Here is a 230,686-nt window from a genome sequence, read left to right as displayed (position 1 = left end):
CAATTTCACATGAAAATGCTTTCAGTTTATCTAGATTTATATGATATTTTATATCTAAAAATTTTTTTCGTTTAGAAAAAAGAATGACTCCAACATTAAAGAATTCTTCTCGTTCTACTTTTGGAACAATTCTAATTATTGCATATTCAAATGTCTGTCTATCTTGCATTTTCGGCTTCTTTAACTAATAAATCAATCTTAGAAAATCGGGTGTTTATAAACTGAATATATGCTTCTTTCATTTCGTTAGTAGTCATAGTGTCAGATTCGCTTTGTAACCAGTCTTCTGGTATGTTAGAAACAATTTCTATGATTTTATCTTGATTAATTAAGTCTTGGATTTCATTTGAAGCTTTGTTTAAATTAGTAGCTTTTTGTAAAAGCACATGGTCTTTAATAAGAGGGAAAGTTCTGGTAAGATGATTTTCCCAATTTTTCCAGTCATGATGAAAATAAAAACTTGCGCCATTATCTATAACCCAAAGTTCATTATTCCAGTGTAATAAATTTGTGTTTTTAGCAGTTCTATCAATATTACTAATAATACTATCTAATAGTACTACTTTTGAAGCAGTCATAGCATCTACATTGCTTACCAAAGGATCAAAAGTGATTGCTCCAGATAAAAAATGCAAACCTAGATTTAAACCAACACTAAATTTTAGTAAGTCTTGAATTTCTTCATCTGGCTCTATCTTACTAAATGAATCATCCAGATTCATAAAAACGAGTTCTGGAACTTTTAAATTAATTGCTCTTGCAATTTCACCACCAATAAACTCTGCTATTAATGCTTTTTTACCTTGGCCAGCTCCTCTAAATTTTAGTACATATAAAAATCCATCATCAGCCTTAACTATAGCTGGGAGTGAGCCGCCTTCCCGCAAAGGATGTACATATTGAATAACATTTACTGTTCTAATATCAATTTTGTTCATAAACGCTAAAAATATAATTTGTGGAACTAAAGTTACTTCTACTTATTTATGTAATTGAAATTTTACAAGAAATAAAGCCACAAAAAAGATGACTATTTCTTTTTTGCAGTTAACTCTGCAATCTTACAAATCACTTCAGTAGCTTTAATCATACTCTCTACAGGCACATATTCGTAACGTCCATGAAAATTATGCCCGCCAGCAAAAATATTAGGACAAGGTAATCCCATATAGCTTAATTGAGAACCATCTGTTCCACCACGAATGGCCTTAATAAGTGGTTCGATATTTAGTTGTTTCATAGCTTCTTCGGCAATGTCTACAATATGCATTACTGGTTCTACTTTTTCCTTCATGTTATAGTATTGGTCTTTTATTTCTGTAACTATAACTTCTTTTCCATATTGCGAATTAAGTTCATTGGTAAGTTTTACCATAACTTCTTTTCTAGCCTCAAAATGCTTTTTGTCATGATCTCTAATAATGTATTGAAGGGTGGTTTCTTCAACATTACCATGTATATCGTGTAAATGGAAAAAGCCTTGATAGCCATCAGTATGTTCGGGAGTTTCCATTCTAGGTAAAGAATTTATAAACTCTTGAGCAATGTACATAGAGTTTATCATTTTTCCTTTAGCATAACCTGGATGAACAATTTTTCCTTTTACTTTTACTACAGCACCAGCAGCATTAAAATTCTCGTATTCTAATTCACCTATTTGACTACCATCCATTGTGTACGCCCAATCTGCGCCAAATTTTTTAACATCAAATTTATGGGCACCTCTACCAATTTCCTCGTCGGGTGTAAAGCCAACACGAATTTTACCATGTTCAATTTCTGGATTATTAATTAAATATTCCATAGCCGAAACAATTTCGCAAATACCGGCTTTATCATCTGCACCTAAAAGTGTAGTGCCATCAGTTGTAATTAGAGTTTGACCTTTGTATTGAAGTAAATCATCAAAATAATCTGGAGATAAAATAATGTTTTCAGCTTTGTTTAAAACAATATCTTTTCCATTATACTTTTCAATTATTTGCGGTTTTACATTGGATCCTGTAAAATCTGGAGACGTATCAAAATGAGAAATAAAGCCAATAACAGGAACTTTATGTTTCACATTACTTGGTAAAGTCGCCATAATATATGCGTTCTCATCAATAGTAACATCTTGCATACCAATGGATTTTAATTCATCAGCTAATTTATTAGCTAAATCCCATTGTTTTTTTGTGCTAGGTGTTGTGTTTGAAGTTGGGTCAGATTCCGTATCAATAGTTACATAACTTACAAAGCGTTTTATAATGTGTTCTTTTGAGATCATATTTTGATAAATATATTTAAAGTATAAGTGAGATGTTCAAGTGCTTTTTAAAGGCTAAAGTTACGATTATTGAAATTTTTATCATTTGAATTGTACAATTTTTTATTTAGACTTATTTTTGCATAAATAATACTGATGTACAAATTATTACTTCGCCCTTTATTTTTTTCATTCGACCCCGAAAAGATTCATCATTTTACATTTTCATTAATAAAAACAACGTCTAAAATTCCTGGATTTTCAGCTTTATTTAGAAGTTTGTATGTTGTTGAAGATGAAAGATTAGAACGAAAACTATTTGGGTTAACATTTAAAAATCCTGTAGGTTTAGCCGCTGGTTTCGATAAAAACGCCGTGTTGTATAATGAGTTAGCAAATTTTGGTTTTGGTTTTATTGAAATAGGAACCGTAACGCCAAAAGGACAAGCAGGAAATCCTAAGAAACGGTTATTTAGATTAAAAGAAGATCAAGGTATTATTAACCGAATGGGTTTTAATAACGAAGGTTTAGAAGCAGCAATCACGCAGCTTAAAAAAAATAAAGGAAAACTTATTATTGGTGGAAATATTGGAAAAAATACAAACACTAAACCAGAAGATTATACCAAAGATTATTTAGAGTGTTTTAATGCACTACATCCATATGTTGATTATTTTGTGCTCAATGTAAGTTGCCCAAATGTAGGAAGTCATGCCAAACTAAATGATAAAGATTATTTAGAAGAATTAATTGGTGCGGTACAAAAAGCCAATATTAAATTTGAAAAGCAAAAACCAATTCTTTTAAAAATAGCTCCAGATTTAAACAACAACCAATTAGATGAGATTGTTGAACTTGTTAAGGATACAAACCTTGATGGTGTTATAGCAAGTAATACATCTACAGATAGAAGCGGTTTGAAAGCCACAGATGATTTACTAGAAAGTATTGGTAATGGTGGTTTAAGTGGGCAGCCAATAAAAGAAAAAAGTACTCAAGTTATAAAATACTTATCTGATAAAAGTAATAAGTCATTTCCAATAATTGGAGTTGGCGGAATTCACTCAGCTAAAGATGCTTTAGAAAAAATTGAAGCTGGGGCAGATTTAGTTCAGATTTATACGGGTTTTATTTATGAAGGTCCTAGTCTTATTAAAAAAATCAATAAAGCTTTACTTAAAAAGTAGTTATTTTATAAACTTTTTGATGACTTTAGAATCATCATTTTCTAACATTAACAAGTAGCTTCCAGAGGCTAAATGGTTAACATCTATTTCTCCGTTTGAAATGATGCCTTTAGAAAGCATTTGACCTTGAAAGTTTGTTACTTGAAAATGTATTGCACTTTCAATTAAAGCTGTTTTTATGAAAATTTTGCCGTTTGAAACAGGATTAGGATAGATTTTTGCATCTGATAATTTATCAATTTGAACGTCTATATCTGAATAATCATTTGCAAATCTATCTGCTATAAATTTGTAATAACTATACATTCTAGAAAATTGTTCTTCTGAAAAATGACTTCTACAAGATTTTCTTGAGTAAGACATGATGTTATCAGTATCTGGATTAAAAACATCGCCATGAGCATCTGTTTCATTTCCTTTATAGTTACATGAACTATCAACATTATCATAGGATAAAGTAGGGTCTGCAGGCGTATCACAAATACCATCACCATCTGTATCACAATTGCTGCCATCAACAAATTCAGTTGTTTGTTTTGTGTTGCTAGCACCATGAGTATGTATTAAAGAGAAAAAATGTCCCATTTCATGAGCTAATGAAGAATCGTTTATTGAACAACTACTTTTCATAACTATAACATTGTTTTTTTCTTCGGTATAACCACAAACACTATCTCCTGACAGATTTTCAATATAATCTATAAAATATATATTTATTGCATTTGGAACATAGTTTGCTTCTATCAAGCTTTTTTCATTTCCTTTTTTAAAATGGCATAGTTGGTCATTATCTATAAAGTTTATCTCTTCATAAAGATAGAAGTTCATGAATGCACTTGAATAAATATCATTTAAGTTAGCAATGGCATCATTAAGATTAGCTTCATTAAGGCCACTAGAACCGTTAGAAAGCCTAACTATGTGAGCTTTTATAGGGATATAATTTAAAGTATTTTTTGATCCTTTTGTTTTGCTAGATTTCTTTTGTGAAAAATCTTTATCAAACCCATTTATTTGATCTTTAATACTATTATAATAATCAATAAATTCTTTTGAAGTAGTTGTTGCACAACTTGGCTCTAATTCATTTTGAGATAAAAGATGAGAACTGTGCGATAAAAATACCGAGAAAAGTAATAATTTAAATTTTAAACTTAAAAGCCTCATTTGGGACAAAACATTTAATCAAATGTATATGTTAATAAAGTTTACAAAGAAAAAAACCGTTGAATGCTGATAAATAATCGTTTAGTATCTAAAATACAAGTTTTTTAGATTAACGAATTATTAATTTTTGAGTTCTAGTATTGTCATTATCATCATAAATACCAAATAATTTTACTAATTAGGCACCTTTTTTTAACTTAGTTAAATAGATTAGATTAAATGAAACTTGCTAGAATAGGTTGTTAAAACTTGTTTTTATAATTATTGCTTAATAAAATTAATAGTATTTTTATCGTCCTATTTTATAAACATGTCAAGTCAAGTAAAAATTATTGAATGCCCACGAGATGCCATGCAAGGAATAAAGCAATTTATCCCAACTTCACAAAAAGTGCAATATATTCAATCGCTTTTGCGTGTAGGTTATGATACTATTGATTTTGGTAGCTTTGTATCACCCAAAGCAATTCCGCAAATGGTTGATACTGCAGAGGTATTATCTCAACTTGATTTAAGTAAAACTACTAGTAAGCTTTTAGCAATTATTGCCAATACTAGAGGAGCGCAAGATGCGAGCAAGTATAAAGAAATTGATTATTTAGGTTATCCGTTTTCAATTTCCGAGAATTTTCAAATGCGTAATACACATAAAACTATAGTGCAATCTGTTGAAACACTTTCTGAGATTTTAGACATTGCTCATATATCAAATAAAGAAGTTGTAGTTTATATTTCAATGGGTTTTGGTAATCCATATGGAGATCCTTGGAATGTTGATATAGTAGGAGATTGGACAGAGAAACTAGCTAAAATGGGGGTCAAAATTTTGTCGTTAAGTGATACTGTTGGAACATCAAACCCAGAAAGTATTGATTATTTGTTCTCAAACTTAATCCCTTTATATCCTAATATTGAGTTTGGTGCTCATTTGCATACAACACCAAGTTCTTGGTTTGAAAAAATTGATGCAGCATATAAAGCAGGATGTAACCGTTTTGATGGTGCCATTCAAGGTTTTGGTGGTTGCCCAATGGCTAAAGACGAATTAACAGGTAATATGCCAACCGAAAAATTATTATCATACTTTACTTCAAAAAAAACAAATTCTTTAAATGCTTTGAGTTTTGAGAGTGCTTACAATGAAGCATCTAAAATATTTAATCATTACCATTAATTTCATGTATTTTTATCTCATGATACGATGGATTGTTTTTCTCTTCCTTTTCATGTTAAATAACACACTTTATGCTAAAGAGTGGGAAAGCTTGAAAGCATATCAAAAAATAACTCAAAAAGAAAATCTGTCACCTTCAGATTGGTTAAAACGCGATAGAAATGAAAATACTTTAGTTTGGAAAGAGGCCAACATATTTAACCTAAAAAATAATTTACCAAAAGAGTATACAAGTATTATACAAAGAAGAGATTTTTATAAATGGCTTTATAGCGAAATAAGTAATAAAGGACATGAGATCCTTTGGATAAATATGGCTTATTTTATATCAAAAAAAATGCATCTGATGGAAGTCTTTCCTTATTCAATATTTTCTAAAAGAAAGATAAAAACTTATGCGAGAGAAGGTAGCGAAACAGTTTTTAATAATGCTTTTGCTGAATTAAATAAACTTTACAATTCGAAATTTATTCTAAAAGAAGAAAAAGCATTAGAATGGGATAAATCAATTTTGAAAAAAGAACAATATATTTGGATAGATAGTGTTTATAAAAAAATGGATGCTAAAAGTTTTAAAACATTAGAATCCATAGCTAGAGGGGAATTTTTATATGGTTTATTAGTTCCCAAAAGTATTCGCTTTAATGGTGATCTTTCTAATGCAGAATCCCGTTATCAATATGCAATTAACAAGCTAAAGCCTTATTGCGAAAACGCTTTACCATAATAGCATAATATCCTAAATAAGTTGTATATTTGCACGCAATTATAACTGTAATTGCATCATGATCGCACATCAAAATAAAATAGTAGGAGAAGGTCTTACTTACGACGACGTACTACTAGTTCCAGCCTTTTCAGAAGTACTTCCGCGAGAAGTTAATATTCAAACAAAATTTACTAGAAACATTACCATAAATGTGCCTATAATTTCGGCTGCTATGGATACGGTTACTGAAAGTAAAATGGCTATTGCTATGGCACAAGAAGGAGGTATTGGTGTATTGCATAAAAACATGTCTATTGAGGCGCAAGCACTTAAAGTACGACGTGTAAAACGTGCAGAAAGTGGTATGATTATAGATCCTGTCACCCTACCAATAACGGCAAAGGTTAAACATGCTAAACAGGCTATGGCAGAACATGGTATTGGCGGAATTCCTATTGTAGATGAAGAAGGTACTTTAAAAGGTATTGTAACCAATCGTGATTTGCGTTTTGAGCATGAAAATAAAAGACCAATTATTGAAGTTATGACAAGTGAAAACTTAGTAACTGCTGCAGTTGGAACTTCTTTACAAGATGCTGAAAAAATACTTCAACAACATAAAATTGAAAAGTTATTAATTGTTGATGATAACTATAAGTTGTCAGGTTTAATTACTTTTAGAGATATTACCAAACTTAGTCAAAAACCAATGGCTAATAAAGACGAATACGGGCGTTTACGTGTTGCTGCAGCAATTGGAGTAACAGGAGATGCTGTTGAAAGAGCAGAAGCTTTAGTGAATGCAGGTGTTGATGCTGTGGTTATTGATACTGCACATGGCCATACAAAAGGTGTGGTAGGTGTTTTAAAAGAAATAAAAGCAAAGTTTCCAAAATTGGAAGTTATTGTTGGAAATATAGCAACAGGAGCAGCTGCAAAATATTTAGTAGAAGCAGGAGCTGATGCTGTGAAAGTTGGTATTGGACCAGGATCTATATGTACAACTCGAGTAGTTGCAGGAGTAGGTTTTCCTCAATTTTCCGCCGTTTTAGAAGTAGCTGCTGCTATTAAAGGTAGTGGTGTTCCAGTTATAGCAGATGGAGGTATTCGTTACACAGGCGATATACCAAAGGCTATTGCAGCGGGCGCAGATACTGTAATGTTAGGATCGCTTTTAGCTGGAACTAAAGAATCTCCAGGTGAAACCATTATTTATGAAGGACGAAAGTTTAAGTCTTATAGAGGTATGGGTTCTGTTGAAGCTATGAAAGAAGGAAGTAAAGACCGTTACTTTCAAGATGTTGAAGATGATATTAAAAAACTAGTACCAGAAGGTATTGTAGGTCGTGTACCATACAAAGGTGATTTATATGAAAGTATTCACCAGTTTATAGGTGGTTTGCGTGCAGGTATGGGTTACTGTGGAGCAAAGGATATTGAAACTTTAAAAGAAACCGGACAGTTTGTAAAAATTACTGCAAGTGGAATAAATGAAAGCCATCCGCATGACGTAACGATTACTAAAGAATCTCCTAATTATTCTAGATAGATTTCTGATGTTAAACGAAATTAGTTGAAAATTTTCACAAAATCAAAAAGATAAGTTAAAATAAAAGCCAGCAACTATTATGTTTGCTGGCTTTTTTATTTGATAGTTACAAGCTGTATGTAAATCCTAAATTAATATTTCTCCCCATATTAAAAATACCATCAGGTTTTAAACGTGATAAATGGTTAATATAAGTTTTGTTTGTTAGGTTGCTCCCTGAAACTGTAACGCTTAATTCATTTTTAAATAATGTAAAGCTACCCCCTAAACCTGCACTTAATAGGGTGTAACCATCTGTATTAGTTTCAAAAGCACTAATGTTGGTTTGCTTAAATGTTGTGCGCAATTTTATAAAAGCATACCCGCTTTTAATCCAAGGCTTTTCAAATTCTAAACGGATAATATTGGTTAGGCTATTAGCTGGAATTAATGGTAAAAAAACATCGTTGGCTTGCTTTCCTGTAACCATTTCAAAGCTGGATTCAATATGTAACCAATCTAAAGGGTGCGGGTGTAAATGGAAACCAAATTCACCACCATACAAATTCGCATCATCTTGTAAATATATAAACACAGGATTCTCGTCAATGAATTCACCGTTAGGTGATATGAATATGTAATTATTTATTTTATTATAAAATCCATTAGCAAATAATTCCACATGTTCATTTTTAAATTCTAAAGCAAGATCTGTTTGAAAATTTTGTTCACTTTTCAAATCGTTATTTCCTATCTCGTATCTATTTGTGCCTTCATGAGTTCCATCTGATGTTAATTCAGATAAGTTTGGTGCTCTAAACCCTGTTGCTAGATTTACTCGAGCAGTGATGTTATTAACTAAGTTTGTTTTAATACCAAATGCTCCATTAAAGCTGTTAAATGTTTTATTAATACTATTTGATACATCAATATTCCTATTGTCAAAACGCGCTCCAAGTTGTACATCGGCTTTTTCAAAATGTATGTGAGTCATTGCTAAAACTCCAACATCATTAGTTGTAGCATCTGGGATTAGTTGTTCTTCACCATAATTGGAATTCACTTGATTCATACCTTGAACGCCTACAATAGTTTCAAATTTACCTAATTTTGCTAAGTTATATTTAACATCATAATTAGCTGTTTTAAGCTTCATATGAAGAGCCGCTTCTAGAACTTCATCTTCTTCCTCATCTTCATTTTCTTCATGATGATGTTCTTCAAACTCTTTTCTGTCATTATAGATAAAGCCTAAGTTGACATCTAATTTAGAATCACCAAAAAACAATGTTGATTTTGAGCTAAACACATGGTTTGTAATATTCTGATAAGGTAATAAAGGCGTTTTGTTTGTTGATTGTTCGCCTATTTCTTCTGGAATTCCTAATTTTGAATTGTTTACATTATAGCGAAATTCAGTTTTAAAGACATTGTTTTGATACCCTAGACCGGCTTTAAAATCTTGCTCTCTAAAGCGTGTATTAGTTACTCTGTAATCTTCAGTTTTATAATCGGCATGTTCTGCTAAACTTCCTCTAAATAAAAATTTAAAATTATTTTCAGACGATTTATAACCTGCGTTAGTACTATAGCCTTGAGTGTTGCTGTAATAATTTCCACTAAAATCTCCGGAAGAGATATTGTTATTAGCAAAGCGTTCTGGATTTAAATACAAAACACCACCTAATGCATCGCTACCATAAAGTAAAGAGGCAGGACCTTTTATAACTTCAACACTTTCAATTCCTGCATCGTTAACCCCTAAACCATGCTCGTCTCCAAATTGCTGATTTTCTAATCGAACACCTTGTGTGTAAACCAAAACCCTATTAGAACTCAACCCTCTAATTACCGGTTTACCAATGCTTAAGCCAGTTGTCACACTTTCAACTCCAGCAATGTTTGTAATGCCGTCTGCTAATGTTACAGCACCATTTGCTTTTAAATCTTTTATAGATCTTTGTTCAACTTTCATAACATTTTCACTTTGCAGTTTATGAAACGGAGTGGAAACAATAATGCTCTCCATTTCTATTGCTGAAGGCATTAACTCAATTTTGATTTCGTTAGTTGATGGAACTGTTATTGGAAAGGATTGTGTTTTGTAGCCCATCATAGAAAATAGAATGTTGTAATTTCCAGGAGATAAATTTTCGATATTAAACTTACCGTTTTCATCGGTAATTGTACCTTTTTCAAGTTCGGGAAAGTATATGTTTACAAATTCTAATTTCTCATTAGTGTTGGCATCTGTTACAGTACCATGAATTGTATTTTGACTATATATGTTTGTGATTGCTAATAATAGCAATGTGTTTAAAAATAATTTCATATAAATATGTTTAATTTAATATTAATGAATTCCTCAATATTCTGTGTTGAGTTTTCGTTTAAAATGATCATTTTCTCGAAAACGGGAAAATGATTTAAGCTGAAGTTATTTCAGCATATTTTGATAATATTAAATTAGAGAAGGAGGACCCCGAAGTGAAAAATGTAGGCGTTGATATTTGCTTAAGAAAGTGTATTGAGAAACAATTTCCAATGATTTTTCTTGAGGTGAAAATAACTTTAAGAATGAATTACTAAGTGTGAAATTTTGATTGAGTTGAAATTTATGAAAATCACAATCTAAATCTACTTTATGAATATGTGTTGATTGACCACCAACACAAACTTTGTGATTATGATGTGTAAAAATATGCGCAAATTTTATTGCAGTAGGAACTAATAACATTAATGCTAAAGAAAAAGTAATTAGCTTAAAAACGATATGTTCCTTAATTTGATTCATTAATCTACAAAACGTTTTAAGCCTACTCTACGAATCATTTTTTTTTCAAAGTTCCAAAAAAACTTGTGTTGTCCAAATAACCAACCAAAAAAAACTAACATGAATTGATACATTATAAAAAGTAAAACAATGCGCACTAACCAATATCCATAAGTTCCAAAACTGTCGGTAGTAATACTTAATAATTTTAAAATAGGTTTACCTATGTATGATGCTGTTGAGCCTGTTATAGCGAATACTAATAAAATGGCGAAAATTTGCCAATTACTATCAATACCCCAGCGTTTTTTTAATTTGTCCAAAATTTCTATTTGTTGCAAAAATAACTAAAACTAATTTAAATTCTAGGTGTATATGGACCTAACCTTTGTTTGTATTTTAGTTGAAAGTAAATGAAATAGTTGTAAAGTTTATAATTGACTTCATAACCATAATCTATACCTGGTTGATAATCGATTCTTAATTCATACAGGTTTGGATTGTATATTTGCGGCTGAATTACTCGCTGATTCCATTCAATAACATACTGGTAATTTCTGTTTTCTAAAAAAGATTGTGAATAGTAACCTTCAGGTTTTGCAGTGCTAGCTAGCCAAAAATTAAAACCTGGCTCTATTATAATAATCTGGTATTCTAGTTCATCATTTGCAATAGAAACAGTGTCATTTTGCTTAAGACTTTCTAATTGTTCATCAGTTTTTGATGTAATAGGTTTGGTTGAATTGCAATTAAAAATAATTAAACCAATTAATAATATGTATATAAGTTTTTGCATAGCTTTTAATAAGTTTTATTTACCAAATGTATTATATAATAGCATGTTTTTCAATTAAGAATGAGTTAACTATTGTTTTCGTTTAGTTAAACACTATAATATTAAAATTACAAAAATCATTACTTAAATGCTTGTTTTTAAGAGGTTTTAACAAAAAAAAGAGCTAAACGTTAAGTTTAACTCATTTTTGATTATTATTTGTAAAATGGAATTATTTTCTACCAAAAAGCCCACCTAGTAAACCACCAAGGCCACCTTTCTTTTTACTGCCACCTAATACCATACCAGCAACATCATCAATAATACTTCCATCACCATCTGCATCTAAAATAGATTCTAAAAAGCTTTGTTCTTGTTGTGGTGAATTTCCACCTAGTAAACCACCAAGTAGGCCTTCAATACCACTAGAACTACTAACATTTTGTTTTTTAGCTTGACTACCTAAAACACCCATTAAAATTGGTGCAGCTACTTTTAATATTTGTGCCACAGAACCAGCATCCATTCCAGCTTTTGCTCCTAAAGTACTTTCAACACGTTGTTGTTTACCACCTAAAACATGACCTAATATTTTGCTACCATCGTCAAGAACATTAGAATCTACACCACCACCAAATAAACCACCTAAGTTATCAAGAATACTTCCATCATGTTTACTACTTAGCGCACCTAATAAGCCTTCAGCTCCTTGTGGAGTTGATGCATTTCGTTTCATTGCTGCCATTAATACAGGCAATGCCATTGTTAAAACATCTTGTGTTTTGTTTTGTGGCTGATTGGTTTGACCAGCAACGCCACTAATAATGGTTTTTCCAAGGTCACTGTTTAATAAATCTAAAATTCCAGACATAATAGTATATTTTAATTTTTTAAAGTTAATAAAATTAGGATGTTCAATGTACAAAAAAAGCCCTAACATTTATAGTTAGGACTCAATTATAACGTAATGGTCACATTTTACTTTTAACTACCCAAGGATACTAATAATTTGAGAGGCTAATTCTGTACCAATTCTATCTTGTGCTTCGTTTGTTGCAGCACCTGTATGAGGTGTTAATGATAGTGCTGGATTCATTAATAACTGCATTTCTGGTTTAGGTTCTTTTTCAAAAACATCTAAAGCTGCTCTCGCTACTTTTCCACTTTCTAAAGCCTTAACAAGTGCTACTTCATTAAGTACACCACCACGAGCTGCGTTGGCTATAATAACACCATCTTTCATGATATTGAATTCTGCTTCGTCAATTACATAGTCTTTTTGTGCAGGAACGTGTAATGTGATAAAATCTGATTGTTTTAAAACATCTTCCTTAGAAATGGTTTTAATTTCAAAGTTTAAAGTTTGTCCATCAAAAAAGTCTAATTCTAAATTAGCTTTTTCTAAAAATGGATCAAAAGCAATTACTTTCATTCCAGCTCCTAGTGCAACTTTAGCAGTAGCTTGACCAATACGGCCAAAACCTAAAACACCTAAAGTTTTTCCTTTTAGTTCTGTACCTTTAGCATAAGCCTTTTTTAATTTACCAAAATTAGTATCACCTTCAAGAGGCATATCTCTGTTAGAGTTATGTAAAAAACGTGCTAATCCATATAAATGTCCAAACACTAATTCTGCAACAGAATGTGAGGAAGCTGCTGGCGTATTAATGACACTAAGTCCTTTTTCACGTGCATATTCTACATCAATATTATCCATACCAACACCACCACGACCAATAATTTTTAATCCTGGACAAGCATCAATTAAATCTTTACGAACTGTTGTTGCACTTCTCACTAATAAAACAGCGATATCTTTTTCGTTGATGTAGTTTATTAATTGCTCTTGTGCTACTGTAGTTGTTATTACTTCATATCCGCCTTTTTCTAGTGCATCAATTCCGCTTTGTGAAACTCCATCGTTTGCTAATACTTTCATTTTTGTTTTTTTTGTCATTGGGAGGAAGTATAACGTGAAAATCTATTAAAGAGATTTTTTTACTTCATTCAGTATGACGATTAATTTTTAAGCTTTACTTTCTAATTCGCTCATTATTTCTACAACAACTTTTACACTATCTAAAGGTAAAGCGTTATACATTGAAGCTCTGTAACCACCAACACTTCGGTGACCATTTAAACCCTCAACACCAGCTTCTTTAAGCATAGTCTCAAAAGTATCTTTTAAGTTTTCGTTTTCTAAAGTAAACGTTGCATTCATGTTAGAACGATCTTCTTTTACCGCAAATCCTTTAAATAATGGGTTTAAATCAATTTCAGAATACATTAAACGCGCTTTCTTTTCATTTTCTTTTTCAATGGCAGCAATACCACCAAGCCCTTTTAACCATTCTAATGTTAACATAGATGTGTATACAGGGAATACTGGAGGTGTGTTGAACATACTACCACTACCAATGTGTTTTTTGTAATCCATCATTGATGGGATTTTACGAGATACTTTTCCTAAAATATCTTCTTTAACAATGACTAAAGTTGTTCCTGCTGGACCCATATTTTTTTGAGCACCTGCATATATTAAGTCGAATTTTGAAAAATCTAGTGTTCTAGAAAAAATATCGCTACTCATATCACAAACCATCGGTATTGGTGAGTTTGGGAATTCTTTCATTTGTGTACCAAAAATGGTGTTATTTGAAGTACAATGAAAATAATCGTAATCCTCAGGAATATCGTACCCTTTAGGAATGTAATTATAATTTGCTTCTTTAGATGATCCTAATTCATAAATATCATCATATATTTTAGCTTCTTTAATAGCTTTATCTGCCCAAGTTCCAGAGTTTATATAACCGGCTCTTTTTTCTAAAAGATTTAAAGCTACCATTAAAAACTGTGTGCTTGCACCACCTTGTAAAAATAATGCTTTATAACCTTTGCCTTCTAAACCTAGTAATTCTAAAGCTAATGACCTGGCATTTTCCATAATATCTACAAAAGCTTTACTCCTGTGGGATATTTCTATTAATGATAAACCGCTGTTATCTAAGTCCATTACTGCCTCTGATGCTTTTAGTAAGACGCTTTGAGGTAAAATGCTTGGTCCTGCACTAAAGTTGTGTTTTTTCATTTTATATGGTAAAAATTAAGTTGCAAAGTTGCTAATTAATTGGGTATTTCATGTTAAAAATTCAATAATTTTTTGGTCAAATTGCTAATAAAAATTCAATAGAATCGACACTATCCGCATAATCCCAAAGATTAGGTTTTTGTGTGTCTCCAAAAGCGATTTCATTTTCTGTAAATCCACTTGAAACAATACATTGAATTTGCTCTTTTTTAGATTCCAATTTCTCTTTCAATTGATTTGCGTCTTCATAATATTCATAAAATAAAGTGGCAATAGGAGATGCATAGCTTTCGTCTTCTTTTATCATAAAAAAGCCATTTTCAAGCATATCAAATTCGCTCATTAAATACACTGCTTTGTTGTAATCGTAATTATTAGCATATTTAGCTTTATCAATAATGGGATGCCAGTGATACATGGCTTCAAAAAACGTGTCAAATTTATAGCCTTTTGGCACAAAGAGTTTAGATACATTTCTGCACCCTAATCCGTAATATCTAAAAATATCTTCGGATAAGTTTTTTAAATCTTCTGTAGTTTCCTTACCAGTTAAAACTCCAACCGAGTTTCTGTTATTTCTAATAATTGATGGTTTCCCTTTAAAATAATATTCAAAGTAACGTGCTGTGTTGTTACTTCCTGTGGCAATAACAGCATCAAAATTTTCTAATTTATTTTCTGTAAATATTATTGTTCCTTTAAATTCTGGTTCAATAAATTCTAAATATTTAGATAAGTAGGGAAGTAGGTGTTTATCGTTTGAGGATTGTTTTATAATAACATGATGACCACTAATTAACACTGAAAGAAAGTCATGAAAACCTACTAAAGGAATATTTCCTGCCATAATAATAGCAACTTGTTTTGGGTTGCTAACTTTAACCGTGTAAGGTTCTAACCATTTGTTTAGATTATCTGTAGTTAATGCTTTTGTCCATGATGCTAAAGCAAACCTTATATTTTCTTTTGTAAACCAACCATTGTGTTCTTCGGCAAGTTTTATTTGATGTTGAAAACCATCAAAGAATAGATTGATGTGTTCAATATTATCTTTCTTTTGTATAACTTCATTAGAAAATTGCTCTAAAAATTCTCCTAATTTTACAAAAGCGTTAATTCTTTGTTGTAATTGCATTCTAATTTGGTTATGAATGGTTTTGGCTTTATTTTTGCAACTGCAAATTTAAGGAAACTCTTGTGAGTTCTTGAAATTTAAAAATAAAAATTACTATGGCAATTATAATAACAGACGAATGTATTAATTGTGGTGCTTGCGAACCTGAGTGCCCAAATACTGCAATATATGAAGGTGCTGACGATTGGAGGTACAAAGATGGAACAAGTTTAGACGGAAAAGTTGTATTAACTAATGGAAATGAAGTTGATGCAGACGAAGCTCAAGAACCTGTTAGTGATGAGATTTACTATATAGTACCAGATAAATGTACTGAGTGTAAAGGTTTTCATGATGAGCCACAGTGTGCTGCGGTTTGCCCTGTAGATTGTTGTGTTCCAGATGACGACCACGTTGAAACGGAAGAAGAGCTTTTAGCAAAACAACGTTTTATGCATCCTGAAGATTAAATAAATAAAAGATATTTAGATTATAAAAAATCCTGAGCCTTAAGCTTGGGATTTTTTTTGTTTATATGAGCTCTGTTAACATTAATAAATATTATGACACAATTATAATCTTATTACGTCTTTAATTTAAAGTTTCCATAGATAAATCCTTAAAATTTAAACTATAAAAGAAAAATATTAACTTTGAATTAATCTTCTTTGATCATATGCTAATAAGATAATGAAAACCTTTTTTGTAATATACATTCTATCTATCTCTACGTTGTGTTTTTCGCAACATAAAATAGACAGCCTTAAAACATTACTTGATAATCAGGTTTCAAAATCTGAGTTTTATGTTGATATTGTTAATGATATAGGATATCAATATTGGATAGTTAACTCAAACGAGTCTCTTAAATATGGTAAACGAGGTTTAAAGTTATCAGATAGTCTTAACTACAAAAAAGGTCAAGCAAAAGCAAACCGTGTATTGGGTGTTGCTTATTGGACAAGAGGAAATCACTTAGAGGCTATTAAACATTTAAATGATGCTTTAAAGCAAAATAAAGCGCTAAATGATTTAGAAAATATTGCTAATTGTACTTTAAACCTAGCCATGGTTTATGCTGCATTGAATGATGAAGAGAAGGCATTAAACATGTATGAAGACGTTATTAACCAGTTCACGGCTTTAAATTTAAAGTCTAGAATTGCTACAACATTTACTAAAATTGGATCTATTTATATTGATCAAAATAAATTTGAAGAAGCAAAGGAATACCTAACAAATGCCTTAAAAATGCATACTGATGAAAATTTCGTCTATGGTATTGCTGAGGCTCATAATAGGCTTGGTGTTTTATATATTAAACTAGATGAAAAAGAGCAGGCGTATTATCATATTCAAAAAGCTATAATCAATGGGAGAGCAGTTAATGATGCTGATGGTATGACAAGCAATCTGATTCAATATGGGAAATTATTAATTCTTGACAATGAGTTTGATACTGCGGAAGAACATTTGGTTTTAGCTGCAAAAAGAGCAAAGGAAAAGAATTTAAAACGATATGAACTTGAGGCTTATAAGGAACTCAAAGATTTAAAGCGTCTTGAAGGAAAACCTGATGAAGCTTTAAATTACTATGATAAATATATTTTTTTAAAGGATAGTATTTTTAACTCTGAAAAAACGATGCGAATTGCTGCTTTAGAATTAAACAATGAAATTGAAAGTAATAAAAAAGAGCTTGAATTATTTGCTGAAAAGGAGTATACTAATAATATTATAAAATGGGCTTTAGTATTAGGTTTATTAACCCTAGTGGTTGTAGCTATAATTTATTATTTAAATTTAATAAAGCGAACATCACAACGAAGAGAATTGCAAATTGCAAAAGAAGAATCCAATAAAACCGAATTAGAAAATTCGAAACTAAAACAACAAGAATTAAGACAAAAATTAGATTATAGAAACAAAGAGCTTACATCTTACACGCTTAATTTTGTTCAAAAGAGTGAATTGTTTCAACAGCTTAAAGAAAAAATAGAATCTTTTAAAGTAGCTTCTCCAAAACAGCAAGAACATATTATTAAGGATCTAAATCATATCATCAGACAGCATATAAATATTGATAGAGATTGGGAAGATTTTAAACGTTATTTTGAAGAAGTGCATACTGGTTTTATTGAAAAATTGAAAGAAAAACATCCAGATTTAAGTTCTAACGATCTTAGAATTTGTGCACTAATACGTCTTAATTTAAATATAAAAGAATCTGCATCTATATTAGGAATTACTGCCGAAAGTGTAAAAACAGCACGTTACAGACTTAGAAAAAAGCTCAATCTTGAGGCAAAAGATGAACTCTTAAGTTATTTTTTAGAATTAGAAAATTAATTTCATCTATTAAAACTTAAATTTTAAATTAATTTTTCTTAAAAATTAATAATTTATTAAATATTGATTTTCAGATATTTAAATGATTTTGTTCACTTGTTGTTTACCTTTTTTTAAGTAAAAATTAAAAGTGGTCTATCTAAATTTTTTAGGTAGACCACTTTTTGTATACATGCTTTATTTTAAAAATTTTCCGTCTGCATCTAGATTTGCACCTTCATTCAAAATCAAAAAATAAACAGTTATGAATTATTCAAAAAACAAAAAACACAAACCTACATTAAACAAATTTGGTTTAACAGAAGAGGTAAATTAAAACAAAAGTTAAATCAACAAAAAATATTTTAAAATGAAAGACATACTTATCAATTTACCAAACCCCATAGATATATTAATAGACCCAGTATCATTAATAGTTTATGCCATATTTGGGGGTTTATTTTTATGGGAGCAACTTTTTCCTGCAAGAGAGTTACCAAAAATTAAATATTGGAAACTTAAAGGACTAATATTTTTTGCAGCATATATGCTTCTTACCAATTACATTCCCTTATTATGGGATGACTTTTTTTCATCCTATCAATTAATAGATTTAAGTCACCTAAATCTAACAGTACAAGTTATTCTTGGAGTGTTTTTGTTTGAACTCGTGCAATATGGTTGGCATATAAGCATGCATAAATCAAACTTTTTATTTAGAGTGTCTCATCAAATGCATCATAGTTCCGAAAGAATAGATGTACCAAGTACTTTTATGTTTAGTGTTAATGATATGATCGGCTTATCACTAGTGGGTTCAGTCACTTTCGCACTTTTGATGGGATTAAGTCCTCAAGCAATAACCATTATTGTTTTATTATTAACTTTTTTAGGGATTTTTCAACACGCTAATATTAAAACTCCAAGATGGATTGGGTATATAATTCAACGCCCAGAGAGTCATAATATTCATCATGCTAAAGGTGTTCATAAATATAATTATACCGATTTACCATTTATAGATATGGTTTTTGGTACGTTCAAAAACCCAAAAAATTACAGATACGAAACTGGGTATTACCTAGGAGCATCAAATAGAATAATAGATATGCTATTATTTAGAGACGTTACATCAAAAAAATAATTAATTATGATACAATTAAAATTAGTAATATATATAGTTGAAATTTTGTTGAATTTAATTTTAGGGATTGAAACCAACACCACGAGAAAATTTGAGCAAAGTAAAATACATATATCATCACAAATAGAAAAGGATTCATTTTCGATAAAATCGAAAAATATCCATCTAAATACTGGAATTCAGATGAAGTATTTAGAGGCTGGAAACAAGAATGGTAGAACAATACTTTTTCTGCATGGTTATACAGACACTTCTCGCTCTTTTGAGCAGTTGATAACTGAACTTTTAAAATTGAATCCAGAATTGAGGTTTATAGCACCAGATTTAAGAGGGCATGGAGATAGTTCTATACCCACTTTAAGTAATTCTAATGGCTTTGGTATTAAAGATTTTACCAATGATATATTAGATTTTATGAAACTTAAAAATTTAACAAAAGTCGATTTGGTAGGTCATTCAATGGGCAGCGTAATTGCTCAAGAAATAGCTTTGGAATATCCAAGCAGAATTTCTTCACTAACAATGATTGGTGCTTTAGTTAATGGCAAAAAGAATCGTGCGATTCAAGAATTCCTGATACCTGAGCTTATTAATAATTGGAAAAAACAGCTTATTGCCCAATATGGAGTCGATTGGAAAAGTAAATCTTATAACTTAACTCCAGAAGATTTAGGGAGTTCAGTTACTGATTTTTTAAAGAAAAATTGGGTAACAGAAGCCGATCTAAAAGCTTCTGTTTTGGAAGCGATTTATTTTGAAACAATTAAAATTCCCTTGGCAACTTGGTTTGGTGCTTTAGAAACTCTTAGTGAGATTGATAACTCTCAAAGAATGAAAAAATTAAGAACACCTACTCTAATCATTTGGGGCGAAGGTGATGAGCTTACGTTAAAAGAAGACCAAGAAAGACTTATTAAGGCTTGTGAAAAAGCAAATGATTTAAATGGAACTCCAGTATATTATAAAAAGTATGGGCCTAAAGGGGAGAAAAGTAAAGCCCCAGGGCATAATTTACATTGGGTAAAAGCAAAAACTGTTGCATCAGATATTATTGAATTAATCAGTGCGGAATATCCTTTTAATTCTACTTTAAACAAATAAGTTAACCTATGAGAACGTTATTAATATTTTTTAAAATGGCTTTTATAATGTCCATTGCAATTTTAAATTTTCAAAAAGGGAATGTGTCATTTTATGATAATAATTGGGCTTTTTCTGAAGGAACTATTTATAAAATCGAACAATTTGATGGAAAAGAAACCTTAGTTCTTAACGGTAGAGCAGAATTAAAAAAAAGTAATTTCAATAATGGAATTATTGAAGTAGATATCCTTGCAAATAGTAAGAGAAGCTTTGCGGAACTTAGTTTTCGCAAACAAAATGGGTCATTCGAAGAAGTTTATCTTCGCATGCATAAAAGCAAACAACCCGATGCTTTACAATATACGCCCATATTTAATGGGGAAAGTAATTGGCAATTGTATAGTGAACATCAGGCTTTTATTGAGTTTAATGAGTTAGGTTGGAATCATCTTCGTGTAGTAGTTTCAAACACAAGTGCAGATGTTTTTGTTAATCACAAAAAGGTATTTACTATTTCCCAACTTAAAACGGATAATGTATTTGGAGCTGTGGGACTTTTTTCCTTGTTTGATAACCGTTTTTCGAATTTTAAGGTCACTAATTCATCCAATAATATTGATTCAAATAATAAAGTTGTTGAAAGAGATTCTACTATAATAAATCAATGGCAAATATCAGAAGCCAGACTCTACAATGTTGATGATTCATTCACGGATGATGATTTTAAAAATCTTAAATATTTCAATGGAAAAACGGAAGTTTCCGGATTATTACCAATATCAAAGTATGTTAAGAAAACGTCGTTTGGCAAATTTGAAAATAATTCTGAGGATTTTGTGGTGGCCCAAGTTGAAGTTAATTCTGAGATAAGACAAAGCAAACGATTTTTGTTTGATTATAGTGATAGAGTAATAGTTTATTTAAACGGAGTTGAAATGTATAATGGAAACAACGCTTTTAGAAGCAAAGGACCCCAATACATGGGGCATCTTAATAGAGAAGCTAATAGCCTTAACTTAAATCTAAAACAAGGCAAAAACATACTAAGATGCATTGTTATTGAGCGCTCAAATGGTTGGGGGATTATGGGGAAATTTGAAGATGTAGAAGGAATTGAAGGAAGTTGGCAGCCTAACTATATTCTAAGAAAAAATAGTATTTAATAGCTATAAAATTATTCCGAATCATCATAAAATTGAAAAGAGCTTGTTTACATACAACTCTATTTTCTATATAAATTACAAAGTTTAAGAGCACACAAAATAATTAATTAAATATTTTCTAAAAAAAACATATATGAAAAAGATATTTTTTAGTTTACTTATAATCATGGGTATTACAGCCCTTTTTTTAACATCTTGCAATAAAGATGATGATAATACACTACCGACAACTAAGCGTTACTTTCGATTTAAAAGTTGCCCAGAAAATACTTATGGAAATTGGCAAGACACATCATTTGTGGCAGCAACGTCAAATCCATTTGTTATCCAACAATGCTTAGATCAATTAAAATTACCTCTTGAATCTAGAAAATTTTTTCCTTTAGGTAAAATTGATGAAGGAAGTTTGGGATATAATAAAAATGGAATGCATTCATTTAACTGGCATTTTGCAGAAGATTCTTGGGAAATGGTTGAGTTAGGAATTGAAATTTATGATGGCTGTGCTTATAGTAATGTTGAACTCAATAATTATAGTGAAAGTTTAGGTAGTTATGGTGGATGGGGTAATAGAATTTTAGAAGAAATAACTAATCATTAATTAATTTTATCATGACGTTTTTCTTAAATTATTTCTACAATTATATTGTATCTAATACTTTTAAATGTCATTCTGTTTGATAAATATATTACAAAGTTTAGGGGGTTTAATAAAATAATTAATTGAATATTTTTTACAATAAGCATTTACTAGAAATTGAAATATTACTATTTAAAAAAAGTCTTTAAGAATATTTATTAGTCAAAATAAAATCATCAATTATGAAAACAAAACAATTCTTTATTGTGCTAGTCACAATTCTCTCAGTAACACTAAATGCACAAAATACAAAAGAAGAAACGATTGATTTTTTTATAGAAAAAACTTTAAGTGAGTTCAAAGAAATTCCAAGTATAGCTATTTCAGTAGTAAAAGATAATAAACCTTATTTTATAAAAACTTATGGTTATACAGATAGTGAAAATAAAATTAAAGCCACAACAGCTTCACCTTATTACATAGCTTCTCTAACAAAATCTTTCGTAGGCTTACTTGCCGCTCAATTAGAGCAAGAGGGTCTTTTAGATTTAAATAAACCTATTACTGAATATACACCTATAAAAAACTTCAAGGATAATAGTGTTTTTAAAAATGTAACTATTACCAACTTATTGTCGCATACAAGTGGTATTAATAATGTGATTTTTACATGGCGATATGCTAGCATTGGAGAATATACAACCATGGATATGATTCGTGTTTTAGAAGAGAAAACAAGTTCTCTTAAAAATAATAAATCGTATCGATATGACAATTTTGGTTATAATGTTTTTGGCTTAATTTTATCTGAAGAATTTGGACTTAATTGGAAAGATTTACTTCAAGAAAAAATATTCAATCCATTACAAATGGTTCATACTTCTTCATATTTATCAAAGGCAGAAAAAAACAATTGGAATATAGCGAAACCATACACATCCATTAACGAGAAAAGATTACCAGAATTAGCGTTAACCCAAAAGGATGACCAAACATTTCAATCAGCCGGAGGTATAATTATGTCTATTGAAGATGCGCAAAAGTGGTTGTTAATAAATATGAATAATGGAGAACTAAATGGTAAACAACTATTAAATAAAGATGTTGTTTTAAGAACACAGTCTAGTATATCAATTACAAAAAATAAAGGCTCTATTTTTAATGATAATAGTTATGGTTTGGGTTGGACAAGGGCCAAATTTGGCTCTCATGATGCATTATATCATTTTGGAGGTTTTGATGGCTATTTTTCACATATTTCCTTTTTACCAGAAGATAATATAGGTATTGCTGTTTTTACAAATGAAAGTCATTTCGGAGATAATGTTTCTAATTTAATAGCTTCTTTTATATATGATTTGTTATTAGAAAATATTAAAAATGAAAATGAATATCAAAACAAGGTTAATCAAGTCGCAAATAAAATAAAATCTATTCAACAGGATTTTGCTGATGATAGATTAGATAGAGCAAATCGAAAATGGACGCTCATGCATGATTTTGAAAACTATTCAGGCAACTACGAAAATAAATATGTGGGTACACTACATATTGAAACTTACAAAAACACATTAAAAGCTAATATTGGTATATCAACAGCAATTGCGACACCTTCTTATAAGGATGATTCTATTCGTGTGGAATTTAAAAATGGACAAGGAAGTGATATTCTATTTGTTTCCAATAATAAAGGTACGTTTGCAGCAGTTTTTGGAGGCAATGTGTATTTAAAAAAACAATAATATATTAAAGAATAAAAGCATGAATACTCAGTTAAACTTAAATATTAACAACATATTATTCACATTTAAAAGTTTTATTTGTTTATCAATTTTGGTTATGTTAGCTTCTTGTGAAAAAGAAGGAATAGAAATAAATCCAAGCCCAATTAACAATGTGTATAAAATACCAGTTGTCATTCATGTTATACATAATGGAGAAATAGTGGGAGAAGGAACAAACCTTTCTGTAGAACGTATTGAAAGACAAATTGAAATACTAAACGAAGATTTTAGAAGAAAAGAAGGAACAAGAGGTTATAATAATAATCCTAATGGTGGAGATTCTAAAATTGAGTTTGTTTTAGCTAAGCAAGACCCAGAAGGAAACCCAATAAACGGCATAAATAGAATAAACAAGAGTATAGTTAATGTGACCGATTTAGGATACAATCAAAACCATTATGCACAATACGCTTATTGGAATACGAGTAATTATATAAATATTTGGACAACACCTTTACCAGAATCAACAGAATGCCTTGTGTTGGGGTCATCAACAGGGCCAGAAACAAATTTACCAGGAACTCAACTTTTATTATTACCACAAGATGGAGATGCAGATGGTGTTTTAATAAATTCGATACATTTTGGAGAATCAGATATAGCTTGTCATGCACGATTTGGAAGAACCTTAACCCACGAAATGGGGCATTATTTAGGGGTGTTACACCCTTGGGCAGGTAATGATTGTGAGTTTAATGATTATTGCGATGACACACCTGCTGTAGATAAACCGGTATATAATATAGCTTTTGTTGGATGTGAGGGAGAACTAGTAGCGGTTAATAATTACATGAGTTGGTCTGACGATGAGTTGATGAATATGTTTTCAAAAGATCAAATTGCCAGAATGCACTATGTTTTAAAGCATCATCAAGGTCGTCATGCTTTGTTGTCAAGTTCTGCACTTTAGTAATAGTTTGAGGTATGATTAATTAAGAATAGGGAAAGTGATTTAGAGAAAATTTCAAATCAAAAGCTTGAGATTTTTTTTGTTTAAAAAGAGATGTATTTCAATTTTTAAATTTAATTAACTTAGCTACTACAAAAACTAATTAAAGATGAGTAAAGCTATTAATTTCATAATTGTAGGAAGCGGAAATATTGCAACCACATACCTTTTAGCTATTAAAAATACTAATGATGCTGAAGTTGTTGGGATAGTATCAAGTAAAACCACAAAGCCTGAAGCGCTTATTCATTTCCCTTTTTTTAAAACAATTTCTGAGGTAAACACTAATTTTGATGCTGTAATTATATGTACACCAAACGGATTGCATCATGTTAGTGCTATTGAAGCAGCAGGTTTAGGTAAGCATGTTTTATGTGAAAAACCAATAGATGTTTCTTTAGAATCTATTGATAAAATGATTAATACTTGTAAAGAAAACAAGGTGCAATTAGCGGTAGCTTATCAAAGGCGCTATAGTTCTGATAATCCTGTTATCAAGAAATTAATTGATGACAATAAACTTGGGAAAATATTTTCGGTAGACTTATCCATAAAAAATTATCGAGATGATGCTTATTACAATTCCTCACCTTATCGAGGAACTTACAAAATTGATGGAGGCGGACCTTTTATTCAACAAGCCTCACATTATATAGATTTGTATTATTGGTATTTTGGCAAACCGAGTAAATTAGTAAGTAAGTTGGGCACATTTGTTCATGATATTGAAGTGGAAGACCACGGAGCTGCTATTTGCTTACATGATTCTGGAATGATTGCCACTATTACAGCTTCTACCGCAACAAAACCTGGGTTTCCTGCAAAAATGGAAATTTATACTAGTAAAGGCTATCTAATTTTAGAAAACGATGTTATTACACATTGGGATATTGAAGGATTGGAAAATCCAACAACAATAAAATCTACTAAAAACACGCATACTGGAGCAGCAACAGCAACAGTAAGCGATACTACAAATCATGAGATTATTTTAAATGATTTTGTAAATGCAATACATACTAATATTGAACCTTTAATAACAGGAGAATCTGCTAGAAATGCCACAGAAATAATTTTAGATATTTACAAAAGCCAATTTTAATATAAAAACCTATTCTTCAACTTTAAAAGCTTTCATTTCTTGTGAAGGCTCTAAAGTTTCTTCATTTTCCCAAGTCGTTTTTTCAAACTTGTTTAAAACCTTAAACGTTACAACATCACTTTGTTTAATTGCAGTAAAATCTTCCAAAGTTAATTTGCTGTTTTCAGTAAATAGAAGTTCTTCTTTATTGCGGTTATCACCTTCAATTTTAAAACTAAAACCAATTTTATTTTTGTCGCTGCTGTTTTCAATAAATTTTAAATCTCTATTTACATAAAAATAGCTTCCAGTAATTTGTTTTAAATATTTGGGTTGGTATTTATTACCGTTGTTTTTTTCAAATAAAAGTAAACCTTCACTAACATTAGCAATATATTTAACTCCTAAAATAAGCTTTAAGTTTATTTTTTCGCCATGTCTATTTTTGTAATAGGTATAATCTACTCGTGTAATCGCAAAATCATCATCAGACACAAATAATTTGCCAGTGTATTTTGCTTTGCCTTTACTTGGAGAAAATGTAATAATATAGTTTAATTCACCATTATTATAGATGAAATCTTCAAAGGTGTATTCATACAAATCTGGATCTATAAGTTTGCTTAAAAACGAATTTTCATAAAATTGTGATTTACGCAATAAACCTTTTGTTTCACTATTTAAATGCTTTATATCAAACTGATTTTTTTGTCTTTTTTCTTTAAATTCATCATCATTTAAAGATAGTGAGTCTTCAATTTTAAAAAGCCCCGTTTTTAATTTATAGGTTTTTGTAGTATCTAAGTATTTTAAAACAATACTCTGTGCTTTGTTTTGAATTTCTTCTACGGAGAAATCATTCTTGTAATCAATTAGTTTTGTGGCTTTGGCGACTACAAGTTTACTGCTGTCTTTATTTAGACTGTATAATTCACCTTTAAAATCGGTGAAATGTTTTATGTCGCTTTCTCTTATTTTTTTTGATAAAGCACTTAAACTTGAATTCGCATCATCAAGATTTTTTTTCTTTACATGAGATGCTTTTTCAATTTCGAAATCTAAACTTTTAAAATCGATATAATCTGTCGTTCTATGAAAGATGTTGTATTTGATAAGGTTTGTGTCGTAATTATCATCAATTCTAGCTTTAACCTTTGCTATAATAGAATCGGCATTTGGTTTTTTATTACTTATAAAAACTTCATTTAATTGGTTGACAGCTTCTTCTAGTTTTATTAAAGAATTTAAATCTTTAATATTTTGAATGCTTAATGTTTTACTTTGATAACCTAAACAAGAAATAGTAACCGTTTTTAAATCATCATTTTCTGTATTTAAAGTAAAATAGCCTTCTTCGTTTGAAATAATCCCGCTATAATCACCAGTTTTAATAGTAGCATAAGGAATTGGATTTCGAGTGTTTTTATCAATAATTTTAGCTGTAATTGATTGCGCGAAGAGTGTTGTGAAACTAATAAAAGTAAAGAGGGTAAAAATAATTTTTTTCATAGCTTGTGTCTTCATCTTTACAAACGATTTAGATGCTAAATTGTTACAAAAAAAGTAAAAATCTTACTATATTAAATACGTTTTGCTACTACCACATAAGTATCAAAAGCATAACTTTTTCGGTCAATAAATTCTATAAGTTCAAAATTATTTAAGTGTAAAAATAATTCCCATTCATTTTTTGTAAACGCTCTAACAACAGATTGGTCTTCTGTTAGTTTTATAGCTTTATCGTTAAGTTTTTCAAAATATACAGCATCCCAGTGAAACATGAAATTATCTTTTCTTTTATTAGGTTTCATAAGGCTTTCTCTATAATAATGTTTATTATTTATTGTGGCTTCATGAATCATTATTTCCTCATTTTTAATAATAGGGAAAAAACGATTAGCATCAATAAAATCAAAACACAGAATGCCATGCATTTCTAAGTTATAATGTATACTTTTTAAGGCATTATGAACGGCCTCATTGGTTAATAAATAGCTTGTTGTTCTGGCTGTAATAATAGTAGAAGCTGTTTTGGTGTTTAATTTAAAATTAGTCATGTCACCTTGTTGAAACCAGCCTTGTGGATTTCTCTTTTTTGACAGGGATATCATGTCTTTACTTAAATCTAATCCCTTATAATGTATGCTTGACTCTAAAAAGTATTTTGCTAAATGGCCAGTGCCACAGCCAATCTCTAAAACAGAGTGTTTTGAGTGCGTGTTGATTATGTTAGAATAAAACTGAAACTCTTCTTTATAATTAATAAAAGTTTGATACATGTCATCATATATGGTTTCAAAACCATTAGAATATAAACTCTGCATAAGTTTGTTTTTATTAATTTAAAGATAAAAAAAATGCTGCTCAAATAGAGCAGCATTTAATAATATAATTAAGTAAATAAACTAATTAAAATTTATAGTTTAAAGATAAGTTAAACATAGTCCCTAATTGACTAAAATGATAACCATCGTAAGTCATTTGAGAATAACGTTGGTTAAAAGTAATCAAGTTAGATTGTTCTTGAATGGCAGTAATACCATAAGAATTTAATGTCGTATCATTTATTAAAGCTTGACCAGCGGCATTTTCTGCTTTAAAGCTCCATTCAGGTAATACGTTTAACAAGTTATTAATATTTAATGCAATAGTAAATTTATCTGTTGCATTAAAGTTAATACCTAAATCTGTAACAATTTTTGGAGTAAACTCTGTTCTTAAATCATCACTCATCCCTTGTTGTTTGAAAGTAGTTTTTCCAAAATAAGTATTGTTTAAAGAGAATCCAAATTTGTTTATGTCATAATTTGCACCTAAAATCCATTTTGTTTCTGGTCTAGATGTAAAAAACAAAGCTTCTTGAGTTGCATTAACAATAGATTGACCATTTGCAGTTGCAAAGGCTGGATTTTTAACATCTCCATCTCTTTCATTAGTTATAGTATAATTTCCTGATAAGTTTAAATCTAAATTACCAGCACCAAGTGAAATATTCTTTTGGCTAATAACTACATCTAAACCAGATGTTTTAGTGTCTAATGCATTTGCAAAGAAACTTAAATCTGATAATCCAGCAAAAGCAGGAGTATTAGGAGGCGTAACCTCAGATCCTAATACAATTCTGTCTTTCACAGCAATGTTATAATAATCTACAGTAAAACTTAATGTGTTTGTTAATTTACCTCCTAAACCAATAGTGAAGTTGTTAGATGTTTCTGCATCTAATTCTGGAAGACCTAATAATTTTGCTTGAGTAGAAACGTTATTAACTAAACCACCAACTTGAATACCTTGTCCAGGAATAAAGCTATATTGTGCTTTTTGAGTATAAATTTGGTGTAATGTTGGCGCTCTAAACCCTGAAGAAACAGAGGCTCTAACGGTAAACTTATCACTTAATTTTAAACGAGAACTTAATTTATATACAAAGGTATTTCCAAAATCTGAATAATTTTCAGTTCTTATTGTTCCACTTAATAAAAAGGCTTCGCTAACATCATAATCTACAGAGAAGTAGCCACCAATATTATAACGGTTAAATTTACCTGAATTATCTGGACTGTTACCAGAAAAAGAATCGGCTCCACCACCATCATAAGATGCTAATTCCCCTTCAATTACTTCAAAAGTCTCGTTTCTAAACTCTGCACCAAAACCAATACTTATTTGATCTGAAAGTATTCTAGAAATATCTATATTTCCAACATTATGAGTGAATTTTGTGCCTCCTGGATCAAAAGATTGCTTACTGTTTTCTCTATACAATTGAGAGCCTTCAGTAATTTCACCATCATCAACAGTACCGTTATTATTAGCATCAACCCAAGTTGATGGAGAATAAACAACGTTTCTATTATGTGAATTGTTTACTTTATAAGTTTGAGTGTTTCCACCAGTTGTATAACTTAAATCAACATTCCAGTCGTTAATTTTAGTTTTAATACCAATAGTACCATTATAGTCATTTAATAAACCTTCAAATGTTGGTACATAACCATCATAACCACCAGCTGTATTAGGATTATTCCCAGGGAAAAAATCTGCTAAATAAGGAAAATCATCAACAGTTCTCCAATATGGTGTTCTATAGTTAGCATAACTGTTTACTTTTTTATATACATAAGCAGCGTTAAAGTACATTTCTGTATTATCACTCAAATCAAAAGCACTGTTCACTAAAAATTTAGAAGCAGCTGTTTCAGGTGATCCATTTATGTTTCCAGCATCTGGACGGCGTGATAAGAATTCTTGTACATCTGCAATGTCTGCTCCAAAATCAAAAGCATCACCATCTGCATCTACTTTACCTGGCCTGTTTGCTTGATTTACTTTAGAAAAGTCTATAGTATAATTAATAAAACCTTTATCGTCCCCAATAGTACTACCATTATTTACACTAAAACCAAACATTTCTCCATCTCCTTCTGAAGTAAGACCTGTTCTTAAGGTAGCAGACCCATCATTTGGAGAATCTTTAAGTATAATATTCATTACACCCGCAATTGCATCAGAACCATATTGTGCAGATGCTCCATCACGTAAAATCTCAACACGTTTAATGGCATCTGTTGGAATCGCAGAAATATCAGCACCTGTTTCACCACGACCTGGAGAGGTTTGTGTGTATAATAAAGCACTTAAATTTTTACGTTTACCATTAATTAAAATTAATGTTCTACTAGGTCCCATATTTCTAATTTCATAAGGATCTAATAAAGAAGTTGCATCGTTTACAGGTGTTTGAACCGTGTTAAATGATGGTATTCTATATTGTAATGCTTTATCAAAAGTAGCTTGACCTGTAGATGTTAATTCTTTAATACCAACAACATCAACTGGTAAAGCAGAGTCTACATTACTTCTTGGTGCTGTACGTGAACCAACAAGAATTACTTCGTCTAGAGCTTCTCCATCTGATAATGTAATGCTAATTTGTGAGCGTCCATTTACAGATTCTTCTTTTGTACTATAACCTACATAACTAAATACTAGTATTCCGTTTTCACTTACTGTAATGGAATAGTTTCCATCAAAATCGGTTGTTGTTCCATTTGTAGTGCCTTTTTCTATAACATTTACACCAGGAATAGCTATACCATTTTGGTCGGTAACCTTTCCAGAGACTTGTTGTGCAAAAGTAAATGATACACTAAAAATTAATAAAAATAAAATAATTGTGTTTTTCATAAAGTATTTATTAAGTTAATAAATGAGTTAGTTTATATTATAAGGAGCTAGGTTTTATAATATACTCTCTTAATTTTAACTATTTTTTAACTTTATAGTAACAAGAATTTTAAATTGCTGATAATCAGTATTTTAAAAATTAAAATTTATACGAAATATTTGTGAAGAAAAAAGAACCATTTGTTCCCATTTGTACAGAATCCCAATAGCCTCCGCTGTCTGTCCAATCACTTTGCTGTGCTGTAGGATAAATATTAAATAAATTATTTATACCAAACCTAAGTGACATTTTTTTTGTTAAAGCATACCCAATGTTTATATCTGTAGTTAATTTGGAGTTGTATACATCTGTGGCTTTCCTAAGCCTATCAGCTTCATTTAAATATTCTGAATCTGGATCTTCTGCAACTACTGGTTCGTAAATTTGCCAATCTATCAATGTTACTTTACTAAAACTAGTAATGGATAGGTTTGAGTCAAATTTTTTATTTGAGTAGTTAAAACTTAGGTTGAATTTGTTCTTTGGAGCTGAAGCTATTAAAAAATATTGATCGCGTTTACCAAAAAAGGTTTCCTCGTCTAATAATCTGTTATTTATTTTATCTATAGTCATGCTATTAATATTACCAGCAAAAGTGACTAAAAATGAATTATTTTGAATTATTTTTCTCCATGTTAATATAATATCTAGCCCTAATGTACTTGTGTTTACTCCGTTAGCGAAAAATTGAACGTCATTCACATTGGCATTAAGATTGCTGGCATCAAAATTTCCTGTTAAAATAATTCTATCTTTAATATGTACATAGTAGCCATCTACTGTGGCTTTAAAATTGTTGATTTTTGCTGTAAATCCAAGACTTCCATTAATAGCTTTTTCTTCAATCAATTCACCTATGCCAAAACCCCTGGTAATAGGGCTGTTACTTTGTTCTAATAGTGATTCTGATGGTTCGCTACCAATAAAATTGGTGAATTTTAAATTATAATAAACTTGAGCTAAAGAAGGTGCTCTAAACCCTGTGCTAAAAGAACTTCGCATATTAAAGCTATTACTAGCCTTATATCTTGATGATAGTTTATAGTTGAATGTATTGCCAAAATCACTATACTTTTCGTATCTCCCAGCTATACCAAACATGAATTTACTGTTGAAATCAAATTCTGTATCTATATATAATGCTAGGTTCGATCTTGTTTGATCGACTTGGTTTTCTGGAGAATACCCAGGGAAACCTTGGGAGCCTCTTGCGCGAACAAAACCATTTAGCATAACTAAATCACTAGAAGGGGTGTTTTGATTTACAATATTCCCATTAACATCGTATGCTGCATAAGAACCAGGTTCACCAGCAAATATTTTATAATTTTCTATTCTGTATTCTGTTCCAAAAGCTATATTTATGCCATTAAAAATGTCTTTATAAAACTTAGTAAAATCTGCACTAGTAGTGTTTTGGTTTAAAATGTGACCTCCAGCATCAAAACTTGTTGGTGAGTTAGAAAGTAAAGTAGCATTGAGTGTTTCTTTAATAAAATAATGAAAATTATTGCGGCCAAAGGTATTGTTGATATCTATATTCCAGCCATTAAACTTGGTTTTAAAGCCAGATGAAATGGAATTATCTTTTATTTTTGCTGTTATTAATGGGTTAAATCCGTTTGGATAAATATCTATTACATTTCTTGGACTATCTGCAGGTCTAGTGAAAGCGTAAGATTCTGATTCTCTGTAGCTATAGCCTCCAAAAGTATAGAAAATTGAATTTTTATTTATAGGGATTTCGGTGTTTAAAAAAAGACTATATTCATTTAAACCTGCTTCGCCATATTTTTCTCTAAAATCGGCTCCAGGTCTTAAGGTTTTATCTTTTGATAAATATTCAGTAGTTAAATTTAAAAAACCGCTTTTCGCAATTTTCATTCCATAATTACCAGATACTTTCAAAGTATTCCCATCAATTCCAGATGTTGGGTGAGCAAAATCCTCTTTTGTATTTGCATTATTAAAACCATAGGTTACACTTCCATTAAATGTATCAATTTCATCTTTTAGAACAATATTTATAACTCCTGCTATGGCATCAGATCCATATTGGGCAGAAGCACCATCTCGAAGTACTTCAATTTTTTTTATTGCTGATGCAGGTATAGCATTTAAATCTGTACCAGAATTTCCTCTGCCACGAGTTCCATATAAATTGATTAAAGATGATTGATGCCTTCTTTTTCCGTTAATTAAAATTAAAGTTTGATCTGGGCCTAAACCTCTTAATGTTGCAGGTACTATGTGGTCTGCTCCATCTGCACCAGATTGTTTTGTAGCGTTAAAAGAAGGTATAACAAATTGTAGAATTTGATTAATTTCTATTTGCCCTGTTTTATTAGTGGCTTCTTCTAATTCAATAATATCTACAGCAGAAGTTGTATCCAGAGCAGATCTATTAGCGTTTCTAGAACCTACTATTTGAATTTCGTTTAAAGATTCTCCAGGGTCTAAAATAATAGTTAAATCATTTTTATTTTGTGTGTCTATAATTTTTGTTGCATAACCAATATAGCTTACAGTAATAAATAGTTTATTTAAAGAACTTACGGGTAATGTGAAATTTCCATTTATGTTTGTGGTGGCTCCATTAATAGATCCATTTTCAATAATATTGGCTTCTGGTAAGGGATTGTTAAAAGCATCTAGCACTTTCCCTTTTAAAATAAATTGTGAGCTAGTATTGGAATTTGAAATTGTAGCAATAGTTTGATTTAATCTTTTTTTTGCAGTCTCTAAGGAGGCTTTTCCTTGTTCACTATCGTTATAAATTACATAGTAATTATTGCCTAAATTATCAAAATGTAAATTTGTTTGATCTCTTAAATAGTCAACTATTACTTGTAGGTCTGTACTTTTTAATTGGGTTGTATTTATATCAATATTACTTAGTAAATCGGCATCGTAGGTAAAAAAAACCTGATATTGATTACTTAGCTTAGATAAAAACAAAGTCAACTTTGTATGTTGACTTGAGGTGTTTTGAGCGTTTAATTTCAGACTATAAGTTATAATCAAGATAAAAAACAAGATTATTTTTAAGGGTCTAAAAGAATACATTTTAACTAAATTAGAGTCTAATTTTTGTGAATGTATAGCTTATTATTTTTATTTACAATAGTTACTTGTGCAGATTTTTCAATTGTTTTGATACAAATATCTAGATTTTGAGTTGGTACGGCTCCAGTAATTAATATTTTTTTACTTAAACTGTCTTCAAATATTGTGGTAATTCCATAGGTCTCTTCAATTTTATTCATAGCAGACTCAAGTGTAGAACGGTCAAAAATTAAAGAACCATTTTTCCAAGAAGTTTGTAATTCTGGTCTCATTACTCTTTTTTGTTCAATAATTTTGTTGGTTTTGTAAGAATAGGAAACCAAATCGCCTGGAACCATTTTCTTTTGTAATCCATTATTTAATTTAAGTTCAACATGACCTTCTTCTAAGAATACTTGAGTTCTTGTATTTCTATTATTAACATTGAAAGCAGTTCCATAAACCTCTACTTTAAGATCTTTTGTGGTAACTAAAAATTTAGCATTAGTTGCTGGTTTTTTTTCAACATTAAAAAAGGCTTCACCTTCTAAGTTTATTTCTCTAATAGCATCATTACTATAAGATAAGACTGAGTTAGAATTTAATTTAACTTTAGTTCCATCTGGTAGTTTAATATCTAATATTTCTCCATAAGTAGTTTTGTGAACCACAGTTGTAGATTTATTTGTAAAATAAAATGCAGAAATAGTTATAAAAAGTAAAATTAAGGCAGCAATACTTTGGTATTTTACTTTTTTATAAAAAGGAGCTTTATTATTGATATTTAGAGTTTTTAACTCCTTTTCAAATGCATTCCAAGCATCTAGAGTTTTTTCTTCACTAATAAATGATTTATTAAACTTAACGCCAATAATTATATCTTTTGCATCATATGCCAGTTGTTTTTTTTCTGGATTTTGAAGAAGCCAATCATTCCAAAATTCAACATCAGCCATCTGTTTTTTATTAACCCAGTTAACGAATGATTCATCGTTTAATAAGTCTTCGATTTTAGTGTAAACTTTATTTTTCATATGAGAGAATTACTCTTTCGGTAATTTTATTCAACATTCTTTAATTACTATAAGTAAGATTTAAATAATTTATACCCTTCTTTTTTATAGATTTATTAATATTTTATATAATATTTTTTAAAAGTTCATTTAAAAGTGCATTTTGTCGTAATTTTTTAATGCCTTTATGTATTAAATTTAATGTACTTTGATAATTTATTTCAAGAACTTGTGCTATTTCATCTGTAGTTAAATCACTATAATATTTTAAGTAAATAACTTCTTTTTGTCTTTTTGGCAACTCATTTAACAGGCTAACTATACTAGTTTGTTTAAAAGCATCAATTTCTTGTTGAATCATAACATCTTCAGCAGAAAAATTTATATCTATAAAATGATTTACTTTATCATCATAATCAACTTTTTTTGAAGCCATTTTTAATTCACGAAATAAACTTCTTCTAAAGGAAACATATAGATAGGGCTTAATAGAATCTAAATTTGCTAAATTTTCTCTGTGCTGGTATATGTATAGAAAAAAATCTTGTAGACAATCTTCAGTTAATTGGGTATTATAATTCGAAATTTTTAAGCCATAATTATGCAAAAGAGGATAGTATACCTTATAGAGAGTGGAGAACGCTTTTGAATCACCACTTTTAAGGGATGCCCATAAATTATAATCATGTAAATTCTTCATAAAAAAGAAACAATGCGTAAAAATAATAGAATATTTGTTAACACCTATAAATATAAAGTTTTTTAGAGAAGTAATTATAGAGTGATTTGTTAAATGAAAACTAATAGGTTTCTTGATGCAAACTATTATCTTTGCACTCGCAAAAATCACATTAAATTATGAAAGCAGGCATAGTAGGATTACCAAACGTAGGGAAATCAACTTTATTTAATTGTTTATCAAACGCTAAAGCGCAAAGTGCAAACTTTCCTTTTTGTACAATAGAACCAAATATAGGTGTGGTAAATGTGCCAGATCCACGTTTAGAGAGATTAGAAGAATTAGTGAGTCCAGAGCGTGTACAGCCAGCAACAGTTGAGATTGTTGATATTGCTGGATTAGTAAAAGGTGCAAGTAAAGGAGAAGGTTTAGGAAATCAGTTTTTAGCAAATATTAGAGAAACTGATGCTATTCTACATGTATTACGTTGTTTTGATAACGATAATATTGTACATGTTGATGGAAATGTAAATCCTATTAGAGATAAGGAAACTATCGACATGGAATTACAACTTAAAGATCTTGAAACTGTAGATAAAAAATTAGATAAAGTAAAACGTGCAGCAAAAACGGGAAATAAAGATGCTCAAAAAGAAGAAGCTGTTTTATTAAAAATTAAAGCTGGTTTAGAAGCGGGAATCTCTGTTAGAGCTTTAGAGTTTAGTGAAGATGATGATAATGATTTTGTTAAGCCATCACAGTTTATTACAGATAAACCGGTTATGTATGTTTGTAATGTAGATGAAGGTGCTGCGGTTTCTGGTAATGCTTACGTTGAGCTAGTTAAAGAGGCTGTTAAGGATGAAAATGCAGAGGTTTTAGTTTTAGCTGTTGGTACAGAGGCGGACATTAATGAGTTAGATGATTATGAAGAGCGTCAAATGTTCTTGCAAGATATAGGTTTAGATGAGGCAGGTGCGGCTAAATTAATTCGTTCTGCTTATAAGCTATTAAATCAACAAACTTACTTTACAGCTGGAGTTAAAGAAGTTCGTGCTTGGACTATTGATATTGGAGCAACTGCACCACAAGCAGCAGGTGTAATACATACCGATTTTGAAAAGGGTTTTATTCGTGCTGAGGTAATTGGCTACGAGGATTTTTCTACATTAGGTAGTGAAGCTAAAGTGAAAGAAGCCGGTAAAATGCGTGTTGAAGGGAAAAATTATGTTGTGAAAGATGGTGATGTTATGCATTTCTTATTTAATGTGTAACTAAGCTTTAATTAGTCTTTTGTGAAATAATTATAATCTTGATACATTATTGTGAATACAATAAAGTAGCTTGAGTTTTTTTAAATAGTGCTAATTCTCTTTTTATTTTTAATAAAAAAGGATAAATCGCCCATGTTAAAGTTTGGATTCAGCTATTTTAGAAAAATAAATCAAATTATAATTATTTATAATGCCTACAATTGAAATCAAAACAGAGATAAATTCAGATCTTAATACTTGTTTTGATTTAGCCAGAAATATTGATTTTCATCAAGAATCATTAAAACATTCTAATGAAAAAGCAATAGCAGGTAAAATGACTGGATTAATAGAGCTTGGAGAGTGGGTTAGTTGGGAAGCTAAACATTTAGGGTTTGTTCAACACTTAACTTCAAAAATCACAGAGTTTGAAGCTCCAAATTATTTTGTAGACGAAATGGTTTTTGGTGCTTTTAAATCATTTAGGCATGAGCATCATTTCCTTGAAAGCGAAAATAGAACTGTCATGATTGACGTTTTTTATTTTGAATCTCCTTACGGAGTTTTAGGTGAATTTGCGAATTGGTTATTTTTAAAAAAATATATGACTAATCTTTTAAAAAAAAGAAATTCACTATTAAAACAAAAGGCAGAATTGTTGTAAAAAGGTTTCAAATTTAATTACTCATTATATTTCAGTATTAATATTATTTGATATTTAAAATGAAATCAGAGTGATATGATTTTATCATTTTACTATCAAAACCTATCAAATTCTGTTTTTTTATTATTATTAAGTGTATGAATAACACATCTATCTATTAATTTAGTAGAAAAAATAGATATGATAAAAAGAATACACATGTTTTTTGTAGGTCTTCTACTTACGCTTACAGTAAACTCACAAAACACTGTAGAAATGAATTGCCAAGATTTATTTTTAAGTGGTGTTAATTTAGCATGGGACCAGTTTGGTGGAGATGTGGGTTTTGATTCTAACCCAAATTTAGCATTTTTTGATACTTTTTTTTCCGATGTTAAAGCTGCTGGAGGTAATTCGGTGCGTTGGTGGTTTCACACAGATGGATCATTTACACCAGAAATTCAATCATCAGGATATGTTACAGGTTTGCATGAAACACTTACAAATGATCAAATAATTGCTCAGGTTGTATCGATTTTAGATACTGCTGAAGCAAATGATATATATTTAAATATTAGTTTGTTTTCTTTTGATATGTTACAGGATTATTCTGGTAAAGCATGGACAGGAAATGATTTTACAGGGAATAAGCCTTTTTTTGAATCGGAGAGTAATATTCAATCTTACATAGATAATGCATTAACGCCTCTTGTGAATGCTGTTAAAGATCATAATGCCTTAGGAAGTTGGGAAATTTTTAATGAACCAGAAGGAATGACATCTCAGTTTGGTTGGACAGGAAATCAAGGTGGAGAGTTTATTTCAATAACAGATGTTCAGTTAACTGTTAATATGTTGGCAGATGCTATTCATAATGTAGATCCAGATGCTTTAGTTACAAATGGTGCATGGGCTATGATTGCTAATACGGATAATGGAAGTTATACGAATTACTATTCTGATGCCAATTTGTTAGCTATTGGAAATAATAATTATCCTAATGGGACTTTAGATTATTACCAAGTACATTATTATGATTGGCAAAGTACAGCTATATCTCCATTTGCACATCCTGCAAGTTTTTGGAATTTAGATAAGCCACTTGTTATAGGTGAGTTTCATGCTAATGAAGCTAACACTGCTTTGGGAGTTACAGATGATTCTCCTTATGATTGGTTGTACGACAATGGCTATGCTGGTGCTTGGGGTTGGCAATATAATACTACAGAACTTTGGTCAGATATTGAACCGCAAATTGCCTATATGCAGATACAAAATCCGACTGCTGTAAATATTGATCCAAATGCTTGTTTAAGTGCAGAATTTTCATCTAACGTTACATCAACTTGCGAAGATAATGCAGTTACTTTTACAGCGGCTTCATCATCTAGTAATATTACATCTTGGATATGGGATTTTGGTGATGGTCAAACAGCTAATACAAAAGGTCCACATGCAATTACTTATACAACAGCAGGAACATATTCAGTTTCGTTAACAACTTCAAATGGAGTTGATAATGATACCGTTATAAAAACAGATTTAATCACAATTACAGCGCCATCAACAGTTGCAGTAACTATTGCTGATGGTTCTTCTTGTGCAACTTCTGTTACCTTTAATGCAGAATTAACTCCAACGATTGCTTCAGGAGCTTCTCTAAGATGGTATTTAAATAATGCTTTTCAATCGAGTGCATCAGGTCAATTAAGCTTTACGCCAGCTTCAATTGCAGATGGAGATCAGATTCGTTTTGAAGTGTCGCATTCTAGCTTATCAGTATGCCATACAAGTAGTACGTTAGTTTCAGAAACAATCACCTTAGATTGTAATGCATTATCTGCTGATGAATTTAATTTAAACTCTATAGAGCTATATCCAAATCCTGTAACTAATATTATTAATATTAGAGGATTACATGAAACTGCAAATATTGAGGTCTATTCTTCTTATGGAAATAAAGTTTTAAGTTTAAAATCTATTGAAAGTAATAAAATTGATATTTCTAATTTAGCTTCAGGTATGTATGTTGTTAGAATTTCAACAGATAAAGGACAGGCAGTTAAAAAAGTAATAAAATTGTAAAATAGAATATTTACATAACTTATTAAAAATCCAACTCAGTTTTGAGTTGGATTTTTAATTTCTTGTTGATAACTAATTAGTAAGACAGTTATATATTTTTTGTCTAAAATAGTATTTTAGCGTACTTTCAATACTTTTTGTTATATGGCTGAAGAAACTAATTATACCGAAGATAATATACGTTCATTAGACTGGAAAGAGCATATCCGTATGCGTCCAGGAATGTATATTGGTAAATTGGGTGATGGTTCTTCACCAGATGATGGTATTTACATTTTGCTTAAAGAAGTTTTGGATAACTCTATTGATGAATATGTCATGGGTGCTGGAAAAACTATTGAAATTTCCATTCAAGGCACTAAAGTTACAGTTAGAGATTACGGTCGAGGTATTCCTTTAGGAAAAGTAGTTGATGTTGTTTCTAAAATGAATACTGGTGGAAAGTACGACTCTAAAGCTTTTAAAAAATCTGTAGGTCTTAATGGTGTTGGTACAAAAGCGGTTAATGCATTGTCATCATTTTTTAGAGTGGAATCTACACGTGATAGTAAAAGTGCTTCCGCAGAATTTGAACAAGGTAACCTAATTAATCAAGATTTATTAGAAGATACCTCACGCCGAAAAGGAACCAAAGTCTCTTTTGTTCCAGATGAAATTATCTTCAAAAACTATAAATATAGAAACGAGTATATCGTTAAAATGCTTAAAAATTATGTGTATTTAAACCCAGGTTTAACCATAGTTTTTAACGGAGAGAAATATTATAGTGAAAACGGATTAAAAGATTTATTAAGTGAAAATATTAATGAATCAGATAGATTGTATCCTATTATTCATTTAAGAGGTGACGATATTGAAATCGCGTTAACACACAGTAAAACACAGTATAGTGAAGAGTATCATTCGTTTGTAAACGGACAAAATACCACGCAAGGAGGAACTCATTTAAATGCATTTAGAGAAGCCTTAGTAAAAACAATTCGTGAGTTTTACGGTAAAAACTATGATGCATCAGATATTAGGAAATCTGTAGTTAGTGCCATTGCAATAAAAGTGATGGAGCCGGTTTTTGAAAGCCAGACAAAAACAAAGCTAGGTTCTACAGATATGGGAGGCGAATTGCCAACGGTAAGAACTTATATAAGCGATTTTTTAAAAACTTATTTAGATAATTATTTACATAAAAATCAAGAAGCAGCCGAAAAAATTCAACGTAAAATTCTACAAGCAGAACGAGAACGTAAAGAATTGTCGGGCATTCGAAAACTAGCAAAAGACAGAGCCAAAAAAGCAAGTCTTCACAATAAAAAATTACGCGATTGTCGTGTGCATTTTGGAGATACCAAAAACGAACGAAATCTAGAATCAACACTTTTTATTACAGAGGGAGATTCAGCATCAGGAAGTATTACAAAATCACGAGATGTTAATACACAAGCGGTATTTAGTTTAAAAGGGAAACCATTAAATTGTTATGGGCTTAGTAAAAAAATTGTTTATGAAAACGAAGAATTTAACTTACTACAAGCAGCGTTAAATATTGAAGAATCATTAGAAGATTTACGATATAATAATGTTGTAATAGCAACAGATGCCGATGTAGATGGAATGCATATTAGGTTACTATTAATAACTTTCTTTCTTCAGTTTTTTCCTGAGGTCATAAAAGAAGGGCATTTATATATTTTGCAAACACCATTATTTAGGGTAAGAAATAAAAAAGAAACTATTTATTGCTATTCTGATGAAGAGCGACGAGATGCTATTGAAAAGTTAAAACCAAAACCAGAGATAACACGATTTAAAGGACTTGGTGAAATTTCGCCAGATGAATTTAAATATTTTATTGGTGAAGATATTCGATTAGATCCTGTGATGTTAGATGATGGCATGTCTATTGAAGATTTATTGTCATTTTATATGGGTAAAAACACACCAACAAGACAAGAGTTTATAATTGATAATCTTAAGGTAGAATTGGATATTATCGATTAAGTGTATTAAAAATTATTAATAAAACATTATTTAAGTGTTAAATTAAGAATATGATTGATTTTTTTTGAAAAATTAAGCTGACATATTGAAGTTTAGAACTAAATTTGCATCGCCAAAAGCAAAATTGGCTACAAAAGCAATTTTAAACTAAATAGTGATATGTTATACGTAAAAGAAAAAACAGAAAAAACTAAAAGAGATTATTCTTATTTACATTTGAGTCCAACAAGTAAAAAAGTAAAAAAAAACAAAAAAAAGGTTAGAGTAACGCTTAGCGGGAAGCCAAAATAAACTTAACTAATTAATGATTGAAGAAGGCGACGATTTAAATAACGAACAAGAAGAACCAAAAGAAACAATTACCCGAGTAACGGGTATGTATAAAGATTGGTTTTTAGATTATGCATCTTACGTTATCTTAGAACGTGCCGTACCAGCCATTGAAGACGGGTTTAAACCTGTACAACGTCGTATCATGCATTCTATGAAAGATTTGGATGATGGACGTTACAATAAAGTAGCAAACATTGTTGGGCATACTATGCAATACCATCCGCATGGAGACGCAAGTATTGCCGATGCAATGGTTCAAATAGGGCAAAAAGATTTATTAATAGATACCCAAGGAAACTGGGGAAATATTCTTACTGGAGATAGTGCAGCAGCATCACGTTATATTGAAGCGCGTATTTCAAAATTCGGGCTTGATGTTGTTTATAACCCAAAAATAACCGAATGGCAATCTAGTTATGATGGTCGCCGAAAAGAGCCCGTAAACTTACCTGTTAAATTCCCATTATTGTTAGCGCAAGGTGGTGAAGGAATTGCAGTAGGTTTATCAACAAAAATATTACCGCATAATTTTATTGAACTTATTGATGCTTCAATAAAGCATTTACAAGGAAAACGATTTACAATCCTTCCAGATTTTCCAACAGCAGGTATTGCAGATTTTTCTAATTATAATGATGGTTTAAGAGGAGGGAAAGTACGTGTTCGAGCTAAAATTTCTCAATTAGATAAAAATACTTTAACTATAACAGAAATTCCTTTTGCTACAACCACTTCAACTTTAATTGATTCTATTTTAAAAGCAAACGAAAAAGGGAAAATTAAAGTTAAAAAGATAGAAGACAATACAGCTGCGGAGGTTGAAATATTAATACATCTTCCACCAGGCTTATCTCCAGATAAAACTATTGATGCCTTATATGCATTTACTAGTTGCGAAAGTTCCATTTCACCATTAGGATGTGTTATTGAAGATAATAAACCATTGTTTGTTGGGGTTACCGAAATGTTGCGTCGTAGTACAGATAACACGGTTCAGCTTTTAAAACAAGATCTAGAAATTAAATTAAATGAGCTTGAAGAGCAATGGCATTTTGCATCTTTAGAACGTATTTTCATTGAAAAAAGGATTTACCGTGATATAGAGGAAGAAGAAACTTGGGAAGGTGTTATAAAAGCTATAGATAAAGGTCTTCAGCCACATATTAAACATTTAAAACGTACAATTACAGAAGATGATATTGTGCGTTTAACAGAAATTAGAATCAAGCGTATTTCAAAATTTGACATCGATAAAGCACAACAAAAAATTGATGCTTTAGAAGATCAAATAGCAGAAGTAAAACATCATTTAGCACATCTTATAGATTATGCTATTGCCTATTTTAAAAGATTAAAAAAGGATTATGGTGAAGGAAGAGAACGCAAAACAGAAATTAGAACTTTTGATGATGTAGACGCTACAAAAGTGATAATACGAAATACAAAACTTTACGTAAATAGAGAGGAAGGTTTTATTGGAACTTCTCTAAAACGCGACGAGTATGTTGGTGATTGTAGTGATATTGACGACATTATTGTGTTTACCAAAGAAGGTAAAATGATGGTTACTAAAGTTGATTCTAAAACTTTTATTGGTAAAGATATTATTCATGTTGAGGTTTTTAAAAAGAAAGACAAACGTACTATTTACAACCTGATTTATCGCGATGGGAAAAGTGGACCATCCTATATTAAACGCTTTGCAGTTACAAGTATTACACGCGATAGAGAATACGATTTAACCAATGGGAATAAAGGGTCTGTTGCATTGTATTTTTCAGCAAATCCAAATGGAGAAGCTGAAGTTGTTACTATTTTATTACGACAAGCAGGAAGCATTAAAAAGTTGAAATGGGATATCGATTTTGCCGATATTCTTATAAAAGGACGAGTATCTAAAGGAAATTTAGTCACTAAATATTCTGTAAAACGCGTTGAACTAAAAGAAAAAGGAGTTTCTACTTTAAAGCCACGAAAAATTTGGTTTGATGATACGGTACAACGTTTAAATGTTGATGGAAGAGGAGATTTAGTAGGTGAGTTTAGAGGCGAAGATAAACTGCTAATTATCACACAATCTGGAATGATAAAAACGGTAACACCAGAAGTTACTATGCATTTTGATGATGATATGATTGTAATGGAAAAATGGATTCCTAAAAAACCAATTTCTGCTATTTATTTTAATGGCGAAAAGGAAATGCATTATGTAAAACGATTTCTGATTGAACAAGAAGGCAAGGAAGAATCTTTTATATCAGAACATTCAAATTCACAATTAGAAATTGTATCTACAGATTGGAAACCTATGGCAGAAATAGTTTTTGCAAAAGAGCGAGGTAAAGAAAGAAAAGAGAATTTAGAAATAAATCTTGAAGAATTTATTTCGATTAAAGGAATAGCTGCTTTAGGAAATCAATTAACTAAAGATAAAGTGAATCAAGTTAATTTATTGGAGTCTTTACCATATGAAGCACCAGAAGAAGTACATGCAGACGAATTAGAAGTGTTTGATGAAGAAACCATTCATATAGAAAAAACTACAGATTCTGATTCTAACATAAAGAATGAAAAAGATTCTGATAGTGATGATGAAGGCCAAATTACGTTATTTTAAAACTTAACTTTTTAACTTGAATCTAATATTTTATCAAAAATTATTCAATTTTAAGTAGCCAAACTCTTTCAAAGCCTTTTTCCTTTTGTTTTGCTTTTGTACGCTGTGAAGCAATATCCTTTTCAGCGTAGCGGTCAACATAAACATAGTTAAATTCATCATTTGCGTCTTTTCTGCCATATCTTGCATAAAAACCATTTTGTTTTAATCGTGCTATTTCTTTGTCAGCATTTTTTAATTGTTTAAAACTACCAAGTATAATGTAATAGCCTGGTTTTAAATAATAATCATCAATAATATCAGAAGGAGTACTTTCATCCATAACAGGATATTTTTCTTCATCATTTACTAACTTATCACTTACATTATCAGCTTCATTGGTTTCTTCATTATTAACATTCAATTGTTCTTTTACTATAGTTGGCTCTTCTTTTTTTATCTTTTTTATACGATTAATTTTCTCTCTATTTCTTTTAACGTTAGCTAACCATTCTGGTATTTCGGTTTCTTTTGGAGTTAAATCTACCGACACGCCAATGGAGTGCACATCATTAAAGTTTTGAGAACCAATAGCGCTTTCGTAAGAATAGCTAAGCCTAACATACTTTAAAAATCGTGCGCTTAATGCGGCGTTAATTGAGTAATCATCTTTATATGAAACGGCCAATTCATAATTGCCTTTGTAATTTAAATTGGTTACACCTTCAAAGAAAGTTAAATCTGAATACGAATTATACTTAATCATAGGTGTTAATCTCATGTTATCTGAAAGGCGCATTCGGTAGGATAAGTATAGAGTATAGCCTTCATAACTAGAAAGAGGTTCGGGCATGTTTAATGTTAAGTCATTTTGTACTGGATATCTATTTAAAACTCCTCCCAGAGTAAGGTTGAAATTAGTATAATGTAAACCTAATTTATAAATGGTATTAAGTGAATTGTCTTTTGATGTATTAGCCTCGTTAAGTTTGTCTTGTCCAATTGAGGCACCCAAATTAAAATAATGAAATTCATTACCAAGATTCAATCTAAAACGACTACTAAGAAACATTTGTGAATAACGATACACATCATAACTATGTTTTGAATAATCTAAACCAAATGCAACATTATCAAAAAGTGATAGCTGAGCTGAAATGTATTGTGAGGTTTGGGCAATATCTGAATCTGATACTTGAAGAACACCTGTCATGTTATATTGACTATTTAATGATATAAATGAAGGATCTTCTAATTGACGATGAATTTGGTTTTGCCCATTAAAAACAAGTCGTTGACTCATCACAGACATTGTGAAAAATAAAAGTATTATACTGCTAATTGCTGTTTTCATCAAGTAAAACTTTTAATTTAAAATCAATAATAGCTAATAATTTTATTGAATTGTATTCAAAACTAATAAGATTTATTAATTAAACGATAAAACGCAAATAAATTCGATTAAAAGATGTTAAAATTAACATTTTAAGCATAACGATCTTATTTTCAATGGGTTTTGTAGAGTTAAAAAAATGAATTACAGAAACAAACAAAAAATATTAGGTGGTTAATTTCTTAAAAATAAACTACCTAATATTTTAATTATAACCTCAATTTACATTAATAAAACTAAAATGCTTTTTTTAATTAAGTTCGTTTAAGCTGTTTTTGTATTTTTTTAATTGCAGATTCAATGGATTTTTCTGGCTCAATAATATTATATGCTCCCCAAAACCTTGGATCTGAAAACCCAGAAGCTTTTTCGCTTAATATAGTTGTGGGCCGTATTATCTGACTTTTGTTTTTAGCTAGTTTTTCATCCACTATTTCCCAATCTGTTATAGCCATTTCACTACTTAGAGTATAAACGTTGTTAAAAAGTTTTCCTTCCCAATTTACTTTAAAAGTTAGTGAAATATTACTGTAAGCATAATGCCATTTTCCATCTTTAGTTCTATAATTTACACGATAGGTGGCTTCTGTTGGATACACATCAACTTTTCTAGGTTTTTTACGCACATACATTTGGCTTGTTAGTTCTTTATTAGAAACATTTAAACTATATGTTGCATTAGTTAAAGCCAAAGTTTCGGCATCAATGTATAGCTTTCCAAAATATAAGGGATCATTTACATTTTCTTTTTGTTTAAAATTAACAACATAGATTAGCTTTTCGTTAATACGAGTGGATTTGTCAAAATTAAAATTATATAAATCTATAGTTTCTTTAGTAAAAATATATTCTGGGTATTTTATAATATCTGTATACAAGTTACTAAATGGTCCACCTTGAAGTTTGAATGCAATAGTATCTAATTTAGTGTAGTCTGTATTTTTACGAGCTTTAACAAGTTCTATATAATCCCTTTTTAAATTACTATAAGGTTGCTTATGTATTTTCACAACAGCTTCAGAGAGCGAAGCATTACGTCTTCTTTTTTTAATGGTTTCCCTGTAAAAGGCTGTCATTAAAGTGTTATTAGTATTATAAAGTTCACTTTTTTTACTTAATGTTTCAATAACTAAAGATTTAGCATCTTTTTTTGTAGTAGTTATGCTTACTTCATCTAGTTTAGTAATAGCAGCAGTTAAATCTATCTTTTCATGATTATTTAAAGATGAAATTTTAATCTCTCTTTTTTCATATCCTAAATGAGAAATGGTTAGTATACCATCAAAAAATTTTTCTGGTATTTTAAGTAGAAATTCACCATCTGCATTAGTTACAGTACTAATATTTGAGTCCTTTATAACAATATCGGCAAATATAAGTGGGTCTTTTAAGTTGGCATCAATGACTTTTCCTTCTAGTTCCTTGTATACCTCCTCAGTTTCAGTTTGTGCAGTAATATTTGTGCAAAATAAAAATGAAGCACAAATGTAAATCAAAGTTAATTGAGTTAATTTTTTCATGGCTTTTAAGTTTAGAAGAGCACTTAAGATACGAAAAAATTCAATATAAAAACCTAATAATCAGATGGTTTTTGTTCGATTCAAGATTTTTTTTATGTTTTTATCAGACAAGCTAGTAATACTTTTAAAACCAAAAAGGGTTTAAATTATTCAATTGTTGAATTAGTCACAGAAATAGGAGTATCTGAATGCATAGAAATACTTGGATATATTGGATACCAAGAACCTCCAATATTGTTTTGAATTATAGAATTGTCAATTTTAATATTTCCAGAATGATCGTTGCTCACAAAAAATATGGATGAACCATATGAGTTTACTTCGTTTTCTTCAATTCGTGTTCCAAAAATACTTAAAGTCATGGTATTGCCATCATTATAAATAGCACCACCACTGCCGCCGCCAGGAGTGCCAGCTTCTGATGGATTACCACCATTACCAATGGCTTTGTTATGCGAGAATAAACTATTAATTATAGTCCAAGATACACCAATACTGCTTATACCGCCGCCATTTGAACCTATATTTCCATAACCTTCAGCACCTCCAAAGGTAGAGTTAGTAATAAATACAGGTAAGTTATTATATTGACTAAAAACTCTAATTGCACCACCACCAACATCTGGTCCAATACTTGCGCAAACATTATTAAAAAACCTTGAATTTACAGCTTTAAAACGACCGCCTCTTACCCAAATTGCACCTCCTCCTGAGTATTCTGTTTCTGATGTAGAATTTCCATCAGCAAATGTTATATTTTGCACAGTAAGTTTTGGTGTATCTTGATTTTGACAATGGTCTGTTGTCCAAACTTGGTTAGCATCACAAGTATTCATATATAAAATTCTTGTAGCTCCATTACCGCTTAAAGTCACTAAACCACCACCATCAATTATAACTTCTGGATTAGCATTGTTAAAGACTTTGGCTGGTTTATCCATAATAATAGTTACTGGCTGAGTACCACAATTAAACGTTATTTTTCCGCCTTTAGCAACAGCATTAACAACAGCATCACATGTACAGCTTTCTGGTGAGCCATTACCAATTATAGTGTCTGGATTGGAAACATCTTCTAAACCAGCATCACTAGGAATGGCAGAATCACCATCAGGGTTTCCTGCTGGTGGACCATCTTCTGGATTTTCTAAAGGATTATTAACAATTATAGAATCATTTTTAATACTCTCATTTGAACAGTTGAATATTAAAAAAACTAAAAATAAACTTAAAGCAAGTTTAATAATTTGGTAGGTTAAGCATTTCATGGGGTAAATGTTTAGATAATAACTATATACGAAACAAATACACACTATGGATTATATTGGTAATTACTATGCCTTGTTCTTTTTTTGGATTCTAAAATTTAAAAATTCAACAAAAAGTGAAAATGCAATAGCAAAATACAGATAGCCTTTAGGTATTGCACCTACCTCATTACCAAATAATTTTGTGTGCGATAAATGTGCCGATTCAGTAATTAGCATAAAACCAATTAATATTAAAAAGGCTAATCCTAGTAATTGCATACTTGGGTGAGAATCTATAAATTTTCGTATTGGGTTAGCAAAACCTATCATAATAGCAATAGAAATAACGACAGCAATTATCATTAAAACTAAATTGTAATTATGGTTAGGATGTAATCCATTAGTCATACCAACAGCTGTTAAAATAGAGTCTATAGAAAATATGAAATCTATAATTAATATTTGAAAAATGGCTTGAGATAAACTTTTAAGCTTCTTTTTATTAAGATTATTTTCATCATGATTTGGCAGTTCTACTTTTTCATGAATTTCTGAGGTGCTTTTATAGATTAAAAATAATCCGCCAACAAATAATATAATCGCTTGCCAACTTATAGCAATATGTAGCCATGTTAACTCAATAGTGTAAAAAGGTTCTTTTAAACCAATTAAAAAACTAACAAAAAATAGCAGTAAAATTCGTTGTATCATGGCTAATAATAAGCCAATAGTTGTCGCTTTTGATCGCTGATGTTCTGGTAGTTTGTTTGCAGCTATTGATATGAAAACAATATTATCAATACCCAGAATTATTTCTAAAAATGTTAAGGTTAATAATGCCATTATAGCATCACTAGTAAGTAAAAAGTCTATCACTTTATAAAAAATTAGAATACAAAATTAGTTAAAAAACAATTATGTAAAACTATTTAAAATTGACAAACGTAATTTTTAAGTGATTACTTTTATATATTATTTTATGTGGTAATTAAATTACATGAAGCAAATTTAGATGAGAAATATTTAGAGTTTTATAATTATTTAATTGTAGTTTGAAGAGACATTATTGTCTGTTAGTGTTTTCATAAAAGCAACCAAACTAGCTTGTTCTTTTTCAGTTAAATTCAACTCATCAAATGGAAGTGTTTGGTGTTCTAAATCGAAGCCAAGTCCGCCACCGCCACCAAGGTTATAAAACTCAATAACTTCTTCTAAAGTTTTGTAAACACCATTATGCATGTATGGACCTGTTATTTCAGCATTTCTAATGGATGGTGTTTTAAACATGCCCTTATGTAAATCTTCATTATATCTCCAATAAAAACCTAAATCATCATCTAGTTTTTTATTATCAGCAGTTTCAGGAACTCCTATAACTTCTTTTTCGGTTTCATTAAAAAATGGAGGTACTGTGCCATTTGTTAATGGTATAAAATGACATGTTGCACAAAGTGCTTTACCCATAAATAAATTATAACCTAGTTTTTCTTCTTCGGTATAAGTGTTTTCTTCACCTCTAATATTTTTATCGAATTTTGAATTGAATCCATTTAATGTTGAAATATATGATGAGATGGCTTTTATAACAGCTGTGTTTTTTTTAGGAACTTGTCCATACGCCTCTTTAAAGAGCTTAATATAAGATGAATCTTCTAAAATAGCATTAGAAAACTCATGCACATTTGTGTTAAATTCTTTATTATTTTTAAACACTAATGAAATTTGATCTAAGAGAGTTTTAGAACGTCCATCTAAAAAGAAACTTTGTTGGAAAGCAGTATTTATAAGTGATGGTGTATTGCGCTCTAAGGGCTTTCTTTCATTATCTAAATTAACAGCCAAACCATCAGCATAGCCTTTACTAGGTATATGGCAAGTTACACAAGCCATATTTCCATTTGCAGAAAGCATAGGGTCTGAAAACAGTTTTTCTCCAAGTTTAATTTGTTTTTGCGTAGGGTTTTTGTTGATTGCTGGTGTGAAATAATTTAAATTAAACGAGTTGTTTTCAAAAAATGTAGGTGCATCAAAGTTAAAGGGTTCGGTATTTATAGGTTCCCAAAGCTGACTCGTTCTACGTATTTCTACCCAATTTCTTGTAATGGGATTCATGTAATCTCTAGTGAAGGTAAATCTATCAAACATATCAAAATCAGTATTGTTATTAATAAATTCGATGGCTTTTAATATGTTGTTTTGAAATTCGGTGTCTAGAGATTTGTTTTTACTGTCAATAATATTTTGAATGGTATTATTATAAACTGTTTGTAAACTTTCTAAAGAAACTATAGTTTCATTAATACCTAAATGACTTACAGGTGTGTCAAAACCAGAAATAGCTAAACTTACTATTCTAAATAATTGTTGATGTGTAGCAATAAAAAAGCGTTGCGCATTTAATTCTCTTTTTTCAATGCCTTTTTTTAGAACAGATAGCATGCCTTTAGTGACATATAATTCTTGCTTGAAATCTTCTAACGAAGTTTCATTTTCATAAATACTTTCTTCAATTTTTTGGTATCCAACAGGTTTAATAATTTTACCGCTATCTTCTTTATAAACAGGAAGTGCTGGTCCGTTTGTTCTATGTCCAACTTCTGGATTTAAGTAAGAAGCATAAGGTTCTGCCTTTTTAAATGCTTCTCTAGATAAAGTAAAATATGTTTTGGACTTTTCTCCATTAATGCCCACGAGTTCCAAGCTATCTAAATAAGTTAATGCATAAGTAATGTTTTCTAAATAATAATTTTGAGCATAAGACCAATCTGTTACTGGGATAGTTTCTTTTTTAGAATTATTACAAGAAGTTATTATAAATAATAAAATAGATAGAATAATTAATTTCTTAATAGTGTGATACATCGCTTAGTTATGTGGGTTTTTATAAATAGAAGAATCTCTATTAATAAAAATAGAGATTCTTGGTTGTAGCAGATTATTGTGTTTATCTAGGTAATCCTTGTAATAAAACAATTTGTCCTCCTTGGTTGTGAGGTAAGTTTGTTGAAACAAACTCTGTACTTTGCCAGTAATGTGGTTGTAAGTTTAGCATGAAAGTATCTGGTACACCAACTTTATCAGAAATATCAATTAAGGCTCCAAACTCACCTGAAAAGCCAGTGCTTCCTGTAGGAGATAAGTTGCTTTCTATTTTCAATTCTAAAACAACTACAGGGTTATTTCCATCTAAATCTGTTTGATATATTTGGGCTGCATGATTTCTGCTAAAAGAATTTGGATCTTCCTGGAAGTAAACATAATTTTCGGTAACACAAATATTATCTGGACTTTGAAGTGTGGAAAGATTTCCGTCATTATTATTAGAATCTGTATTTCCACTAACAATTTGTGTTAATTTACCAATTAAAGGATTTGTTTCATCTAATTCTAATTTGTAAATAGTTCCCCAGTCATTAACATCACCTGTATTAGGACCTAAACCAGTTACAGCAAAATATACATTTCTAGCGTTTGCATCGCTTCCTTTTTGGTAATCTACATCTTCAACTCTTATAAATTGAGAAGCAAAAACGCTAGTACATGCCGTTTCCATTTCATTTTTTGTCATGGCAGCTCCGTCAACTATTTCAACAAACTCTACATCATAAGGTTTACCAAAATCTAAGCTACCTTCGTCATAAACAGTATCAGCTGTAACATCTTGTACACCACCTGCACCATCAGAAACTTGTTTAAATCTTAATACATGTATTTTACCATTTTCTAAATCGGCATCTCCATTTTCAGACAAATACATAGCAACTTGACCTTTTGATCCACTAGAATCATCATCACCACCAATAATTACTGTTTTTCCAGAATAAGCATCTTTAGGTAATGGTACTGCATTTTCCCATGAGAATTCTCCTAAAGCATCTAAGCCAAAATCTGCAGTTGGTGTTGGTGTTTCAATCCATGGGTCTATACCTTTAACGTCATAAGCTATACTTTCAGAAGCCGATAAAAAGATGTCTTTATCACCACCATGAATAGCTGCTTCCCACATAGTGCCAGAACATTGTCTTGCATAATCTGCAACTCCTGCGTTTAATAACCACTCACCTTTAATTGGTGTTAAGTTTTCGTCTAAACGAATTCTAGAAACACCATAATCATCTTCAGCATTAACTACATATATATATTCGTCGCCGTCTTTTAAAAGACCAGCACCATCTTGAGCACCAACCAATCTAAATCCATTAGGAAGTACATCAAAAGAACTTATTATTGAGTAAGCTTTTACGCCACTAAAATTTTCATTAATAATAACTAAAGGATCTAATAATGATTTGTTTGAGAACATGTCTGGATTTGGTGTGAAATCTTCACCGTCCTGTCCATCTTGCCCGTCGTTACCGTCTAGTCCATCTTGCCCATTGATGCCATCTTTACCATCTTCTGGTTGACAACTTACAATAGCCGTACTCGTCGCAGTTAAGACTATTAGGGTTAAAATAAGGTTGAGTAATTTTTTCATAATTTAAATAATATTTTTGGTTTTTATTTATCTCAAAATTATGATTAGATGTTATGAATCATGTTAATTGATTAATGTGCTTTGTTTAATTTAGGGTTAATGCAAGGTTAATAAGGTTACTTTAGTATTAAAGAATAGGCTTTAGTTTAGGTTAAATGTTACCTAGTAATTATGTGAGTGTTTAGTTTGTATAAAGTTTATTAGAAAAGGATTATAATTAAACAATGTAAATGACTTTGCATATTTTTAACTCTTAACTTAATTTTTAGATTTCAAAAAATAGAATAGCTGTATATTTACATGATTTTTAATTAAAATATGAAGCAAAACACAATACCCTTTTATAAAACAGGCTATTTCTCATCGTTAATTTGTGATTATTTAGATGAAATACCAGAACTAAAACCGTTTTATAATCGTTTTTCTAGTATTGATAATTTTAAAACACAGATAGAAGAAAAAGAATCATCTTTTAGTAAACAATCAAGACTTGTTTTAGTTTCTGCTTTAAATAAACAATATAAAAATATTGAAGCTTCTGAAGCAACCCTTAATAATATTGAAAGTTTAAATCTGGGTAATACTTTTACAATAACTACGGGTCATCAACTTAATTTATTTACCGGGCCGCTTTATTTTCTATATAAAATAGTTTCTGCAATCAATCTTTCAAAAGAACTTAAAACTAAATATCCAAATTCTAATTTTGTGCCTGTTTATTGGATGGCGACAGAAGACCATGATTTTGAAGAAATAAATTATTTCAACTTCAAAGGGAAAAAAGTGCATTGGAATAAAGAGTCTAGTGGAGCAGTTGGAGAATTATCTACAGAAGGTTTAGAAGATGTTTTTAATTTGTTTTCTTTAGAAATAGGAACAACTAAAAATGCAGAATATTTAAAAACACTTTTTAAAAATACCTATTTAAAACATAATAATTTAGCTGATGCTACACGTTTTCTAGCAAATGAATTGTTTAAAGATTATGGTTTAGTCATTATTGATGCTAATGATGCCGAATTAAAAAAACAATTTATTCCTTTTGTTAAAGAAGAATTAGTTAACCAAACATCATTCAAATCAGTTTCTCAGACTAATGCTCAAATAAATCAATTACCAAGCAATTATAAAATCCAAGTAAACCCAAGAGAAATAAATTTATTCTATTTAAAAGAAGGCTTAAGGGAACGTATTGTTTTTGAAGATGCTATTTATAAAGTAAATGACACAAAAATTTCTTGGAATCAGAGTGAGATTCTTGAGCATTTAAATGAAGCCCCCGAGCGTTTTTCGCCTAATGTAATTATGCGGCCTTTATACCAAGAAGTTATTTTGCCTAATTTATGCTACATAGGTGGTGGTGGTGAGTTGGCGTATTGGTTTCAACTAAAACAGTTCTTTGATGCTGTTAAAGTTCCGTTTCCTGTATTATTACTTCGTAATTCAGTTTTGATTAAAACAGAAAGCCAAGATAAAAAACTTCAAAGCTTAAAAATTTCTAATGAAGATGTTTTCTTAAAACGAGATAGGTTTATTAATAAGAAAGTAAGAGAGATATCTAATATCGATATTGATTTTTCTTCTCAAAAAGAAGAGTTAATTCAGCAATTTAAAGGGTTATATGAACTTGCAGAACAAACAGATAAATCGTTTTTAGGTGCTGTAAAAGCTCAAGAAGTTAAGCAATTAAAAGGATTAGATAATCTTGAAAAGCGTTTGTTAAAAGCTCAAAAAAAGAAATTAGCTGATGAGGTTTCTAGAATGACCGAACTTCAAAACGAGTTATTTCCTAGCCAAAGTTTACAAGAACGAAACACCAATTTTTCAGAATTTTATCTGGAATATGGCGAATCGCTTATTCCTAAACTTATAGAAAACTTAGAGCCATTGAATGGAGCGTTTACTATTCTAATCTCATAAAATGATGATTTGATAACCTTGTGCTTATTAAAATGACAGTAATTATCACGAAATTAGCAGAATTGTGATAAAATAGCATATAAATAAGTTAATTAAACTGAGTGAAAATTAAATTAAAGATCATATTTTATAAATTAATAATATAAGTGATAAAATAAAAAAGTCAAGTTTAAATTTTTTAGAATATCAGTTTATAAAAAGCAAAAAATATGTACTCAGAGTTTAGGTTTTTTAAAAAAAATATATTTATTTTCTTTCTTGTTTTTAATTTTATAGGTTTTTCTCAATCAAAGAAAATATTAGTCTATCATCAAACAGAGAGTTATAGGCACCCTTCTATTGATGCAGGAATAAAAATGTTTGAAGAATTAGGAGCCCAGAACAATAATTGGTCAACTGATAACTCTCAAAATTCAAATGTATTTACTGAATCAAATTTAGCCCAATACGATGCTGTAGTATTTTTAAATACCTCAGGAGATGATTTATTGTCAAATTCTGAAAAAATAGCTTTAGAAAAGTTTATAGCAAATAGTAAGGGTTTTGTTGGAATACATGGTGCTTCAGATACTTATCGAGATAAAACATGGTCATTTTACAATGAATTGGTAGGTGCTATAATTCAAAGTGATCCAAATCATACTTCTAATAATTTTAATGCAGACATGGAAGTGAAAACAAATAGTTCAATTACAAATTTTCTTGGATCTGTTGGTAGCACATGGAATAAAAATGAAGAATATTATTATTGGGAACTAAATGGCGGACAAATAAGTGAGGATAATACTGTGCTTTTGGAAGTTGAATCTACTGGAAATAATTCATATGATGTAGCTAGAGCAACTACATGGTATAAAGAATCTATTACTTATGATGATGATAATAATTCAAGTACTGTTGATGTAACATTATCTGGTATTAAATCGTTTTATACATCTTTAGGACATAATGATAGTGATTATGATAGTAATACTAAGTTTAGAACAATGCTTAAAAATGCTGTACTTTGGGCAATAGGAGAAACTACGTTAAGTGTTACAAATGAAAAACAATTTTCAGAATTTAAAATTATTAAAAATCCTGTAAAAAATAAAGTAAGAATATTTTTCAATAATTTGAATGAGGATGTTGATTTAAAAGTATACGATATTACAGGAAAACAAATATTTAAAACACTTATCAGATCATCAGCAATAAGGAATAATTTATATGAATTAAGTGTTTCAGGTTATAGAAATGGACTTTACTTTTTTATGGTTTCTACACAAAACACAACTGAAAGCTTTAAAGTTTTAAAAATTTAATTCAAAAATTTAAATATTTATATAATATTGAAGAATAGATGGATAGGTTGTTTCTGGTAGCAGTAAAAGCTCAAGAAGTAAAACAATTAAAAGGATTAGATAATCTTGAAAAACGTTTGTTAAACGCACAAAAAAAGAAACTTTCTAATGAGGTATTAAGAATGACGGATTTGCAAAACGAGTTATTTCCTAGCCAAAGTTTACAAGAACGAAACACCAATTTTTCAGAATTTTATCTGGAATATGGCGAATCGCTTATCCCTAAACTTATAGAAAACTTAGAGCCATTAAAAAATGAGTTTGCAATTTTAACGTTATAATAAAAGCAAGCCAATATGACTTGCTTTTTAAAACCAATTTTTAGCTACAAGCATTTGGAATATCCCTTGTTTCAGTAGTGGTATCTATTAACTGATTGATTAAAGTTATGCCTTTTAAGCTAACTTCAATATAATCTGAACCTATTTCTGTAACAACTCCTGAGAATCCGTTAAAATTAAATTGTGTCATAATTTCGCCACCATCTAACGAAGTGTTATTTTCATATTTTGCCCGGACTCTAAATGTTTGCACATAAGGCACTTTAATATTTTCATACACTTGATAAATATCTGCAGCACTTGTTCCTCTTCCTGGGGGTACTGTGATTTCTCTTTCAGAAGCAATCTCAATGGTTTTAGATGTTGTGATTTCTGTTGATTCTGTTCTAGTTTCTGTAGTGCTATGAGCATAACTTATTCCAGCAGTCGCAGAGGCGGATACAGAGTTGGAAGCTCCAAAAAACTGGCAATTTACACTTGCTTCTACCGTTGTAGAAATAGTTGTAGAAAGGCTAGCCTCAACCGTAGTAGAAACCTGTATGGATTCTGACCAAGAATAAGTGTCTGTTCTAGTTTCACTTTTTTTGATTCCCACAAGTTGGCTTAATGAGCCACTACTGCAATTTTTAAGTGCCGTATTGTATGCTGCCAATGTTTTTGAAGCAGGAAGTATAGGGTTTAAGAATTTTGTTCCTATAGATTCTATATTCCAATCTATTTCAAAATTTAAAATTCTAAAGTAAGAAGCGTTTGTATTTGACGGCTTGAGGTTTCCTGAACCTATTGGGGCATATAATGGTGACCCAGATTGAACAGGAATAATAACAAATTTACCTATATCTGTTTTTTGAATTTTGAATTTATAATTTTCTAAATCTGAAGCATCGGTATTACCTCCGTTTTTTGTGATATTGGCATTAGATTGTACAGCAAGTGTATTACTGGAATTAATATATAAATAATGTTTTTTGTTGCCATTGGGATTATATATATTAAAGATGTTATTTGCAGAATCGACAACTTCAAATCTAAATTTTGTAAACGGAATGGTTTGTTGTGTATCATTAACATAATCAAGATCGCTGCCTGCACGTATTTTAATTTCGGTGTTTAAATCTGATGTTGAGGTTATTAAAGTTGCAGAAGGCGCACCACGTACGGAAGTAATATCGTCATTTAAAATTTGCATATAATAATCAGCATTACTATCAAGTATTATTGGATGGATATCAGGTTTGGCAAGATTATCAACTTCTGTTTCATCAGGACTTGGCTTAAACGAAATTTTTGAACTGTTGTATATAGCTAATTCAGTACCTAATGCATCATTTATAATCACATTAATAGACACACCATTTTCTAGTTCATTTTTTGCCGTATCACTTAGGTTCTTGTTTTTAAATGCTAAAAAAGCTAAATTGGTATCAGGGTCTATGTCTATTTCATATTCTCCAGATTTTTCCCCTTCATTTATTGTGATAATTGCTTTATATGGCGTATATCCTTTTCTTGTTAAATTTCTAGAATTTAAACTAATTCCTAATTCCCCCTTGTCATTAGTATATTCATCAGTGTTTATATTGGATTGAGTTTCAACCAGTTTTTCGTCTGTCTGGTTGTTAGGATTGTCATCTTTGCTACAAGCGATTATTGTTGCTATGCAACAAACTAAAAGTAATTTTTTTAATGTGTTGTTTTGTGGTTTCATGTTTTGTTTTATTATTGGTTTAAAAATTCTGTTTTGTGTGACCTGTCCGGAAAATGGTCTGCAGCCCTAAACCGAACAAGACCACAAAACGGTTGTTGTCAACTTAATGACAAAACAAACCTATTACATGAAACTGATGTATTAAAAAAACATAGGTGGACAATGAGTGGACACCTTGAAATTAGATTAAGGATAAATAACAGATGGTTTTTAAATCCCTTGTTTCTAAAGGCTTATCATTAAATCTTGAAGTGAATCATCTGTGGTGATATCTAATTTTTTTCTAAGACGATAACGTGCTTTTTTAATGCCTTCGTGCGAAATATTTAGAATATTAGCAATTTCTTTAGATGATAAATTCATCTTTAGTAGAGACATTAAACGTAACTCATTTGATGTGACATCAGGAAACCTTTGTTTCACTTTGCTATTGAAATCCTTATGTACTTCTTGAAAGTATTTGCTAAAATTTTCCCAATTATTATCATCTTGCAGATCAAAATTAATAGTTCTTATAAGTTGTTGGTAGCCATTTTGGCTATTTTCTAAAGATTTTAGTTCTTCGGCTTTTTGTTTCAAGCCTTCTAAAACTTCGTTTTTCTTTGCTAAATGTAAAGCGTGGGTAGTAAGTTGCTTTCTTTTAAAATCTAACTCTAGATCTAATTTTTCTTTTTCTGCTTTACTGCGTTTTAATTTTTGTCTTACAGCGTAAAACCCAATTAAAGAAAGCAAGAACCCAATTCCAAATAAAATTTTGTAAAGATTATTTATTTCTCCTTTTTGTTTTAAAAGATTAATTTCATTTTTTTGAAGTAATATTTCTTGTTCTTTTTTTTCGGTTTCGTATTTGGTTTTTAATTCTTCTATTTGCTTTGATTTAGTTGAATTAAAAATTGAATCTTTTAAATTATGATATTTTTTATAGTCTGATAAGGCAAGTTCAATTAGATTTAAGTTTTCATAGGTTTCAGAGCGTTCTAAATATGCGTCAGATAAATTATCAATAGAACCAATGGAGTCTGCAAGGTGTATAGCTTGAGTGTAATAATTTAAAGATTTATTGTAGTTTTTTTTTCCAAAATAGGCAGATGCTACATCATTTAGGTAAATGATTTGATTATTAATAGAGCCATGTTTTGAAGAGATTTCATTGGATTTAAAAAAATATTTTAATGCTTTGTCAAATTCCTTTTCTTCTAAATAAATAGCTCCAATATTAGAAGTGTAAGGAGCAATAAAGTTATTCCAATTCATTGTTTCACTTATTTTTAATCCTTTTTTATAGATTAGAAGTGCGTTTGTATAGTCTTTTAAATCGTAATAGGTATTGCCAAGCTCCATATAGGATATAGCCAGCCATTTATTGTGGTTTAAATTTTCAAACGTTTTTATGCCTTTTGTTATATAGGGTATGGCTTCTTTATAATTATCTCTTAAAGTTTCAGTTCGACCTATACCTACATTAATTATTGCAAGTTTTAACGGTTTCTTACTTTTTAATGTGTCTAGAGCTTTTGAGGCATTGATTAATTGGTTTATGGCATTTTTATAGTCACCCTTATCAAGATAAATAGTTGATTTTTGTTGGTGTGCATCACTTAACATTAGCCCGTTTTGTAATTCTTCAGCAGTTTTAAGTGCTTTGTTGGATAGTTGTAATGCAACTTCAAAATTTCCTTCAAGATTTTCTGCTCTATTCCAAGCTTGTAACACTTTAAATAACTGAGTTTTATTCTTTAAAATTCCATATTCGTATTCAGATTGGTTAAAATAATATCTTAACGAATCAAGATTATGGTAATGAACATAATAATTACCTAGATTTTTAAGTGCCTTTGCTTCTTCATTTTTTAAATTTAATTCTTTTGAAAGTTTCAAACATTCATGTAGATAGTATTGAGCAGATTCAGAATTTCTTTCTCTCTGGTAAATATATATTTTTTCAGCAGTATTTATTTTCTCAACAGAATAAGCTAGTTTATGGTATGCAAGAATTAGACTATCAAGTTTTTTATCGTCTTGTGAAAAGAAGTTGAAAGAAATAAAAAATAAAAAAAGTATAATAGTGAAATGTTTCATTAAATAGTTGATTATCTCTCTGTAAAAATACTTATTTATTGCTGTAAATCAAATAGTTAATATGATTTAAATGTTTTAAAACAATTTATTGAATAGTAATGTTAATTTTATTGTACAGAAAAATAATCTTTGGTAAAGTGTATGAAATAGATATTGAATTAACAGAAATAACAATGGATCTTACGAAATATACTATTGATAGAATTTTAATGTTAAAGGATTAAAAATTAATAAAAAATTCTAAATCCTAATTCGTCAATCTAAAATCAATTACTATTTTTGCGCATGCAACATGACAAGGTATTAATTTTAGACTTCGGATCACAATACACACAACTTATTGCCCGTAGAGTTAGAGAACTCAACATTTACTCCGAAATACACCCATTTAACAAAATTCCATCTAATATTGAAGATTACAAAGCTGTGATTCTTTCAGGTAGCCCTTTTTCTGTTAGAGGTGAAGAGGCTTTACACCCAGATTTATCTCAAATAAGAGGAAAGAAACCATTATTAGCAGTTTGTTATGGCGCCCAATATTTAGCGCATTTTTCTGGTGGAGAAGTAGCACCATCAAATACCCGAGAATATGGGCGTGCAAACTTATCTTTTATTCAAAAAGGAGAATCGTTTTTTTCTTATATTAATGATGGTAGTCAAGTTTGGATGAGTCATAGTGATACTATAAAGCATTTGCCAAAAAATGCCGTTTTACTTGCTAGTACACATGATGTTAAAAATGCAGCTTATAGAATTGAAGGAGAACCAACGTATGCCATTCAATTTCATCCAGAAGTTTATCATTCAACTGATGGAAAAAAATTGTTAGAAAATTTTTTGGTAACTATAGCAGATATTAAACAAGATTGGACACCAGATTCTTTTGTTGAAGAGACTGTTGAAGCCATTCAAGCAAAAGTAGGTCATGATAAAGTTGTTTTAGGACTTTCAGGAGGTGTAGATTCTACAGTTGCTGCTGTATTGTTAAATAAGGCTATTGGTGAGAATTTGTATTGTATTTTTGTTAATAACGGCTTACTTCGTAAAAATGAATTTGAAAGTGTTTTAAATCAATACGAAGGTATGGGACTTAATGTTAAAGGTGTTGATGCATCAAAACGTTTTCTTGATGCTTTAGCAGGAATAGAAGATCCAGAGAAAAAACGTAAAGCTATAGGAAATGCTTTTATTGAAGTTTTTGATGATGAAGCCCATAAAATAGAAGATGTAAAATGGTTGGCACAAGGTACCATTTACCCAGATGTTATTGAAAGTGTTTCGGCAACAGGAGGTCCATCGGCAACTATAAAAAGTCATCATAATGTAGGTGGATTGCCAGATTTTATGAAACTTAAAATTGTAGAACCTCTTCGTGCTATTTTTAAAGATGAGGTTAGACGTGTAGGAGCTACTTTGGGAATAGATCCAGAACTATTAGGACGTCATCCATTTCCAGGGCCAGGTTTAGGAATTCGAATTTTAGGTGATATAACAGCCGAAAAAGTTCGTATTCTACAAGAAGTAGATGCCATTTTTATAAATGGTTTAAAAGAATGGGGATTGTACGATAAAGTTTGGCAAGCAGGAGCTATGTTATTACCTGTAAATAGCGTTGGCGTTATGGGAGATGAGCGTACTTACGAAAAATGTGTAGCACTTAGAGCTGTAGAAAGTACAGATGGTATGACTGCAGATTGGGTGAACTTACCATACGAGTTTCTTCAAAAAACATCAAACGATATAATAAATAAAGTAAAAGGCGTTAATAGAGTAGTATATGATATAAGCTCAAAACCGCCAGCAACTATTGAGTGGGAATAGAATTTCTTTAAAAAAAACTTCTTTTGGCATACTATATGTAAATTGAATAAAAGAAAAGGAAATAGTTTACATCCTTTAGGTAAAAAATAAACGTATATAGTTAAATACGTTTCATTATATTTATATCTAGCAGAATAATATGAATAGATTTTTATTAGCATTAGTTTTTGTTTTAGCATTTAATTTTACTTCGGTTAATGCACAAAATTTCAGTACACACCAAGTTAAAGACGGAGAAACAATTGATGGTATAGCGAAACGTTATTTCGTAACTCCTTTAGATATTTATAGTTTAAATCCTGATGCTAAAAAGGGGCTGAAACCAAATACAATTCTAATTATTCCAATTTCCAAAGCTAAAAAACCAGAAGTTACTATTGTAAAGGAACTAAAAGGGTTTAAAGAACATAAAACAAGACGTAAAGAAACTTTGTATAGCTTATCAAAAGAATACAAAGTATCTGAAGACGACATAAAAGCATATAATAAATTTCTTTATGCAAATCCTCTACGCAAAGGCGATAAGCTTAAAATACCAATATTTAAAGTTACTGAAGTTGTTGATGAAAATCCACACATAACAGAATATACAGTACTGCCTAAAGAAGGCAAGTGGCGCATTGCTTATAAATTTGGAATTACCGTAAAAGAATTGGAAATGCTTAACCCAGATATGGGAGAAGTTTTAAAAGAAGGTGAAATTATTAATGTGCCTAATCTTGAAGGTGAAGAAGTGAAAAATATTGATGAACAATATAGCTACTATAAAGTATTACCAAAAGAAGGTTTTTATCGTTTAAAATTAAAATTAGGTTTAGAGCAATCACAATTAGAAGAACTTAATCCAGATTTAAAAGAAACAGGTTTAAAAAACGGAATGATCTTAAAAATACCTTACTCAAACTTAGCTAGTGGTGTTATGCGAGCAGAATCTGAAAGTATTAACTTAATTGATAGTATATCAGATTTCAAAACAAAGCATATAGCTGTTATGTTACCTTTTAGATTAAATCGTGTAGACTTTGATTCAACAGAAGACACAAAAAAAAGTATTAAAGAACCATATTTAAACGCTTCGCTAGATTTTTATTCTGGTGTTTTAATGGCTTTAGATTCTTTAAAAACTCTAGGAATATCTTTAAAAGTAGATGTTTATGACACAAAATATCAAGTAAGTGAAGTGTCTAGGATAATTGATGAAAATGATTTTGAAACGGTTGATGCTGTTATTGGACCATTAACAAACGATACATTTGATAAAGTAGCTTCAAGATTAAGAGTTTATAATACACCAGTTGTTTCTCCAATAGGGTCAGATTTAAAATTATATGATAATGTTTTCCAGTCTAAACCATCAGACGGTTTACTAAAAAGTAAGATTGTAAATTTTGTACGAGAAGATAGTTTAACAAGTAACATTCTTATTATTTCAGACAGTAAAACAATAGAAGTAAGTAACGATCTTAAACGAGAATTCAATCAAGCAAAACAAATTCATTCACGTAAAAATAAAGATGGTAAAGATGACTTTTTTGTTACAAAAGAAGATATTCAAGCTGGTCTAAAACCAGGAAAAAACATTGTGTTTTTAGAAACTACAAATGAAGGTTTTGCATCGAATGTAACAAGTGTTTTAGCATCTTTAAACAAAAGCAAAAATATAGAACTTAATGAACCAGCTGTAGAAATTGTTTTGGTAACTACTAATATAAATTCAGCTTTTGAAGGTGATCAAATAAACAACACACACTTATCTACATTACAGTTTCATTTTGCAACCACATCAAAAGAATATAACTTTAATGAGAATAACTCTTTTGTGAAAAAATACAATAATCTTTATAATACAACACCTAACAAAAGAGCCGTTAAAGGTTTCGACTTAACAATGGATGTGGTTTTACGATTAGTCTCTTCAGAAAATTTATATATGTCTGTGAAAAATGCAGCTTTAACAGAATATGTAGAGAACAAATTTTCATATAAAAAGAAACTTTTTGGAGGCTATTATAACGATAGCGTTTATTTAGTAAAGTACGACGATTTAGCTATTATTGAGGTAAAATAATAAGCTTTAAAGGCTTGCGTTTATATTTTAATTAAGTCATTATTGCGAAGAATACATAGTTTTTGGTAATCTCTTTATTGTTATATCTAGGTTTTATTAAATATGATACAATTTTGTGGTTAGAATTTTCCTTATAATATGTTGTTTTTTTAGCGTTCAAAAAGATGAACCCATTATTTCTTGGAACGAATCTTACAAACTATCATGGTCAGATTTTAAGGCTAAACCAGACAATAATACAAGTGCAGTTGCTATAACAGCATCTGGTATTACTTTTGGCTTTTCAGTTACACAAACAGATAGAAATGATGTTGTTAGTTTTTCAACCGAAGTTTATGCTCATTTTTATCCAGAACAATCATGGTATAAAGTAGAACAGGCAGATACTCATGTTTTAGGGCACGAGCAATTACATTTTGATATTACCGAATTACACGCTCGTAAGTTTAGGCAGCTCATTAGTTTGTTAAAAATATCAAATAGTATTAGAAATGAGTTAAAGCAACTTCATAATACTATAAATAAAGAACTTGCAGAGTTGCAAAACAAATATGATGATGAAACTAATTATTCCAGAAATTTTGAAGCGCAACAAAAATGGAAAACCTATATTGAAGCCGAACTTAAAAAGCTTTCAGAATTTAAATCCAATTAGTCATAGCAAATAAGTAACGACTATGGCGATTTCTTTAATAATATAGACATTTATAATGTTACCAGATAAACAATTTTTAATTGACTTAGCACACACCAAAATGCCATTTGGTAAGTATAAAGATCGCTATTTAATCGATTTGCCAGAGTATTATGTGGTTTGGTACCATAATAAAGGATTTCCAAAAGGAAAATTAGGTATAATGCTAACGCAGGTTTATGAGCTTAAATTAAACGGATTAGAAGATTTAATAAGGAATATTAAAAAGCAATATCCTAAAAGATAAATTTGAGTTTTTGTTTTACTACATGATATAAAATCGTTTTAATACTTTGACTCATACGTTCAGTTAGCTTTTTTTAGCACAAATTCAAGTATTTAAAATATAATGATAAAATTAGGTGTACCTTTGCACTTTAATAAGAAGGAGGTTGAATTCATAGTGATTTATAATCTCAAAAGCTCATAACGAGTCTTCATAAACACAATATATGTCATTTCAATCTTTAGGCTTATCCGAAGCCTTGCTAAAAGCAGTTAGCAAAAAAGGATACACAACACCATCTCCTATACAACAAAAAGCAATTCCTCCAGTTTTAGAAGGAAAAGATGTTTTAGCATCTGCACAAACAGGAACAGGAAAAACGGCAGGATTTACATTGCCACTTTTACATATTTTATCTGAAAATCCTAAGGAAAAATTCAGACCTATTCGTGCTTTAATTTTAACACCAACCCGAGAGTTGGCAGCACAAGTTTATGCGAATGTTAAAGAATACAGTGAGTTTTTAAATTTAAGAAGCGCTGTTATTTTTGGTGGTGTAAACCAAAAACCACAAGCAGCAACTATTCGTCAAGGTATTGATGTTTTAGTAGCAACTCCAGGGCGTTTGTTAGATTTAGAAAATCAAGGATTATTATCACTTAAACGTGTAGAAATATTTGTTTTAGATGAAGCAGACCGTATGTTAGATATGGGCTTTTTAAGAGATATTGAGCGTGTTATAAAAATGATGCCCGAAAAACGTCAGAATTTAATGTTTTCAGCTACGTTTTCAAAAGATATAAAGAAGCTAGCACATGGTATTTTAAATCATCCCGTACAAGTTGAAGCAACACCAGAAAACACTACAGTTGATGCTATTAGTCAAAAAGTATATCGTGTTGCCAAAGGCTTAAAAACAGATTTAATTATTAAATTAATTTCTGATGGTAATTGGAAACAAGTTCTAGTATTTGCAAGAACAAAACATGGTGCCAATAAGCTTTGTGAAAAAATGGGTAAAGCTGGTATTAAAGCAGCTGCCATACATGGTAATAAAAGTCAAGGTGCGAGAACAAAAGCATTATCAGGTTTTAAAAGCGGAAGTGTAAGTGTACTTGTAGCTACAGATATTGCTGCGAGAGGTTTAGATATTCCATTATTACCACATGTTATAAACTTTGAATTGCCTAACATTCCTGAAGATTATGTACACAGAATTGGTAGAACAGGTAGAGCAGGAGCAAGTGGTGAAGCATTATCGTTAGTAAGTGCAGATGAAACTACTTTTTTAAGAGATATTGAAAAGCTAATTGAAATGAAACTTCCTGTTGAAATATTGGAAGGTTTTGAGCCAGACCCAAATGCATCTACAGCGCCTATAAAACAAGGTCAAGGTCGTCAAAATAGAAATTCAAGAAACAGTAATTCTTCTAATAGTTCAAATAGAAATTCAGGCGGAAATAATAAATCAAGACGTCCAAAACGTACCAACGATAGACGTAGTTAATAGTATATGCAAAAAGTTTTAAAAGATAAAATTGTTGAAGTCTGCAATAAAAAAATAGAAGCAAAAGGTGAAAATGTAGGCGTGTCTTTTTACGCCTTTTTTGCCAATAAAAATGATAATCCAGAACTGTTAATGGAGGCAGCAAAATGGTGGATTATGACTCAAAAGTTAGATCATTTTGAAAAAGCTGTTAAAATTAAAAATTTAGTAAGTGGAATCTCAACCAAATAATCCGTTACATGGTATTAAACTGGAACAAATCATTACAGATTTGGAAGCGCATTATGGTTGGGAATATATGGGAGAAGTTATAAAAATTAAATGTTTTACTGATAAACCATCGGTAAAATCTAGTTTAAAGTTTTTACGTAGAATGCCATGGGCAAGAACTAAAGTTGAAACGATGTATTTAAAGATGCTGAAGAATAAGAGATAGTTTTTCTGTTTAATAAAGTGGTTAAATATCTAGTTTAGCAAAAAAAATTAAAAAAGTAAATATAGGAGGATTTTGGTAATATAAAAATTCCACTATATTGATTTTCAATTTGTTGTGGGAAGTACTTGGCTGTCTAAGAATGTTTTAAAGTTCAGTTGAATTAATTTTCTGGCAGCAGTTAAAGTCTTACCTGAAGTTGGTATGTATTCCTGAATTATTTTTTCAAGAGTATTGATTAAGTCGATTATAGGTTCTTCTAATTTTGATTGTAAATATAAGATATAGAATACTTTTTGCTCACTAGATTCAATTGAAGATTTTACTTTTTCATATTCTTTTTTTATATTAAAATAGTCTTCAACCAATTTAGGACATTCTTCAAGAGAGAATTTATTACTTAAAAATAAATCATTATAATATTTATCGAAAATTGATTTCTTTTGATTTGTAGCTCTTTCAGGCATTCCTCTCAAGGACATTAGTATTTGACCAAACCTTTCCATACTTATCTTATGTCTGTAATTTTTTGAATTATCAAGACCTGTATCTCCTGTTTTTCTCGAATAAATTATATTGTGTTCATCTAAATATTGTTCGATTTGAAGTTGTTCACTTCTAAGTGATTTAAGGTCAACGTTTGAAATAGAATTTTGACTGTTTGTGTATTCAGCGATTTTGTTATTTAATTCTGAATCTTTTGAAGTTTTAAATATCCTAACCAAAATCTCACTATTTGATAAGTAGTCTTCTAAATGCTTTGAATCACTACTATTAAATGAATGAATTGTTCTTAGTGATTGTCCACCATTCAATACTTGAATAGAATCTAAAGAAAGTTTAACTTTTTTATTAGCATTAACAGATTCAGCTCGTATATCATTTGCAGTAAGCGTCAGCCCATTATTATACATGAAAAACTTTGATGGATCATTTTTTAGACTATGATATATGTTTTCATTATATTTTGATTTAACTACAAGACCTCTTACGTTGTCAAAAAGAACAGAATAATCTATATTGACATTACTAAGCGGTGTTAAGTCTTCAATGGCGTAATTTGCTCTCAATTCAATTTCATTACAAGTTATTCTAATTACTTCTGATAATGGAAGTCTTAAAATGTATGATTTTGAAGAAGATATAGAACTTTCTGAAAAAGACATAATAGCATCATTATCTACAATTAATTCAGAATGAATTGGACTTGGGCGAAGTGAAACGAATTGACTAATTTGTTCTAGTCCAATCGTAACTATTTCTAATCCATATGTGTTTTCTAATTGTTCTAAATGATGATCTTTGTTTTTAATTTCAATATCTTCATTACTTACTACATAAAGTGATATTCTATATTCGTCATTACTGTTAAGTTTTTCTAAGATTTTTTTTGCTCCTCTTTTAGTCTTTCCTTCTAATTTTGTTAAATTTTCTGTTATTAAAGCATTGATGAATTTTGAAGAAAGAATTGTTTCATTTAAGCTTTGTTTACCAACACTAAATTTATTTCTGTATTTAAAGTTGAATAATTGTATATGATTTTCTTCTTCATTTATAGTTATAGCATCAATTCCAAAATCATCAAATTTTTCGTTGAATAAAATTGAATTAAATTCTGTGTCTGAAACTATATCTGTAATATCTAATATATCATTTAAAGGAGTCAAATGCTCTATTATAAATAAATAAAAACCTAATCTTTCAAGTTGCTTGCTATCAATATTGGAATAATCAAATTCAAGTTCTTTTGCAAGAAGCTCAAAGTATTTTGAACTCTTTTTTCCTATTATTTTGTAATCATTAATATTTGCCATTATGAAACAATTTTATCTTTTGTTATTAGCTACAATGTTCTGAAGAATATCAATCTGTTTTAATATTGAAACAAATTCAGTATAAGTGGTTTATATTCAATATAAAACGAAGGTAGCTTATTTTTTTAAAATTTAAATCACTATAAACATGTTTATAAGCTTATTTTTTATAAGCAATTAACATAGAAATAGCAGGGACTTTAACCAATTGATTTATGGTTTTTCCTTCTTCTAAATAAAAATCATCACCAATAACCGCAAGTTGCCATTCATTATCTAATTTGTAATTAAAAGGTGTTGTTTTGGCATTATAAATTACTAGAACATCTTTCCAAATATCATTATTAGCGTGGTTACTTATTTGATAACTTATTAATCCGTTTTCAATGGTTTTAAATTCAAGATTGTTTCTAACATCATTAGCAGACGCCATTCTAAACGCAGGATGCGCTTTACGTAAGGCGATGAGGTTTTTGTAATACGCTACAACATTTGCATTTTTTGCTTTCCAATTCCAATCTATTTGGTTAATGCTATCGGGTAAATTATAAGAGTTATGTTCTCCTTTTTTGTTTCTCAACATTTCTGCGCCAGCATGTATAAAAGCAACACCTTGCGAGGTCATAACAACAGCATTGGCAAGTTTGTCCATGGCTATAATTGTGGCTTCATCAGCATCTTTTTTTGATATTTTTAACTTATCATAAATAGTGTGATTGTCATGACAAGACACGTAAGACATAGATTGCCAAGGTTCGCTTGTCCAAGGTTCTTTCGAATAATTAACAGCTTTGTAATCTATTTGAGGATGTTGAATAGCGCCAACAATTCCAAATTTAACCGATTCTTCTGTATTTTTTACGCCACTAACAAAACCTGTGCTTTTTTCATCAAAAACAGAGCCTTTCAGTCCGTCTCTAATATCATCACTAAAAGCCGTAATTTGTGGCATTTTGGTTATGTTTTGCTTTAAAGCTCTTTCATCAAATGATAATGGTGAATCTCCAGCAGTCCATCCTTCACCATAAATAAAAGCGTTAGGATTAACTTTTTTTACAACATTGGCCACTTCATTCATAGTTGTAATATCATGTATGCCCATTAAATCGAAACGAAAACCATCTAAATGATATTCTTTAGCCCAATAGGAAACAGATTCTGTGATGAATTTACGCATCATTTCTTTTTCTGAAGCGGTTTCGTTACCACAAGCCGAAGCATCAGATTGTTTACCATCTTTCCAAAATCTATAATAATAATCTGGTGCTTCTAAATTAAAGTTTGAGTTTTTAGTTCTACCTGTATGATTATAAACCACATCTAAAATAACCCCAATACCGTTATCGTGAAAGGTTTTAATCATGGTTTTAAATTCTTTAATTCTCACTTCGGCATCATAAGGATTTGAAGAAAAAGAACCTTCTGGAACATTATAGTTTTGCGGATCGTAACCCCAGTTAAATTGAGGAGTGTCTAATTTGGTTTCATCAATGGAATAATGGTCGTAAGTTGGTAGTAAATGCACATGCGTAATGCCCATTTCTTTTAAATGATCAATTCCAGTGGCAATTCCATTAGGACCTTTTGTGCCTTCTTCAACCAAACCTAAATATTTCCCGGGCATACTAGAACCAGATTGCGGATGAATAGTCATATCTCTTATATGCAATTCATAAACAATGGCTTCGTTTGGGTATTTTAAAGTTGGGCCTTTGTCATTATTCCAATTACTAGGGTTTGTACTTCCTAAATCTAAAACCATAGCTCTTTTTCCATTAACACCAACGGCTTGCGCATAAATACCAGGAGTTTCTTCAAACCATTTATTATCAATCATAATTTGATAGGTGTAATAAACGCCTGCTAAATCCCCATCTAATTGTTTAGACCATATTTTGTTTGCTGAAGGACTTAATTCATGAGTTTCATAAGGTGCTCCATCAAAACCATTTTTATAAAGGTTTAATTTTACTTTTTCGGCAGTTGGAGACCATAATTTAAATTGTGCAGACGCTTTGCTATAATCTAACCAAAGATTAGTTTCAAAAGCTGTTTGAGTATTTTCAACTGTATCTTTAGTTTTTTCTAAACAAGAAGTTAATAGCATAATTATGAATAATAGGCTGAATTTGAATTTCATTATAATTAGTTTAGTGAATATTTAAGTCTGTGTTGAATAATATTGCTTAGACTTTTAATATAGCGACTAAAAATAGCGATTATCTTTATTAATAATTAAAAGAAGTTATTATTAATTCCTAATTTAGGAAACAATTTGTTCACTATGAGGCGTTTAATTATTTTACTATTTATACCAGTTTTTGTAGTAAGCTGTAATTCTCAAAATAGTATAAAGATTTTTAAAGATGTTGAATACGCACAAATAAACGGCACAAAATTATTATTAGATATTTACCTACCAAATGCTGTGGAAAACCCAAATCTTCTTATTTGGGTTCATGGCGGTGCATGGGTTGGTGGTGATAAAGAAAATCCGCCAGTTAAGTTAGTTGAAAAAGGATATGCTTTAGCAAGTGTTAATTATAGGTTAGCAACCAAAGCACAATTCCCTGCACAAGTATTCGATATTAAAGCAGCTATTCGGTTTTTGCGAGCCAAAGCTTCAGAATATAAATATAATGCTGAAAAGATTGTTATTGCAGGTTCATCAGCTGGGGGACATTTAGTGGCGTTAGTTGGAACCACAAACAATCTTCCAGAATTAGAAGGAACGGTTGGTGATTATTTAAACGAATCATCGTCAGTTCAAGGTATTCTTGATTTTTACGGACCAACAAATTTTATGACCATTTTAAATCAATCTACACCATATGGTATGAATGTTCGTGTGCCAGCACTAAAGAAGTTATTAGGTGATTTACCAGAAAATAAACCTGAATTAGCAAAATTGGCAAGTCCAGTTTATCATGTAGATGAAACAGATCCTCCATTATTAATTATGCATGGTAATAAAGATCAGCAAGTGCCAATTAATCAATCGCATGAGTTAGAAAATGAATATAAGAAACATAATTTAGATGTGTTTTTCAAAGTCATTTATGAAGGTGCACATGGCGGACCAGAATTTGAAACTCAAGAAAATTACGATTTAGTTTTTAAGTTTTTAGATAAAATATTTAAATAATAATTAATGAAGAAATTGAAATTTCCCTCAGCTCAAACTGTACTATTAATTATTGCTGGTTTTGTGGCTTTGCTAACTTGGGTAGTGCCTTCAGGTAAGTTTGATACATTAAAATATAATAAAGAGGATAACAGTTTTACTATTAATAGTGAAGGTAAAACAACAACTATTGAAGCTTCACAAGCCTCATTAAATGAACTTCAAATTAAAATTCCGTTAGATAAATTTACTAATGGAGATATATGGAAACCCATCAGTATTCCAAACACTTATAAAAAGTTAGAAGCAAATCCACAAGGCGTAAAAGAATTTGTAATGTCTCCAATTAAAGGCATTATTGAGGGTGCAGATATTATTATTTTGGTACTTTTTATTGGCGGACTTATTGGTGTGGTAAATAAAACAGGCGCTTTTGAAGGTGGGATTATATGGCTATCTAAAAGTTTAGAAGGACGAGAATTTTTACTCATTATTCTTGTTACATTTTTAGTAGCTGTTGGTGGTTCAACATTTGGTCTAGCTGAAGAAACCATCGCCTTTTTCCCAATTCTTATTCCTGTATTTATTGCTGCGAAATATGATGCTTTAGTTGGATTAGCGTCCATTTATGTAGGTTCTTCAATTGGTACGATGGCTTCAACGGTTAATCCTTTTAGCGTTATTATTGCTTCAGATGCTGCAGGAATTAATTGGACAACAGGTCTTTATGGGAGGCTTTTTATGTTTGTAATTTGTACGGCTATATGTATTGTTTACATTATTAGATATGCACAAAAAGTAAAAAAAGACCCTTCAAAATCAATAATTTATGATCAAAAGGAAGAAATAGAGAGCATGTTTTTGATGTTAAAAACTAATTCACACCAAAAACTAACAACTAAACTAAAGTTAGTTTTATTTGTATTTACACTTTGTTTTGTTGTTATGATTTATGGCGTTTCGATGGAAGAATGGTGGTTTGAAGAGATGACGGCTACATTTTTTGTTGGAGCTATTTTAATAGGTCTTATTGTAAGAATGAATGAAACGAAATTTGTAGATACTTTTGTAAAAGGCGCTACAGAGTTATTAGGTGTTGCATTTATTATTGGTATTGCAAGAGGTGTTACTATTTTAATGGATGATGGATTAATAAGTGACACATTGCTTTATTATTCTAGTAATTTAACAAATGGTATGAATAAAGGCGTATTTGCAAATGCGATGACTTTTATATATGCAGGTTTGTCTTTTTTTATACCGTCTTCTTCTGGTATGGCAGTTTTAACAATGCCTATAATGTCACCACTTGCAGATGGCGTGGGTGTTGGTAGAGAAGTTGTTGTAAGTGCTTATCAATATGGTATTGGCTTATTCAATTTTATAAATCCAACAGGTTTAATTTTAGCTTCGTTAGCCATTGTAAAAGTTGGATTTGATAAATGGTTGAAATTTGTAATGCCACTATTAATAATACTAACTATTGTAACAATGTTGTTTATGACTGTTTCAGTATATCTTTAAATATCTAACTGTCTTAATCCTTCGTAAATGACAATGCTTACCGCATTGGCAAGGTTTAGGCTTCTTACATGTTCACTATATAATGGAATCTTGAAAAGTGAATTAGGATGTTTTTCTAATAGATTTTTGGGTAATCCTACAGATTCTTTTCCAAAAATTAAAAAGAGATTATCTTCAAAAGGAATATCCCAATGATTTTTTTTGCCATGGCTGGAAAGAAACGCCATTTTTTCATTTTTATTGATGTTGAAAAATTCATCAATATTTTCATAATAAGTAACAGGTAAATGTTGCCAATAATCTAAACCGGCACGTTTTAGTCGTGTGTCGTTAATTTCAAAACCAAAAGGTTTTACTAAATGTAAATGAGAGCCAGAAGCTAAAGCTAGTCTTCCAATATTTCCCGTGTTATTAGGTATTTCAGGTTCTATTAAAACAATATTTAAAGGCATTATTCTTTTTTGGTTTTAACCTTTGTAGCGGCTGGTTTCATGATAATTCGTAATGTACTATCATTATTAAAATAGCTAATTGTCCAATTCATAAAAATGAGTAGTTTGTTTTTGATGCTTAAAATAAGCATCAAATGAATAAACATCCAAGTAAACCAAGCCAAACGTCCTTGAAAACTAAATTTAGGCAAATCAACAACTGCTTTACGTTTTCCAATAGTTGCCATAGAGCCTTTATCTGCATATTCAAATTCTTTAAGCGGGTTATTTTGACTTAATTTGGTTAAATTTTTAGCCAAAAGCGAAGCTTGTTGTAAGGCTACACTCGCCACTTGCGGATGTCCTTTAGGATAGTTTGGTGTTGCCATAGATGCAATATCGCCTAAAGCATAAATATTTTTTAACCCTTCTACTTCATTGTATCGATTAACAATTAATCTATTTCCTCTGGTAATACAACTTTCAGGAAATCCTTTAATTATATTTCCAGTTACACCAGCAGCCCAAATAACGTTTTTTGAGTTTATTTGCTCACCAGAATTTAGAGTAACTATGGTGCCATCATAGTCGCTAACAATCGTGTTTGTTTTTACATTTACACCTAATTTCTCAAGATACTTTTGCGACATTTTTTGTGAACCCTCACTCATTGGGCTTAAGGTGTGTGGGCTACCTTCTAAGAGATATATAGTAAGTTTAGAGAAGTCTTTATCTGGGTAATCTTTAGGTAAAATGTTAAGTTTCATTTCTGCCAAAGCACCAGCTAATTCTACACCAGTTGGCCCGCCACCAACAATAACAATATTTAATAAGGTTTGAAGTTTTTCTGTATCTGTAGTATTTAAAGCATCTTCAAAAGTTTGTAAAATTCTATTTCTTAGCTGAATGGCTTCAGGAATAGTTTTCATAGGATAAGCAAATTTCTTTAGGTTCTTATTACCAAAGTAATTTGTGGTGCATCCTATTGAAATAACTAAATGATTGTAATTAAAATTACCAATAGGTGTGCTTACATATTGTTCATCAAAATTAATTTGAGAAACTTCAGTAATACGAATTCTTACATTTTTTGCCTTTTGAAAAACCTTCCGCAACGGAAAAGAAATGCTTGCAGGTTCAAGTCTAGCCGTAGCAACTTGGTACATTAACGGCTGAAATTGATGGTAATTTTGTTTGTCTATAAGATATACTTCGTAGTTTGGATGGTTTATTAAATCCTGAGCAAGTCTTAAACCAGCAAAACCGGCGCCAATTATTATAATTCTTTCCGGTTGTGTCATTTTATCCTATGTTTTAATTTAGTATAGATTTTACAAAATCACTTATATTGTTAACACCTTTATTAGATACGTGCTTTACAAAAGCACTGCCAATAATAGCACCTTTTGCATATTGCGTAGCTTGCCTAAACGTTTCGTTGTTACTAATACCAAAACCTATAATTTGCGGGTTGTTTAAGTTCATTTTGTCAATGCGCTCAAAATAATTAGTTTGCTCGTCACCAAAACCAGATTGTGCACCCGTTGTACTTGCACTACTTACCATGTAAATAAATCCGTTTGAGATAGAATCTATAAAATTGATGCGTTCTACACTTGTTTGTGGTGTAATTAAAAACACATTGATGAGCCCGTATTTTTCAAAAATTGCTTGGTACTCTTCATGATAAACATCCACAGGTAAGTCTGGAATAATAAGACCATCAATACCTATTTCTTGACATTTTTTACAAAAAGCTTCTACACCGTATTGAAGCATTGGGTTAAAATATCCCATTATGATTAGTGGAATAGAAACTGTTTTTCTGATGTCTTTTAATTGATTGAATAAGACCTCAGTCGTCATTCCGTTTTTTAAAGCTTGTGTGGAACTTGCTTGAATAGTTGGTCCATCTGCTAAAGGATCACTAAATGGCAATCCGATTTCAATCATATTAACGCCATTTTTTTCTAAATTTTGAATAATAGAAACAGTATCGTTAATACTTGGATAACCAGCGGTGAAATATATTGATAGAAGCTTTTTATCTTCTTTTAGTTTTGTTTGAATACGATTCATACTAAATATTTATTTTCGTCAACCTGAACTTGTTTCAGGTTCTCATTATTTAATTTTTATGTGATGCTGAAACGAGTTCAACATGACGTTTGGTTTTGCGTTAGGGATTGAAGCGACATCCTTTTGCTTTTTTGCAAAAGATATAGCGAAAAGCCCGACCCTTGCGGTAACGCCCATAAATTACAATTTAAAATAATCTATATAGGTGTTTAAATCTTTATCGCCACGCCCAGATAAACTCACGACCACAACATCATTTGGTTTAAATTTTTTATGCTCGAAAATAGCTAGTGCATGCGACGTTTCAATAGCCGGAATAATACCTTCAAGTTTCGAGAGTTCTAAACCAGCAGCCATAGCATCACTATCTGTTATAGACATAAATTGTGCACGTCCTGTTTTTGATAAATGTGCATGCATTGGGCCAACACCAGGGTAATCCAAACCAGCTGAAATAGAATAAGGCTCGGTAATTTGTCCGTCTTTAGTTTGCATTAAAAGGGTTTTACAACCGTGTATAATACCTTCTTTTCCTAAAACCGAAGTTGCAGCACTTTCACCAGAATCAATACCTAATCCAGCAGCTTCTACAGCTATTATATTGACATCCTCTTCATGTAAATAATGGTAATAGGTTCCCGCAGCATTACTTCCTCCACCAATACAAGCAACAACATAATCTGGATTTTCTCGTCCCTCTTGCTCTTTTAATTGCCATTTAATTTCTTCTGAAATAACCGATTGAAAGCGCGTTACCATATCTGGATATGGATGCGGACCAATAGCAGAACCAATAATATAATGCGTGTTTACAGGATTGTTAATCCAATCGCGAATGGCTTCGTTTGTAGCATCTTTTAAAGTTCTACTTCCGGATAAAGCAGGAACTACAGTTGCTCCAAGCATTTTCATTCTAGCAACGTTTGGTGCTTGTCGTGCAATATCAATTTCGCCCATATAAACAATACACTCAAGTCCCATTAAGGCACAAACCGTTGCTGTGGCAACACCATGTTGTCCTGCACCAGTTTCAGCAATAATTCTAGTTTTTCCTAGACGTTTTGCCATAAGAATTTGACCAATAGTGTTGTTTATTTTATGGGCACCAGTATGGTTTAAATCTTCACGCTTTAAATATATTTTAGTATTATATTTTTCTGATAGGCGTTTTGCAAAATAGAGTGGAGAAGGGCGTCCCACATAATCTTTTAAAAGTTGGTCGAACTCTTTTTTAAAATCGGGTTCTGCCATTATTTTTAAATAATTTTGGCGCAACTCTTCTACGTTTGGATAAAGCATTTCTGGAATGAATGCACCTCCAAATTCTCCGTAGTATCCTTTTTCGTTTACGTTGTAATTCATTTTGTTATTACTCAGTTTATTTTTAAACTCTTTTAATAGTTCTATATTTTTTAATCCAGGCTCAATTTCAAATTTACTATTCACATCAATGGCGTAGCAATATTTAGAGGCCTTACTTTTCTTGAATTTTTTAATATCTAAAGTTTGTTCAATTCCAATACCACCGCTTAAAAAGAATGGTTTTGTAGATGGGTAATTATTTAAAACATTCCAATCGAAAGTATATCCATTTCCTCCGGGAAGTTTTCCCTTAGTGTCAAAAAGGAAATAGTCAACAACATTTTCATAAGGTTTTAAAACATCAAAATTGAATTCATTTTTTATTGAAAATACTTTAATGATTTCTAGTTTTTCGTCAATCTGAAATTGTTTCAGATTCTTATCTTTTTTATGTGATGCTGAATCAAGTTCAGCATGACGTAATGCTTCACAATATTCAGGTGATTCATTACCATGTAATTGAACAGCTTGGAGATTATGTGTATTTATTTTTTTAATAACAAACTCCAAATCTGCATCAACAAAAACACCTGTTTTTTTTATTGATTTTGATAATTCAGGAATTACAGTGTCAAAATGTCTTGCGGATTTTTCATAGAAAATAAATCCGAGATAATCAGGTTGCAATGCAGCAACTTGCTCAATGTTTTCTTGATATTTCATTCCGCAGATCTTCAGTTTCATTGCTCCAAAGTTTTAATAAATTCTGTTGCACTTTCTCCTGGATTATCAGTTTTCATAAAGTTTTCACCAATTAAAAAACCCTGATAACCATAAGGTTGTAATTCTTTTATGGCTTCAATATTACTAATGCCACTTTCTGAAACTTTTACAAAATCATTTGGAATTAAAGAACTTAACGTTTTGCTAGTTTCTAAACTAACATCGAAAGTTTTTAAATTTCTATTATTAACCCCAAGCATATCTAAACTAGGCATTATAGATTTATTTAATTCCTCTTCGTTATGAACTTCTAAAAGTACATCTAAATTTAAGCTTTTTGCAAATTCTGAAAACTGTTTGATTTCATCTCTAGTTAAAATAGCTGCAATTAGTAAAATAACATCTGCTCCATAAGCTTTAGCTTCTATAAGTTGGTATTCGTCAATAATGAATTCCTTTCTTAACAAGGGTAAATTACAACTTGCTCTGGCAGTTAGTAAATCGTCTAAGGAACCACCAAAATATTTTCCATCTGTTAAAACCGACATACCACAAACACCAGCATTTTCATAACCTTTTGCTACATCTTGAACATTTAAATTGTTATTGATTATAGATTTTGATGGCGAACGACGTTTATGTTCTGCGATAATTCCAGATGTACTATTTCGTAAGTTGTTAGCAAGTGAAACGGTTTGTCTTTCAAAAAGAACAGATTGTTCTAATTGAGAAATAGGAATTAAACTTTTTCGAAGGGCTACTTCTTTACGTTTATCTAATGTTATTTTATCTAATATATTCATATTTCGTCAATCTGAACTTGTTTCAGATTCTCATAATTTGTGCGATGCTGAAACGAGTTCACCATGACGTTTCTATTTACTTAATTCAATCAATTTATCTAAACTCGCTTTTGCTTTCCCTGAAAACAAGGATTCTTTAGCTATTTCAAAACCTTCTTTGTGTGATATTTGTTTTGAAGTAGCAATGGCTAATCCTGCATTTGCACAAACGACATTATTTTGTGCTTCAGTTCCTTTACCTTTTATAATATCTACAAATATTTTTGCTGCATCTTCGATAGTATTTCCTCCAAAAATAGCTTCTTGTTTAATTTTTGAAACCCCTAAATCTTCTGGTGAAAACAATTTTTCAGTATGATTGGAAATAATTTTTGCTTTCCCAGTTAATGAAATTTCATCATAGCCATCTAAAGCATAAACAATATTATAATTGTTAGCTGTGTTTTGATATAAAAAACTATATAGTCGTAAAACCTCCAGATTAAAAACACCGAGTACATGGTTTTTTGGAAATGAAGGATTAACTAATGGTCCCAACATATTAAAAAAGGTTTTAACGCCTAATTCTCTACGAATAGGTGCAACGTTTTTCATTGCTGGGTGAAAAAGAGGGGCATGTAATATGCATATTCCTGCTTGGTCTAAACAACGTCTTAAAAAGTCTTCGTTATTGGAGAATTTTACACCTAAATGTTCCATAACATTAGATGATCCAGAAGTTGATGAAACACCATAGTTACCATGTTTGGAAACGTTAACTCCAGCACCTGCTGTGATAAAAGATGACAGCGTGGAGATATTGAAAGTGTTTTTACCATCACCTCCAGTACCCACTATATCTATAGCATTAAAGTCGTTGAGGTTTATTGGTAAACAAAGTTCTAAAAGTGCGTCTCTAAATCCTCGTAATTCTTCAATAGTTATGCTACGCATCATGAAAACAGATAGGAAGCATGTTATTTGGCTTGGGTTATACATATCATTTGATATGTTAACTATAACCTGTTTTGCCTCCTCACTTGAAATGGTTTCGTGATTTATAAGTCTGTTTAATATGTATTTCATTATAAATTAACTATTAATCCAATTCTTTAATATTTGTTTTCCGTCTGGTGTTAAAACCGATTCTGGATGGTATTGAACACCTTTTACATCATATATTTTATGTCTTAAAGACATGATTTGTCCGTTTTCATCAAAAGAAGTTGCTTCTAAACTCTCTGGTAAATCAGGATTTACAACCCAAGAATGATAACGACCAACTTCTATGTTTTTTTCTAAACCATTAAAAATAGGCTCATCATCAACACTTATGGTAACATTAGTTGCAACACCATGATAAACATCTTCTAGATTTATAAGAGAACCACCAAAAACTTCGCCAATAGCTTGTTGCCCTAAACAAACACCTAAAATGCTTTTTGTTGGGGCATATTTTTTAATAATAGCTTTTAGTAGTCCTGCTTCATCTGGAATTCCAGGTCCTGGAGATAAAACAATTTTATCAAAAGGTTCAACATCCTCTAAAGCTAATTTGTCGTTTCTTACAACAGTTACATCGCAGTTTAAATCTTCTAAATAATGGACAAGATTGTATGTGAAACTGTCATAATTATCTATAACTAATACTTTCTTCATTTTATATGTCTTCTGCTAATTTAATAGCTTTAGTTAATGCTCCTAATTTATTGTAAACTTCTTGTAATTCGTTTTCTTGATTAGATTTTGATACTAATCCAGCACCAGCTTGCCAATTAAGTTTATAGTCTTTACTTAAAAATGTACGAATCATAATGGCGTGATTAAAATTGCCTTCAAAATCCATAAAACCAATAGCACCACCGTAAAATCCGCGACTTGTTTTTTCGTATTTTTCAATAAGTTGCATCGCCATATGTTTTGGAGCGCCACTTAAAGTTCCAGCAGGAAAAGTATCGGCAACAACCTGCATTGTGGAAGTCGAATTATGTTTTTGCCCAACAACTTTACTTACCAAATGAATAACATGTGAGAAAAACTGAACTTCTCTGTAGGTAACAACTTTTACTTGGCTTCCGTGGCGACTTAAATCGTTTCTTGCCAAATCGACTAGCATCACATGTTCTGCATTTTCTTTGTCGTCTTTTTTCAATTTTTCAGCTAAAATTTCATCTTTATGTTCATCGCCTGTACGTTTAAAAGTACCAGCAATAGGATGAATTTCGGCTAAACCATCGGTAACAATAAGCTGTGCTTCTGGCGAACTTCCAAAGATTTTAAAATCGCCATAATCAAAATAAAATAAATATGGTGATGGGTTTATACTTCGCAATGCACGATATACATTAAAATCATCTCCTGTAAATTCTTGAGCGAATTTTTTTGAAAGCACCAATTGAAAAACATCTCCACGACCACAGTGTTTTTTTGCTAATTCTACTTGCTCTTTATATTCATCATCAGTTAAGTTAGAAGTGATATCTCCTTTGGAATTAAAGTTGTAAGACGCGAAATTTTGAATGTTTATTAACTTATCTATGTCATGAATATTGTTTTCTGTGTCTTCATAACAGTGTGCAAAAATGTAAGCCTCATTTTTAAAATGATTTATAGCAATAATGTTTTTGTAAACGGCATAATAAACATCAGGAATAACAACAGAATCATCTTTCTTGCTAATTTGAATATCTTCAAAATACCTTACAGCATCATAAGCAGTGTAACCAAAAATACCGTTGTTTATAAATTTGAAATTTTCTTCAGATTTGACATCAAATCGTTTTGTGAATTGGTGAATTTCTTCAGCAACATTAACGCCTTCAGTAATATCTAATGATGTTGAACTGCCATCAGGAAAAGTTTGTGAAATCACCTCGTTTTCAACTTTAATTGAAGCAATTGGGTTAAAACAGATGTATGAAAAGTTTTTATGACTTCTGTGATAATCACCACTTTCTAAGAGAATACTATTAGGGTATTTATCACGTATTTTATAATATACAGTAACAGGCGTGATAGTATCTGTTAAAATTCTTTTATGATGCGTATAAAGGCTGTACTTCTTCATTTATTTTTTGTTTTGTTTCACTCTGAATCACTTCAGAACAAAGAAAAAGGCTTGTCGTGAATGACAAGCCTTTTGGATATTTTTAGTTTTAAATATACTAGGTTTTTACTTCACGAACATTAGTTTCGAAAGCAACACCACCAAGTTTTATTTAAAATTGAATTCATTTTTTGTTTTTGTTTCATCAAATATAGAAATGAAAATAGTATTACCCAAAACTTTAAATCATTTTTTCTATAAAAGTTTGTTAAACTATTATAAATACAGTCAACTATTAATTAAATTTAACGTTATGAAATTAAAAGTGTTATTTATTGTATTATTAGCAATAGCAGGTTGTAAGAACGAAAACAAAACAAACAAAGTTGCAGATAATAATATTAAAAAGGAAGTAAGCAAAAAGGTTGTTTCAAGTGAAATTGATTTAGAAGTTTATAATTATAATGGTTTTGAGAAATTTTTAAATAAAAAAGATGACAAAATATATGTAATTAATTTTTGGGCAACTTGGTGCGCGCCTTGTGTTAAAGAATTGCCTTATTTTGAAAAGTTGAATGAAAATTATAAAAATAAAAATGTTGAGGTTATTTTGGTGAGTTTAGACTTCCCACATTTGTACGATACCAAATTGAAACCCTTTATTAAGGAAAAGAAGTTAACATCAAAAGTTATTGCTTTAGATGATGTAGATATGAACACTTGGATTCCTAAAGTAGATGAAACTTGGTCTGGTTCTATACCAGCAACTATTATTTATAAAAATGATAACAAGAAATTTTTTGAGCAATCCTTCACATATGATGAATTAGAAACAGAATTAAAACAATTTTTAAATTAAATTACGATGAAAAAAACACTTAAATTAATTTCAGCAGCATGTTTAGTGTTGTTAATTAGCGCCTTTACAATCAGTAAAACTACTGTAATTGATGGATATAAAATAGGTGATTTAGCCGAAGACTTTTCACTTAAAAATATAGATGGTAAAATGGTTTCTTTAGCAGATTATAAAGATGCCAAAGGTTATATTGTAACATTTACATGCAATACTTGCCCTTTTGCTGTAGCTTATGAAGATAGAATTATCGCATTAGATAAAAAATATGCAGATAAAGGTTATCCTGTAATAGCTATAATGCCTAACGATACCAATTTAAAACCTGATGATGACTTAAATGCTATGAAAGAAAGAGCAAACGAAAAAGGTTTTACATTTCCTTACTTGATAGATAAGAACCAAACAGTTTATCCTAAATATGGAGCAACTAAAACACCACATATGTTTGTGTTACAAAAAACCAAAAAAGGCAATGTAGTTAAGTATATTGGAGCAATAGATGATAATTATAAAGATGCTTCAGCAGTAACTACAAAATATGTGGAAGATGCTGTAAATGCATTACTAAAAGGTGAAGATATAAAAGAAAAAGAAACTAAAGCCATTGGTTGTTCTATAAAAGTTGCTAAAACTAATAGCAGCTATGATTAATAGAAAACTAAGTAGTATTTAAAATCCGATGTGTAATACTTCGGATTTTTTTTCGTCTATAATTTAATAAACAGTAATTTTGTAATACATAATTATTAAAAAAAAACATGGAAGATTTATCTCAAGAAGAATGGAAAGAGCAGCTTGCAAATGATGATAATGCTGTAATATTAGATGTAAGAACAGATGCCGAAGTAGCTGATGGTATTATACCAAATGCTATTCAAATCGATATATATAAAGGGCAGGATTTTATAAATGAAATTGAAGATTTAGATAAGAGTAAAAATTACTATGTGTATTGTCGCTCGGGAAATAGAAGCGGTCAAGCATGTAAAATTATGGAACAACTTGGTTTTGAAAACGCCTATAATCTTGAAGGTGGTATGTTACAATGGACAGGTGATGTAGTAGATCTTGATTAAATATTTTAGTATGAAAACATACTTGTTATTCACATATTTTATAATTAGTTTGTTGGTTTTTAGTTGTAAACAAGCTACATCAAATAAAAATTTAACGAATCTTTCGCCAGAACAATTTCAAACAGCTTTAAAGAATAATTCGGTTCAGCTTATTGATGTTAGAACACCAAAGGAATATGATGTTAATCATATACAAAATGCAGTAAATGTTGATTTTTTTTCAGATGATTTTAGTAAAAATATTAATGAATTTGATAAAGAACAACCAATTTTTATATACTGTAGATCCGGAAGGCGTAGTGCTAAAAGTGCTATTGAATTTCAAAAAGCTGGTTTTACAAAAATATATAATTTAGAAGGAGGCTTTCTTAATTGGAAATCCAAAGGTTTTTAATAAAGCTATAAGTAGAGAGTTTTTCTAAATATAAATTGTCAATAAATTAAGGTTTTATGGCTCTATTGTACATTCATCTTTTTTTTTAGTACTTCATCTTTTTTATTATAATAAGTGGTATCAATTCTTTTATCTTTATACTAATATTCATGATTTAATTGTGAATGTGTTAAAAAATTGGAGTCTTTTTAATGCAAAATTTAAATTAATCCATTAACCCCTCATTATAAAAAGTATGGAAAACGGTTATGTAATATTAGGTATTATTGCATTGTTATTCTTAAGTATGTATGGCTATTCTTATTTATCTGTAGTTAGAGAAAAAATGGTTCAGAAAAGAGAACAAAAAGCGCAATTAGATAAGGAAGAGTTAAGACGTCAAAGACGTCTTAAAAATCAAGAAATTATTGATGAAAAAGTTAGATTATTCAATAAAAGAAAAGAAGAAATACAACATGAGTTAATGATGTTGGAAAGAATGAGAGAAACACAAAAAGTTAGTTAAAACTTTATAGTATATCTAAAAGCCCATATAAATTAATTTATATGGGCTTTTTAATTTTTATAGAATAAGTAAAATTAATAGAGTTTTTGTTATCTTAGATGAATGACCCACGAATTAAAACAAATAGTTGAAGCTGCGCTTTTAAATCAAGCTTCTAATATTAAAAATGTACTAGCGACGGTTGTTGATTTAGATGGTTCTTCCTATAGGCGTCCTGGAGTTCGTATGTTACTTTCAAGTAACGGTAATATGGTTGGAGCAGTTAGTGGAGGCTGTGTTGAAAATGAGGTCTTGCGTAGAGCACAATCTGTTTTTAAAACTGGGCAATCTAAAATCATGACTTACGATGGTCGTTACCGTTTGGGATGTGAAGGCGTTTTATATATTTTATTAGAACCTTTTGAGGTTTCAAATGAATTTAAAAAAGTATTCTTTCAAGCATTAGAAAACAGAAATGAGTTTACCATAGCTTCTTATTACAAAAAAGAAGATGAATGCGTTGGCGATTTTTACTCTACAGTTTCATTTGGTAAAAATGATTTATTTCCTTTTTCTAAAAACCATGATACTGTAACTCCACAAAACAAAAATGTAAAAATATTTTCTCAATCACTTCCACCATGTTTTAAGTTACTAATAATTGGAGGTGAACATGACGCAGTAAAACTTTGTAAAATGGCATCTCTTTTAGGTTGGGAAGTAGATGTTGTTACATCCATAAAAGACCCAAAACAAATTCAGGATTTTCTAGGAGCAAAAACGGTAACAGCAAATACACCAGAAGCATTTACTGTAAGCAGTTTAGATAAAGAATGTGCTGTAGTTTTAATGACGCATAATTATGCTCAAGATCTCAGATATCTTATAAAATTGAAAGATTGTAAATTACCTTACATAGGTGTTTTAGGTTCAGCAAAAAGGCGTGAGCAGCTACAAAACGACTTGTTTGATTATACTACAGATTTTGAAGATGCTTATTTAGAAAGTATTCACAGTCCAGCTGGATTAAATTTAGGCGCTATAACACCAGAAGAGATTGCATTATCCATTCTTTCAGAGATTTTATCCATTATAAGAAATAAACAACCTATTAACTTAAATACTATTTCGGGTAAAATTCATTCTCAAAATTGAAAAAAATAGCAGTTTTAATATTAGCTGCAGGTAGTGCTTCTAGAATGGGGCGTATTAAACAGTTGCTGCCTTATAATAATTCAACCTTTTTACAAATTGCTATAAAAAATGCACTAGAATCTAAAGCCAATAATGTGTATTGTGTTTTAGGAGCAAACTTAGAAACGATACAAAAAGAAGTTAAAACAGATAAGGTTACTTTTATTCGCAATCCAAACTGGAAAGAAGGTTTGAGTTCAAGTATAGTGGTTGGAGTTGAATATTTGCTTGCTGGAAAAACAGAAATAGATGCTGTTTTAATAATGCTTGCAGATCAGCCCCATGTAGATTCAAAATATATAGATGAACTTATTAAGCTTCATGAAAACAATAAAAATAAAATTGTAGCTTCTACTTACGAAAACAAAAAAGGTGTGCCTGCTATTTTTCCTTCAAATAATTTTAATAATCTTTTAAAGCTTAAAGGAGATAAAGGAGCAAAATTATTATTAAATAATCCTCAACAAAATATTATTACACCAGAATTAAAATCTTTTGAAATTTTAAAAGATATTGATACACCTAAAGATTACGAACAGTTTCTTAAAAAGTAGTTAAATAAAAAATCACTATTTTTTCACCAGAATATGATAAATACCGAAATCGATTTCGATTGATTAATGATTATTTATGAATCAATAAATAATGAGTTTTTTTAATTTTAAGTAAATTACTCAACCAATTTAAACTAACTAAAATAAATATGAAAAATAAAACAACATTCTGGTCATTAACAGTAGCCGTTGCCGGTTTTTTGTTTGGGTTTGATACCGTAGTTATTTCTGGTGCCAATGAGCCTATTAAACAATTATGGGAAACTTCACCTTTATTTCATGGTACTTTTATAATGTCAATGGCTTTGTGGGGTACTGTTTTTGGAGCACTTTTTGGCGGTATTCCTGCAGATAAATTTGGACGTAAAAAAATGCTTTTCTGGATTGGAATTTTATTTTTATTATCAGCTTTAGGTTCTGCTTTAGCTATGGATAAGTACTCGTTTTCATTTTTTAGATTTATTGGTGGTTTGGGTGTTGGTGCATCTTCAGTAGTCGCACCCATGTATATATCTGAGATTTCTAGCGCAAAAAACAGAGGTAAATTAGTTGCGCTTTATCAATTTAATATCGTTTTTGGAATTATGTTAGCATATTTTTCTAATCTTTGGTTAAAGGGGTTTGACGGGGCAAATGATTGGCGTTGGATGCTTGGTGTAGAAGTTGTTCCTGCTGTAATTTACTGTGTATTAGTATTAGGTGTTCCTAAAAGCCCACGTTGGTTAGCCTTAAAAAAAGGTGATGATGATGAAGCACTTTCAGTATTGAAATTGACACATACAAATGAGGATGCAACCAAAAAGCTTGCAGAAATTAAGGAAGAAATAAATGTTTTAGAAAAAAAGACTAAAACTGTTTTTTCTAAAAAATATAGTTTTCCATTAATGCTTGCTTTTTTTGTAGCTTTTTTTAATCAATTATCAGGAATAAATTTTCTGCTTTATTATGCTCCAGAAATTTTTGGTCGTGCAGGTATAGAAAACCCATTTTTAGCATCAGTTTATGTTGGACTAGCTAATTTGATTTTTACTATTGTAGGCATGAGCTTAATTGATAAGTTTGGGCGCAGACAGTTGCTTGTAATTGGTTCTATTGGTTATATTATAAGTCTATCTGTTGTAGCTTGGGCATTTAAAACGGAAGCCGATGCTGTTATTTTATTATCTTTCATCATCATTTTTGTTGCTTCACATGCTATAGGGCAAGGAGCAATTATCTGGGTATTTATTTCAGAAATTTTCCCTAATAAAGTTAGAGCAATGGGGAATTCTTTTGGTTGTGGTACGCATTGGGTATTTGCAGCAATCATAACATTAGTAACACCTTTGTTTTTAGATGAAAAAGAAGGAATATTTAACGATAACCCTTGGCCGATTTTTGCTTTTTTTGCAGGTATGATGGTATTGCAACTTCTGTTTGCTCTATTTATAATGCCTGAAACAAAAGGAATGTCTTTAGAAGAGTTAAGTAAAAAACTAATAAGAGATGAAAAATAAAAAACATTACTATATAATATTTCTTTTTTTAATAGCTTCAATTTTTACAACGACAACAAGTTGTAAAGAAAATAAAAAGGAAAGTAATTTAGAATTAGTTGTATTACAAGAAAAGCAAACAGAAGAAGCATTATATAGACCTAATTTTCATTTTACACCAAAAGCTAATTGGATGAATGATCCTAATGGAATGTTTTATTTAAATGGCAAATATCACATGTATTTTCAATATTATCCCGATGGAAATGTTTGGGGTCCGATGCATTGGGGACATGCAATTAGTAAAGACATGATTACTTGGGAAGAACAACAAATAGCGTTATATCCAGATGATTTAGGTTATATTTTTTCTGGTAGCGCTATAGTTGATAAAAATAATACCTCAGGTTTTGGTAAAGAAGGTGTTTCACCAATTGTTGCCATATTCACTTATCATGATGCTAAAAGTGAAAAAGCAGGTAACATAAATTATCAAAGCCAAGCAATTGCCTATTCATTAGATGAAGGCTTGACTTGGACTAAACATGAAAATAATCCTGTAATTTCTAACCCAGATATCAAAGATTTTAGAGACCCAAAAGTAGTTTGGGATGACTCAAATAAAAAATGGGTTATGGCATTAGCAGCTGGAAATAAAATAATGTTTTACAGTTCGTTGAATTTAAAAGAATGGAAGTTGAAGTCAGACTTTGGAGAAAATATTGGTGCTCATGGAGGTGTTTGGGAATGTCCAGATTTGTTTCCAATAAAAGTTAATAATGGTGAAGAGACTAAATGGGTTTTAATAGTAAGTATTAACCCTGGAGGACCAAATGGAGGTAGTGCAACACAATATTTTGTTGGTGATTTTAATGGAAATACATTTAAGTTAGATGAAGATTTTTCTAATCAATTAAAAAAGGAAAATGCAATTTGGTTAGATTACGGTCGAGATAATTATGCAGGTGTTACCTGGTCCAATATTCCAGAATCTGATGGTAGAAAACTATTCATAGGTTGGATGTCTAATTGGGAATACGGCCAAGAGGTGCCAACTTTTAAATGGCGAAGTTCTATGACAGTTGCTAGAGAACTTAAACTTAAAAAGACAGGAAACTCCTTTTGTTTACAAAATTCACCTGTTAATGAACTCTATAGCTACGCAACAAAAAGTATTAGTAAAGATTCAATAAAAAGTAACAAAATTGAAGACTTATTAAGTGAATCTGATATTGATTTTGCTAAATTAAATCTTCAGTTTGAATTGAAAGATTTAAAAAGCGAAGTTTATAATTTACTGTTTTATAATAAAGAAGGAGATACACTTTCATTGGGTTTAGATAATATAAAAAATGAGTTTTTTATCAATAGAAAAAAAGCTGGAAAAGTAGATTTTTCTGAAAAATTCGCATACAATATTTCTAAAGCTAAAGTGCCAGAAACGTTTGAAGAATTAAATGTTCAAATTCTTTTAGATAAAACATCGGTAGAAGTTTTTTATAATAATGGTGAAATAGTAATGACTGAATTATTTTTTCCTAAATCCCCATTAGAACTGTTTTCAATATCTTCAAAAGATGAAACATTTAAAATAGAAAATCTAAAAATTCAAGAATTTAAGTTTAATTAATATGTCTAAAGTTGTTTGTTTTGGAGAAGTTTTGTGGGATGTTTTTCCAACCCATAAAAAAATTGGTGGTGCGCCTTTAAATGTAGCTTTAAGATTAAGTTCTTTTAGTAATGACGTTACTATGATTAGTAGTGTTGGGAATGATTCTGACGGTGAAAAGGTAATTAGCTTTGTAAAAGAAAATGGAATTTCAACTAAGGAAATTCAAGTGAATAATCAATATAAAACCAGTTATGTTAAGGTTATATTAGACAGTGGAGGATCTGCATCTTATGATATTGAATTTCCTTGTGCATGGGATTATATAGAATTAAAAGAGTCTTCTAAAGAAATAGTAAAAAAATCTGATGCCTTTATTTTTGGAAGTCTAGTCACTAGAAATGAAGTTTCAAAAAATACACTTTTTGAGCTTTTAAGTTTTGCGAAATTTAAAGTGTTTGATGTTAATTTACGAGCACCACATTATAACATGATGCTTTTAAATAAACTTATGAAAGTTGCTGATTTTATAAAGTTTAATGATGAGGAATTATTAGAGATTTGTGAATATTTTGATTTTAAATCGGATGTTTTAGAGGATAATATTAAATTCATTTCAAAAAAAACGAAAACAGAACTTATTTGTGTAACATTAGGAGGAGATGGTGCTATATTCTATAGAGATAATAATTTCTTTAAGAGTTCGGGATATAAGGTTAGTGTTAAAGATACTGTTGGCGCCGGCGATTCTTTTCTTGCAACATTAATTAATGAAATACTAAATAATAATAATTCTGAAAATTCTATAGAATATGCTTGCGCAGTTGGAGCTTTGGTGGCATCAAAAGATGGTGCAAATCCTAAAATTTCAACTAGCGATATTGAATCTATTATGATTCAGTAAGTTTTTTAGTAGAATTTCTATAAACCAGATTTGTAGGAATTTGAACGGTTTTAGTTGTAATTGTTTTTCCTTCTCTTATGTCATTTAAATTCTCTAAAAGAAGCTCAAAGGCTTTTACACCAATTTCATAAGCTGGTTGGTTTACAGTAGTTAAAGTAGGTGAGGTGGTTTTGCACATAAACCAATTACTAAACCCTATTACAGATACTTGTTTAGGTACTTTTATTTTCATGTCTTTTAAGCCATTAAGTACTCCAATTGCAACAGGGTCAATAAATGCAAAAATTCCATCAATTTTTGGATGTTCATTTATAATGTTGCTTGTTAAATGATAACCATCTTCATAAGAAAGATTTTCGCTTGTGTAAACTAAAGATTTATCAAAAGGAATATTATATTTCTCAAGAGCCATTTTGTAACCCATATATCTATCAATAGTCGTTTTAGGTTTTAAAGGTCCTGTAATGTGGGCAATGGTTTTACATCCCGTTTTTATTAGATATTCTGTAGCGTTAAAAGCAGCTTTTCTATCATCTATAATAACTTTGGAGCAATCAATGAGCTGAGAAATTTTGTCAAATAAAACAACAGGCATTCCATTATTAATAATATTTTGAATATGATCATATTTAATGGTTTTGTCAGAAAGAGATAGTAAGATACCATCAATGTTTTTGTCAACAAGTAGTTTTAGCTGTTTTATTTCATCTTCATAAGATTCGTTAGATTGAAGAACAATAACCAAATAACCATGTTTTTCTGCTTCATTAATAACACCGTTAATAATACTTGAGAAAAAATAATGTACTAAATCTGGAACTAAAAGGCCTATAATTTTCGATTCATTGCTTCTTAAACTTTGTGCAAAAGAGTTAGGTGTATAGTTTAAGCTTTTAGCTAATTTCTGAACTTTTAGTTTAGTTTCTTTATTAATATCAGGATAATCTTTTAAAGCTTTAGAGACAGTAGCAGTTGAAATTCCTAATGTTTTTGCAATCACTTTTAAAGTAATTTTTGGCATGTTTGGTTCTGGTATTAATGATAAATAAGTAAATTTAAGATATAAGCTAGGTGTTACAAAAGCATGTTTTTTTACCCATAATAGGTAAAAAAGGTTTTAACAAAATTGGTAAGAATAAAAAAAATATAGCCTTTAATTACCAGTTTTTTTAAGAAATATTTTAATTATGTTATAAAATTTGAAAAAATAATACCATAATGAGTAACATTAATATCATAATTTCAATGAATTACTTGTAAATCCTTCAGTTAATCGGACTTATTTTTGTGTTTTATATAAAAGTATAAGTAAGAAATTATAATATATATAATTGTGATACCTTAATATAACTGTCTTAAGACTTGTCGATAACGATTTCGGTAATAAAATCGCCTTTTTTTTGTCATATATTTTTTTATATCTTTATATAATATAAAATTGGTAATTAAATTAACAGCATTTTAACACTACCTATATTAATGCTATTTAATTAACATATTAATTATTAACTAAACTCAATATGAAAAACAAATTACTCAAAAAGTTTTTGCTTTCAATAGCTCTGCTATTTGGAAGCTTTATTTATGCCCAAACAGTATCCGGTACTGTTTCAGATGTTTCAGGACCTTTGCCAGGGGTTAATGTAATAGTTAAAGGAACTACTACAGGAACACAAACAGATTTTAATGGTAAGTATTCTTTAGAAGTTAATTCTGCAGATGCAATTCTGGAGTTCAGCTTTTTAGGATATGCAACACAGCAAGTTGCAGTTAATGGTAAAACAACCCTTAATGTATTACTTGAAGAAGATACAAGTGTGTTGGATGAAGTAGTTGTAATTGGTTACGGTACAACAACTGTAAAAGATGCAACAGGATCTGTAGCTTCTGTAAGTGCAGAAGATTTTCAAAAAGGTGTAATTGCTTCACCAGAACAACTTATTCAAGGAAAAACTGCTGGTGTGCAAATTTCTCAAACCAGTGGTGAACCTGGAGGAGGAATTAATGTGCGTATTAGAGGTACAAACTCTGTACGTTCAAACAACAACCCTTTATTTGTGGTTGATGGTGTGCCTTTAGGAGGCGATTCAGTTTCAGCTGGAGGTGCAGATGTTACTGGAGGAGAAGGAGGAACAAGTAGTTCTAGTAATCCTTTAAACTTTTTAAACCCAAACGACATTGAAAGTATATCTATACTTAAAGATGCGTCTTCAACAGCTATTTATGGTTCTAGAGGTGCTAATGGTGTCGTTATAATTACTACTAAAAGTGGAAAAGCAGGTGGCGCAGGAGTTTTCGAATTTAATTCATCATTAAGTGTTAGTTCTCCAGCAGATGAATATGATTTACTAAACAGAGAACAATTTTTATCTGCTTATGCAGGTTATGGAGGAGACCCATCTGTAATAGATGCTGGTTCCGATACAGATTGGCAAGATGTAGTTACAAGAACATCTATGTCACATGATCAAAATTTATCATACTCAAAAAATTATGGTAAAGGTAATATTAGAGGAACTTTTAGTCTTAGTAATCAACAAGGTGTTGTCGAGAATTCAGAATTACAGCGTATTACCGGTAGAGTAAATTGGTTGCATCGTTTTTTAGATGATAAATTAACAGTTAATTTACAATCTACTATAAGTCATGTAGATGAAGAAGCTCCTATGGTTACTGGTAGTGGTGGATTTAGAGGCGATTTATTAGGTATTGCGTATTCTGCTAATCCAACATGGCCAAATGACCCAAGCTTTGATCCTGGTACAAACCCTAGCCCTGCAAACTTATTGGCTAATTATGAAAGTTTAACTGATACAGATAGAGCTTTACTTAATGGGTCTTTAAACTATGACTTTACATCAGAGTTTTCAGCTAAAATAAATTTAGGTTATGATACATCTTCATCATCTAGAAGAACTGCTATTTCTGGAAATACTTATGGATATACAACTGGGATTTTAGGAAATGGTCGTGGATCTCTTAACGATTTAGATACTGAAAGTAAACTAATGGAGTTAACATTAAATTATAAAAAAGAATTTGATAACTCAAATTTAGATATACTTGTTGGTTATTCTTTTCAAGATTTTCAAAGAAATGGTAGAAATGTAGCTGGATGGGGTTATAGTACAACTAGTCTTAGCCAAATGAGTTATGATTTAGAAGATTCTGCTGAAGCAATTGAAAGAGTAATTAGTGGGGCTTATCAACAATATGGATATGGAACATCGCAATCTCAAGTATTTGTTAATAGATTATTTCCAAGTATTGCTACTGATAATTTATCAGCACCAAATATTGCTGTTCAGTCAATTTTTGCTGATACTTTTGATTTCACAGATGAATTGCAATCTTTCTTTGGTAGAATAAATTATTCTATTGCAAATAAATATTTATTCACTGCAACAGTTAGAGCAGATGGTTCATCTCGTTTTGGATCAGATAATCGATATGGTATATTCCCTTCTGGAGCTTTCGCCTGGAAAATGAATGAAGAAGATTTTATAGGAGATAATGTTTCTACATTAAAAATTCGTTTAGGAGCAGGTATTACTGGTAATCAAGAAGGTCTAGGTTATGGTAATTTCATAAATAGAACAAGATTTGCAGGAGCCGCAATAGGAAACGGTGGTGCTATTACAATACCTGGTACTAATTCAGTTGCATTTGCTAATTCTGCATTAAAATGGGAAGAAACATTATCTTTTAATGTAGGTCTAGATTTTGGATTCAATAATGATAGACTTTCAGGTAGTGTAGATTTTTATAGAAAAGAAACTAGTGATTTCTTGTTACAAGTTCAATCTGCGCAACCAGCTGCTCAACCTTTCGTTTTTTCTAATTTAGATGGAACCATACTAAATCAAGGTTTGGAGTTTATGATTGCTTATGATATTATTCAGACTGAAGATTTAAACTGGAATATGTCCTTTAATATGTCATTTAATGAAAACGAATTACAAAACTTTGGAGGGTTAATCCAAGCAGGAACCATTAGAGGACAAGGTTTAACAGGAGCTTATGCTCAATTACTAGCTGGTGGACATCCTTTGTTTTCTTATTACTTAAGAGACTTTGGTGGATTTGATGCAAATGGACAGCCAATTGGTGATGTACAAAATTTTGTTGGTAAAGATGCTGTGCCAGATATGATTGCAGGTTTGTCAACAAACTTATCGTATAAAAATTGGGATTTATCAGCTTACTTTAATGGTCAGTTTGATTATTATGTTTATAACAATACTAAGAATGCATTTTTTACTGCAGGTTCAATTGCAGGTGCTAGAAATGTAACTCAGGATGTTATAGGTAACGGGGAAGCAGGAAGTGCTGAAGCTGCAGTCTCAACAAGGTTTTTGGAAAAAGGAGATTTTATTAGATTACAAAATGCGACTCTTGGATATACTTTTCCATTAACTGGTGAAGGTGCCTTCAAATCTTTAAGATTATCTTTAACAGGTCAAAACTTGTTCTTAATAACAGATTACAGTGGGTTAGATCCTGAAGTAAGTGTTTCTCCAGCTGGAGCAGATTTATTAAACAATTTACCAACAGCTGGAATAGATTGGTCTGGTTATCCAAGACCTAGAACATTTACATTAGGTTTAAGAGCAACATTTTAAAAAAAAAGAATTATGAAAACAAAACAAATTAGAAAATATGTATTGTTGCCTTTATTAGCAATATTTGTTATATCATGTACAGATTTAGAAATTGAAGGTACAGATTCAATTATTAATGAAAATGCTGGTAGTGGTAGCTTTACAGGAGTAGAAGATGTTGATGCTTCTATAACAAATCTATATAATGGTTTAAATAGAGTAGGAGATCAAGCAAATATATATGCGATTTCTGAAGTATCTACGGATGAATTACTAATACCAACACGTGGTACGGATTGGGGTGATAATGGAATTTGGAGAGTATTGCATACACACGATTGGGATTCAAACCATACATATATTCTTGCTGCATGGAATAACTGGAACTCATCAATATATGCAGCATCTGAAATTTTGGATCCTGCAAGTGGTGCAGATGCTACTCAAACTGCTTTAGCAAGTTTTGCAAGAGCTTATGCTGTATATATTATTATGGATAACTTTGGTCAAGTGCCATTTAGAAACCCAGGTGATGGTCCAGAAATAAACCCAGAAGTTTTAAGTAGAACAGATGCGTTAGCGTTAGCATTATCAGATTTAGATACTGCTATTGCAGGTTTACCAACAGCTCTTGGAGGTAGCGGAGATCCTTTAAAAAGAGGTACTAAAGCTTCAGCGAGATTTCTAAAAGCAAAACTATTATTAAATTCTCATGTTTATAATGGTTCAGGCACAGCAAGTCCAGCAGATATGAATGAAGTAGTTGCTTTAGTAGATGCTATTGCAGCTGATGGTTTTGCCCTTCAATCAGGATATTTTGATATTTTCTTAGGAGATGCAGATACTGAAGAAATATTTTGGTTGCCAACAAACATAGGTAATAGAATTTGGAACGGAATGCATTATGTTCAAATTGCACCAGATCAAACTGGTGGTGGATGGAATGGTTTTACAACGTTATCAGAATTTTATAATTTGTTTGAAGGTGATTCTGACAACAATAATGTAGGTGCAGGTCAAGAAGAAAGAAGAGGTTGGGTTCCAGATGCTTCAAATGCAGATAATACAAACTTTGGAATTGGATATGGATTCTTAATTGGAAAACAATATGATACAAATGGTTCAGTGCTTAAAAATAGAGCTGGAGGTGATTTAACATTTTCACGTGATTTCCCTGGTTTAGTAGGGAATAGTGATGAAACAGGAATTAGAACAATTAAATATCATCCAGCTGGTGGATCATCTTTAGAACATGAAATCATGTTTAGGTATGCAGATGCACATTTAATGAAAGCAGAGGCAATCATGCGAGGAGCTACACCTACTACTGGTGGTAGTGCATTAACTTTAGTTAATGAATTACGTACTTTAAGAGATGCAACACCTTTAGGTTCATTAACTGAAACGGATTTACTTAATGAAAGAGGTAGAGAGCTTTATATTGAAATGTGGAGAAGAAATGATTTAATTCGTTTTGGGCAATTCACTAAAGATTGGGAATTTAAATCTCCTGATAATGTTGGTGATGAAACAAAAAATCTTTTCCCAATTCCTGCGGGAGCTTTGTTATCTAATCCTAATTTAGTACAAAATCCAGGATACTAAGATTTCATATAATATATTTAAGTTTTAAAGAAGGGGGTAATTCCCCTTCTTTTTTTTCTATAAAATTTATAATTTTATAGAGTTAAATAGCCAGTCATTTTTTGATATTAACTTTTCATTAATCTTTTTAAACTTTTATTAATTAAAATCATTAATATATAATTTTATATTGCATGTTTAGTATTTGTAATTTTTAAACAAACTGTGAAAGATATATAGGAAGATGATGGGTTTTAAAAAAAAATACATATATAATCTATTTAATATATTTTTTCTATTGTTATTATATTCTTGTAATAAAGACAAAGTGCTTTTTAGACAATTAGATGATAAACTAACAGGAATAGATTTTACAAATAAATTATTAGATACTCCCGAACTTAACATTTTAACATATTTATATTATTATAATGGTGCCGGAGTTTCAGTAGGAGATTTTAATAACGATGGCCTTACAGATATTTATTTTACTTCAAACCAAGAAGAAGATAAACTCTATATCAATTTGGGTGATTTTCATTTTAAAGATATTACTTCACTAACAGGAATAGTTAATAATAAAGGTTGGACAACGGGTGTAACTACAGTTGATATTAACAACGACGGGCTTTTAGATATATATATATGTAAAACAACACCAATATTTAATGATGAAGCAGATTCAAATTTACTATTTGTAAATCAAGGTATTAAAAATGGTATGCCGTTATTCAAAGAGGAATCCTCTGTCTATGGATTAAATTTTAAGGGGTATTCTACTCAAGCTGTTTTTTTTGATTACGATTTAGATTCAGATCTCGATATGTTTCTTTTAAATCATTCTGTACATCCAAATAGAACTTATGGCAATGGAAGAAAAAGGACTAAAATTGATTCATTATCAGGAGATAAATTATTTGAAAACGTTGATGGGTTTTATAAAGATGTTTCAGGAAATGCTGGAATTTTTCAAGGTGAAATAGGTTATGGTTTAGGTGTTTCAGTTAGTGATATTAATAATGATGGTTATCCAGATATTTATGTAGGTAATGATTTTTTTGAAAACGATTACCTATATATTAATCAGAAAGACAAAACATTCAAAGAAGTTATTTCGAATGATAAATCTAAATTAGGACACACCACTCATTTTTCTATGGGTAACTCCATTAGTGATTTGAATAATGATGGTAATATGGATATAGTATCATTAGATATGTTACCAGAAAACCTTAATACATATAAGACCTCTGGTTTAGAATATCCTTATCAAACTTATGAGTCTTATTTAAAAAATGGGTATTCACCTCAGTTTATGCAAAACACATTTCATGTAAATTCAGGAAATGGAAGTTTTAAGGAAGTAGGTTTTTTAAGCGGAATTGCAGCAACCGAATGGTCATGGAGCCCACTTGTTGCAGATTATGATAATGATGGAGAAAAGGATATTTATATTACAAACGGTATTTTAGGAGCTACTAACAATATGGATTTTATCAATTTTATTTCTAATGAAGCCATTCAAAAGAAATTAAATGATAATATGACTAAAAAGGATATGGATTTAGTTAATATGATTCCTAAAAAGAAATTACAGAATTATTTTTTTAAAAATAATGGTAATAACACTTTTGATAATCTTACAAATATTTGGTCTGAAAACAATGTTTCTTACAGTAATGGCGCAACTTATGCCGATTTAGATAACGATGGTGATTTAGATATTCTTGTAAATAATGTAAATGAAGTCGCCTTTGTTTTAAAAAATACATTAAAAAAAGATAGCATTAAAAATGGCTTTCTTAAAGTGAAATTTAAAGGTTCAAAAAAAAACATTTTAGGTATAGGAACTAAAGTTTACGCTTACATAAACGGAAAATTAATAGCTCATGAAAATTATACAACTCGTGGTTATTTATCTTCGGTAGAACCACGTATTCATATTGGTTTAGGTCAGAATAAAAGTATAGATTCTTTGCAAGTAATTTGGACAAATGGGAGTTTTCAAACCATTAAAGATGTTGAAGTTAATCAAGAAATTACAGTTTCAATTAAAAACGCTAAAGGGAATTTTTATTCCAACCCCAAAAACAAACAAGATTCGTTTTTAGTAAATGTAAAAGAATTATTTGATTTTAAGCATGAAGATAACAGTTCTATAGAATTTAATAGAGACCCATTAATACCTTATGCAAGTACAAATTTAGGCTCAAGTACATCAGTATCTGATGTTAACAATGACGGTTTAGAAGATGTTTTTATTTGCGGAGGAAAGCAACAAGCTAGTAAATTGTTTCTTCAAAATAAGGAAGGTGAATTTAGACCTGTTCAAGATGAATTATTTAAAGAAAGTGCAATAAATGAAGATATTCATTCCGCTTTTTTTGACGCGAATGGAGATGGTTTTAAAGACTTAATAGTTGTTAGTGGGGGTAATGAATTTAAAAGGGGTGAGCCTTTAAAACCAAGATTGTATTTAAATAAAAAAGGATTATTTGTTCATGATAGTATTCAGTTTGAAAGTGTTGAAGTTAATGCATCAAAAGTAGTTACTATAGATATTGAAAATGATGGTGATTTAGATGTTGTAATTACTTCAAACCTCATTCCGTGGGAATTTGGAAAAACCCCACAACAGTATATTTTTGAAAATGATGGAAAAGGAAATTTTAATGATGTAAGCTCAACTTTTGGTAAAGAATTTCAAAATATAGGCAATATTCAAGATGTTTTTTGGATTGATTTAAATGGAGATGAATTAAACGATGCTATTGCCGTTGGCTATTGGATGCCTATATCTGTATTTATAAATGATGGTAAAAAATTAAACTTGCAAACAAATAATAGTTTAGGAGAAACTAACGGTTGGTGGAATTCTCTTAAAGTAGAAGACTTTGATAAAGATGGAGATTTAGATATTGTAGCAGGAAATTGGGGTTTAAATACAAGGTTAAAAGCTTCGCTTAACCAACCTGTCACATTATATAGTAATGATTTTGATGATAACGGAACTATAGATCCTATAGTAACTTGTTTTTATCAAGATCAAGAAACGCCGTTTTCTTCTAAAGATGAGCTTGCAAAGCAAATTCCACTTATTAATAAAAAATACTTGTCTTATCAAAATTTCGCAAAAGCAAAGTTTACTGATTTATTGCCTAACAAAAAAATTAATGAAGCATATAAAAAAGAGGCTTACGAATTGGCTACATGTTACTTTGAAAACCAAGGAGACAACACATTTAAAAAGCATCAATTACCTATAATGACTCAGGTATCTATAGTAAACGATATTTTTGTTGACGATTTTAATAATGATAATTTTCTAGACATACTTTTAGTTGGAAATAACTACGATGTTAGTACACATTTAGGTAAATTAGACGCCTCACATGGCACACTTTTATTAAATGATAGAAAAGGGTTTTTTAATGAAATTATAAATCAGCAATTTGATATTTCTGGACCCGCAAGAGACATCCAGAAAATTCGAATAGGTGATAATAGTTACTACATAGTTTCAAGAAATAACGATACACCAATTTTTTTAAAGAAAAATAAATGAATATGAGATTAGTAAAATTGAATTTTACCCTTCTTATAGCTTTGGCTATATTTATTAATTCATGTAAATCTGATAAGAAGAAAATTCAAGATTTAAAAAATGATAAACAAACACTTTTTACACTAACGAGTCCAAAGGAAACGGGAATTGATTTTGTAAATAAAGTAGTTAATAATAAAGATTTTAACATATTTAAATACAGAAACTTCTACAACGGAGGTGGTGTGGCAATTGGTGATGTAAATAATGATGGTCTTCCAGATATTTACTTAACAGCAAATATGGAAGGCAATAAACTATTCTTAAATAAAGGAGATTTTAAATTTGAGGATATTTCTGAATCAGCTGGAGTTGTTGGTAACAAACCTTGGTCTACAGGTGTTGTAATGGTTGATATTAATCAAGATGGATTTTTAGACATATATGTTAGTAATGCAGGTAACGTTGGTGATAATAATCAAGATAATGACCTTTATATTAATAATGGTGATTTAACTTTTACACAAAAAGCTGAAGAATATAATCTTGCAAAAACAGGTTTTTCAATACATGCATCATTTTTTGATTATGATAAAGATGGAGATCTTGATGCTTACATTTTGAACAATAGTAATATTCCAGTAAGTAGTTTAGGTTATGCCGAGCAGCGAGATAAAAGAGCTCAAGATTGGGAAAACGTACCAGAGATTTTTAGAGGAGTTGGAGATATGCTTTTAAGAAATGACAATGGGAAATTTGTTGATGTAAGTGAAGAGGCTGGAATTTATGGAAGTCTTATTGGTTTTGGCCTAGGAGTTATGGTAAGTGATGTAAATGGAGATCTTTATCCAGATATTTATGTTACTAATGATTTTTATGAACGCGATTATTTATACATAAACAATCAAGACGGAACCTTTAACGAAGAAATTAAAAATTGGACATCTCACCTCAGTTTATCAGCTATGGGAGTTGATATGGCAGATATTAATAATGATGGTAATATCGATATTTTTGTTACAGATATGCTTCCAGAAGGCGACCAACGTGTAAAATCAATGACTGAATTTGAAGGATATAATATATTTAAACTTAAACAAAGCAAAGATTTTCATCAACAATACATTCAAAATACACTTCAATTAAATAATGGAAATAACACTTTTTCTGAAATAGCTTATTTTAGCGGCGTTGCAAAAACTGATTGGAGTTGGGGAACTTTATTGTTTGATATGGATAATGATGGTTTCAGAGATATTTTTATTACAAATGGCATAAATCATGATTTAACAGATTTAGATTTTATGGATTTTTTTGCAAACGACATCATTCAAAATATGGCATTAACAGGTAAAAAAGAGGCCATTGATTCTATTATTAATAAAATGCCTGTAAAGCCACAGCCAAACTACGTTTATAGAAACAATAGAAATATCAAATTTAGTAATGCTAACAAAGAATGGGGTTTTGAAACACCTACTCTTTCAAATGGTGTTGCTTATGGTGATTTAGATAACGATGGCGATTTAGATTTAGTAATAAACAATGTTAATATGGACGCATATGTTTATAAAAATAATTCAGAAACACTTTCAAATAACCACTACATTCAAATTAAATTAAAAGGGAGTGAAGCAAATCCTTTTGCTATTGGAAGCACTATAAAACTTTATTATGATAATAACATAGTTATACAAGAGCAAATGCCATCAAGAGGATTTCAATCTTCGGTAGATTATACCATGACAATTGGTTTAGGTGATGCAGAAAATATTGATTCACTTCGTGTTGTTTGGCCAAATGATAAAACCCAAAAAATAGAGAATGTAAAAGCAAATCAGGTTTTGACTTTAAATTTAACTGATGCTAATGGGATTCAAAAGCCATTCAAAAAAAATAAAATAAAAACGCTTGTAACAGAATTATCTAACGATAAATTTACAGCACATAAAGAAAACACTTATTCAGATTTTGATCATGAAGGACTCATTCCTAAAATGCTTTCTCAAGAAGGTCCAGCATTAGCCGTTGGTGATGTAAATAATGATGGAAATGAAGATTTTTTTATTGGTGGTGCCAAAAACCAACAAGGTGTTTTATATATTAATATGGGTAAGGGCAATGTTAAACCATCTCAACAAAAAGTATTTATAGATGATGCCAATTTAGAAGACACAGCAGCCACTTTTTTTGATGCAGATAATGATGGCGATTTAGATTTAATGGTAGGTTCTGGTGGTAATGAAGTTGGAGAAGAGAATAATTATAAACCCAGACTTTACTTGAATAATGGAAAAGGCGATTTTAGTTTGTCAGCCAATTATTTACCAAAAACAAACAAAAATATCTCTGTAATAACGACTAACGATTTTGATAATGATGGTGATATTGATGTATTTATAGGTTCAAGAAGTGTTGTTGGAACTTATGGCATTAGTCCAAATCATTTATTTCTTGAAAATAATGGTGATGGTACTTTTACAGATGCAACAGAACGATTAGCATATGATTTAAAAGATGCAGGAATGGTAACCAATGCAATTTGGGCAGATGTAAATGGAGACAATAAAAAAGATCTTATTACAGTATCAGAATGGGGCACTCCAAAAATATTTAGAAATACAGGAAGAAGATTAGCCAAAATGGATTCTTCACTAGATGATATGAATGGTATGTGGAACGTTTTAGAAGCTGCAGATTTTGATAATGATGGCGATTTAGATTTAGTTTTTGGTAATCAAGGGGATAATACAACCTACCAAACATCAAAAGAACACCCTATGAAAATATGGATAAACGACTTTGATAATAATGGCACAATTGAACAAATTGTAACCAGAGATTTTGATGGAAAAGATTATCCTGTTCACATGAAAAAAGAGCTTACAGCTCAAATGGTGAAACTTAAAAAGGAAAATCTAAAAGCATCAGAGTATGCTAAAAGAACAATAAATGAGTTGTTTTCTAAAGAAATAATAGAAAGCGCTATTAAGAAAAAAAGTAGTATTACAGAGACTGTTATTGCAGTTAATAATGGTAATGGAGATTTTACTATAAAAATACTCCCAAGTAGAGTCCAATTGTCATGTGTTTGCGGAATTACTTGTGTAGATATAAATAATGATGGAAATATTGATATTGTAATGGGCGGAAATAATTTTGAATTTAAACCACAATATTCTCGTTTAGATGGCAATTTGGGTAATGTTTTAATTAATAAAGGCAACTTTGATTTTGAATGGCAAGATTACAATACTAGCGGTTTTGTGGTAAGAGATGAAATAAAACACTTAAAACAGTTTAAAGATAAGGATGGCAAAACCTATATAATTGCAGCAATTAATGACAGTAAACCAAAGATATTTTCAATAAATGAATAAATTAAAAGTTGTCATATTATTTCTAGGGGTTTTAATTGTTGGTTGTAACCAAAAAGATGATTTATTATTTAAAAACCCTTCAGCAGATCAAACAGGTGTAAAATTCACAAATTCAATTTCTGAAACCAACGATTTAAATATACTCGACTATCTGTATTTTTATAATGGAGGAGGTGTAGCAATTGGAGATATTAATAATGATGATTTGCCAGATATTTTCTTGTCTGGTAACCAAGTTAAAAGCAAATTATTTTTAAATAAAGGCGATTTAAAATTTGAAGATATTTCAGAAAAAGCTAAAATTCAAGGTAATAGTTCTTGGAATACAGGGGCAGTTATGGGAGATGTAAATGGCGACGGACTTTTAGATATTTACGTTTGTGCGGTGGTTGGTTTAAATGGGTTTAATGGTTTTAACGAATTATACATCAATAACGGCGATGAAACATTTACTGAAAGCGCAGCAAAATATCAACTCGATCATGAATCCTATAGTTCTTCTGCAGCTTTTTTAGATTTCGATTTAGATGGCGATTTGGATATGTATCTTTTAAATCACGCTATTCATACGCAAGAATCTTTTGGTCGTGCAGATTTAAGAAACAAGCGTAGCTACCAAACGGGAGATAAGTTGTTGAGAAATGATAATGGTACGTTCACAGATGTAAGTGAAGAAGCAGGTATTTATGGTGGAGTAAATGGTTATGGTTTGGGTATTGCCATTTCAGATTTTAATCAAGATGGCTATCCAGATATTTTTGTTGGAAACGATTTTCATGAAGACGATTATTATTATATAAACAATACGGATGGTACTTTTTCTGAGAGTTTAAAAAAATATTTTGGTCATACTTCTCGGTTTTCAATGGGTAATGATGTTGCAGATATTAACCATGACGGTTGGCCAGATATTATATCTTTAGATATGCTTGCTGATGATGAAACTGTTTTAAAATCCTCAGAAGGCGATGATAATATTCAAATTCAAAAATTAAGAACAGAAAAGTATGGATATCATTATCAGTTTACTAGAAATATGCTTTTTGTAAATCAGCAAAATTCAAACTATTTAGAAACTGCTTTAATGAGTGGTGTAGCAGCAACAGATTGGAGTTGGAGCTCGTTATTTGGGGATTATAATCAAGATGGTGAACAAGATTTGTTTATTTCTAACGGCATACCAAAACGACCTAATAATTTAGATTTTATCAAGTTTGCATCAAATGACCAAATTCAAAAAAAAATAGACAACACAAAATTAGTTGACCAGCAAGCCTTAGAGATGATGCCGTCAGGAAGAACTCACAATGTTATTTTTAAAGGAACAAAAAATTTAATGTTTGAAGACAAATCTGATGAGTGGATTGAAAAAGATAATTATGTTTCTGGTGCAACTGCTATGGCAGATTTAGATAATGATGGCGATTTAGATTTAGTAGTAAATAATTTAAACGATGCGACATCATTGTATATTAATCAAACAAATTCAAAGGCAAACTACCTTAAACTTAAATTTAATTATACTAATCCCAATAAGTTTGGAATAGGAACAAAAGTGTTTGCTTATAGCGGAGGTGATTTACAATATAAAGAGCTTTATGTTGTACGAGGTTTTCAATCATCATCAGAGCCTATGATTCATTTTGGGTTTAACAAGCAACAAAAAGTAGACTCAATTAAAATAGTATGGCCTAATAAAACGTATCAAATTGTAAAAGATATTAAGGTAAACCAAACATTAACAATTTCTCCAGAAAAAACAAAACCTTTCAATTATAATACATTGCTTAAAAAGTCGAAACCCCTTTTTAAATTAAATGATAGTACAGGGATTAATTTTGTTCATAAGGAAGATGATTTTATAGATTTTAATCGCCAAAAATTGATTCCTTATCAGGTTTCCGATAGAGGTCCAGCAATAGCAATAGGAGACTTAAATGGTGATGGTAAGGACGATATCTACTTTGGAAGTTCTAGATTTAAACCTTCTAAAACGTATTTTCAAACCGATTCAATTTATACAGAAAAAAGAATAATTAGTGTAGTGAACGATTCAATAAACGAAGATGTTACAGCTGTAATTTCAGACTTTAATAAAGATGGTAAAAACGATTTGTTAGTTGGTACAGGTGGTGCACATTTTTCTAATAAAATGAAACCTCTTTTAGATACTTATTATGTTCAAACCAATGAAGGGTTTGATGGAAAGTTGTTGCCGGAATTTTACGAAAATGCGTCAGTAATTAGAACTAATGATTTTGATAACGATGGTGATTTAGATGTATTTATAGGCAGCAATACCATTTCTAACGATTTTGGAAAGATTCCTGAGTCTTATTTGTTAGAAAATAACAATGGCAGTTTTTCTATAGTTCAAAGCGATGTATTTCAAAAAGCAGGTATGATTACAGATGCTATTTGGGAAGATTTTAATAACGATGGTTTTACCGATCTTATTTTAGTTGGCGAATGGATGACTCCTAAGTTCTTAAAAAACAACAATAGTGATTTTTCTGAAGAGAAATTAATAGATTCTAAATTAAGCGGACTTTGGCAACAAATTCAACCGTTTGATATTGATCAAGATGGCGATATGGATTACCTTTTAGGAAACTGGGGAACTAACTCAAAATTTAAAGCATCAGAAGATTATCCTATGAAAATGTATTATGCAGATTTTGATGATAATGGAAGTACTGAAAGTATCGTTTGTATTTATAAAAAAGGTAAATACTATCCACTTTTAGGTTTAGACGAACTAGCTGGTCAAATAGTAAGTTTAAAGAAGAAATTCACAACTTATAAAGATTTTGCAGGGAAATCTATTGAAGAAATATTTGATAAAAAGGTTTTAAATAAAGCTGTGGTTCTAGAAGTGAATGAGCTTAAATCTGGATATTTAAAAAATGAAAAAGGACATTTCTCATTTGTACCTTTTAAAAGCGAATTACAAGTTTCACCATTAACAGCATTTATAAAATATGATTTTGATTTTGATGGAAAGGATGATGTTTTAGTTGGTGGAAACTATTTTGGAGTAACACCTTTTCAAGGCCGGTTTGATTCGTTTCCAGGTGCTTTAATTAAAAATGAAAATAGCTTAGTACTGGGAAATACAATTGGTTTAGATTTTAGCGAAAAATCGATAAGACACTTAAATATAATAACCTTAAAAGGGAAACCTTATTTGTTAGCAACAATTAATAATGATAAAGCTCAAGTTTACGAGTTAATAAATTAAAATTTTGATTATGAAATTGAACAAAACATTCTTGCTTTTAATTACTTTAATGATTTCGGTAATTGCTTGTAAAGATAATTCACAACCTATAGAAATTACACCAGATGAGTTTCATAAATCTGTTGATAGAGTAGTAGATATTATGGTACATGACATATTTTCTCCGCCAGTTGCTAGTAGAATATTTGCTTATCCAAATATTGCAGCCTATGAGATTATAGCGCAACAAAATCCTGAATACAATTCGTTGGCAGGACAAATAAAACATTTAGGAGAAATACCTAAAGCAAATTCTACTAAGAATATTAATTATCAACTAGCTGCTTTAGTTGCCCATATGGAAATGAGTAAGAAGTTGATTTTCTCAGAATTTAGAATAGAAGAATATAGAGATAGTTTATACCAAATTTGGGAAGCCAAAAACCCATCTCAATTTGAAGATTCAAAAACATATGGTTTAGAAGTGTCAGATTTCATTACAGAATGGATGAATAAAGATAATTATCCGCAAACAAGAACCATGTCTAAGTTTCGTGTAGATTCTGAAGCAGAAGAACGATGGCAACCAACACCACCAGCTTATATGGATGGATTAGAACCACATTGGAGTAAAATACGTCCGTTTGTCTTGGATTCTTCAGCACAGTTTAAACCTATTCCCCCACCAAAATTTTCAATGGACGAAAATTCAGCTTTTTATAAAGAATTAAGAGAGGTTTACGAAACAACTAATAGAATTGTTAAAATAGGAGATGAATCTGAAGAAGTGCAAATTGCTCAATTTTGGGATTGTAACCCTTATGTTTCAGTAACACGTGGGCATTTAATGTTTGCCACTAAAAAAATAACTCCTGGTGCACATTGGATTGGGATTACTAAAATCGCATGTAGAACAGCTGGAGCTGATTTTGATAAAACAATTTTTGCTTATACAAAGACATCAATAGCCATTGCAGATGGATTTATAAGCTGTTGGGATGAGAAATTCCGAAGTAATTTAGTAAGACCAGAAACTTTAATAAATAATCATTTTGATGATAAGTGGAAGCCTATTTTGCAAACTCCACCTTTTCCAGAATATACTAGTGGTCATTCAGTTGTTTCAGGTGCATCAGCTATTATTTTAACAGATATATTTGGTGATAATTTCAGCTTTTTAGACGATACTGAAACTCGTTATGGGTTACCAATAAGATCTTTCAAATCATTTAATACAGCAGCTCAAGAAGCCGCCATTAGTAGAATGTATGGAGGTATTCATTATAGAGCAGCCGTTGAGGTCGGTATTGAACAAGGAAGAAAAGTTGGGAATTTAGTGGTTGATAAGTTAAAAATGAAAAATTAGTATGTCTCGTTTAAAATTATTTAGAGTTTTATTGTTAGCTGTTTTTCTTGTTGTAGGTATTTGGTACTTTTTTATTAAAGATTATAACTATAAAGTAACTTTTTCAATTTCTCAATCGCCAGGAATTATTTATAATAGTTTGATTCAGTGGAATAATGGAGAAATACCAAATAACAAAGTTGTTACAACACTAAATCAAACACCATTTAATGAAGTTAATCAAAACCTATTTCTTGGAGATTCTGTTTTAAAAATTAATTGGTCATTAAAAAAGAAAAACGATTCTACAACTATAGTTACAGCTAAATTTAAAGACGAAAAAAATAGCTTTAAACAAAATTTGCAGGTACCATTTTATAATAATGTATTTGTAAATCAGAGTATTTCAGCCGTTAAAAATTTTTCAAAAACACTTATTCAAAACAAAAAAAATTATAAGCTATCTGGTGTTACTCATGCCAAAATTCCACCTCAAAATTATGCTTATATAACTTTACAATCTTCACTTAATGATAAAGCAAGCGTAATGGTGAGGAATATACCAACAATTATGAATTATATTAAGGATAACAATATTCAACTTGCTGGAAATCCTTTTGTCGAAATAACTAATTGGAATGTAGAAAAAGATAGTATCAAATTTAATTTTTGCTTTCCAATTGAAAAAAGAGAATCTTACCCTGAAACATATCAAGTTCTTTTTAAACAAACAAAAGAAAAAGAAGCATTAAAAGTTGTTTTTAATGGGAACTATAAAATTTCTCATATGGCATGGTATCAAATAATTGACTATGCAAAAACTAACAATATTAATACAGACAATTTGCCAGTTGAGTTTTTCTTAAATGATCCTCACGCAGGAGGCAATGATTTGGAATGGCTTGCCGAAATTTATGTTGGAATTATAGACTAATTGAACAGTTAAAAAGTTTATAATTAATTAAATTGTTAATTTGTTAAGCCATTCGAAAACGATTTCGACAAAACATAGCCTTTTAATACTTCAAAAATTGTAAATTATGCTAATAATTAAAGAAATTGTTAAGCATCTCTTACAAATCAGTTTTTAATCAATTATAAAATGAAAAAAATAGTCCTATTCCTATTAACTTTAATATTAATTAATAGCTGTAAAGACAATGAAAAAGAAGTAATTGAAGTTGCACTTGACAATTCTACATGGTGGAAAGAGGGTGTGCTTTATCAAATTTATCCGCAAAGTTTTAAGGATACAAATGGTGATGGTTTTGGAGATTTTAAAGGTGTTATTGAAGAATTAGATTATTTAGAAAGTTTAGGGATTACAATGGTTTGGATGAACCCTTTCTTCGAATCTCCCTTGGTAGATAATGGATATGATGTAAGTGATTATAGAGCTATTCATCCAAGATATGGTACCATGGAAGACTTTCAAACAATGCTTAATGGCATGAAAGCTAGAGGTATTAAATTTGTGCTAGATGTAGTTGTTAACCATAGTAGCGATCAGCATGAGTGGTTTAAACAATCCCGTAGTTCAAGAGATAATCCTTATAGAAATTATTACCATTGGTGGCCTGCCGAGAAAGGAAAACCACCGCACAGACATAGTCTTTTCGATCCCGAAGGCGGTTGGGATTATGATGAAACTACAAACGCTTATTACTTGCATACTTTCGCAGAAGCACAGCCTGATTTAAATTGGGAAAACCCAAAACTACGTCAGGAAGTTTACGATATTATGAAATTTTGGGCAGATATGGGAGTTGATGGATTTCGTATGGATGCATTTCAGTTTGCAAGTAAGGATACCACTTACCCAGAATTCCCAAAAGGTCATGAGAAAGATTTTATAAAGTGGTACGGCATGAGACCACAACTTCATGATTACTTAAAAGAAATGTATAAAGAAGTTATTGAACCCTATAATGTATTTGCTGTAGCAGAAGGAGCAGGAAGCACATTTCAAGACGCACATGATTTAGTAGATGAAGATAGAAAAGAACTTCAAACAGCCTATCATTTTGATTATGTTGATATGTCGAGAACTATAGATGGTTATAAGTTGGCCGATTTTAAAGAAGTTTTTACACGTTGGGATAAAGCATTTGCTGAGGAAGGTTGGGTTGCCATTTTCTTATCAAATCATGATAATTCAAGATTGGTAAACCGGTTTGGAAACACAAGTCCTGAGTTTCGAACAGTATCAACTCAAATGCTAAATACATTTCTTCTTAGCATGCGAGGAACTCCGTATACTTATTATGGAGACGAACTAGGTATGACAAATATTAATATGCCAACTATTGAAGAATATGTCGATGTTGCTGCCATTGGTGATTACGAAATGGCAAAAGCTCAAGGGAAAAATATGGATGAATTTATAAAACAACTTAACTACTATTCTCGTGAAAATGCGCGTACACCAATGCAGTGGAATGATTCTCTAAATGCAGGTTTCACAACAGGTACACCATGGAAAAGAGTAAATGAAAACTATAAAGAGATTAATGTTGCAGCTCAAAACAAAGACCCAAAAAGTGTCTTAAATCATTTTAGAAAAATGGTAAAGTTTCGAAATAATAACAAAGTACTAGTTTATGGAGATTACCAATTATTACAAGCTGAACATCCAGAAATTTATGCCTACATAAGAACTTTAGATAATGAAAAATTAATGGTACTTTTAAACTTTACAGACCATGATTCAAGTATCATATTACCTGAAATTAGTAAAATAGAAGATATAAATATCAATAATTATGAAGCATTAACAATAAATAAAGATGAGGTTAGCTTAAAACCATATCAAGCCGTTATTGTTTCAATTAAATAACAACTAAACTACCACTATGAAAAGATTTAAACTTCAATTTAGCATACTCGCAACGGTCGCATTTCTTTTAATTTCATGTAGTAAAACGGAAACAAGTTTTACTGTTAATTCACCTGATACAAACATTTCTGTAGAATTTGCATTGTCAGATTCAGGCGGACCTATGTATCTAGTAACATATAAAAGCAAAACGGTTATCGATACCTCTTATATGAGTTTCGATTTTAAAGATTTACCAGCTTTAAAAGACAATTTTAAAATTGTGAATTCAATAACTGGAACAGCAGATGAAACATGGCAAATGCCTTGGGGAGAACAAATTGATGTAAGAAATAATTATAATGAACTAACGGTAAATTTAGAAGAACAAAACGAAACTAAAAGAAAGCTAAACATTCATTTTAAAGTATATGATGATGGTTTGGGTTTTAGATATGAGTTTCCAGAACAAGAAAATTTAAAAGAAGTTTTAATCACAGATGAAAACACTCAGTTCAATTTAACAGGAGATCATAAAGTTTGGTGGATTCCAGGAGATTGGGATATATACGAGCATTTATATAACGAAACTAAATTCTCAGAAATTGATGCGCTTTCAAAGCAAAATGATCCAAATTTAAACGCTACTTACATTCCTCAAAATGCTGTAAATACACCCGTTACTATGAAAACTGACGATGGTTTATATTTAAGTTTTCATGAGGCGGATTTAACTAATTATGCAGGTATGACTCTAAAAGTTGACCATAAGAATTTAGATATGGTTAGTGAATTGGTAGGCTCAGATAGATTAGGTGGAAAAGCAAAACTAACTGTACCATTTAATACACCTTGGAGAACCATTCAAATTGCTGAAAAAGCTGGTGATTTAATAGAATCTAAAATGACATTAAATCTTAATGATCCAAATGAAATAGGAGATGTGAGTTACTTTACACCCATGAAATATGTTGGTATTTGGTGGGAAATGCATATAGGAAAATCGACATGGGATTTAGAAGGAAGCCAAGACATGAATACATTTACAACTGGAAAAGTTGGAACATCACGTCACGGAGCAACGACTGAAAATGCTAAAAAATATATCGATTTTGCATCTCAAAATGGAATAAAAGGACTTTTAGTTGAAGGTTGGAATACAGGTTGGGATAAATGGATTAATACTGATGATAGAGAAGGCGTTTTTGATTTCATGACACCATATTCAGATTATAATTTTGATGAAGTTATGGCTTACGCTAAAGAAAAAGGTGTTGAGGTGATCATGCATCATGAAACATCTGCAGCACCAAGAACTTATGAAAAACAAATGGATGTAGCTTACGATTTTATGAAAGCAAACGGCATAAATTCAGTTAAAACAGGATATGTTGGAAAAATTATTCCGAAAGGGGAATACCATCACGGTCAATGGATGGTAAATCACTATCATAAAGTTTTAGTAGAAGCAGCGAAAAAGAAAATAGCAGTTAATGCTCATGAGCCTATTAAAGCTACAGGAAAGCGAAGAACCTATCCAAACGCTATTGCAAGAGAAGGTTTAAGAGGCCAGGAATTTAATGCCTGGGCTAAAGATGGTGGAAATCCGCCAAATCATTTGCCAACAGTGGCATTTACAAGAATGTTAGCAGGACCAATTGATTTTACTCCTGGTGTTTTCAATATTAAGTTTGATGACTATAAAAAAGAGAATCAAGTCAATACCACATTAGCGCATCAATTAGCATTGTATGTTGTTATTTATAGTCCTATTCAAATGGCTTGCGATTTACCAGAACATTATATGGTTGATGGCAAAGTCCATCCTGCATTTCAGTTTATAACAGATGTTGGTGTAGATTGGCAAAAAACAAAAGTTATAGATGGAGAAGTGGGCGATTTTGTTACAATTGCAAGACAAGAAAAAGAAACAGGGAATTGGTTTATTGGAGGAATTACCAATGAAAATGAAAGAAATGAAACCTTAGTTTTTGACTTTTTAGATGAAGGAAAAACATATAAAGCCACAGTTTATAAAGATGGACCGAATGCGCATTGGGATAATAATCCTCAAGATTATTCAATTGAAGAATTAGAGCTTACAAAAGCATCTTCTTTAGATATAAAATTAGCTTCAGGAGGTGGTTTTGCAATTAGTATTTTACAAGAATAGCATTACCAATTAAACCAACCAACTTTAAGACATGAAATTAATTAAACCAAGATTATCTTTTTGGCAAATTTTTAATATGAATGTTGGGTTCTTAGGAATTCAATACAGTTTTGGATTACAACAAACAGCAATCAATCCTATTTTTCTTTATTTAGGCGCTCCAGAAGATATGCTACCTATTTTAAATATTGCTGGTCCAGTAACAGGATTGATTATTCAACCTATTATTGGAGCCATGTCAGATAAAACATGGTCACCACGCTGGGGCAGACGAAAACCGTATTTTTTAATAGGTGCTTTATTAGGTAGTTTAAGTTTGTTTGCATTTCCACATAGCCCTATACTTTGGTTTGCAGTAGGGTTACTTTGGATTCTTGATGTAGGAAACAATATGGCCATGGAGCCTTATAGAGCTTTTGTGGGAGATAAATTACCAGAAAAGCAATTAAGTTTAGGCTATCAAATGCAAAGTTTATTTGTTGGCGCTGGTATTTTATTAGCAAATGGATCAATTGTTTTGTTTCAATACTTGTTTGGAGGAGAATCAGTAGAAGAAGCAGGCACCATACCTCAATGGTTGTACTATTCTTTTTTTATTGGTGCTTTCCTATCTTTAGCCACCATTTTATGGTCAGTTTTTAAAACGCCTGAAATTCCACCTACAGATGAAGAATTAGAAGAAATAAATGAAATTAAAAGATTGCCATTAAGTCAACGTATATCTCAACCTTTTTTAGAAATTGTAAAAGCAATTAAAGAAATGCCAAGTTTTATGTGGAAAATTGGTGCAGTGTATCTTTTTCAATGGTATGCACTTTTTATTTATTGGCAGTTTACAACGCCTTTATTTAAATTAACTTTAGGCTTTTCAACATCAGAAGCTGCATCACAAGCTGCTAAAATGAGTCTAACTTATAATATTGTGACTATGTTAGTGGCACTCGCTTTAGTGCCTTTAACACTTCGTTTTGGTGGTAAAAAAGTGTACGCTTTAAGTTTGGTAGGCACAGCGATAGCTTTATTTGTTATACCTTATATTTCCGATCCAATGTTAGTGCTTGTACCAATGGTATTATTTGGAATTGGTTGGGCAGCTATGATGGGAATTCCTTATACGATGGTTTCAAAAATTGTTCCTCAAGATCGCAGAGGCGTTTATATGGGGATTTTAAATATGATGATTGTAATACCAATGTTTATTCAAACCTTGAGTTTTGGCCCTATTTATAAATATTTCCTTGGCGGTAACGCCATAAATGCGATGTTATTTGCAGGTGTTTTTTTTGTTATTGCAGCTTTTCTAGCTTTCCGCTTAAATGAATCGAAATCAAATAATGAAGAGGATACTTTAGTTTCATCAATTGAAAATCATTAATTAAAAGAATAGCTTATGAAAAATCTTGGAATAAAAATATCAATTTATCTAAACTACTTTGTCTTTGCTATTTTATTAAATAGTGTTGGGATAGTTATTGAAAAATCTATTGACGTATATAAAGTAACCGAATCTCAAGCTTCGGTTTTAGAGGCTTTTAAAGATTTACCCATAGCTATTGTTTCATTTATAATAGCCTCTTTTTTGCCTCGTTTTGGTTACAAGAAAGCTATGTTAACGGCATTGGCAATAGTGTTTGTAGGTTGTTTGTATATGGTATTTGGTAATACATTTTTTCATACCAAAGTTTTGTTTTTATCTATTGGTGTTAGTTTTGCTTTAATAAAATTATCGGTTTATTCACTTATAGGTATTTTAACAGATTCTAAAAAAGAACATGCTTCATTAATGAGTTCTATTGAAGGTTTTTTTATGGTAGGTATTGCTTTAGCCTATTTTTTATTTCCAGCATTTTATTCTTCAGATGAAAACTCATGGTTAAATGTTTATTATCTTTTATGTGGACTTATTCTAATTTCATTTGTTTTTCTACTCTTTTCAAAAGTTGAATATGAAGTTGAAGCTATTGGATCTAGTTTAAAAGACGATTTAAAGGAATCTGTAAAATTAATGGTTGTTCCGTTAGTATTAATTTTTATTATTTCAGCCTTTTTGTTTGTTATGATAGAACAAGGAATTATGACTTGGTTGCCAACATTTAACAAGAAAATATTTAACTTTAATTCTGTGTTAAGTGTTCAAATGGCAAGTATTTTAGCGCTTTCCTTAGCATTAGGAAGGTTTATTGCTGGCTTTTTAACAAAGTATATTAATTGGGTCGTTTTGGTTGTGGTTTGTGTTGTTATTTCTGGTAGTATTCTAATTTATATTTTACCGCAATTACAAGGAGATATTGAATCTGTTGGAGAAATCACAAGCTTATCAGAAGTGCCAACATTAGGCTTTATTTTGCCTTTAATAGGATTGTTTATTGCACCAATTTATCCGTTATTAAATTCAACCGTATTAAGTTCTTTGCCAAAAAGTTTACACTCACCAATGTCTGGTTTAATTATTATTTTTTCAGCATTAGGAGGAACAATTGGCTCAAGAATAGTTGGAGAGTTGTTTGAGAGTATTGGAGGTGCAAGTGCTTTTTACTTTTTATTAATCCCAATGGGCTTATTAATAATTTTCGTTTTACTTATTGATAGAATGTCTAAAAAACAAGTGGTAGCAAAATCATGATTTTCAATTTAAAAATAGAAGAAACTTTAAGTAAGTTATTACAACAGGAAGATACAGATGGTGATAAAAAAATCACCATTGAAGATAAAGGACCAAAAGCTTTTGAAATTGCTTCTGTAAATGGTGAAAGTTATACGGTAAAAGGAACTTATCAACTATCTAATTTACTGCAAGAACTCGTTATAGCAAAGAATGATGGTAATACGACTGCCGAAATTCCACTTAATAAAATTGATGAACAACCAGTAAGCCGTATATCTAGAATGATTCGCGATTATTACTGGAAAGGTTTAACAAGACGAATTGATGAAACTGGAGTTGAGAAACTTATTGCAGACACCAAAAATGAGGCATTAACAGCAGAAAGACTTCCAGTATATATTCCGTTTTATGATGAATTAGCTTTTAGTTATTATAAAAATTTAGAAAATAAATTATCTATTAAAGCTTGTAAGTTGCCCGAATTTATTTCACCAGAATATGTGAAGAGTTTAAATAACAAACCAGGAATTTTATCCTTAAAATTAGAAGAGAAAGACGGAGGAATTAAAGGTGTTCCGTTTGTTGTTCCAGGAGGAAGATTTAATGAAATGTATGGTTGGGATAGTTATTTTGAATCTGTAGGATTGTTGTTAGATGGTAAGGTAGATTTAGCAAAGGCTATGGCTGATAATTTTCAATATGAAATTAAGCATTACGGAAAAATATTAAATGCCAATAGATCTTACTATTTAACCAGAACACAACCACCTTTTTATACTAGCCTTATAAGAGAGGTCTATGAAGTTACAAAAGATATTTCATGGCTGAAATCACATTTAAAAACTGCCATTAAAGAATACGAAACAGTTTGGATGGTAGAAGGCAAACGGCTTACAGAGAATGGTTTAAATCGATATTTAGCTGAAGGTATTGGGATAACTCCAGAAGTAGAAGAAGGTCATTATGATGCCTTATTAAAACCTTTTGCAGATGAAACTAATTGTTCTATTGAAGATTATATTTTAAAGTACCAAAACGGTGAAATCCAAAACGATTTTTTAGATACTTATTTTCTTCATGACAGAACTGTTAGGGAATCTGGACATGATACATCATACAGAATAGAAGGCAATTGTGCCGATTTAAATTTGGTAGAACTCAATGTATTGTTATATAAATACGAATTGGATTTTGCTGAACTTATAAAAAATGAGTTTGAAAACACTTTTGAAACCAATTCTAAAATTTTTGATAGTGCGTATTGGTTAAATAAAGCCAATAAAAGAAAAGAACGGATTAATACCTTCTGTTGGAATTCAAATAATGGTTTGTATTTAGATTATAATCATGTTACAAAAACACAATCTATATTTATTGCAGCAACTACCTTTTCACCTTTATGGAGTGGATTAGCTAGTAAACAGCAAGCAGAAGCTTTGGTTAAAAGAGCATTACCACTTTTAAAAGAAAAGGGAGGAATTGCAGGTAGTACAAAAGAGAGTAGAGGAGAAATAAATGACTCAAGACCACATAGACAATGGGACTATCCAAACGGTTGGGCACCACATCAAATGATGATTTGGAAAGGGTTATTAAACTATAATTTTAATGATGAAGCTCAAGAGTTAATATATCGTTGGTTGTTTATGATTACTAAAAATGCTGTGGATTATAATGGCACGATTCCAGAAAAATATGATGTTGTAGATGCTACACATAAGGTTTTTGCAGAATACGGAAATGTAGGTACAGATTTCGAATACATTTCTCAGGAAGGTTTTGGCTGGATGAATGCATCTTATCAATATGGTTTGTCTTTATTAGAAAACAAGTATATCGAAAAGTTGAATAAACTTATAGATCCAGAGATTGTTTTCTAAATTCTCAATATTCCTTCATTTTAATTAATTTAGTAATTTAATTTAAAGTGTTTCAGGTTAGAGTTTTATAAATAAAAATGACAACCGAAAACGATTTAGGTTAAATATAGAGTGTTTTTTTGTGAGATTAATACAGTGTAAAAATCCTAATCGTAAATTGCTAAATAATTAAACCAATTTAGACTTAAATTAATTTGAAAAATATTGACATCCTTTGTGTTGGGGAGGTTTTAGTAGACTTTATTGGTCACCAAAATGGTGTGCAAATCAATAATACAAGAGATTATCATAGATACTTAGGAGGCTCCCCTACTAATGTTGCTATGAATTGTGCTAGACTAGGTTTAAAACCGATTATGGTTGCTACTGTTGGCGATGATGGTTTTGGAGAATATATTTTTAAAAGACTTACAGAAGTTGGTTTAAATACAAGTTATATAAAAACTATTGATAATAAACCTACTAGTGTCATATTTGTTTCAAGAACAGATAGTACGCCAGATTTTATACCTTACCGTGAGGCGGATTATCATATAACAAAAGATCAAATTTCAAAAGAAACTCTACTAAATACCAACATATTTCACACCACATGTTTTGCTTTAAGTAAAGATCCAGCACGAACAACTATTTTAAAAAAGGCTGAAGAAGCTTTTAATTTAGGTTGTAAGTTGAGTATAGATTTGAATTATGCTAAAAAATTATGGAGAAGTCAAGAAGAAGCTCTTAAAGTAATAAAAACGTATTGCAAATTTAATCCATTAATTAAGATTAGTGAAGATGATATGGAGCGTCTTTTTGAGAAAAAACTACCACATAATGAGATCTTTGAATTTTTCCATAACGAGGGTGTAGAAACGGCATGTTTAACACTAGGAAGTAAAGGTGTTAAGTTATCTCAAAAAGGAAAAGAACCTATTCAATTACCAGCTATTAAAGTAGAGAAAATAATGGATGCTACAGGTGCTGGAGATGCATTTTGGTCAGGTTTCTTATTTGCTTATATTAAAGAAAAACCCATACAAGAATGTTTAGAAGTAGCTTTGAAATTAGCAGCGTTAAAACTTCAAAACGTTGGTAGATTACCAGATAACATTAATATACTATCTAAACTTTTATAGGTGTTATGGAAAATAATAACCCAAACAGCATCATTTATAATGGCGTAATGCTAAACGCTTATCCAGATAGTATTGGGGAAAAACTAAGCGATACTATTAATATGCTTAAAATGCCAGAATTTAAAGATGTGTTTTCTTTATTTTATGTGTTACCTACTTTTTTTAATAGCGATTTAGACAGGGGTTTTTCAATTATAGATTATAATCTTAATGAAGACTTAGTTTCTAAAGAAGATTTAAAAGATTTAGAGCAGCTTAATATTCAATTAAAATTTGATATTGTTTTAAATCATCTATCAGTTGCTTCTCCTCAATTTAAGGATTTATTAAAAAGAGGTAATAAATCAAAATATAAAGATTTCTTTATTAATTGGAATGCCTTTTGGGAAGGCAATGGCGAGATGGGAACAGATGGAGTTATTATTCCTAAAGAAAAATTTCTCAACAAATTATTTATGAGAAAATCTGGACTTCCTATTTTAAAAGTTCTCTTTCCAGATGGCTCAGATCAACCTTATTGGAATACTTTTTATCAACAAATAAGTTATGATAAAATTAAAGTTTCAGATTTAAGAAGATTTAAAGAATTAAATTGTTGGAAAGCCGCTTTTATTTTTAAAAATATAAATAAAGCAGTTAAAGGTAATACAGATTTTAATAAAATTAATTTAGGAGATAGTAAGCATTTAAAAAGTGAAGTCGTTCAGTTAATAAATGAAAAGCGTTCATATTTAGGGCAAATGGATGTGAATGCAAAGTCAGAATTGGTTTGGGATTTTTATGAAGAAACATTTGCTAAATTAAAAGACTACGGATGTAAAATATTACGACTAGATGCTTTTGCTTATTTACATAAAGAAGTAGGTCAATCAAACTTTTTTAACAAGCCTGGAACTTGGCATTATTTAGAGCGTATAAAACAAATAGCAGATAAAAATAATTTGATGCTTTTACCTGAAATTCATGCAGAATATGGTTTGAATTTGCATGATGAGGTTGCAAAAGAAGGCTATCAAATTTACGATTTTTTCCTGCCTGGTTTAATGATTCATACTCTTGAAAAAGGATCAAATAAAGCTCTATTAACTTGGACTAAAGAAATTATAAGTAAAGGTTATAAAACAGTAAATATGTTAGGCTGCCATGATGGAATTCCAGTTTTAGATTTAAAAGGGAAAGAGGTTAATAGTGTCTACAATAAAGGGTTATTGGAAGATAATGAGATTGAAGCCATAATGAATAAAATTATAGAACGTGGAGGAAGAGTTAAAAATCTTTACGACCCTTCAGGTAAAAAGATTTCATATTATCAAGTAAATGCTACATTTTTTAGTGCTTTAGGAGAAGATGAACAAAAATTATTATTAGCTAGAGCTATTCAAATGTTTATGCCTGGAACTCCACAAGTTTGGTATTTAGATATTTTTGCAGGTAAAAATAATTATGATGCTGCTGATAAAGGGGGAAGTGGAGGACATAAGGAAATTAATCGAACTACATTATCAATAAATGATGTTGAAAATGGAATTAAAAAAGATGTTGTTATGAACCAGCTTGAGATTATTCGTTTAAGGAACACATCCAAAGCCTTTTTAGGTAAAATAAAAATAAATGAAGCGTTGGAAGATGAAATTGATATTACTTGGGCATTAAATGAAGATTATGCTCAATTAAAAGCAAATCTTAAAACATATCAATTTACCATAAATTATACTCAACCTGGTATAAATAAAGTTTTGTCTTATTAAAAATAAAGTAAAAAAAAGCTCGTAATTTTATTAACGAGCTTTTTTAATAAATAATTTAATTCTTTATAATTATCTTATTAGTTAATCCTTGAGACGTATAAACTTTTATAAGATAATTTCCATTACTCAAATTACTAATATCAATATCTTTAATATTGTTTTCAATACTTTTTACTAAAACACCATGTAAACTATAAATTTTAACTTTATCTATTCTTTCTTGAGATGATATATGAAGAATAGTTTTCACAGGATTTGGATATAGACTTATTTTTGATATTTCTATGTCTTTTATACCTAACGAATAAGATGAAACACTCATGTAATAAAGATTTGTTGTAACATCTTTAGTAATCTCATGAGAACCCGATGGAATTGTTAGTGTTAATAAACCTCCACTAATATTTTTACTCACACCGTTTATTTTAATTGTTCCATTAAAAGCATCATTAAACACCAATGTTAAAGTGCTCTCTTCTGCAGTTGTAAATGTAATACTAGTGCTAGATTCTATTTTTAAGCATTGTGTTAAGGTAAGACCATTGTAATGAGCATCTCCTTTTGAAGTTGAAAGATTTCCTGAAATGCTGTAAAAATTACTACTTAAACCAGATTCGGTAAAATTATGTATTTGATCTGCTGAAGCGACTATACCAACAGATATAATGCCTGATTCCATAACAGGAGTCCCTAATGTTCCAGATGTTGTAATTGTATAAGAAACATCTTCCGTTGGAGTGCCTGATATTGTGATTGTTTTATTGGGAGTATTTTTTATAAAGGTTATCCCCGATTCAGATAATCCTGAAACATTTGCGTCTGTGGCATCGCCACCCCAAATAAAAATAATTGGATCAATGGCATTACCTTCTATTACAGTTTGGTCACTATTATTAGTTGTTAATGTTAGGGTTTGGCTACTAGGAGGTTCACTTATGCCTTGAATACAAGATAGGTTAGTTGTGTACGCAATAAGAGCGTTTTTAAGTGGAACATTAACACTAGAAGATGTATCATCATTTGGCTGATTAAAAGTCCAGTTAAAATCTCCACCATTCATTCTTCCTGCAAGTTGTATTACTTTTGTTTTTGCCTCTTCTGGAGTATCAGGAGTGTAGGTGTATGTTATGGAGCCATCTGTATCAAAATTGTTATAAGTATTATTCCCTTGTTTTGAGTTTATTGAATTAGAAATAGTTTCATTTCTAGTAGAAGTTACTACAGCATCAAAATCATCTATTGTAGATGGGGTTGAAAAATTATAAGGAATAAAACGATTTGCTCCAATTATAGTATTACCAAACGCTTTAATAGTACCTCCATCTTCACTTGAAAAAGTTGGTGAACCATAAAATATATCAGTTCCTTGCATAGAGGTTAGTATTGGATATTTACAATTTCTAAAATAATTATTTTCTACAAATACTGAAGAACCTGAAGTTGAACCTACACCGTATTTTGAATTTCCATCATAATAATTATTATAAACATGTGCAGAGTAATATCGAATTCGAGGGTGACGAGAATCGGAATGATCATACCAGTTATGATGGTATGTAATAAACAAATTGGGATCGTTACCTTCATTAAGACCTAAAAGATTAGATTTTCCGGAATCCCAAAAGTGATTATATGAAAAAGTAACATAGGTTGATCTTTTACAATCTAAAGCACCGTCGCCTTTTGCTTGATCTGCATCACCACCAGCATCACCGTAAAAAAAATCGACATTATGTACCCATATATGATCATTGTCTTGTTGTAATCCTATATTATCTCCTTCCTCACTATTGCAATTCATACTGCCAATATTACGAATTTCAACATTAGAAGCATTTTTAATTCGTATACCCCACCCGTCGGCTACAGCATCTTCACCAACTCCTTCTAAGGTTATATGGCTATTAGCGTTTTGTTTATTTTCAATTACAATATCACCGCTTAATAAATAAGAGGGGTCAGTAATTTGACCAATTAATCTAATAATTAAAGACGTGAGTCGTTTCCCTTTTTAAATCCATCTAAAATTTCTTGTAAGCCAATACAAGGATTTGAATTTGCACCAATGACATTAAGTTCAATAGTATCTTTTGTTTCCTCGGTAACATATAAAATTATTGCGCCTGATTGAGTTGTGCCATCTAAATTGTATGAACCAGCTATTCTACCTCCAGAAAATGCAAAACCAGCACGATCATGAGCTTGTACAGATATTGAAGGTGTAATACTAGCAATACCTTCGGAACCATTAATGACAGGAACTACTGATATAGTATAAGAACCAGCCTTTAAGCCTAATATATCTGTCCGATATGAACCATCATTGTAGCACCTAATAAGTTGCGTATCAATTTGCACATTGGAAATACCTTCTCCAGTATAATACACATTGTAACTTGATGCTTCTGTAATAGGTTCCCATTCTACATAAGCAGTTTCTAACCATCCTCCATATTCATTAATATTGACTGTTTGAGCCATTATAGAAAGAGAGCATAATATTAATGCAATTGAAAAAATTAGTTTTCTTAACATCTTAAAAGTATTAGTTGTTTTTATTACAAAGTGTATTGGTTATTTACAGTTTAATATTGTAATCGATTGCATAAATATATCCTATTTTTTAATAAATTCATTTTTTTTAAATTAAAAACGTTTAAATGTTAGAATTTAACGATGTAGAAATAAAAGGGGTGTTTTGAATTTAAAACTCTAAAAACTAGTTGTATGTGTCTATTTGTGATATTAATTTTTCTAAAAAAATATTTCATGGTAAGAAATAAATTGTTATATTGTGCAATCGATTACAATTAAACTATTAACCACTAAACATTATTAAAATGAAAAAAAAACTACTCTTATTTATTTTACCTCTATTACTTTTAACTATAACAATACAAGCTCAAACTAAGATTTGGGACTTTGGAGGAGATCCTGCTTATGCTAGTTCAGAACAACTTGCTCTTTGGCCAATAGTAGCATTTAATGCAGCTGAAAACACAACTGTAGAAAAGGATAATTTATTTTTAGTAGGAGATGATTCTGGAGATAAATTTGGTCAAATTGAGAATTCTGGAGGTAAAACTTGGGATGCTGGTACTGCTGATGAGTACACAGCTGTTAATCGTTTTAAAATGAATGGTGCTGCTGGTCCTCTTGGCACTTTTCTTCCAACTTATAGTTATTTATATTTTCCAGTTACTGGTGATGTTGAAGTAAAGGTTTGGTACAGATCAAGTAGTGCTGATGTTACTAGAGAACTTTACATTACTGATGGCACTAGTCTGTTGGCTTCTGTTGATGGAGCTGATACAGATGCACATATATTATCAGCAACTAAAAGTGGTTCTGGTAATGTATATATATTTGGTGCTGGAAACTCATTCAATTTATATAAAATTGAAGTAACAGGTACTGGAGCAGCTGACTTATTACTTTCAAATAATGATGTTGTATCTCATGTTTCAACAAATTTAAAAGCTATTGGGAACAGAATTTATGTTTCAAATGTAAAATCTACTACAGATATTAATATCTACAGCATTGCTGGAGCATTAGTTAAATCGTTAAAGACTAAAAATGACATGAATTTTGATTTTAAATCTGGTTTGTATATAGCTACAATAAAAACATTTGAAGGTGAAAAATCAGTAAAAATATTAACTCATTAATATTTAATACTTATTTTTTCTTTTTTAAAGATTAAACGGAATATACTTTGTGTATATTCCGTTTTTTATTACCATATAAAGTATCTAAAATGTAGGATTTAAGATATTTTTATTATATTTGTGCAATCGATTACATAATATTTTTAATATGACTAATTACAATACAAGATACGCTTCTAGTCCACAAGCAATTAAAAAATATAACACACAAGAATTACGTGATGAATTTCTAATTCAGAACTTAATGAGTAAAGATAAACTAAATTGGGTTTATACTCATTACGATAGATTTATGGTTGCAGGAGTGGTACCTGTTGAGAAAATAATTGAATTAGAAACAATAGACCCTTTAAAAGCTTCTTATTTTCTTGAAAGAAGAGAATTAGGAATAATTAATGTTGGAGGTTCAGGAGTTGTTGTAGTAGATGGTATTGAATATAAATTAGATAATAGAGAAGCATTATATCTAGGTCAAGGAAATAAAAAAGTTACATTTTCAAGTAAATCAGCAAGTAATCCTGCTCAATTTTATTTGAATTCAACACCAGCTCATAAAGCATTTCCTAATAAAAAAATAGGTATTAATGATGTTGAAGTTGTTGAGTTAGGCACACCAGAAACAGCCAACGCAAGAACTTTAAGAAAGTATATTGTAAATAGTGTAGTTGAGGTTTGCCAGTTACAAATGGGAATGACAACTCTAAAATCTGGTAGCGTTTGGAATACAATGCCGGCACATGTTCATGATAGAAGAATGGAAGTGTATTTCTATTTTGAAGTACCCGAAGATCAAGCAGTTTGTCATTTTATGGGTGAACCAAATGAAACAAGACATATTTGGATGGCTAATAATGAAGCTGTAATTTCACCACCATGGTCAATTCATTCAGGATCAGGCACAAGTAGTTATAGTTTTATCTGGGGAATGGCAGGAGAAAATCTGGACTATGGAGATATGGATGTTTGTAAAATAAACGAGTTACAATAAAATCAAAAAATTAATGAATTTATTCAACTTAACAGGTAAAAGAGCTCTGGTTACAGGAGGTACTCATGGTTTAGGAATGGCTATGGCAGAAGGATTAGCCAGTGCTGGTGCAGAACTTATTATTACAGGCACAACACCTTCTAAAATGAAAGATGCCTTATCTTATTACAAAGGCAAAGGGTTTAAAGCCAGTGGCTATTTGTTTGATGTAACAAATGAAGATGAGGCGAAAGAAAATATTGAAATAATTTCGACTGAAATAGGAGATATTCATATTTTAGTAAATAATGCAGGAATTATAAAAAGAGAATTAGCTATTACCATGCCTGTTGAGGATTTTAGAAGAGTGATAGATGTAGATTTAGTTGGGCCATTTATAATGTCTCAGTTAGTCGCAAAACAAATGATTGAACGCAAAGAAGGTAAAATAATAAACATTTGTTCTATGATGAGTGAGTTGGGTAGAAATAGCGTTTCTGCTTATGCGGCTGCCAAAGGTGGTTTAAAAATGCTTACTCAAAATTTAGCAACAGAATGGGCAAAACACAATATTCAAGTTAATGGTATTGGTCCTGGTTATTTTGCTACAACTCAAACAGAACCTATTCGAGTAGATGGTCATCCGTTTAACGAATTTATTATTAATAGAACACCTGCAGCAAGGTGGGGTAATCCAGAAGATTTAGCTGGAACTGCTGTGTTTTTAGCCTCTAAAGCTAGTGATTTTGTTAACGGCCAAGTAGTTTATGTAGACGGCGGGATTTTAGCAACTATTGGTAAACCATCAAACGAAGATTAATAACTAACCAAAATAATGAGTAAACCATTTATTCACGATAACTTTTTGCTTGAGAATAAGTATGCTGAAGAATTATATCATAATTATTCAAAAAATCAGCCAATTATAGATTATCACAACCATTTGCCTCCACAACAAATAGCAGAAGATAAAACCTTCAGCAACATTACAAATGTTTGGATAAATGGAGATCATTACAAATGGCGCGCCATGCGTACCATGGGTGTTAATGAAAAGTTTATTACAGGAAATGCTTCCGATAAGGACAAATTTTTAAATTGGGCAAAAACAGTACCTTTTACTATACGTAACCCATTATATCACTGGACACATTTAGAACTAGCAAGATATTTCGATATTTATGATTTTTTAAATGAAAAATCAGCAGAAAAAATATATCAAGAAACACAAGAGAAATTAAACTCAAAAGAATACAGTTGTAGAGGCTTACTAAAAAAAGCAAATGCCGAAGTGGTTTGCACGACTGAAGACCCTACAGATGATTTAAAATATCATCAACAACTTGCAAAAAGCGATTTCACTGTAAAAGTAAGCACAGCTTTTAGACCAGATAAGGCTATTTTAATATCCAAAGATGGTTACAATAGTTACATTGATACTTTGGGAGAAGTTGCAGGAGTAGAAATAAGTTCTTTTTCAAATTTATGTGAAGCTTTAAAAAAGCGTATTGAGTTTTTTGATGCTAATGGATGCAAACTATGTGACCATGGTTTAGATCAAATTTATTTTGAAAACTATACAGAAAGTGAAGTCAATTCAATATTCAAAAAGAAACGAGAAAACAAAAAAATTACTCAAGAAGAAGCTTTAAAATTTCAAAGTGCTATTTTAGTGTTTTTAAGTGAAACATATCATGAGTTTGGTTGGGTGCAACAATTTCATTTAGGTGCTTTAAGAGATAACAATGCACGTATGCATCGTATTTTAGGTCCAGATACAGGATGGGATTCTATAGGCGATTTTTCGCAGGCGCAAAAATTATCAGCATTTTTAAACACCTTAGATGGTAAAGATAAATTAACAAAAACCATTATTTATAACCTAAACCCTGCCGATAATGAAGTGATGGCAACTATGATAGGTAATTTTAATGATGGTAGTGTAAAAGGTAAAGTTCAGTTTGGATCTGGATGGTGGTTTTTAGACCAAAAAGATGGTATGACCAAACAACTAAATGCGCTGTCTAATATGGGATTAATTAGCTGTTTTGTGGGAATGTTAACAGATTCGCGTAGCTTTTTATCGTTTCCAAGACACGAATATTTTAGACGTATTCTATGCAATCTTTTAGGCGATGAAATAAAACGAGGAGAACTACCTAACGATATGGAATGGATAGGAAAAATAGTTTCAGATATTAGTTACAACAACGCAAAAGAGTATTTCAATTTTTAATATCAAAATTAGAAAATGATGAAACAAAGCTCAATGTTCTTTGAAGTAGATAAAGTAGAATGGGAAATAGTTGAAGATAAAATAAAACGCCAAATCGTGGGGTATGATGATACTATGATGATGGTAAATGTATATTTTGAAAAAGGAGGTGTAGGAGAATTACATAATCATATGCACACTCAAAGCACTTATATTTCTCAAGGTGAATTTGAAGTTACTATAGGAGAGGATAAATTAAAATTAAAAAAAGGTGATTCATTTTTTGTACCATCAAACATAACACATGGTGTTATTTGTTTAGAAACAGGTATGTTAATAGATGTTTTTACCCCAAAACGACAAGATTTTTTAAAATAAAACAATTAAATTAAAAGGATTTAAATGAGTAAAGTAGTCACATTTGGAGAGATTATGTTAAGATTAGCTCCAGAAGGTTTTTTAAGGTTTTCACAAGCCAATAGTTTTGATGTAGTTTATGGTGGTGGCGAATCTAACGTAGCCGTTTCTTTAGCAAATTATGGCGTATCGGTAGATTTTGTAACCCGTTTACCAAAGAATGATATCGGGCAATGTGCCATGATGGAAATGCGAAAAAGAGGTGTTGGCGTCGATAAAATTGTATGGGGAGGTGACCGTTTAGGTATTTATTTTTTAGAAACCGGAGCGGTAAGTAGAGGAAGTAAAGTCGTTTACGATAGAGCTCATTCTGCTATGGCCGAAATTCAATCAGGTATGGTGGATTGGGAAGCTGTTTTTAAAGGTGTAGAATGGTTCCATTGGACAGGGATTACACCTGCGATTTCTCAAAGCTCAGCCGATGTTTGTTTAGAAGCCGTTAAAGTAGCTAGTAAATTAGGAATTACGATTTCAACCGATTTAAATTATAGAGCAAAACTTTGGAAATACGGAGGAGATAGAGAAGCTATTATGACTGAACTAACATCTTATTGTGATATCATTTTAGGAAATGAAGAAGATGCAGAAATGCATTTTGGAATTAAACCAGAAGGCTTAGATGTTCAAACACACGGGCATGATGTTAAAGCAGAAGCTTTTTTATCTGTTTGTCAACAAATGATGAAAAAATTCCCTAGAGCTAAAAAAGTAATTACAACTTTAAGAGGGTCTATTTCAGCATCACACAATACCTGGGCTGGCGTTTTATACGATGGTAAAAAAATGTATGAAACCCGTCAATATCAAATTACAGATATTGTAGATCGAGTAGGTGGCGGAGACTCATTTATGGGAGGCTTAATCTATGGTTTATTAAAATATCCTGAAGATGATCAAAATGCTTTAGATTTTGCAGTAGCAGCGTCGTGTTTAAAACATACTATTAAAGGTGATGCGAACTTAGTGACTGTTGATGAAGTAGAAAAATTAATGGGCGGCGATGCCTCAGGACGAGTAGCACGATAAAAGATAAGACATGGCACAATTTACAAGATTAGAAGTAGCTCAAGTAATGAAAGACACAGGTATGGTTCCTTTGTTTTTTCATAGTGATATAGAATTAAGTAAGAAAGTATTAAAAGCCTGTTATGATGGTGGCGCCAGACTTATGGAATTTACCGCTAGAGGTGATTTTGCACATGAAGTTTTTGGAGAATTAACCAAATATGCTATTAAAGAATTACCAGGAATGATTATGGGTGTAGGTTCGGTAACCGATGCCGCAGCAGCTTCACTTTATATGGCTTTAGGGGCTAATTTTATTGTAACTCCAGTATTAAGAGAAGATATTGCTATAGTTTGTAATAGACGTAAAGTATTGTGGTCACCAGGCTGTGGAAGTTTAACAGAAATCGCAAGAGCCGAAGAATTAGGCTGTGAAATCGTAAAATTATTCCCAGGGGATTTATACGGACCTAAGTTTGTGAAAGGTATTAAAGGTCCACAACCTTGGACAAGCATTATGCCAACAGGCGGCGTGTCGCCAACAGAAGAGAACTTGAAAGGTTGGTTTGATGCAGGTGTAACCTGTGTAGGAATGGGATCTCAACTCATCTCCAAAGATATTATTGCTAATAAAGATTTTGACACATTAAAGCAAGAAGTAGAAAAAGCATTACTTATTATTCAAAAAATTAAAAACTAATTATAATGCGAAACTTGATTTTTGTTTTTTCTGTTGTATTTGTTTTAACCGGATGCAATCGGTTGAGTGATACCAGAACGATTAAACTAGCACATAGTTTAGATGTCAATCATTCTGTACACAAAGCCATGGTTAAAATGGGCGAAGATTTAGCCAAAATATCAGGAGGTAAAATGCAGCTTGAGATTTACCCTAGTCAGCAATTAGGAACAGAGCGCGAGTGTATTGAATTACTTCAAATTGGCAGTTTAGATATGACCAAAGTTTCGGTAGGTGTTATGGAAAACTTTGCACCACGAATGAAGGTTTTTGGACTCCCTTTTTTATTCCGAGATAAAGAACATGCATTTCAAGTTTTAGATGGTCCAATTGGTCAGGAATTATTAGATGAAGGTACCAAGTATTGGATTAAAGGTTTGGCCTATTACGATGCTGGAAGTAGAAGTTTTTATACTAAAGATAAGCCCATCAATTCACCAAGTGATTTAAAAGGTTTAAAAATTAGGGTTATGGAAAGCGTTACAGCTGTAAATATGGTAAATAGCTTAGGCGGTTCTGCAACACCTATTTCTTGGGGGGAATTATACACATCATTACAACAAGGCGTAGTTGATGGTGCAGAAAATAACCCACCTAGCTTTTATCTTTCAAGGCATTATGAGGTATGTAAATACTATACATTAGATGAGCATACCGTTTTACCAGATGTTCTAATTATTGGAACTCATCTTTGGAATGATCTTTCAGAGCAAGAAAAAAAATGGATGCAACAAGCCGTAGATAGTTCTGTAGTATATCAAAGAAAACTATGGGCAGAAGCCGAAAAAGAAGCTTTAGAAGAGGTTCAAAAAGCAGGTGTTGAAATTATATATCCAGATAAAACCTTGTTTTCTAACGAAGTTGAAGATGTTTACTCAGATATTAAAGAAAATGAAGATATGTATAATTTAGTTCAAAGAATACAAAACACTAAGTAGATGGCACTTCGGAAAAAGATAGATAAAGTATTAGGAAATATATTGATAGTTATCATGGGTGTGATGGTTATTAATGTATTATGGCAAGTTTTTACACGATTTATAATAGGTACACCAAGTTCTTTTACAGATGAATTAGCTAGATATTTAATGATCTGGCTGGGTATTTTAGGCGCAGCCTATGTGTCTGGACGAAATATGCATGTAGCTATAGATGTACTTCCATTAAGATCGAGTAACAAAACACAGAAAAAATTAAAGCTAATTGTTTACATATTAATTATCGCATTTGCTTTTTTTGCTATGATTATTGGGGGTCTAAGACTTGTTTATATAACCTATACTTTAGATCAATATTCTCCAGCTCTACAAATGCCTTTAGCGGTTGTTTATTTTGCTATTCCATTAAGTGGAGCGTTGATTATTTATTATAAAATTTCAGATATTTTAAACATCAAATAACTATGGAATATATCCCAATAATTGTTTTAGTTTTAAGTTTTATAGGATTATTATCCATAGGTATGCCTGTGGCATGGAGTATCGCGATATCTTCGGTATTAACCATGCTTGTAAGTATTCCTGCATTACCAGCTTTTACCACAGTATCTCAAAGAATGGGAACCGGTTTAGATAGTTTTGCCTTATTAGCCATTCCATTTTTTGTGCTTTCAGGTCAGCTTATGAATAAGGGTGGTATTGCACATCGTTTAATTGCATTTGCAAAAACATTGGTAGGATCTTTACCAGGCGGTTTAGCATTAATTAATGTTATAGGCGCTATGTTAATGGGGGCCATTGCAGGTTCAGCCATGGCATCAGCCTCAGCAATGGGTAGTATTTTAGGTCCAGAAATGGAAAAAGAAGGTTACTCGAGAGAATTTGGAGCAGCCGTTAATATTACTTCTGCAACCACAGGATTAGTAATTCCACCTAGTAATATTTTAATTGTTTACTCATTAGCAAGTGGAGGCGTTTCAATAGCTGCTTTATTTTTAGCGGGATATATCCCAGGAATTTTAACTGGATTATTTTTAATGTTAGTCGCTTCATTTTGGGCGAAAAAGAAAAAATATAAGGTTGGAAAAAGGAGTTCATTAAAGCAAGTTTTAAAAGCATTTATTGATGCTGTACCAAGCTTGTTTTTATTGGTTATTGTTATTGGAGGAATTATTACAGGAATTTTTACAGCAACCGAGGCCTCAGCAATTGCTGTATTATACACTTTAGTATTAGGCTTTATTTATAAAGAAATATCCTTTAAATCATTACCCGAAATTCTTTTAGATTCATCAGCAACTACAGCTGTAGTTATGCTATTAATTGGAGCCTCTATGAGTATGTCTTGGGTGATGTCTTATGAAAATATTCCTCAAAATATAAGTTCAACATTATTAGCTATTAGCGATAACAAGATCATCATTTTACTTTTAATAAACTTAATATTATTATTTGTTGGAATATTTATGGATATGACTCCAGCAGTGCTCATTTTTACACCTATATTTTTACCAGTAGTTACAGCGTTGGGAATGGATCCTATTCAGTTTGGAATTATTATGGTACTTAATTTATGTATAGGTTTATGTACACCACCGGTTGGCTCCGTGCTCTTTGTAGGAGTTGGCATTGCCCAAACTACCATACAAAAAGTGGTAAAACCTTTGTTACCTATGTTTTTAGCAATGATTGTTGCTTTGTTTTTAGTAACGTATTTCCCTCAGTTAACACTATGGTTACCAAGTTTGTTTGATTTATAATTGAAAAGATAATATGCCAGAATTAAAAGAAAATAAGAAAGCTTTAAATAGAATTAATCTAGGATTAGAAAAAAAGCTTCCCATTAAAATTGTGCAGTTTGGAGAAGGTAATTTTTTAAGAGCTTTCATAGGATATGCATTTCAAGAATTAAACAAATCTGCAGATTTTAATGCAGGTATTGCAGTTGTACAACCTATTGATAGAGGTTTAGTAAAAATGCTAAACGATCAAGATGGATTATACACACTGTTTATGAAAGGTGTTAAAAAAGGTGAAGAAATTCAAGATATTGAGCTTATTTCAAATATTGTTAAAGGTGTAGATCCTTACGCTAATTTTAATGAGTATCTAAGTTTAGCAAAAGAAGACGCTTTAGAATTCATCATCTCGAATACAACTGAAGCAGGTATTGCTTATGTAAGTAGCGATAAACCACATATGCAACCACCAACTTCATTTCCAGCAAAATTAACGTTGCTTTTGCATGAGCGTTACAAGCATTTTAATGGCGATGCCAGTAAGGGGTTAACTATTATTCCTTGTGAATTAATAAACTATAATTCAGATACATTAAAAGAAATTATTCTAAACTATATTTCTGATTGGAATTTGGGTGACGATTTTAAAACTTGGTTATTAGAAAATAGTACATTTCATAATACTTTAGTAGACAGAATTGTTCCTGGCTACCCTAAAGATGAAATAGAAACTTACAATGCTAAGTTAGATTATAAAGATAATTTAATAGTTGCTGCCGAATCCTTTTTATTATGGGTTATTGAGGGTGGAGATGATTTAAAAGCAAAATTACCATTTAGCAAAACTAATCTCGATGTTAAGATTGTTGACGATATGCAACCTTTTAGAACACGAAAAGTTCGTATTTTAAATGGAGCTCACACAGCAATTCTTTCTTTATCATTATTATATGGTAACAAAACAGTTAAAGAAACTGTAGACAATGAGTTTACAGGGAAATTTATAAAAGAGACTGTTTTCAATGAGATTATAGACACCTTAGAATTAGATAAAGATGAGTTAAATAGTTTTGCTGATGAAATTTTTGATCGTTTCAGAAATCCATTTATCATCCATAATTTATCAAGTTTAGCCTTAAATGCTATATCAAAATTTACTGTAAGAGTATTACCAAGTTTATTAGAATATGTAGATATTCATAAAAAACTTCCAACGCATTTAACGTTTGCTTTTGCGGCTTTAATTCGTTTTTATAAGGGAACATATAACGGTGAAGAGTTACCAATAAATGATAGTGAAGATATTGTTAAAAATTTAACCAAAATTTGGGAGTCTAACAATTACAATACAATAGCAAAAGCTGTTTTAAGTAACCAAGAATATTGGGGAGAAGATTTAACAAAAGTTGAAAACTTAACAGAAGCAATTACTTTAGCCTTAGCAGAAATAGATACTAATGGCGTTGAAGTTGGGTTCGAAAACTTCTGTAAAAAGTATTAATTAAGATATTTAGTTTATAAATATTTAGTATTATGCAAAACAAATTAATAAAAGTAAACACATCAGATAATGTAGCTGTAGCTTTAGTAAATCTAAAAGCTGAGGATGTTGTTTCTTTTGAAGGAGAAGCTATAAAAATACTTTCTGATACAAAATCTAAGCACAAAATAGCTTTAGATAAATTTGAATCTGGAAGTAGAATTATCATGTATGGTGTTCTTGTTGGAACAGCTAATGGTATTATTGAAAAAGGCGATGTGTTAACTACTGAAAATGTTAAACATCAAAGCGAAAAAGTATATGGTAAAACAGATTCTTTTTCATGGACAGCTCCAAATGTGGAAAAATGGAAAAACAGAACCTTTGCAGGTTACCATAGAAAAGATGGGCAAGTTGGTACAGAAAACGTATGGCTATTCTTTCCGTTGGTATTTTGTGAAAACAGAAATGTAGAGACCCTAAAAGAAGTTTTTGAAAAAGAACTTTTAAAGCAAAAGGTAAATCCACATCAAATGTTACTTCGCTCGTTAGTAAGTGGAGGAGAAGAAACAGAAGTTGCAGATAAATCTGTAGACGTTTTCGATAATATTGATGTAAAATTTATCACACATCCTGGAGGTTGTGGGGGTATCAGACAAGATTCAGAAAGCTTAGCAAAATTATTAGCAGGCTATGTAAATAATCCAAATGTCGCAGGAGCAACAGTATTAAGTTTAGGATGTCAAAATCTCCAAATAAATATCTTTAAAGATGCTTTAAATGCCATTAATCCAAATATGGAAAAGCCTGTTTTAATTTACGAGCAGCAACAAATGGGCACGATTGATAATATGTTATCTATCATTATAAAAGAATCTTTTGAAGCCATAAAAAAAGCAAATAATATTGAGCGTAAACCAGCACCTTTATCAAAATTAAGAGTAGGGTTAGAATGTGGAGGATCTGATGGCTTTTCAGGAATATCTGCTAACCCAACTTTAGGAGCAGTTTCCGATATGTTAGCGGCATTAAATGGAACCGCTGTTTTAGCAGAATTTCCAGAATTATGTGGTGTAGAGCAAGAATTGGTTAATAGATGTGTTAGTGATGAAGATGGAGAAAAGTTTTTAAAATTAATGAAAGCTTATGAAAAATCTGTTGTTGATGCTGGCTCTGGATTTGATATGAATCCATCACCCGGCAATATAAAAGATGGTTTAATTACAGATGCTATGAAATCTGCAGGAGCAGCAAAAAAAGGAGGCACATCTCCTATTCAAGGTGTTTTAGATTATGGCGAGTACATTACAAAACCAGGACTTAATTTATTATGCACACCAGGTAATGATGTAGAAAGTACTACAGCATTAGTTGGTTCTGGAGCTAATATGGTATTGTTTACAACTGGTTTAGGAACGCCAACTGGTAATCCAATAGCACCTATTGTAAAAGTATCTTCTAATACAGAACTGGCAGAAAAAATGCCAGATATTATTGATATTGAAACTGGAGCTGTAATTCGTGGTGAAAAAACTATTGAAGAAATGGCAGATGAAATGCTTGAGTTTATGATAGATGTAGCAAGTGGTAAAAAACAAACAAAGGCAAAATTATTAAATCAGAATGATTTTATTCCTTGGAGACGAGGGGTTTCTCTTTAGAATCAAGTCTTTTTAAAACCTCTTGTTTTAGGTGACCTTTTTTAAATTGGGTTTTATTAAACTTGTTTTTAATGAAGACTTTCTAATGATTAATTCTGGTTCTAAAATTACTTTTTTCTCCATTTTTATATTATCAGTATTAGTAACCTGTTCTAAAAATACTTTTGCAGCCATTTTTCCCATTTCTAATGGAGATTGATCTATGGAAGAAATAGATAATTCCATAAACTTTGTAAAAGGTTCATTACTAAATCCAACTACAGCAAATTCTTCTGGAATATTTATATTGCGTAATCTTAACTCTTCAATAGCACCTAATGCAGCAAAATCACCAGAAGAAAAAATGGCTTCTGGAGGTGGGTTTAATTCTAATAATAATTTAACAGCATTGCTACCTGCTTCTCTGTTACTTTTGGTTTCAATTACATAATCCTCGTTAAATTCTATACCAGAATCAATTAATGCTTGTTTATAACCTAAGTAACGTTCTTGAAATATTTCAATAGATCGATTTCCAGAAAAATGAGCAATACGTGTGCAACCTTGTTCAATTAAATGCTTAGTTGCTTTGTATCCTCCTTCAAAATCATTAATAGTTACAGAGCTAACCCCATTCATTGTTTTTCTTCTATCAAAAAAAACTAATGGTGTGTTTTTTTTAAGCACTCGGTTAAAGGGTTCTGTAATTTTATTAGAAGTAGTAGATATTAAAATACCATCAACCTGTGCGTTTAAAAGCGTGTCAATGTTTTCGTTTTCTCTGTTTTCATCTTCATGAGTTTGACAAATAATAACATGATACCCGTGCGGATTTAATTCCTCTTCAACACCTCTAATAATTGCACCAAAAAAATTACTATCAACACGAGGTACAATAACCCCAACATTATTGCTTTTTCCACTTTGTAAAGCTAATGCAAGCCTATTTTGTTTGTAATTCATTTTAGCAGCAGTTTTGAGAACCAGTTCCCTTGTTGCTTCGCTAATTTTTGGATTGTTATTTAAAGCTCTAGAAACAGTTGCAGCTGTGATGTCTAGCTTTTTTGCAATATCATATATAGTTGTTTTTTTACTCATAAGGGATGGTTAGAATTTTAACGAAGTAAAAATAAACATTTTAGAGATTATTTTTTTTGTTTATCGAATATATATATATAAATTGCGTAATCGATTACATAAATATAAACATTTTTTTTAAACTATAATAATAATGAATAAAATTTTAAAATTCTCAACAGTAATTATACTATTCATTTTTGCTGCTTGTAGTAGTGATAGTCCTACTGATGAGAATAATGGAGATGTATTAGTAGAAAGTATTGTAATTAATGGAGGCAATATAGAAGATGGTAATTCAGTGCAATTATCGGTTAATGTATTACCAAGTAATGCTTTAAATAAAACAGTTACGTGGAGCGTTTCTGATACCTCAATAGCAACAATTACTACTTCGGGTTTATTAACAGCAGTTTCTAATGGCTTAGTAAAAGTAAAGGCAGATGCTAAAGATGGGTCTGGAGTTTCATCACAAAAAGACATTTTAATCTCAGGAGTTGAAGGACCAATTGTTTTAGTTGAAAGTATTACGATTACAGGAAATGATATAACAGATGGTAACCCACAACAACTAGCAGTTGAAGTATTACCAACAAATGCTAGTAATAAGCAAGTTACTTGGTCTGTTGTAGAGACTTCAATTGCAGATATTAATTCTGATGGCTTATTAACTCCCAAAACTAATGGAACAGTTACAGTTAAGGCTACTGCTTTAGATGCAAGTACTATAGTTGGAGAGTTACAAGTTAATATTTCTGGTGTTTCAACTATTCCAGGGGTAAGCACATCTCAAGAACTTTTAACGGCATTAGCTAATGCAAGTGCAGGAGATATTATTTATGTTATTGAAGGTACATACACTTTTGGTTCTACTATAAACATTTCCAAAAATGGAAGTTCTGGTAGCTTAATATCTCTTTTACCTCACCCAGATAATACTACAAGACCAAAATTTGATTTCTCTTCAATGTCTGAAAACTCATCGAATAGAGGTGCTTCATTATCTGGAGATTATTGGGATATAAAAGGCATTGATTTTTTTGGAGCTGGAGATAATGGTATGATTATTAGCGGAAACAATAATTTAATAGAATTTTGCACCTTTAGTGAAAACTCAGATACAGGTCTTCAAATTGCAAATGGAGGAAGTAACAATACTATTTTAAATTGTGATTCTTTTTATAACGCTGATTCTTCATTAGAAAACGCAGATGGATTTGCATGTAAGTTAGATGCTGGTACAGGTAACAAATTTGTAGGCTGTCGTGCATGGCAAAATTTAGATGATGGATGGGATGGTTACCTAAGAGGTAGCGATAATATTACAACTACATATGAGAACTGTTGGGCAATTAGAAATGGTTATTTAAAAGATGGTAGCGTTGGAGTAGGAGATGGCAATGGTTTTAAAACTGGCGGAAGTGATGATAAGCAACTAAAGCATAATGCTATTTATAAAAATTGTATTGCAGCAGGGAATGTTTATGATGGTTTTGATCATAATAGTAATAGAGGTGATGTAGAACTCAATAATTGTGGTTCTTATAGTAATGGAAGAAACATAAATTTTAGTAGTTCAAATATTGCGAATTCACTTACTATAAAAAATACGGTATCATTATCAAGTGGTAATAATAATGGTTTATCGGCGACAACAACAGATATAACAAATAACAGCTGGCAAAACGGTATTATGGCTGATGCAAGTGATTTTGTTAGTTTAGATATGAATTTATTAACAAGTTCTAGAAATGCAGATGGAAGCTTGCCAAATATCGATTTCATGAAATTAGTTTCAGGAAGTGATCTTATAGATAGTGGCGTAGATGTAGGAATGTCATTTAATGGAGCTGCCCCAGATATTGGACCCTTTGAAGATTAATTAGCAATAGTCATTAAGTTTAGAAGAAGCTAAATGACAATAAAAAAAGGGATGCTGTTCAGGCATCCCTTTTTGTATATAATCAACTTATTAATAACAGATTTTAATGAACGAGTAGCTTTAAAGCACTTTGTCCTTCTGCATCTTTAATAGTTACAATCCAAAGTCCATTTTTAAAACTAAAATTAGTATTGGTTTGAGTTTTTAATGATTTTACTAGTGCGCCTGTAATACTATAAATATTAATTTGAGCATTAGATTTTACATTTGAAACATACACTCTATTGTTATAAGCAGATATTTTAACTGATGAACCTTGTAAGAAAGGATCAACACTTAGAGATTCACCACTTATTAAACTAGGAATTGGATCCCAGTTATCATTTCCTTTAGTAAAATTAAATGTGGTAATATCAGTCCCATCAGTTAAAACAGATGAAGACAATACTGTAGACCACGAAGCACGATTGCTCGAATTATCAACACTTGATGCATTTTCAACCGTACCAAATTCATACATTTTTGAAGATTCTCCACCTAAAGAACTCGTCCAACCCTCAGGGTTTATTAATGACAAGCCTTCTGCCCCTGGATATGTAGATTCATCTATAGTTGTATTATAAAATACGACTTCACTTGTGTTTGGAGCCCAAGGACGACCAAAATAACCAGGTTTAGAACCATTAACAGATGCAGTTTCTGTTCCTACAACAGTAGATTTTACATGACATTCATACATTAAATAACCTCTTCCACTACTTTGTTGTGCCGCTGTAATATAAGCAGCATCACTACTAGAGTCGCTTGTGTTCAACACCAAATCGGTTTGATAAAAGATGGCAGTCATACCTCCAAAAAGATAATCTACAGCACCCATCATAGCACCTTTGTAAACAACAACTCTAGAATCTACACCACCATAAAAAGAATCTTGACGACCAATAACACGACATTTATTTAAAACCACTTTATCGGTACCATTTGCAATACCAATAGCTGCAGCTTGAGTGACATATCCACCAGATCTATCTTGAACAATAGTGTTTCCATAATCGGTTGGTCTTACTGGTTCACCAGATCCTTTAGCTTGTACAACATCTTGTGATTCTTTTAAAGAAATATATTGATTAAATGAATTTTCAAGAATTATATTTTCAGCGGTAAAACCGTCTGCAGCAACAACTACAGTTGCATTCCAATACGAAGTACCACCTCCAGTACCTTCTTTGTTTTCGTACTCTGTATAGCCGTTATCAATGTTTACGGTAAGTGCTTCAGTATTCCATTTATTATCCGCTCCTTGGCTAAAGAAGTTGTATTTTTGACCATAATATGATGTGATTCTAACAGCATTAGCATCAATATCTACGCCTTTGTTTAAAAGCCCAATACTAGGTGTAGTTGAAGCATTCTTTAGAGTTATATTGGGGCTGTTTATTACAAGCATTTCTTCATAATTACCAGAATCTATTTCAACAGTAACACGCTCGTCATTTGCACGATCCATTCTTGAAATAGCATCTAAAGCGTCATTTATAGTTTGAAAGTCTTTATCTGTTCCAACGGTAATGGTTGAACTATAACTTTGAATAGCTACCACTTTAAAAGAAATGAAATATGAAGTACCACCAGTTGTTATAGTTACTGTTCCGTCTGTTGAACCCGGATAAACATACTCTGAAACAATATTTGTACTTGTACTATTTGAAGTGTTTGAAATTGTTTCACCTCCTTCAACTGAATAATTAGATTGATAGTAATCTGTAATAATTACTTTATCTCCAACTTTTACAGGAATAGCAATTGTAGATGCTGAACCAGCATTTAAATCGCCATTTGATCCTCTTACATTTACAGAGCCAGTAAATAGAAGCCCTTCGTAAGCCGTAGCTGTATTAATAACTCTATCATTAAAAACCCATTCGGTAATTGGAGTAAAGGTTAAATCTTTTGATGTATTAGAACCATTAACCGTTAAGTTAGATGTTAATGCTAATTTTAATGGATGCGCATCAATACCATCATACGAAACAGTGTAAATACCATCTCTTAAAGCTACAGTTGTTATATCTGTGAAATTATAAGCATAACCTTCCTCGTTATTATTTGTAAAAGTTAAATTTAACTCACTCTGTTGTATTGTATTTAAGCCTATAGCATTTATAGCAATATTATATAAAGGTTTTGGTGAGAATATGATATCTGAAGTTTCATTTGCAGTTCCTATTGTAATAGTGTTAGCTAAAATTTCAAAATCATTTACACCTTCTGCAGAAATGGTATATTCTATTCCAGCTTCTAGATCTACACTATAGGTTAATGCTCCTGAATCTATAGTTACAATTGGGATATAAACTGTACTTGCTCCGGGATTTGGGGTATAGTGTAAAGTAAGATTTGTTAAATCTGATAATCCAGTTATATTACCACTTACATTGTATATATCTACTTGAGCTACAACAATGTCATAATTTGTTGTTTCGGTTGTGACATCTAAACTTAATCCATTGGTAATGATGTAACCATTGGCATCTCCTAGACTTAAGTTATAAGTATATTCAGCAGGTAAATCTATACTATATGTGCCACTAGAAACTATTGTAGAGTAGGATTTACCGGCTTCGTTAGTAAAAATAATTGAATAACCATCGGGTATTGTAGCAGCATAAGTTTCATCAACATTACCAGTTAATGTTATATATGTTGCATCTTTTCTGTAAATTCTAAAATAACTAGGTTTATCTGATTCATCAAAAATATGATATTCACCTGCTGCTTTAGCTACAAATTTAACTTCTTGGAGTGTACTACCAACAGAGACAATATCATCCTGAATTCCTGGATCTGCAGTATTTTCAAAATGAACTAATCCTCCTCCAGATTGCGTAAGCATCATAACTGTTACTTCATCATCTTCAGCTAATGTTAAACTTAAATATCTATTAATTGATGTACCATTTTGATACAATCTTCCTGTATATTCTGTAACACCTCCTAAATTATCATCCCAACGAGTTAGGTTTGTGTTTGAAGTTCTTAGTCGGTCATTTGTTCCGCCAACCCATGTTAAAATTCCTTCGGTAAATGTTGAAGGTGTATTAATACCATCTGTACCAGCTGTAATGGCGGAGTCGTACCAAGCATTAATTTTTGTTTCGGTTAACATGTTATTATAAAGAACTTCGTCTAATTGTTCGGCACCAAAATCCCAAACATCAGATTTTACTATAGTTGCCTCTAATGTATTAACTTCTATAGATGGTGTATAAGCATTAGAACCATTAAATGTAAAATATAAAGTTGTAGCACCGCCAACATAATTAAACTCATAGAAACCTGTTTTGTCTTCGGTTACTTGAACATCTGCCGTACCTAAATCATTACTAGAAAAAGTGGTGCCACCATCCATTGTTCCAGCGCTATACACAGAGCCATAAAAGCGAACTGTTGTACTACCATCATTAACATCAATTTCTAAAGAGTTACTATTTTTAAATACAACGCCATAACCTGCACTATGATATTGGGTTGTGGTAGATTGCGTTCTCATTTTTCCATCTGGACTTGTAGTAGATGTTACTGAATTTCCCTGTATGCCATCATTTGTAAATGTAGATTGATCTCCTAAATTGTAAATAGTATAAGGGTAAGTGACATCTATTGAAGGTGTATAAGCATTAGAACCATTAAATGTAAAGTACAAAGTAGTAGCTCCACCTATATAGTTAAATTCATAGTAACCTGTTTTGTCTTCAGTCACTAATACATCTGCAGAGCCTAAATCGTTACCAACGGCAGTTGTTCCGCCATCCATTGTTCCTGAACTATAAACTGAGCCATAAAAGCGTATTGTACTGGTGCCAGTAACATCAATTTCTAAGGAGTTAGTGTTTTTAAAAACAACCCCATAACCTGCGCTATGATATTGGGTTGTGCTCGCTTGAGTTCTAATTACACCATCAGGACTTGTGGTTGATGTAACTGGATTACCTTGAACACCATCGTTTGTAAAAGTTGATTGATCGCCTAGATTATAAGAGAACGTTGTTTGTCCTTGTATTGCCATGGTAAATAGCATTAAAGGAATGCTTAGAATTAAGTAAATTTTTTTCATTTTAATTTAGTTTAATGTTAAGAATTTATAAATCGTATTTCCCAAAATCTTTATATATAGAGGGAACTGAATTATTAAATTCAATTTAGCTTTGTAGGTTTGTTTAGGTTTTGGGAACCTATTTTAAGTGGTGGTTTTAAATAAAAATAGGCTTTGTAATCGATTACAAAAATTTAAAAAATAAATACGCTTTAATCAAATATTTTTTCATTTGTTATTAATTTTTTACTGTGTTTGATTTGCCGTCTTTTAAAATGCTATTTAAAAAACTAACAGTATAGTTAAGAGTTATTTCAAACCAAGGATGCATCAACCAAAAGGAGTGAGGACTATTTGGTATGGTATGTACTTCGTTGTAAATATTATGTTTATTTAATAAAATAAGCATATCATCTCTACCTGCATGAAAACGAGGTTGTGCGCTGTTTATAAATAGTGTTGGAGACGTATTGGCATTTACATATTCCAATGGAGAAGCCTGTTTCCAGTTTTTAGGATTTTCAGTTCTACTGCCATTTAACCATATACTAGCCATCTTTCCTTCAGAAGAAGCTTCAGGATGGATAAACGAAACAATACCGTCAATGTTTACAATAGCTTGAACTTCATCAGATAAAGTTTCATCTTTTCCATAAATTGTGGAATTAGGAGTAACTCCCAATAAAGAGGCTAATTGACCTCCAGCAGAAGCGCCTAAAACGGCTATTTTATCTGGATTAATTTTATATTTTTTAGCATTTTTACGCATCCATCTAATAGCATCTTTTAAATCAATAACACCAGCAGGATAAGGAGCTTCTAAGCTTAAACGATACGATGCAGTTATGGCAACATAGCCATTTAATGCCAAATGTTGAGCCATAACACGTTCGTTTTCTTTACTACCAACAAGCCAACCACCACCATGAATTAATAAAACTGCCGGATATGTTTTTGATTCTTTGTTTTTTGGAGTGTATACGTCTAATTTTAATTTAGAATGCTGGATTTTTTTATAGATAATATCCTCTTTATAAATAATAGTTTTAGAAACAAGAGGTTTAATAGGGGTAATAAAGGGATAATTTTTTTTTAATTTTTGGTATGTGTTTTCTATGGTGTATGGCTTAAATTCTGGCTGTTTTACCTGCGAATAAAGACTATTACCAATTGTAATTATAACTAAGCATATTATTTTTTGAAACCGTTTCATTTTGAGATTTTAAAATAATCTATATCGGCGTACCCACCACGTTTTGCTGCTTGTGTACTAACACTAAATAAACCTACTTTGGCACCAATCCACTTTCCTGGTTGAGCTTTAAAAGGATTCCCAATTTTTATATATTTTTTACCATCTTCGGAATAACTAAATTGACATATCGCATCTGGAGCCAATACTTCAACTTTAAAAAAAGCTGAGTTTGCTTTAAGTCGAACTTCAGAATTTGTTTTCTCTTGAGCACCATCTATAGCTTTTAAAGCTTCAGTATGTTGAATAAAAAAACCATTTTCGTCATGAGATATGCTTAAGGTAGCATAATCCATTCCCATAATAATAAGTCCTGCTGTTTTGCCGTTTTTAGCCTCTTCAGGAAATAATGTTATTTTAGTTGATGCAGTAAAGTTTGGAGCAGGAAATTTTTGGAGTAGCAGGTTTGGTACCATCCATAGATTTTTATAATCTATTGGAGTTTTTATTGAGAATAATCTTAAATAGTTGTTTCCTGGTAATTTAGCATGCCATAACACATTTGAATTTGCATTCCATTGCCATTGTAAACCAATGTTGAAATCATCAAATTTATCCGTTTCAACAGGCGTTTCAATAGGATAGATACTTCCAATATTTGGTTTTATATGAGACATTACAGGTTCACCTATGCCGTTTTTATCAAAATCTTCTCCTATAACAGGCCAATCGTTTTTCCAACTCATAGGTTGTAAGTGAACAATACGACCATAAGCATCAACATCTTGAAAATGATAAAACCAAGATTCACCATTAGGAGTATTGATCCAAGCCCCTTGATGCGGACCATTAACTTTTGTGCTCCCTTGTTCCAAAACTATTTTTTCCTCATAAGGACCGTATATGCTTTTTGAGCGTAAAACGAGTTGCCAACCCGTTGCTACACCACCAGCAGGAGCAAAAATATAGTAAAAACCATTACGTTTATAAAACTTAGAACCTTCTACAGTTGGGTGATTTTCATGACCATCAAAAACATGAATGCCTTTGTCAATAACTTTAGTGCCTTCCGGATTCATTTTATTTACTGTTAAAAGGCTTTTAACACCGGCTCTACTTCCTGCATAGGCATGTACTAAATAGGCATTACCGTTAACATCAAAAAGAGGGCAGGGGTCAATTAATCCTTTTCCTGGCATAACAAGTATAGGCTCATCCCATTTACCATATGGGTCTTTAGTTTTTACCATGTAAATTCCAAAATCTGGGTCACCCCAATAAATATATAATTCGTTATTATGGTAGCGAATACTTGGCGCCCAAACTCCATTTCCATGTTGAGGTATATTAAATACTTCTATAGGGATTTGTTCTGGTAAAGCATGATTAATTAATTCCCAGTTTACCATATCTTTTGAATGCAAAAGAGGTAAGCCTGGAGCAGCATTAAAGCTAGAAGCTGTCATGTAATAATTTTCATCAACTCTTACAACATCAGGGTCAGAATAATCGGCATAAATAATAGGGTTTTTATAAGTTCCGTCACCATTATCTGCTACCCAAACTTCAGAAACATAAGTTTTGTCTTTCTGAGCAAAAATGAAGGTAGAACATAAAAGATAAAATATGAAGGAATATAGTTTCATCAAATATTATTTATTTAATTCTAAACTAGCCATTATAAAAGGCCCTGTACCTTTGGGATCGTTAGAGCGAATAATTTCATTTACATAATAATCAAAAGAACCATCTCTATAAGGGTTACCACCTAAACCAGCAACGCCACAGCATTTGTTAAGATTTACAATACCATTTTCTTCAACTGAAATTAAATTATCTATAATGCCTTTATATGCTTTATTTGCTATTTCTAAATATTTTTTTGGTAGATATCCTTTATTTACTCCTTTTGCAAAAGTGTAGGTAAACATAGCACTACCAGTTGCTTCTAAATAATTTCCTTCTCTGTTACCTTGGTCTAAAACTTGCCACCACAAACCAGATGTATCTTGTACTTTGGTAATGGCTTCAGCGTATTTATTTAGATATATAATGATTCTTTCGCGTCCTGGATGGTTTTCTGGTAAAAAATCTAAAACATCTACCATAGCCATACCATACCAACCCATACCTCTAGACCAAAAATGCTGTGAATTACCTGTTTCTTTATTTGCCCATTGTTGTTCTTTACTTTCGTCCCAGCCATGATAAAGTAATCCTGATTTTTCATCCCGACTGTGTTTTTGAATTAGGTCAAACTGAAGCACTACATCATCATAAATTTTTTGTTGAACAACTCCATCTTCTATATATTCTTTTGCGTAGCGTGTATGAAAAGGTTCTGCCATATATAAACCATCTAACCACATTTGATAAGGATATACTTTTTTATGCCAGTAACCACCATCTGATGTTTTTGGTTGTGTTTCCATTTGGCTATCTAAAGTTTGCATAGCTTTTAAAAAGCGTTCTTCTTTAGTTTTTGGATATAAATAGAGTAGGACATCTCCAGATTTTATCATATCTAGATTTTGATTTGATAGTTTGTAAGTTTTAATATGACCTAAACTATCAATCATTTCATCTGCATAATCGTAAATGTAGTCGTAAATTTTTTGGTTTTTAGTGTCTTCATATACTCTTGATGCTGCACATAAAACCAATCCATTTGTATAACTCCATTTTGGTTTATCTCTAAAATCTAATAATGAAGCTTTTGGGAAACGTTCAATTTCAGAAAGCATCATCCGTTCAGACCATTTTAGGTTTTCTGGAACAATTTTTTCTACTGTGATATTCTCGGTTGTTTCTTTTGAATTTGTTTTATTGTCTTTGCACGCAATGGTTAGTAAACTTATAACCATTGCGCAAAGAACAACATATTTAGAGTTAGTCGTCATTATTATTCTTTAGATAATTGAATTTGTTTCGTTTAGTAATTGCAGTTTCATGTTTAAATCTGCTATAAAAGCCTCTTCAGTATTTATACCATTTTGTTCTTGTTCCCAAGCTCCTAAAAAGTAATACGTTACTGTTTTAGTAGTTGGTTTAAAAATGACTAGATGATCATGATTCCCTTTTTTTTGTTCGGCTACTTCATCTAATTTATAAAAAAGAGCCATTCCTAAATTATCTGGAGGACTTGCCAATGTTTGCACACCATATGTAGCAATATATGCCCATTTTTCACCTTCTTTTTTCACTAACTTAATATCCTTTGCAATTACAATACCTGTACAAAGTCCATCAATTGCTTTAGATGGTGTTAATTCTGCTTTTGTAAACCTATCTGATGGATAAATAGTAAGTTTAGAATTTAAATTGATACTGTCATTACCCGATTTCCAATCTTCATATGAAATGTTTACTGATGAACTATTACCTGAGTTTTCTACTTTTGCAAACGTGTTTTTTACACTTTGAAAGTGAACAACTGTATCTGCTACAACACGTCCATAACCACCAATACCCATAGATTTTCCTGCTTTAAGGATGTCTTGTCCCCAATTTGCTGGTTCATGATAAGAGTCGAAACCATCTTGACCAACATATGGCAATACAAGTGAGTCTACTTTTTTGCCATAAATATCGATAGCATTTCTCCAATCTAAGTATATGCGATATCCTATTTGGCTGTTTTCCCAACCTGGACCTTCGTAACGGATAAACCAAGAATGATCTGTATGCTCTTTAGGAACAGTTAGAGAATCTACATTTTTAAAAGTTCCGTCAATATATTCTCTACCTTCCCAATGTCCACCTTCTTTTATAGATACTTCAGCATAGGTTTTTGAAGATTTTGTTCTTTCTGAGTTTACTTCAGTTACAGACTCAGAACTTGTATTTGATTGTTTTTCTTTACAAGAAAATAGACTTAAAAATACAATGGTTAAAATAGTTAGTTTTTTCATGATGTGATGCATGTATTAATATTGTTTTCCGTTTATTGATGTGTTTTTAAATACAATAGGTTGAGAGTTTTCAATAGATAAAGGCGTTTTAGCGCCTTTAATAGTGACATTAGTAAGGGTTACATTTTCAACAGGGCTTTCTGCTCTTCCTTTAATTAACACGCCATATTTACCACTGTTTTCTACCTGAATATCTTCTAAGTAAATATTTTTTATTGAAGGAATAAATTCACCTTCTTGGTTATCATAAATACCATAGTAGGTATTGATTTTTAAAAGCGCTTCTTTAACTTGACCTACTTGAATATTTTTAACAAAAAGGTTTTCAACAAAACCACCTCTTAGAGTGTTTGTTTTTATACGAATAGCACGATCTAAATTAGGGCTATCCATTTTACAGTTTCTAACATATACGTTTCTTACACCAGCAGAAATTTCGCTTCCAATTACAACACCACCATGTCCGTCTTTCATATCGCAATTTTCAATCACTATATTTTCGCTTGGTATATTTACTCTTCTGCCTTCATCATTTCTACCAGCTTTTATAGCGATACAATCATCGCCAGTATTAAAAGTACAATTAGTTATATGTACATTTTTACAGTATTCTGGATCGCAACCATCGTTATTTGGTCCGTGGCTATTTACAGTAACACCATCAATTCTAATATAATTTGTTTTTATTGGATGAATCACCCAAAAAGGAGCATTTGTAAATGTAACGCCTTGTAATAATACATTTTCGCATTCAAATGGTTCAAAAAATGATGGGCGTAATTGATAACCGTCACCAAAAGTACGTTCAGAAAGTGGCGTGTTGTTTTCATTCATTTTACGTAACCTTGGTAAATTAATAGAATCATGTTGTTTTGCTGCGCCTTCAACATAACCATAAGTATCTTTACCACACCATGGCCACCAGTTTGTGTTGTTGGCTTGCCCGTTAAAAGTACCTTTACCAGTAACAGCAATATTTTTTTGTTTGTAAGCACGAATAAGAGGTGAGTAGTTCATAAGCTCTACGCCTTCAAACGAGGTATGAACTATTGGTAAATAATCTTTATGATTGGTAGAAAAAAGGACATTAGCGCCTTCTTCCAAATGAAGGTTGACATTGCTTTTTAACTCAATTGGTCCTGTTAAAAAATTACCTGATGGAATAATTACTTTTCCTCCTCCAATTTTAATACAACTATCTATGGCTTTTTTTATGACTTCAGAATTATTTGTTTCGCCATCTGCTACTGCACCCAAATCCATGATATTTATTGTGTTATTTGGGAAATCGAGAATTTTTATATCGTTAATAATTTTATCGGCAGCATCAAATACATTTATGGCAACAGCTTTTTTTTCTTTCTCTTTGCATGAATAAATGAAAATTGAAAAACAGAAAAGATAGAGTAATAAATGTGGTGTATTTGTTTTCATAGGTTTTGATTTTAAAAGTATTTTATATTTCTGGACTCCAATTATCTGAGCCTTTTAATACATTTTCTAAGCTATATTTTTGACTTCTTTTTTCTGATATTTTTTTTGCCCATTTTACGCGTTTGTTTGATGCTCCTGGTCCAGTCGAATTATGCTCTGCATAAAACGCCGTTTTTTCTGCATGAGGTTTTTTCCAGTTGTGCCAACCTTCTGGCTTTATATGTTTATCCATATAGCAATTTAACCAAATAGTTTGAGCGTAATCGCGCCATGGTCGTCCTAAATAAAAGGTGTTTTCTAAAGCGCTACCTGTAATTTTACAGTTTTTAAAAATAAAGCCAAATTCTGTTTCTTTATCTGTTGATGCCGCAGTTACGTAACCTTTGTTTTTGCAAAAAACCTCACAGTTTTCAAAAAAAGCGGTAGACCATCCAAATATAAAATCGACAGTGCCTTCAATGTAGCAATCTTTATAATATTGTCGGCTATTTTTTCCGTGAAGGTAAAGTGTGTCTTGGTTTCCTAAGAATTTACAATTTTGGAATATGACTTTATCACCATCAACTCTAACTGCTACAGCTTGACCAACAGCACCTGCACTATTCTCGAAAGTTATGTTTTTAGCTTTAAAATTATCACCAAAAACATAAAAAGAGGTTGAGCCTGTTGTGCCCATTTCTTCTCCAAATAGATTATGTTTTTTAGAAAAGTCATCGTAAGTTAAAATGGTTTTATCTTTATCTTCTCCAATAAAAAATACGTTAGTTTTTGAAGTAGGAAGTATTAATTTTTCTTTGTAAATACCATTTTTAATAAAAATTGTTGTTTCATTTTTTCTATAATCTGGAACTGCATCAATTGCTTCTTGAACTGTTGCAAAGTTACCAGTTCCGTTTATATCAACTACAAAATGATAGATTTTGCCATTTATGTTTTGTAGGCTTGAAACCGCATTGATAAAAGAGTTACTATACACTTCAATATTTGTATAGATTTTATCTAATGTATTAGAATTAGCATCGTTTGTATTTGGGTTTAAATTATGTTGTTTTTCCCAATCATCTGGCATACCATCTTCATCGGTATCTATTTTACCTTTTTCAGATTTTAAAACGGGCCAACCGCCAACATTATCTTGAGAATCTATAATACCATTTTTATAGTCTGCACTTCCTTCTTTCGTATTGGTTATAATTCTAACATCAACAGCATCTCTAAAAATACTTGCACCAGCATATTTTAATACTTCATTATAAGCGTTGGTTGCAATTTGTGTTTTAATGTTATTAGAAATAGATATTGGGTTTTCTAATTTTGTTTCTGCAGGATTTTCGCATTGTACCCCGCCATCCCAATTATTTTTAGTTATGTTTTCATAACCTACTACAAAATTACCATCAACATAAAATTTACCATAAGGTTCTGAAGGATTTACTATGCGATCTAGTTTAGAAGAAGTTGTTGCAGGACCCGATTTAAAATAATTATTTACAATATTGTAAGTTCCTTTTTCACCACCATAAATACTATTTTCACCCCAATTGTAAATAACATTATTTCTAAAATCTACAAATTCGTTTTCAGAGTTTTCTGTAGTTAATGAACCACTAAACCTTGGGTTTCTACTATTATTGCTCACAATTAAATTATGATGAAAAGAAGCTTTAACTCCGCCCCAAATACCGCCATAACCATGAGCGCCTTTGTGGTGTACAGAACGGTTTAGTGCTTCAGAAATAATGCACCATTGAAGAGTAAAATTTTTATTGTTGTAAAAAGATGCATTTTCATCTGTTCCCCAACTTATAGAACAATGGTCTATAATAACATTGTTCGTGTTTTTACATCCAAGAGCGTCACCTTCTATATTGTTAATGTCTCCCATTCTAAACCTTAAATAGCGAATAATAACATTATCTGCTTTTATGGTAAATGGAAAACCTTTAAGAGTTATACCTTCTCCAGGAGCAGTTTGTCCTAGAATACTTAAATCTCCTTTATTAATATCTAATTTAGATTGCAAATCGATTGTTCCAGATATTGCAAAAACTATAGTCCTAGGACCATTTTTTAATATCCCTTTTCTTAAGCTTCCTTCTCCATCATCGTTTAAATTAGTAACGGTATAAACTAATCCGCCTTTACCACCAGTAGCATTTTGGCCAAAACCTTCAGCAGTTGGAAATGCTAGTTGTTGAGCATGGTTAAAGCTAAAGAGCAATAAAAGTAAGGATGTTAAAAGATGAGTTTTTTTAATCATTTTTGATTTTGTTTTATTTCTTTTCTTAAAAGAAATATTTTTAATTTAATATAGATATTAAAAAGAGGTATACAAAAAACATGCACACCTCTTTTTCATTATTAACAAACTATCAATTTAATCTTATTAAGGTCTCCATCTTGGGTCACCAACGGCATTGTCTAACAATGTTTGGTTTGTAATTGTAAAATTGCCTGATGCAGCATCAATATAGCCTGGGTCTAGCTCGGTAAATGTTCCAGAACCATCATATACAGTTTGTGCTGTATTAGAAAAGCCGGCTGCATTAAAGTAATTATTATTAATAAATGTTGGATTTGGATCTGTTCTACTTTGATCTGAATAACCTTCTGATGTTGTATCGGTAATTAAGGTATTTTGAACAGTTATTTTGTTTTCTTGAAATCTAACATATAATATTCTTTTACTTGAAGAATCTGAGCAAGCATATATAGTACAGCTATCTAATAATACATTACAAGTTAACCCATTTTGAGTAGAGGTTCCTGCATCATCAAGTCTTAAAAAGTCACGACCAGGAGCACAGTTGTTAAATGTACTTGTATTAATATTTACATTTAATACATCAGAATTTCTAAAATCTATAAAATCACCACCATCTGTAAGGATGTTAGAAACTATAGAGTTTTCTATGGTTAAAGTTTGCAAAACAGCATCAGTTGTGTTCCCTCTAATAAAAGAGCGAGCAAAGTCATGTACATTACAACCACTAATTAATAATGAGTTATAATTACCAACACCAGAATAAGTTACTACATCTGTTATTGTAGTAGCACCATCTAAATCTAAATCAATTAGACTTAGGTCTGTTGTACCATCATTAAGTTCAAAATTAATACTTAATAGTGGTTTAAAATCAACTCTTAAACCTTGTATTGTAATGGATTTATCTAATGTTACAGTTCCTGTTTGTGCTGTGTAATCGCCTTGTTCTAACAATAAAATATCACCAGGAGCAGCATCAGCAATCATTTGGAATAAATCATCTGTTGGTAAAACTAATGTGTTATCACCAATATCAATACCAGTTGTAAAATTAGCAATACCTCTTATTTTAGTATTGTTGTATAAGGTTGCAGTATAATTTGTTTCTGAAATTAAATCAGTTATAGTGGCAATTCCTGCTGCTTTTTCTTGATCGGTAATGTCGTATCTTATATCACCAGGTTGAAGAATAAAATGCGTGACATTAAGTCCTGCTTCCCATCTTAAAGTTGCTTGAAGGGCTTGTATATCTCCAGGTTCAGATGGTATTATTATTTGCTCTGTTAAAGTTTCCGCTTCAAGTATTGCCCATTTAGATTCATTTAAACCTCTAGCACTAATTGCTTTTATTCTTATTGAATATAGAGTTTCGCCTTCTAACCTTATTTGAATTGGTAGTTGGCTGGCAGTTACTTGTTCAGTCTGAAAAATATTAGTAAAATTAGGGTCATCTGCACTAAACTCAACTACATAATACTCTATATAGTCCTCAGTAGTCCAGTTTAACTCTACAGTTGTTTGGTTTCTAACTCTAGCAGATAAAGCTACTGGAGCGAATTCTCTATCTATTGATAGTTCTTCTATCACATCAGTATCATAACCACAACTAACAATAGTAAAGGTTATGAATAATGTGAAAAAAGCTTTTAATATATATTTTGTTTTCATAATATTTTATTATTTTCTTAGTTCTTAATATCCGTAATCGTTTACTAATTTATTATTACTTCCATCAATAAACACTTGCCAAATAGGCCAAAACTGTCTGTCATCAGGGTTTACACCTTCTTTGTAAAGTGAATTTATCATATCATCAAATAAAGGATCCCAAGTAAAGGCAGAATATTCAGCACCAGGATCAATAGTTTCTCCTCTGTTTAAACCATAAACATCAAGAGTTTCATTATCATCTTCATATTTATAGTATAATGTAGTTGGAACATCCGCATACTCTCCTGTGCGGTTTTGTAAATCAAGCATTTTTGTTTTTGCTTCATTTAAATTTTCACCTAGTAAATTCCAACGAATAAGTGCTAATTTACGTTCCATTTCACCTGTAAATTCATATTTGTGTTCTTCTACAATAGCATTAAACATAGCTTCTTTACTAGTTAAAGCATTCACATAATTAGTTACTTTTGCTGCTTGATCTTCAGCATCAAAGGCTCTATTACGTATTTGTTTCAAGTAAGGTGCAGCAGCTGCGGGTCCTTCTAATTCGTTAGCTGCTTCTGCAGCAATAAGTAAGACTTCTGCAAAACGCATGTATATTTTATTAACACCATCATCATTACTAGAAGTTACAAAACGTGTCATCCACTCGTAACGGTATTTACCAAAATACCAAGTATCTAATCCTGTTAACTCTTGTTGCGAAATGCCATCAACAGCTGTAGCCCATTCGTAAGGAACACAAGTTACATCTCTACGAGTATCATTCTCATCAAAATCATAAAAAACGGTAGGAAGTGGTCCTGCTATTCCACCTCTGGCTTGTCCTGTGTATTGGTCTACACTTCGGTGACGTACAGCAAAAGAGAATAATACTCTACCACGACCATCGGCAAAAGGAATTTCCCATAGTGATTCTCCACCTGCGGCTATATTTTCTTCATTATAACTTCTCCAAAAATCTTCAAAAGAAGGATTTAATTGAGCAGAACCATTAGTTATTATAGCACGACATTCGTCTAAAGCTATTTTGTACATTTTTTCAACTGAAAGATCTGGATCATTACTTCTGTGAACACCATCTGGGTATTGTTGAAATCCACTAGCAACCATTGCTAAACGCGCTCTAAAACCTTTTACAAAAGCTTTGTTAATACGTTCTACAGAAGTCGTTGCTGGAGTCTCGTTAGGCCATGCTACTAATGTTGAAGCCTCTTCTAAATCTTGAATAATTTGTTTGTATATAACTTCTCGACTTGATTTTGCAATGTATATAGTTTCAGAACTTATAGGCTCAAAACGCGCAGGAACATCTCCCCAAGCTTTCATTAAATCTGCATAATAAATAGCTCTTAATGTTAATGCTTCACCTAATAGTTGACCTAGTTCGGTATCTGGTTCTGGGTTTCCAAAATTACGTAACCCGCGAATACAAATGTTTGCACGCTCGATACCCGAATACATCATTGCCCAAGCATTATTCTCAGAATTCATTTGAGAATTATTTGACTTTGTATCATATATCATTAGTTCACCTTGAGAGCTTCCTGCATCATCTGAACTGTAATTCCATTCAGTGTCGGTATTAAATCCGAAAAAAGGTATAAAACGCCCTCTATAGGAGTTTGTTTGTCCCATAGGTTCTAAAATACCATCTACTGCTCCTCTCGCTAATCCTGCATTAGAAAAAATTATGGATTCATCTAAAGTTGATTTTGCTGGTGCTTCTAAAAAGTCTTCACTAAATTCTTGACAAGAATTAAAAATTCCAGCAATTATTATTGTATAAAATATTATTTTTAAATGTTTCATCTTCTGATAAATATTTAATTAAAAATTAAGGTTTAAACCAAAAACCAACTGTCTACTTCTTGGAAATGGTGAATAATCAACCCCAGGAGTTAGAGGTGTTCTTCTTCTTGTAGAAACTTCAGGATCTATCCCTGAATAGTTAGTAATAATGAAAACATTATTAGCTGTTGCATAAAACCTTAGTTTAGAAACACCTATTTGTGAAACTATTGATTCTGGTACGGTATACCCTAATGTAAGTGTATTTAATCTTAAAAAAGAACCATCTTCAACTGCCCAATCACTAAAAACAAAGCGAGACATATATGGTGACCACATTGTAGTGTTAGCATTAAGTGATGCTAATTGTGTTGGGTCTGTAACTAATTGACCAGAAGCTGGATCAAGATTAGTCCATCTATTACCATCTGCCATTATAGTACTTAAATTTCTATATTGACCATTTTGATTAGATGTTGTAAACTCAATTTTATTGGCATTATATATGTCATTTCCAACACTCCAGTTAAAAGCAGCTGAAAGATCAAAACCATAAGCATTTGCATTAATAACGAAACCACCTGTATGTTTTGGATTTGCATCTCCAATAACAGTATTGTCATTAACATCAACAATTCCATCAGGCACGCCATCTGGACCACTAATGTCTTTTAATTTCATACTACCAGGCATGACATTACCAACTACAGCAGAATTGTCTACAACGTCTGGTTTTAAAGTATAAGCCTGTGTACTAGCATCATAGTCAAAATCTGAAACTTCGTAACGTCCATCACTTTGGAAACCATACATTATACCTATTGGCTGACCAACATTCACAACATAATCATTACCTATTTGTGTAGAAGCCCAGTTTGTATTTGTACTAAAATCGTCTAAAAGACCAAGAGAATTTACACGGTTTTTATTAAAACCAATATTGAAAGCGAAATTTAAACTAAAATCTTCTTTGTTTATTGCTGCTATATTTAAAGATGCCTCAAAACCAGTATTTTGATTTTCTCCCATATTTCTATACTGCGTAGCATATCCTGTTCCTGGTGTTGGAAAATTAATTAAGAGATCTTTTGTAACATTTTTATATGTTTCTAATGAACCACTTATTGCGCCTCTAAATAAATCAAAATCTAAACCAATGTTTTGTGTTACTGTAGTTTCCCATTTTAAATCTGAATTTGCTAAGATGTTTGACGCTGCCCAATAGCTGCTAACATTATTTATGTATGTTGTATTACTAGACTGAAAATTTTGAACTGTTTGTCCAGAAGGAATATTATTATTTCCTGCTTCTCCATAACTTAACCTAAGTTTAAGGGTGTTTAGCCAAGAAACATTTTTTAAGAAGTCTTCTTCTTTAATTTTCCATGCAACTGCAGCTGATGGAAAATATCCCCATTGATTATCGCCAAAAAACTTACTAGATCCATCTGCACGATATGTCGCAGTTAAAAGATAACGATTTTTAAAGGCATAGTTTATACGACCAAAAAAGGATAGTAATTTATCATCTGGACTATAAAAATTGTCAACAGATTGAGGAGTCCCTTGAGTTGTTAAGTTTCTAGAAGTATCAAAATCAAAAAAACTAGGAAATCCTTGAATTTCGGTAGTTGTCTCATTAGTATGACTAATTATCATTTCTTCCCCTAAAAGAAGTTTTAAGTCATGATTATCATTATTTAATATTTTATTGAAATCATAATTTAGGGTATTAGCATTTCTAAATCTTTCTCTTTTTTCATCACTAAAAACTAAAGAAGGTAAACCTTGGTTTTCAGCAGAAGGTCTATTATTTGAATAATAGGTTGAACGACCATAGAAGCGATAATCTAAGTCATTTCTGTTATCTAGTCCTAATTCTGTTCTAAATTGAAGATCTTCTATTATTTTCCAAGAAAAACTAGCAAGCATGTTAAAGTTTTTTCTAAGTTTTTTACGTTGATTATCATCTACTGCAACAAATGGATTTACTAAATAACTAGCAATAGCCTCGTCTGTATTAGTAGTTGTTAATCCAGGTAGTGGAATTGGTGAGTATCCTACACTGTGTTTAAGACGCGCATCTGCCGATGAAACTTCATTTTGCTCATTAGCACCACCACCATTAATTTCGGTATCAGAGTAACGAAATGTAAAAGATAAATCTACTTTTTCACTCGCTTTACTTTTTAATGCTAATGAGATGTTATTTCTCTCATAATTCGAACCTAACATTATTGTTTTTACATCGTAAAGGGCGTAGTTAAAGTTGAAGTTGAATTTTTCTGTACCACCTCTAACTGCTAAATCACGACTTTCAACTTCACCCATATTGCCGTAAATTTGTTTTTGCCAATCATTACCTTTCATTCCGATGTACTGATCATAATCTTGCCATTGGCCAAAATATTTTTCGTAAGAATCTAGGTCATCTGGATTATCTAATAAGGCATATTCATATTGCCATTTTGCAAAGTCTTGAGGTTGCAACACATCAATAGTATTTGCGATTTTAGTAACCCCATAAAACATATTAAAATTAGCTGATATTTTTCCGTCAACACCACTTTTAGTGGTTATTATTACTACACCATTTGCTCCTCTAGAACCAAAAATTGCAGTAGATGAAGCATCCTTTAAAATAGAAATATTAGCAATATCTGAAGGTGAAATATCACTCATACTATTTACAGGAAATCCATCAACTATTATTAAAGGAGAACTATCTTGAGTTATAGATCCTCCACCTCTAACTCTAATATTTATTTCTGCATCTGGAGAACCTTCAGAAGAAGTAACGGTTACACCAGCTAAACGTCCTGTTAAAGCTTCAGCAACACTCGATATAGATTGTTTTTGTAATTCTTCACCACCAATAGCAACAACAGAACCTGTTAAGTCCGATTTACGAGCGGTACCATATCCTATAACGACTACTTCATCTAGTGATTCTAAATCTGGACTAAGAGCTATATTTACAGTTTCTCTTCCTGCTATATTAATTTCTTGAGTTTTGTAGCCAATATAAGAGAATACTAATGTAGCATTTGAAGCAACATCGTTTAGTGTATAGTTTCCATCAAAATCGGTAGAAGTACCTTTTGATGTGCTTTTAACTATAATAGTAACACCTGGTAACGGACCTCCTAAATCCGCATCAGTAACTGTTCCGCTAATAGTTTTGTTTTGAGCAAATAGACTATTAATACTGAATAAGAAAAAAGTGCTCAAAAATAAAACCATATAGGTTTTTTTGCTTCTAGAATAAGATGTTTTTCTGTCTTTTTCTTTAAATACATGAAGCAAATAATTAAGTAAATTGTTTGTCATAGAATTAGTTTAGTTTAGTTATAAATTTAATATCAGATTAATATTTTTGTGGTAACAAAATGTAATCGATTACACAAATATATAATATTTTATTTAATTACCAAATTTTTTCAATGATTACTGATGTTTGTTTTTGTTAGTGATTTTGAAGATTTTTTTTGCTATCACATTGTAAGAATTCCTTTAAACTCCTTGTTTTGTTGAGACTTGCAATTTTTTTTATTCTTTCATTTGTCTAAATTGTTTTTTTAGAAATAGGACTATTATTTGATTGATTTGTAATTCTGCTTTTAAAAATTTATATATTTGTAATCGATTACCTTATTATATATTTAAATAAAAACCTTTAATTTTATTAGAATGATAAATATGTTTCGTTTCAAAGATAAAAGAAAGAATATAGGAGTTTGTATTTGCTTTTTGCTTATTTCAATGGTAAGTAATTCCCAAAATAAAATAGAAAACCTAAGTGATTCAAGTAAAAATTTCAATATCGAAAATTGTGTAAATCAGTTTAATTTTAAGGATACTATAAGAACAAAGGTTGGTTACCAATATTGGTTTGCTAATAAGGACTTTTTAGATGGAAGAACTTTAAAAATGAGTGTGGTTGCACCACATAAATCTACACATGCACCTCATAAACATATTGAAGATGAATTCTTTTTTGTTCTTGAAGGAACAGCCCAGTTTTATCTTGATGGTAAAACCCAAATCGCAGGTGCTTATACTAGTTTTTATTGTCCATCTAATGTCATGCATGGTATAAGTAATGTTGGTGATACTGAGTTAAAATATTTGGTTATTAAGAAATATGAAAAGTAGTAACTGTTATAAAAAATTATTTAAATGAATATTTCAAAGTGTTTCAAAATTACAATTGCAATTGTTTGTTTTTCTATTTCTAATATTCAAGCGCAAAAACTTGATAAATCTTGGCGAGCAATAACTCATAAAAATGAAGGTGTCTGGTTTGCATCACAAGAAGCTAAAGATATTGCAGAAAATGTTTTACTATATCAAAGAAATGTTGGAGGATGGCCTAAAAATATTCCCATGCAAAAAAAGTTGTCTGATAATGAAAAGACTTCTTTGAAACTCATTAAAAGTGATACACACGAAGTAACCACAGATAATGGGGCAACTATTCAAGAAATGCTTTTTCTTTCAAGAATGTACCGTCAAGTGCCTGATGAAAGATATAAAGAAGCTTTTCTTTTAGGTTTAGATTACATTCTTGAAGCTCAATATGAAAATGGAGGCTGGCCTCAGTTTTATCCATTAAAAAAAGGGTATTACACACACATTACTTATAATGATGATTCCATGGTTAATATTCTCAAGCTTCTTGAAGAAATTAAAAATGACACAGGTTTTTATTCCATAAAGCCATCGTATGAAACCATTAATAGAATTAAAGTAGCTTTTAACAAAGGAATAGATTGTATTATAAAAACACAGTATATACAAAATGGAGTTTTAACAAGTTGGTGTGCTCAACATGACGAAAAAACATTAGAGCCAGCTAAAGCAAGAGCTTATGAGTTGCCATCTTTAAGTGGTAAAGAGTCGGCTCAAATAGTGTTGTTATTAATGTCTATTGACAACCCATCTGAAGCTGTTAGAAATGCAATTATTCATGCTGTTAAATGGTTTGATAATGTAAAAATAAAAGGAATTGATGTTAAACGCACTTTTGGAAATAGAAAAATAACTAGCAAAAAAGTAGTTCAAGATGAAAATGCACCACCAATATGGGCGCGTTTTATGGAGCTAGATAATAACACCCCATTTTTTTGTGATAGAGATGGTATTAAAAAAGCAACATTAGCAGAAATTGGTGAAGAACGTAGAAATGGTTATGCTTGGTATTCCAGAGATCCTCAAGAACTATTAGATAAATACCCAGAATGGGAGAATAAATATATTAAACAGGCTAAAAAAAAAACTAAAGACAATTATAATGTAGTTGTTGCAAAAGATGGTAGTGGAGATTACACAAGCATTCAAGAGGCAATTTTAGCTTCAAAAGCATTTCCTTATCAAAAAGTTGTAATTAATGTTAAAAATGGAATTTACAAAGAGAAAGTTCATGTGTTTTCATGGAACACAAAAGTTTCATTAATTGGAGAAAGTAAAGAAAACACCATCATTACTTTTGATGATTATTTTAGTAAAATCAATTTAGGTAGAAACAGCACATTTCACACTTCTACAGTTTTAATTGAAGGGAATGATTTTACTGCTAGGAATTTAACTATTGAGAACATTTCCGGAAATGTAGGGCAAGCAGTAGCCTTATCTGTAAATGCTAATAGAAGTAATTTTCAAAACTGTAACATTAAAGGTTTTCAAGATACACTTTATACAGCAGGCGAAGGATTTAAGCAATACTTTAAAAATTGTTATATAGAAGGTAGTACAGATTTTATTTTTGGTGAAGCAACAGTAATGTTCGAGAATTGTATTGTTCATAGTAAAACCAATTCTTATATAACAGCGGCTTCAACTCCCGAAAATCAAGAATTCGGATATGTTTTTAAAAATTGCAAACTCACAGCAAATGATGATGTTTCAGAAGTTTATTTAGGTAGACCGTGGAGAAAATATGCTAAAACCGTTTTTATTGATTGCGATATGGGAAGTCATATTAAACCAGAAGGATGGCATAATTGGTCTAATAAAGAAGCTGAATCAACTACATTTTATGCCGAATATAATTGTAAAGGGGAAGGTTTTAAGCCAGAAAATAGAGTTGGTTGGTCTCATCAATTAAGTAACTCTGAAGCAAAAAAATATACCATTGAAAATATATTAAATATAAAATCTGAAGATTCAGTTTTAACATGGATTTCAAATTAGTTAATCATTTAAAAAGTTATTATGAACTCAAAAAACAATGAAATAACTCGAAGAGGCTTTGTGAAAACCACTGGAGTTGCTCTTGCTGGTTCTATGTTTGTTTCTCCTGCATTTGCTAGTATTTTGAATGATTCAACTAAAAAAAGAAAAGTAGCTTTAGTTGGGACTGGAAGCCGAGGAAATTCATTTTATGGTCAATTTTTAAAAGAAGAATATGGCGATGTTATTGAGTTTGTTGGTTTGTGCGACATTAATGAAGGCAGACTCGCATATTCTAAAAAAAATATAGGTTTAGACTGTCCAACATTTACAGATTTTGATGAAATGATTAATTCTATAGATATAGATTTATTAATGGTTACAACGGTAGATTCTACTCACGACGAATTTATTATTAAAGGGTTAAATAAAAATATAGATGTGCTAACCGAAAAACCCATGACAACAGATGAGCACAAATGCCAAAGTATAATTGATGCACAACGAAAATCGAAAGGCAAATTAATAATGGCATTTAATTATCGCTATGGTAAAGTTTTTACAAAACTTAAAGAAATTATAGAATCCAAAGAAATTGGAGATTTAGTTTCGGTAGATTTAAATTGGTATTTAAACACCTATCACGGAGCCGATTATTTTAGACGGTGGCATGGTTTAAGAGATAAATCGGGAACACTATTATTGCACAAATCTGCTCATCATTTTGATTTACTAAATTGGATTATTGGCTCAGATCCCGTTGAAGTATATGCTAATGGCGCTCTTGAAAAATATGGAAAAAATAATGCTTTTAGAGGCGAAAATTGTAGGTCTTGTAATCATACAAAAGAGTGCGATTTCTATTATGATATAACAAAGAATGAACGCTACATGGATATGTATGTAGCAAATGAAAAGTACGATGATTACACTAGAGATAACTGTTTGTATAGGGAAGAAATTGATATTTTCGATAAAATGTCTGTATTAGTTAAATATGCAAATAATGTTGAGGTTACTTATTCTTTAACAACTTATTCTCCGTTTGAAGGTTTCCGCTTTGCATTTAATGGAAAAGAAGGGCGGTTAGAAACCCAAGAAGGTATTCCTTGGAGAGATTCAAAACCTGAAGATCAGTCAAAACTGCATCAAAAGGAAATGGATAATACGTCGCATACAAAAATGGAACATAAATACCATGAAATTGTTTCTCAGCGCAATTTTGAAGATTTTAAAAGAATTGAGTTTCCGTATGTGAGATCTGGGCATTGGGGAGGCGATAAACTCATGTTTGATGATATTTTTAGAGGTGAAAATTTAAAGTTAGGACTTAATCATGCAGCAGATGTAAGAGATGGTTCACTAGCTGTTTTAATTGGAATTGCAGCACGAAAAAGTATTGACTCTGGGAAACCAATTAAGATTTCAGAACTTACCGACTTAGTTCCAAAAATAAATAAATGGTCATAGGTTGAAAATGTAAATAGGCATAGTGTTTGAAAAATTAAAGTGAATGAAAATAAAGTGGATTTTATTATTAATACTATCAATTAGTTTTAGTTGTAGTTCTCAGCAAACTACAATTTATACTATAGGTGATTCTACAATGTCTAACAAAAAGAATCCTGATAAAAACCCAGAACATGGTTGGGGACAAGTTCTACCTCAATTTTTTAATGATAATGTAATTATTGATAACAGAGCTGTAAACGGAAGAAGTACAAGAAGTTTTATAAATGAAGGTCGTTGGGACTCAATATTAAAAACATTAAAAAAAGATGATTATGTTTTTATCCAATTTGGACATAATGACCAAAAAATAAAAGATCCAAAACGTTATACAAATCCACATACGGCCTATCGACATAACTTAATTAAGTTTGTTTTAGAAACAAGAGAAAAAGGAGCGATTCCTATTTTATTTTCATCAATTGTAAGAAGAAATTTTAATGAAAAAGGAACATTAGTTGATACACACGGCGAATATCCTTTAGAAGTTAGATTAGTAGCTCAAGAGTATAACATCCCTTTTATAGACCTCCAATTTTTAACAGAACAGCTAGAGATAGAGTATGGTGTTGAAGGTTCAAAAAAATTACATCTTCATTTTGAACCAAAAGAAAATTCTTTTTACCCAGAAGGTAAACATGATGACACACATCTTTCAAGAATAGGAGCAACAGAAGTTGCAAAATTGGCAATTATAAAACTTAAGGAAAAAGAACCTAGTTTATTTGAATTTATAAGGTAAAAAAAATGAAAGTGTTGTTGGGTAAAGTTTAGATTAGATTTGTCGCAAGGAGGATTGTTATTTAAAATATCGTTGATTCACATAAGTTTAGTCGTACATTACTAATTAAAAAACTCCAAAATTAATAACTAGGTAAGTGAATTTTATGCTTATCTAAGATGCGGAAATTGAAGATTTTTCATTTTGATGTTTACATTTACTCAAAAGTAGAATTATTATGCTGAGAAGTTTAAAATATGATGCTAGTATAAATTTCACACCTTCATCTTTGTGTTTTATAAAAGTATGCTAACAAACAATAAAAACCAATAGTAATTTAAAAGGCACTTTTGGTTTTTGTTTTACTTCTCAAGAGATTATTGAAAAATGTTGACTAATTTCTGCCATCTTCGCTATTTAGTGTAAATTGTATAAAGAAAATTATCTATAAGCCACATTTTATCATTTATAACCATTATTCCATGTTACGACTCTTAATAAATTACTGATGAAGTTGTACTTAGTCCATTTGAACCTAAACTTAAAACTATAAAAGAATTTACCAAATAATAAATATTTAGTAAACTTTTAAAAATAGTGAATTTATAAAGGTGTTTTTTCATATATCTTTTATAAAATTGATCCCAAAAAGTTATAATTTTTTATTAATTCTTGCTCATAAGATTATTTTTTAATTATGAGCTTGTAAATTAATATAGTAGTATTGTTGAATTTTAAATTAATAAAATAGAAACCATCATTAAAGCCAGAAACATCAAGCTTATATTGGCCTTTATCTGATTTTAATTGTGAAGCATTATATTTTTTTACTAATCGACCACTAATATCATACATATCAATATGTGATAATACTAAATTAGAATCTGATATTCTTATATATATATTAGTGGATGCGGGATTCGGAAATAAAATAATGTCAAAATCTTCGGGACTCAAATTGTCTGTACTTAGCGTTTCATTATTTTGAAGGTTTCCTTTATTCAATACAGTATTTTTAGCCAAATTTGCAGGTACTATAACAGAAAATTGAATAGTCGAGGTTTCAAGGATGTTACCAGCAAGTCCAGAACCACTATATGCTGTTGCGCTCAAAGAATAATTACCTAAAGGGAGTTTGTTTCCATAATAATCTCCATTACCATTGTCACCAAAGAGAGCATAAGGTGCAACACTTTCTGTTTGGTTTTTCTTTACAGGCCCCGTTAAACTAAAGCCTATACTTCCAACAGGGAGGTTAGTGTAGGCTCTAATGTTATACAGAGCGCTAGAGTTGTTGGCAATTTGTGTTCCATCCACTAGTCCATAAAGATCTGTATCTGAAATAGCATCGATTAGAGTGAAAGTTATAATTCCATCTTGTTCTTCAAAAGAGGCACTGATGGTATGTGTTTCATTAACATCGGAAAATGTAAAAGTATTTAAAGTACCTTGTGAGTTACCATCCACTAGAACATCTGATATAGTAAATCCTGCATCAGCCACAATATTGTATGACTGGCTAGCACCTTCTGATACCAATGTGGCTCCTAAAGGGCTAATATCACCTCCAGTACCTGCACTTGAAACAATCTCATAGGTTGATACCTCAGTAAAACTAGCACTAATGGTATGATTATTTGTAACATCATAAAATGTAAAAGTGCTTAAAGCGCCTTGCGGTTCATCATCTACAATAACATCTAATATAACATAACCTGTATTCGCAACAATGTTGTATAACTGGTTCGACCCTTCCTCAATGGATGTTATTCCATCTGGGCTAATACTACCTCCTGTACTAGCACTTGAAACAATATCAAAGGTCGGTATTGGAGTAAAACTAGCACTAATGGTATGATTATCTGTAACATCGGAAAATGTAAAATTACTTAAAGTACCTTGTGAGTTACCATCTACTAGAACATCGGATATGGCAAATCCTGCATTTGCTACAATATTGTATAGCTGGTTAGTTCCTTGTCCAATCGATGTTAATCCATTAGGGCTAATACTGCCTCCAGTGCCTGCACTTGAATTAATGGTGTAATAGGTGATAACCAGATCTGTAATAGAGAACGGTATTGTTAATGAGCCAAGAATGTTACCAGTAAGTCCTGAACCGCTATATGCTGTTGCGCTTATAGTATAATTACCAAGTGGGAGTTGATTTCCAAGATAATTTCCTCCACCGTTATCACCAAATAAAGCATAAGGCGCACCATTTTCTGTTCTGGATTCGTTTACAGGTCCCGATAAATTAAGCTTTACACTACCAACCATAGCGGGGTTTGTGTTTGCTCTAAAGTTTAGTAACTTGCCCTGAGTAATGGCTATATTAATTTGATGGTTGTTCTCTAAATTAAATAAGTCGACATCTAGGTCGGCATCTACCAAGGTGAGGCTTATTACGCCGCTCTGAAGTGTACCATTTACAGTTATTGTTATAGTTTCAGAATCTTGTAAGTTACCACTATCTGTTACAGTAAGAATTGCATTATAGATTCCAGGGTTAGTATAAGTATGATATGGATTGATTTCGGATGAATTAGTAGTGCCATCCCCAAAATCCCAGTTATAAGTAATTATCTCTATATCATCTGTAGAATTACTACTAGTGAAACCTACCTGTAAAGGTGCATCACCAACTAAGGATGATACTGTTGCAACCGCAATTGGTGGAGAATTACCATTTATATTCCAATCAAATTGAACAGATGAAGAAGCTTGAGCGACAGTGTCATCCATTACAGTTACCTCAACATTATATGGACTACCCTCCAATGCTCCTGCTACAAACCCTCTTTGTGATTCAGTTGCAGCGGTAAGTTGATTATTAGAATAGGATAGACCATCAACTTTGTATAGTGCTATTTTATCAATGGCGTGCCCTTTGGAACGCTCCGAAATTTCCATGGTATACGTGCCAGGGTTTTCGAACCATACATAAACATCATGAAAACTACCATCATCGACTCTAGCTTGCCAATCATATACCTCTGAAGCTCCACCAGATCTATAAACCTTAAAAAATCCATTACTACCAGGTCCTTCAGGTGTTGTCTGAGCAGATATTCTTTGACTTCCTTTAGGGAAAACAATGTTAGTCTGACTTCCTTGAAGAGTGCTTATTAATGTTTCTGTTGTGTTACCCTTGGAACCAAAGAACCATATACCACTATGGTTACCAAATTTAAGCCACGTATCATTTTCATCTGTAGAGCTACTGCCACTATAGAGATTTCTCCAATTAAAACGATAAACTCCAGGGTTTGAAATAACTATTTGATATGGTATGGTGCCTCCACTCTGATTGTATAAATCGTCAGAACCAGCAATAATTCCATTTGCTCCTCCTGCATTGGTCTCGCTCCAAGTTGGAACTAAATTACCAGACTCGGCTTCAATTATAACTAAGCCATTTTCCTCTATAAATGGGCCAATATTATTTCCTGATAAAACAGTGCCAGTTATTAATCCTGTATTCGGATCAATTTCCAACAATGGAGGTAGTCCAGTAGCACTATAGCTAAGATTATTGCTCTCGTCAGTCGCTACTATTTGTAAAGATACTACGTCTCCTTCTATATTATTTTGTGTTAATGGATTTGTAATATTTGGTGGATTATTTTCTAGTACTTGAATACTTGAAGTATCAATAAAGTTTCCTTCTACCGTTTCAGCGGTAATGGTTGTTTGACCTTGATTTAAAGCAGTTATCAATCCGTTATCGTCAACAGAAGCTATGGTATTATCACTTGAACTCCAAATAATGGAAGTGTCATCTGCATTGGAAGGAACAACAGTTGCTAGTAGCTGTAAAGTTGCACCTACTTCAATATCAACGTCACTAGGTGTCAAGTTTAATCCGGTAACGGGTGTTGATCCTATATCGGATTTGAGAGTTATTGTTAAGACACTATTATAACCATAATTTATCACTAAATCTGCGGAAGCGTTATCTGTTGTGCCTGTATATAATACACTAATATTATGGGTAGAATTAGCCTTGATTAAACCAATCTCTATTAACCCTAAACTAATTTGAAAATCTGAGGCTTTGATACCTGTTATATTCATTGAGCGTATTGGTATTCCAATATTACCTCCTGTAACATCTAATCCAAAACTATTACCATCGGTTGTAACTGGAACTTCACTAGGTGCTGAAATAATACTATTAACACTGGGATTACCCACAGGGGAGTCTACTCCATAATACTCTAATTTTTTTTGATTACCACCTCCTTTATTTGGAGAACCTGCAATTACATAAACACCATTTCCAGATACAATTGCCTGGGTTCCATGACGGTTAAAATTCATATCAGGCAATCTGTTCCATGTTCCTGTGATAGGGTCATATTCTTCAGTAATCTTTAAGGCATTTGAAGTAAGATAGCCATAAACATATTCTTCTTCAACTTCACCTCCTATAACTATTAACTTACCGTTGAAATTAGCCACTGCTGGAGCTGCTCGCGGGGTCGGTATGTTTTCAGAAAGAGTGCTCCATGTTCCTGAAGTAAAATCATATACATCTACTTCTGGTATTAGAGGCTTAAAATAACCGCCTGCATTTCCAGACAAACGTCCACCTGCAGCATATAGTTTATCACCAATTACCATTGCATGGAAGTGATCCCTAGCTTTTGGAGCAGGGTCACCAATGGCAGAATCCAATACTGTCCAAGTTCCAGTCGCAGGGTCGAACATATCAAACCAATTTACATAGCCACCGTTATGACCAATAGTATTTCCTGCTAAAACATAGAATTTATCTTTATAAATTACTAAACCAGCAGACCCTCTTTTTCTACCATCTGGTATTGCGGGCCCTTGTATCCATTTTTTTGTAGCAGGGTTAAATGACCATATAAAATCTGCTGGCGCTTCAATTGGGAAAGTATTTGTTTTAAAAGCTCCTATTACCCAAATGAGTCCTTGGTACTCTGTAGCTTGATAATGATTAAACTCTACCGGAGCAGAATCAACCAATGCTGTCCAACTATCACTTTCATAATCATAAACGTCTAAGGTTTGAGCATTTTCACGCCCTCCCATCAAATAAAACTTATCTCCTGCTTGAACAAAGGAGCATTCATGGCGAGCCGTATAGTTTTCATTTTCATTTTTATCATTCCAAACAGCATTGTTAATATTAATCACATTCCAAGTAAAGCTTAGTGATACTATATCATCACTATAGGCATCACTATCGTCAACAGTTATTATTACGTTGTAAGTATTACTTAGTCCAGAACCTGATATTATGGTTCCACTAATAAACCCCTCGATAGGGTCAATGGTTAGACCTGGAGGTAATCCTGCAGCTGTATAGATAAGTTCTCCGTCTCCACCAGTGGCTGATACAACCAAACTACCGTCTAATATATCACCAGCAATATTTGATTGATTAGCAATAGAATCAACACTAATCGGGTTTATATTGTTAGGATTGATTACTGTCCATATAAAGTTTAATGTAATAGCATCGTTGGAAAAACTGTCCTCATCATCTATGGTAATTGTTACATTGTATGGGGTATCAGTATCTGCACTAGAAGATATGGTACCCCCTATTTGACCATTGGTAGATTCTATGCTTACTCCTAGAGGCAATCCTGAAGCTGTATAAGACAGGTTTCCGTCTCCGCCACTTGCTATGACAACTAAGCTACCATCAAGTATATCATTAATATTATTTGTTTGTTCATCAATAGCATTCACCAGAATTACATTTTCTGGAACCAGCGTTCTAATTTCAATAGCATTTATTAAAGGATTTTCTATGCTTCCATGCAAAAATTCAATATTTAAGACACCATCTGTTAGCGTTACAGGGAATGAAAGCATACCACCAACTCGATGCCCAAATTGAGCAACTAAGTCAAGGTTGGATTGCACTGGAGAACCCTCAATGGCAATATCGAAAATTCTTTCACCAATATTTTCAGAACCGTCATACATATTTCCCATGTACAGATTTACAAGATAGTCCGCATTATCTAACGGAAAAGTAAACTCTAATTCTGGAGCACTCTGTAAATCGGATCTTTCAGTAGTGAATAAAGTATTGAATGTTTGGTTGTCAATATAATCTGGAATAGAAGAGTGTCTTGTAATATTGGTTAAATTATGGTCATAAATAGTACCAGTGTTAACAGCATAACCTGAACCTGTGATAGCTCCACTCGATGCATTTGCTTCCCAATCTACACCTGTATCTGTTGCTACTAAAACACCTCCACCTGTATTTATACGAACTGTAGATTGGCTATTTGTAGGGATATCATTTGTTATTACCCAAGTAAAGTCTAGCAAGACCACATCACCACTATAGACATCGCTATCGTCTACAGTTATTATTACGTTGTAAGTACTACTTAGTCCAGAACCTGATATTACGGTTCCACTAATAGCCCCTGTGATAGGATTAATTGATAAGCCTGGAGGTAATTCTGTGGCTGTATAAGATAGGTCTCCGTCTCCACCAGTGGCAGATGCTACCAGACTACCATCTAATATATCACCAGCAATATTTGATTGATCTGTAATAGGATTATTAATAGTAATCGTATTTATATTATTAGGATTGATTACTGTCCATGTAAAGCGTAGAGCAACAGCATCGTCGGAAAAACTATCCTCATCATCTATGGTAAACGTTACATTGTATGGACTATTAGTATCTGCATTAGAAGTTATGGTTCCACTAATAAACCCCTCGATAGGGTCAATGGTTAGACCTGGAGGTAATCCTGCAGCTGTATAGATAAGTTCTCCGTCTCCACCAATGGCTGATACAACCAAACTACCGTCTAATATATCACCAGCAATATTTGATTGATTAGCAATAGAATCAACACTAATCGGGTTTATATTGTTAGGATTGATTACTGTCCATATAAAGTTTAATGTAATAGCATCGTTGGAAAAACTGTCCTCATCATCTATGGTAATTGTTACATTGTATGGGGTATCAGTATCTGCACTAGAAGATATGGTACCCCCTATTTGACCATTGGTAGATTCTATGCTTACTCCTGGAGGCAATCCTGAAGCTGTATAAGACAGGTTTCCGTCTCCGCCACTTGCTATGACAACTAAGCTACCATCAAGGATATCATTAATATTATTTGTTTGTTCATCAATAGCATTCACCAGAATTACATTTTCTGGAACCAGCGTTCTAATTTCAATAGCATTTATTAAAGGATTTTCTATGCTTCCATGCAAAAATTCAATATTTAAGACACCATCTGTTAGCGTTACAGGGAATGAAAGCATACCACCAACTCGATGCCCAAATTGAGCAACTAAGTCAAGGTTGGATTGCACTGGAGAACCCTCAATGGCAATATCGAAAATTCTTTCACCAATATTTTCAGAACCGTCATACATATTTCCCATGTACAGGTTTACGAGATAGTCCGCATTATCTAACGGAAAAGTAAACTCTAATTCTGGTAGAGCACTCTGCCAATCGGATCTTTCAGTAGTGAATAAAGTATTGAATGTTTGGTTGTCAATATAATCTGGAATAGAAGGGTCTCTTGTAATGTTGATTGTCCCATGGCTATAAATGTTTCCAGTGTTAACAGCATAACCTGAACCTGTGATAGCTCCACTCGATGCATTTGCTTCCCAATCTACACCTGTATCTGTTGCTACTAAAACACCTCCGCCTGCATTTATACGAACTGTAGATTGGCTATTTGCATTTGTTATTATCCAAGTAAAGTTTATTGCGACTACATCACCAGTATCGCCATCACTGTCGTCAACGTATATTGTTACATCGTAAGGACTATTATTTGCCGCGTTGGAAGATATAGTACCACTAAACACACCGGTTAAGTTGTTTATTGATATACCAGGAGGTAAATTCGTAGCAGTATATGAAAGACTCCCATCACCACCAGTAGCCTCCACGCCCAAACTTCCATTCAAGATGTTACTCTCTAGGTTGGATTGATCCATCAAAGGATTTACCGATATTGGATTTAAAGCTGCTTTAGTTACATTTAAAACTTCCCATTTACCATCAACCTCAACTCCATCTTCATTAGATGTTCCAATAAGACCAACAGCTAAATCTAATGTAGATTGTTGTATAGCTGTTAAAATCGAGCCTTGAGCTATAATAGTAGCAAAGCTTTGTGCAGATCCATTATCGAAGGAGTACTCTAAATTTATTTCACCATTCCCTGGGTTTATAACGAAACTAAAAAGAATGGAGCTATTAGGACGATTGTTTACATCTAGTAATAAATTTAAAGGAGCCTGTGGAACATCATTAATTTCTTGTAATACCTGAAGTCCTTGTGGTGTAGCAACGAATTTTATATAGTTACTTTGCGTTCCATCTCCAATAAAAATACCTAATTCGCTATTTGGTGCCTTTGAAGCTGTATCTGTTCCATATAATTGTTTGGAACCACTGAAATCAAATATTGATCCCGAAACAGTAAATAAACCAGTATTTTGGTCTACTTGTACTCCATATTGAAAGGCTTTTTCTTGATTATTAGGTTCTGCTAATGCAGTACCAGATGTCATTTGCATATTCAGAACACCAAGAGCTCCACCTAAAACATCGTTAGGATTAGGATCATTTAAGTCATCTCGTCTGTCTAGCCAATTTAGCCAATTTCCATTAGCATCCACACCATTATTCATCATACCAGTCATACCTAATCCTAAATATCCACCCAACAACGGGTTGTCTGAAAATAATTCATTTACTACAGGTAAAATAAAAGCATCGCTACCATCTTTATTAGGATTCCCTAATTGAAACGGGTCATCAACATCTAAAATTCCGTCGGCGTCATCATCTGTATCATTAAGGTCAGAGGTTAAAATACCTCCACTAGATTTATCAAAATCTGCTGGTTGAGAAGCTCCATTACATAAATCTGTTTCGTTATCTATTTCATCCTGATTACTATAACCATCATGGTCATTATCTGCGTTGGCATCATAATCGAATTCGTCTGGGAGTATGCAGTTAATGAAATCATTAGGCTCTAAAACAGTAATAATCTGATTAAAATTACCAATCCAAATAGTTCCTGGAAATATATCGGAATCACTGTTACACGAAACCCCTAAGAGATTCCCACTTAAACCAGCGCTAAAATCTTCCGTTAATGTATAGCCGTCTTCTGGATTGAATTCTAGACGTCTTAATAGGCCTAAGTTACTTCCAGCTAATAAATTTCCTTTCATACTACCTCCAAAATTACTGGCTGTATATTCGTCAATGCCATTTGTATTGGTTGGCCAAGTTATTATTGCATTATCATCAATTCCAGGGGCTCTCCAATCGCCTTCAACAGGATTTGCTTGGTCTAATGGTACAGGAGGCCAATCGGCTGGTAAGGCAATACTTGCATTGGAAGTTAAGTCATAATTTAAACCTGGAGGATCAATTTCAGGATTATAATTAGGGTTATAAGTTTTCGTTCTAAAAACTGCACCCGCTGTACCAACTGTGGATGGTGCTGTAAATAATCCAGCACCTTGTGGGTTTGCTCGAGTAGGGTTGGGATGACCACCATAAAAACTACCGAAAGAATAATTTTGAATATCGTTTGTAATTAAATGTAAATGGTCTATGTTATTGATTTTTTCACCCTGGGGATCTAGGGAAGAACTTCCAGGCTCAGCAGAATCATAATCATTGTTTGCCAGAGACTCACCATTAATATCGAAAAGACCTTGATTTTTAGGAAGTCCACCCCAACCTTCATTAGCTCCATTATCTGTAGCATAAACGGCACCACTTTCGGTAACTACTAAATCATAGGAATTACGATACCCAGGAGAAAATATCTGCACTGGGCCATCAGTAACAATTTTTGCCTGATTTAATCCATCATTGCCCCCAAATGGATCATTAACGTCGATTCCTGTATAATACTCATCATTAGGATCGTATATATTATCTATATTATCTCTGGTAGGATCATCCAAAGTAGGTATATCATATATAACTTTACGCCCATTTTTAATTTCTATTGGTATACTTGCCAATAGATTTAAATTTATAGATAGTAGCGCAGCAGATAATGCATACTCTGTAGTATAATTAAAGCTAGAAGAAGGGCTACCTCCATTTGTAATTCCTCCAGAACATACTATTAAATAGTCTGTTCCTTGAATATTTACAAATTCAAGACCGTTAGTGGCATGATTTTCTTCTGAGCGGGGAAGACCACGAATAATATCTACAGCATCCCAAGAATTACCATTTTTAGTGAGTCTAGTAATTACCCCAGAATTTGTATCCAAGCCTTTATCTCCTTCTGGACCAGGTCCACCAATACGGTAATCTGATGAAGTAACATAAATAACAGGATTTAAAGCTGTTCCCGTAACTGTAAGTCCTACTGTTTCTCTAAATGTACTACTATCAATAGAACCATCATCATTATGATTTTGGATATTTTGAATGCTAGTAAGAGTTTCCATTGCAGTTACAACGTATTTTCCCTTTCCAGTTTCGTCCTCAATACGTTCTATTGTAAAAATCTTGATTAGTCCTTTATACTCTGCAACATATAATCGACCATCTGGACCATACATTAAAGATGTAGCCTGATTAATGGAGCCAACACCATTAAAATTTAAATTACTCGAGATGAAAGTTTGAGCATAATTTAATGCTGTATAAAAAATAAAAAATAAATAAATAAATAATTTAAAAGACCTTTTGTGGTGTAAGTATTTCATAATAGCATCATTATAAATTTTTATAATCCATTGAGATAAATGAAGAATAAAAACTAGATTTATTTTATAAAATGTCTGGGTATCCCTTAACTAGACGTTTTTTTGATAAAATATATTGAATGCTATTAATTAATTAAAACATTATATTCAATTTAGAGAGAAATATGAAAATGTTTTAATAAATAAAGTATGAAAATAATGCGGAAAATAATAATATATGTATATATGTCTTTACATAGCAAATAAATTCGTTGAATTACAATTTGCTAGAATTAGTATTTGTTTTAGCTTTTTAAATAATTGTTTATCAAATATTTATAATAAAATATTCAAATCATCATAAATTGAATATTAACCCTATTTATTTACCAAAATGAAATATTTTAATAACAAATTATGAATTTTTAGCATTTTTTTTAATCTTAAAATCTGAGGTAATATAATATAGGAATAAAGTTACTGTATAAATTCAGATAAAATATTTTCCTATAGATTTGATAAAGATTAAACACTCATAATTCTAGATTATTTTTTTGTGAATTAAAGGCTATTCTACGCTCAAAAAAATATTACTTATCGGAACTTTGGGCTTGAGACTTTATTATAGTAAGATATTGGAGTCATACTTATGCATTGCTTCCCATCAATGGCGATACTGATATCTGATTTGTAAAGTTTCTCAACGTTCTAAATGGCGAGACCTGTATAACAGGAAAACACAAACATGTCGCGAACAACTTTAAACCTGTCAAAATGTAATTCTTTGTTGTAGAGTATGTCAATATCTTGGCATTTAAATATTCACGTTCCACGGCTTCAAATTGAACTTTGTAATTATAGAAAGGGTTCTATCTATCCATTGATTAGCCAAAGCAATCCGAATGATTTTCTTGAAATTATTGATGTATTTCAATGCGGAATTATGATACAATTTCTAACCGTCTTCAAGAAGAACTCAAATTTGGTAATAAACTGATAATCGATATCTTTTAATTTGTAGTCTTCAACATTATATTCTTCTTCAATAAATTGTTTGACATGGTCATAGTATGTCCAATAGCGCTTTGCCGTACTGACTGAAATATCTTTGCCAGCCATAACATCAGTTCTATTGTAGTGTTCTTTGAATACTTAAAGGATGTATCTGATCTTCTTTCCGCCGCCTTTTAAAAGGTTCATCTCGACTTTGTAGATATCAAATTATCCTCGTCCATACATCTTTGATGGATTTTATAGAGCTTATGTTTCGACTATCTATTTGATTATTGATTTCCACAGCCTCACGATTTGTTCCAATTACTTTTTGTGACCTTTTGTTTCAAAATTTTGGCTCAATTCTTGTGGTAATGCTGTATTCAATTCGTTTATTGTTAACGGTCAGTCTTAAATAAATAGGTGCCAGTCCTTGATTATTCATCTTTGAATTAAATAAATGAAAGTGAATTGAAAAGTCTGTTTTCATGATTTTAGATCTCGCTTGATGACTTAAAAGTATAAAATTAGTTTCTATAAATCAAAAGTTTAAAAGTTGTAAAATATTGAAAATCATTGAAATAAATGGTTTTAGAGACCTAGTTTTTAAATTTACAATAGTACCCTAATTGGTCTCGATTGAGATGCTTTCATCTGACATCATATAAAACCTTGTAAATCATAAATTTACAGGGTTTTTGATGGGTTTTGATACCCAATAAGTGGAGTCGGAGAGAATCGAACTCTCGTCCAAACAAGTAATCAAAGAGCTTTCTACACGTTTATTCTTTTCTTGGGTTTTCGATTAAAAGCTGGTTAAAGACAACCCACTTTTAACTTATCTTCTTTAGTTTCAAAAGCAAATCAAAGTGCTTTGCTTTCTATATTGACATTTACGATGTCTCAAAAAGGAACGCCGTCAATCAAGGCTTTCCGGAGACATAAAGCTTGTACACCTTGTGTACCTAGGCTAATCTTACTATAAATTCAGATTATGCAGCTAAAGCGTAGTTATTCTCGCCGTTTAAAATTTGATCTAGCCTTTTACGTGTTTCAATGTCATTACACGACGTGCTTACCATCCAATTAATCTCGCTGTCAAAACCAGTCGACCCCATTTTTAATTAAATAATAATAGCGTTACCCTATCGGGTCAGGCTTTTCACTATATCTTTTGCCAAAAAAAAGCAAAAGGATGTCGTTTCAATCCTTAACGCGGGCAGCAAAGGTATCAAAAAAGTTTGTATACACTTGCAAATCCTATTACATTAGTACAAAATTTATACCAAACACAAATAGTGTCAGTTAACAATAATATGGAACTAGTAAGTAATCCAAAAGTTGCCGATATTTTTAATAATTATCCAAAAACAGTAAAAGAACAAATGCTACAACTTAGAGCATTGGTTTTAAAAACAGCCTCAAAAATTGACGGACTTGAAAAACTTGAAGAACCACTAAAATGGGGAGAGCCAAGTTATATCACTAAAAACGGTAGCACTCTAAGAATGGATTGGAAAGCTAAAATACCAAATCAATTCGCCATGCATTTTCAGTGTAGTTCCAAACTAGTTTCAACATTTAAAATTATTTATAAAAGCACATTCAAATTTGAAGGAAATAGAGCAATTTTTTTTAAACTAGAGAATGAAATTCCTGAGGATGAATTAATAAATTGTATTTCATTAGCTTTAACTTATCACAAAGTAAAACATTTGCCACTATTGGGCACATAAAAGAATAAAACATGAAATTCGCTATAATAAAAGAACGTAAAAATCCACCAGACCGTCGTGTGGTGTTTTCTCCATCAAAATTAACCCAAGCTAAAAAACAATTTCCAGAAGCTACATTTATAGTAGAAGCATCAGACATTCGTGTGTTTTCAGACGAGCAATATAAAATAGCAGGATTTGAAGTTGTAGATGATGTTTCAGATTGTGATGTCATGATAGGTGTAAAAGAAGTTCCAATAGAGGCTTTAATACCAAATAAAAAATACTTCTTCTTTTCACATACTATTAAAAAACAACCTTATAATAGAAAATTATTAAAAGCTGTTTTAGCGAAAAACATAGAACTTTACGACCACGAAACAATTGTTAACGAAAAAGGCTTTCGTTTAATAGGTTTTGGGCGTTATGCTGGAATTGTTGGTGCTTACAATGGTTTTCGCGCTTGGGGACTAAAATACAATTCATGGAATTTGCCCAAAGCAGGACCTTTACCAAATCAAGAAGCATTAATTAAGGAGTTAAATAAAATTAAGCTTCCAAACATAAAAATATTACTCACAGGTAGTGGTAAAGTATCAAACGGTTCTCAAGAAATGTTAGATGCTATGAATATCAAAAGTGTTTCAGTTGATGATTACTTGAACAATACTTTTAACGAACCTGTTTATTGTAAAATTGATGTTTTAGATTATAATAAACGTAAAGATGGGAAAGTAATTAACAATATCGATTTCTTCAATAATCCAAAAGATTATATGTCAGACTTCATGCGTTTTGCTAAAGTAACCGATTATTATATCGCTGGACATTTTTATGGAGATGGCGCGCCATATTTATATACTAGAGACGATGTGAAATCGGCAGATTTCAATATCAAAGTAGTTGCCGATATAAGTTGCGATGTAGATGGTCCAGTTGCAACAACACTTCGTGCATCAACCATTGCAGATCCTATTTATGGTTACAACCCAAAAACCGAAACAGAAATAGATTATAAAGATGAAAAAGCTATTGTGGTAATGGCTGTAGATAATTTACCATGCGAGCTACCACAAGATGCTAGCGAAGGTTTTGGTGAGCAGTTTTTACAGTATGTTATTCCTGCATTTTTTAATAATGATGCCAATGGTATTTTAAAACGTGCTAAAATTACTGAAAACGGAAAATTGACTGACCGTTTTAGCTATTTACAAAATTATGTTAACGGTATTGAATAAAGTTTAATCATAAATAGTTAGTATTCAAATAAATACATTACATTTAAGTTGTAATTAACAAACCAAAATTATAATTATTATGAAAATTATGTATTCTATTTTATGTTTAGCCTTATTAATTGTAGGTTGTAAAGCAGAACCTGACAATTCGGTTAATGAATTATTTGAAAAAAATTCCGAAACGGCATTAAAGTCGTTGTTAGATTGGCAAAATGAAGTGCCAGATTATTCAATTTATGCAGATAGTGCAGTTGCATACAATACCTATTTTGGAGCAGAGAAAGACTCGGTAATGATACACGGTGATGAAGTAAAGCAAAGTGATAGTACTTTTTTAGCAAAATATGATTTCGAATTATTAACTAACCCACCAGTGTTTTTACCAGGTGTAAATAATGTAACTAAACAACCAGATGGTTCAGTACGTTATTATGGAGCATGGAAAGTTACTTTACCAGCTACTGATTCAACCGAAGCAAAGTCTGGTGTTATAAGATTGTATGAGTCTTTTGATTTTGATGCTGATGGTAAAATTGTTGTTCAACAAGGCTATGGAGATTATTCAGGTTTAATGAGTTATTTAAATGATTAAACAAACCTTTTAATATATAAATTGAGCCACCTAAATTTTGTTTTTAGGTGGTTTTTTAATTCTTATATTTTGGTGACTGATTATGATAAATTTGTCCAAACACCCAAAAGCCAAAACTTAAAAAAGAACCAAATAACATTGTAAATAACCAAGCTTCTTTATTCGAAAAAGGTTTTATGGCAATATTTATAATATCAATAAATAAATATTTTGGATTGCTTAAAATTTCCCAAGAATTATAACGAAGAAACCGACCTAAAAATACTCCAAAAGCAGATAAAAATATGATTGATGTTAAAGCATAATAGGTAATAGACTTTTTAAAATAAGATTGTAAAATATGTTTCATATCAACTAAAGAAAGATAAAAAAGTAGTAATCCATTAATAACAAAAGAACTAACTACTAAAATATCTAACCATATATAATAACTTCCATTAAACCTTAAATGGATTAAATCTGTAACAATATATGGTGCGTTTGGTAAAAAAAGCAGCCATACACCAAAGCATAGAACAAAACCTATTTTATTGAGTTTGGGAAGGCTCACTAAATAGCTTGTAATGGTAAAGGGAATGACTGCTAAAAACAAATTCCATACTAAAAACAAAAGGTAGAAGGAATGTGTAAGCTTTATTCTAACCATAAGTAAAACAATACTTAAAAGCATTGAAACGGTTACTAGTAAAAATGTTTTAAATCTATTTAAGAAAAGGTGTTTTATGTAATCCATAGTTTGCAAATTTTATATTCAATAATTAAAATAGTTATGATACCAAGTGTATAAGCCACCAAATCTGAAATTTGAAAGGTGCTACCTAGTATGGTTTTTATTAAGTTGTTATTTTCAAGGTTAAAAGCTTTTAGAATATTTGCTAATTGTAAAAACTCTATAATAAAGGCAAATACTAAAACATAAATAGCTAGTTTGAATGAGTTTATGTCTAAAAAACTTTTTACAATAGAATAAAGAAGTATTACCGCGAGAAAATCACCAAACGTATGACGTATAAAACCACTTTTTAAATACCATGCTATTAGCACTTCAATTATAAAAAGTAGTATGGAAATTATTAAATATGTTTTGTTGAGTTTCATTTTATTTTTTTAGGTTCAGCAAGCCAACTCCAAGTTTTTAAAGCGGTAAAAAAAGCAGATGTATTAAATGCTATTCCATATGTATTAAAGTTAGATTCAATTGTACTAAACACACATAACCCAAATAAGGCTATAGCGTAAAAAGGAAAATAGCTATTATAAACAGTTTCTAAATTTCTCTTTCCTTTTTTCGACCAAAAAAAAGGAGCAATAGTTAAACATATAGTCAAAGAGCAACAAATGCTTATTGGTATTACAGATAAGAGTACAAGCGGAATCATGTCTAAGCTAAAGTCTTCTGTAATGGCTATAGTCCAAAATATAATTAAGGACAACCCTGTAGCCTTTATAATTGTTATTGGTACGTTCAAAACTTCTATTTAATTTTAAAATTATCAAATTGAATTTCTTGCCAAGACTTAGCATTTAGTTCTTTTAAGTATCTTTTGTACTTTCTTCTAATAACAGAGTTTTTATAATTATCTAAATTATGATCATCTAAATAGTTTATTAGAGTAAATACATTGTTATTAGATAGTCTAATTAGATATTTAAAATCCATAGATTTTGCATAGTTAAGATTGTATATGGTAATGCAACCATCCCAATTTACAGTAGCGCATGTTACTAGAATTGTGAAAGTAGTTAATGAGTTTATTCTAAATAAATACCAAAAATTCATAACGTTCTTTACCTTAATAAAGGTTGTTATTAAGCCAATTACCGTTAATAGTAAGTAAATTAAAACTCCAATACGTTTGTAAGTAAAACCAAAGTAATAGATGTATTGAAAATCTTTAATTAATATGTTGACAATTAAAATACTGTTGAGTGTAATCCATAGATAAGCTAAAGTTTTTAGGCTTCTGTTTTTGCTGTAAAAGTTCAAATTGCCTCTAAAAAAATAAAGTATAATGATTATGGCTATTACTATTGAAGCAATTAAAGTATAAATGCTGCTATGCACTTGGTTTGAAAAAGTAGAAGCTCTTAAGTCGTTTGAAGTTAATAAATAAGTAATATCGGTAATTAAGAATAAAATGATAAGTAAATTTAAAGCCGAAATTAAGATAAAACCAAATTGATGTTCTTTTTTTAAATCACCTATATTTATTTCTCCTTTTTTGCTTAAGTAATTTCCTGTATTTATGTCTAAGGTTGTTGTAGGCTCAATTATTACAGGTTTACATATATTATTTAATAAATAATATCCACAAATGGCAACCAAAAGCCATTGAAAATTTATAAAACTGAAATCTATTTTATTAACCAATTCGTTAAACATTGGATTTCCATTTTTGTAAAGACAGATAAAAACAATTATAAGAGCTAAGGGAATGCCAATAATTTTGATGAGGTGTAAATAATCAATGTCTTTATTTGAAATAACTTTTTGTTTAGTTTCATTTATATTAAAGTTTCTATGAAAATAGCCAGCAACAATCGTATATAAACCATTTATCCAATTGATGTAAATAGAAGAATTTTGCTCAGACACTTGTCCAACTAAAGTGAAAAACGCAACAAAATTGGCAATAATTGATAAGCTATTATTGTAAATAAAAACAGTAATGGCAGTTATTAAATAAAGTACACTATAAGCTAAAGTGCTTTTTTGCTTGAAAGCAGATTTATTAAAAATAACTAGTAATATTAAGGTAATAAAACTAAAAATAGAAAGGTTTAAGCCAACACCTTGTTTGTGAAAAAGTATGCTAAATAAGATGGCTCCAATAAAAAGAAATATTTTTTTCATAATTAAATTATAAAGTACTTTGAAATACAAAGTAAATGGTTAAAAAAATAGTTATTGTTTGTTAATTAATTTTTCGAGTGCTTCAATGTGTTTTTTAAATTCGGCTCTACCTAATGGGGTAGTAGAGTAACGAGTGTTGGGTTTTCTTCCAATAAATTGTTTTTCAATTTTAATATATTCAGCATTTTCTAAAGCTTTTGTATGGCTTGCCAAATTACCATCGGTTGCTCCAAGTAATTCTTTTAGCATATTAAAATCGGCATATTCATTCACCATTAAAATAGACATAATACCTAATCTAATTCGATGATCGAATGCTTTATTTATGTTTGTAATAATACTCAAACCTAATTTCTATCGTATTTAAAATGCATTAAAGCCCCGTAAATTATATGACAAACTCCAAAACCTAGTGCCCAAAAAAATAAGCCATAACCCAAAAAGTAAACAGAGAATAATCCAATAATAATCATAGTTATTCCCAGATATCTAATATACCCCAATGTGTATTTACTTGCATTTACACAAGCTAATCCATAAAAAACTAGTGTTAAAGGAGCAACAAAAGCATAAATTTCTTTTTCAATTAAAAAAAGAATAAAGAGACCTCCTGTAGCTAATGGTATTAAAAAATTAATTATTAATCGTTTTGAAGCAGAATCCCAAACTTTTTCATCTTGTTTTTTTGCCTTTATATAACTGAAAATAATTCCTGTTGCAATAGAGAACGTTACAACAATAAATGCGATTGCAAAAATTTGTAATATTCTATTTTCAGTCATTATAATAGTTCTGTAACCATCTGCTGCAACAACATTGTTTGCGTAAATAATGTTATAGCCAAGATATGCCCCAATAAGTGCGTAAATACCAGCTAATATTCCAGATAAACCACTAAGCGACATAAATCGCGAAGATTTATTCATTAAATCTTTAATCTCGCTAATGTCTTTTAAATAATCTTTTGATTCCATGTAAAAGTACTTTGAAATACAAAGTAAATGAATTATTTTGAATTAGTCATCATATTTTTTTGTTAAGTTTGAAAAAATAATTCTAATGAAACCCGTTGACGAATATTTTATAAATCAAAAAGAGCCTTACCAATCTATCATGCTGTATGTTCGCAGTGTTATTTTAAATACATTGCCAGAAGTAGAGGAGAGGTATAGTTATAAAATTCCGTTTTATAACATTGCTAAAAAGCCCATAATTTATTTAAATATTCTAAAAGGAAAAAAATATGTAGATGTTGCTTTTATACAAGGCATACTTCTTGAAAAAGAATTTCCAATTTTAAAAAATGATAATAACCGGAAACAAGTACGTTCTATTCAATTAAAAACCTTGGAAGATTTAGATCAAGAAAATTTTGTAAAACTATTACACACTGCTTCAGACTTACTTAGTAAGAATGAAAAAGCTTGGTTTATTTAAATCCTAAAAATACCACCAAAAGCGACAACACGCTGTAAATAAAAGAAGTGTTGTGATGCGCTTTCAGAAACATTACTAGTTGTTCTTATATCGGGCATATTAATGTACCCACCTTTTAAATCCAACTGCATAAAAAAGTGCTTAAAAAAGGTTAGATTAAGTCCAGCATGCGCGGAAACACCATAACCAGCTAAATGAAACTGATCATATCTCTCTTTTTGTAATAATGTGGTATTTGTTTTTGGGTATAAAATACCTCCAGCTAAGCCTTCGGTAATATTAATTTGAAATTTATCTGTATTTGGTAGGTTAAAGACTTTAGAAATATCATCATAACGTGCAAATTCAGCATAAACATAGTTTAGTCCATTAGTATGTTCAAATTTTAAAAAATCTTCTGAAACTAAAAAGGATTCATTATTGTAAGTGCCATTGTATTGCGAACCTTCTTCGTCATTAGGCAAATTAATATATCCGTCAACAGTTTTGTTTAAGTTTCTCTGCATCACATATTTCATGTGGTCAACCCCAAAGGAAACAGTGTATTTGTCTGATATAAAATAACCAACTTTAACATTGGTTTGGGGTATAGTAATTCTTGTAGGGTTTAAATAATCGATATGCCAGCCTTTAGGTTTATCTTTTGCAGAAGCATCTTTTATTGTGAAATCGTAATTATCTCCTTTAAACCGAATATCAGATTTAGAAAACGATTCTCTATTTCCTCCCCAACTAATAAAGAATTTACCCTTATTTGATGCTGTGTATTTTACTGGAATATTTTCTTGAGCTATAATGTTAAATGAAAACAAAAGAGTTGCAATACCAATTACTGGTTTAAAAAACAGATTAATCATGTATGTTGTATTGAAATTAGAGGTTGTTTACCGTTTTCCTGATAGAAACTAGGTTGGTTAAAAGCTTTTCTAAATAATCAAGATGAAGCATATTTGCACCATCGCTTTTTGCGTTTGCAGGGTCAAAATGCGTTTCAATAAATAAGCCATCTACATTGTTAACTACTCCAGCTCTTGCAATAGTTTCTATCATATCTGGTCTGCCGCCTGTAACTCCACTTGATTGGTTTGGTTGTTGTAATGAATGGGTAACATCTAACACTGTGGGAGCATATTGTCTCATAGTAGGAATACCTCTAAAATCTACTATCATATCTTGATAACCAAACATTGTACCTCTATCTGTTATCCATGCTTTGTTATTACCAGCATCTTTTACCTTTTGTACAGCATGTTTCATGGCTTCCGGACTCATAAATTGACCTTTTTTTAAGTTCACAACTTTGCCCGTTTCTGCAGCTGCGATAACTAAATCGGTTTGACGCACTAAAAAAGCAGGGATTTGCAAAACATCAACATATTCTGCAGCTAAATTAGCATCAGAAATTTCATGAATATCGGTAACTGTGGGGATGTCAAAAGTATCAGAGACTTTTTTAAGAATTTTTAAAGCTTTTTCGTTTCCAATACCTGTAAAACTATCAACTCTACTTCTATTAGCTTTTTTAAAACTACCTTTAAAAACATAAGGAATTTCTAACTTATCTGTAATAGAAATTACTTTCTCAGCAATACGCAATGCCATATCTTCTCCTTCAATGGCACATGGTCCACATAATAAAAAGAAATTATTTGAATTGATATGCTTTAATTTTGGAACTTCGTTGAGGTTCATTTACTAAAAATTTAAGCTGCAAAGTTACGTATTAAATACTTTCTTTTAAACTATTTCTAATAATCCATAAAGCCATAATAAAATTACCTAAAACAAATAGACCTCCATAAATAATAAACTTTTGAGTTTTTTCAGTAAATGAAGTTAAATTGTATAAATCGGACAAGTATGCCAATATTAAGTATGATGATAAGCAAACAAAGGTAATTCCTAAAGTAAGGTTTAATTTTTTATTGGGTTTAATAAGTTGCCATAAAAAAGGAATGGCAAACAATAAAATTGGATAAGCAGTAATACCATTATTTCTATTAATGTCTGTAAACCAATATGCAATAATTGCAATGAAATATAGATAAGGAATTAGCTTTGTATATTTATTAAATAAAGGCATAATTGTAATGTTTTTGAGTATTGAGAGATCAGTGAATATTTAAAATTAACGAAAACTTAAATAATAAATTATAAAAAGCACTATATTATAACATATTTTTAACTAAATAACACGTACCTTTGCACGCTTAAAATAAGGCACTATTATGGCTAAAATTATAAACATTGCAATTATTGCACACGTAGATCACGGTAAAACAACCTTGGTTGATAAGATTATGTATCACTGTCAGTTATTTCGTGAAAACGAAAATACAGGAGATTTAATTCTTGATAATAACGACTTAGAGCGTGAAAGAGGTATTACAATTACTTCTAAAAATGTGTCGGTTATATACAAAGACACAAAAATTAATATTATTGACACTCCTGGTCACGCCGATTTTGGAGGAGAAGTAGAGCGTGTTTTAAATATGGCTGATGGTGTTGTATTGTTAGTTGATGCTTTTGAAGGCCCAATGCCACAAACGCGTTTTGTATTACAAAAAGCGATTGATTTAGGTTTAAAACCTTGTGTGGTTATTAATAAAGTTGATAAAGAAAACTGTACTCCAGAGGAAGTACATGAAAAAGTATTTGACTTAATGTTTGAGTTAGGAGCAGAAGAATGGCAATTGGATTTTCCAACTGTATATGGTTCTGCTAAGAATAACTGGATGAGTGATGATTGGAAAAATGAAACAAAAAACATTGAGCCATTATTAGATATGGTAATTGAGCATGTTCCAACTCCTGTTTTTAAAGAAGGAACAACACAAATGTTAATTACATCTTTAGATTTCTCTTCTTTTACTGGTCGTATAGCAATTGGTAGGGTGCAAAGAGGAAACGTTGTTGAAGGACAACAAATCGCTTTGGTAAAAAGAGATGGAACGATTACTAAGAGTAGAATAAAAGAAGTCTTTATTTTTGAAGGTTTAGGACGTAAAAAAGTAGAAAGTGTTCAAACTGGAGATATATGTGCACTTGTTGGTGTTGAAGGGTTTGAGATTGGAGATACAATAGCTGATATAGAAAATCCTGAAGGGTTAAAATCTATTGCAATAGATGAGCCAACAATGAGTATGTTGTTCACAATTAACGATTCACCTTTCTTTGGTAAAGACGGGAAATTTGTAACATCTCGTCATATTAAAGATCGTTTAGCAAAAGAATTAGAAAAAAACTTAGCGCTTCGTTTAGGAGAAACTGGTAGTGCAGATAAATTCATGGTTTTTGGCCGTGGTGTATTACACTTATCGGTTTTAATAGAAACTATGCGTCGTGAAGGATACGAATTGCAAATTGGGCAACCACAAGTAATCATTAAAGAAATAGATGGTGTTAAATGTGAGCCTATTGAGGAATTAACTATAGATCTACCTGAAAATGTTTCTGGTAGAGCTGTAGAGTTTGTTACAATGCGTAAAGGTGAAATGCTAAGCATGGAGGCTAAAGGAGATCGTATGGTTTGTGAATTTATGATACCTTCTCGTGGTATTATTGGTTTACGTAATCAATTACTAACAGCGACTGCTGGAGAGGCGATTATGGCGCACCGTTTTAAAGAATACCAACCTTTAAAAGGAGCTATTCCAGGACGTATTTCGGGATCATTAGTATCTATGGAAAACGGAACAGCAATTCCTTATTCTATTGATAAATTACAAGATAGAGGTAAGTTTTTTGTTGAGCCAGGAGAGAATATTTATGAAGGGCAAGTTATTGGTGAAAACTCTCGTCAGGATGATATGAATATTAATATTACTAAAGCTAAAAAGCAAAGTAATGTTCGTAGTTCTGGAGCAGATGATAAAGCGAAAATTGTACCTGCAATTAAATTTTCTTTAGAGGAGGCTTTAGAATACATACAAAAAGACGAGTATGTTGAAGTAACACCAAATCACTTACGTTTACGTAAAATTTACTTAAGTGAAGTAGATCGTAAGCGTAACAAAACAATGTAATTTATTAAATAAGATAAATTTTTTAAAGAGAAATCCTACTAGGGTTTCTCTTTTTTTATGACATTAATTTTGTAAATATAGCGGTTATGTTATATTTATAATATATGCATTTTAATGCATAAACGCATAACAGGGTTAACTATGATTATTGCTAATACAGTTTTTTTAATTCATATTCTCTGATTAAGAATAAAGTAGATTAAAGGCTTCTAGGTATTTTAAAAGATAGTTAAGAATAGATAAATGTTTTTTATATTTGATTTTTTATTAAAAGCATAAAAGAATAAAGTGTTCTTTTCTTGGTTTGCAATAAATGTTGCTCATTTAAAAATGAAATTTAAATGAGAAAAAAAATAATATTAATTGAAAAAATTAATAGACTATATAAATAATAAGGTTTTAGTTAAAATAGCCTCGTTACAAACCGCCTCATTGATAACCAGAATAATTGCCGGATTATTAACATCAAAGGCAGTAGCTGTGTTTATTGGGGCAGAAGGTTTAGCGTTAATAGGTAATCTACGAAATTTTGTTAGTTCTTTTCAAACTATTGCAACACTAGGGTTTTATAAAGGTGTTGTAAAATATGTATCAAAATTTAAGGATAATACTGTAGGATTAAGTAAAACATTATCTACAGTTTATTATGCAGGTTTTTTCTCAACCATTATTGTATCATTTTTTTGTTACTTTCAAGCTGAATGGATAAATAATGTCATATTTCCTACCTATAATAATTACGGATATATTATTAAAATATTTGCTATTGTATTGCCTTTTTATGCTTTAAACATGTTCATATTTTCTATAATGAATGGTTTTTCAAAGTATAAAATACTTATTATCATTAACATTATTGGACAAATATTAAGTGTTTCAATAGCCTTACTTTTAATTTATCAAGAAAAACTTAAAGGCGCATTAATATCGGTTGTTATTGCAGAATCAATAATTTTTTTAATTACATTGGTAGGTATTATTAATAGACGTAGTTTAATTTCATTAATACGCATTGATAGAGTAAGTCTTAGTTTTTTTAAAAAGATAGGTTCTTATTCGGTAATGGCTCTTTTTACAGCTGTTTTATTGCCACTTGTAACAATAGCAATTAGATCTTATATTATTGATAATATTGGTTATAAAGATGCTGGTTTTTGGGAAGCGATGACTAGAATATCAAAATATTATTTAATGCTTGTTAGCTCTTTTATTGCATTATACCTTTTACCTCGTTTTTCTGAAATTAATGATACGAAAGAGTTTAAAAAAGAAGTATTTAGTTTTTATAAAACCATTATACCTAAATTAGCTATTGGTTTATTTATAATTTATCTGTTAAAAAAATATATTGTATTAGCAATATTTACTAATGATTTTCAACCAGTTGAAGATTTATTTATATGGCAATTATTGGGCGATTTTGTTAAAATACTATCAATGATTATTGCTTATCAATTTTTAGCAAAAAAAATGTTTTGGCATTATATTTTAACTGAAGCTTTTTTGGTGGTAATTTTATACACTACAAGCATTTATTTTATTAATTTATTTGAAGGTGTTAAAGGAGCTGTAGTAGCGCATTTTGTGAGTTATGTTATGTATTATGGTATAATTTTACTCATTTTTGGAAGCTCTCTTTTTGGGGTTGACCCAGATAAGAATTCTTAGATTTTACTTCTATTTATTATGCTTTATACATATATTATTAACTATTATTAATGCAAAAATAAAATTACTTAGCTTCAATTAAAAATTTAAAAATTAAAATGGAGAATTATAATGTAATTAAGTATTCTTCTTCAAATTATGATGAATGGAATAAGTTTGTGGCAGAATCTAAAAATGCAACTTTTCTATTTAATCGGGATTTTATAGATTATCATAACAATCGATTTAAAGATTTTTCATTATTGGTTTATAATAAGGATAAACTAGTTAGTATTTTGCCAGCTAATATTATTGATAATAATATATATTCACATCAAGGGCTAAGTTATGGAGGCTTAATATTATCATTTAATAGTACTTTTCAATGTGCATTGGCATCGTTTTATGTTATTTTAAAGTTTTTATTTGAACAGAAAATAAATATACTTTTTTTAAAGCAATTACCTAAAATATATCATTTACGACCTTCAGATGAGTTAGATTATCTTTTTTTTACCTTGAAAGGAGAGTCATATAGAAAAGATGTCTCTATGGTAATTCCATTAAATACAGTTTTTAAGCTTTCAACTTTACGAAAAAGGCAATTAAAAAAGGCACATAGTAATGATTTGTTTATTAAGTTGGAAACTGATTTAACTACTTTTTGGAACAATATTTTAACACCTAACCTAAAGAAGAAATATAAAACTAAACCAACACATTCTTTAAGTGAAATTAATATGTTGCGAGAAAAATTCCCTAATAATATTTTGCAGTATAATGTGTATTATGGAGATGAACTATTGGCGGGTTGTACTGTTTTTGAGACAGATAATGTTATTCATTTACAATATATTGCAACCAAAAAAGAAAAAAATATAGGAGCATTAGATTATCTTATTTATCAATTATTAACTATTACCTATAAGGATAAAGATTATTTTGATTTTGGAACATCTATGGAAAATGAAGGAAAAAAAATTAATGAAGGATTATTGAATTGGAAGCAAAGTTTTGGAGCCTCAACCTTGATACATGATTTTTATAAGATAGATACCAATAAATTCCCTTTTTTAAAAAAGATTATGATATGATTAAGTTTTTAGATTTAAAAAGGTTAAATGCTCAGTATCATGAAGAATTTAAAAACCAATTTGAGAGGTTTTTAAATTCTGGAACTTACATTTTAGGAGATCAAGTAATTTCTTTTGAGAAAGAATACGCTAATTATTGTGGTACAAAGCATTGTATAGGAGTAAGTTCAGGACTAGATGCGCTTCAATTAATATTTGAAGCTTATAAGATATTGGGTTTTCTAAAAAAAGGAGACGAAATTATTGTTCCAGCTAATACCTATATAGCGACTGTTTTAGCAATAACTAATACAGGTTTTAAACCTGTATTAGTTGAGCCAGATATAACAAGTTTTAACATTAACCCAAACGAGATTTTAAAAGCAATTACTTTAAAAACAAAAGCAATTTTAGGAGTTCATTTATATGGGCAATTATATAATGTTGAAGCATTAGAAGTAATTTCAAAAAAGCACAATTTGTTATTAATTGAAGATGTAGCTCAGGCACAAGGTGCAATGAATATTGATGGAAGAAAAGCTGGAAATATTTCACATGTAGCTGCATTTAGTTTTTATCCTACAAAAAATTTGGGAGCATTAGGTGATGCAGGAGCGGTAACAACTAATAATGAAGAATTAGCAAATGTTATATATAAACTTAGAAATTATGGAAGAGAATCATCTTACATAAACCATGTAAAAGGATTTAACTGTAGGTTAGATGAAATACAAGCTGCTTTTTTAAGGGTTAAATTAAAGGATTTAGATATAGCTAATAAGAAACGTAAAGAAATTGCGAAACAGTATTTAAAAGAATTGAATTCAAGTAATATTATATTACCTAAATATAGCAATATTGAACAACACGTATTCCATCTTTTTGTGATTAGAAGCAAGAGGAGGGATGAGCTTAAAAACTATTTAAATAAAAAAGGAGTTGAAACACTAATTCATTATCCAATTCCAATTCATAAACAATCAGCTTATAAAGAATTTAACAAATTAAGTCTCCCAATTACAGAGCAATTACATGGAGAAGTTCTAAGTTTACCATTACATCAATTATTAACCGATGATGAGATTAAAATGATTATTGAAAATGTTTTAGCGTTTAAATAATTTTGGGTGAAACAAAAGAATCATATAAACAAATTATAAAGGCAACGACCTTATTTGGAGGTGTCCATTTTTTTAATATTTTTATATCTGTTATAAAATCAAAAGTTGTTGCAGTTTTATTAGGGACTTCTGGTATTGGAATACTAACTTTACTAAACTGTTCTTTAAATTTACTTAGTAGTGCAACAGGCTTTGGTTTAGAGTCTAGCGGAATTAAAAGCATTTCTGAAGCCTTTGGACTAAAGGACCAAAAAAAAGTATTAAAAACCATATCAGTCTTTAAGCGATTAATTTTTATTACAGGTTTTTTTGGATGTATTGTTACTTTAGTTTTTTCATCATATTTTAGTCAAATTGCCTTTGGTAATAAAGATTTTACAATTGCATTTGTATGGTTGTCATTAGCCGTTTTATTTAAGCAGTTATCTTCTGGGTATTTATCTATTTTACAAAGCTTAAGAGAATTGAAATTATTTGCAAAGGCTAATTTGTTAGCTAATTTTATATCACTTTGTGTGGTTGTTCCTATGTATTTTTACTGGAAAATTAATGCGATAGCTCCGGCTATTCTAGCATCCACTATTATAAGTTTTCTACTAGCATTTTTTTATTCTAAAGGGCATATTAAAAATGAGGAAATAATAACGAATAAGAAGGCTTTTGTTGATGGAAAAGCTATGCTTTATTTGGGTATAATGCTTAGTTTTAGTGAGTTATTTAGATTGGTTAGCGAATATCTTATTCAGATTGGAATTAGTTATCAAGGCGGTTTAGACCAAGTAGGATTATATGGAGCTGCTTTGGTATTATTAAATTCTTACGTGGGTATTGTTTTTGTTGTTATGAGTAAAAACTACTATCCAAAACTGTCTGAAATAATTAATAAAAAAATTGAAGTTCAGAAATTGGCATTTCATCAATCTTATTTGTCAATTTTGTTAATCACACCTATAATAATTTTCTTTATAATTTTAGCACCAATTATAGTAAAAATACTTTTTTCTCAAAAATTTAATCCTATAGTTCAAATGATTTCTTGGGGGATTTTAGGGATGATTTTTAAAGCACTGTCTTGGACTTTGGGCTACATTATTATTGCTAAGGGAGATTATAAGGTTTTTATAAAAACGAGTATATGTTTTAGTCTGCTTTATTTGCTTATGTTAATGTTTGGTTATTATGTATGTGGACTTTTAGGTGTGGGGATTTCTTTTTTTGCTTATTATATGATTCATTTTTTTGGGATTAAATTAATTGTTAAAAAACAATACAAAATATATTTAAACATAGAAGTTTATATATTGTTTTTTAAATGTTGCTTACTTTGTATTAGTACTTTTTTATTAAATTATTTACCTTGGCCTTTTTACAAGTATTTTTCTATGAGCCTACTTGCCATATTTACTTGTTGTTATATGTTTTATATGTTGAATAAAAAAATACCATTAAAAGAATTATTAGCTTTATTTTTTAAAAAAACATATTAGTGATTAAGTTTCTCAAAAAAAAATATCGTTGGATTAAGTTTCAATTATCTGTTAATTGGATTAAAACGTTGTATTTTAATTTTAAAATGTTTCCATTTCAAATAGCAGCTAAGTTACCAGTATACTTTTATGGAAGCGTAAAATTTACATCGTTGAATGGGAATATAATAATTGAAGCTCCTATAAAAAGAAGCATGGTTGGTTTTGGTCAGCAATTTGAATTAGCAACAAGAAGTAAACGAACTGCTGAAATAAATTTAAATGGTGATTTGAAAATTAAAGGTCATGTGCATATAGGAAAAGATTATATGATATATATTGGAGTTAATGCTTTTTGTGAATTCGGACACATGGTTTGTTTAGGGTCAGATGTGAAACTATTTTGCACTAATAAAATCGTGTTAAATAATTGGGCTCGAATAGGTTACCAATCTCAAGTATTAGATACTAATTTTCATAATATGTTTAACATAGTAACTAAAGAGAGGTATCCATTGAGTTCACCAATTACAATAGGAAGTTATAATTCAATAGCAAATAGAAATACTATTATGCAAAATACAAAAACTCCAGATTATTGTGTTGTTGCGTCTAATAGTTTATTAAATAAGGATTATACATTATTGGGGAATAATATATTGCTTGCAGGTGTGCCAGCTAGGTTAGTGAGAGAAAATTTTTCCAGAGATTGGGAAGGAGAAAAAGTAAGTATTGAAAAATTTTTAATTAGAAAAAAATAAAATAATCAAATTTTGGATAGAATTAAAATAATTGATATACCTAAAATTCATGATAATCGAGGTAATTTATCTGTTTTAGAAAAAGATATTTTGCCTTTTTCTTTTAAACGAATATATTATTTATATGACGTTCCCAGTGGAGCTTATAGAGGAGGACACGCACATAAACTACAGCAAGAGTTTTTAATTGCATTAAGCGGAAGTTTTAATGTCATATTAAAAGATGAAAATGGAGGTAAAAGAAAAATAACTCTTAATATACCTAATAAAGGATTATTAATACCTAACATGATTTGGAGAGAGCTAGAAGGTTTTTCATCAGGTTCAGTATGTTTGGTTGTTGCTTCTGGTGTCTATGATGAAGAGGATTACATTAGAAACTTTAAAAAATTTATTTCATTATAAAATTTTTCTTTTTAAATAAAAAGCTGTTTTCTTAAAAAGATTATTTTGGCTTGCAAAAAAATAAATATAGTCTTTAATACTTTTTGAAGTAATGGTAATAAAAGCTTTTTTTCCGGTCTTTTTTTTTCCATAATAACCTGATAAATAAAGCAATTGTTTGTTGAAATCTTTTTTAAAGTTAGTAGTAACTTCATTGCAGTAACTATATTTTATTGAAAAATAATCAAATAGTATTTTCATTTGGTTTAATAAAAAATAGTGCTGTTCAAAAGTTTTTTTGTGTGAATAGGAAGTGTCGTGAACTCTGTAAATATGCAAAGATTTAGTTATGGATTTAAAATTTGTATTTACTGCTAAATCAACTAATATTGGATAATCTTCTATGGTTATATTCATATCAATATATGTTTTAAAATCGACAAATTTATTTAAAAGTGCTTTATTGAAACAAATTCCTATAGGTGTAAGTTTTCCTAATAAAAGCTGCTTTTTGTAATTTTCGTTCGATGCATAAATCGTTTTTTTGTTAGCAAAAGGGATGATTTTGCCTTGGGTTTCTAAAAATAAATCAAATCCAGAGTCAATAAAACCAAGAGTATTATCTTTTTTTAAGGCATCAACCATTGTTTGTAAGGTATTAGTGCATTTTAATAAATCATCACCAGCTATATCAAAAATATATTTACCATTACATCTGTCAAGAGTAGCTTTAAAATTTTTTAAAAGCCCTAATTGAGTTTTATTTTTTGTTACATTAATTAGGTTTGGATATTGTTCTTTATAAGTATTAATAATTTTTAAGGTATTGTCATTAGAGCAATCGTCTCCAACAATTATTTCAAATTTAAAATCTACTTTTTGTTTAAGTATAGAGTCTAAAGTTTCTTTAATATGTTTTTCATTGTTAAAAGTTATTAGATGAACTGATAATTCTACCATAAATAAATGTAAAAGATTAAATTTCGGTTGCTTTTCAAGCAAATGTAATTTAAGATAAATAAAAAGAAGATAAAAAATAAACGTTTATTTTTGATAAAAAATTATGAGTAAAAACAATTAATTTATAAGAATTTAATCTTGAGATGAATAAAAAAAAAATACTAATTGTAGCAAAGAGTTTAAGTGAAGGAGGTGCTGAACGTGCTGCTGCGATTCTGTCAATAATGTTAAAAGATTTTAATTACGATGTTTCCATTATTATTCTAGATAATAAAGTGAGTTATGATTTTTACGGAAATTATTTTATTTTAAATAAAGAAAAATTAAAGAAAAATTTTAAAACTAGATTAGGTTTTTTTATTGACTTTAGAAATTATGTCAAGAAGAATAATTTTAATTATATAATAGATTTTAGAACAAGAAATTCATCCTTACGTGAAATATTAATATATAGATTTATATATAAAAAAGTAAAAAATATTATTTTCACAATACACCTGCCAAAACTTTTCTTGTATGTACCAAGACCATATTTTTTATTTAAAAAAGTATATTCAAAAGCATTAAAAAACATTGTAGTTTCTCAAGAAATTAAAACTCTTTTGAAAGAAAAACTATCATTAAATAATACGGATTTAATTTATAACGCTATAGATATAAATTTAATTAATAAACTTAAAAACGAAGATATTCTTGAGAAGGATAAATTTATATTGATAGTTGGGAGAATGAATGATGATATTAAGCAAATTGATAAATTAATTAATATTTACACAGAAACTAATTTAAAGGAAAGAAATATTAAGTTGTTTATTATGGGAAGCGGGGTTTTGACAAAAGATATAATAGACAGTGTAAAATCTAGAGGTTTAAATAATGATATTCACTTTTTGTCTTTTCAAGAGAACCCATATAAATACATGAGCAAGGCAATGTTTTTAGTTTTATGTAGTAAAATGGAAGGTTTTCCATACGTTATATTAGAGTCTTTAGCTTGTGGCAACCCAGTTATTACTTTTGATTGTAGAACAGGTCCTAGAGAAGTTATTGTGAATGAATATAATGGGTTGCTAGTTGAAGATCAGAATTTTTTAGAACTTAAGAATGCGATTAATAAATTTTTAGCAGATTCTAAATTATACGATTTTTGTAAAAGCAACACATTAAAAAGTGTTGAAAAATATGATATAAAAATAATAGCTGAAGACTGGATTCATGTTTTAGAATTAGCAAACTAATTTTTGTTTTGGTATATAATAAAAAATTACTTTTTATATTTCTATTCTATTTTGTGATATTTGAATAATGAAATCTATAAAAATTGCGATTATAACTCCTTCTGCAGGAAACGGGGGGGCAGAAAAAGCGTCAACGCTACTTTCCTTAATGCTAGATAAATTAAATTTTGAAGTCCACTTTATAGCAGCTTATGCTTTAAAAGATTTTGAGATTGGAGGTGAATTTTACTGTATTAATATTTCAAAGACATCACGATTTAATTTGTTTCAACAATTTATTGGGTTTTTAAAACTTAGAAAGTATTTAAGGAATAATAATTTTGATTTTATTGTAGATTTTAGGTCAAGAAGAAGATTTCTAATTGAATATGCTTTCTCTTACTTTGTTATTCCTAAATTTAATAACGTGATTTACACATTTCATTTACCCTTAATGTCTAAATATATTCCAAAACCATGGTTTTTATTTAGGCGTATTTATAATAACTCAAAAAAAATAGTATGCGTTTCCGAAGGGATTATGGACAGAGCAAATCGAATAGGATTAAAGAATACTCAAATTATTTTAAACCCAATAGATTTTAATTTCATAAATAGTCAAATTGAAATCGAAAAAATCTATGATTTTGAATTTATTATTGGGGTAGGCAGAATGGATGATAATATTAAACAGTTTGATCATTTAATGGAAGCATACTCAAATTCTATTTTACCAAAAAAAAATATTCATTTATTAATTTTGGGACAAGGTAGGTATCAAACCATTCTAGAAGAGTTTAAATCCAATATTTCACATAATGATAAAATACATTTTATTGGATTCCAGAAAAATCCATATAAGTATATGAATCAAGCATTGTTTTTTGTTTTATCTAGTAAGTTTGAAGGTTTTCCTTTAGTGGTTTTAGAATCTTTAGCCTGTGGAACACCAGTTGTTTCTTATGATTGTCCAACTGGTCCTAACGAAATTATCAAAAATAAGAAAAATGGGATCTTAGTGCCTCCACAGGATAAGGAAAAGTTATCTGAAGCTATTAATGTGTTTATAGAAGATCAACTTTTATATAAATATTGTAAAAGTAATACTATAAAATCGATAGAATATTTGTCTATGGAAAATATAAGTAAAGAATGGAAACTATTAATGGAAAGTAATTAGTTTTTCCTCTGCACAACCTCATAAACCTCATTCTCATCACATTTCAAGGTTTTGCTTGGGTATTTAAGTAAAAGAGCATAATCATGAGTAGCCATTAAAATAGTATTCCCATTTTTATTAATCTCTTGTAAAACTTCCATAACTTCAACGCTTGTTTGTGGGTCTAAATTACCAGTTGGCTCATCAGCTAAAATAAGTTCAGGGTTATTTAATAAAGCTCTTGCAATAGCAATACGTTGTTGTTCACCACCAGAAAGTTCATGCGGAAATTTAAAACCTTTAGTTTTCATATCAACTTTAGTTAAAACTTCTTCAACGCGGTTATTCATTTCTGTTTTATCTTTCCAACCTGTAGCTTTTAAAACAAATAATAAATTATCATTTATTGTTCTATCTGTTAGTAATTTAAAATCTTGAAAAACAACACCTAATTTTCGTCTTAAAAAAGGAATTTCTTTCTCTTTAAGTGTTTTTAAATTAAAATCTACAATATGTCCTTCGCCTTCAGTTAAGGGTAAATCACCATAAAGTGTCTTCATAAAACTACTTTTACCCGTGCCTGTTTTTCCTATTAAATAGACAAAATCTCCTTTATTAATTTCTACATTAACCTTTGAAAGTACTAAGCTTTCACCTTGAAAAATTGAAGCATCTTTTAATTGTAAAATTGGGTTTGACATAAAATCGGATAATTTTTAAGTATTGTAAATGTATTATTAAAAAGTTAAATCATAAAAGGTAACGATTAAAACTTTGCTTTATTTTCTATTAAAAATTAACATTTAATAACTCGGCTTATAATTATAGCACGATTGTTGCGTTATAGGATTTAGATTGAATTATCTTTGAACATCAAATTAAAAAACGAATCATTAATGACTAAAAAAAATATTGTTTCACTGTTTGTGGCTATAAGTTTTAGTTTTCAAATTATAGCACAACAATCTGCCACATACGCCAGTAATTTGGTTGATTATCAAAAGGCATTATCTCTATATAATAATCAACAATATTTAGCGGCTCAGTCGTTGTTTAGCAGTGTAAAAAAAACGGCTAAAGAAGAAGTTTTACAATCAGACTGTGCGTATTACATTGCTAATTGTGCTGTGAGATTAAATCAGCAAAATGCAGATCAATTAGTTGAAGATTTTGTAAAAGAATATCCAACAAGTACCAAACGAAATACTGCTTTTGTAGATGTTGCCGATTACTATTTTGAAAATTCTAAATACGCTTATGCGAGAAAATGGTATGATAAAGTTGATGAGAATGCTTTAGGACGAAAAGAAAAAGAAAAATTCTATTTTAATAATGGTTATTCGGCATTTTCTGTTAAGCAATATAAAGAGGCAAAGAAGTATTTAAGTAAAGTAGAAAGCTCACAAGAGTACGGTTCGCAAGCTAAATATTATATAGGTTTTATGGCTTATGAGGGAGATGATTATGAACAAGCTAATGCCTATTTTGATCAAGTAAGTGACCAAGAGCGTTACAAAGAAAAACTGTCTTATTATCAAGCGGATTTAAACTTCAAACTAGGGAATTTTGAAAAAGCAATAGTACTGGCTAAGGAAAGATTAGATACAAGTGATGAAACTGAAGTCTCTGAGCTTTCAAAAATTATAGGTGAAAGTTATTTCAATTTAGAAAAATATGCTGAAGCTATTCCATTTTTAACCGAGTATAAAGGGAAAAAAGGAAATAGAGAGAAAACAGGAAAATGGAATAATACAGATTATTATCAATTAGGATATGCTTATTATAAGCAAAAGGACTACGAAAAAGCTATATCTGAGTTTAATAAAATAGTAGGAGGAAGTAACTCAATTGCTCAAAATGCATATTACCATTTAGGAGAAAGTTATATCAACCTTGATAAAAAACAGGAGGCTTTAAATGCCTTTAGAAATGCATCAGAAATGGATTTCGATTTAAAAATTCAGGAAGATGCTTGGTTAAATTATGCAAAGATTAGTTATGAAATTGGTAATCCATACCAACCGACACCACAAGTTTTAGCAGGGTATTTAAATAAATATCCAAATACGAGTTACAAAGAAGAAATTGAAACCCTTTTAATAGATTCTTACATCACTTCCAAAAATTATAAAGAAGCTTTAAAACTATTGGAAGGTAAAAAGAGTTTTGAAAACAAAGTTGCTTACCAAAAAGTGGCGTTTTATAGAGGTTTAGAACTTTATAATGAAAATGATTATTTAGAAGCAGAAACCCTTTTTGATGCTTCTTTAAAAGAACCAAGAGATCCAAATTATACCGCTAGAGCAACATTTTGGAAAGCTGAAGCCGATTATAATTTAACCAATTATGATGAGGCGCTAATTGGATTTAAGCAATTTCAACAACAAGCAGAATCTTCTTCAGCACCTGAAAATGAAAATATAGATTATAACTTAGCGTACACATATTTTAAGTTGAAAAATTATGAGCAAGCTACAAAGTTTTTTAATCAGTTTATTTCTAAAAAAAGAGAAGACAAAGTTAGGTTGAATGATGCTTATTTACGTTTGGGCGATGCGCATTTTGTTTCCAGTCAATATGAAAGTGCTATTAATGCTTATGAAAATGCCATTAAACTAAACGAAATAGATTCAGATTATCCAGCTTTTCAAAAAGCGATTAGTATTGGTTATACGGGGCAATCATCAAAAAAAATAAAATCTTTAGAGAAGTTTATTTCAGATTATCCAAATTCTAAATTACGAGATGATGCGATGTATGAGCTTGGTAATTCATATGTAAAAGCAAACGAAACAGATAAAGCATTAGCGATTTATAATCGTTTAAATAATGAATATCGTATGAGTTCATTTGTCCCAAAAGCCTTATTGCGACAAGGTTTAGTTTATTATAATGCTAGTGAAAATGAAAATGCTTTAACTAAATTCAAAAAAGTTGCAAGCGATTATGCGGGTTCGCCAGAAGCTGTTCAAGCAGTTGCTACGGCGAGATTGATATATATAGATTTAGGTCGTGTAAACGAATATGCATCTTGGGTTAAAACTTTGGATTATGTTGAAGTTACCGATGCCGATTTAGATAATGCAACCTATGAAGCTGCAGAAAAACAATATTTAGATAATAATACAGATAAAGCCATCAAGCAGTTTAATGGTTATTTAAACCAATTTCCTAACGGATTACATGCATTACAATCACATTTTTATGTGGCACAATTGTATTACAAAAAAGATTTATTAGAAAATGCAGCACCACATTATAAATATATAGTTGAAACATCGCATAGTGAATATACAGAAGAAGCATTGACACGTTTATCTCAGTTTTATTTACAAAAGAAAAGTTGGAATCAGGCTATTCCGTTATTATTGAGATTAGAGCAAGAGGCAAACTTTCCACAGAATGTGGTTTTTGCACAATCTAATTTAATGAAAGCATATTATCAATTAGAAAATTACAATGATGCTTTTACATATGCAGATAAAGTGTTGGCAAGTTCAAAAATTGATAATAAAATTAAAAGTGATGCGCACGTTATAATTGCACGTTCTGCTATAAAAACTAATGATGAAGCAAAGGCAAAAACTGCATATGCCCAAGTTGAAAAAGTAGCAACAGGAGAAACTGCAGCCGAAGCTTTATATTATAATGCCTATTTTAAAAATAAAGATGGCAAGCATGAAGCATCCAACCAAGCAGTTCAAAAATTAGCCAAGGATTTTTCAGGATATCGATATTATAGTGCAAAGGGTTTAGTGCTTATGGCGAAAAATTATTATGCTTTAAATGATGCCTTTCAAGCGACTTATATTTTAGAAAGTGTCATTCAAAATTTCCCGGAATTTGATGATGTAGTTTCGGAAGCAAAAGCAGAATTAAGTAAAATAAAAACTGAAGAAGCTAAAACAAATTCATCTATTCAACCAGAAGATTAATAATCGTCAATCATAAATCGTAAATCAATACATATGCGAAAGCACATAAAAAATATATTCATAGTAGCATTTATACTAACTGCGACTATATCTTTCTCTCAAGACAGAAAAAATGATACTATAAGCACTGGTGTTATAGATGTTGTAAAACCATATACACCAACTATTTCAGATGCTTTTAAGGTGAAAGAAATTCCGTCTTTAGATGATGAAACTACCGAAACTAAAAAGATAATTAAGTACAATATTTTTTCATTTCCAGTGGCTTCAACGTTTACGCCAGCAAAAGGAAAAGCTGCTGTAGTAGAAAAAAGAGCGCCAACAAAGTTATTCGATAATTACGCAACTTTGGGCGTAGGAACTTACACCACTATTTTAGGCGAAGTATATTTAAACCATGCTATTAGCAGAACAGAAAGTGTTGGTGGTTATGTGAGTCATCATTCATCACAAGGCGGTATTGAAGGGTTGTCCTTTGATGATAATTTTTCTGACTCGAAAATTAATGTAAATTACAGTAGCCGACTAAGAGATTTGGCGTGGAATGTAGAAGGTGGTTTTCAACAACAAATGTATAACTGGTATGGAGTTCCAGAGTCTCAAATTGAACAAGCACAAGCTAATGAAATAGAAGTAGATCATTCATTTTATGATGCACATTTTGGTGGCGATATTTCTTTTGAAGATACATATATAAATTCTGGAAGTTTCTTTTTTAGACGTTTTGGTGACAATCAAGGTTCTGGAGAAAACAGGTTTATTGTGAAAGCTAGAGTAGATGTGCCGATTAATGATGTAGAAATTTCAACCGATTTTAAATTTGATTATTTAGGAGGTACTTTTGACAGAGCGTATTTCACAAATGAAGAGTTAAATTATGGTAATTTCCAAATTGGTGTTTCTCCAACTTACGAATTAAAACAAGATGATTTAACAGTTAATTTAGGTGTTTCGGCATATTATTTAAATGATAAAGAATCTGGAGATAGTAAGTTTTATATTTACCCTAACTTCACTGCAACCTATCGATTAGTTAATGATGTTTTGATAGCTTATGGTGGTATTCAAGGCGATTTAATTCAGAATTCATATTATGATTTTGCAAACGAAAACCAATTTGTATCACCAACATTATTTATATCACCAACAGACCAATTATACAATGCTTACATTGGTTTAAAAGGAAAATTATCTAGTAATATGAGTTATAATATTAGCGGAAGTTATATAGCTGATAGAAATAAAGCATTATATAAAACTAATATCATTAGAAATTTATCACCTCAAAACGATTATGATTATGGGAATTCTTTTGGAATTGTTTATGATGATATTGAGACTTTTGGTGTTGCAGGAGAAATAAATGTAGATGTAAATAGAAATTTTAAACTTGGGTTAAAAGCTGAGTATTTTAGCTATAACACAGACAATGAAGCTGAAGCTTGGAATTTGCCAGACGTAAAAGGATCCTTGTTTTTAGATTATCAGATTAATGAGCATTGGTTTGCAGGAGCCAATTTATTTTATGTAGGTGAGCGTAAAGACCAACTTGTTTTAGAGGGCACACTTATACCCGAAGACTCAATATCAAATGTGGTTTTAGATAGTTATTTTGATGCCAATGCACATTTAGGATATCATATAAATGATCAAATTTCGGTATTTGCAAAAGCTAATAATATAGCCAATAAAGCATATCAAAAATGGCAAAATTTCCCCGTGCAAAGTATTCAGTTTTTAGCGGGAGCTACTTATAAATTTGATTTTTGATATTAATATTTTTCTGAAGTTGATTCAGAAATTCATAACAATAATTTCATAAAGCGTTCTTTTAAGAGCGCTTTTTTTTATTTTTATAAAAAACAACCAATCATGAAAAAGCTAGCCATAATATTAATTGTCATATTAACAATAAGTTGTTCTACAAAACAGCAAGTAGACCTAATAGTTACTAATGGAAATGTTTATACTGTTAATAATGATTTTGATAATGCAGAGGCTTTTGCTATAAAGGAAGGGAAATTTGTTGAGGTTGGTTCAAATCAAGACATCACTTCAAAATATGAAGCTTCAAATATGGTTGATGCTAAAGGAAAAACTATAGTTCCAGGATTTATTGATGCACATTGTCATTTCTTTAGAATGGGTTTAGGAGAGCAAAGAGTAAAATTAGAAGGTACAAAAAGCTATAACGAAATCATTGAACGTCTTTTGAGTTTTCAAAAAGAAAAAAACCTCTCATTTATTACAGGAAGAGGTTGGGATCAAAACGATTGGGAAATTAAAAAATTACCAACAAAAGAAAAACTAGATTTAGTTTTTCCTAATACACCAGTTGCTATTGGTAGAGTTGATGGACATGCATTATTGGTAAATCAAGCAGCTATCAATTTAACAAGTTTAGATGAAAACACGTTTGTAGAAGGAGGAGAAATTATAAAAGAAAATGGAAAGCTAACAGGTGTGATTTTAGATAAAGCAATGAGTTTAATTTGGAATGTAATTCCTGAAGCAACAATTGAAGAAGCTACAATAGCGTTAAAAGATGCAGAACGTATTTGTTTAGATTTTGGTTTAACTACGGTTGACGAAGCTGGTTTAGAAAAAGAAATAATTCAACTTATAGATAGTTTACAGCAAGCAGGTGAATTAAAAATAAGAGTTTACGCTATGGCAAGGGCTAGCAAAGAAAACTTAGATTATTATTTAAATAAAGGAATTATTAAAACCAATAGATTAAATGTACGTTCATTTAAGTTTGTTGCAGATGGTGCTTTAGGATCTCGTGGTGCCACATTAAGAGAACCATACAGTGATAGAGCAGGACACTATGGTACATTAAGTAATAGTTTTGAAACGTTGCAAGAAACTGCAAAACGAATAGCAAATTCAGAATACCAAATGAATACACATGCTATTGGGGATTCTGCAAACCATATTGTATTAAATACTTATAAAGATGTTTTAAAAGGAAAAAATGATAGACGTTGGCGTGTAGAACATGCGCAAATTGTTTCCCCAGAAGATTTTCCTTTGTTTGATAATATTATGCCGTCTATTCAGCCAACACACGCAACAAGCGATATGTATTGGGCAGAAGATAGAGTAGGAAGTGAGCGTATTAAAAATGCATATGCTTATAAAGATTTATTAAATGTCTATGGAAAAGTGGCTTTAGGAACCGATTTTCCAGTAGAGTATGTAAGTCCGTTTTACACCTTTTATGCAGCAGTAGCTAGACAAGATTTAGAAGGTTATCCAGAAAAGGGTTATCAAATGGAAAATGCTTTAACTCGAGAAGAAACCCTAAAAGGGATGACTATTTGGGCAGCTTATTCTAATTTTGAAGAAGACGAAAAAGGCAGTATTGAAGCAGGTAAACTTGCAGATTTCATCATGTTAGATAAAAATATTATGAAGGTTCCATACAACGACATTCCTAATATAAAAGTAGAAGCGACTTATATTAGTGGGGAGAAATTATAATTAGGTTAAAGAAAGTTTCGCCAAATAATCAAAATGTTCGCCTTCTAAAATCAATTCACATTTTAAACCAAGAGTTTCGCAAGCTAATTTTAGCTTTTCAAAATCTAAATATAACCACTTCATTGGAACTTCTTTTTCGTTTTTATAGCTTAAAAAGTAATCCAGTTCTCCATAATAATTGGCGTTTGTATCCATCCAAAAACCACCATCTTCATCTTCGTACATATATTTAATATCAGATGAATCAATTAAAATCTGTCCGTTAAGTTTTAACAGGTTTTTTAAATGCGTTAAGTATTTTGAAACTTGAATTATTTCTTGAAAAATGCCAGTGCCATTCATCAATAATAAAATAGTATCAAAGGTTTCAGTTTCATCTAAAACATTTTTCACTTCAGTATGTAAAACACCACGTTGTTTAGAAACTTCAATAGCACCTTTAGAGATATCAATTGCTTTAACTTTCAAATTCTTTTTCTGTAAATATAAACTATGGCTGCCAGCACCACAGCCAACATCTAAAACTGAACCTTTACAAAGTTTTAAAGCTTTTTGCTCTAATTTTGGCATGTCTTTAAAATCGCGAAATAAATAAGGAAGAGGCAATGCATCATCATCAGAAATACTAGTTGAAGTTATTATATCTTCAGTGTAATTTCCGTTTTGGTAATCTAATAAAGCTTTTCCAAAAAGGTCTTTCATTTTTATGTTATTTCGAGACTTTTAAGTCGTAGCAATTTGTTAAGTTATAGTTTTAATATTGAAGATTACTTCAGTCATATTTACTTCGTAATGATGAAAAATACTATTTTTACACCATGCAAGACATCATTAATAATCTTCCAAAGCTCGCCAAAGATAAACATAACGAGAATAAAAAATTCTTCGCGAAGTTAAAAAATAAACCACCAAAAGATTTAGATTATACTATGCAAGAATTGCATGAGGAAGAATTTAAGAGAACAGATTGTTTAGAATGCGCTAATTGCTGTAAAACTACAGGGCCTTTATTTACAGATAAGGATGTGGATAGAATTGCAAAGCATTTTAGGATGAAAACGCAGCAATTTATTAATCAATATTTACGTGTTGATGAGGAGAATGATTATGTCTTACAAAGTTTACCGTGTACTTTTTTAGGAGCAGATAATTATTGCTCAATTTATGAGGTACGTCCAAAAGCGTGTAGAGAGTTTCCGCATACCGATAGAAAAAAGTTTCAGCAAATTTCAAATTTAACATTAAAAAATGTAGCTATTTGTCCAGCAGCATTTAACATTGTTGAAGCCATGAAAAAACGAATAAAATAATTATATTTAAAACAAAAACTCATTTATTGGAAGCTATTTTAAATTACTTCGAAAACATTCCTCCTTTACATCGAGCTATAATTATAATTGGAGGTTTAACCTTATTTTGGATTATTGAAGGTATTGCTCCTTTGTTTGGAGGTAAATATAAAAAGTTGAATCATGCTGTTCCAAACATATTTTTCACAATAACAACGGTATTAGTTAATCTTCCTTTGGCATTTTTGTTTTTAAAATCATCAGATTGGGTTATGGCAAATAATTTTGGGATTCTAAATTGGCTTCCTGGTATACCATTGTGGTTATATACAATTTTGGGGATACTTTTAATAGATTTTATAGGCGCCTATTTACCACATTTAATAGAACATAAAGTTAAACCACTTTGGAAGGTACATTTAGTACATCATTCAGACCATAATGTTGATACAACTACAGCAAACAGACATCACCCAATAGAGAGTATTATTCGCTATGTATTTACCTTAGCAGGTATTTTTATTATTGGTACACCAATAGCTTTGGTTTTTCTTTATCAATCCTTATCCATTGTTGCTACTCAGTTTAATCATGCTAATATTAAATTACCCAAAAAATTTGATAAAATATTAAGTTATGTAATTGTATCTCCAGATATGCATAAGGTACACCATCATTATAAGTTACCATTTACCGACTCAAACTATGGAAATATTTTTTCGATTTGGGATAGATTACTAGGAACTTATATGGAACTTGATACCGATAAAATTATATATGGTGTTGATGTATTTCCTGATGAAAAAGAAAATGGAGAAATTTGGAGTTTGCTAAAACAGCCATTTCAGAAATATAAAAATCAACCATAAAGCCAAATTAATTTTGAAACAATCTATTATTTTAATTGTAGCTATAATTTTAATGAACTGTAAGCAAAAAGAAGTTGATATTCAAGGACACAGAGGATGCCGAGGATTACTACCCGAAAACTCGCTTCCTGCTTTTAAAAAAGCTATAGAACTAGGTGTTAATACCCTTGAAATGGATTTGGCAATCTCTAAAGATAATAAAGTTGTTGTGTCGCACGAACCCTTTATTGATAGAACTTATTGTTTAGATTTTAATGGTGAAGAAATTTTAAAAGAAGACGCTTTAAAGTATAAGCTGTATCAAATGGATTATGACTCTATTAAGTTGTTTGATTGTGGTTCAAAATTGCATAAACGTTTTCCGAATCAGGAAAAAATGAAAGTTTACAAACCACTTTTAAGCGAAGTGTTTTTGCTTTCAGAAGATATAAACCCAAATATAAAATATAATATTGAAATAAAATCGGAACCTGAATTCGATAATATTTATACGCCAGAACCTAAAGAATTTGTAAGTTTAGTTTTAAATGAAATTAATAAATACAAGGTTTTTAATAGAACAAATTTACAGTCGTTTGATGTACGTGTTTTAGAAGAAATTAAAAAGCAAGCACCAACAATGGCTGTTGCTTTGTTGGTAGATGAAAATGAATTGATTGATGGTAAATTAAAAGAATTAAGTTTTAAACCCGAAATTATAAGTCCATATTTTAAACTGCTTTCTAAAGAAGAAGTAGAAAGGTATCAAAAAGAAAATTATCAAATAATTCCTTGGACAGTAAACCAGGCTAAAGACATGCAAAAAATGTTGGATTTTAAAGTAGATGGTATTATTACTGATTATCCAGACGTGTTAATAGATGTTTTAAAATAAAATTTCTTGTCCTTATTACGGAGGCATGATCTATTAATTATTCATAAATCAAATACTTTTCACGAGTTTGTTTAAAAGTTTCCAAGCCTTCTTTCCAAGTTGCTTTAATTTCGTATTCGTTTAAACCAGCTTCAATTTGCTGTTGTAGTTTTTTTGTTCCAGCAAGTTTAGTGAAAAACGCATTAAAAAACTTTTCATTTGGAGCGTATTGTTTATTAGCCTTGTAAAATTCAATTAGCCATTTTAAATTAAGTGAATTCAAGCTTTTTTCATTTGATAAATCATAACCATGACAAGCTTTATCTTGATGTTTTGGGTGTTTTGCACCTTCGTTTGGTTCTGGTGTAAATTCGTAAGTATGTCTTTTTAAGTAATAATATGGAGAACCTACAACTTGAAATTGTTTGTTTGTACCTCTTCCAATACTCACATTTGTGCCTTCAAAAAAACATAAACTAGGATATAGATTTATAGCCTTATCGTTTGGTAAATTTGGTGAAGGTTTTATAGGTAAATTATAATTAGTATTATGAGTGTAATGTTTTACTGGAATAACAGTAAGCGCACATTGAACATTATTTTTCAACCATTTTTCACCGTTTATCATTTTTGCATATTCGCCAATGGTCATGCCATGAACTACAGGAATTGGATGCATGCCAACAAAACTTGTGTGTTCCATTTCTAAAATTGGTCCATCAATATAGTGTCCGTTTGGGTTTGGTCTATCAAGAATAATTAAGGGAATATTAGCTTCGGCACAAGCTTCCATAACATAATGTAAAGTCGAAATATAAGTGTAAAAACGAGCACCTACATCTTGAAGGTCAAATACCATAACATCTATTTGCATAATACCCTTATTAATATCGCTTTCGTATTTTTTAGTTTCTTTTATTTGCTCGAGTTTTGGTTTTTTATTGTCTCCATAAAGTGATACAATTGGCAATCCTGTTTTAGAATCTATGCCATCTTTTACTTTTTCACCAGCATCAGCAGTGCCACGAAAGCCATGCTCAGGAGAAAGAACTATAGATATATTTACCTTTAAGGAAAGTAAAGAATCTACTAAATGGGTGTATTTGTTATTGCGAGATGCTTCAAGCGACGAGGCAATCTGTTTCTCGATAAGGCTGCTTTGGTTTGCAACAACTCCAACTCGTTTGTCTTTTAGTAGCGGTAAATATTTTTCAATTTGATTTGCACCAACAACAATAGAACTGTCATCCTGAACTTGTTTTAGAATTTCATCTTTTTTAGTAACTTCAGTATTCTTTGTTTTAGCTTCAGACTTAGATAAGTTTGCACAAGAAATCATGACTAAAACAAATAATAAAACTGTATTTTTGAAAACATTAAACCTCATTATATAATTTGAATTACGAGTATTTTATAGCAAAACGCTTAATTGGCAGTAAAGCGTATAAAAGTAGTATATCGGCACCAATAATAAAAATTGGTATTGCTGCAATTGCTATTGGTATTGTGGTTATGATGATTGCAATTGCAACAGGTATTGGCTTACAACAAAAAATACGCGATAAAGTAGTAGCATTTAATGGCCACGTAACTATTACAAATTACGATAGTAATAACTCACAAGAAAGTGTTTTTCCAATCTCTAAAAAACAAGAGTTTTATCCAGAATTTAAATCAGTTGAGGGTGTTAGTCATATTCAAGCTGTAGCAACTAAATTTGGTATAATACGTACCGAAACAGATTTTGAAGGCGCTATTTATAAAGGGGTTGGTAAAGATTATAATTGGCAGTATTTTAAAGAGTTTTTGATAGAAGGGAGACTTCCAAATTTTGATAAAAAGTGGAGTGAAGAGGTTTTAATATCTCAATACTTGGCTAATAGATTAGGCTTTAAATTAGGAGAAGATTTTCAAATGATTTTCGCAAAAGACGACCCCGAAAAACTTCCTAATTATGTTAAATGTAAAATAGTTGGTATTTATAGCTCAGGATTTCTAGACTTAGATAAACAATATTTAATAGGCAATATTCGGCATGTACAACGCATCAATAAGTGGGATGAAGACCAAATAGGTAATTTTGAAGTTTTTTTAGATGATTATTCTCAAATACAGCAAAAAGGTGTTGAGATTTATCAAAACACACCATCAACATTTAACACACAAACCGTAACCGATAAATACTATTCAATTTTTGAATGGATTAAAATATTCGATAAAAACACCTATGGTATTATAGGCATCATGATACTTGTTGCTGGTATTAACATGATTACGGCGCTATTGGTTTTAATATTAGAACGCACCCAAATGATAGGTATTCTAAAAGCCTTAGGTAGTAATAATTGGAGCATACGTAAACTGTTTTTATACAATGCATCATACCTTATTTTGTTAGGTCTTTTTTGGGGAAATATTCTTGGTTTAGGATTGCTTTTTGCTCAAAAATATCTTAAACTTTTTCCATTAGATCCCAATGTTTATTATGTTGCAGAAGCTCCAGTATATATAAGTTTTGGCTATATTTTAGCTTTAAATATCGGCACACTTATTTTATGTTTGCTTATGCTTTTGATTCCGTCTTACATCATCACTAAAATTTCACCTGTAAAAGCAATTCGGTTCGATTAGGAGGTTTTGGGAGTTACCCTAAAAAAGGGTCGGGCTTTATATTACAATCTTTTTAATCGTACCTCATAAAAAGGATTTCCATTTCAATCCCTAACTCGCATAATAACTAACTTTTAACATTTAACGAATACCTTTTTAGTATTTTTGAATGAACAAAAGCTATTATGGAATACGCTAAAAACATATTAGAAACAATAGGTAATACACCACTTATAAAACTCAATAAGCTTACAAAAGAATTGCCGTGTTTAGTATTAGCAAAATACGAAACCTTTAACCCAGGAAATTCTACAAAAGATAGGATGGCGGTTAAAATGATTGAAGATGCAGAGGCAGATGGTCGCCTAAAACCAAGTGGAACTATAATTGAAGGTACTTCAGGAAATACAGGTATGGGTTTAGCATTAGCCGCTATCGTAAAAGGTTACAAATGTATTTTTGTAATTAGCGATAAACAATCTAAGGAAAAAATAGATATACTTAAAGCATTAGGAGCAGAAGTTGTGGTTTGCCCAACAGATGTAGAGCCTACAGATCCACGTTCATATTATTCAGTCTCTAAACGATTAGGAGAAGAAACACCAAACTCATGGTATGTAAATCAGTACGATAACCCAAGTAACACAAAAGCGCATTATGAGACTACAGGTCCAGAAATTTGGAAACAAACCGATGGTAAAATTACCCACTTTGTAGTTGGTGTTGGTACCGGTGGAACTATTTCGGGTGTTGGTAAATATTTAAAAGAACAAAATCCAGATATTAAAATTTGGGGTGTGGACACTTATGGAAGTGTGTTTAAGAAATATCATGAAACAGGTGTTTTTGATAAAAATGAAATTTACCCATACGTTACAGAAGGTATTGGTGAAGATATTTTACCAGCAAATGTAGATTTTTCAATTATTGATGGATTCACAAAAGTAACCGATAAGGATGCTGCTATTTATACTCAAAAGTTAGCTAAAGAAGAAGGAATGTTTTTAGGAAATTCAGCAGGTGCTGCAATAAAAGGCGTATTACAATTACAAGAACATTTTACTAAAGATGATGTTGTGGTCGTTTTATTTCACGACCACGGAAGTCGTTATGTTGGTAAAATGTTTAATGACGATTGGATGCGTAAAATGGGATATAAAGAATAGATTTTTTATATTTCGTTTTAATCATTATAAATTCAATTTATCGTTCTATTATAAATAATTGTAGTCCAAGATTTTTAAAGTAGATTAGTAATTGTAAATTTGAGTTGAAAAATAATTTCCAGTATTTATTGGGAATTTCTATTAAAATTATCATTCCCTAGAAATGGGAATCCAATAAAATAAATTGCATGAAACTTGTATTATCGCCTGCAAAATCTTTAGATTTTGAAACTGAATTACCAATAAAACAACATACAGAAGCTCAGTTTTTAAAACAATCTGAGCGTTTAAATAAATTACTCAAAAAAAAATCTGCTAAAAGTTTATCTAAACTCATGAGTATTTCTGATGCGCTTGGGCAATTAAATTACGAGCGTAATCAATCTTGGGAATTACCTTTTACAACCAAAAATTCAAGACCAGCAGTTTATGCTTTTAATGGTGATGTATATAGAGGTTTAGATGCTTATACTATTCCTCAAGAAAAAACAGAAAAATTACAAGACACTGTCCGAATTTTATCTGGTTTATACGGTTTACTTAAACCAACCGATTTAATGCAGCCTTACCGTTTAGAAATGGGGACAAAACTTCCTGTAGGTAAAAACAAAAATCTTTACGAATTCTGGAAAAAAGATATTACTAAAGCATTAAACGAAGAGTTAGAAGAAGATGAGTTGTTCTTAAACTTAGCTAGTAACGAGTATTTTAAAGCTATTGATACTAAAGTTCTAAAAGTACCTGTAGTAACAGCAAATTTTAAAGATTTTAAAAACGGAGAATATAAAGTTATTTCATTTTTTGCTAAAGAAGCCCGCGGATTAATGGCACGTTATATTATTGATACAAATGCGAAAAATATTGACGATTTAAAAGGGTTCAATTATGAAGGCTATAATTTTAGCGAGCCAATGTCTGCCAAAAACGAATTAGTTTTTATAAGATAACACTTATTTTGTATTATTGTAAAAACAGTTTTTAATGCCTTATTACCTTATATTAATCCTTCAAGGATATTGTATATATCATATGTACAAAAATAGAAACCCTTATTATTGGGCATTTTTAATCATGTTTGTACCAGTAGTTGGTTGCATTATATACTTAATAACACAAGTCTACAATAAAAGAGATGCCGAAAAAATAACTTCGGAAATTACTAGTATAATAAACCCTACTAAAAAGGTTCGAGACCTAGAGAAACGATTAGAGTTTTCAGAAACCTACCAAAACCAATTAAATCTTGCAGATGCTTATTTAGAAATAAAAGATTATGAGCATGCTATTCCGCATTACATAGAAACTTTGCGAGATAAGTCTCAAAATAATTTTTATGCGACAACACAACTCATAGAGGCTTATCTAAATATTGAAGATAGTGATAACGTTATTTTATATGCTGAAAAAATTAAAGACCACCCAGAGTTTAAAAAATCTAGAACACAATTTTTATATGGTTTAGCATTAGAGCGTACTGGTAAAATTGATGAAGCCGAAAGTAATTTAAGGCAAATAGATATTAGATATTCTTTTTATGAAGAACGACTTATACTCGCTAAGTTTTTATTAAGTATAAAAAAAGAAGAAGATGCCAAAGAGATTTTAAACGAGATTAGCAAAGAATCTCAACACATGACAAAACCCAATAAACGTATATATAGAACAACTACTTTAGAAGTAGAGAAGCTATTAAAAGAGTTAAATTAAATTATTTAGGAGTGGCTTTGCTTGCAATTCCAATTTTTGTTTCTATTGAGCGTCTTTTTTTAATTCGTGGCCGTCTAGCTCCAAAAGTACCTCTGTTAATTTTTCCGCGTTTTGTTTTTTTATCGCCTTTTCCCATAGTTTTTAGTATTTTTAGTTTCTTTTAAAATACAAAATTTAACATAAAATTCCAAGTAAAAGCGTGTTCAAACACAAACATCCTTATAAACCATTTATTAAAAACGATACTACAAAGCTCATAGTGGGTACTTTGCCGCCACCAAGATTTTCAACAGGAGAGCTATTAGAAAAAGATGTTAATTTTTGCTACGGAAGTTATTACAACTCACTTTGGTTGTTTATTGATAAAATTCATAATTTAAATTTGAGGTATGATAACTCCAAAGAAGCTATTGAAGAACGTAAACAATTTTTAATACAACAAAAAATAGGTGTTTGCGATATTGTTGATAGTTGCGAACGGGATAAAATTGATGCTTCAGATTTGGGTATGAAAAACATAAAACTTCGTAATTTAATTGGTTATTTAAAGCAATATCCAAATATAGATACATTGTTATTTACAGGTGGAAATAGCAAAAACGGACCCGAATATTTTTTTAGAAAACATATAAAGGAATATAATTTAAAGCTAGAATTAGTATCAAATGAAGTTCCTAGAATCCACGAGTTTGAAATGCCCGTCATAGCGAGCGTATCGAAGCAATCTGTAAACCCAAAACGAATAATCAAAACAGTTTCATTAACATCAGGTTCTGGAGCTGCCAATATTTCAATAAGCAGGATTCCTTTATATAAACAGTTAAAAGCTAAAAACCCAAAATTCAACACGTTTGATTTTCGGGTGATGCAGTATAGTGAGTTTTTTAGTCAGTCAGTTAATAAATAATTTCCAAAGAACCTTTTATTTTATAATAATAATAATAATTTAAAATATATAAATGGTTTGTAAGTTTCGCATTAACTTTTTATTCTACTCTTTCATAAACTGTAAAATAATTTAGTATTATCTGGCCATCTTGTAGTATTTCATTTTTAGCATATCCAATCTTTAAAGTGTTATTAGAGTTACTAAATTCAAATATAACAGGAGTTTCATCAGTAGTGTAAACATTTACAGAATCATATAGAAAAGTAATTATAATGTTATAGCCTCATTTGTATTTTTTTTCCAATTACCAGATATAAAAATAGGATTAGACAACTTTTTGCATACACCTTCTAATTCCTCAAATAGTTCAATATTTAATGAGCCATCATTAAAGTAAGAATATCTTGAGTTTTTATTACAATCATAAATATCATACTCTACAAAATGATTGTTATTAAAGGTTTCTCCATGTTTTATTGGTTTCCAAACTCCTATTAAAGGGTCAAAATCATTACTTGATGAACATGATAGTATTAATAATAGAATTAAAATTCCAATTAATATATTTTGCTTTTTCATTTAGTAAAATTCATTTTATAACAACTATATATTAAGGTATTTGTTAAACGAAGGTAGCCGAAATATTTCACAAAGTTAATTATTCTCAATGTCACTAATATGATGCTCTAAAGCCTTTACTGATATTTGAATTTCCCAAATTAAAAAGGCTAAGGAAAATATTAATAAAATTAGTGCTAAACCAAATACCCATACTGCAATAGCATGCTGTTCTATGTAAATTAAAAACATAGTTAGCACACAAAGTAGTAAACTGGTAATGCCAAAAATTTGCATAGAACGTGTTAAGTATAAGCGTTTTTTAATGTTTTTAATTTGCTTAATTAACTGCTTATCTTTTTTTTCTAAATACTTGTCATGCAAGTTTCTTACTACTGCCGCGTAAGCTAGAAATCTATTGGTATAGGCTAGCATTATTAAAGATATTGCCGAAAATAAGAGTGCTGGTGTAGTTAATGTTAATTGTTCCATTAATTTTTAGTTTATCCAAATTTAGTCAACTTTATAATTTTATTGCCTGTAATTTATGTAAAAATTTTATTACATTAGTTGCATGCAAGAAGATTTTCTACATTATATATGGGAACACAAAAAGTTTCAAATTAATAATTTAAATACTACAAATAACGAAACAATATCTATAAGTCATGTAGGGCAACACAATTTAAATTCGGGACCAGATTTTTTTAATGCTCAGCTTAAAATAAGTGAACAACTCTGGGCTGGAAATGTTGAGATTCATGTAAAATCATCCGATTGGTTTTTGCATAATCACGAACAAGATAAAGCTTACGATAATGTTATTTTACATGTAGTTTGGGAACACGATACAGAAGTTTTTACAAAAAACAACACACCAATACCAACATTGCAAATAAAAGATTTCACAGATGTTTCAATTTTAAATAATTATGAAAGGCTTTTTTCTAAGCAAAACAAATGGATTAATTGTGAAAACGATTTTGCTATGGTTGATGAGTTTCTTTTAAATAATTGGCTTGAACGTTTGTATTTTGAGAGGTTAGAACAAAAATTTCAACTTATTGAAACACTTTTAAAAGAATCAAAAAACGATTGGGAAGCCGTTTTGTTTAAAATGCTTGCTAAAAACTTTGGGCTTAAAGTTAATGGTGAATCTTTTTTTAGCTTAGCAAGGTCAATTGATTTTTCAATTATAAGAAAAACACAATCAAATCAACAAACATTAGAGGCTTTGTTATTTGGGCAATCTGGTTTGCTAGAACAAGATATTGAAGAGGCATATTATTTAAGCTTAGTAAAAGATTATCAATTTTTAAAACAAAAATTTAAGCTAGAAAACAATCAAGTTTTGCCTTTGCAGTTTTTTAGATTAAGACCACCTAATTTCCCAACCATAAGAATATCACAATTAGCAAGTTTATATAATCAACATCAAAATTTATTCTCAAAAATTATTGAATCAAATTCTTTAGATGATTTTTATGAGTTATTTAGAGTATCGACTTCTAATTTCTGGAAAACACATTACACGTTTCAAAAAGAATCAAAAGCTTCTGTAAAATCTCTAACGAAACCGTTTGTCGAATTGTTATTAATCAATACCATTCTTCCTATAAAATTCTGTTATTCCAAACAAAAAGGAGAGGATATTGATGATTTAATAATTAAAATGGGAACAGGAATTCATTCAGAAAAGAATAGCATAATCACAGCATTTAATAATTTAAAGAAGGTTTCGAATTCTGCATTAGATTCGCAGGCTCTAATTCAACTTAAAACTGAATACTGCAATAAAAATAAATGCTTAAAATGTGCTATTGGCAACGCATTTTTAAACAAATAAACTTTTAAACAAATAAACTATGTGCTAACTTGCGGCATGAACATTTTCTATAAGCCTTTATTATTTTTTCAAAAGCATGGGTATTATGTTTGTCAGCGAATTGCTGATAGATTAGGTATTAGAGCTAAAGTGGTTCGCACTTCGTTTATGTATTTAACCTTTGTAACCGTTGGCTTTGGCTTTGCGTTATATCTGTTTTTAGCTTTTTGGATGCGAATTAAAGATTTGGTATATACAAAACGCTCGTCTGTTTTTGATTTATAATTTATGAGTAATCCAATAATCCGATTTTTTAGAACTAAAATTTATACAGCAGTCTTTTTATTGATTGCTATTTTATTTATAGGCGTTATTGGTTATAAAATGATTTCTGGCTATTCATGGGTAGATGCTGTTTACATGACAGTTATTACTATGACAACGGTTGGTTTTGGGGAGGTTGTTCCGCTTGATGAAAACTCTAAAATTTTCACCATATTTTTAATTTTGGCAAGCGTTGTAATAATGGGTTATGCATTATCCATTATAACTGAATATATTTTGAGTAAAAACAATATTGAAGAATTAAAACACAAAAAGATGCAAAAAAATATTGATAGCTTTAAAGGCCATGTTGTTATTTGTGGCTATGGAAGAAATGGCAAGCAGGCAGCAAGAAAGCTATTAGCTTATAAAAAGCAGTTTGTGATTATTGAAAAAAATAAAGAAGTAGAAGAACGCCTCCAGATAGACGGAGTGCCTTACGTTATAGGAAATGCAAACGAAGATGAAACATTATTATTAGCTGGTGTAAATCGAGCTTCGTGTTTTATTTCAGCATTACCAAACGATGCAGATAATTTGTTTGTAGTACTATCAGCAAGACAATTAAATAGTTCTATCAATATTATAAGTCGTGCTTCTCAAGAATCTTCTTATGATAAATTAAAATTCGCTGGTGCAAATAATGTTATCTTACCAGATAAAATTGGAGGAGATCATATGGCATCTCTTGTAGTTGTTCCTGGTTTAATGGAATTTATTGATAATCTTTCAATAGTAGGGAAATCTAATATTAATATTGAAGAGATTGCTGTTGAAAAGTTATACAATACAAAATCTGCCAGAACTATTAAAGATCTAGATTTAAGACGTAAAACTGGCTGTACAGTAATAGGTTACAAAGATGAAAATGGTGAGTATATAGTAAATCCTGAGGCTGAATTAGAGTTAGCATCTAATTCAAAAATAATAGTTTTAGGTAGGCCAGAACAAATAGCAGCTTTAAATTCTGAATATAATATCGATTAGGAGAATTATCTATTTTAACTAACAATGTTTTAAAAAATCAATTTTTTTTAGCATCTTGCCGTTTTTAATAAATATTCTCTAATAAAAACTAACTAATTTCAAATTCTTATGAAGAAATATCTTCTTTCAATTCTAACTATAATATTTCCTGTATTAACTTTTGCTCAAGAAGCTACTGAGGTTGGAATAGATCAAAAAATAGATCAAGCTTTTAAACCAGTTTCAGATTTTTTCTCAAATATTATTTTTTTCCAAGTAGCTGGTACCCCTTTTGTATTAATACTATTGGTATTTAGTGCTGCATTTTTTACTATCTATTTTGGTTTCCCAAACATAAGATTCTTTTGGAAGGCTATAAATACTGTTAGAGGTAAATATGAAGATATTGAAAAGCACGGTGCAAAAGAACTTTATGGTGAAGGAGGTATTGCGCAAGGTCAAGATTTAACTAATGTTGATATTGAAGACCATTTGGTTAGTATTAAAGATGAATTAGCTATTGATGGAGATATTGTAGATACTATAAGAGATGAAAGTTCTGATGGGGAAGTAAGTCACTTTCAAGCGTTAGCAACAGCTGTATCAGGAACAGTTGGTAATGGTAATATCGCAGGTGTAGCATTAGCTATAGCACTTGGTGGACCAGGAGCAACTTTTTGGATGATTATTTGTGGTTTACTAGGTATGTCAACAAAATTTGTAGAATGTACTTTAGGAGTTCAATATAGAGATGTTGGAGAAGATGGGACGGTTTATGGAGGGCCAATGTATTATCTGAAAAAAGGATTAAAAGAAAAAGGATTTGCTACGCTTGGTAAAGTAGCAGCAGTCTTATTTGCTATATTTTGTATTGGCGGATCATTTGGAGGCGGTAATGCGGCTCAATCTAACCAAGCAACTATTGTATTAAAAGATTTATTAGGATTACAAAGTACAGGAGCAGGATTCTGGATAGGTGTTGTATTAGCAATCACAGTGGGTATTATTATTATTGGTGGTATTAAAAGAATTGCTTCTGTCACAGAAAAAGTAGTACCATTTATGGCGATACTATATATAATGTGTTGTCTATATATAATTTTAAGTAATTTTACACTTATTGATGATGCTATTAGTTTAATTTTTAGAGAAGCTTTTAATCCTAAAGCAATAGGTGTTGGTGGATTTATTGGGGTGTTGTTAGTAGGTTTTAAAAGAGCAGCGTTCTCAAATGAAGCAGGTGCTGGTTCAGCATCAATTGCTCACTCTGCTGTAAGAACAAAATATTCAGCTAGTGAGGGTTTAGTAGCATTACTAGAGCCTTTTATTGATACCGTTGTAATATGTACAATGACTGCACTTGTGATTATTATATTTAATTTTGGAGGCTTCTTCGAGTATGGGGATGTTACAGGACAAGGCGTAGCTATAATAAATGGAGAATCTTTTGAAGGAGCAGGTATAACTGCTAAAGCATTTGCAGAATATATTCCTTTTTCTAATGTATTTTTAACCATTGCAGTAGTGTTATTTGCGGTTTCAACAATGATTTCATGGTCTTATTATGGTTTGCAATCTTGGAAATATTTATTCGGAAGAGGTAAAGTGGCAGATTTAACATACAAAATTCTATTTTTAACATTTGTGGTTATTGGAGCAGCAGCAAGTATGAAATCTATTTGGGATTTCTCTGATGCTATGATATTTGCTATGGTATTCCCTAACATGGTTGGTTTATTCTTATTATTTCCAGTTGTTAAAAAACAATTGAAGCGTTATCTGGATGCTATCAAGCTAAAGTATGATGCAATAGAAGACTAAATAGTTAAAAGAAAATAATATATGAAATCCCATTTCACGTTTACTAAACAACAACGAAATGGGATTTTTTTATTGGTATTTATTATAATCATTTTGCAATGTGTTTACTTTTTTGTCGATTTTACTTCTAGTGACATAGAAGTTGATAAAGAAGAATTGTCAAAATTTCAAAAAGATATAGATTCACTTAAATTAGTTAAGTTAGAAGCATCTAAACCAAAAACATTTCCTTTCAATCCAAATTATATTTCAGATTACAAAGGTTCTACTTTAGGAATGACTAATGAAGAAATTGATAGGTTACTAGCTTATAGAAAGCAAAACAAGTGGATTAATTCAATAAAACAATTTCAAGAAGTTACTCAAATATCCGATTCACTTTTAGATAAAATTTCTCCATACTTTAAATTTCCAGAATGGCTAAATAATTCTGAGCCTAAAAATTCTAATTCAACGTATAATAATAATAATAATAATAATAATAATTCAAAATCATTTGTTCAAAAACAAGATTTAAATACGGCAACAGTTAAAGAATTACAAAAGATAAATGGAATTGGTAAATATTATTCTGAGCGTATTATAAAGTTTAGAAATACATTTAAAGGTGGTTTTATAGCAGATGTTCAATTACAAGATGTATACGGTTTAACCCCAGAAGTTATTGAGAAAATAACCCAACAGTTTACAGTAAAAACCCCTAGAGTAATTCAAAAATTAAATTTAAATAAAATCACAATAGATGAGTTAGTGACCATTCAGCATATAGATTACAATTTGGCACATGAAATAATAGAACAACGACAACTAAAAGAAGGTTTTAAGTCTATAAATGAATTAACAAAAGTTAAAGACTTTCCTATAAATAAAATCGAGATAATTAAATTATATTTGTTTCTTGAAAAAGAAAATAGATGAATAGTATGTACTTCACTGAAGAGCATAATCTTTTTAGAAAAAGCCTTCAAGATTTTTTACAAAAAGAAGTTGTTCCACACATTGAAACTTGGGAGAAAACAGGAAATATCGACAGGTTTATTTGGAAAAAATTTGGAGATATGGGCTTTTTTGGGATTAATTACCCCGAAGCCTATGGAGGTTTAAATTTAGATTTATTTTACACCGTTATACTACTTGAAGAACTTCAAAAAATAAATTCAGGTGGTTTTGCAGCAGCAATTTGGGCGCATGTATATTTAGCGATGACGCATTTAAATGTTGAAGGTGACGAAACCATAAAACAAAATTATTTAGCACCTAGTATTTCTGGAGATAAAATAGGATGTCTCTGTATTACAGAACCTTTTGGGGGAAGTGATGTAGCAGGTATGCGAACTACGGCTGTTAAAAATGGTGATCATTATATTATAAACGGTTCAAAAACATTTATTACTAATGGTGTTTATAGTGACTATCTTGTAGTTGCCGCTAAAACAAATCCAGAATTAGGTAATAAAGGGATTAGCATATTTTTAATTGATAGAGATATTAAAGGTGTATCTGCTACCAAACTAGATAAGTTGGGTTGGAGAGCATCAGATACTGGAGAAATAGCATTCGATAATGTTAAAGTGCCAATTGGAAATTTAATGGGAGAAGAAAATAAAGGCTTCTCTTATATTATGCACCACTTTTCTTTAGAGCGATTAATAATGGGTATTAATGCTCATGCACGTGCAGAATATGCTTTAGAATATGCTTTACAATACATGAGTGAGCGTCAGGCCTTTGGGAAAACAATAGATAAATTTCAAGCGTTAAGACATAATATTGCCGATTTATATACCGATATGGAAATGTGTAAAGAATTTAATTATTCGGTAGCATATCGATTAAATAAGGATGAATATGTGGTAAAAGAAGCAACTATGTCTAAGCTAAGATCTACAAAAATGGCAGACGAGGTTATTTACCAGTGTCTTCAATTTTTAGGAGGTTATGGTTATATGGAAGATTATCCAATGGCAAGATTATTACGCGATAGTAGGTTAGGACCTATTGGTGGAGGAACTTCAGAGATTCTTAGAGAGATTTTGGCAAAGATTATTATTGATAAAAAGGAGTATAAACCAGCCACTTAAAAAAATATCAGTTGATAATTGCTAATTATAAATTACTTTTTATATTTGCAAACTGAAAATCTAAAAGAGAGGAGGTTAAGACACTATGTTAATAATACCAATTAAAGAAGGAGAAAATATAGATAGAGCGCTAAAGCGTTTTAAAAGAAAGTTTGATAAAACTCAAACAAAACGTCAGTTACAAACTCGTAAGCAGTTTAACAAGCCTTCAGTTTTACGTAGAGCACAAATACAAAAAGCGCAATACATACAAGGATTAAGAGATGCAGAAGATGTATAACTAAATCTGAATAAATTAAAATCCCACTTTAAGTGGGATTTTTTTTGCTTAAAAATCAAATAAAAGTTTGTATTTTTAGCTTTATAAACATTGCTCCAAAAATGTCATTCCAATCATTTACAGATTATTTACTCTTAGAGAAAAACTATTCAGCATTAACTGTAAAAGCATATCAAAATGATTTGGAAGATTTTTCAGAATTTATAAATACTGAGTATGAAACAGCTTCAATTAATAAGGTAAATTATTCTCAAATAAGAAGTTGGATAGTTCTATTGGTGGAAAGCGGATTAGCAAATCGAAGCATCAATAGAAAAGTATCTGCACTTAATACATATTATAAATTTCTTTTAAAAGTTGGAGATATTAGTTTAAATCCATTAGCAAAGCACAAAGCATTAAAAATAAGTAAAAAAATACAAGTACCATTTTCTGAAACTGAAATTGAAATGGTGTTAGATGATTTAAATTTTGGCGAAGATTTTGAAAGCGTTCGTAACAAATTAATTATAGAACTATTTTATTCAACAGGTATACGAAGAATAGAACTTGTAGATTTAAAATTAATAAGTATAGATTTTGATAATAAAACGTTAAAAGTTTTAGGGAAGAGAAATAAAGAGCGAATTGTACCGTTATTAAAATCTGTAATGCAAACAACTAATAAGTACTTAATTCTTAGAAGTGAACTAGACAACATTTTAGACGATGAAAGTTTATTTTTAACAAAAAAAGGAGTTAAAATTTATGAAACACTTGTTTACAGAATAATAAATGATTATTTTAGTTTGGCATCTTCAAAAGTTAAAAAGAGTCCACATATACTTAGGCATTCTTTCGCAACTCATTTATTAAATCAAGGTGCAAGTTTAAATGCTGTAAAAGAACTTCTTGGTCATTCTAGTTTAGCTGCTACACAAGTTTATACACATAATAGTATAGCAGAGTTGAAAAAAGTGCATATAAATGCACACCCAAGAAGTAAGAAATAGTTTTAAGTTATTGTCTAACCAAAAAAAACAGTAGTATGAAAGTAAACACCCAATCCGTAAATTTTAATGCAGATCGAAAATTAATAGATTTTATTCAGAAGCGTATGGATAAATTAGACCTGTTTTATGATAAAGTGATTAAATCAGATGTTTTTTTAAAAGTTGAAAACACAAGTGAAAAGACAAATAAAATATTTGAAGCCAGAATAAGTGTACCAGGTGATAGTTTAGTAGTAAAAAAACAATGTAAAAGTTTTGAAGAAGGTGCAGATATGGCAATTGCGTCCCTTGAAAGACAGTTAAAAAAGCGAAAAGAAAAATTAAGAGCACATTTATATTAAAATTTCTTAAAAAATGTTTTGAATAAAATAAAAAATCTATACATTTGCAGTCCGTTAGAAATAGCGGGCTTTTTTTATGTGGATTTTTTGTAAAAAAGACACAAAAAAGCCGATGTAGCTCAGCTGGCTAGAGCAGCTGATTTGTAATCAGCAGGTCGTGGGTTCGAGTCCCTCCATCGGCTCAAAAAAAAAGTAAATCTTTGAAGTTTTTAATTTATCAAAAACAAAAAGGTTAAGTTCTTTAAAAAGAGTGAAATAAGTATAAATTGGGGAGATACTCAAGCGGCCAACGAGGGCAGACTGTAAATCTGCTGACTACGTCTTCGCAGGTTCGAATCCTGCTCTCCCCACATTTTTGCTAAAAAGGAATATAAATAATTGCGAGAGTAGCTCAGTTGGTAGAGCGTCAGCCTTCCAAGCTGAATGTCGCCGGTTCGAACCCGGTCTCTCGCTCTAATATTTAAGCCGGTGTAGCTCAGGGGTAGAGCGTTTCCTTGGTAAGGAAGAGGTCACGGGTTCAATTCCCGTCATTGGCTCTATAAAAAAGATAAAAAATAGAATACACTAATATTATTATATAACTAAGATTAAATTATTTAAAAAACATGGCAAAGGCAACTTTCGATCGTTCAAAACCACACTTAAATATTGGTACAATTGGACACGTAGATCACGGTAAAACAACTTTAACTGCTGCTATTACTAAAGTATTAGCTGATGCAGGTTATTCTGAAGCAAGATCATTTGATCAAATTGATAATGCTCCTGAAGAAAAAGAAAGAGGTATTACAATTAATACTTCACACGTAGAATACGCAACAGCTAACCGTCACTACGCTCACGTTGACTGTCCAGGTCACGCGGATTACGTAAAGAACATGGTAACTGGTGCTGCACAAATGGATGGTGCTATTTTAGTAGTTGCTGCTACTGATGGTCCTATGCCACAAACTCGTGAGCACATCCTTTTAGGACGTCAAGTAGGTATTCCTCGTATCGTTGTATTCATGAATAAAGTGGATATGGTTGATGATGAAGAATTAATTGAATTAGTAGACATGGAAGTAAGAGACTTATTGTCTTTCTATGAATATGATGGAGATAATGGACCTGTTATCGCTGGTTCTGCATTAGGCGCACTTAATGGTGAGCAAAAATGGGTTGATACCGTTTTAGAATTAATGGAAGCTTGTGATTCATGGATTGAAGAGCCTTTAAGAGAAGTTGATAAACCTTTCTTGATGCCTATCGAAGATGTATTCTCTATTACTGGTCGTGGTACTGTTGCTACTGGTCGTATTGAAACTGGTATTGCAAACACTGGAGATCCAGTAGAGATTATTGGTATGGGTGCTGAGAAATTAACATCTACTATTACTGGTATTGAAATGTTCCGTCAAATATTAGATAGAGGTGAAGCTGGTGATAATGCTGGTATCTTATTAAGAGGTATTGAGAAATCTCAAATCTCAAGAGGTATGGTAATTACTAAGCCAGGTTCTGTTACACCACACGCTAAATTTAAAGCTGAGGTTTATATCCTTAAAAAAGAAGAAGGTGGACGTCACACTCCATTCCATAATAACTATCGTCCACAGTTTTACGTACGTACAACTGACGTAACAGGAAACATTGCGCTTCCTAGTGGAGTTGAAATGGTTATGCCTGGAGATAACTTAACTATTACTGTTGAGCTTATTCAAAAAATTGCAATGAATGTAGGTTTACGTTTTGCAATCCGTGAAGGTGGTAGAACAGTAGGAGCTGGTCAGGTAACTGAGATATTAGACTAATAAAGTTTAAATAAATAATAAGCTTAAGGTATTTCGTTTTCGGAATACCTTGACTTATGTTTACGGGTTTAGCTCAGTTGGTAGAGCACTGGTCTCCAAAACCAGGTGTCGGGAGTTCGAGTCTCTCAACCCGTGCAATAAAAAAAGGGTCACACCTAATTAGTAGTAGAATTGAAATAATATTCAATTCATATTAAAAAATATAATAACAAAATGGCTGGAATAGTAAATTATATAAAAGAATCATTTGGAGAACTAAAAAATAATGTGACATGGCCAACTTGGGCAGAAGCACAAAGTTTAACGATTTTAGTTGCTGTATTTTCAATTATATTTTCTCTAGCTATTTGGGGTGTTGATACAGTATTCAGCAAAGTCATAGCATTTTACTTTCAATGGATTAACTAACTAGTTAAAAAGAAATTTATGTCTGAAGTAAGTGAGAAAAAATGGTATGTTGTTCGTGCAGTAAGTGGTCAAGAAAACAAAATCAAAACTTATATCGAGAATGAAATTGCTCGATTAGGTTTGCAAGATTATGTAGATCAAGTATTAGTGCCAACAGAAAGAGTGATACAGATTCGTAATGGAAAAAAAATACACAAAGAAAAAGTGTTTTTTCCAGGATACATAATGGTTCAAGCGAATTTAACGGGAGAAGTTCCTCACATTATTAGATCGGTTACTAATGTAATTGGTTTTTTAGGTGAAACAAAAGGAGGAGATCCTGTGCCATTAAGACAATCTGAAGTAAACAGAATGTTAGGTAAGGTTGACGAGTTATCAGTAGAAGAAAGTGCTAACGTAGCAATTCCTTTTACAAAAGGTGAAACAGTTAAGGTTATTGATGGACCATTTAATGGTTTTGATGGTACGATAGAAAAAATAAATGAAGAGAAGCGTAAACTTGAAGTTATGGTTAAAATTTTCGGAAGAAAAACACCATTAGAATTAAGTTATATGCAAGTAGAAAAAGTATAATTATAGTGTTACATTAAGATAGATGAGTCTTTCGCTTCCAAAAGAGAGATAACATCAAAATTAAATTATTAAAAATGGCAAAAGAATTAGGTAAAGTAGTTAAGTTACAAGTTCGGGGAGGTGCTGCGAATCCATCGCCACCGGTTGGACCCGCTTTAGGAGCTGCAGGTGTTAACATCATGGAGTTCTGTAAGCAATTCAATGCCAGAACCCAAGATAAACCAGGTAAAGTGTTACCAGTGGTTATATCTGTTTACAAAGACAAATCATTTGACTTTGTAATCAAAACTCCACCAGCAGCAGTTCAATTATTAGAAGCTGCAAAGGTGAAGAAAGGTTCTGGAGAGCCAAACCGAAAAAAAGTAGCTAAAGTATCTTGGGATCAGATTAAAACTATTGCAGAAGACAAAATGGTAGATTTAAATGCATTTACTCCAGAGTCTGCTATGAAAATGGTTGCTGGTACAGCAAGATCGATGGGAATAACCGTAACAGGAAAATTTCCTTCTTAATCTATTAAAGACATTAGAAAATGGCAAGATTAACAAAAAAGCAAAAAGAAGCTTTAGCGAAAATTGAAAAAGGAAGGGTGTATTCATTAGATGAAGCATCTGCACTAGTTAAAGAAATCACCAATACTAAGTTTGACGCATCAGTTGATTTAGCAGTACGTTTAGGAGTAGATCCTCGTAAAGCAAATCAAATGGTAAGAGGTGTTGTTTCACTTCCACACGGTACTGGTAAGGATATGAAAGTATTAGCATTAGTAACACCAGATAAAGAAGCTGAAGCAAAAGAAGCTGGAGCAGATTACGTTGGGTTAGATGAGTATCTTGATAAAATCAAGAGCGGTTGGACAGACGTTGATGTTATTATTACTATGCCAAGTGTAATGGGTAAATTAGGTCCTTTAGGACGTGTATTAGGCCCTCGTGGTTTAATGCCTAACCCTAAAACTGGTACGGTAACAATGGATGTTGCTAAAGCTGTAACAGAAGTAAAAGCTGGTAAAATTGACTTTAAAGTTGATAAAACTGGTATTGTACACGCTGCTATAGGTAAAGCATCATTTAGTGCTGATAAAATTGCAGGTAATGCAAATGAATTATTAACAACATTAATGAAACTAAAACCGACAACTGCAAAAGGTGTTTACGTAAAAAGTATATTTATATCTTCTACGATGAGCCCAAGTATAGCTGTTGATCCTAAAATTGGTTAATTAAGTTAAAACTTTTATTATGACAAGAGAAGAAAAATCACAAGTAATTGAGGAGTTAACTGCAGAATTAGCTAATAATGCAAATATCTATTTAGCAGATATTTCAGGATTAAACGCAGGTACTACCTCAGATTTGCGTCGTGCTGCTTTTAAAGCAAACGTAAAAATGGCAGTCGTTAAAAATACATTACTTGAAAAAGCAATGGAAGCTTCTGAAAGAGATTTTGGAAACCTTCCATCAGTTTTAAAAGGAAATACATCAGTAATGTATTCTGAAACTGGTAATGTACCAGCTAAGTTAATAAAAACTTTCCGTAAAAAATCTGAAAAACCTTTATTAAAAGGAGCATTTATTGAGGAAGCAGTTTATATTGGCGATAACCAATTAGACATGTTAGTAGATATCAAGTCTAAAGAAGAGTTATTAGGAGAGATTATAGGATTACTACAATCACCTGCTAAAAACGTTGTTTCTGCACTTAAATCAAGTGGTGGAATATTAGCTGGAATTATTAAAACACTATCTGAAAAAGAAGGATAGTATTAAATAGTACGCACTTTATTACAAATATATTATTACAAAATTATTAAAACGATAGAAAAATGGCAGATTTAAAAGATTTCGCAGAACAATTAGTTAACCTTACTGTAAAAGAAGTAAATGAGTTAGCAACTATATTAAAAGATGAGTATGGTATCGAGCCTGCTGCTGCTGCTGCAGTTGCTGTTGCTGGTCCTGCTGCAGGTGGAGAAGCTGAAGAAGCTCAAACTGAATTTGATGTTATTTTAAAAGCAGCTGGTAGTTCTAAATTAGCTGTTGTAAAATTAGTTAAAGAATTAACTGGTTTAGGTTTAAAAGAAGCTAAAGGTTTAGTTGATGATGCACCAAGTGCTATCAAAGAAGCAGTATCTAAAGATGAAGCAGAAGCTTTAAAAGCATCTTTAGAAGAAGCTGGAGCAGAGGTTGAGCTTAAGTAAGCTTAACAACTCAAAAACATAAAGGTTTAGGTCTGGAGAATACTCTTCAAGACCTAAACCATTTTGCGTATATAATTATTAGATACGTTATCACTATTTTTTTTAATCAAAATTCCGTCTATTGATGTTATCAACACAAGCTGAAAGATTAAATTTCTCGTCTATTGTAAATAGAACAGAATATCCAGATTTCTTGGATATTCAGATTAAATCCTTCCAGGATTTTTTCCAATTAGAAACAAAATCTGAAGAAAGAGGAGATGAAGGATTGTATAATACCTTCATGGAAAACTTTCCAATTACAGATTCACGTAATCAATTCGTTTTAGAATTTTTAGATTACTTCGTAGATCCACCAAGATATGCCATTGATGAGTGTATTGAAAGAGGACTTACATATAGCGTTCCGCTAAAGGCTAGGTTAAAGTTGTATTGTACAGACCCTGAACATGAGGATTTCGAGACCATTGTTCAAGATGTGTATTTAGGAACTATACCTTACATGACACCTTCAGGTACTTTTTGTATTAATGGTGCAGAGCGCGTAGTAGTATCTCAATTACACCGTTCACCAGGGGTTTTCTTTGGTCAATCTTTCCATGCAAATGGAACAAAATTATATTCAGCAAGGGTTATTCCATTCAAAGGATCGTGGATTGAGTTTGCTACAGATATCAACCAGGTAATGTATGCTTACATTGATAGAAAGAAAAAATTACCTGTTACTACTCTTTTCCGTGCAATTGGTTTTGAACGAGATAAAGATATTTTAGAGATTTTTGATTTAGCTGAAGAAGTTAAAGTGTCAAAATCTGGATTAAAAAAATATACAGGACGAAAATTAGCAGCACGTGTATTAAACACATGGCATGAGGATTTTGTTGATGAAGATACTGGAGAAGTAGTATCTATTGAGCGTAATGAAATTGTGCTTGATCGTGATACTATTTTAGATAAAGAAAATATAGAAGAAATTCTTGAAGCTGATGTTAAAACTATTCTTTTACATAAAGAAAGTACAGAGCAAGGTGATTATGCAATTATTCACAACACACTTCAAAAAGATCCAACAAACTCTGAAAAAGAGGCTGTTGAACATATTTATAGACAATTACGTAATGCGGAGCCGCCAGATGAGGAAACTGCACGTGGAATAATTGATAAATTATTCTTCTCAGATCAACGTTACTCTTTAGGAGAAGTTGGGCGTTACAGAATGAACAAAAAATTACAGTTGGATATTGGAATGGATAAGCAAGTGCTTACCAAAGAAGATATCATTACTATTATAAAATATTTAATCGAGCTTATCAACTCAAAAGCAGAGATTGATGATATTGATCACTTATCTAACCGTCGTGTACGTACAGTTGGTGAGCAATTATCTCAACAATTTGGTGTTGGTTTAGCACGTATGGCACGTACTATTCGTGAGCGTATGAACGTTCGTGATAACGAGGTATTTACTCCAATAGATTTAATTAATGCAAAGACACTATCTTCTGTAATTAATTCATTCTTTGGTACAAACCAGTTATCTCAGTTTATGGATCAAACAAATCCATTAGCAGAGATTACTCATAAGCGTCGTTTATCAGCATTAGGACCAGGAGGTTTATCTCGTGAGAGAGCAGGTTTCGAGGTTCGTGATGTTCACTACACACACTATGGTCGTTTATGTCCTATTGAAACTCCAGAGGGACCAAATATTGGTTTAATTTCTTCGCTTTCTGTATATGCAAAAGTGAATTCTATGGGATTCATTGAAACGCCTTATAGAAAAGTAACTAATGGTGTTGTTGATATTGTAAATGACCCAATATACCTAAGTGCTGAAGAAGAAGAAGAGAAATTAATAGCACAAGCTACTGTTAAAGTAGATGAAAACGGTAAAATATTACACGATAAGGTAATTGCTCGTATGGAAGGAGATTTTCCTGTAATAGAGCCTACTGCTGTAAATTATACAGATGTAGCACCTAATCAAATTTCATCTATTTCAGCATCTTTAATTCCTTTCTTAGAGCATGATGATGCGAATAGAGCCTTGATGGGATCTAATATGATGCGTCAAGCAGTTCCATTATTAAGAGTAGATGCACCTATTGTAGGTACAGGCTTAGAACGTCAAGTAGCATCAGATTCTCGTGTATTAATTAATGCCGAAGGAGAAGGAGAAGTACTTTATGTTGATGCAAATGAGATTAAAATAAAATACGCACGTACTGAAGATGAAGCTAAAGTAAGTTTTGATAGTGATATTAAAACATACCAATTAGTGAAATTCAGAAAGACTAACCAAGGTACATCTATCAACCTTAAGCCAATTGTGGTTAAAGGAGATAAAGTATCTAAAGGTCAAGTTTTATGTGAAGGTTATGCGACACAAAAAGGAGAATTAGCACTTGGTAGAAATATGAAAGTAGCGTTTATGCCTTGGAAAGGGTATAACTTTGAGGATGCCATTGTAATTTCTGAAAAAGTAGTTCGTGAAGATATTTTTACATCAATTCATATTGATGAGTATTCTCTTGATGTACGTGATACTAAATTAGGTAATGAAGAATTAACTAATGATATTCCTAACGTTTCTGAAGAAGCTACTAAAGATTTAGATGAAAACGGAATGATTCGCGTTGGTGCTGAAGTTAAGCCTGGTGATATTCTTATTGGTAAAATCACACCTAAAGGAGAAAGTGATCCAACTCCAGAAGAAAAATTATTGCGTGCTATCTTTGGTGATAAAGCAGGTGATGTAAAAGATGCCTCATTAAAAGCATCTCCTTCATTACATGGTGTTGTTATCGAAAAGAAATTGTTTGCAAGAGCAGTAAAAGATAAGCGTAAGAGAGCACAAGATAAAGATGATATTTTAGCTCTAGAAGCGCAATACGATAGAAAATTTGATGATTTAAAAGATGTTTTAATCGAAAAACTTTTCAATATCGTTAATGGAAAAACTGCTCAAGGTA

At 30.9% G+C, this 230,686-nt stretch carries 180 protein-coding genes, 5 tRNA genes, 1 other RNA gene and 2 pseudogenes (2 of these 188 running past the window's edge); 117 read left to right on the top strand and 71 right to left on the bottom strand.

The window, feature by feature from the left end:
• From BT151_RS11655 to pepT, 3 genes are all read right to left on the bottom strand, one after another.
• A protein-coding gene (locus tag BT151_RS11655) for a DUF3037 domain-containing protein (RefSeq protein WP_072402334.1) crosses the window boundary here: on the bottom strand, positions 1–169 show its 5' end (the start). It extends 215 nt beyond the left edge of the window; only the first 169 of its 384 coding nucleotides appear in the window; its start codon is at positions 167–169; its stop codon lies off the left edge, out of view.
• Positions 159–938, bottom strand: coding sequence for a HipA family kinase (locus BT151_RS11650; RefSeq protein WP_072402332.1), 780 nt, complete (start codon positions 936–938; stop codon positions 159–161). The genes BT151_RS11655 and BT151_RS11650 overlap by 11 nt, the downstream gene beginning before the upstream one ends.
• Before the next feature lie 92 nt (positions 939–1,030).
• On the bottom strand, positions 1,031–2,269 hold the full coding sequence (gene pepT / locus BT151_RS11645; protein WP_072402330.1) for a peptidase T: 1,239 nt from the start codon (positions 2,267–2,269) through the stop codon (positions 1,031–1,033).
• Positions 2,270–2,404: 135 nt separating this feature from the next.
• On the opposite strand from pepT, the gene BT151_RS11640 reads away from it, so the two are divergent.
• On the top strand, positions 2,405–3,436 hold the full coding sequence (locus BT151_RS11640) for a quinone-dependent dihydroorotate dehydrogenase (protein ID WP_072402328.1): 1,032 nt from the start codon (positions 2,405–2,407) through the stop codon (positions 3,434–3,436).
• Here the strand turns inward: BT151_RS11640 and BT151_RS11635 are convergent, their stop codons facing one another.
• Positions 3,437–4,603, bottom strand: a complete 1,167-nt coding sequence (locus BT151_RS11635) for a zinc-dependent metalloprotease (protein WP_072402325.1) — start codon at positions 4,601–4,603, stop codon at positions 3,437–3,439.
• A 310-nt stretch (positions 4,604–4,913) separates the two neighbouring features.
• On the opposite strand from BT151_RS11635, the gene BT151_RS11630 reads away from it, so the two are divergent.
• From BT151_RS11630 to guaB, 3 genes are read left to right on the top strand one after another with little or no spacing between them, the layout of a single operon-like run.
• Positions 4,914–5,777, top strand: coding sequence for a hydroxymethylglutaryl-CoA lyase (locus BT151_RS11630; protein ID WP_072402324.1), 864 nt, complete (start codon positions 4,914–4,916; stop codon positions 5,775–5,777).
• Positions 5,743–6,504: an Insecticidal toxin complex protein gene (locus BT151_RS11625; protein ID WP_245794806.1), complete on the top strand. Its 762-nt coding sequence runs from the start codon at positions 5,743–5,745 to the stop codon at positions 6,502–6,504. Before BT151_RS11630 ends, BT151_RS11625 begins: the two co-directional genes overlap by 35 nt.
• A 58-nt stretch (positions 6,505–6,562) precedes the next feature.
• Positions 6,563–8,035, top strand: coding sequence for an IMP dehydrogenase (gene guaB, locus BT151_RS11620; RefSeq protein ID WP_072402322.1), 1,473 nt, complete (start codon positions 6,563–6,565; stop codon positions 8,033–8,035).
• Positions 8,036–8,141: 106 nt separating this feature from the next.
• Here the strand turns inward: guaB and BT151_RS11615 are convergent, their stop codons facing one another.
• From BT151_RS11615 to BT151_RS11580, 8 genes are all read right to left on the bottom strand, one after another.
• Positions 8,142–10,346 (bottom strand): TonB-dependent receptor, encoded by a 2,205-nt coding sequence (locus BT151_RS11615; RefSeq protein WP_072402320.1) that lies wholly within the window; start codon positions 10,344–10,346, stop codon positions 8,142–8,144.
• A gap of 129 nt (positions 10,347–10,475) precedes the next feature.
• Entirely contained in the window at positions 10,476–10,808 is a 333-nt protein-coding gene (locus BT151_RS11610; protein WP_072402318.1) for a hypothetical protein, read from the bottom strand.
• Positions 10,808–11,110, bottom strand: a complete 303-nt coding sequence (locus tag BT151_RS11605) for a DUF6787 family protein (RefSeq protein WP_072402316.1) — start codon at positions 11,108–11,110, stop codon at positions 10,808–10,810. Before BT151_RS11605 ends, BT151_RS11610 begins: the two co-directional genes overlap by 1 nt.
• Before the next feature lie 35 nt (positions 11,111–11,145).
• Positions 11,146–11,583: a DUF6146 family protein gene (locus BT151_RS11600; RefSeq protein ID WP_072402314.1), complete on the bottom strand. Its 438-nt coding sequence runs from the start codon at positions 11,581–11,583 to the stop codon at positions 11,146–11,148.
• Positions 11,584–11,794: 211 nt separating this feature from the next.
• A complete protein-coding gene (locus BT151_RS11595; RefSeq protein WP_072402650.1) occupies positions 11,795–12,433 on the bottom strand; it encodes a DUF937 domain-containing protein in 639 nt (212 codons plus the stop codon).
• 117 nt (positions 12,434–12,550) lie between these two features.
• Positions 12,551–13,501, bottom strand: coding sequence for a D-2-hydroxyacid dehydrogenase (locus BT151_RS11590; protein WP_072402649.1), 951 nt, complete (start codon positions 13,499–13,501; stop codon positions 12,551–12,553).
• An 87-nt stretch (positions 13,502–13,588) separates the two neighbouring features.
• Positions 13,589–14,653, bottom strand: a complete 1,065-nt coding sequence (gene serC, locus BT151_RS11585; protein WP_072402312.1) for a 3-phosphoserine/phosphohydroxythreonine transaminase — start codon at positions 14,651–14,653, stop codon at positions 13,589–13,591.
• A 76-nt stretch (positions 14,654–14,729) separates the two neighbouring features.
• A complete protein-coding gene (locus tag BT151_RS11580; protein WP_072402310.1) occupies positions 14,730–15,788 on the bottom strand; it encodes an acyl-CoA reductase in 1,059 nt (352 codons plus the stop codon).
• A 95-nt stretch (positions 15,789–15,883) separates the two neighbouring features.
• Here BT151_RS11580 and BT151_RS11575 point away from each other — a divergent pair, with 95 nt between their 5' ends.
• The 9 genes from BT151_RS11575 to BT151_RS11535 all read left to right on the top strand — a co-directional run bounded on the left by BT151_RS11575 (position 15,884) and on the right by BT151_RS11535 (position 25,900).
• Positions 15,884–16,237, top strand: a complete 354-nt coding sequence (locus tag BT151_RS11575; RefSeq protein ID WP_072402309.1) for a 4Fe-4S dicluster domain-containing protein — start codon at positions 15,884–15,886, stop codon at positions 16,235–16,237.
• A gap of 220 nt (positions 16,238–16,457) precedes the next feature.
• On the top strand, positions 16,458–18,116 hold the full coding sequence (locus tag BT151_RS11570; RefSeq protein WP_084647933.1) for a tetratricopeptide repeat protein: 1,659 nt from the start codon (positions 16,458–16,460) through the stop codon (positions 18,114–18,116).
• A gap of 349 nt (positions 18,117–18,465) precedes the next feature.
• On the top strand, positions 18,466–19,239 hold the full coding sequence (locus BT151_RS11565; protein WP_072402305.1) for a sterol desaturase family protein: 774 nt from the start codon (positions 18,466–18,468) through the stop codon (positions 19,237–19,239).
• Positions 19,240–19,245: 6 nt separating this feature from the next.
• Entirely contained in the window at positions 19,246–20,340 is a 1,095-nt protein-coding gene (locus tag BT151_RS11560) for an alpha/beta fold hydrolase (RefSeq protein WP_072402303.1), read from the top strand.
• Between the two features lie 47 nt (positions 20,341–20,387).
• Positions 20,388–21,485 (top strand): DUF1080 domain-containing protein, encoded by a 1,098-nt coding sequence (locus BT151_RS11555; RefSeq protein WP_143144289.1) that lies wholly within the window; start codon positions 20,388–20,390, stop codon positions 21,483–21,485.
• A 133-nt stretch (positions 21,486–21,618) separates the two neighbouring features.
• Entirely contained in the window at positions 21,619–22,086 is a 468-nt protein-coding gene (locus tag BT151_RS11550; protein WP_143144288.1) for a BP74-related protein, read from the top strand.
• A 221-nt stretch (positions 22,087–22,307) separates the two neighbouring features.
• Positions 22,308–23,807: a serine hydrolase domain-containing protein gene (locus BT151_RS11545; RefSeq protein WP_072402297.1), complete on the top strand. Its 1,500-nt coding sequence runs from the start codon at positions 22,308–22,310 to the stop codon at positions 23,805–23,807.
• A 19-nt stretch (positions 23,808–23,826) separates the two neighbouring features.
• Positions 23,827–24,759 (top strand): M43 family zinc metalloprotease, encoded by a 933-nt coding sequence (locus tag BT151_RS11540; RefSeq protein WP_084647932.1) that lies wholly within the window; start codon positions 23,827–23,829, stop codon positions 24,757–24,759.
• A gap of 148 nt (positions 24,760–24,907) precedes the next feature.
• Positions 24,908–25,900: a Gfo/Idh/MocA family protein gene (locus tag BT151_RS11535; RefSeq protein ID WP_072402293.1), complete on the top strand. Its 993-nt coding sequence runs from the start codon at positions 24,908–24,910 to the stop codon at positions 25,898–25,900.
• A gap of 9 nt (positions 25,901–25,909) precedes the next feature.
• Here the strand turns inward: BT151_RS11535 and BT151_RS11530 are convergent, their stop codons facing one another.
• The 6 genes from BT151_RS11530 to BT151_RS11505 form a co-directional block, all read right to left on the bottom strand.
• Positions 25,910–27,388 (bottom strand): carboxypeptidase-like regulatory domain-containing protein, encoded by a 1,479-nt coding sequence (locus BT151_RS11530; protein ID WP_171946629.1) that lies wholly within the window; start codon positions 27,386–27,388, stop codon positions 25,910–25,912.
• A 71-nt stretch (positions 27,389–27,459) separates the two neighbouring features.
• On the bottom strand, positions 27,460–28,203 hold the full coding sequence (locus BT151_RS11525) for a class I SAM-dependent DNA methyltransferase (RefSeq protein ID WP_072402289.1): 744 nt from the start codon (positions 28,201–28,203) through the stop codon (positions 27,460–27,462).
• An 85-nt stretch (positions 28,204–28,288) separates the two neighbouring features.
• Positions 28,289–31,066 carry a TonB-dependent receptor gene (locus tag BT151_RS11520; RefSeq protein ID WP_072402287.1) on the bottom strand — a complete coding sequence of 926 codons (2,778 nt, stop codon included), beginning with the start codon at positions 31,064–31,066 and terminating at the stop codon, positions 28,289–28,291.
• Between the two features lie 139 nt (positions 31,067–31,205).
• Positions 31,206–34,070, bottom strand: a complete 2,865-nt coding sequence (locus tag BT151_RS11515; RefSeq protein ID WP_245794805.1) for a TonB-dependent receptor — start codon at positions 34,068–34,070, stop codon at positions 31,206–31,208.
• Between the two features lie 119 nt (positions 34,071–34,189).
• Positions 34,190–35,185, bottom strand: a complete 996-nt coding sequence (locus BT151_RS11510; RefSeq protein WP_072402285.1) for a FecR family protein — start codon at positions 35,183–35,185, stop codon at positions 34,190–34,192.
• Positions 35,186–35,288: 103 nt separating this feature from the next.
• Positions 35,289–35,864 (bottom strand): RNA polymerase sigma factor, encoded by a 576-nt coding sequence (locus tag BT151_RS11505; protein WP_072402283.1) that lies wholly within the window; start codon positions 35,862–35,864, stop codon positions 35,289–35,291.
• Positions 35,865–36,022: 158 nt separating this feature from the next.
• Between BT151_RS11505 and ychF the strand changes: the two genes are divergently transcribed.
• The 5 genes from ychF (at position 36,023) to BT151_RS11480 (ending at position 44,769) form a co-directional block, all read left to right on the top strand.
• Positions 36,023–37,117 (top strand): redox-regulated ATPase YchF, encoded by a 1,095-nt coding sequence (ychF, locus tag BT151_RS11500; RefSeq protein ID WP_072402281.1) that lies wholly within the window; start codon positions 36,023–36,025, stop codon positions 37,115–37,117.
• Positions 37,118–37,307: 190 nt separating this feature from the next.
• A complete protein-coding gene (locus BT151_RS11495) occupies positions 37,308–37,760 on the top strand; it encodes an SRPBCC family protein (protein ID WP_072402279.1) in 453 nt (150 codons plus the stop codon).
• A gap of 180 nt (positions 37,761–37,940) precedes the next feature.
• Entirely contained in the window at positions 37,941–39,824 is a 1,884-nt protein-coding gene (locus BT151_RS11490) for a T9SS type A sorting domain-containing protein (RefSeq protein WP_084647930.1), read from the top strand.
• A gap of 144 nt (positions 39,825–39,968) precedes the next feature.
• Complete coding sequence (locus BT151_RS11485) at positions 39,969–41,819, top strand: DNA topoisomerase IV subunit B (protein ID WP_072402275.1); 1,851 nt, start codon at positions 39,969–39,971, stop codon at positions 41,817–41,819.
• Positions 41,820–42,123: 304 nt separating this feature from the next.
• Complete coding sequence (locus BT151_RS11480; RefSeq protein ID WP_072402273.1) at positions 42,124–44,769, top strand: DNA gyrase/topoisomerase IV subunit A; 2,646 nt, start codon at positions 42,124–42,126, stop codon at positions 44,767–44,769.
• A gap of 40 nt (positions 44,770–44,809) precedes the next feature.
• Here BT151_RS11480 and BT151_RS11475 read toward each other — a convergent pair whose 3' ends face one another.
• The 6 genes from BT151_RS11475 to BT151_RS11450 form a co-directional block, all read right to left on the bottom strand.
• Positions 44,810–46,102: an SPOR domain-containing protein gene (locus tag BT151_RS11475; protein ID WP_072402271.1), complete on the bottom strand. Its 1,293-nt coding sequence runs from the start codon at positions 46,100–46,102 to the stop codon at positions 44,810–44,812.
• 293 nt (positions 46,103–46,395) lie between these two features.
• Positions 46,396–47,661, bottom strand: coding sequence for a carboxypeptidase-like regulatory domain-containing protein (locus BT151_RS11470; protein WP_072402269.1), 1,266 nt, complete (start codon positions 47,659–47,661; stop codon positions 46,396–46,398).
• Positions 47,662–47,807: 146 nt separating this feature from the next.
• Positions 47,808–48,929, bottom strand: a complete 1,122-nt coding sequence (locus tag BT151_RS11465) for a hypothetical protein (protein ID WP_072402267.1) — start codon at positions 48,927–48,929, stop codon at positions 47,808–47,810.
• A gap of 66 nt (positions 48,930–48,995) precedes the next feature.
• Positions 48,996–49,787: a TerC family protein gene (locus BT151_RS11460; protein WP_072402265.1), complete on the bottom strand. Its 792-nt coding sequence runs from the start codon at positions 49,785–49,787 to the stop codon at positions 48,996–48,998.
• Between the two features lie 165 nt (positions 49,788–49,952).
• Positions 49,953–51,773, bottom strand: coding sequence for a cytochrome-c peroxidase (locus BT151_RS11455; protein WP_072402263.1), 1,821 nt, complete (start codon positions 51,771–51,773; stop codon positions 49,953–49,955).
• A gap of 82 nt (positions 51,774–51,855) precedes the next feature.
• Positions 51,856–53,388: a hypothetical protein gene (locus tag BT151_RS11450; protein WP_072402261.1), complete on the bottom strand. Its 1,533-nt coding sequence runs from the start codon at positions 53,386–53,388 to the stop codon at positions 51,856–51,858.
• A gap of 318 nt (positions 53,389–53,706) precedes the next feature.
• On the opposite strand from BT151_RS11450, the gene bshC reads away from it, so the two are divergent.
• The 3 genes and pseudogenes from bshC to BT151_RS11435 all read left to right on the top strand — a co-directional run.
• On the top strand, positions 53,707–55,308 hold the full coding sequence (gene bshC / locus BT151_RS11445; RefSeq protein ID WP_072402259.1) for a bacillithiol biosynthesis cysteine-adding enzyme BshC: 1,602 nt from the start codon (positions 53,707–53,709) through the stop codon (positions 55,306–55,308).
• A 209-nt stretch (positions 55,309–55,517) separates the two neighbouring features.
• Positions 55,518–56,612 (top strand): ThuA domain-containing protein, encoded by a 1,095-nt coding sequence (locus tag BT151_RS11440; protein ID WP_072402257.1) that lies wholly within the window; start codon positions 55,518–55,520, stop codon positions 56,610–56,612.
• A gap of 41 nt (positions 56,613–56,653) precedes the next feature.
• Positions 56,654–56,932 (top strand): annotated as a pseudogene (locus BT151_RS11435) (bacillithiol biosynthesis cysteine-adding enzyme BshC); the annotation flags it as partial.
• 40 nt (positions 56,933–56,972) lie between these two features.
• On the opposite strand, the gene BT151_RS11430 reads toward BT151_RS11435, so the two are convergent.
• Both BT151_RS11430 and BT151_RS11425 read right to left on the bottom strand, forming a co-directional pair.
• Positions 56,973–58,640, bottom strand: coding sequence for a hypothetical protein (locus BT151_RS11430; RefSeq protein ID WP_072402253.1), 1,668 nt, complete (start codon positions 58,638–58,640; stop codon positions 56,973–56,975).
• Positions 58,641–58,865: 225 nt separating this feature from the next.
• A complete protein-coding gene (locus BT151_RS11425; protein WP_072402251.1) occupies positions 58,866–60,719 on the bottom strand; it encodes a tetratricopeptide repeat protein in 1,854 nt (617 codons plus the stop codon).
• 285 nt (positions 60,720–61,004) lie between these two features.
• Here BT151_RS11425 and guaA point away from each other — a divergent pair, with 285 nt between their 5' ends.
• From guaA to BT151_RS11390, 7 genes are all read left to right on the top strand, one after another.
• A complete protein-coding gene (guaA, locus tag BT151_RS11420; RefSeq protein ID WP_072402249.1) occupies positions 61,005–62,540 on the top strand; it encodes a glutamine-hydrolyzing GMP synthase in 1,536 nt (511 codons plus the stop codon).
• Positions 62,541–62,679: 139 nt separating this feature from the next.
• Positions 62,680–64,608: a LysM peptidoglycan-binding domain-containing protein gene (locus tag BT151_RS11415; RefSeq protein WP_072402247.1), complete on the top strand. Its 1,929-nt coding sequence runs from the start codon at positions 62,680–62,682 to the stop codon at positions 64,606–64,608.
• A 115-nt stretch (positions 64,609–64,723) separates the two neighbouring features.
• Entirely contained in the window at positions 64,724–65,263 is a 540-nt protein-coding gene (locus tag BT151_RS11410) for a DUF922 domain-containing protein (protein ID WP_072402245.1), read from the top strand.
• 55 nt (positions 65,264–65,318) lie between these two features.
• Positions 65,319–65,549, top strand: coding sequence for a DUF3820 family protein (locus tag BT151_RS11405; protein ID WP_072402244.1), 231 nt, complete (start codon positions 65,319–65,321; stop codon positions 65,547–65,549).
• Between the two features lie 205 nt (positions 65,550–65,754).
• The gene (locus tag BT151_RS11400) at positions 65,755–67,035 is read left to right on the top strand and encodes a DEAD/DEAH box helicase (RefSeq protein WP_072402242.1); all 1,281 of its coding nucleotides are present in this window, start codon (positions 65,755–65,757) and stop codon (positions 67,033–67,035) included.
• Positions 67,036–67,041: 6 nt separating this feature from the next.
• Positions 67,042–67,266, top strand: coding sequence for a DUF6500 family protein (locus BT151_RS11395; protein WP_072402240.1), 225 nt, complete (start codon positions 67,042–67,044; stop codon positions 67,264–67,266).
• Entirely contained in the window at positions 67,247–67,471 is a 225-nt protein-coding gene (locus BT151_RS11390) for a VF530 family protein (RefSeq protein WP_072402238.1), read from the top strand. Before BT151_RS11395 ends, BT151_RS11390 begins: the two co-directional genes overlap by 20 nt.
• A gap of 104 nt (positions 67,472–67,575) precedes the next feature.
• Here BT151_RS11390 and BT151_RS11385 read toward each other — a convergent pair whose 3' ends face one another.
• Positions 67,576–69,282, bottom strand: coding sequence for an AIPR family protein (locus tag BT151_RS11385; RefSeq protein ID WP_072402236.1), 1,707 nt, complete (start codon positions 69,280–69,282; stop codon positions 67,576–67,578).
• 160 nt (positions 69,283–69,442) lie between these two features.
• Positions 69,443–71,422 (bottom strand): type I pullulanase, encoded by a 1,980-nt coding sequence (pulA, locus tag BT151_RS11380; protein WP_084647929.1) that lies wholly within the window; start codon positions 71,420–71,422, stop codon positions 69,443–69,445.
• Between the two features lie 144 nt (positions 71,423–71,566).
• Between pulA and BT151_RS11375 the strand changes: the two genes are divergently transcribed.
• Positions 71,567–72,427 carry an alpha/beta hydrolase gene (locus BT151_RS11375; protein WP_072402233.1) on the top strand — a complete coding sequence of 287 codons (861 nt, stop codon included), beginning with the start codon at positions 71,567–71,569 and terminating at the stop codon, positions 72,425–72,427.
• Positions 72,428–72,433: 6 nt separating this feature from the next.
• Positions 72,434–73,930, top strand: a complete 1,497-nt coding sequence (locus BT151_RS11370) for a YfcC family protein (RefSeq protein WP_072402231.1) — start codon at positions 72,434–72,436, stop codon at positions 73,928–73,930.
• Here the strand turns inward: BT151_RS11370 and BT151_RS11365 are convergent.
• The 9 genes and pseudogenes from BT151_RS11365 to BT151_RS11330 all read right to left on the bottom strand — a co-directional run bounded on the left by BT151_RS11365 (position 73,927) and on the right by BT151_RS11330 (position 82,314).
• Positions 73,927–74,382 carry a tRNA (cytidine(34)-2'-O)-methyltransferase gene (locus BT151_RS11365; protein ID WP_072402229.1) on the bottom strand — a complete coding sequence of 152 codons (456 nt, stop codon included), beginning with the start codon at positions 74,380–74,382 and terminating at the stop codon, positions 73,927–73,929. The genes BT151_RS11370 and BT151_RS11365 overlap by 4 nt on opposite strands.
• Positions 74,382–75,662 (bottom strand): NAD(P)/FAD-dependent oxidoreductase, encoded by a 1,281-nt coding sequence (locus tag BT151_RS11360; RefSeq protein WP_072402227.1) that lies wholly within the window; start codon positions 75,660–75,662, stop codon positions 74,382–74,384. Before BT151_RS11360 ends, BT151_RS11365 begins: the two co-directional genes overlap by 1 nt.
• A 13-nt stretch (positions 75,663–75,675) precedes the next feature.
• Entirely contained in the window at positions 75,676–76,440 is a 765-nt protein-coding gene (gene trpA / locus BT151_RS11355; RefSeq protein ID WP_072402225.1) for a tryptophan synthase subunit alpha, read from the bottom strand.
• A 180-nt stretch (positions 76,441–76,620) separates the two neighbouring features.
• Positions 76,621–77,802 carry a tryptophan synthase subunit beta gene (gene trpB / locus BT151_RS18935; protein WP_317041237.1) on the bottom strand — a complete coding sequence of 394 codons (1,182 nt, stop codon included), beginning with the start codon at positions 77,800–77,802 and terminating at the stop codon, positions 76,621–76,623.
• Positions 77,803–77,835: 33 nt separating this feature from the next.
• Positions 77,836–78,465, bottom strand: a pseudogene (locus tag BT151_RS18930) (phosphoribosylanthranilate isomerase); the annotation flags it as partial.
• Between the two features lie 17 nt (positions 78,466–78,482).
• Positions 78,483–79,268, bottom strand: a complete 786-nt coding sequence (gene trpC / locus BT151_RS11345; RefSeq protein ID WP_072402221.1) for an indole-3-glycerol phosphate synthase TrpC — start codon at positions 79,266–79,268, stop codon at positions 78,483–78,485.
• Positions 79,269–79,340: 72 nt separating this feature from the next.
• Positions 79,341–80,333 carry an anthranilate phosphoribosyltransferase gene (trpD, locus tag BT151_RS11340; protein ID WP_072402219.1) on the bottom strand — a complete coding sequence of 331 codons (993 nt, stop codon included), beginning with the start codon at positions 80,331–80,333 and terminating at the stop codon, positions 79,341–79,343.
• 6 nt (positions 80,334–80,339) lie between these two features.
• Positions 80,340–80,906: an anthranilate synthase component II gene (locus BT151_RS11335; protein ID WP_072402217.1), complete on the bottom strand. Its 567-nt coding sequence runs from the start codon at positions 80,904–80,906 to the stop codon at positions 80,340–80,342.
• Position 80,907: 1 nt separating this feature from the next.
• A complete protein-coding gene (locus BT151_RS11330; protein WP_072402215.1) occupies positions 80,908–82,314 on the bottom strand; it encodes an anthranilate synthase component I family protein in 1,407 nt (468 codons plus the stop codon).
• 292 nt (positions 82,315–82,606) lie between these two features.
• Here BT151_RS11330 and BT151_RS11325 point away from each other — a divergent pair, with 292 nt between their 5' ends.
• From BT151_RS11325 to BT151_RS11280, 10 genes are all read left to right on the top strand, one after another.
• Positions 82,607–83,152: a TlpA disulfide reductase family protein gene (locus BT151_RS11325; RefSeq protein ID WP_072402647.1), complete on the top strand. Its 546-nt coding sequence runs from the start codon at positions 82,607–82,609 to the stop codon at positions 83,150–83,152.
• A gap of 6 nt (positions 83,153–83,158) precedes the next feature.
• Positions 83,159–83,803, top strand: a complete 645-nt coding sequence (locus tag BT151_RS11320) for a thioredoxin family protein (protein ID WP_072402213.1) — start codon at positions 83,159–83,161, stop codon at positions 83,801–83,803.
• 107 nt (positions 83,804–83,910) lie between these two features.
• Positions 83,911–84,228, top strand: a complete 318-nt coding sequence (locus BT151_RS11315; protein WP_072402211.1) for a rhodanese-like domain-containing protein — start codon at positions 83,911–83,913, stop codon at positions 84,226–84,228.
• A gap of 10 nt (positions 84,229–84,238) precedes the next feature.
• Entirely contained in the window at positions 84,239–84,622 is a 384-nt protein-coding gene (locus BT151_RS11310) for a rhodanese-like domain-containing protein (protein ID WP_084647928.1), read from the top strand.
• A 235-nt stretch (positions 84,623–84,857) separates the two neighbouring features.
• Positions 84,858–85,127: a hypothetical protein gene (locus tag BT151_RS11305; RefSeq protein WP_072402209.1), complete on the top strand. Its 270-nt coding sequence runs from the start codon at positions 84,858–84,860 to the stop codon at positions 85,125–85,127.
• Positions 85,128–85,229: 102 nt separating this feature from the next.
• Positions 85,230–86,261 carry an XdhC family protein gene (locus BT151_RS11300; protein WP_072402207.1) on the top strand — a complete coding sequence of 344 codons (1,032 nt, stop codon included), beginning with the start codon at positions 85,230–85,232 and terminating at the stop codon, positions 86,259–86,261.
• Positions 86,258–86,854 carry a nucleotidyltransferase family protein gene (locus tag BT151_RS11295; RefSeq protein WP_072402206.1) on the top strand — a complete coding sequence of 199 codons (597 nt, stop codon included), beginning with the start codon at positions 86,258–86,260 and terminating at the stop codon, positions 86,852–86,854. Before BT151_RS11300 ends, BT151_RS11295 begins: the two co-directional genes overlap by 4 nt.
• Positions 86,855–87,003: 149 nt before the next feature.
• Positions 87,004–88,350: a sugar porter family MFS transporter gene (locus BT151_RS11290; RefSeq protein WP_072402205.1), complete on the top strand. Its 1,347-nt coding sequence runs from the start codon at positions 87,004–87,006 to the stop codon at positions 88,348–88,350.
• Positions 88,340–89,959, top strand: a complete 1,620-nt coding sequence (locus tag BT151_RS11285; RefSeq protein ID WP_072402204.1) for a glycoside hydrolase family 32 protein — start codon at positions 88,340–88,342, stop codon at positions 89,957–89,959. The genes BT151_RS11290 and BT151_RS11285 overlap by 11 nt, the downstream gene beginning before the upstream one ends.
• 1 nt (position 89,960) lies before the next feature.
• Entirely contained in the window at positions 89,961–90,842 is an 882-nt protein-coding gene (locus tag BT151_RS11280; RefSeq protein ID WP_072402203.1) for a carbohydrate kinase family protein, read from the top strand.
• On the opposite strand, the gene BT151_RS11275 is transcribed toward BT151_RS11280, so the two are convergent.
• On the bottom strand, positions 90,829–91,863 hold the full coding sequence (locus BT151_RS11275; protein WP_072402202.1) for a LacI family DNA-binding transcriptional regulator: 1,035 nt from the start codon (positions 91,861–91,863) through the stop codon (positions 90,829–90,831). The two genes, BT151_RS11280 and BT151_RS11275, sit on opposite strands and share 14 nt — an antisense overlap.
• A gap of 499 nt (positions 91,864–92,362) precedes the next feature.
• Here BT151_RS11275 and BT151_RS11270 point away from each other — a divergent pair, with 499 nt between their 5' ends.
• The 14 genes from BT151_RS11270 to BT151_RS11205 all read left to right on the top strand — a co-directional run bounded on the left by BT151_RS11270 (position 92,363) and on the right by BT151_RS11205 (position 120,858).
• Positions 92,363–95,464 (top strand): SusC/RagA family TonB-linked outer membrane protein, encoded by a 3,102-nt coding sequence (locus BT151_RS11270; protein ID WP_072402200.1) that lies wholly within the window; start codon positions 92,363–92,365, stop codon positions 95,462–95,464.
• 12 nt (positions 95,465–95,476) lie between these two features.
• The gene (locus BT151_RS11265; RefSeq protein WP_072402198.1) at positions 95,477–97,048 is read left to right on the top strand and encodes a RagB/SusD family nutrient uptake outer membrane protein; all 1,572 of its coding nucleotides are present in this window, start codon (positions 95,477–95,479) and stop codon (positions 97,046–97,048) included.
• Positions 97,049–97,355: 307 nt separating this feature from the next.
• Positions 97,356–100,592, top strand: coding sequence for a VCBS repeat-containing protein (locus BT151_RS11260; RefSeq protein ID WP_245794803.1), 3,237 nt, complete (start codon positions 97,356–97,358; stop codon positions 100,590–100,592).
• Positions 100,589–103,951, top strand: a complete 3,363-nt coding sequence (locus tag BT151_RS11255; RefSeq protein ID WP_072402193.1) for a VCBS repeat-containing protein — start codon at positions 100,589–100,591, stop codon at positions 103,949–103,951. The genes BT151_RS11260 and BT151_RS11255 overlap by 4 nt, the downstream gene beginning before the upstream one ends.
• The gene (locus BT151_RS11250; protein ID WP_072402185.1) at positions 103,944–107,192 is read left to right on the top strand and encodes a VCBS repeat-containing protein; all 3,249 of its coding nucleotides are present in this window, start codon (positions 103,944–103,946) and stop codon (positions 107,190–107,192) included. Before BT151_RS11255 ends, BT151_RS11250 begins: the two co-directional genes overlap by 8 nt.
• A gap of 10 nt (positions 107,193–107,202) precedes the next feature.
• Complete coding sequence (locus BT151_RS11245) at positions 107,203–108,537, top strand: vanadium-dependent haloperoxidase (protein ID WP_072402184.1); 1,335 nt, start codon at positions 107,203–107,205, stop codon at positions 108,535–108,537.
• Between the two features lies 1 nt (position 108,538).
• Complete coding sequence (locus tag BT151_RS11240) at positions 108,539–109,450, top strand: GyrI-like domain-containing protein (RefSeq protein ID WP_072402183.1); 912 nt, start codon at positions 108,539–108,541, stop codon at positions 109,448–109,450.
• A gap of 168 nt (positions 109,451–109,618) precedes the next feature.
• The gene (locus BT151_RS11235) at positions 109,619–111,352 is read left to right on the top strand and encodes a glycoside hydrolase family 13 protein (RefSeq protein WP_072402182.1); all 1,734 of its coding nucleotides are present in this window, start codon (positions 109,619–109,621) and stop codon (positions 111,350–111,352) included.
• Positions 111,353–111,368: 16 nt separating this feature from the next.
• A complete protein-coding gene (locus BT151_RS11230) occupies positions 111,369–113,504 on the top strand; it encodes a glycoside hydrolase family 97 protein (RefSeq protein ID WP_072402181.1) in 2,136 nt (711 codons plus the stop codon).
• A 31-nt stretch (positions 113,505–113,535) separates the two neighbouring features.
• The gene (locus tag BT151_RS11225; RefSeq protein ID WP_072402179.1) at positions 113,536–114,879 is read left to right on the top strand and encodes an MFS transporter; all 1,344 of its coding nucleotides are present in this window, start codon (positions 113,536–113,538) and stop codon (positions 114,877–114,879) included.
• 15 nt (positions 114,880–114,894) lie between these two features.
• Positions 114,895–116,127: an MFS transporter gene (locus BT151_RS11220; protein WP_072402178.1), complete on the top strand. Its 1,233-nt coding sequence runs from the start codon at positions 114,895–114,897 to the stop codon at positions 116,125–116,127.
• Positions 116,124–117,989, top strand: coding sequence for an alpha,alpha-trehalase (locus BT151_RS11215; protein ID WP_072402177.1), 1,866 nt, complete (start codon positions 116,124–116,126; stop codon positions 117,987–117,989). The genes BT151_RS11220 and BT151_RS11215 overlap by 4 nt, the downstream gene beginning before the upstream one ends.
• Before the next feature lie 194 nt (positions 117,990–118,183).
• Positions 118,184–119,110 (top strand): carbohydrate kinase family protein, encoded by a 927-nt coding sequence (locus BT151_RS11210; protein ID WP_072402174.1) that lies wholly within the window; start codon positions 118,184–118,186, stop codon positions 119,108–119,110.
• Between the two features lie 5 nt (positions 119,111–119,115).
• Positions 119,116–120,858 (top strand): alpha-amylase family protein, encoded by a 1,743-nt coding sequence (locus tag BT151_RS11205; RefSeq protein WP_072402172.1) that lies wholly within the window; start codon positions 119,116–119,118, stop codon positions 120,856–120,858.
• Positions 120,859–120,913: 55 nt separating this feature from the next.
• Here BT151_RS11205 and BT151_RS11200 read toward each other — a convergent pair whose 3' ends face one another.
• Together BT151_RS11200 and BT151_RS18830 are read right to left on the bottom strand one after the other, a co-directional pair.
• The gene (locus BT151_RS11200; protein ID WP_245794818.1) at positions 120,914–122,755 is read right to left on the bottom strand and encodes a pectate lyase family protein; all 1,842 of its coding nucleotides are present in this window, start codon (positions 122,753–122,755) and stop codon (positions 120,914–120,916) included.
• 89 nt (positions 122,756–122,844) lie between these two features.
• Positions 122,845–123,393 (bottom strand): hypothetical protein, encoded by a 549-nt coding sequence (locus BT151_RS18830; RefSeq protein WP_245794801.1) that lies wholly within the window; start codon positions 123,391–123,393, stop codon positions 122,845–122,847.
• 305 nt (positions 123,394–123,698) lie between these two features.
• Between BT151_RS18830 and BT151_RS11195 the strand changes: the two genes are divergently transcribed.
• The 12 genes from BT151_RS11195 to BT151_RS11140 all read left to right on the top strand — a co-directional run bounded on the left by BT151_RS11195 (position 123,699) and on the right by BT151_RS11140 (position 135,690).
• Positions 123,699–124,529: a T9SS type A sorting domain-containing protein gene (locus tag BT151_RS11195; RefSeq protein WP_072402170.1), complete on the top strand. Its 831-nt coding sequence runs from the start codon at positions 123,699–123,701 to the stop codon at positions 124,527–124,529.
• Between the two features lie 148 nt (positions 124,530–124,677).
• Positions 124,678–125,517 carry a 5-dehydro-4-deoxy-D-glucuronate isomerase gene (gene kduI, locus BT151_RS11190; protein WP_072402169.1) on the top strand — a complete coding sequence of 280 codons (840 nt, stop codon included), beginning with the start codon at positions 124,678–124,680 and terminating at the stop codon, positions 125,515–125,517.
• A gap of 13 nt (positions 125,518–125,530) precedes the next feature.
• Positions 125,531–126,316 carry a gluconate 5-dehydrogenase gene (locus BT151_RS11185; RefSeq protein WP_072402168.1) on the top strand — a complete coding sequence of 262 codons (786 nt, stop codon included), beginning with the start codon at positions 125,531–125,533 and terminating at the stop codon, positions 126,314–126,316.
• Between the two features lie 15 nt (positions 126,317–126,331).
• Positions 126,332–127,732 (top strand): glucuronate isomerase, encoded by a 1,401-nt coding sequence (gene uxaC / locus BT151_RS11180; RefSeq protein ID WP_072402167.1) that lies wholly within the window; start codon positions 126,332–126,334, stop codon positions 127,730–127,732.
• Positions 127,733–127,747: 15 nt separating this feature from the next.
• Positions 127,748–128,089: a cupin domain-containing protein gene (locus tag BT151_RS11175; RefSeq protein ID WP_317041230.1), complete on the top strand. Its 342-nt coding sequence runs from the start codon at positions 127,748–127,750 to the stop codon at positions 128,087–128,089.
• Positions 128,090–128,113: 24 nt separating this feature from the next.
• Complete coding sequence (locus BT151_RS11170; protein ID WP_072402165.1) at positions 128,114–129,154, top strand: sugar kinase; 1,041 nt, start codon at positions 128,114–128,116, stop codon at positions 129,152–129,154.
• A 10-nt stretch (positions 129,155–129,164) separates the two neighbouring features.
• Positions 129,165–129,833 carry a bifunctional 4-hydroxy-2-oxoglutarate aldolase/2-dehydro-3-deoxy-phosphogluconate aldolase gene (locus BT151_RS11165; RefSeq protein ID WP_072402164.1) on the top strand — a complete coding sequence of 223 codons (669 nt, stop codon included), beginning with the start codon at positions 129,165–129,167 and terminating at the stop codon, positions 129,831–129,833.
• Between the two features lie 5 nt (positions 129,834–129,838).
• Positions 129,839–130,810, top strand: coding sequence for a TRAP transporter substrate-binding protein (locus BT151_RS11160; RefSeq protein WP_072402163.1), 972 nt, complete (start codon positions 129,839–129,841; stop codon positions 130,808–130,810).
• Positions 130,811–131,272 carry a TRAP transporter small permease gene (locus tag BT151_RS11155; RefSeq protein ID WP_072402162.1) on the top strand — a complete coding sequence of 154 codons (462 nt, stop codon included), beginning with the start codon at positions 130,811–130,813 and terminating at the stop codon, positions 131,270–131,272.
• A 2-nt stretch (positions 131,273–131,274) separates the two neighbouring features.
• Positions 131,275–132,570, top strand: coding sequence for a TRAP transporter large permease (locus BT151_RS11150; protein WP_072402160.1), 1,296 nt, complete (start codon positions 131,275–131,277; stop codon positions 132,568–132,570).
• 13 nt (positions 132,571–132,583) lie between these two features.
• Positions 132,584–134,050 (top strand): tagaturonate reductase, encoded by a 1,467-nt coding sequence (locus BT151_RS11145; protein WP_072402158.1) that lies wholly within the window; start codon positions 132,584–132,586, stop codon positions 134,048–134,050.
• 32 nt (positions 134,051–134,082) lie between these two features.
• On the top strand, positions 134,083–135,690 hold the full coding sequence (locus BT151_RS11140; RefSeq protein WP_072402156.1) for a UxaA family hydrolase: 1,608 nt from the start codon (positions 134,083–134,085) through the stop codon (positions 135,688–135,690).
• A gap of 27 nt (positions 135,691–135,717) precedes the next feature.
• Here BT151_RS11140 and BT151_RS11135 read toward each other — a convergent pair whose 3' ends face one another.
• On the bottom strand, positions 135,718–136,767 hold the full coding sequence (locus BT151_RS11135) for a LacI family DNA-binding transcriptional regulator (protein WP_072402147.1): 1,050 nt from the start codon (positions 136,765–136,767) through the stop codon (positions 135,718–135,720).
• Between the two features lie 133 nt (positions 136,768–136,900).
• On the opposite strand from BT151_RS11135, the gene BT151_RS11130 reads away from it, so the two are divergent.
• Positions 136,901–138,628 (top strand): Ig-like domain-containing protein, encoded by a 1,728-nt coding sequence (locus tag BT151_RS11130; RefSeq protein ID WP_072402145.1) that lies wholly within the window; start codon positions 136,901–136,903, stop codon positions 138,626–138,628.
• Between the two features lie 103 nt (positions 138,629–138,731).
• On the opposite strand, the gene BT151_RS11125 is transcribed toward BT151_RS11130, so the two are convergent.
• From BT151_RS11125 to BT151_RS11080, 10 genes are all read right to left on the bottom strand, one after another.
• Positions 138,732–142,742, bottom strand: a complete 4,011-nt coding sequence (locus BT151_RS11125) for a pectinesterase family protein (protein WP_072402143.1) — start codon at positions 142,740–142,742, stop codon at positions 138,732–138,734.
• A gap of 217 nt (positions 142,743–142,959) precedes the next feature.
• Positions 142,960–143,934: an alpha/beta hydrolase gene (locus tag BT151_RS11120; protein WP_072402141.1), complete on the bottom strand. Its 975-nt coding sequence runs from the start codon at positions 143,932–143,934 to the stop codon at positions 142,960–142,962.
• Positions 143,931–145,559 carry a glycoside hydrolase family 43 protein gene (locus BT151_RS11115; protein WP_072402139.1) on the bottom strand — a complete coding sequence of 543 codons (1,629 nt, stop codon included), beginning with the start codon at positions 145,557–145,559 and terminating at the stop codon, positions 143,931–143,933. The genes BT151_RS11120 and BT151_RS11115 overlap by 4 nt, the downstream gene beginning before the upstream one ends.
• A gap of 6 nt (positions 145,560–145,565) precedes the next feature.
• Positions 145,566–146,813: a glycoside hydrolase family 88/105 protein gene (locus BT151_RS11110; protein WP_072402138.1), complete on the bottom strand. Its 1,248-nt coding sequence runs from the start codon at positions 146,811–146,813 to the stop codon at positions 145,566–145,568.
• Positions 146,814–146,822: 9 nt separating this feature from the next.
• A complete protein-coding gene (locus BT151_RS11105; RefSeq protein ID WP_072402136.1) occupies positions 146,823–147,824 on the bottom strand; it encodes a DUF4861 family protein in 1,002 nt (333 codons plus the stop codon).
• Positions 147,825–147,839: 15 nt separating this feature from the next.
• Positions 147,840–149,258 (bottom strand): glycoside hydrolase family 28 protein, encoded by a 1,419-nt coding sequence (locus BT151_RS11100; RefSeq protein WP_072402134.1) that lies wholly within the window; start codon positions 149,256–149,258, stop codon positions 147,840–147,842.
• A 22-nt stretch (positions 149,259–149,280) separates the two neighbouring features.
• The gene (locus BT151_RS11095; RefSeq protein ID WP_072402132.1) at positions 149,281–151,518 is read right to left on the bottom strand and encodes a pectinesterase family protein; all 2,238 of its coding nucleotides are present in this window, start codon (positions 151,516–151,518) and stop codon (positions 149,281–149,283) included.
• Positions 151,519–151,644: 126 nt separating this feature from the next.
• Positions 151,645–153,192 (bottom strand): DUF5123 domain-containing protein, encoded by a 1,548-nt coding sequence (locus BT151_RS11090; RefSeq protein ID WP_072402130.1) that lies wholly within the window; start codon positions 153,190–153,192, stop codon positions 151,645–151,647.
• 24 nt (positions 153,193–153,216) lie between these two features.
• Positions 153,217–155,007 (bottom strand): RagB/SusD family nutrient uptake outer membrane protein, encoded by a 1,791-nt coding sequence (locus tag BT151_RS11085; protein WP_072402128.1) that lies wholly within the window; start codon positions 155,005–155,007, stop codon positions 153,217–153,219.
• An 18-nt stretch (positions 155,008–155,025) separates the two neighbouring features.
• Positions 155,026–158,316, bottom strand: coding sequence for a SusC/RagA family TonB-linked outer membrane protein (locus BT151_RS11080; protein WP_084647927.1), 3,291 nt, complete (start codon positions 158,314–158,316; stop codon positions 155,026–155,028).
• A 369-nt stretch (positions 158,317–158,685) separates the two neighbouring features.
• Between BT151_RS11080 and BT151_RS11075 the strand changes: the two genes are divergently transcribed.
• Genes BT151_RS11075 through BT151_RS11060 form a run of 4 tightly spaced genes read left to right on the top strand, consistent with a single transcriptional unit; the run spans position 158,686 to position 163,408 of the window.
• Positions 158,686–159,141, top strand: a complete 456-nt coding sequence (locus BT151_RS11075; protein WP_245794799.1) for a cupin domain-containing protein — start codon at positions 158,686–158,688, stop codon at positions 159,139–159,141.
• A 24-nt stretch (positions 159,142–159,165) separates the two neighbouring features.
• Positions 159,166–161,178, top strand: a complete 2,013-nt coding sequence (pelA, locus tag BT151_RS11070) for a pectate lyase (RefSeq protein ID WP_072402124.1) — start codon at positions 159,166–159,168, stop codon at positions 161,176–161,178.
• Between the two features lie 21 nt (positions 161,179–161,199).
• Complete coding sequence (locus BT151_RS11065; protein WP_072402122.1) at positions 161,200–162,627, top strand: Gfo/Idh/MocA family oxidoreductase; 1,428 nt, start codon at positions 161,200–161,202, stop codon at positions 162,625–162,627.
• 43 nt (positions 162,628–162,670) lie between these two features.
• Positions 162,671–163,408: a rhamnogalacturonan acetylesterase gene (locus BT151_RS11060; protein ID WP_072402120.1), complete on the top strand. Its 738-nt coding sequence runs from the start codon at positions 162,671–162,673 to the stop codon at positions 163,406–163,408.
• Positions 163,409–164,071: 663 nt separating this feature from the next.
• On the opposite strand, the gene BT151_RS11055 is transcribed toward BT151_RS11060, so the two are convergent.
• The 4 genes from BT151_RS11055 to ssrA all read right to left on the bottom strand — a co-directional run bounded on the left by BT151_RS11055 (position 164,072) and on the right by ssrA (position 176,212).
• Complete coding sequence (locus BT151_RS11055; protein ID WP_072402118.1) at positions 164,072–174,124, bottom strand: putative Ig domain-containing protein; 10,053 nt, start codon at positions 174,122–174,124, stop codon at positions 164,072–164,074.
• Between the two features lie 909 nt (positions 174,125–175,033).
• Positions 175,034–175,222 (bottom strand): phage integrase SAM-like domain-containing protein, encoded by a 189-nt coding sequence (locus tag BT151_RS18990; protein ID WP_072402116.1) that lies wholly within the window; start codon positions 175,220–175,222, stop codon positions 175,034–175,036.
• 220 nt (positions 175,223–175,442) lie between these two features.
• The gene (locus tag BT151_RS18985; RefSeq protein WP_171946628.1) at positions 175,443–175,586 is read right to left on the bottom strand and encodes an Arm DNA-binding domain-containing protein; all 144 of its coding nucleotides are present in this window, start codon (positions 175,584–175,586) and stop codon (positions 175,443–175,445) included.
• A gap of 230 nt (positions 175,587–175,816) precedes the next feature.
• Positions 175,817–176,212, bottom strand: a transfer-messenger RNA (tmRNA) gene (gene ssrA / locus BT151_RS11045).
• Between the two features lie 200 nt (positions 176,213–176,412).
• On the opposite strand from ssrA, the gene BT151_RS11040 reads away from it, so the two are divergent.
• From BT151_RS11040 to BT151_RS11030, 3 genes are all read left to right on the top strand, one after another.
• Positions 176,413–176,832 carry a DUF1801 domain-containing protein gene (locus tag BT151_RS11040; protein WP_072402115.1) on the top strand — a complete coding sequence of 140 codons (420 nt, stop codon included), beginning with the start codon at positions 176,413–176,415 and terminating at the stop codon, positions 176,830–176,832.
• Between the two features lie 11 nt (positions 176,833–176,843).
• The gene (locus BT151_RS11035; RefSeq protein WP_072402113.1) at positions 176,844–178,049 is read left to right on the top strand and encodes an NAD(P)-dependent oxidoreductase; all 1,206 of its coding nucleotides are present in this window, start codon (positions 176,844–176,846) and stop codon (positions 178,047–178,049) included.
• 79 nt (positions 178,050–178,128) lie between these two features.
• Positions 178,129–178,641 carry a hypothetical protein gene (locus BT151_RS11030; protein WP_072402111.1) on the top strand — a complete coding sequence of 171 codons (513 nt, stop codon included), beginning with the start codon at positions 178,129–178,131 and terminating at the stop codon, positions 178,639–178,641.
• Between the two features lie 55 nt (positions 178,642–178,696).
• Here the strand turns inward: BT151_RS11030 and BT151_RS11025 are convergent, their stop codons facing one another.
• From BT151_RS11025 to BT151_RS11000, 6 genes are read right to left on the bottom strand one after another with little or no spacing between them, the layout of a single operon-like run.
• Complete coding sequence (locus BT151_RS11025; protein ID WP_072402109.1) at positions 178,697–179,374, bottom strand: DUF1361 domain-containing protein; 678 nt, start codon at positions 179,372–179,374, stop codon at positions 178,697–178,699.
• Positions 179,362–179,739, bottom strand: a complete 378-nt coding sequence (locus BT151_RS11020) for a ribosomal maturation YjgA family protein (protein ID WP_072402107.1) — start codon at positions 179,737–179,739, stop codon at positions 179,362–179,364. Before BT151_RS11020 ends, BT151_RS11025 begins: the two co-directional genes overlap by 13 nt.
• Positions 179,736–180,110 carry a hypothetical protein gene (locus tag BT151_RS18485; RefSeq protein ID WP_143144286.1) on the bottom strand — a complete coding sequence of 125 codons (375 nt, stop codon included), beginning with the start codon at positions 180,108–180,110 and terminating at the stop codon, positions 179,736–179,738. The genes BT151_RS11020 and BT151_RS18485 overlap by 4 nt, the downstream gene beginning before the upstream one ends.
• A gap of 5 nt (positions 180,111–180,115) precedes the next feature.
• A complete protein-coding gene (locus tag BT151_RS11010) occupies positions 180,116–181,495 on the bottom strand; it encodes a DUF4153 domain-containing protein (protein ID WP_072402103.1) in 1,380 nt (459 codons plus the stop codon).
• A gap of 51 nt (positions 181,496–181,546) precedes the next feature.
• Positions 181,547–181,840, bottom strand: a complete 294-nt coding sequence (locus BT151_RS11005) for a winged helix-turn-helix domain-containing protein (protein ID WP_072402101.1) — start codon at positions 181,838–181,840, stop codon at positions 181,547–181,549.
• Positions 181,841–181,842: 2 nt separating this feature from the next.
• On the bottom strand, positions 181,843–182,469 hold the full coding sequence (locus tag BT151_RS11000) for a hypothetical protein (RefSeq protein ID WP_072402099.1): 627 nt from the start codon (positions 182,467–182,469) through the stop codon (positions 181,843–181,845).
• A gap of 85 nt (positions 182,470–182,554) precedes the next feature.
• Between BT151_RS11000 and BT151_RS10995 the strand changes: the two genes are divergently transcribed.
• Positions 182,555–182,932, top strand: a complete 378-nt coding sequence (locus BT151_RS10995) for a DUF1801 domain-containing protein (protein WP_072402097.1) — start codon at positions 182,555–182,557, stop codon at positions 182,930–182,932.
• On the opposite strand, the gene BT151_RS10990 is transcribed toward BT151_RS10995, so the two are convergent.
• From BT151_RS10990 to BT151_RS10980, 3 genes are read right to left on the bottom strand one after another with little or no spacing between them, the layout of a single operon-like run.
• Positions 182,929–183,789: a hypothetical protein gene (locus BT151_RS10990; RefSeq protein ID WP_143144285.1), complete on the bottom strand. Its 861-nt coding sequence runs from the start codon at positions 183,787–183,789 to the stop codon at positions 182,929–182,931. The genes BT151_RS10995 and BT151_RS10990 overlap by 4 nt on opposite strands.
• A 16-nt stretch (positions 183,790–183,805) precedes the next feature.
• Positions 183,806–184,624, bottom strand: a complete 819-nt coding sequence (kdsA, locus tag BT151_RS10985; RefSeq protein ID WP_072402095.1) for a 3-deoxy-8-phosphooctulonate synthase — start codon at positions 184,622–184,624, stop codon at positions 183,806–183,808.
• Between the two features lie 31 nt (positions 184,625–184,655).
• Positions 184,656–185,015 carry a hypothetical protein gene (locus tag BT151_RS10980; RefSeq protein WP_072402093.1) on the bottom strand — a complete coding sequence of 120 codons (360 nt, stop codon included), beginning with the start codon at positions 185,013–185,015 and terminating at the stop codon, positions 184,656–184,658.
• 145 nt (positions 185,016–185,160) lie between these two features.
• Between BT151_RS10980 and typA the strand changes: the two genes are divergently transcribed.
• The 7 genes from typA (at position 185,161) to BT151_RS10945 (ending at position 193,433) form a co-directional block, all read left to right on the top strand.
• Positions 185,161–186,960, top strand: a complete 1,800-nt coding sequence (gene typA / locus BT151_RS10975) for a translational GTPase TypA (RefSeq protein WP_072402091.1) — start codon at positions 185,161–185,163, stop codon at positions 186,958–186,960.
• A 363-nt stretch (positions 186,961–187,323) separates the two neighbouring features.
• Positions 187,324–188,628, top strand: a complete 1,305-nt coding sequence (locus BT151_RS10970; RefSeq protein WP_072402090.1) for an O-antigen translocase — start codon at positions 187,324–187,326, stop codon at positions 188,626–188,628.
• A 98-nt stretch (positions 188,629–188,726) separates the two neighbouring features.
• Positions 188,727–189,701: a GNAT family N-acetyltransferase gene (locus tag BT151_RS10965; RefSeq protein ID WP_072402088.1), complete on the top strand. Its 975-nt coding sequence runs from the start codon at positions 188,727–188,729 to the stop codon at positions 189,699–189,701.
• Positions 189,698–190,801, top strand: coding sequence for a DegT/DnrJ/EryC1/StrS family aminotransferase (locus BT151_RS10960; protein ID WP_072402086.1), 1,104 nt, complete (start codon positions 189,698–189,700; stop codon positions 190,799–190,801). The genes BT151_RS10965 and BT151_RS10960 overlap by 4 nt, the downstream gene beginning before the upstream one ends.
• Positions 190,802–190,803: 2 nt before the next feature.
• The gene (locus BT151_RS10955) at positions 190,804–192,288 is read left to right on the top strand and encodes an oligosaccharide flippase family protein (RefSeq protein WP_072402085.1); all 1,485 of its coding nucleotides are present in this window, start codon (positions 190,804–190,806) and stop codon (positions 192,286–192,288) included.
• A complete protein-coding gene (locus BT151_RS10950) occupies positions 192,288–193,028 on the top strand; it encodes an acyltransferase (RefSeq protein WP_245794797.1) in 741 nt (246 codons plus the stop codon). Before BT151_RS10955 ends, BT151_RS10950 begins: the two co-directional genes overlap by 1 nt.
• A gap of 12 nt (positions 193,029–193,040) precedes the next feature.
• Positions 193,041–193,433 (top strand): sugar 3,4-ketoisomerase, encoded by a 393-nt coding sequence (locus BT151_RS10945; RefSeq protein WP_394333403.1) that lies wholly within the window; start codon positions 193,041–193,043, stop codon positions 193,431–193,433.
• Here BT151_RS10945 and BT151_RS10940 read toward each other — a convergent pair.
• The gene (locus tag BT151_RS10940; protein WP_072402080.1) at positions 193,428–194,372 is read right to left on the bottom strand and encodes a glycosyltransferase family 2 protein; all 945 of its coding nucleotides are present in this window, start codon (positions 194,370–194,372) and stop codon (positions 193,428–193,430) included. The genes BT151_RS10945 and BT151_RS10940 overlap by 6 nt on opposite strands.
• Before the next feature lie 143 nt (positions 194,373–194,515).
• Here BT151_RS10940 and BT151_RS10935 point away from each other — a divergent pair, with 143 nt between their 5' ends.
• Positions 194,516–195,610, top strand: a complete 1,095-nt coding sequence (locus BT151_RS10935; RefSeq protein WP_072402078.1) for a glycosyltransferase — start codon at positions 194,516–194,518, stop codon at positions 195,608–195,610.
• A 67-nt stretch (positions 195,611–195,677) separates the two neighbouring features.
• Positions 195,678–196,769: a glycosyltransferase gene (locus BT151_RS10930; RefSeq protein ID WP_072402077.1), complete on the top strand. Its 1,092-nt coding sequence runs from the start codon at positions 195,678–195,680 to the stop codon at positions 196,767–196,769.
• Here the strand turns inward: BT151_RS10930 and BT151_RS10925 are convergent.
• Positions 196,766–197,449, bottom strand: a complete 684-nt coding sequence (locus tag BT151_RS10925) for a cell division ATP-binding protein FtsE (protein ID WP_072402075.1) — start codon at positions 197,447–197,449, stop codon at positions 196,766–196,768. The genes BT151_RS10930 and BT151_RS10925 overlap by 4 nt on opposite strands.
• A 195-nt stretch (positions 197,450–197,644) precedes the next feature.
• Between BT151_RS10925 and BT151_RS10920 the strand changes: the two genes are divergently transcribed.
• The 3 genes from BT151_RS10920 to BT151_RS10910 all read left to right on the top strand — a co-directional run bounded on the left by BT151_RS10920 (position 197,645) and on the right by BT151_RS10910 (position 204,169).
• A complete protein-coding gene (locus tag BT151_RS10920; protein ID WP_072402073.1) occupies positions 197,645–200,683 on the top strand; it encodes a tetratricopeptide repeat protein in 3,039 nt (1,012 codons plus the stop codon).
• Between the two features lie 33 nt (positions 200,684–200,716).
• On the top strand, positions 200,717–202,453 hold the full coding sequence (locus tag BT151_RS10915; protein ID WP_072402071.1) for a porin family protein: 1,737 nt from the start codon (positions 200,717–200,719) through the stop codon (positions 202,451–202,453).
• A gap of 102 nt (positions 202,454–202,555) precedes the next feature.
• On the top strand, positions 202,556–204,169 hold the full coding sequence (locus BT151_RS10910) for an amidohydrolase (RefSeq protein ID WP_072402069.1): 1,614 nt from the start codon (positions 202,556–202,558) through the stop codon (positions 204,167–204,169).
• Here the strand turns inward: BT151_RS10910 and BT151_RS10905 are convergent, their stop codons facing one another.
• Positions 204,170–204,871, bottom strand: a complete 702-nt coding sequence (locus BT151_RS10905) for a class I SAM-dependent methyltransferase (RefSeq protein WP_072402068.1) — start codon at positions 204,869–204,871, stop codon at positions 204,170–204,172.
• A 116-nt stretch (positions 204,872–204,987) separates the two neighbouring features.
• On the opposite strand from BT151_RS10905, the gene BT151_RS10900 reads away from it, so the two are divergent.
• From BT151_RS10900 to BT151_RS10890, 3 genes are read left to right on the top strand one after another with little or no spacing between them, the layout of a single operon-like run.
• Positions 204,988–205,479, top strand: a complete 492-nt coding sequence (locus BT151_RS10900; RefSeq protein ID WP_072402066.1) for a YkgJ family cysteine cluster protein — start codon at positions 204,988–204,990, stop codon at positions 205,477–205,479.
• A gap of 26 nt (positions 205,480–205,505) precedes the next feature.
• Positions 205,506–206,327, top strand: coding sequence for a sterol desaturase family protein (locus tag BT151_RS10895; RefSeq protein WP_072402063.1), 822 nt, complete (start codon positions 205,506–205,508; stop codon positions 206,325–206,327).
• A gap of 13 nt (positions 206,328–206,340) precedes the next feature.
• Positions 206,341–207,201, top strand: a complete 861-nt coding sequence (locus tag BT151_RS10890; RefSeq protein WP_072402061.1) for a glycerophosphodiester phosphodiesterase — start codon at positions 206,341–206,343, stop codon at positions 207,199–207,201.
• A gap of 37 nt (positions 207,202–207,238) precedes the next feature.
• Here the strand turns inward: BT151_RS10890 and BT151_RS10885 are convergent, their stop codons facing one another.
• Positions 207,239–208,567, bottom strand: coding sequence for an exo-beta-N-acetylmuramidase NamZ family protein (locus BT151_RS10885; RefSeq protein ID WP_072402058.1), 1,329 nt, complete (start codon positions 208,565–208,567; stop codon positions 207,239–207,241).
• An 8-nt stretch (positions 208,568–208,575) separates the two neighbouring features.
• On the opposite strand from BT151_RS10885, the gene BT151_RS10880 reads away from it, so the two are divergent.
• The 4 genes from BT151_RS10880 (at position 208,576) to BT151_RS10865 (ending at position 212,663) form a co-directional block, all read left to right on the top strand.
• Positions 208,576–209,811: an ABC transporter permease gene (locus BT151_RS10880; protein WP_072402056.1), complete on the top strand. Its 1,236-nt coding sequence runs from the start codon at positions 208,576–208,578 to the stop codon at positions 209,809–209,811.
• 164 nt (positions 209,812–209,975) lie between these two features.
• The gene (locus BT151_RS10875; RefSeq protein ID WP_072402054.1) at positions 209,976–210,956 is read left to right on the top strand and encodes a PLP-dependent cysteine synthase family protein; all 981 of its coding nucleotides are present in this window, start codon (positions 209,976–209,978) and stop codon (positions 210,954–210,956) included.
• A gap of 188 nt (positions 210,957–211,144) precedes the next feature.
• Positions 211,145–211,903, top strand: a complete 759-nt coding sequence (gene yaaA, locus BT151_RS10870; protein WP_072402052.1) for a peroxide stress protein YaaA — start codon at positions 211,145–211,147, stop codon at positions 211,901–211,903.
• Positions 211,904–211,937: 34 nt separating this feature from the next.
• The gene (locus tag BT151_RS10865; RefSeq protein ID WP_143144284.1) at positions 211,938–212,663 is read left to right on the top strand and encodes a hypothetical protein; all 726 of its coding nucleotides are present in this window, start codon (positions 211,938–211,940) and stop codon (positions 212,661–212,663) included.
• Between the two features lies 1 nt (position 212,664).
• On the opposite strand, the gene BT151_RS10860 is transcribed toward BT151_RS10865, so the two are convergent.
• Entirely contained in the window at positions 212,665–212,799 is a 135-nt protein-coding gene (locus BT151_RS10860) for a 30S ribosomal protein THX (protein WP_072402048.1), read from the bottom strand.
• A gap of 63 nt (positions 212,800–212,862) precedes the next feature.
• Between BT151_RS10860 and BT151_RS10855 the strand changes: the two genes are divergently transcribed.
• Positions 212,863–213,570, top strand: a complete 708-nt coding sequence (locus BT151_RS10855; RefSeq protein ID WP_072402046.1) for a uracil-DNA glycosylase family protein — start codon at positions 212,863–212,865, stop codon at positions 213,568–213,570.
• 249 nt (positions 213,571–213,819) lie between these two features.
• On the opposite strand, the gene BT151_RS10850 is transcribed toward BT151_RS10855, so the two are convergent.
• Together BT151_RS10850 and BT151_RS10845 are read right to left on the bottom strand one after the other, a co-directional pair.
• Positions 213,820–214,131, bottom strand: coding sequence for a hypothetical protein (locus BT151_RS10850; RefSeq protein ID WP_072402044.1), 312 nt, complete (start codon positions 214,129–214,131; stop codon positions 213,820–213,822).
• Positions 214,132–214,206: 75 nt separating this feature from the next.
• A complete protein-coding gene (locus BT151_RS10845; RefSeq protein ID WP_072402043.1) occupies positions 214,207–214,602 on the bottom strand; it encodes a DUF2721 domain-containing protein in 396 nt (131 codons plus the stop codon).
• Between the two features lie 82 nt (positions 214,603–214,684).
• Here BT151_RS10845 and BT151_RS10840 point away from each other — a divergent pair, with 82 nt between their 5' ends.
• The 22 genes from BT151_RS10840 to rpoB all read left to right on the top strand — a co-directional run.
• Positions 214,685–215,956 carry a DUF2851 family protein gene (locus tag BT151_RS10840; protein ID WP_072402041.1) on the top strand — a complete coding sequence of 424 codons (1,272 nt, stop codon included), beginning with the start codon at positions 214,685–214,687 and terminating at the stop codon, positions 215,954–215,956.
• A gap of 36 nt (positions 215,957–215,992) precedes the next feature.
• Positions 215,993–216,220 carry a PspC domain-containing protein gene (locus BT151_RS10835; protein ID WP_072402040.1) on the top strand — a complete coding sequence of 76 codons (228 nt, stop codon included), beginning with the start codon at positions 215,993–215,995 and terminating at the stop codon, positions 216,218–216,220.
• A gap of 3 nt (positions 216,221–216,223) precedes the next feature.
• Positions 216,224–217,246 carry a potassium channel family protein gene (locus tag BT151_RS10830; protein WP_072402038.1) on the top strand — a complete coding sequence of 341 codons (1,023 nt, stop codon included), beginning with the start codon at positions 216,224–216,226 and terminating at the stop codon, positions 217,244–217,246.
• Between the two features lie 108 nt (positions 217,247–217,354).
• The gene (locus BT151_RS10825) at positions 217,355–219,046 is read left to right on the top strand and encodes an alanine/glycine:cation symporter family protein (RefSeq protein ID WP_072402036.1); all 1,692 of its coding nucleotides are present in this window, start codon (positions 217,355–217,357) and stop codon (positions 219,044–219,046) included.
• Between the two features lie 21 nt (positions 219,047–219,067).
• A complete protein-coding gene (locus BT151_RS10820) occupies positions 219,068–219,964 on the top strand; it encodes a ComEA family DNA-binding protein (protein ID WP_072402034.1) in 897 nt (298 codons plus the stop codon).
• Positions 219,961–221,127 carry an acyl-CoA dehydrogenase family protein gene (locus tag BT151_RS10815; protein ID WP_072402032.1) on the top strand — a complete coding sequence of 389 codons (1,167 nt, stop codon included), beginning with the start codon at positions 219,961–219,963 and terminating at the stop codon, positions 221,125–221,127. The genes BT151_RS10820 and BT151_RS10815 overlap by 4 nt, the downstream gene beginning before the upstream one ends.
• Positions 221,128–221,212: 85 nt before the next feature.
• The gene (gene rpsU, locus BT151_RS10810) at positions 221,213–221,407 is read left to right on the top strand and encodes a 30S ribosomal protein S21 (protein ID WP_072402031.1); all 195 of its coding nucleotides are present in this window, start codon (positions 221,213–221,215) and stop codon (positions 221,405–221,407) included.
• A gap of 101 nt (positions 221,408–221,508) precedes the next feature.
• Entirely contained in the window at positions 221,509–222,399 is an 891-nt protein-coding gene (locus BT151_RS10805; protein WP_072402642.1) for a tyrosine-type recombinase/integrase, read from the top strand.
• 35 nt (positions 222,400–222,434) lie between these two features.
• On the top strand, positions 222,435–222,740 hold the full coding sequence (gene hpf / locus BT151_RS10800; RefSeq protein ID WP_072402029.1) for a ribosome hibernation-promoting factor, HPF/YfiA family: 306 nt from the start codon (positions 222,435–222,437) through the stop codon (positions 222,738–222,740).
• Between the two features lie 108 nt (positions 222,741–222,848).
• Positions 222,849–222,922: transfer RNA gene (locus BT151_RS10795), tRNA-Thr, on the top strand.
• Positions 222,923–223,008: 86 nt separating this feature from the next.
• A tRNA-Tyr gene (locus tag BT151_RS10790) sits at positions 223,009–223,090 on the top strand.
• Between the two features lie 30 nt (positions 223,091–223,120).
• Positions 223,121–223,193: transfer RNA gene (locus BT151_RS10785), tRNA-Gly, on the top strand.
• Positions 223,194–223,204: 11 nt separating this feature from the next.
• Positions 223,205–223,276: transfer RNA gene (locus tag BT151_RS10780), tRNA-Thr, on the top strand.
• 69 nt (positions 223,277–223,345) lie between these two features.
• A complete protein-coding gene (tuf, locus tag BT151_RS10775) occupies positions 223,346–224,533 on the top strand; it encodes an elongation factor Tu (RefSeq protein WP_072402027.1) in 1,188 nt (395 codons plus the stop codon).
• Between the two features lie 62 nt (positions 224,534–224,595).
• Positions 224,596–224,668 (top strand) — tRNA-Trp (locus tag BT151_RS10770).
• Between the two features lie 78 nt (positions 224,669–224,746).
• Positions 224,747–224,941: a preprotein translocase subunit SecE gene (gene secE / locus BT151_RS10765; RefSeq protein WP_072402025.1), complete on the top strand. Its 195-nt coding sequence runs from the start codon at positions 224,747–224,749 to the stop codon at positions 224,939–224,941.
• Between the two features lie 18 nt (positions 224,942–224,959).
• The gene (gene nusG, locus BT151_RS10760) at positions 224,960–225,514 is read left to right on the top strand and encodes a transcription termination/antitermination protein NusG (RefSeq protein ID WP_072402023.1); all 555 of its coding nucleotides are present in this window, start codon (positions 224,960–224,962) and stop codon (positions 225,512–225,514) included.
• A 74-nt stretch (positions 225,515–225,588) separates the two neighbouring features.
• Positions 225,589–226,026, top strand: a complete 438-nt coding sequence (gene rplK, locus BT151_RS10755; protein WP_072402022.1) for a 50S ribosomal protein L11 — start codon at positions 225,589–225,591, stop codon at positions 226,024–226,026.
• Between the two features lie 20 nt (positions 226,027–226,046).
• On the top strand, positions 226,047–226,736 hold the full coding sequence (rplA, locus tag BT151_RS10750) for a 50S ribosomal protein L1 (RefSeq protein WP_072402021.1): 690 nt from the start codon (positions 226,047–226,049) through the stop codon (positions 226,734–226,736).
• Positions 226,737–226,755: 19 nt separating this feature from the next.
• The gene (gene rplJ / locus BT151_RS10745) at positions 226,756–227,277 is read left to right on the top strand and encodes a 50S ribosomal protein L10 (RefSeq protein WP_072402020.1); all 522 of its coding nucleotides are present in this window, start codon (positions 226,756–226,758) and stop codon (positions 227,275–227,277) included.
• A gap of 62 nt (positions 227,278–227,339) precedes the next feature.
• Complete coding sequence (gene rplL / locus BT151_RS10740; RefSeq protein WP_072402018.1) at positions 227,340–227,714, top strand: 50S ribosomal protein L7/L12; 375 nt, start codon at positions 227,340–227,342, stop codon at positions 227,712–227,714.
• Positions 227,715–227,838: 124 nt separating this feature from the next.
• Positions 227,839–230,686, top strand: partial view of a DNA-directed RNA polymerase subunit beta gene (gene rpoB / locus BT151_RS10735; protein WP_072402016.1) — the 5' portion only. 965 nt of this gene lie beyond the right edge of the window; only the first 2,848 of its 3,813 coding nucleotides appear in the window; it begins with the start codon at positions 227,839–227,841; its stop codon lies off the right edge, out of view.

This window comes from Flaviramulus basaltis (assembly GCF_900114265.1).
Classification (GTDB): domain Bacteria; phylum Bacteroidota; class Bacteroidia; order Flavobacteriales; family Flavobacteriaceae; genus Flaviramulus; species Flaviramulus basaltis.
The sequence above is the reverse complement of the archived record's forward strand: the minus strand, read 5'-3'. Positions and strand labels throughout refer to the sequence as shown.

Excerpts from the sequence above, each read along its gene's own strand:
- BT151_RS11650 (WP_072402332.1), bottom strand. The coding sequence starts at position 938 with ATGAACAAAATTGATATTAGAACAGTAAATGTTATTCAATATGTACAT.
- pepT (WP_072402330.1), bottom strand. The coding sequence starts at position 2,269 with ATGATCTCAAAAGAACACATTATAAAACGCTTTGTAAGTTATGTAACT.
- BT151_RS11640 (WP_072402328.1), top strand. The coding sequence starts at position 2,405 with ATGTACAAATTATTACTTCGCCCTTTATTTTTTTCATTCGACCCCGAA.
- BT151_RS11635 (WP_072402325.1), bottom strand. The coding sequence starts at position 4,603 with ATGAGGCTTTTAAGTTTAAAATTTAAATTATTACTTTTCTCGGTATTT.
- BT151_RS11630 (WP_072402324.1), top strand. The coding sequence starts at position 4,914 with ATGTCAAGTCAAGTAAAAATTATTGAATGCCCACGAGATGCCATGCAA.
- BT151_RS11625 (WP_245794806.1), top strand. The coding sequence starts at position 5,743 with ATGAAGCATCTAAAATATTTAATCATTACCATTAATTTCATGTATTTT.
- guaB (WP_072402322.1), top strand. The coding sequence starts at position 6,563 with ATGATCGCACATCAAAATAAAATAGTAGGAGAAGGTCTTACTTACGAC.
- BT151_RS11615 (WP_072402320.1), bottom strand. The coding sequence starts at position 10,346 with ATGAAATTATTTTTAAACACATTGCTATTATTAGCAATCACAAACATA.
- BT151_RS11610 (WP_072402318.1), bottom strand. The coding sequence starts at position 10,808 with ATGAATCAAATTAAGGAACATATCGTTTTTAAGCTAATTACTTTTTCT.
- BT151_RS11600 (WP_072402314.1), bottom strand. The coding sequence starts at position 11,583 with ATGCAAAAACTTATATACATATTATTAATTGGTTTAATTATTTTTAAT.
- BT151_RS11595 (WP_072402650.1), bottom strand. The coding sequence starts at position 12,433 with ATGTCTGGAATTTTAGATTTATTAAACAGTGACCTTGGAAAAACCATT.
- BT151_RS11590 (WP_072402649.1), bottom strand. The coding sequence starts at position 13,501 with ATGAAAGTATTAGCAAACGATGGAGTTTCACAAAGCGGAATTGATGCA.
- serC (WP_072402312.1), bottom strand. The coding sequence starts at position 14,653 with ATGAAAAAACACAACTTTAGTGCAGGACCAAGCATTTTACCTCAAAGC.
- BT151_RS11580 (WP_072402310.1), bottom strand. The coding sequence starts at position 15,788 with ATGCAATTACAACAAAGAATTAACGCTTTTGTAAAATTAGGAGAATTT.
- BT151_RS11575 (WP_072402309.1), top strand. The coding sequence starts at position 15,884 with ATGGCAATTATAATAACAGACGAATGTATTAATTGTGGTGCTTGCGAA.
- BT151_RS11570 (WP_084647933.1), top strand. The coding sequence starts at position 16,458 with ATGAAAACCTTTTTTGTAATATACATTCTATCTATCTCTACGTTGTGT.
- BT151_RS11565 (WP_072402305.1), top strand. The coding sequence starts at position 18,466 with ATGAAAGACATACTTATCAATTTACCAAACCCCATAGATATATTAATA.
- BT151_RS11560 (WP_072402303.1), top strand. The coding sequence starts at position 19,246 with ATGATACAATTAAAATTAGTAATATATATAGTTGAAATTTTGTTGAAT.
- BT151_RS11555 (WP_143144289.1), top strand. The coding sequence starts at position 20,388 with ATGTCCATTGCAATTTTAAATTTTCAAAAAGGGAATGTGTCATTTTAT.
- BT151_RS11550 (WP_143144288.1), top strand. The coding sequence starts at position 21,619 with ATGAAAAAGATATTTTTTAGTTTACTTATAATCATGGGTATTACAGCC.
- BT151_RS11545 (WP_072402297.1), top strand. The coding sequence starts at position 22,308 with ATGAAAACAAAACAATTCTTTATTGTGCTAGTCACAATTCTCTCAGTA.
- BT151_RS11540 (WP_084647932.1), top strand. The coding sequence starts at position 23,827 with ATGAATACTCAGTTAAACTTAAATATTAACAACATATTATTCACATTT.
- BT151_RS11535 (WP_072402293.1), top strand. The coding sequence starts at position 24,908 with ATGAGTAAAGCTATTAATTTCATAATTGTAGGAAGCGGAAATATTGCA.
- BT151_RS11530 (WP_171946629.1), bottom strand. The coding sequence starts at position 27,388 with ATGAAAAAAATTATTTTTACCCTCTTTACTTTTATTAGTTTCACAACA.
- BT151_RS11525 (WP_072402289.1), bottom strand. The coding sequence starts at position 28,203 with ATGCAGAGTTTATATTCTAATGGTTTTGAAACCATATATGATGACATG.
- BT151_RS11520 (WP_072402287.1), bottom strand. The coding sequence starts at position 31,066 with ATGAAAAACACAATTATTTTATTTTTATTAATTTTTAGTGTATCATTT.
- BT151_RS11510 (WP_072402285.1), bottom strand. The coding sequence starts at position 35,185 with ATGAAAAATAAAGTTTACACTAAAATCGAAGACTTATTAAACGATGAA.
- BT151_RS11505 (WP_072402283.1), bottom strand. The coding sequence starts at position 35,864 with ATGAAGAATTTACATGATTATAATTTATGGGCATCCCTTAAAAGTGGT.
- ychF (WP_072402281.1), top strand. The coding sequence starts at position 36,023 with ATGAAAGCAGGCATAGTAGGATTACCAAACGTAGGGAAATCAACTTTA.
- BT151_RS11495 (WP_072402279.1), top strand. The coding sequence starts at position 37,308 with ATGCCTACAATTGAAATCAAAACAGAGATAAATTCAGATCTTAATACT.
- BT151_RS11490 (WP_084647930.1), top strand. The coding sequence starts at position 37,941 with ATGATAAAAAGAATACACATGTTTTTTGTAGGTCTTCTACTTACGCTT.
- BT151_RS11485 (WP_072402275.1), top strand. The coding sequence starts at position 39,969 with ATGGCTGAAGAAACTAATTATACCGAAGATAATATACGTTCATTAGAC.
- BT151_RS11480 (WP_072402273.1), top strand. The coding sequence starts at position 42,124 with ATGATTGAAGAAGGCGACGATTTAAATAACGAACAAGAAGAACCAAAA.
- BT151_RS11475 (WP_072402271.1), bottom strand. The coding sequence starts at position 46,102 with ATGAAAACAGCAATTAGCAGTATAATACTTTTATTTTTCACAATGTCT.
- BT151_RS11470 (WP_072402269.1), bottom strand. The coding sequence starts at position 47,661 with ATGAAAAAATTAACTCAATTAACTTTGATTTACATTTGTGCTTCATTT.
- BT151_RS11465 (WP_072402267.1), bottom strand. The coding sequence starts at position 48,929 with ATGAAATGCTTAACCTACCAAATTATTAAACTTGCTTTAAGTTTATTT.
- BT151_RS11455 (WP_072402263.1), bottom strand. The coding sequence starts at position 51,773 with ATGTATCACACTATTAAGAAATTAATTATTCTATCTATTTTATTATTT.
- BT151_RS11450 (WP_072402261.1), bottom strand. The coding sequence starts at position 53,388 with ATGAAAAAATTACTCAACCTTATTTTAACCCTAATAGTCTTAACTGCG.
- bshC (WP_072402259.1), top strand. The coding sequence starts at position 53,707 with ATGAAGCAAAACACAATACCCTTTTATAAAACAGGCTATTTCTCATCG.
- BT151_RS11440 (WP_072402257.1), top strand. The coding sequence starts at position 55,518 with ATGTACTCAGAGTTTAGGTTTTTTAAAAAAAATATATTTATTTTCTTT.
- BT151_RS11430 (WP_072402253.1), bottom strand. The coding sequence starts at position 58,640 with ATGAAACCACAAAACAACACATTAAAAAAATTACTTTTAGTTTGTTGC.
- BT151_RS11425 (WP_072402251.1), bottom strand. The coding sequence starts at position 60,719 with ATGAAACATTTCACTATTATACTTTTTTTATTTTTTATTTCTTTCAAC.
- guaA (WP_072402249.1), top strand. The coding sequence starts at position 61,005 with ATGCAACATGACAAGGTATTAATTTTAGACTTCGGATCACAATACACA.
- BT151_RS11415 (WP_072402247.1), top strand. The coding sequence starts at position 62,680 with ATGAATAGATTTTTATTAGCATTAGTTTTTGTTTTAGCATTTAATTTT.
- BT151_RS11405 (WP_072402244.1), top strand. The coding sequence starts at position 65,319 with ATGTTACCAGATAAACAATTTTTAATTGACTTAGCACACACCAAAATG.
- BT151_RS11400 (WP_072402242.1), top strand. The coding sequence starts at position 65,755 with ATGTCATTTCAATCTTTAGGCTTATCCGAAGCCTTGCTAAAAGCAGTT.
- BT151_RS11395 (WP_072402240.1), top strand. The coding sequence starts at position 67,042 with ATGCAAAAAGTTTTAAAAGATAAAATTGTTGAAGTCTGCAATAAAAAA.
- BT151_RS11385 (WP_072402236.1), bottom strand. The coding sequence starts at position 69,282 with ATGGCAAATATTAATGATTACAAAATAATAGGAAAAAAGAGTTCAAAA.
- pulA (WP_084647929.1), bottom strand. The coding sequence starts at position 71,422 with ATGAAATTCAAATTCAGCCTATTATTCATAATTATGCTATTAACTTCT.
- BT151_RS11375 (WP_072402233.1), top strand. The coding sequence starts at position 71,567 with ATGAGGCGTTTAATTATTTTACTATTTATACCAGTTTTTGTAGTAAGC.
- BT151_RS11370 (WP_072402231.1), top strand. The coding sequence starts at position 72,434 with ATGAAGAAATTGAAATTTCCCTCAGCTCAAACTGTACTATTAATTATT.
- BT151_RS11365 (WP_072402229.1), bottom strand. The coding sequence starts at position 74,382 with ATGCCTTTAAATATTGTTTTAATAGAACCTGAAATACCTAATAACACG.
- BT151_RS11360 (WP_072402227.1), bottom strand. The coding sequence starts at position 75,662 with ATGACACAACCGGAAAGAATTATAATAATTGGCGCCGGTTTTGCTGGT.
- trpA (WP_072402225.1), bottom strand. The coding sequence starts at position 76,440 with ATGAATCGTATTCAAACAAAACTAAAAGAAGATAAAAAGCTTCTATCA.
- trpB (WP_317041237.1), bottom strand. The coding sequence starts at position 77,802 with ATGAATTACAACGTAAACGAAAAAGGATACTACGGAGAATTTGGAGGT.
- trpC (WP_072402221.1), bottom strand. The coding sequence starts at position 79,268 with ATGAATATATTAGATAAAATAACATTAGATAAACGTAAAGAAGTAGCC.
- trpD (WP_072402219.1), bottom strand. The coding sequence starts at position 80,333 with ATGAAATACATATTAAACAGACTTATAAATCACGAAACCATTTCAAGT.
- BT151_RS11335 (WP_072402217.1), bottom strand. The coding sequence starts at position 80,906 with ATGAAGAAAGTATTAGTTATAGATAATTATGACAGTTTCACATACAAT.
- BT151_RS11330 (WP_072402215.1), bottom strand. The coding sequence starts at position 82,314 with ATGAAGAAGTACAGCCTTTATACGCATCATAAAAGAATTTTAACAGAT.
- BT151_RS11325 (WP_072402647.1), top strand. The coding sequence starts at position 82,607 with ATGAAATTAAAAGTGTTATTTATTGTATTATTAGCAATAGCAGGTTGT.
- BT151_RS11320 (WP_072402213.1), top strand. The coding sequence starts at position 83,159 with ATGAAAAAAACACTTAAATTAATTTCAGCAGCATGTTTAGTGTTGTTA.
- BT151_RS11315 (WP_072402211.1), top strand. The coding sequence starts at position 83,911 with ATGGAAGATTTATCTCAAGAAGAATGGAAAGAGCAGCTTGCAAATGAT.
- BT151_RS11310 (WP_084647928.1), top strand. The coding sequence starts at position 84,239 with ATGAAAACATACTTGTTATTCACATATTTTATAATTAGTTTGTTGGTT.
- BT151_RS11305 (WP_072402209.1), top strand. The coding sequence starts at position 84,858 with ATGGAAAACGGTTATGTAATATTAGGTATTATTGCATTGTTATTCTTA.
- BT151_RS11300 (WP_072402207.1), top strand. The coding sequence starts at position 85,230 with ATGACCCACGAATTAAAACAAATAGTTGAAGCTGCGCTTTTAAATCAA.
- BT151_RS11290 (WP_072402205.1), top strand. The coding sequence starts at position 87,004 with ATGAAAAATAAAACAACATTCTGGTCATTAACAGTAGCCGTTGCCGGT.
- BT151_RS11285 (WP_072402204.1), top strand. The coding sequence starts at position 88,340 with ATGAAAAATAAAAAACATTACTATATAATATTTCTTTTTTTAATAGCT.
- BT151_RS11280 (WP_072402203.1), top strand. The coding sequence starts at position 89,961 with ATGTCTAAAGTTGTTTGTTTTGGAGAAGTTTTGTGGGATGTTTTTCCA.
- BT151_RS11275 (WP_072402202.1), bottom strand. The coding sequence starts at position 91,863 with ATGCCAAAAATTACTTTAAAAGTGATTGCAAAAACATTAGGAATTTCA.
- BT151_RS11270 (WP_072402200.1), top strand. The coding sequence starts at position 92,363 with ATGAAAAACAAATTACTCAAAAAGTTTTTGCTTTCAATAGCTCTGCTA.
- BT151_RS11265 (WP_072402198.1), top strand. The coding sequence starts at position 95,477 with ATGAAAACAAAACAAATTAGAAAATATGTATTGTTGCCTTTATTAGCA.
- BT151_RS11255 (WP_072402193.1), top strand. The coding sequence starts at position 100,589 with ATGAATATGAGATTAGTAAAATTGAATTTTACCCTTCTTATAGCTTTG.
- BT151_RS11250 (WP_072402185.1), top strand. The coding sequence starts at position 103,944 with ATGAATAAATTAAAAGTTGTCATATTATTTCTAGGGGTTTTAATTGTT.
- BT151_RS11245 (WP_072402184.1), top strand. The coding sequence starts at position 107,203 with ATGAAATTGAACAAAACATTCTTGCTTTTAATTACTTTAATGATTTCG.
- BT151_RS11240 (WP_072402183.1), top strand. The coding sequence starts at position 108,539 with ATGTCTCGTTTAAAATTATTTAGAGTTTTATTGTTAGCTGTTTTTCTT.
- BT151_RS11235 (WP_072402182.1), top strand. The coding sequence starts at position 109,619 with ATGAAAAAAATAGTCCTATTCCTATTAACTTTAATATTAATTAATAGC.
- BT151_RS11230 (WP_072402181.1), top strand. The coding sequence starts at position 111,369 with ATGAAAAGATTTAAACTTCAATTTAGCATACTCGCAACGGTCGCATTT.
- BT151_RS11225 (WP_072402179.1), top strand. The coding sequence starts at position 113,536 with ATGAAATTAATTAAACCAAGATTATCTTTTTGGCAAATTTTTAATATG.
- BT151_RS11220 (WP_072402178.1), top strand. The coding sequence starts at position 114,895 with ATGAAAAATCTTGGAATAAAAATATCAATTTATCTAAACTACTTTGTC.
- BT151_RS11215 (WP_072402177.1), top strand. The coding sequence starts at position 116,124 with ATGATTTTCAATTTAAAAATAGAAGAAACTTTAAGTAAGTTATTACAA.
- BT151_RS11205 (WP_072402172.1), top strand. The coding sequence starts at position 119,116 with ATGGAAAATAATAACCCAAACAGCATCATTTATAATGGCGTAATGCTA.
- BT151_RS18830 (WP_245794801.1), bottom strand. The coding sequence starts at position 123,393 with ATGTTAAGAAAACTAATTTTTTCAATTGCATTAATATTATGCTCTCTT.
- BT151_RS11195 (WP_072402170.1), top strand. The coding sequence starts at position 123,699 with ATGAAAAAAAAACTACTCTTATTTATTTTACCTCTATTACTTTTAACT.
- kduI (WP_072402169.1), top strand. The coding sequence starts at position 124,678 with ATGACTAATTACAATACAAGATACGCTTCTAGTCCACAAGCAATTAAA.
- BT151_RS11185 (WP_072402168.1), top strand. The coding sequence starts at position 125,531 with ATGAATTTATTCAACTTAACAGGTAAAAGAGCTCTGGTTACAGGAGGT.
- uxaC (WP_072402167.1), top strand. The coding sequence starts at position 126,332 with ATGAGTAAACCATTTATTCACGATAACTTTTTGCTTGAGAATAAGTAT.
- BT151_RS11175 (WP_317041230.1), top strand. The coding sequence starts at position 127,748 with ATGATGAAACAAAGCTCAATGTTCTTTGAAGTAGATAAAGTAGAATGG.
- BT151_RS11170 (WP_072402165.1), top strand. The coding sequence starts at position 128,114 with ATGAGTAAAGTAGTCACATTTGGAGAGATTATGTTAAGATTAGCTCCA.
- BT151_RS11165 (WP_072402164.1), top strand. The coding sequence starts at position 129,165 with ATGGCACAATTTACAAGATTAGAAGTAGCTCAAGTAATGAAAGACACA.
- BT151_RS11160 (WP_072402163.1), top strand. The coding sequence starts at position 129,839 with ATGCGAAACTTGATTTTTGTTTTTTCTGTTGTATTTGTTTTAACCGGA.
- BT151_RS11155 (WP_072402162.1), top strand. The coding sequence starts at position 130,811 with ATGGCACTTCGGAAAAAGATAGATAAAGTATTAGGAAATATATTGATA.
- BT151_RS11150 (WP_072402160.1), top strand. The coding sequence starts at position 131,275 with ATGGAATATATCCCAATAATTGTTTTAGTTTTAAGTTTTATAGGATTA.
- BT151_RS11145 (WP_072402158.1), top strand. The coding sequence starts at position 132,584 with ATGCCAGAATTAAAAGAAAATAAGAAAGCTTTAAATAGAATTAATCTA.
- BT151_RS11140 (WP_072402156.1), top strand. The coding sequence starts at position 134,083 with ATGCAAAACAAATTAATAAAAGTAAACACATCAGATAATGTAGCTGTA.
- BT151_RS11135 (WP_072402147.1), bottom strand. The coding sequence starts at position 136,767 with ATGAGTAAAAAAACAACTATATATGATATTGCAAAAAAGCTAGACATC.
- BT151_RS11130 (WP_072402145.1), top strand. The coding sequence starts at position 136,901 with ATGAATAAAATTTTAAAATTCTCAACAGTAATTATACTATTCATTTTT.
- BT151_RS11125 (WP_072402143.1), bottom strand. The coding sequence starts at position 142,742 with ATGAAAAAAATTTACTTAATTCTAAGCATTCCTTTAATGCTATTTACC.
- BT151_RS11120 (WP_072402141.1), bottom strand. The coding sequence starts at position 143,934 with ATGAAACGGTTTCAAAAAATAATATGCTTAGTTATAATTACAATTGGT.
- BT151_RS11115 (WP_072402139.1), bottom strand. The coding sequence starts at position 145,559 with ATGAAACTATATTCCTTCATATTTTATCTTTTATGTTCTACCTTCATT.
- BT151_RS11110 (WP_072402138.1), bottom strand. The coding sequence starts at position 146,813 with ATGACGACTAACTCTAAATATGTTGTTCTTTGCGCAATGGTTATAAGT.
- BT151_RS11105 (WP_072402136.1), bottom strand. The coding sequence starts at position 147,824 with ATGAAAAAACTAACTATTTTAACCATTGTATTTTTAAGTCTATTTTCT.
- BT151_RS11100 (WP_072402134.1), bottom strand. The coding sequence starts at position 149,258 with ATGAAAACAAATACACCACATTTATTACTCTATCTTTTCTGTTTTTCA.
- BT151_RS11095 (WP_072402132.1), bottom strand. The coding sequence starts at position 151,518 with ATGATTAAAAAAACTCATCTTTTAACATCCTTACTTTTATTGCTCTTT.
- BT151_RS11090 (WP_072402130.1), bottom strand. The coding sequence starts at position 153,192 with ATGAAAACAAAATATATATTAAAAGCTTTTTTCACATTATTCATAACC.
- BT151_RS11085 (WP_072402128.1), bottom strand. The coding sequence starts at position 155,007 with ATGAAACATTTAAAAATAATATTTTATACAATAATAATTGCTGGAATT.
- BT151_RS11080 (WP_084647927.1), bottom strand. The coding sequence starts at position 158,316 with ATGACAAACAATTTACTTAATTATTTGCTTCATGTATTTAAAGAAAAA.
- BT151_RS11075 (WP_245794799.1), top strand. The coding sequence starts at position 158,686 with ATGTTTCGTTTCAAAGATAAAAGAAAGAATATAGGAGTTTGTATTTGC.
- pelA (WP_072402124.1), top strand. The coding sequence starts at position 159,166 with ATGAATATTTCAAAGTGTTTCAAAATTACAATTGCAATTGTTTGTTTT.
- BT151_RS11065 (WP_072402122.1), top strand. The coding sequence starts at position 161,200 with ATGAACTCAAAAAACAATGAAATAACTCGAAGAGGCTTTGTGAAAACC.
- BT151_RS11060 (WP_072402120.1), top strand. The coding sequence starts at position 162,671 with ATGAAAATAAAGTGGATTTTATTATTAATACTATCAATTAGTTTTAGT.
- BT151_RS11055 (WP_072402118.1), bottom strand. The coding sequence starts at position 174,124 with ATGAAATACTTACACCACAAAAGGTCTTTTAAATTATTTATTTATTTA.
- BT151_RS18990 (WP_072402116.1), bottom strand. The coding sequence starts at position 175,222 with ATGGCTGGCAAAGATATTTCAGTCAGTACGGCAAAGCGCTATTGGACA.
- BT151_RS18985 (WP_171946628.1), bottom strand. The coding sequence starts at position 175,586 with ATGAAAACAGACTTTTCAATTCACTTTCATTTATTTAATTCAAAGATG.
- BT151_RS11040 (WP_072402115.1), top strand. The coding sequence starts at position 176,413 with ATGGAACTAGTAAGTAATCCAAAAGTTGCCGATATTTTTAATAATTAT.
- BT151_RS11035 (WP_072402113.1), top strand. The coding sequence starts at position 176,844 with ATGAAATTCGCTATAATAAAAGAACGTAAAAATCCACCAGACCGTCGT.
- BT151_RS11030 (WP_072402111.1), top strand. The coding sequence starts at position 178,129 with ATGAAAATTATGTATTCTATTTTATGTTTAGCCTTATTAATTGTAGGT.
- BT151_RS11025 (WP_072402109.1), bottom strand. The coding sequence starts at position 179,374 with ATGGATTACATAAAACACCTTTTCTTAAATAGATTTAAAACATTTTTA.
- BT151_RS11020 (WP_072402107.1), bottom strand. The coding sequence starts at position 179,739 with ATGAAACTCAACAAAACATATTTAATAATTTCCATACTACTTTTTATA.
- BT151_RS11010 (WP_072402103.1), bottom strand. The coding sequence starts at position 181,495 with ATGAAAAAAATATTTCTTTTTATTGGAGCCATCTTATTTAGCATACTT.
- BT151_RS11000 (WP_072402099.1), bottom strand. The coding sequence starts at position 182,469 with ATGGAATCAAAAGATTATTTAAAAGACATTAGCGAGATTAAAGATTTA.
- BT151_RS10995 (WP_072402097.1), top strand. The coding sequence starts at position 182,555 with ATGAAACCCGTTGACGAATATTTTATAAATCAAAAAGAGCCTTACCAA.
- BT151_RS10990 (WP_143144285.1), bottom strand. The coding sequence starts at position 183,789 with ATGATTAATCTGTTTTTTAAACCAGTAATTGGTATTGCAACTCTTTTG.
- kdsA (WP_072402095.1), bottom strand. The coding sequence starts at position 184,624 with ATGAACCTCAACGAAGTTCCAAAATTAAAGCATATCAATTCAAATAAT.
- BT151_RS10980 (WP_072402093.1), bottom strand. The coding sequence starts at position 185,015 with ATGCCTTTATTTAATAAATATACAAAGCTAATTCCTTATCTATATTTC.
- typA (WP_072402091.1), top strand. The coding sequence starts at position 185,161 with ATGGCTAAAATTATAAACATTGCAATTATTGCACACGTAGATCACGGT.
- BT151_RS10965 (WP_072402088.1), top strand. The coding sequence starts at position 188,727 with ATGGAGAATTATAATGTAATTAAGTATTCTTCTTCAAATTATGATGAA.
- BT151_RS10960 (WP_072402086.1), top strand. The coding sequence starts at position 189,698 with ATGATTAAGTTTTTAGATTTAAAAAGGTTAAATGCTCAGTATCATGAA.
- BT151_RS10940 (WP_072402080.1), bottom strand. The coding sequence starts at position 194,372 with ATGGTAGAATTATCAGTTCATCTAATAACTTTTAACAATGAAAAACAT.
- BT151_RS10935 (WP_072402078.1), top strand. The coding sequence starts at position 194,516 with ATGAATAAAAAAAAAATACTAATTGTAGCAAAGAGTTTAAGTGAAGGA.
- BT151_RS10930 (WP_072402077.1), top strand. The coding sequence starts at position 195,678 with ATGAAATCTATAAAAATTGCGATTATAACTCCTTCTGCAGGAAACGGG.
- BT151_RS10925 (WP_072402075.1), bottom strand. The coding sequence starts at position 197,449 with ATGTCAAACCCAATTTTACAATTAAAAGATGCTTCAATTTTTCAAGGT.
- BT151_RS10920 (WP_072402073.1), top strand. The coding sequence starts at position 197,645 with ATGACTAAAAAAAATATTGTTTCACTGTTTGTGGCTATAAGTTTTAGT.
- BT151_RS10915 (WP_072402071.1), top strand. The coding sequence starts at position 200,717 with ATGCGAAAGCACATAAAAAATATATTCATAGTAGCATTTATACTAACT.
- BT151_RS10910 (WP_072402069.1), top strand. The coding sequence starts at position 202,556 with ATGAAAAAGCTAGCCATAATATTAATTGTCATATTAACAATAAGTTGT.
- BT151_RS10905 (WP_072402068.1), bottom strand. The coding sequence starts at position 204,871 with ATGAAAGACCTTTTTGGAAAAGCTTTATTAGATTACCAAAACGGAAAT.
- BT151_RS10900 (WP_072402066.1), top strand. The coding sequence starts at position 204,988 with ATGCAAGACATCATTAATAATCTTCCAAAGCTCGCCAAAGATAAACAT.
- BT151_RS10885 (WP_072402058.1), bottom strand. The coding sequence starts at position 208,567 with ATGAGGTTTAATGTTTTCAAAAATACAGTTTTATTATTTGTTTTAGTC.
- BT151_RS10875 (WP_072402054.1), top strand. The coding sequence starts at position 209,976 with ATGGAATACGCTAAAAACATATTAGAAACAATAGGTAATACACCACTT.
- yaaA (WP_072402052.1), top strand. The coding sequence starts at position 211,145 with ATGAAACTTGTATTATCGCCTGCAAAATCTTTAGATTTTGAAACTGAA.
- BT151_RS10865 (WP_143144284.1), top strand. The coding sequence starts at position 211,938 with ATGCCTTATTACCTTATATTAATCCTTCAAGGATATTGTATATATCAT.
- BT151_RS10860 (WP_072402048.1), bottom strand. The coding sequence starts at position 212,799 with ATGGGAAAAGGCGATAAAAAAACAAAACGCGGAAAAATTAACAGAGGT.
- BT151_RS10850 (WP_072402044.1), bottom strand. The coding sequence starts at position 214,131 with ATGAAAAAGCAAAATATATTAATTGGAATTTTAATTCTATTATTAATA.
- BT151_RS10845 (WP_072402043.1), bottom strand. The coding sequence starts at position 214,602 with ATGGAACAATTAACATTAACTACACCAGCACTCTTATTTTCGGCAATA.
- BT151_RS10840 (WP_072402041.1), top strand. The coding sequence starts at position 214,685 with ATGCAAGAAGATTTTCTACATTATATATGGGAACACAAAAAGTTTCAA.
- BT151_RS10835 (WP_072402040.1), top strand. The coding sequence starts at position 215,993 with ATGAACATTTTCTATAAGCCTTTATTATTTTTTCAAAAGCATGGGTAT.
- BT151_RS10830 (WP_072402038.1), top strand. The coding sequence starts at position 216,224 with ATGAGTAATCCAATAATCCGATTTTTTAGAACTAAAATTTATACAGCA.
- BT151_RS10825 (WP_072402036.1), top strand. The coding sequence starts at position 217,355 with ATGAAGAAATATCTTCTTTCAATTCTAACTATAATATTTCCTGTATTA.
- BT151_RS10820 (WP_072402034.1), top strand. The coding sequence starts at position 219,068 with ATGAAATCCCATTTCACGTTTACTAAACAACAACGAAATGGGATTTTT.
- BT151_RS10815 (WP_072402032.1), top strand. The coding sequence starts at position 219,961 with ATGAATAGTATGTACTTCACTGAAGAGCATAATCTTTTTAGAAAAAGC.
- rpsU (WP_072402031.1), top strand. The coding sequence starts at position 221,213 with ATGTTAATAATACCAATTAAAGAAGGAGAAAATATAGATAGAGCGCTA.
- BT151_RS10805 (WP_072402642.1), top strand. The coding sequence starts at position 221,509 with ATGTCATTCCAATCATTTACAGATTATTTACTCTTAGAGAAAAACTAT.
- hpf (WP_072402029.1), top strand. The coding sequence starts at position 222,435 with ATGAAAGTAAACACCCAATCCGTAAATTTTAATGCAGATCGAAAATTA.
- tuf (WP_072402027.1), top strand. The coding sequence starts at position 223,346 with ATGGCAAAGGCAACTTTCGATCGTTCAAAACCACACTTAAATATTGGT.
- secE (WP_072402025.1), top strand. The coding sequence starts at position 224,747 with ATGGCTGGAATAGTAAATTATATAAAAGAATCATTTGGAGAACTAAAA.
- nusG (WP_072402023.1), top strand. The coding sequence starts at position 224,960 with ATGTCTGAAGTAAGTGAGAAAAAATGGTATGTTGTTCGTGCAGTAAGT.
- rplK (WP_072402022.1), top strand. The coding sequence starts at position 225,589 with ATGGCAAAAGAATTAGGTAAAGTAGTTAAGTTACAAGTTCGGGGAGGT.
- rplA (WP_072402021.1), top strand. The coding sequence starts at position 226,047 with ATGGCAAGATTAACAAAAAAGCAAAAAGAAGCTTTAGCGAAAATTGAA.
- rplJ (WP_072402020.1), top strand. The coding sequence starts at position 226,756 with ATGACAAGAGAAGAAAAATCACAAGTAATTGAGGAGTTAACTGCAGAA.
- rplL (WP_072402018.1), top strand. The coding sequence starts at position 227,340 with ATGGCAGATTTAAAAGATTTCGCAGAACAATTAGTTAACCTTACTGTA.